This window comes from Corynebacterium sp. ES2730-CONJ (genome assembly GCF_024834055.1).
Classification (GTDB): Bacteria; Actinomycetota; Actinomycetes; order Mycobacteriales; family Mycobacteriaceae; genus Corynebacterium.
The window spans coordinates 1-230,686 of record NZ_JANUXZ010000002.1; the positions used below are offsets into that span (position 1 = coordinate 1).

The 230,686-nt window shown below is 53.3% G+C and carries 208 protein-coding genes, 1 tRNA gene, 1 other RNA gene and 1 pseudogene; 58 read left to right on the forward strand and 153 right to left on the reverse strand.

The window, feature by feature from the left end:
• Positions 1–690: 690 nt before the first annotated feature.
• The 4 genes from NXS13_RS02265 to NXS13_RS02280 all read right to left on the reverse strand — a co-directional run bounded on the left by NXS13_RS02265 (position 691) and on the right by NXS13_RS02280 (position 4,489).
• Positions 691–1,446, reverse strand: a complete 756-nt coding sequence (locus NXS13_RS02265) for an ABC transporter ATP-binding protein (RefSeq protein WP_259158165.1) — start codon at positions 1,444–1,446, stop codon at positions 691–693.
• The gene (locus NXS13_RS02270) at positions 1,443–2,414 is read right to left on the reverse strand and encodes an iron chelate uptake ABC transporter family permease subunit (RefSeq protein ID WP_259077113.1); all 972 of its coding nucleotides are present in this window, start codon (positions 2,412–2,414) and stop codon (positions 1,443–1,445) included. The genes NXS13_RS02265 and NXS13_RS02270 overlap by 4 nt, the downstream gene beginning before the upstream one ends.
• Entirely contained in the window at positions 2,404–3,369 is a 966-nt protein-coding gene (locus tag NXS13_RS02275; RefSeq protein WP_259077114.1) for an ABC transporter permease, read from the reverse strand. The genes NXS13_RS02270 and NXS13_RS02275 overlap by 11 nt, the downstream gene beginning before the upstream one ends.
• Before the next feature lie 82 nt (positions 3,370–3,451).
• Entirely contained in the window at positions 3,452–4,489 is a 1,038-nt protein-coding gene (locus NXS13_RS02280) for a siderophore ABC transporter substrate-binding protein (protein ID WP_259077115.1), read from the reverse strand.
• Between the two features lie 784 nt (positions 4,490–5,273).
• On the opposite strand from NXS13_RS02280, the gene NXS13_RS02285 reads away from it, so the two are divergent.
• Together NXS13_RS02285 and NXS13_RS02290 are read left to right on the forward strand one after the other, a co-directional pair.
• Positions 5,274–5,492 carry a hypothetical protein gene (locus NXS13_RS02285; protein WP_259077116.1) on the forward strand — a complete coding sequence of 73 codons (219 nt, stop codon included), beginning with the start codon at positions 5,274–5,276 and terminating at the stop codon, positions 5,490–5,492.
• Positions 5,489–5,914, forward strand: a complete 426-nt coding sequence (locus NXS13_RS02290) for a hypothetical protein (protein WP_259289288.1) — start codon at positions 5,489–5,491, stop codon at positions 5,912–5,914. Before NXS13_RS02285 ends, NXS13_RS02290 begins: the two co-directional genes overlap by 4 nt.
• 589 nt (positions 5,915–6,503) lie before the next feature.
• Here the strand turns inward: NXS13_RS02290 and NXS13_RS02295 are convergent.
• The 12 genes from NXS13_RS02295 to prfB form a co-directional block, all read right to left on the reverse strand.
• Positions 6,504–8,021 (reverse strand): phage/plasmid primase, P4 family, encoded by a 1,518-nt coding sequence (locus NXS13_RS02295; RefSeq protein WP_263088099.1) that lies wholly within the window; start codon positions 8,019–8,021, stop codon positions 6,504–6,506.
• 1 nt (position 8,022) lies between these two features.
• Positions 8,023–8,895 carry a bifunctional DNA primase/polymerase gene (locus NXS13_RS02300; protein WP_259289289.1) on the reverse strand — a complete coding sequence of 291 codons (873 nt, stop codon included), beginning with the start codon at positions 8,893–8,895 and terminating at the stop codon, positions 8,023–8,025.
• Between the two features lie 3 nt (positions 8,896–8,898).
• A complete protein-coding gene (locus NXS13_RS02305; protein WP_259289290.1) occupies positions 8,899–9,162 on the reverse strand; it encodes a hypothetical protein in 264 nt (87 codons plus the stop codon).
• A 3-nt stretch (positions 9,163–9,165) separates the two neighbouring features.
• A complete protein-coding gene (locus tag NXS13_RS02310) occupies positions 9,166–9,495 on the reverse strand; it encodes a hypothetical protein (RefSeq protein ID WP_259289291.1) in 330 nt (109 codons plus the stop codon).
• A complete protein-coding gene (locus NXS13_RS02315; protein ID WP_259289292.1) occupies positions 9,495–9,701 on the reverse strand; it encodes an excisionase family DNA-binding protein in 207 nt (68 codons plus the stop codon). The genes NXS13_RS02310 and NXS13_RS02315 overlap by 1 nt, the downstream gene beginning before the upstream one ends.
• A gap of 135 nt (positions 9,702–9,836) precedes the next feature.
• On the reverse strand, positions 9,837–10,352 hold the full coding sequence (locus tag NXS13_RS02320; protein ID WP_259289293.1) for a hypothetical protein: 516 nt from the start codon (positions 10,350–10,352) through the stop codon (positions 9,837–9,839).
• A complete protein-coding gene (locus NXS13_RS02325; protein WP_259289294.1) occupies positions 10,342–11,625 on the reverse strand; it encodes a site-specific integrase in 1,284 nt (427 codons plus the stop codon). The genes NXS13_RS02320 and NXS13_RS02325 overlap by 11 nt, the downstream gene beginning before the upstream one ends.
• Positions 11,626–11,804: 179 nt before the next feature.
• Positions 11,805–12,195: a transfer-messenger RNA gene (gene ssrA, locus NXS13_RS02330) on the reverse strand.
• Between the two features lie 82 nt (positions 12,196–12,277).
• Positions 12,278–12,772 carry an SsrA-binding protein SmpB gene (gene smpB, locus NXS13_RS02335; RefSeq protein ID WP_259289295.1) on the reverse strand — a complete coding sequence of 165 codons (495 nt, stop codon included), beginning with the start codon at positions 12,770–12,772 and terminating at the stop codon, positions 12,278–12,280.
• 29 nt (positions 12,773–12,801) lie between these two features.
• Positions 12,802–13,698, reverse strand: coding sequence for a permease-like cell division protein FtsX (gene ftsX / locus NXS13_RS02340; RefSeq protein ID WP_259077124.1), 897 nt, complete (start codon positions 13,696–13,698; stop codon positions 12,802–12,804).
• A gap of 9 nt (positions 13,699–13,707) precedes the next feature.
• Complete coding sequence (gene ftsE, locus NXS13_RS02345) at positions 13,708–14,397, reverse strand: cell division ATP-binding protein FtsE (protein ID WP_259077125.1); 690 nt, start codon at positions 14,395–14,397, stop codon at positions 13,708–13,710.
• 58 nt (positions 14,398–14,455) lie between these two features.
• Positions 14,456–15,550: a peptide chain release factor 2 gene (prfB, locus tag NXS13_RS02350; RefSeq protein WP_259077126.1), complete on the reverse strand. Its 1,095-nt coding sequence runs from the start codon at positions 15,548–15,550 to the stop codon at positions 14,456–14,458.
• Positions 15,551–15,597: 47 nt separating this feature from the next.
• On the opposite strand from prfB, the gene NXS13_RS02355 reads away from it, so the two are divergent.
• A complete protein-coding gene (locus NXS13_RS02355) occupies positions 15,598–16,425 on the forward strand; it encodes an inositol monophosphatase family protein (RefSeq protein WP_259158161.1) in 828 nt (275 codons plus the stop codon).
• 52 nt (positions 16,426–16,477) lie between these two features.
• On the opposite strand, the gene NXS13_RS02360 is transcribed toward NXS13_RS02355, so the two are convergent.
• The 5 genes from NXS13_RS02360 to NXS13_RS02380 form a co-directional block, all read right to left on the reverse strand.
• Positions 16,478–17,602, reverse strand: coding sequence for a S1 family peptidase (locus tag NXS13_RS02360; protein ID WP_259077128.1), 1,125 nt, complete (start codon positions 17,600–17,602; stop codon positions 16,478–16,480).
• A gap of 130 nt (positions 17,603–17,732) precedes the next feature.
• Positions 17,733–18,095, reverse strand: a complete 363-nt coding sequence (locus NXS13_RS02365) for a biotin/lipoyl-containing protein (protein ID WP_259077129.1) — start codon at positions 18,093–18,095, stop codon at positions 17,733–17,735.
• 20 nt (positions 18,096–18,115) lie between these two features.
• Positions 18,116–18,379, reverse strand: a complete 264-nt coding sequence (locus NXS13_RS02370) for a hypothetical protein (protein ID WP_259077130.1) — start codon at positions 18,377–18,379, stop codon at positions 18,116–18,118.
• Positions 18,380–18,403: 24 nt separating this feature from the next.
• A complete protein-coding gene (locus tag NXS13_RS02375; protein WP_259077131.1) occupies positions 18,404–19,960 on the reverse strand; it encodes an acyl-CoA carboxylase subunit beta in 1,557 nt (518 codons plus the stop codon).
• 15 nt (positions 19,961–19,975) lie between these two features.
• Positions 19,976–21,457, reverse strand: coding sequence for a methylmalonyl-CoA carboxytransferase subunit 5S (locus NXS13_RS02380; protein WP_259077132.1), 1,482 nt, complete (start codon positions 21,455–21,457; stop codon positions 19,976–19,978).
• A gap of 332 nt (positions 21,458–21,789) precedes the next feature.
• On the opposite strand from NXS13_RS02380, the gene NXS13_RS02385 reads away from it, so the two are divergent.
• Positions 21,790–23,409 carry a hypothetical protein gene (locus NXS13_RS02385; protein WP_259077133.1) on the forward strand — a complete coding sequence of 540 codons (1,620 nt, stop codon included), beginning with the start codon at positions 21,790–21,792 and terminating at the stop codon, positions 23,407–23,409.
• 170 nt (positions 23,410–23,579) lie between these two features.
• Here NXS13_RS02385 and NXS13_RS02390 read toward each other — a convergent pair whose 3' ends face one another.
• Together NXS13_RS02390 and NXS13_RS02395 are read right to left on the reverse strand one after the other, a co-directional pair.
• Positions 23,580–25,043 (reverse strand): hypothetical protein, encoded by a 1,464-nt coding sequence (locus tag NXS13_RS02390; protein WP_259289296.1) that lies wholly within the window; start codon positions 25,041–25,043, stop codon positions 23,580–23,582.
• 688 nt (positions 25,044–25,731) lie between these two features.
• Entirely contained in the window at positions 25,732–26,094 is a 363-nt protein-coding gene (locus NXS13_RS02395) for a hypothetical protein (RefSeq protein ID WP_259289297.1), read from the reverse strand.
• 304 nt (positions 26,095–26,398) lie between these two features.
• On the opposite strand from NXS13_RS02395, the gene NXS13_RS02400 reads away from it, so the two are divergent.
• The 4 genes from NXS13_RS02400 (at position 26,399) to NXS13_RS02415 (ending at position 33,303) form a co-directional block, all read left to right on the forward strand.
• Entirely contained in the window at positions 26,399–28,333 is a 1,935-nt protein-coding gene (locus NXS13_RS02400) for a class I SAM-dependent DNA methyltransferase (protein ID WP_259289298.1), read from the forward strand.
• Positions 28,330–29,505 carry a restriction endonuclease subunit S gene (locus NXS13_RS02405; RefSeq protein ID WP_259289299.1) on the forward strand — a complete coding sequence of 392 codons (1,176 nt, stop codon included), beginning with the start codon at positions 28,330–28,332 and terminating at the stop codon, positions 29,503–29,505. Before NXS13_RS02400 ends, NXS13_RS02405 begins: the two co-directional genes overlap by 4 nt.
• Positions 29,506–29,525: 20 nt before the next feature.
• Complete coding sequence (locus tag NXS13_RS02410; protein ID WP_396125067.1) at positions 29,526–32,639, forward strand: type I restriction endonuclease subunit R; 3,114 nt, start codon at positions 29,526–29,528, stop codon at positions 32,637–32,639.
• A 493-nt stretch (positions 32,640–33,132) separates the two neighbouring features.
• Positions 33,133–33,303: a hypothetical protein gene (locus NXS13_RS02415; protein ID WP_259077141.1), complete on the forward strand. Its 171-nt coding sequence runs from the start codon at positions 33,133–33,135 to the stop codon at positions 33,301–33,303.
• 266 nt (positions 33,304–33,569) lie between these two features.
• On the opposite strand, the gene NXS13_RS02420 is transcribed toward NXS13_RS02415, so the two are convergent.
• Positions 33,570–33,643 (reverse strand) — tRNA-Met (locus NXS13_RS02420).
• A 124-nt stretch (positions 33,644–33,767) separates the two neighbouring features.
• Positions 33,768–36,743 (reverse strand): UPF0182 family protein, encoded by a 2,976-nt coding sequence (locus tag NXS13_RS02425; protein WP_259289301.1) that lies wholly within the window; start codon positions 36,741–36,743, stop codon positions 33,768–33,770.
• Between the two features lie 249 nt (positions 36,744–36,992).
• Between NXS13_RS02425 and NXS13_RS02430 the strand changes: the two genes are divergently transcribed.
• Entirely contained in the window at positions 36,993–37,517 is a 525-nt protein-coding gene (locus NXS13_RS02430; protein ID WP_259289302.1) for a PPA1309 family protein, read from the forward strand.
• Between the two features lie 27 nt (positions 37,518–37,544).
• The gene (locus NXS13_RS02435) at positions 37,545–38,315 is read left to right on the forward strand and encodes a hypothetical protein (RefSeq protein ID WP_259289303.1); all 771 of its coding nucleotides are present in this window, start codon (positions 37,545–37,547) and stop codon (positions 38,313–38,315) included.
• A gap of 16 nt (positions 38,316–38,331) precedes the next feature.
• Here the strand turns inward: NXS13_RS02435 and NXS13_RS02440 are convergent, their stop codons facing one another.
• Positions 38,332–39,393: a PDZ domain-containing protein gene (locus NXS13_RS02440; protein WP_259289304.1), complete on the reverse strand. Its 1,062-nt coding sequence runs from the start codon at positions 39,391–39,393 to the stop codon at positions 38,332–38,334.
• A gap of 92 nt (positions 39,394–39,485) precedes the next feature.
• Between NXS13_RS02440 and NXS13_RS02445 the strand changes: the two genes are divergently transcribed.
• The 3 genes from NXS13_RS02445 (at position 39,486) to NXS13_RS02455 (ending at position 43,291) form a co-directional block, all read left to right on the forward strand.
• Positions 39,486–40,853 (forward strand): zinc-dependent metalloprotease, encoded by a 1,368-nt coding sequence (locus NXS13_RS02445; protein ID WP_259289305.1) that lies wholly within the window; start codon positions 39,486–39,488, stop codon positions 40,851–40,853.
• A gap of 204 nt (positions 40,854–41,057) precedes the next feature.
• Entirely contained in the window at positions 41,058–42,560 is a 1,503-nt protein-coding gene (locus tag NXS13_RS02450; RefSeq protein WP_259077147.1) for an ABC transporter permease/substrate-binding protein, read from the forward strand.
• A gap of 5 nt (positions 42,561–42,565) precedes the next feature.
• The gene (locus NXS13_RS02455) at positions 42,566–43,291 is read left to right on the forward strand and encodes an ABC transporter ATP-binding protein (protein ID WP_259077148.1); all 726 of its coding nucleotides are present in this window, start codon (positions 42,566–42,568) and stop codon (positions 43,289–43,291) included.
• Here NXS13_RS02455 and NXS13_RS02460 read toward each other — a convergent pair.
• On the reverse strand, positions 43,272–43,790 hold the full coding sequence (locus tag NXS13_RS02460; protein WP_259289306.1) for a SprT-like domain-containing protein: 519 nt from the start codon (positions 43,788–43,790) through the stop codon (positions 43,272–43,274). The genes NXS13_RS02455 and NXS13_RS02460 overlap by 20 nt on opposite strands.
• Positions 43,791–43,872: 82 nt before the next feature.
• Between NXS13_RS02460 and NXS13_RS02465 the strand changes: the two genes are divergently transcribed.
• Positions 43,873–44,757, forward strand: coding sequence for a hypothetical protein (locus NXS13_RS02465; RefSeq protein WP_259289307.1), 885 nt, complete (start codon positions 43,873–43,875; stop codon positions 44,755–44,757).
• Position 44,758: 1 nt separating this feature from the next.
• On the opposite strand, the gene NXS13_RS02470 is transcribed toward NXS13_RS02465, so the two are convergent.
• From NXS13_RS02470 to NXS13_RS02505, 8 genes are all read right to left on the reverse strand, one after another.
• A complete protein-coding gene (locus tag NXS13_RS02470; RefSeq protein WP_259289308.1) occupies positions 44,759–46,807 on the reverse strand; it encodes an ATP-dependent DNA helicase UvrD2 in 2,049 nt (682 codons plus the stop codon).
• Positions 46,800–47,582, reverse strand: a complete 783-nt coding sequence (locus NXS13_RS02475) for an NAD(+) diphosphatase (RefSeq protein WP_259289309.1) — start codon at positions 47,580–47,582, stop codon at positions 46,800–46,802. Before NXS13_RS02475 ends, NXS13_RS02470 begins: the two co-directional genes overlap by 8 nt.
• A complete protein-coding gene (locus NXS13_RS02480; protein ID WP_259077153.1) occupies positions 47,542–48,618 on the reverse strand; it encodes a TrkA family potassium uptake protein in 1,077 nt (358 codons plus the stop codon). The genes NXS13_RS02475 and NXS13_RS02480 overlap by 41 nt, the downstream gene beginning before the upstream one ends.
• Positions 48,619–48,697: 79 nt before the next feature.
• On the reverse strand, positions 48,698–52,030 hold the full coding sequence (locus NXS13_RS02485) for an ATP-dependent helicase (protein WP_259289310.1): 3,333 nt from the start codon (positions 52,028–52,030) through the stop codon (positions 48,698–48,700).
• A gap of 71 nt (positions 52,031–52,101) precedes the next feature.
• Positions 52,102–55,350: an ATP-dependent DNA helicase gene (locus NXS13_RS02490; RefSeq protein ID WP_259289311.1), complete on the reverse strand. Its 3,249-nt coding sequence runs from the start codon at positions 55,348–55,350 to the stop codon at positions 52,102–52,104.
• A gap of 50 nt (positions 55,351–55,400) precedes the next feature.
• Positions 55,401–56,462 (reverse strand): TIGR02569 family protein, encoded by a 1,062-nt coding sequence (locus tag NXS13_RS02495; protein WP_259289312.1) that lies wholly within the window; start codon positions 56,460–56,462, stop codon positions 55,401–55,403.
• 189 nt (positions 56,463–56,651) lie between these two features.
• Positions 56,652–57,515, reverse strand: coding sequence for a DUF3152 domain-containing protein (locus NXS13_RS02500; RefSeq protein ID WP_259077723.1), 864 nt, complete (start codon positions 57,513–57,515; stop codon positions 56,652–56,654).
• A 158-nt stretch (positions 57,516–57,673) separates the two neighbouring features.
• Positions 57,674–57,901: a DUF3107 domain-containing protein gene (locus NXS13_RS02505; protein ID WP_259077157.1), complete on the reverse strand. Its 228-nt coding sequence runs from the start codon at positions 57,899–57,901 to the stop codon at positions 57,674–57,676.
• A gap of 213 nt (positions 57,902–58,114) precedes the next feature.
• Between NXS13_RS02505 and NXS13_RS02510 the strand changes: the two genes are divergently transcribed.
• On the forward strand, positions 58,115–59,485 hold the full coding sequence (locus NXS13_RS02510) for a DEAD/DEAH box helicase (protein WP_396124721.1): 1,371 nt from the start codon (positions 58,115–58,117) through the stop codon (positions 59,483–59,485).
• 31 nt (positions 59,486–59,516) lie between these two features.
• Positions 59,517–60,809 (forward strand): hypothetical protein, encoded by a 1,293-nt coding sequence (locus NXS13_RS02515; RefSeq protein ID WP_259289313.1) that lies wholly within the window; start codon positions 59,517–59,519, stop codon positions 60,807–60,809.
• Between the two features lie 22 nt (positions 60,810–60,831).
• Here NXS13_RS02515 and NXS13_RS02520 read toward each other — a convergent pair whose 3' ends face one another.
• The gene (locus NXS13_RS02520) at positions 60,832–61,263 is read right to left on the reverse strand and encodes a hypothetical protein (protein ID WP_259077160.1); all 432 of its coding nucleotides are present in this window, start codon (positions 61,261–61,263) and stop codon (positions 60,832–60,834) included.
• 719 nt (positions 61,264–61,982) lie between these two features.
• On the opposite strand from NXS13_RS02520, the gene NXS13_RS02525 reads away from it, so the two are divergent.
• The 3 genes from NXS13_RS02525 (at position 61,983) to ybaK (ending at position 63,314) form a co-directional block, all read left to right on the forward strand.
• A complete protein-coding gene (locus tag NXS13_RS02525; protein WP_259077161.1) occupies positions 61,983–62,243 on the forward strand; it encodes a WhiB family transcriptional regulator in 261 nt (86 codons plus the stop codon).
• 287 nt (positions 62,244–62,530) lie between these two features.
• The gene (locus NXS13_RS09340) at positions 62,531–62,605 is read left to right on the forward strand and encodes a 50S ribosomal protein bL37 (protein WP_396124722.1); all 75 of its coding nucleotides are present in this window, start codon (positions 62,531–62,533) and stop codon (positions 62,603–62,605) included.
• 208 nt (positions 62,606–62,813) lie between these two features.
• Positions 62,814–63,314, forward strand: a complete 501-nt coding sequence (ybaK, locus tag NXS13_RS02530) for a Cys-tRNA(Pro) deacylase (protein ID WP_259289314.1) — start codon at positions 62,814–62,816, stop codon at positions 63,312–63,314.
• Between the two features lie 45 nt (positions 63,315–63,359).
• Here the strand turns inward: ybaK and NXS13_RS02535 are convergent, their stop codons facing one another.
• The gene (locus tag NXS13_RS02535; RefSeq protein WP_259289315.1) at positions 63,360–64,109 is read right to left on the reverse strand and encodes an SOS response-associated peptidase; all 750 of its coding nucleotides are present in this window, start codon (positions 64,107–64,109) and stop codon (positions 63,360–63,362) included.
• Between the two features lie 18 nt (positions 64,110–64,127).
• On the opposite strand from NXS13_RS02535, the gene aroA reads away from it, so the two are divergent.
• Together aroA and rsgA are read left to right on the forward strand one after the other, a co-directional pair.
• Positions 64,128–65,453, forward strand: coding sequence for a 3-phosphoshikimate 1-carboxyvinyltransferase (gene aroA / locus NXS13_RS02540; protein WP_259289316.1), 1,326 nt, complete (start codon positions 64,128–64,130; stop codon positions 65,451–65,453).
• Positions 65,454–65,461: 8 nt separating this feature from the next.
• The gene (rsgA, locus tag NXS13_RS02545; protein WP_259077165.1) at positions 65,462–66,481 is read left to right on the forward strand and encodes a ribosome small subunit-dependent GTPase A; all 1,020 of its coding nucleotides are present in this window, start codon (positions 65,462–65,464) and stop codon (positions 66,479–66,481) included.
• A gap of 16 nt (positions 66,482–66,497) precedes the next feature.
• Here rsgA and NXS13_RS02550 read toward each other — a convergent pair whose 3' ends face one another.
• The 4 genes from NXS13_RS02550 to NXS13_RS02565 form a co-directional block, all read right to left on the reverse strand.
• On the reverse strand, positions 66,498–67,784 hold the full coding sequence (locus NXS13_RS02550) for an acyl-CoA desaturase (RefSeq protein WP_259077166.1): 1,287 nt from the start codon (positions 67,782–67,784) through the stop codon (positions 66,498–66,500).
• A 19-nt stretch (positions 67,785–67,803) separates the two neighbouring features.
• Positions 67,804–68,895 (reverse strand): ferredoxin reductase, encoded by a 1,092-nt coding sequence (locus NXS13_RS02555; protein WP_259077167.1) that lies wholly within the window; start codon positions 68,893–68,895, stop codon positions 67,804–67,806.
• A gap of 217 nt (positions 68,896–69,112) precedes the next feature.
• A complete protein-coding gene (locus NXS13_RS02560) occupies positions 69,113–69,619 on the reverse strand; it encodes a DUF6912 family protein (RefSeq protein WP_259077168.1) in 507 nt (168 codons plus the stop codon).
• A complete protein-coding gene (locus NXS13_RS02565) occupies positions 69,619–70,029 on the reverse strand; it encodes an HAD family hydrolase (RefSeq protein WP_259077169.1) in 411 nt (136 codons plus the stop codon). Before NXS13_RS02565 ends, NXS13_RS02560 begins: the two co-directional genes overlap by 1 nt.
• Positions 70,030–70,252: 223 nt before the next feature.
• Between NXS13_RS02565 and NXS13_RS02570 the strand changes: the two genes are divergently transcribed.
• On the forward strand, positions 70,253–70,696 hold the full coding sequence (locus NXS13_RS02570; protein WP_259158103.1) for a hypothetical protein: 444 nt from the start codon (positions 70,253–70,255) through the stop codon (positions 70,694–70,696).
• A 102-nt stretch (positions 70,697–70,798) separates the two neighbouring features.
• On the opposite strand, the gene secA is transcribed toward NXS13_RS02570, so the two are convergent.
• From secA to NXS13_RS02630, 12 genes are all read right to left on the reverse strand, one after another.
• On the reverse strand, positions 70,799–73,369 hold the full coding sequence (gene secA / locus NXS13_RS02575; RefSeq protein ID WP_259077171.1) for a preprotein translocase subunit SecA: 2,571 nt from the start codon (positions 73,367–73,369) through the stop codon (positions 70,799–70,801).
• Between the two features lie 289 nt (positions 73,370–73,658).
• Positions 73,659–74,324: a ribosome hibernation-promoting factor, HPF/YfiA family gene (gene hpf, locus NXS13_RS02580; RefSeq protein WP_259077734.1), complete on the reverse strand. Its 666-nt coding sequence runs from the start codon at positions 74,322–74,324 to the stop codon at positions 73,659–73,661.
• Between the two features lie 141 nt (positions 74,325–74,465).
• Positions 74,466–74,969: a ComF family protein gene (locus NXS13_RS02585; protein WP_259077172.1), complete on the reverse strand. Its 504-nt coding sequence runs from the start codon at positions 74,967–74,969 to the stop codon at positions 74,466–74,468.
• A 276-nt stretch (positions 74,970–75,245) separates the two neighbouring features.
• Positions 75,246–76,973 (reverse strand): MtrAB system accessory lipoprotein LpqB, encoded by a 1,728-nt coding sequence (gene lpqB, locus NXS13_RS02590; protein WP_259077173.1) that lies wholly within the window; start codon positions 76,971–76,973, stop codon positions 75,246–75,248.
• Positions 76,974–76,990: 17 nt separating this feature from the next.
• A complete protein-coding gene (gene mtrB, locus NXS13_RS02595) occupies positions 76,991–78,604 on the reverse strand; it encodes an MtrAB system histidine kinase MtrB (RefSeq protein WP_396124706.1) in 1,614 nt (537 codons plus the stop codon).
• Positions 78,604–79,278: an MtrAB system response regulator MtrA gene (gene mtrA / locus NXS13_RS02600; RefSeq protein WP_259077174.1), complete on the reverse strand. Its 675-nt coding sequence runs from the start codon at positions 79,276–79,278 to the stop codon at positions 78,604–78,606. The genes mtrB and mtrA overlap by 1 nt, the downstream gene beginning before the upstream one ends.
• A 119-nt stretch (positions 79,279–79,397) precedes the next feature.
• Positions 79,398–80,066 (reverse strand): dTMP kinase, encoded by a 669-nt coding sequence (locus tag NXS13_RS02605; protein WP_259289317.1) that lies wholly within the window; start codon positions 80,064–80,066, stop codon positions 79,398–79,400.
• Between the two features lie 28 nt (positions 80,067–80,094).
• The gene (locus NXS13_RS02610) at positions 80,095–80,445 is read right to left on the reverse strand and encodes a hypothetical protein (RefSeq protein ID WP_259077762.1); all 351 of its coding nucleotides are present in this window, start codon (positions 80,443–80,445) and stop codon (positions 80,095–80,097) included.
• Positions 80,446–80,524: 79 nt separating this feature from the next.
• Positions 80,525–81,721, reverse strand: coding sequence for a mannose-6-phosphate isomerase, class I (gene manA, locus NXS13_RS02615; RefSeq protein ID WP_259289409.1), 1,197 nt, complete (start codon positions 81,719–81,721; stop codon positions 80,525–80,527).
• 43 nt (positions 81,722–81,764) lie between these two features.
• Entirely contained in the window at positions 81,765–82,757 is a 993-nt protein-coding gene (locus tag NXS13_RS02620) for a hypothetical protein (RefSeq protein WP_259077176.1), read from the reverse strand.
• Between the two features lie 3 nt (positions 82,758–82,760).
• A complete protein-coding gene (locus tag NXS13_RS02625) occupies positions 82,761–84,137 on the reverse strand; it encodes a phosphomannomutase/phosphoglucomutase (protein WP_259077177.1) in 1,377 nt (458 codons plus the stop codon).
• A 130-nt stretch (positions 84,138–84,267) separates the two neighbouring features.
• On the reverse strand, positions 84,268–84,696 hold the full coding sequence (locus tag NXS13_RS02630) for a DUF3499 domain-containing protein (protein WP_259077178.1): 429 nt from the start codon (positions 84,694–84,696) through the stop codon (positions 84,268–84,270).
• A gap of 89 nt (positions 84,697–84,785) precedes the next feature.
• Here NXS13_RS02630 and NXS13_RS02635 point away from each other — a divergent pair, with 89 nt between their 5' ends.
• On the forward strand, positions 84,786–85,232 hold the full coding sequence (locus tag NXS13_RS02635; RefSeq protein WP_259077766.1) for a metallopeptidase family protein: 447 nt from the start codon (positions 84,786–84,788) through the stop codon (positions 85,230–85,232).
• Positions 85,233–85,405: 173 nt separating this feature from the next.
• Here NXS13_RS02635 and NXS13_RS02640 read toward each other — a convergent pair whose 3' ends face one another.
• The 3 genes from NXS13_RS02640 to NXS13_RS02650 all read right to left on the reverse strand — a co-directional run bounded on the left by NXS13_RS02640 (position 85,406) and on the right by NXS13_RS02650 (position 88,338).
• Entirely contained in the window at positions 85,406–85,705 is a 300-nt protein-coding gene (locus NXS13_RS02640; protein WP_310470282.1) for a WhiB family transcriptional regulator, read from the reverse strand.
• Positions 85,706–86,103: 398 nt separating this feature from the next.
• Positions 86,104–87,195: an NDP-sugar synthase gene (locus NXS13_RS02645; protein WP_259077179.1), complete on the reverse strand. Its 1,092-nt coding sequence runs from the start codon at positions 87,193–87,195 to the stop codon at positions 86,104–86,106.
• 165 nt (positions 87,196–87,360) lie between these two features.
• Positions 87,361–88,338 (reverse strand): glycosyltransferase family 2 protein, encoded by a 978-nt coding sequence (locus NXS13_RS02650; protein WP_259077180.1) that lies wholly within the window; start codon positions 88,336–88,338, stop codon positions 87,361–87,363.
• Positions 88,339–88,446: 108 nt separating this feature from the next.
• On the opposite strand from NXS13_RS02650, the gene NXS13_RS02655 reads away from it, so the two are divergent.
• The 6 genes from NXS13_RS02655 (at position 88,447) to NXS13_RS02680 (ending at position 94,400) form a co-directional block, all read left to right on the forward strand.
• Positions 88,447–90,024 (forward strand): LCP family protein, encoded by a 1,578-nt coding sequence (locus tag NXS13_RS02655; protein ID WP_259077181.1) that lies wholly within the window; start codon positions 88,447–88,449, stop codon positions 90,022–90,024.
• 31 nt (positions 90,025–90,055) lie between these two features.
• Positions 90,056–90,727 carry a TIGR03089 family protein gene (locus NXS13_RS02660; protein ID WP_259289318.1) on the forward strand — a complete coding sequence of 224 codons (672 nt, stop codon included), beginning with the start codon at positions 90,056–90,058 and terminating at the stop codon, positions 90,725–90,727.
• Positions 90,728–90,966: 239 nt separating this feature from the next.
• The gene (locus NXS13_RS02665; protein ID WP_259077183.1) at positions 90,967–92,244 is read left to right on the forward strand and encodes an ABC transporter substrate-binding protein; all 1,278 of its coding nucleotides are present in this window, start codon (positions 90,967–90,969) and stop codon (positions 92,242–92,244) included.
• 119 nt (positions 92,245–92,363) lie between these two features.
• Entirely contained in the window at positions 92,364–93,386 is a 1,023-nt protein-coding gene (locus NXS13_RS02670) for a carbohydrate ABC transporter permease (protein ID WP_259289319.1), read from the forward strand.
• A complete protein-coding gene (locus tag NXS13_RS02675) occupies positions 93,379–94,200 on the forward strand; it encodes a carbohydrate ABC transporter permease (RefSeq protein ID WP_259289320.1) in 822 nt (273 codons plus the stop codon). Before NXS13_RS02670 ends, NXS13_RS02675 begins: the two co-directional genes overlap by 8 nt.
• 5 nt (positions 94,201–94,205) lie before the next feature.
• Positions 94,206–94,400, forward strand: a complete 195-nt coding sequence (locus tag NXS13_RS02680; RefSeq protein ID WP_259289321.1) for a hypothetical protein — start codon at positions 94,206–94,208, stop codon at positions 94,398–94,400.
• A gap of 21 nt (positions 94,401–94,421) precedes the next feature.
• Here NXS13_RS02680 and NXS13_RS02685 read toward each other — a convergent pair whose 3' ends face one another.
• The 6 genes from NXS13_RS02685 to NXS13_RS02710 all read right to left on the reverse strand — a co-directional run bounded on the left by NXS13_RS02685 (position 94,422) and on the right by NXS13_RS02710 (position 99,536).
• Positions 94,422–95,657 carry an HNH endonuclease signature motif containing protein gene (locus NXS13_RS02685; protein ID WP_259077187.1) on the reverse strand — a complete coding sequence of 412 codons (1,236 nt, stop codon included), beginning with the start codon at positions 95,655–95,657 and terminating at the stop codon, positions 94,422–94,424.
• A gap of 137 nt (positions 95,658–95,794) precedes the next feature.
• Positions 95,795–96,166: a hydrogenase maturation nickel metallochaperone HypA gene (locus NXS13_RS02690; protein ID WP_259158087.1), complete on the reverse strand. Its 372-nt coding sequence runs from the start codon at positions 96,164–96,166 to the stop codon at positions 95,795–95,797.
• Between the two features lie 80 nt (positions 96,167–96,246).
• Complete coding sequence (gene purE / locus NXS13_RS02695) at positions 96,247–96,747, reverse strand: 5-(carboxyamino)imidazole ribonucleotide mutase (RefSeq protein WP_259289322.1); 501 nt, start codon at positions 96,745–96,747, stop codon at positions 96,247–96,249.
• Positions 96,748–96,797: 50 nt separating this feature from the next.
• Positions 96,798–98,015, reverse strand: a complete 1,218-nt coding sequence (locus NXS13_RS02700; protein WP_259077191.1) for a 5-(carboxyamino)imidazole ribonucleotide synthase — start codon at positions 98,013–98,015, stop codon at positions 96,798–96,800.
• Positions 98,016–98,071: 56 nt separating this feature from the next.
• Positions 98,072–98,533 carry a hypothetical protein gene (locus NXS13_RS02705; protein WP_259158084.1) on the reverse strand — a complete coding sequence of 154 codons (462 nt, stop codon included), beginning with the start codon at positions 98,531–98,533 and terminating at the stop codon, positions 98,072–98,074.
• Positions 98,534–98,561: 28 nt separating this feature from the next.
• Positions 98,562–99,536, reverse strand: a complete 975-nt coding sequence (locus tag NXS13_RS02710; protein WP_259158082.1) for a biotin--[acetyl-CoA-carboxylase] ligase — start codon at positions 99,534–99,536, stop codon at positions 98,562–98,564.
• Positions 99,537–99,717: 181 nt separating this feature from the next.
• Between NXS13_RS02710 and NXS13_RS02715 the strand changes: the two genes are divergently transcribed.
• From NXS13_RS02715 to NXS13_RS02740, 6 genes and pseudogenes are all read left to right on the forward strand, one after another.
• Positions 99,718–101,358: an acyl-CoA carboxylase subunit beta gene (locus NXS13_RS02715; protein WP_259077195.1), complete on the forward strand. Its 1,641-nt coding sequence runs from the start codon at positions 99,718–99,720 to the stop codon at positions 101,356–101,358.
• 137 nt (positions 101,359–101,495) lie between these two features.
• On the forward strand, positions 101,496–103,127 hold the full coding sequence (locus tag NXS13_RS02720; protein WP_259289323.1) for an acyl-CoA carboxylase subunit beta: 1,632 nt from the start codon (positions 101,496–101,498) through the stop codon (positions 103,125–103,127).
• A 45-nt stretch (positions 103,128–103,172) separates the two neighbouring features.
• Positions 103,173–103,394: an acyl-CoA carboxylase subunit epsilon gene (locus NXS13_RS02725; protein WP_259077198.1), complete on the forward strand. Its 222-nt coding sequence runs from the start codon at positions 103,173–103,175 to the stop codon at positions 103,392–103,394.
• Positions 103,395–103,475: 81 nt separating this feature from the next.
• Positions 103,476–104,395, forward strand: a pseudogene (locus NXS13_RS02730) (ribokinase).
• Between the two features lie 19 nt (positions 104,396–104,414).
• A complete protein-coding gene (locus NXS13_RS02735) occupies positions 104,415–105,047 on the forward strand; it encodes a nucleoside triphosphate pyrophosphatase (protein ID WP_259077201.1) in 633 nt (210 codons plus the stop codon).
• Positions 105,028–105,588, forward strand: coding sequence for a DUF3151 family protein (locus tag NXS13_RS02740; RefSeq protein ID WP_259077203.1), 561 nt, complete (start codon positions 105,028–105,030; stop codon positions 105,586–105,588). Before NXS13_RS02735 ends, NXS13_RS02740 begins: the two co-directional genes overlap by 20 nt.
• On the opposite strand, the gene NXS13_RS02745 is transcribed toward NXS13_RS02740, so the two are convergent.
• Both NXS13_RS02745 and NXS13_RS02750 read right to left on the reverse strand, forming a co-directional pair.
• Positions 105,572–107,917 (reverse strand): acyltransferase family protein, encoded by a 2,346-nt coding sequence (locus NXS13_RS02745; RefSeq protein WP_396125060.1) that lies wholly within the window; start codon positions 107,915–107,917, stop codon positions 105,572–105,574. The two genes, NXS13_RS02740 and NXS13_RS02745, sit on opposite strands and share 17 nt — an antisense overlap.
• Positions 107,918–108,104: 187 nt before the next feature.
• Entirely contained in the window at positions 108,105–109,163 is a 1,059-nt protein-coding gene (locus NXS13_RS02750) for a Cj0069 family protein (protein WP_259289324.1), read from the reverse strand.
• Positions 109,164–109,697: 534 nt separating this feature from the next.
• Between NXS13_RS02750 and NXS13_RS02755 the strand changes: the two genes are divergently transcribed.
• From NXS13_RS02755 to NXS13_RS02765, 3 genes are all read left to right on the forward strand, one after another.
• Positions 109,698–110,597, forward strand: coding sequence for a sulfurtransferase (locus NXS13_RS02755; protein ID WP_259077206.1), 900 nt, complete (start codon positions 109,698–109,700; stop codon positions 110,595–110,597).
• 292 nt (positions 110,598–110,889) lie between these two features.
• Positions 110,890–112,662: an acetyl/propionyl/methylcrotonyl-CoA carboxylase subunit alpha gene (locus NXS13_RS02760; protein WP_259077781.1), complete on the forward strand. Its 1,773-nt coding sequence runs from the start codon at positions 110,890–110,892 to the stop codon at positions 112,660–112,662.
• Between the two features lie 71 nt (positions 112,663–112,733).
• Positions 112,734–113,087 (forward strand): hypothetical protein, encoded by a 354-nt coding sequence (locus tag NXS13_RS02765; RefSeq protein WP_259289325.1) that lies wholly within the window; start codon positions 112,734–112,736, stop codon positions 113,085–113,087.
• A gap of 73 nt (positions 113,088–113,160) precedes the next feature.
• On the opposite strand, the gene NXS13_RS02770 is transcribed toward NXS13_RS02765, so the two are convergent.
• The 4 genes from NXS13_RS02770 to upp all read right to left on the reverse strand — a co-directional run bounded on the left by NXS13_RS02770 (position 113,161) and on the right by upp (position 118,620).
• A complete protein-coding gene (locus NXS13_RS02770) occupies positions 113,161–114,948 on the reverse strand; it encodes an HSP90 family protein (protein ID WP_259289326.1) in 1,788 nt (595 codons plus the stop codon).
• A gap of 49 nt (positions 114,949–114,997) precedes the next feature.
• Positions 114,998–116,413 (reverse strand): NAD(P)H-quinone dehydrogenase, encoded by a 1,416-nt coding sequence (locus tag NXS13_RS02775; protein WP_259077209.1) that lies wholly within the window; start codon positions 116,411–116,413, stop codon positions 114,998–115,000.
• Between the two features lie 136 nt (positions 116,414–116,549).
• Complete coding sequence (locus tag NXS13_RS02780; protein WP_259289411.1) at positions 116,550–117,713, reverse strand: amidohydrolase; 1,164 nt, start codon at positions 117,711–117,713, stop codon at positions 116,550–116,552.
• Positions 117,714–117,984: 271 nt separating this feature from the next.
• Positions 117,985–118,620: a uracil phosphoribosyltransferase gene (upp, locus tag NXS13_RS02785; protein WP_259289327.1), complete on the reverse strand. Its 636-nt coding sequence runs from the start codon at positions 118,618–118,620 to the stop codon at positions 117,985–117,987.
• 95 nt (positions 118,621–118,715) lie between these two features.
• Between upp and NXS13_RS02790 the strand changes: the two genes are divergently transcribed.
• The 3 genes from NXS13_RS02790 to NXS13_RS02800 are packed head-to-tail and all read left to right on the forward strand — an operon-like array spanning position 118,716 to position 121,206.
• The gene (locus NXS13_RS02790) at positions 118,716–118,997 is read left to right on the forward strand and encodes a hypothetical protein (RefSeq protein ID WP_259077211.1); all 282 of its coding nucleotides are present in this window, start codon (positions 118,716–118,718) and stop codon (positions 118,995–118,997) included.
• Positions 118,994–119,935 (forward strand): C40 family peptidase, encoded by a 942-nt coding sequence (locus tag NXS13_RS02795; protein WP_259077213.1) that lies wholly within the window; start codon positions 118,994–118,996, stop codon positions 119,933–119,935. The genes NXS13_RS02790 and NXS13_RS02795 overlap by 4 nt, the downstream gene beginning before the upstream one ends.
• A 38-nt stretch (positions 119,936–119,973) precedes the next feature.
• Positions 119,974–121,206, forward strand: coding sequence for a hypothetical protein (locus NXS13_RS02800; protein WP_259289328.1), 1,233 nt, complete (start codon positions 119,974–119,976; stop codon positions 121,204–121,206).
• Between the two features lie 216 nt (positions 121,207–121,422).
• Here the strand turns inward: NXS13_RS02800 and yhjD are convergent, their stop codons facing one another.
• The 4 genes from yhjD to NXS13_RS02820 all read right to left on the reverse strand — a co-directional run bounded on the left by yhjD (position 121,423) and on the right by NXS13_RS02820 (position 125,264).
• On the reverse strand, positions 121,423–122,508 hold the full coding sequence (gene yhjD / locus NXS13_RS02805; protein WP_259077217.1) for an inner membrane protein YhjD: 1,086 nt from the start codon (positions 122,506–122,508) through the stop codon (positions 121,423–121,425).
• Positions 122,509–122,601: 93 nt separating this feature from the next.
• Positions 122,602–123,630 carry a tryptophan--tRNA ligase gene (trpS, locus tag NXS13_RS02810; RefSeq protein WP_396125062.1) on the reverse strand — a complete coding sequence of 343 codons (1,029 nt, stop codon included), beginning with the start codon at positions 123,628–123,630 and terminating at the stop codon, positions 122,602–122,604.
• Positions 123,631–123,711: 81 nt separating this feature from the next.
• Complete coding sequence (locus tag NXS13_RS02815) at positions 123,712–123,900, reverse strand: hypothetical protein (protein WP_259077219.1); 189 nt, start codon at positions 123,898–123,900, stop codon at positions 123,712–123,714.
• 116 nt (positions 123,901–124,016) lie between these two features.
• Positions 124,017–125,264 carry an MFS transporter gene (locus tag NXS13_RS02820; RefSeq protein WP_259077221.1) on the reverse strand — a complete coding sequence of 416 codons (1,248 nt, stop codon included), beginning with the start codon at positions 125,262–125,264 and terminating at the stop codon, positions 124,017–124,019.
• A gap of 323 nt (positions 125,265–125,587) precedes the next feature.
• Between NXS13_RS02820 and NXS13_RS02825 the strand changes: the two genes are divergently transcribed.
• Positions 125,588–127,807, forward strand: coding sequence for an NADP-dependent isocitrate dehydrogenase (locus NXS13_RS02825; RefSeq protein WP_259077225.1), 2,220 nt, complete (start codon positions 125,588–125,590; stop codon positions 127,805–127,807).
• A 60-nt stretch (positions 127,808–127,867) separates the two neighbouring features.
• On the opposite strand, the gene NXS13_RS02830 is transcribed toward NXS13_RS02825, so the two are convergent.
• The 7 genes from NXS13_RS02830 to NXS13_RS02860 form a co-directional block, all read right to left on the reverse strand.
• Positions 127,868–128,731: an HtaA domain-containing protein gene (locus tag NXS13_RS02830; protein WP_259077226.1), complete on the reverse strand. Its 864-nt coding sequence runs from the start codon at positions 128,729–128,731 to the stop codon at positions 127,868–127,870.
• A 34-nt stretch (positions 128,732–128,765) separates the two neighbouring features.
• Positions 128,766–129,725, reverse strand: coding sequence for an HtaA domain-containing protein (locus NXS13_RS02835; RefSeq protein ID WP_259077227.1), 960 nt, complete (start codon positions 129,723–129,725; stop codon positions 128,766–128,768).
• Positions 129,726–129,886: 161 nt separating this feature from the next.
• On the reverse strand, positions 129,887–131,068 hold the full coding sequence (locus tag NXS13_RS02840; protein WP_259289330.1) for an HtaA domain-containing protein: 1,182 nt from the start codon (positions 131,066–131,068) through the stop codon (positions 129,887–129,889).
• Between the two features lie 42 nt (positions 131,069–131,110).
• A complete protein-coding gene (locus NXS13_RS02845; protein ID WP_259077229.1) occupies positions 131,111–131,914 on the reverse strand; it encodes a heme ABC transporter ATP-binding protein in 804 nt (267 codons plus the stop codon).
• A complete protein-coding gene (locus NXS13_RS02850; RefSeq protein ID WP_259289331.1) occupies positions 131,911–132,984 on the reverse strand; it encodes an iron ABC transporter permease in 1,074 nt (357 codons plus the stop codon). The genes NXS13_RS02845 and NXS13_RS02850 overlap by 4 nt, the downstream gene beginning before the upstream one ends.
• Positions 132,968–133,981, reverse strand: a complete 1,014-nt coding sequence (locus NXS13_RS02855) for a hemin ABC transporter substrate-binding protein (protein WP_259158177.1) — start codon at positions 133,979–133,981, stop codon at positions 132,968–132,970. Before NXS13_RS02855 ends, NXS13_RS02850 begins: the two co-directional genes overlap by 17 nt.
• Positions 133,982–134,090: 109 nt before the next feature.
• Positions 134,091–136,013, reverse strand: coding sequence for an HtaA domain-containing protein (locus NXS13_RS02860; RefSeq protein ID WP_259289412.1), 1,923 nt, complete (start codon positions 136,011–136,013; stop codon positions 134,091–134,093).
• A 173-nt stretch (positions 136,014–136,186) separates the two neighbouring features.
• On the opposite strand from NXS13_RS02860, the gene NXS13_RS02865 reads away from it, so the two are divergent.
• Positions 136,187–136,762, forward strand: coding sequence for a hemin receptor (locus tag NXS13_RS02865; RefSeq protein WP_259077232.1), 576 nt, complete (start codon positions 136,187–136,189; stop codon positions 136,760–136,762).
• 222 nt (positions 136,763–136,984) lie between these two features.
• On the opposite strand, the gene NXS13_RS02870 is transcribed toward NXS13_RS02865, so the two are convergent.
• The 3 genes from NXS13_RS02870 to NXS13_RS02880 form a co-directional block, all read right to left on the reverse strand.
• Positions 136,985–137,347 carry a DUF3017 domain-containing protein gene (locus tag NXS13_RS02870; protein ID WP_259077233.1) on the reverse strand — a complete coding sequence of 121 codons (363 nt, stop codon included), beginning with the start codon at positions 137,345–137,347 and terminating at the stop codon, positions 136,985–136,987.
• 295 nt (positions 137,348–137,642) lie between these two features.
• The gene (locus NXS13_RS02875) at positions 137,643–138,500 is read right to left on the reverse strand and encodes a bifunctional methylenetetrahydrofolate dehydrogenase/methenyltetrahydrofolate cyclohydrolase (RefSeq protein WP_259077234.1); all 858 of its coding nucleotides are present in this window, start codon (positions 138,498–138,500) and stop codon (positions 137,643–137,645) included.
• 48 nt (positions 138,501–138,548) lie between these two features.
• A complete protein-coding gene (locus NXS13_RS02880) occupies positions 138,549–140,186 on the reverse strand; it encodes a cation:proton antiporter family protein (protein ID WP_259077235.1) in 1,638 nt (545 codons plus the stop codon).
• A 32-nt stretch (positions 140,187–140,218) separates the two neighbouring features.
• On the opposite strand from NXS13_RS02880, the gene NXS13_RS02885 reads away from it, so the two are divergent.
• Positions 140,219–140,695: a tRNA (cytidine(34)-2'-O)-methyltransferase gene (locus tag NXS13_RS02885; RefSeq protein WP_259077236.1), complete on the forward strand. Its 477-nt coding sequence runs from the start codon at positions 140,219–140,221 to the stop codon at positions 140,693–140,695.
• A 58-nt stretch (positions 140,696–140,753) separates the two neighbouring features.
• Here the strand turns inward: NXS13_RS02885 and NXS13_RS02890 are convergent, their stop codons facing one another.
• The 3 genes from NXS13_RS02890 to NXS13_RS02900 form a co-directional block, all read right to left on the reverse strand.
• Entirely contained in the window at positions 140,754–142,181 is a 1,428-nt protein-coding gene (locus NXS13_RS02890) for a PH domain-containing protein (RefSeq protein ID WP_259289332.1), read from the reverse strand.
• Positions 142,178–142,642 (reverse strand): PH domain-containing protein, encoded by a 465-nt coding sequence (locus tag NXS13_RS02895; protein ID WP_259077238.1) that lies wholly within the window; start codon positions 142,640–142,642, stop codon positions 142,178–142,180. Before NXS13_RS02895 ends, NXS13_RS02890 begins: the two co-directional genes overlap by 4 nt.
• A 66-nt stretch (positions 142,643–142,708) precedes the next feature.
• Positions 142,709–145,864 carry an error-prone DNA polymerase gene (locus NXS13_RS02900; protein WP_259289333.1) on the reverse strand — a complete coding sequence of 1,052 codons (3,156 nt, stop codon included), beginning with the start codon at positions 145,862–145,864 and terminating at the stop codon, positions 142,709–142,711.
• 311 nt (positions 145,865–146,175) lie between these two features.
• Here NXS13_RS02900 and NXS13_RS02905 point away from each other — a divergent pair, with 311 nt between their 5' ends.
• The 3 genes from NXS13_RS02905 to NXS13_RS02915 all read left to right on the forward strand — a co-directional run bounded on the left by NXS13_RS02905 (position 146,176) and on the right by NXS13_RS02915 (position 148,941).
• Complete coding sequence (locus NXS13_RS02905; protein ID WP_259077240.1) at positions 146,176–147,063, forward strand: MetQ/NlpA family ABC transporter substrate-binding protein; 888 nt, start codon at positions 146,176–146,178, stop codon at positions 147,061–147,063.
• A gap of 172 nt (positions 147,064–147,235) precedes the next feature.
• Positions 147,236–148,267: a methionine ABC transporter ATP-binding protein gene (locus NXS13_RS02910; RefSeq protein WP_259077241.1), complete on the forward strand. Its 1,032-nt coding sequence runs from the start codon at positions 147,236–147,238 to the stop codon at positions 148,265–148,267.
• Positions 148,264–148,941, forward strand: coding sequence for a methionine ABC transporter permease (locus tag NXS13_RS02915; RefSeq protein ID WP_259158063.1), 678 nt, complete (start codon positions 148,264–148,266; stop codon positions 148,939–148,941). The genes NXS13_RS02910 and NXS13_RS02915 overlap by 4 nt, the downstream gene beginning before the upstream one ends.
• A gap of 68 nt (positions 148,942–149,009) precedes the next feature.
• On the opposite strand, the gene NXS13_RS02920 is transcribed toward NXS13_RS02915, so the two are convergent.
• The 5 genes from NXS13_RS02920 to NXS13_RS02935 form a co-directional block, all read right to left on the reverse strand.
• A complete protein-coding gene (locus tag NXS13_RS02920; RefSeq protein ID WP_259289334.1) occupies positions 149,010–149,909 on the reverse strand; it encodes a sucrase ferredoxin in 900 nt (299 codons plus the stop codon).
• Positions 149,910–150,057: 148 nt separating this feature from the next.
• Positions 150,058–150,381, reverse strand: a complete 324-nt coding sequence (locus NXS13_RS02925; protein ID WP_259289335.1) for a hypothetical protein — start codon at positions 150,379–150,381, stop codon at positions 150,058–150,060.
• A 241-nt stretch (positions 150,382–150,622) separates the two neighbouring features.
• On the reverse strand, positions 150,623–151,075 hold the full coding sequence (locus NXS13_RS02930) for a hypothetical protein (protein WP_259289336.1): 453 nt from the start codon (positions 151,073–151,075) through the stop codon (positions 150,623–150,625).
• Between the two features lie 354 nt (positions 151,076–151,429).
• The gene (locus tag NXS13_RS09345; RefSeq protein WP_396125063.1) at positions 151,430–151,540 is read right to left on the reverse strand and encodes a hypothetical protein; all 111 of its coding nucleotides are present in this window, start codon (positions 151,538–151,540) and stop codon (positions 151,430–151,432) included.
• A 454-nt stretch (positions 151,541–151,994) separates the two neighbouring features.
• Positions 151,995–152,156, reverse strand: a complete 162-nt coding sequence (locus tag NXS13_RS02935; protein ID WP_259289337.1) for a hypothetical protein — start codon at positions 152,154–152,156, stop codon at positions 151,995–151,997.
• Between the two features lie 331 nt (positions 152,157–152,487).
• On the opposite strand from NXS13_RS02935, the gene NXS13_RS02940 reads away from it, so the two are divergent.
• Positions 152,488–153,117, forward strand: a complete 630-nt coding sequence (locus NXS13_RS02940) for a hypothetical protein (protein ID WP_259077247.1) — start codon at positions 152,488–152,490, stop codon at positions 153,115–153,117.
• A gap of 3 nt (positions 153,118–153,120) precedes the next feature.
• Here NXS13_RS02940 and NXS13_RS02945 read toward each other — a convergent pair whose 3' ends face one another.
• From NXS13_RS02945 to NXS13_RS02960, 4 genes are all read right to left on the reverse strand, one after another.
• On the reverse strand, positions 153,121–154,662 hold the full coding sequence (locus NXS13_RS02945) for a DNA polymerase Y family protein (RefSeq protein ID WP_259077248.1): 1,542 nt from the start codon (positions 154,660–154,662) through the stop codon (positions 153,121–153,123).
• Positions 154,662–155,384 carry a hypothetical protein gene (locus tag NXS13_RS02950; RefSeq protein WP_259289338.1) on the reverse strand — a complete coding sequence of 241 codons (723 nt, stop codon included), beginning with the start codon at positions 155,382–155,384 and terminating at the stop codon, positions 154,662–154,664. Before NXS13_RS02950 ends, NXS13_RS02945 begins: the two co-directional genes overlap by 1 nt.
• Positions 155,385–155,539: 155 nt before the next feature.
• Positions 155,540–156,262 carry a response regulator transcription factor gene (locus NXS13_RS02955; RefSeq protein WP_259289339.1) on the reverse strand — a complete coding sequence of 241 codons (723 nt, stop codon included), beginning with the start codon at positions 156,260–156,262 and terminating at the stop codon, positions 155,540–155,542.
• Between the two features lie 44 nt (positions 156,263–156,306).
• A complete protein-coding gene (locus tag NXS13_RS02960) occupies positions 156,307–157,431 on the reverse strand; it encodes a PspC domain-containing protein (RefSeq protein WP_259289340.1) in 1,125 nt (374 codons plus the stop codon).
• A 158-nt stretch (positions 157,432–157,589) separates the two neighbouring features.
• On the opposite strand from NXS13_RS02960, the gene NXS13_RS02965 reads away from it, so the two are divergent.
• Positions 157,590–158,681 (forward strand): PspC domain-containing protein, encoded by a 1,092-nt coding sequence (locus NXS13_RS02965; protein ID WP_259289341.1) that lies wholly within the window; start codon positions 157,590–157,592, stop codon positions 158,679–158,681.
• A 91-nt stretch (positions 158,682–158,772) separates the two neighbouring features.
• Here NXS13_RS02965 and guaA read toward each other — a convergent pair whose 3' ends face one another.
• Together guaA and NXS13_RS02975 are read right to left on the reverse strand one after the other, a co-directional pair.
• Positions 158,773–160,350, reverse strand: coding sequence for a glutamine-hydrolyzing GMP synthase (gene guaA / locus NXS13_RS02970; protein ID WP_259289342.1), 1,578 nt, complete (start codon positions 160,348–160,350; stop codon positions 158,773–158,775).
• A gap of 88 nt (positions 160,351–160,438) precedes the next feature.
• Positions 160,439–161,383, reverse strand: a complete 945-nt coding sequence (locus NXS13_RS02975; protein ID WP_259077254.1) for a LysR family transcriptional regulator — start codon at positions 161,381–161,383, stop codon at positions 160,439–160,441.
• Between the two features lie 198 nt (positions 161,384–161,581).
• On the opposite strand from NXS13_RS02975, the gene NXS13_RS02980 reads away from it, so the two are divergent.
• Positions 161,582–162,553, forward strand: a complete 972-nt coding sequence (locus tag NXS13_RS02980; protein ID WP_259158047.1) for a DMT family transporter — start codon at positions 161,582–161,584, stop codon at positions 162,551–162,553.
• Between the two features lie 117 nt (positions 162,554–162,670).
• Here the strand turns inward: NXS13_RS02980 and NXS13_RS02985 are convergent, their stop codons facing one another.
• Positions 162,671–163,804 (reverse strand): GuaB3 family IMP dehydrogenase-related protein, encoded by a 1,134-nt coding sequence (locus NXS13_RS02985; RefSeq protein ID WP_259289343.1) that lies wholly within the window; start codon positions 163,802–163,804, stop codon positions 162,671–162,673.
• 79 nt (positions 163,805–163,883) lie between these two features.
• The gene (gene guaB, locus NXS13_RS02990) at positions 163,884–165,401 is read right to left on the reverse strand and encodes an IMP dehydrogenase (protein ID WP_259077257.1); all 1,518 of its coding nucleotides are present in this window, start codon (positions 165,399–165,401) and stop codon (positions 163,884–163,886) included.
• Positions 165,402–165,723: 322 nt separating this feature from the next.
• On the opposite strand from guaB, the gene NXS13_RS02995 reads away from it, so the two are divergent.
• Positions 165,724–166,089, forward strand: coding sequence for a DUF5319 domain-containing protein (locus NXS13_RS02995; RefSeq protein WP_396124723.1), 366 nt, complete (start codon positions 165,724–165,726; stop codon positions 166,087–166,089).
• Positions 166,090–166,203: 114 nt separating this feature from the next.
• Here the strand turns inward: NXS13_RS02995 and NXS13_RS03000 are convergent, their stop codons facing one another.
• Together NXS13_RS03000 and NXS13_RS03005 are read right to left on the reverse strand one after the other, a co-directional pair.
• Positions 166,204–167,097, reverse strand: coding sequence for a hypothetical protein (locus NXS13_RS03000; protein ID WP_259077259.1), 894 nt, complete (start codon positions 167,095–167,097; stop codon positions 166,204–166,206).
• Positions 167,098–167,661, reverse strand: a complete 564-nt coding sequence (locus NXS13_RS03005; RefSeq protein ID WP_259077260.1) for a sigma-70 family RNA polymerase sigma factor — start codon at positions 167,659–167,661, stop codon at positions 167,098–167,100.
• A 223-nt stretch (positions 167,662–167,884) separates the two neighbouring features.
• Between NXS13_RS03005 and NXS13_RS03010 the strand changes: the two genes are divergently transcribed.
• Entirely contained in the window at positions 167,885–168,205 is a 321-nt protein-coding gene (locus tag NXS13_RS03010) for a WhiB family transcriptional regulator (RefSeq protein WP_259077261.1), read from the forward strand.
• A 43-nt stretch (positions 168,206–168,248) separates the two neighbouring features.
• On the opposite strand, the gene groL is transcribed toward NXS13_RS03010, so the two are convergent.
• The 8 genes from groL to alr all read right to left on the reverse strand — a co-directional run bounded on the left by groL (position 168,249) and on the right by alr (position 175,105).
• Positions 168,249–169,856 (reverse strand): chaperonin GroEL, encoded by a 1,608-nt coding sequence (gene groL / locus NXS13_RS03015; RefSeq protein ID WP_259289344.1) that lies wholly within the window; start codon positions 169,854–169,856, stop codon positions 168,249–168,251.
• A gap of 33 nt (positions 169,857–169,889) precedes the next feature.
• Entirely contained in the window at positions 169,890–170,183 is a 294-nt protein-coding gene (gene groES / locus NXS13_RS03020; protein ID WP_259077265.1) for a co-chaperone GroES, read from the reverse strand.
• A 157-nt stretch (positions 170,184–170,340) separates the two neighbouring features.
• Positions 170,341–171,390 (reverse strand): tRNA (adenosine(37)-N6)-threonylcarbamoyltransferase complex transferase subunit TsaD, encoded by a 1,050-nt coding sequence (tsaD, locus tag NXS13_RS03025; protein ID WP_259289345.1) that lies wholly within the window; start codon positions 171,388–171,390, stop codon positions 170,341–170,343.
• Positions 171,387–171,863: a ribosomal protein S18-alanine N-acetyltransferase gene (gene rimI, locus NXS13_RS03030; RefSeq protein WP_259077269.1), complete on the reverse strand. Its 477-nt coding sequence runs from the start codon at positions 171,861–171,863 to the stop codon at positions 171,387–171,389. The genes tsaD and rimI overlap by 4 nt, the downstream gene beginning before the upstream one ends.
• A gap of 41 nt (positions 171,864–171,904) precedes the next feature.
• On the reverse strand, positions 171,905–172,660 hold the full coding sequence (gene tsaB / locus NXS13_RS03035; protein ID WP_259077270.1) for a tRNA (adenosine(37)-N6)-threonylcarbamoyltransferase complex dimerization subunit type 1 TsaB: 756 nt from the start codon (positions 172,658–172,660) through the stop codon (positions 171,905–171,907).
• A 119-nt stretch (positions 172,661–172,779) separates the two neighbouring features.
• A complete protein-coding gene (locus tag NXS13_RS03040; RefSeq protein WP_259077271.1) occupies positions 172,780–173,256 on the reverse strand; it encodes a hypothetical protein in 477 nt (158 codons plus the stop codon).
• Between the two features lie 196 nt (positions 173,257–173,452).
• Complete coding sequence (gene tsaE / locus NXS13_RS03045) at positions 173,453–173,944, reverse strand: tRNA (adenosine(37)-N6)-threonylcarbamoyltransferase complex ATPase subunit type 1 TsaE (protein ID WP_259077276.1); 492 nt, start codon at positions 173,942–173,944, stop codon at positions 173,453–173,455.
• Between the two features lie 42 nt (positions 173,945–173,986).
• On the reverse strand, positions 173,987–175,105 hold the full coding sequence (alr, locus tag NXS13_RS03050) for an alanine racemase (RefSeq protein ID WP_259289346.1): 1,119 nt from the start codon (positions 175,103–175,105) through the stop codon (positions 173,987–173,989).
• 189 nt (positions 175,106–175,294) lie between these two features.
• Here alr and NXS13_RS03055 point away from each other — a divergent pair, with 189 nt between their 5' ends.
• A complete protein-coding gene (locus NXS13_RS03055) occupies positions 175,295–176,143 on the forward strand; it encodes a dienelactone hydrolase family protein (protein ID WP_259077279.1) in 849 nt (282 codons plus the stop codon).
• Here the strand turns inward: NXS13_RS03055 and NXS13_RS03060 are convergent.
• From NXS13_RS03060 to eccCa, 11 genes are all read right to left on the reverse strand, one after another.
• Positions 176,140–176,355: a hypothetical protein gene (locus NXS13_RS03060; protein ID WP_259289347.1), complete on the reverse strand. Its 216-nt coding sequence runs from the start codon at positions 176,353–176,355 to the stop codon at positions 176,140–176,142. The genes NXS13_RS03055 and NXS13_RS03060 overlap by 4 nt on opposite strands.
• 5 nt (positions 176,356–176,360) lie before the next feature.
• The gene (locus NXS13_RS03065) at positions 176,361–177,452 is read right to left on the reverse strand and encodes a hypothetical protein (protein WP_259289348.1); all 1,092 of its coding nucleotides are present in this window, start codon (positions 177,450–177,452) and stop codon (positions 176,361–176,363) included.
• Positions 177,442–177,747 (reverse strand): hypothetical protein, encoded by a 306-nt coding sequence (locus tag NXS13_RS03070; protein ID WP_259077282.1) that lies wholly within the window; start codon positions 177,745–177,747, stop codon positions 177,442–177,444. Before NXS13_RS03070 ends, NXS13_RS03065 begins: the two co-directional genes overlap by 11 nt.
• Positions 177,748–177,970: 223 nt before the next feature.
• Positions 177,971–179,317: a phosphoglucosamine mutase gene (glmM, locus tag NXS13_RS03075; protein WP_259158031.1), complete on the reverse strand. Its 1,347-nt coding sequence runs from the start codon at positions 179,315–179,317 to the stop codon at positions 177,971–177,973.
• Between the two features lie 217 nt (positions 179,318–179,534).
• Positions 179,535–180,059 (reverse strand): 30S ribosomal protein S9, encoded by a 525-nt coding sequence (rpsI, locus tag NXS13_RS03080; RefSeq protein WP_259077286.1) that lies wholly within the window; start codon positions 180,057–180,059, stop codon positions 179,535–179,537.
• Positions 180,056–180,499: a 50S ribosomal protein L13 gene (gene rplM, locus NXS13_RS03085; protein ID WP_259077288.1), complete on the reverse strand. Its 444-nt coding sequence runs from the start codon at positions 180,497–180,499 to the stop codon at positions 180,056–180,058. Before rplM ends, rpsI begins: the two co-directional genes overlap by 4 nt.
• Before the next feature lie 331 nt (positions 180,500–180,830).
• Positions 180,831–180,968, reverse strand: coding sequence for a hypothetical protein (locus tag NXS13_RS03090; protein WP_259077289.1), 138 nt, complete (start codon positions 180,966–180,968; stop codon positions 180,831–180,833).
• 43 nt (positions 180,969–181,011) lie between these two features.
• Positions 181,012–181,299, reverse strand: coding sequence for a WXG100 family type VII secretion target (locus NXS13_RS03095; protein ID WP_259077291.1), 288 nt, complete (start codon positions 181,297–181,299; stop codon positions 181,012–181,014).
• A gap of 794 nt (positions 181,300–182,093) precedes the next feature.
• Positions 182,094–182,408 carry a WXG100 family type VII secretion target gene (locus NXS13_RS03100; RefSeq protein WP_259077293.1) on the reverse strand — a complete coding sequence of 105 codons (315 nt, stop codon included), beginning with the start codon at positions 182,406–182,408 and terminating at the stop codon, positions 182,094–182,096.
• A 131-nt stretch (positions 182,409–182,539) separates the two neighbouring features.
• Positions 182,540–183,604, reverse strand: coding sequence for a type VII secretion-associated protein (locus NXS13_RS03105; protein WP_259158027.1), 1,065 nt, complete (start codon positions 183,602–183,604; stop codon positions 182,540–182,542).
• Positions 183,604–187,251: a type VII secretion protein EccCa gene (eccCa, locus tag NXS13_RS03110; RefSeq protein ID WP_259289349.1), complete on the reverse strand. Its 3,648-nt coding sequence runs from the start codon at positions 187,249–187,251 to the stop codon at positions 183,604–183,606. The genes NXS13_RS03105 and eccCa overlap by 1 nt, the downstream gene beginning before the upstream one ends.
• Before the next feature lie 407 nt (positions 187,252–187,658).
• Here eccCa and eccD point away from each other — a divergent pair, with 407 nt between their 5' ends.
• Positions 187,659–189,083, forward strand: a complete 1,425-nt coding sequence (gene eccD, locus NXS13_RS03115) for a type VII secretion integral membrane protein EccD (RefSeq protein WP_259158023.1) — start codon at positions 187,659–187,661, stop codon at positions 189,081–189,083.
• Positions 189,080–190,231 carry a S8 family serine peptidase gene (locus NXS13_RS03120; RefSeq protein WP_259289350.1) on the forward strand — a complete coding sequence of 384 codons (1,152 nt, stop codon included), beginning with the start codon at positions 189,080–189,082 and terminating at the stop codon, positions 190,229–190,231. The genes eccD and NXS13_RS03120 overlap by 4 nt, the downstream gene beginning before the upstream one ends.
• Here NXS13_RS03120 and NXS13_RS03125 read toward each other — a convergent pair.
• The 20 genes from NXS13_RS03125 to rpsH form a co-directional block, all read right to left on the reverse strand.
• On the reverse strand, positions 190,228–190,686 hold the full coding sequence (locus NXS13_RS03125) for a TIGR02611 family protein (RefSeq protein ID WP_259289351.1): 459 nt from the start codon (positions 190,684–190,686) through the stop codon (positions 190,228–190,230). The genes NXS13_RS03120 and NXS13_RS03125 overlap by 4 nt on opposite strands.
• Before the next feature lie 125 nt (positions 190,687–190,811).
• Positions 190,812–192,131 carry a type VII secretion protein EccB gene (eccB, locus tag NXS13_RS03130; protein ID WP_259289352.1) on the reverse strand — a complete coding sequence of 440 codons (1,320 nt, stop codon included), beginning with the start codon at positions 192,129–192,131 and terminating at the stop codon, positions 190,812–190,814.
• 173 nt (positions 192,132–192,304) lie between these two features.
• Positions 192,305–193,159, reverse strand: coding sequence for a tRNA pseudouridine(38-40) synthase TruA (truA, locus tag NXS13_RS03135; protein WP_259077789.1), 855 nt, complete (start codon positions 193,157–193,159; stop codon positions 192,305–192,307).
• Between the two features lie 98 nt (positions 193,160–193,257).
• The gene (gene rplQ / locus NXS13_RS03140; RefSeq protein ID WP_259077301.1) at positions 193,258–193,698 is read right to left on the reverse strand and encodes a 50S ribosomal protein L17; all 441 of its coding nucleotides are present in this window, start codon (positions 193,696–193,698) and stop codon (positions 193,258–193,260) included.
• A 75-nt stretch (positions 193,699–193,773) separates the two neighbouring features.
• Positions 193,774–194,790, reverse strand: a complete 1,017-nt coding sequence (locus tag NXS13_RS03145) for a DNA-directed RNA polymerase subunit alpha (RefSeq protein WP_259158020.1) — start codon at positions 194,788–194,790, stop codon at positions 193,774–193,776.
• A gap of 124 nt (positions 194,791–194,914) precedes the next feature.
• The gene (gene rpsD, locus NXS13_RS03150) at positions 194,915–195,520 is read right to left on the reverse strand and encodes a 30S ribosomal protein S4 (RefSeq protein WP_259077303.1); all 606 of its coding nucleotides are present in this window, start codon (positions 195,518–195,520) and stop codon (positions 194,915–194,917) included.
• Between the two features lie 23 nt (positions 195,521–195,543).
• Entirely contained in the window at positions 195,544–195,948 is a 405-nt protein-coding gene (gene rpsK, locus NXS13_RS03155; protein ID WP_259077304.1) for a 30S ribosomal protein S11, read from the reverse strand.
• Positions 195,949–195,951: 3 nt separating this feature from the next.
• Positions 195,952–196,320, reverse strand: a complete 369-nt coding sequence (gene rpsM, locus NXS13_RS03160) for a 30S ribosomal protein S13 (protein WP_259077305.1) — start codon at positions 196,318–196,320, stop codon at positions 195,952–195,954.
• 250 nt (positions 196,321–196,570) lie between these two features.
• The gene (infA, locus tag NXS13_RS03165) at positions 196,571–196,792 is read right to left on the reverse strand and encodes a translation initiation factor IF-1 (protein WP_005519800.1); all 222 of its coding nucleotides are present in this window, start codon (positions 196,790–196,792) and stop codon (positions 196,571–196,573) included.
• Between the two features lie 268 nt (positions 196,793–197,060).
• Positions 197,061–197,717, reverse strand: a complete 657-nt coding sequence (locus tag NXS13_RS03170; RefSeq protein WP_259077306.1) for a L,D-transpeptidase — start codon at positions 197,715–197,717, stop codon at positions 197,061–197,063.
• A 161-nt stretch (positions 197,718–197,878) separates the two neighbouring features.
• Entirely contained in the window at positions 197,879–198,673 is a 795-nt protein-coding gene (gene map, locus NXS13_RS03175) for a type I methionyl aminopeptidase (RefSeq protein ID WP_259158019.1), read from the reverse strand.
• Between the two features lie 264 nt (positions 198,674–198,937).
• Positions 198,938–199,483: an adenylate kinase gene (locus NXS13_RS03180; protein WP_259077308.1), complete on the reverse strand. Its 546-nt coding sequence runs from the start codon at positions 199,481–199,483 to the stop codon at positions 198,938–198,940.
• Positions 199,483–200,802: a preprotein translocase subunit SecY gene (gene secY / locus NXS13_RS03185; protein ID WP_259077310.1), complete on the reverse strand. Its 1,320-nt coding sequence runs from the start codon at positions 200,800–200,802 to the stop codon at positions 199,483–199,485. The genes NXS13_RS03180 and secY overlap by 1 nt, the downstream gene beginning before the upstream one ends.
• Positions 200,803–201,221: 419 nt before the next feature.
• Entirely contained in the window at positions 201,222–202,016 is a 795-nt protein-coding gene (locus tag NXS13_RS03190) for a formate/nitrite transporter family protein (protein ID WP_259077311.1), read from the reverse strand.
• A 378-nt stretch (positions 202,017–202,394) separates the two neighbouring features.
• Positions 202,395–202,841 carry a 50S ribosomal protein L15 gene (gene rplO, locus NXS13_RS03195; protein WP_259077312.1) on the reverse strand — a complete coding sequence of 149 codons (447 nt, stop codon included), beginning with the start codon at positions 202,839–202,841 and terminating at the stop codon, positions 202,395–202,397.
• A 3-nt stretch (positions 202,842–202,844) separates the two neighbouring features.
• Positions 202,845–203,030 carry a 50S ribosomal protein L30 gene (gene rpmD / locus NXS13_RS03200; RefSeq protein WP_259077313.1) on the reverse strand — a complete coding sequence of 62 codons (186 nt, stop codon included), beginning with the start codon at positions 203,028–203,030 and terminating at the stop codon, positions 202,845–202,847.
• A gap of 3 nt (positions 203,031–203,033) precedes the next feature.
• Entirely contained in the window at positions 203,034–203,651 is a 618-nt protein-coding gene (gene rpsE / locus NXS13_RS03205; RefSeq protein ID WP_259077314.1) for a 30S ribosomal protein S5, read from the reverse strand.
• A gap of 38 nt (positions 203,652–203,689) precedes the next feature.
• Entirely contained in the window at positions 203,690–204,094 is a 405-nt protein-coding gene (gene rplR, locus NXS13_RS03210; protein ID WP_259077315.1) for a 50S ribosomal protein L18, read from the reverse strand.
• Between the two features lie 3 nt (positions 204,095–204,097).
• A complete protein-coding gene (gene rplF, locus NXS13_RS03215) occupies positions 204,098–204,634 on the reverse strand; it encodes a 50S ribosomal protein L6 (RefSeq protein WP_259077317.1) in 537 nt (178 codons plus the stop codon).
• A 15-nt stretch (positions 204,635–204,649) separates the two neighbouring features.
• Positions 204,650–205,048 carry a 30S ribosomal protein S8 gene (rpsH, locus tag NXS13_RS03220; protein ID WP_259077320.1) on the reverse strand — a complete coding sequence of 133 codons (399 nt, stop codon included), beginning with the start codon at positions 205,046–205,048 and terminating at the stop codon, positions 204,650–204,652.
• A 749-nt stretch (positions 205,049–205,797) separates the two neighbouring features.
• Between rpsH and NXS13_RS03225 the strand changes: the two genes are divergently transcribed.
• Positions 205,798–208,056, forward strand: coding sequence for an HtaA domain-containing protein (locus NXS13_RS03225; protein ID WP_259289353.1), 2,259 nt, complete (start codon positions 205,798–205,800; stop codon positions 208,054–208,056).
• Between the two features lie 808 nt (positions 208,057–208,864).
• Here NXS13_RS03225 and NXS13_RS03230 read toward each other — a convergent pair.
• Positions 208,865–209,392, reverse strand: a complete 528-nt coding sequence (locus NXS13_RS03230; RefSeq protein ID WP_259289354.1) for a hypothetical protein — start codon at positions 209,390–209,392, stop codon at positions 208,865–208,867.
• The gene (locus NXS13_RS03235; RefSeq protein ID WP_259077324.1) at positions 209,389–210,084 is read right to left on the reverse strand and encodes a DUF3800 domain-containing protein; all 696 of its coding nucleotides are present in this window, start codon (positions 210,082–210,084) and stop codon (positions 209,389–209,391) included. Before NXS13_RS03235 ends, NXS13_RS03230 begins: the two co-directional genes overlap by 4 nt.
• A gap of 1,748 nt (positions 210,085–211,832) precedes the next feature.
• Here NXS13_RS03235 and NXS13_RS03240 point away from each other — a divergent pair.
• Positions 211,833–214,070, forward strand: coding sequence for an HtaA domain-containing protein (locus NXS13_RS03240; RefSeq protein ID WP_259289355.1), 2,238 nt, complete (start codon positions 211,833–211,835; stop codon positions 214,068–214,070).
• Positions 214,071–214,094: 24 nt separating this feature from the next.
• Complete coding sequence (locus tag NXS13_RS03245) at positions 214,095–215,219, forward strand: hypothetical protein (protein WP_259158011.1); 1,125 nt, start codon at positions 214,095–214,097, stop codon at positions 215,217–215,219.
• Positions 215,220–215,280: 61 nt separating this feature from the next.
• Here the strand turns inward: NXS13_RS03245 and NXS13_RS03250 are convergent, their stop codons facing one another.
• The 12 genes from NXS13_RS03250 to NXS13_RS03305 form a co-directional block, all read right to left on the reverse strand.
• The gene (locus NXS13_RS03250; RefSeq protein ID WP_259077329.1) at positions 215,281–216,561 is read right to left on the reverse strand and encodes an ABC transporter permease; all 1,281 of its coding nucleotides are present in this window, start codon (positions 216,559–216,561) and stop codon (positions 215,281–215,283) included.
• On the reverse strand, positions 216,558–217,307 hold the full coding sequence (locus NXS13_RS03255; protein WP_310470301.1) for an ABC transporter ATP-binding protein: 750 nt from the start codon (positions 217,305–217,307) through the stop codon (positions 216,558–216,560). Before NXS13_RS03255 ends, NXS13_RS03250 begins: the two co-directional genes overlap by 4 nt.
• Before the next feature lie 17 nt (positions 217,308–217,324).
• The gene (locus tag NXS13_RS03260) at positions 217,325–219,166 is read right to left on the reverse strand and encodes an efflux RND transporter periplasmic adaptor subunit (RefSeq protein ID WP_259289356.1); all 1,842 of its coding nucleotides are present in this window, start codon (positions 219,164–219,166) and stop codon (positions 217,325–217,327) included.
• A gap of 202 nt (positions 219,167–219,368) precedes the next feature.
• Positions 219,369–220,142: an enoyl-CoA hydratase gene (locus NXS13_RS03265; protein ID WP_259077334.1), complete on the reverse strand. Its 774-nt coding sequence runs from the start codon at positions 220,140–220,142 to the stop codon at positions 219,369–219,371.
• Positions 220,143–220,379: 237 nt separating this feature from the next.
• Positions 220,380–220,934, reverse strand: a complete 555-nt coding sequence (gene rplE, locus NXS13_RS03270; RefSeq protein ID WP_259077794.1) for a 50S ribosomal protein L5 — start codon at positions 220,932–220,934, stop codon at positions 220,380–220,382.
• A complete protein-coding gene (gene rplX, locus NXS13_RS03275) occupies positions 220,934–221,248 on the reverse strand; it encodes a 50S ribosomal protein L24 (RefSeq protein WP_259077336.1) in 315 nt (104 codons plus the stop codon). The genes rplE and rplX overlap by 1 nt, the downstream gene beginning before the upstream one ends.
• A 4-nt stretch (positions 221,249–221,252) precedes the next feature.
• A complete protein-coding gene (gene rplN, locus NXS13_RS03280; RefSeq protein WP_259077338.1) occupies positions 221,253–221,621 on the reverse strand; it encodes a 50S ribosomal protein L14 in 369 nt (122 codons plus the stop codon).
• 812 nt (positions 221,622–222,433) lie between these two features.
• Entirely contained in the window at positions 222,434–222,664 is a 231-nt protein-coding gene (locus NXS13_RS03285; RefSeq protein WP_259158005.1) for a siderophore-interacting protein, read from the reverse strand.
• Positions 222,665–223,045, reverse strand: a complete 381-nt coding sequence (locus NXS13_RS03290) for a siderophore-interacting protein (RefSeq protein ID WP_259289357.1) — start codon at positions 223,043–223,045, stop codon at positions 222,665–222,667.
• Positions 223,046–223,401: 356 nt separating this feature from the next.
• Positions 223,402–225,441 (reverse strand): pentapeptide repeat-containing protein, encoded by a 2,040-nt coding sequence (locus NXS13_RS03295; RefSeq protein WP_259289358.1) that lies wholly within the window; start codon positions 225,439–225,441, stop codon positions 223,402–223,404.
• A gap of 2,441 nt (positions 225,442–227,882) precedes the next feature.
• Positions 227,883–228,581 carry a HEPN domain-containing protein gene (locus NXS13_RS03300; protein ID WP_259289359.1) on the reverse strand — a complete coding sequence of 233 codons (699 nt, stop codon included), beginning with the start codon at positions 228,579–228,581 and terminating at the stop codon, positions 227,883–227,885.
• Between the two features lie 16 nt (positions 228,582–228,597).
• Positions 228,598–229,758 (reverse strand): DUF262 domain-containing protein, encoded by a 1,161-nt coding sequence (locus NXS13_RS03305; RefSeq protein WP_259289360.1) that lies wholly within the window; start codon positions 229,756–229,758, stop codon positions 228,598–228,600.
• Positions 229,759–230,686: the final 928 nt, after the last annotated feature.

A 230,686-nucleotide genomic window follows, 5' to 3' on the forward strand; every position in this document is an offset into this window, starting at 1 on the left:
GGTCAAAAACCAAGCAAGCCACACTCACCGGCCACCAAAAACACCACACCATTCACCAACACAACCCAACTGCAATCAAAAAAACAAAAAAACAATTGGCACACTATTGAGTTCTCAAACAACACACGTACGCTCGCCAAGAGATATTGGAACCACTGGCTGAAGCGACTCGCTTAAACTTAATAACTTCCTCCGATTTTGTCAAATCGACAGAGTCAAAGTTATTTTCATCTACGCCAAGCTCCTTCAGTTAGGCTCTCGCGCTGACTGTGGATACTTTAGAACACGATGCACTATGGTGCAAATCTGGTCGTCTGTCACCGTAATAAATCGATTTCGTACAGGCCTTTTGCCCCTTTTGGGAAATTGAATACCACCGCATCGACGGGGACTAATTGGCCTGGTTTTTTAGAGGGACTATAGACTATTGAACCCACACATTGACCACTCCGAGGCTCCCCTTTTACCTTCTCCTTCATCGACCGTTGCAAACCTGATCCTCTCCGGCTTCGAGGTTCAACTTATTCAACACCAGGCGGCTCGTGCCGGTAAACACCCTTGTCTCCTACCTGATCTGACGCTAAGAATGAACATACAAGATCTACCTCAGTTAGTCCGGCTCTTCATTACTATCCTCACCAGCCGTATGTCGGGGTGGTTCAGGAATCACGTATGCCTCGAACTCGTGGTCTAGTGATAACAGGCCAAGCGCCCGTCTGGCCCATCTATAACAGTAACTTGAGTATTGAAAATGGAACTGAGAATATCACTGTTAATGACCTCGTCGACTGACCCAAACGCAACAATTTTTCCGCTCTTACAGGCCACCACATAGTCCGCGTAGCGGGCGGCAAAGTTTATATCATGCAGGACAACGATAATGGTCCTCCCTAAAGATTTAGCAGCCCGGTGTAAGTGGCGCATCATATCGACAGAGTGAGCAATATCCAGGTTATTCAAGGGTTCATCCAGCAGAACATACTCTGTCTCCTGCGCCAAAACCATTGCCACATAGGCCCGCTGGCGCTGGCCGCCTGATAGTTGATCCAGGTACCGATTTTGAAGATCCTTGAGGTGAAAAAACTCGATATATTTTGTGATTATCTCTTCGTCGTCAGAGTTTAGCCGACCTTGGGAGTAAGGAAAGCGCCCAAAGCCCACTAGTTGGCGCACCGTGAGTTTGGTGACAAAGTGGTTTTCTTGACGCAGGACAGAAAGGATTTTCGCCAAATCTTTCGACTTAGTGGTGTGGACGTCACAACCACCGACGGTGATCTGGCCAGCATCGCAGTCTAAGAGCCTGCCGATCATTGTCATGATCGTGGACTTTCCCGCTCCATTGGGGCCGATAAGGGCGGTTATCCCGTGCGCTGGAATTTTAGCGGTGATGGGGCCAATAGTGGTTTCCCCCGCGTAGCTTTTGACAACATCTTTTAGCTCAATCACAGCCGACCTCTTCTTAGGATTACTAATAGGAAAACGGAGCCACCCACCAACTCGATGATGATGGAAACTACCCCCTGGGCATTGAAAATATGGCGCAAAATAAAATAAGCGCTGGTCAAAACTAGGAAGCTGATACCAATGGCCATAGGATAGATGAGCCGATGATCATAGGTATCTGTGGCCTGATACGCCAACGTTGCTACCAGGAAACCGAGGAAAGTCATTGGCCCCACCAATGCGGTTGTACACGCCATCAGAATTGCTACCAGAACTAGAGTGTAGATAGCGTTTGCCTTATGATTTACCCCTAAGTTTCGGGCCATATCCGGGCCTAAGGATATGACGTTCAAGCGACGCGCGTTGAAAAAGAGCATTCCCGTAGCTACAACAACCAAAGGAATGGCCACCGGGTAAAATTCCGTCTCAGCATTACTAACCGAACCGAAGAGGCGCGCGGTGAGAACATCGAATTCACTGGGAGTTAACATGCGCTGCATGAAGGCGGAGAGGGAACCAAGGCCGCCTCCGATAACCACACCAACTAAGAGCATGGCGTGCATATTGTGGGTACTCCGGGTCAATAGCCAGCTATAAAGCAGTAAACACAGTGCTACCATCACAGCCATTTGCAAGAGGAAATTAGACATAGTCCGAGCTTGGTTGAGCCCGGCTGAGCCTAAGAAGAAAATAGTCGCCGTGTGAATAGTTACGTAAAGAGATTCGAACCCCATTATTGAGGGGGTGAGAATTCGGTTATTGGTCACCGTCTGGAAGGACACCGTAGCCATAGCCTGACACACTGCAACTATGGCCATAGCAATAACGGACTCAAGACGTCGGTTAGCAATGAGCCAAAACTTCTCCGAGCCAAAGGGCATGGGGTTGTTGTAGGCCAATAGACCAAAGGCGCTCGATAAAGCCAATGCCCACACGATTATAAGGACGACTAAGTATCGCTTAGTTGGCACGGGTCGACCTCACGATCAAGATGACAAAGACAACCGCGCCCACCAGTCCGAGGATAACAGCAACGGGCATTTCGAATGGCGCAATGATTGTCCGACCCACCAGGTCACAGAGCGTGACAATGCCAATTCCCAGAAGGCACACCCAGGGCAAGTTGGAACGCAAATCGTCACCTCGGATGAGGGATACAACGTTGGGGACGATCAGCCCGATAAAAGGGAGGGCTCCTACAACTACTGTCACTACGCCGGTGGCTACCGCGATCAGGCCCGTGCCGATCAGAAGTAAGCGGTTGTAATCTATCCCCACATTTGTAGCGACGTCTTGACCAAGCCCCACCACTGTGAGCCGGTCCGCGTAGTAGAAAACTCCGATGAGCACGAATAAGACAACCCACAAAACCTCGTACTGGCCACTATAAACTGAGGTAAAAGATCCCATGAACCAAATGCCAAGCTGCTGCAGCATCTGCATGGTTAGGGCGAAGAAGCTAGAAACCGCAGACACCACCGCCCCCAGCATGATGCCAATAATGGGAACGATGAGGCTGGAGCGCAGCTGCACCTTGCGCAAAAAGGCAAAGAAAATCATGGTGCCTACAAAGGCAAAGAGTACCGCTACCATCATGCGGGTGAGAACGTTGGCATTGGGGAAGAAAGCGAATGTAGTCAACAACCCCAGCCCCGCCCATTCGGTGGTCCCAGTGGTGGTAGGTTCTACAAAGCGATTTTGAGTGAGAAGCTGCATGACCAGTCCCCCCATGGCCATTGCCGCTCCGGAGAGAACTAGGGCTACGGTTCGAGGCACGCGGGTGGTCATAAACATTTCTCGACCATCGTCATTGCCTAAGATGTCGTACTGCCCCGTACTAAGAGAGAGAACCAAAAGAGCTAATACGACCACTAGGCCAATAAGCAGCTTCATATCAAAAAGCTTGGGGCGGGTTATTGTATCCATTATCTTCAAATCCCGTTGGATAAAAATAAGGCCGGAACTGCCAACGTGGGCATATCCGGCCTTAGCAGCTTATAAAGGTGACTTACTTCTGTGCAGCTTCAAGAGCGTCTGCAATAGCGTTGAGAGTCTCCGTATAAGTAATGATATTTTCGTTGTAGTAGGTATCCTCAGGGGCAACTACTATATGGCCGTTCTTCACAGCTTTTACGTTGTTTAGTGCGGCATTTTCAAGGATGAGCTTCTCGCCGTGAGCAACACCCTCATCAGCACCCACCACCGCGTCACGGTCCATGACGAAGATCCAATCGGGGTTAGATTCCGCGATGGCTTCAACAGAAATGTCATCGCCCTGGTGGTCGTCGGTCGCATTTTCCACCTGAAGCGCAGGGGTTAGGCCTAACCACTCGAATACTGGCCCGAAGTAGCGGCCTTTACCGGGTGCTATATAGCCAATCTCTCCACCGGAGGTGTTAGCAGCCATAACGGTCATGGCAGGGTCATAAGCATCCTTTGCGCGCTTGAGGGCTGCTTTGAAGTCATCAACCAGCTTGGCGGCATCGTCTTCGTGTCCGAAGAGAGTCCCCAGCGCGAGGGTTTGGCGAATGAGTTCTTCATCGAAGGGTTTGCCGTCCCGAGGCTCGAAATCAAGAATCGGAACATCCCCTACTAGACCCTGCATAGCTTCCTGATGCTGCTGGAAGCGCTGGCCGTTGATGACCACATCAGGGCTTGCGACCACAAGGGCCTCTAGGTCCGGCTCCCGGTGTACCTTCAAGTCGGCTTCAACGGTGTCTTTATTAATCTTCCCTTGAAGCGGTTTAGGAATGAGCCCTAGGGGTGCGGCCACGATGGGAACGCCCCAGTTGTCAAGGATTTCAAAGGAGCGGTTGTCCGTCACTGCTACCCGCTTGAAGGGCAGGCTCAGGGTGTGCTCGCCGTTGTTGTCCTCGATGGTGAGAGTGCCCATAGCTTGTTCGTTGGCGCCCTGAGCAACTGAGGCAACTCCGGAGGTAGCGGAACCAGCACCATCTGAGGCATCGTCAGCTGATGAGCATGACGCTACCAACATTGATGCTGATACTGCCGCAGCCACAGCTGCTTTGCGGAAATGTATAGCCATAAAAAAGCTCCTAAGAATCATGCGAAAGTATGCCAAAAGGAGTTTAACTAAAGTTTGGCTTAGTTTCAAAACTTTAGGAAATCCTTACCTATCAAACAAAGGCAGTCCTATGTTAAACAGGTACTAGTTCGCTGTCTCGTACCGCCGGGATCTGCCGCAAGTACGCACGCGAGTCACCTTGCCCCCTTTTTTCTATCCCCCGTATCTTTCGTCCTACCGCCTCGACCAGCAGATAAGCTGCAGGGCGCTCCAGGCACCCCTCCACCTCAAAAGCCATCATGATTGGTGCGGTTCGACGGTGGTGTCCGCATTCACTCGTTGCGTATGCCTTCCCCACCTCTTGCTAACCAACCTCTTGTATTTGGGCGGGGGGTAACGGTGTCAGCAATTTAGTTCCACACTGCCTCCCCCGCATATTGGGTAGTGGGTATATACCAAGTTTTGTGTATCGTTACCCAGTCGCCGCGCTCGCGCCATGGTTGATGTGAAAAATAGTCGGCTGTTTTAATGGAGGGACACCAAGACCATTTTAGAGCCATTTTAGGGCCATTTTTGGGACGAATCGGGACGGATTGGGACAATCCCTAAGAGACCATAACCGCAGCTAAAAAGCAAAAAACCCAGCTACTCAAGGTAACTGGGTTTTTCTCCGGTGGAGCCGCCGGGAACTGAACTCCCTCACCACTAAACACCAGGTTAAATGCACAAAATCAGAAACCTAATCCGCTGGTGTTGCGTAACTGTTGCGTAACTCGCGGTAAACACCTCACAGGAAGGCCGCCCAATGACCACCCAACCAAGGGACACAACAACCCTGCAGCGCACTACCAAGCGCCCCAACCTCAAACACAAGATACACCACATCGAACCCAACGGAACAGTGCACGCCCTATGTGGTCGCACCTGGAACCAAGGCAATGGATGCGTGATAGCTGGGCACCAAGAAAAGCTACCGTGCCCCGCCTGCATTGCTGCCCAACACCTCCTAAAGGTCACAGCATGAGCACCGTACCCCTACCAAGACCAGACCAGCCAGACCACTACACCGGAACATGGAACCGCGTGCACGTCCACACCCTTTACCCAGACACAAGTGCTGGAGTCTGGCACTTGTCACTGCCAGATGTTCAAGCAGGAAGCTACTGCACCCAGTTCAACCCTGTAGCGGCCTGTCCGCTCCCCGGGAAAACTCTCCGACTGCGCACCGGAGGGTATTTCATTGTCGAACGTAAAGGCATAACCGTAGGCCGCCTCATGCGCTACCACCAGTTAATTGAGCTGGGTTACCACGAAACCGCGCTACAACCATGCCCAGACTGCCTAACCATGGCCGGGGTTGCTGCTGAGATGATCGGGCAGTCACAATACCCCGTTAAAACACTGTTAAAGCAAATGAAGACACTACCACCCCAACCAGTGCAATAAAACGCCTCAAATCGCGAAATTGAACAGGCAAAACACACCCCGCCCCTAACGCAATCACCGGTGGCGGGGTGTTCTTGCCCCAGCGTTAGACGACACCACTGCGCCCCTGGGGATTTTTGAACCCTAAAACCTCTTGCACACCTTCCCCACGGCTACGCAGAGCAATGTGCATTGGTGCCCCCCCAACCCCCAAATACTGGTGCGCGGGCACTGTGAGCTAAGGCCACCTCTCTGGGTAATAGTGCTTTTTCTGTAACCCGTACAGTCTGGGGGACTCTATGCCTTCCGGGGGCTTCAACGCAGAGGGTGGGGGGCACCCCCTCCCCCACCTTCCTGGCACCACAGTGGGCGATGCTGCTGGGTGTGTGTACGGGTCTGGGGTTTTTAGAGACTCACGTCTAAATGTTTTTTACGTCTGACCGTAAAGAACACTGTTCCACCGTTCCGCCTGGTAGTGGTATGTTTTTAACGTGTTCCGGAACTGTTCCAAGTTGTGATCCTTTCTTCTTGGAACAGTATGGAACAGATAAGGAACAGTTAAAAAATATTCTTTAACCTGGTGGAACACTGGAACATTGTTCCTTTAAGGTTAGTAGTAAAAATCTACAGGCCTTAACTTGATTCCAAGAACAAACCTTGCCCTTTTGCGCTCCTTCTTGGTGCTGTCTGGCAAATCTCGTAGACGGTCATTAATCCGTTGTCCACTAGCCGCGCGCAAATTCCTGCACATCGTGGCTTGGTTAGGCGTATTCCTATAGCCATTCTCCTGGTGCCACCTTGTCCACATTTTGTAGACCTCTGGTGTTCGGACTCTGTCGTTTTCGTTTCCCGTCACCTCCAAACAGTCTTCAATGAATTGGTGTGCTGTGGAGGCGGCATCATGCATGTGGTTAGTCATTTCCGCCATCGTGGTAGGCACTGTAAACCGGCCTGCCTCCTCCAGTCGTTTCAACCCCTCCAGTGCCCAGTTAAAGATGCCGGGCATCTCCTTGGAAAGCTTTGCCCCTAGGTGAGTGTCCTCATTGCCCTCCACGCTGCGTTGTAGTTCGAACATCATAAAGCGGGACACAATAGCCCCGGATGCGTCTACAAAGCGCGGTAGCTCATTGGAGGCGATAACGAACCGGTTGGATAGTTTCCCACTCCAGGGGCTAATACCCTTGCGGTCTACGGTTATTGAGTCTTCCCCAATGATGCCCAACAGCCTTTCTGTCATTACCTGGTTGTTTCCTGGTTTGGCTTCCCTGGCGTCTCCAATAACGACTAAGGGCTTGCCAATGAGTGACCAGGCACCAAAATCACCGCCCAATGAATTGAGCGTGGGGGCAACTGTATTGTTCTTCCCTACCAGTTGTGTAAGTACTCGCTGGATGGTGCCCTTGCCCGCCCTTCGAGGCCCTACCATTAGTAGTGCTTTGTGCATGTCGGTGCGGCCTGAAATGATATACCCGGCAAATTCCTGTAGGCATTTTTCCGCATTGGGGTCATGGGCAAAGGTCTCTGCAAGGAACTGTGACCACACCGGGGTACTGGCATTGGGGTCGTATGCGTAGGGCAGGCAATAGGTGTTGAACAGACGTGGGGTATGCGGGTGCATCTTCCCTGTGGGGATGTGGAATAGCCCATTTTCCATTGCTACGAACTCCCCCGGTTTGCCTGGTAGTTCTCCTGTATCCCCTGCCAGCATGGGCGGGGTGGCGTTATCGGGTACCACGTAATCCACCAGCGACATAAGGGCATCGATGGTGTTATTTAGCTTAGATGACGTTGGTTTCCAGTCCACAAGGGTGGCTTTACCATCGCCCTGGTGTTTTTCATATACAGCGGCGTCTAACACTCTGTATAGGTCGTTCTTGAGTTTTATATGCGGGTTACGACCAAGGACACTTCTTAGCTCCCAGTGTGTGCCTTCGTGTCGCCAAAAATCACCGCGCCAATAGGCAAGTGTAGGAAGGCCGTTTGCTGTGTACAACTCTCTATTTAAGCACTTGGCTACGCGATATGGCTCACTAGGTGATGGGACTTCAAGCGCCCCGGGTTTAGCCTCTATTTCCCTGCGTGCAATGAGTTGCATATCAGTTGGGGCGGGTCTGCTTTGTGCGTTCATATTAGGCCACCTCCTTAGCTACTGCCCTTTGTGCGCTGGTAACTGTGCGCCGCGCCTCCAGCTCTGAGAGTCCAACACCCATTGCGGCGTTGATTAGCTCATCTTCGATACTGTGCCCATCTTCTAGTGCCTTGCGAGCTGCCCAATACAGCGCCTTGTTGCGGTTACCTTCAACAGCCTTAGCAACCACATCTACAAGCCCCTTATGTGATTTATCGCCCTTGTACACGCCCCGGCGCGCCGGGCTGGTGTGGGATGGTTTTAGCGGTTTGAATACGTGTGGTCTTAGCCAGGTGGGCAGTTCTGGCAGTGCTGTGAGTGGGTGCCAGTGGTGGATGTGGTACATCCCGCCGGTGGTGGGGTGAACGCTGGGGGGCATGACCAGATAACCGGCGTGGGTTTTAAGGTCGATGCCTGATGTTGTGGCACCTAGTTGGCCGCGTAAGTCTCTGAGGTAAGGCAGGGTGAACCAAAGGTGCCAGCCACCGGAGCCGGTAGAGATGGTTAGTGTTTCCGGCACATGTCTACCGGCGCATAAGTCTTTCCAGTACTGTATGCCGCCGTTTTTAACGTCAATGTCGATAACGATTACATCAGCTGGGGGACGTGCCCCAATGTTGGCGGTTGGGTGGGCAGTCCACCAGTTAGCTACTTTCTTTGGGTCACTGGTGAAACTTTTGAACCCATTGGGCACAGCTTGCGTTAGGGGGCGTTTACCGTCTAGTGGGCCTACTTCCAGCCCGGCGCGCGCCCACCGGAGTGCGCCTACTTTCGGCCATTGTGAGCGTTCCACCTGCCCGAACATGGTAGTATTAGGGTAGCTTTTTATGGCCCCCGCGTATGTCCCTACTGTGGGGGTTTTCTTGTTGCTCATTGTCTATGCACCACCCTGTTGGTGGTTGTGGTCGTGCAGTAGCCAGTGGGCCAACTTCACCAGTTGATCTCTGTCGACCATTGCGCCAACAGTCTTGGTGGTGGACCCGTGCTTAACCAACTCAATTTCTAGCACTTCATCACCTGGGAAGGCGTTGAGCGAGTAGTGCTTGACTGCGATAGTTGCGGTTATTTCGCGCTTATCTCCCCGGTTGAAAGTCAGTGCGAGGGTGTCCCGTTGTACCAGTATTGGTGCTTGGCTTGCCATTGTTTATTCACCCCCTTGAATGCTTGTAAGGCGCGCTGGGTTGTTGAGTCTTAGCCCTCCGGTGTTTGTTGTGGAATACACGGGCATGCCGGTTGTGTAGGTATCCCTGCCTGTGGGCAGTAAAGGGCGGGTGCCGTTTACTTCAACCGGGGCGGGGTGCATCTCCATTAGCCCTGCGTCTAGCAGTTGAGTTTCCACCGCGTCTTGCAGCTCCCCTAGGACGGTAGATAGGGACTCCTGGTTTTCGGTGGTGTCACCAAAGTAACTAACGTCTGTGTATATGCGCACCAGCTCACGGATGTAGATTAAGCGGTCTGCGTTCGTTGTGACCATTAGGCTGCATCCCCCCATGAGTCGGTAGGGATGAGTAGGGCATCTACATCAGCGGGTTTGAGGCGTATCATGCGCCCGTTGCGGTAGGCACGTAGCTTACCCTCAGCGATGTATTTACGCAGTGTGCGTTCTGCTATGTTCACGCGGGCTGATGCCTCTTTGAGCGTGATGAAAACCGCTGCTATAGCGGGTATTTTTTCAAACAAGTTGCGTCTCCTTTGAGATAGCTATGACAAACTATCCCCGGACGCAACTCGCAGGTCTACCGGCCTTTATCTGCATTACACAGTTGATGGTAATAACCGCTTACCACAGCACCATGCGGCCGCTAAGTGCATACTTTAGCACATTGCTGCGCGCTCACAAGCTTGACGCAAGGTCCTGGAATCTATCTCGGTAATCCCGGCGCGCCGCAATTTCACCAGCACGGGAGCCAGCTTAGAGACCCGAACCTTGAACGAGTCGTGACAGCCTAAATTAAAATCACACAGGTAGTCTCCATCCCTCAGGGGAGATGACCGCTTTAGCTTTTCCAGACCTTCGTATCCAAGCATTCCCTCTCCGTATTTTCCGACATCACGGGGATATCTAGCATCATCGGGGTGCATCCAGCATTCCCCCCAGATGTGCCCATATGGGGGGTGGGGAACGTCACTGCCGGGGACCCAGCACAGTGCTCGATTGATATACCGCCCTTCTTCATCTTGGGCTAACCAATGACGAGGGCTAACACTTGGATCAATCCCTATGAGTTGCACACATTCTTCCCCTGATGCTGCTAACACGAAGCGCACCAGAGGGGTGTCATCTGGCTCTTTAACTAAAATTTCTACCGTCTCAATCCGTTCATCGTTCACTGCTCGCTCCTCCATTAGTATTCATTTCTCCTATCGTGGCACTAACTTTATCCATGAGTGAATCAGTGCGCCCGGCTCTGACTTTCATATACACACCCAAGATGACGGACACATCTTCGTGCCCCAACAGCTTGCCAATCTCTTTCAAGTGCGCGCCCTGTTCTGCCAGCCGGGTAATCAACCAGTTGCGCCCGTTATGGGGCTTAATCTCTGGACTAGCCCCGGCGCGTTCCACAGCACGTTTCAAGATACTTCTAAAACTGGTGTCCATGACCATGGCACCCGTGGTAGTAGTGGTCAGTAGCCGCGCTTTGCGGGTGCCCTTACCCTCCACCAATAGCGTGGGCTGGGTAGGTGCATACTTCTCCAGGTGCTCTACAAACAGTGGCACATCAGTAGCCAAGATAGGCACCTCTCTGAACCCGGCTTGCGTCTTAGGTGGTTGCACAACCATGTGAGTATTGCCGCCGTCTGCAAGACGCCCGGCATTCTGCTTGACTGCCACCACTACCCTAGGCAAGGCACCACCGGGCTGGGCTATGACCTTCACACTATCGAGTTCAACCGCTAGCGCCTCACCAATGCGCAACCCGTGGTGCAACATTAAAGATGCAAGGACGCGATAACGCGCGGGCATGTTGTCGATAATCGCGTTAATCTCCCAGTCTTGCGGCAAGTACTTTTCATTGGGCTTAATCTTCTTCCCTGCCTCTGGAATATCCACCGGGTTGGCGTCCAACAGCTCACGCCTTACAGCCTCAGCACACGCCGCCTTTAACTGCTTATAGGCTTGCTGGTTAATCGTGTGCGCATCTGGGTAGCACCGTTGCACACCATCCCACCAGCGGTACACGTCCTTCTTGGTAAGCTCTGCCAGCCTTATCCCTCTCAAAGAACACACATCCGCATCTGTGGCACCAGCATCACACGGACGGGTTATGCGCACTCGCACCACCCGTCGGTAATTCTGCATAGTCGTGGCGCGCCGGGCTGTTGCGCCCTGTTCTAGTGAGTCGTGGAACTTATCTAGCCACTGCCCAACTGTTTCAGATGCCGCCGCCTCTTTCGCCGCGCGTTGCTCTGGTGGTGTCCATGTCCCTAGTTCGATGAGCCTACGCTCTGCAGCTAACCAGCCCCGGGCGTCTGTACGAGTGGGGAATGAACGGCCGGGGGTATGTCGTTTGCCGTCTGCCCCCGTGTATTGAGCGGTAAACCGGTTGCGGGTTTTGCGCACCGTGCCCCAATCACTACGCGCGCGCCGGGTACCTGCCATGTCTGCCCTTCTTCACTGGGTAATCCATGCGGCAAGCGTTGCGTATCTGTTGCGTAACTGTTGCGTAAACAAGTCGTTTCCTTGCCACTCAATGCCGCTTATGGCAACATAGTATCATGCCTTTAACCAGCCCGGATACAACAAAACCCCCGGTAAATACTTACCAGGGATTTTGCTATCAGTGGAGCCGCCGGGAATCGAACCCGGGTCCTACGTCACCGTATCAGGGCTTCTCCGTGCGCAGTTCGCGCGAGGATCTTTTCTCTGACTCTCCGGCTGTGACGAACAATTCCGGATGATGAGCCGCAGTTACAAGTGAAAGTCCTTATTCACCCCTTGTAACCAAGGGAATAAGCAAGTCTCTCTAGTCGATGCCGGGGTCTGGAACGGAGACGATTCCAGTCCGACAGACACGCAGGTCGCTGGCTATTCTAATTAGGCAGCGAGGGCGTAGTCACGCTGAGAATTCTCGGCGCTTATCAAGTTGCTACGACGCTTACGGTGGTCTCTAGCCTGCACCGGCACGCTTCCCCTGACGTAATGAACGCAGTCGAAACCAAAATCGACCCCGTCGCCCGCTACTTGGGATTGATGCATAATAACTAGCGGGTAGGGTCAATGTTAACCGATCCGTTCCCTAAAGGCTAGCCGGCTAACCCTGAATCCCTTTGATTCGGCGGCCCAAATCGCGCACGATCTCTCGCTCTTCGGTGCGCCGCTTAATATCCTGGCGCTTGTCGTAGGCCTGCTTACCTTGGGCTAGACCCAGCTCTACTTTGAGCCGACCGTCCTTGAAGTACATGCTGAGCGGGATAAGGGTTTTCTTACCATCACGCACTTTGCCCATCAACGAGTCTATTTCACGTCGATGCATGAGCAGTTTTCGGGTGCGTCTGGGCGTGTGGTTGGTCCAATGACCCGCAGAATATTCAGGGATGTGAAGATTGCGCAGCCACACTTCTCCATCGTCAATGGTGGCAAAAGCATCAAGAAGAGAACATTTACCTTCCCGCAACGACTTCACCTCGGTACCAACGAGCACAATGCCGCACTCATAGGTATCTAGGATGGTGTAATCGTGCCGCGCCTTGCGATTGGTAGCGATAACGGGCTGGTTCTGCGACTTCTTCTTATTCTTTTTCGCCATAGTTCACCTATTCTAACGTGTTATGAGTGCTAACTGCGCACATACCAACGCAAGGTAATTTGCGCCGTAATGGCCGCAAAAAGGATACCCAAAAGGCCCACGATTGGCGTAATAGCCCAGATATCGGCGCTCGTGACTCGGGCAATGAGTTGGGCATCGTAAAGCCCTGCCAGAGTGCGATCGACCACCCACACTTTGCCCAAAATAAGCGCAAGCCCCGAAAGGACAGCACCGAAGATAACGGCCACGATCGCTTCGAGAACAAAGGGCGCTTGGGTGTACCAGCGCGATGCTCCCACCATACGCATAATCGAGATCTCCTCCCTGCGGTTGAAGGCGGCGATTTGAACCATATTTACAATAAGGAATATGGCTGCGAGAGCTTGGATGCCCGCAAAGAGGAAGGTTGCATTTCTAATCGCGTCGAGGCTATCGGTTGCTCCACGCAGATCATCGACCTGATCGATGACACCGGCAACTTGAGGAAGCTCACGAACGGGGTCCAAGGGAGTGGTGTCAAGGGGATCGACAAGGCGTATATGTAGTGCTGCGGGTAGCGCGTCGGGGCTCGTTTCCTCAACAAGGAGTGGATCCGAATCCTTAAATAGCTCCACGTAGCGCTTATAGGATTCCTCGCGGGATCGGAAAATCACCGACTCAACCCCCGAGGATTTCTCCAGTTTCTTAAGTACCTGCTGGCAGTTGGGGGAACTGCAGGTGGTATCGGTTGCGGATAATTCATCATCGAACTGCACCATAACTTCCACACGGTCGAGATAAATCTCCTTTGTGCGCTCAGTCATATTGGTTACTAGAAAGCCTGTGGCTAATAGTGCTAGCGAAATAGCAGTGGTGATTATCAGCGCCAAGGTCATCGTAATATTGCGGCCAAGACCGCGGACGGCTTCTCGTAGTACAAATTTCATTGTCGTCTCCTACTGCGCTTCCCCATAGACCCCATGGGCGTCATCGCGTACTAGTGTGCCGAGCCGCAATTCGATGACGCGCCGGCGCATATCGTTGACTGCTTTGGCATTGTGGGTGGACATAACCACTGTGGTTCCCATCCGATTGATTTGATTGAGCAGTACCATAATCCCGTCTGCCGTATCGGGGTCGAGGTTGCCGGTTGGCTCGTCGGCAAGGAGGACCAAGGGCCGGTTGACAAAGGCGCGGGCGATAGCGACCCGCTGTTGTTCTCCGCCAGATAATTCTCCGGGTAATCTGTCCGATTTTGCTGCGAGTCCCACCATTTCCAAGGTTTCAGGTACCAGTTGGCGAATTTTTGCTGGCTTGGCACCGATCACCTCGAGGGCAAATGCGACATTATCGTAGACGGTTTTTTGTTTGAGCAACCTAAAATCTTGAAAGACATAGCCGATCTTCTGGCGCAGTTTGTTGATCTGGGATCCCTTGAGCTTATTCACCTCGAGATCAGCTATTTTGATGGAGCCCGAGCTCACATTAGTTTCGCGGATCATCAATTCTAAAAAGGTTGATTTTCCGGATCCCGAGGGGCCGATCAGGAAGACGAAATCTCCCTTGTGGATATGCACCGATACCCGATCAAGCGCAGGTCTCGTGGACGTTTTATAGGATTTGGTGACGTTATCGAATGTGATCACATGCTCAGCCTACCGAAAGGCCTGTTATTTTTGTAGCCCAGTGAGGTTGATGTGACTCTTATTCGGCCGCCATTCGCCACCGAATCCCCTCCTCGAGGAATTTATCAATATCGCCGTCGAGAACTTTCGAGGGGTCGTTGACCTCAAAATTATTACGCAGGTCCTTGACCATTTGATAGGGATGCAGCACATAAGATCGCATCTGATTTCCCCAACTGGCGTTACCACCAGCGCCGAGAGCATTCATTTCATCGCGCTCTTCTTGACGTTTCAGCTCGAGTAGTTTGGCTTGAAGTACTCGCATAGCTGAGGCTTTATTTTGGATCTGGGATTTCTCATTCTGGCAGGTCACCACGATGCCAGTGGGGATGTGGGTCAGGCGCACCGCAGAATCGGTGGTATTCACGGACTGCCCACCAGGCCCTGAAGAGCGATAAACATCCACGCGTACCTCAGCGTCAGGAATGTCAATATGGTCCGTGGTCTCCACCACGGGAAGAACTTCTACCTCGGCGAAAGAAGTTTGGCGGCGGGCCTGATTATCGAAAGGGGAAATCCGCACCAAACGATGTGCTCCTTGCTCGACCGAGAGCGTTCCATACATATACTCCCCGTGGATGACGAAAGTCGCCGATTTGATACCGGCTTCTTCGGCATAGGATATATCGTATATATCCACGCGATGATCCTTCTTTTCAGCCCACCGGATATACATACGCATCAACATCTCGGCCCAGTCCGCAGCATCAACACCACCGGCTCCCGAGCGGATATTGATCAGTGCCTCGCGCTTGTCATATTCCCCCGATAGCATGGTCTTTACCTCAAGCGAAGCTATTTCTTCACCGAGCGAGTCGAGATCTGCTTGGAGCGCTCCTAGATCCTCACCCTCTTCTTCCATGAGTTCATACATCACCGGGAATTCCTCGAGGCGAGTGCGCAAAGATTCTATTTTTTTAAGCTGACTTTGCACATGCGATAGCGAGGACGTGACCCGCTGTGCCACCTCCGCGTCATCCCACAAGCTCGGGTCGGAGGCCTGCTGCTCCAGTTCGCGCACCCTAGCCGCCATCTCGTCGAGATCCATCACTTTTTCGATCGTCGTTAGGGTGGTCTCGAGCTGAGCCAGTTGAGAGACAATATCAGGGTGCATAAGCAGATAGTTTAACGCGCCTAGCAAAACAAGGCACAATGGGACTTATGACGGATCACAAGAATATGGCCGAGATGATTCCCGCCATCACCAAAACCTTTTGCTTGAGTCACGACACCGATAGCGATCCCACTCTGGCTCAAGCCTTGGTTTATAACGCCGGGCGACTCGCGTGGCGTATCCGAGAAACGGGCCTAAGCATTGGATATAAAAGCAATATCACCGATGTGGTCACCCAAGCCGATCGCGCAGCTGAAGATTTTATCGCGGGCGCTCTGAGCATTTTGCGTCCCGACGACGGTATCCTCGGCGAGGAAGGGAGCAATCGCGTATCGACGAGCGGGAAAACATGGGTGATTGATCCTGTTGATGGTACCTATAATTTCACCTCCAATAGTGATTATTTCTGCTCCGCCTTGGCCCTTAAGGAGGGCGATCGACTCCACTTCGGAGCGGTTCATCGCCCCGCTATGGGATATACCTGGATTGGCGGTAAAGATATTCCGACCAAACGCGATGGACAAGAATTATCTCCTCTTGGGCCTCACCCGCTCCCCGAGCTCAGTTTAGGAACTTATATCCACCCCACCTATCTCGCAGATGACGCGGTGCGAGATAGATGGTTGAAAGTTGCAACCGAGGTAGCCACTATACGAATCCTCGGGGCAGCCTCAATCGACCTTGCTACTGTCGCCGAGGGGGGCCTGGGGTTGTGGATGCAGCATAGCGTGCACGAATGGGATTGGTTACCTGGACTTGCCTTGATCCACGGAGTCGGTGGCACTGGAGTCACCGTCGACGCAGGTGGAGTACTATGGTCGATCGCCGGGCATAGCGAGGCAGTTGCAGCTGCTCAGGCGTTATTGAGCGATTGATAATAGCTGATAAGAAAAAGGGAGCACATAGAATATGTGCTCCCTTTTTAACCTAGGCATTAGGTAGTGTGAAGCCTCGGCCGACCCCGCCTCGGACATTGAGGTCATTGAGAACCGCGTCCATATTGGTAGTAATTGTGGGCTGGAAGAATGGACCTTGGATGGGGGTGTGGCAAGAGAGTTGGTATTGCGGAACTACTCCGCCGGAGACCAAGCCCACGACAGCACCGCCGGCGATCACCGGGGCGCCAGAGTCACCTACGGTGGCACATACCTGACTCATCGAGGTTTTACTATCAGAAACCCATACCCGTCCGCACGTGGTGCCGGTTGCCACACCTGATTTACACACCATCTCGTAGTGCCCAGGTTGCCCGCCCAGACGCTGGGCAGTAACGCCATTATAGGAACGAGTAATTTTGGCGTTTGAGCCGAGCTCAATGACTGAATAATCCAATCCCTTCGAACCATGGGCCACCACGGTCCCAGATCGTCCTACGCGCCACGAGTCGGCATTAACTACCTGGTCACCTACCTTGCCACAGTGGCCTGCGGTCAACGCCACCTGGTGGCCCTTCTCATCGACCCCACTGGCGGTAATCGTGCACATTTGACTCTCGCCAATATATACCGGAGTGGAGGGCCCGTAGAGGGAAAAGCCCTCGCGCTCTGTAAATAAGGAAGCCAAGGGTGTTGCTGGCTGGTCGAACCATGAATTATTAATGCGGTTGAGCACTGGGTGAGGTTTTAAAGCCAGGAACATTGAGAGAGGATCGGAGCGCCAATGGTAATTAGGGCCATCGACTATGGGACGAAACTCATCCCCCGTGCGTTTTAGGGTCTCATCCCCTAGCTTAAAATCTGGTTGCGGTTGGGCTTGCGGATTCAAATTTTTGGGAATGCCCTTACCGAGAGAATCCATCGCCGCTTGAAAATCTTGAGCCGCGTATTCCGCCTGTTTAAGTTCCCTATTGAGATTGTCCACCGCGCGATCGATATCGGCAACGATAACAGGGTCAATGGGAGGGAGTTCAAGACCGTGAACCTTTAAGTCGGATTGCACCTGCCGCAGGGTCTCCGAGGCTGTGGGGATCACAGCAGCTCCAGCGGGGGCAGTGAGGCCTCCCTGGATTCCCAGGGCTAGGGCCGAGGCTAGAACGAAACGGAAAGCGCGCATAGTGACAAAGATCTCTTTTCGGGGCGGTATGGATACAGGTGAAGCTAAAGAAGTAGGGAAGCTTCGCGGCATTTTCTATCATGCCACGAAACTTCCCTAACTTTCGTATCAACTACCTCAACAGGGGTGACTAGTTGATTTCGACCAGCGGCTGTCCACCTTGGACTGAATCTCCGACTTCTACGCGCACAGCGCCGACCACGCCAGCATTCGGAGCGGTGATCTCTGTCTCCATCTTCATCGCCTCAAGGATGAGCAAAACTTGCCCTTGCTCGATCTCGTCGCCTGGTTCAACCAGAACCTTGAAAACGCTACCGGCAAGAGGGGCCACCACGGCATTAGCGGAGACACCCTGAACAGAAGCATTGGACGGCTCGTTGTGTGCCGTAGCTTGGGAGCCACCAAATACGATGGGGCTCAGGGTGCGCTTCTCTTCTTCAACTTCGACTTCAACGGCATAAGTAATGCCATTGACGGTCACATTCAATTTCATTTTTTCCTCTTCCTAGAGCCTTATTTGGGCCCTGGCATGTGCTGTTGCACGGCCTGACGCCCTTGAGCAGCCCAGGTCCGGTGACGGGAGTAGCGGACCGCTTTGATGCGTCCCTTATTACCTAAGAATGCGCTGACAGCAGCCGCGATAGCGGTGATGACGTCCTCGGGGATAGCGATATCGGAACGCTTACGCAGCTCAGCAATTTCGGCCTCGGCGACGTCGAGGCGCTTGGTTAGCTCTTGAACTAAGCTAGCCAACTCTTGACTATTCATCTCGCTCATTTTCACAATCCTTCTCAGCCGGCATTAAACCGGCATCAGGCCGTGCTTCTTGGTTGGACGATCGACACGCTTATTGGCAAGGACCTCTAAGGCGTGCGCGATCTGCATCCGTGTTTCGGCAGGATCGATGATGTCATCGACGAGGCCGCGGGAAGCTGCCATAAATGGTGTTGCAAAGGTTTCACGGTAGAGGGTGATGAGCTCCTCGCGCTTTGCATCAGGGTCATCGGCCTCAGCGATTTCCTTGCGGAAGACCACATTAACCGCACCTTCGGCTCCCATCACGGCAATTTCTGCAGTAGGCCATGCGAAGACGCAGTCAGCACCGAGATCCTTCGAGCACATGGCAAGGTGAGCTCCACCATAGGACTTGCGAAGCTCAACGGTAATCTTCGGCACCGAAGCTGATGAATAGGCGTAGAGCATTTTAGCGCCGTGGCGAATAATGCCACCATGCTCCTGGGCGACACCAGGCATGAAGCCTGGAACGTCAACCAATGTCAACAGCGGAATATTAAAAGCGTTGCAGAAGCGGATAAACTGCGCGCCCTTATCGGAGGAATTGATATCGAGGACACCGGACATCACATTCGGCTGGTTGGCAACAATTCCGACGGTACGCCCAACGATGCGCGCAAAACCTACGACGATAGACTGGGCAAAGCCGGCCTGTACCTCAAGGAAGTCAGCATGGTCAACAATGCGGGTGATCACGTCGCGGATATCGTAGCTGCGCTTTCCGTCAACTGGTACGATATCGCGAAGCTCTGGATCTGGTTCCACGATCACGTCTGGGTCCACTACAGGTGGTTCCTCGGTGTTATTTTGCGGCAAGAAGCTCAGTAGCTTCTGTGCGATGAGAATTGCTTGCTCATCGTTGTCAGCGACAAAGTGGATATTTCCAGCCTTTGCCATATGCGCATCGGCGCCACCCAGCTGATCAGCGGTCACGTCTTCGCCGGTTACGGACTTGATAACTCCTGGGCCAGTAATGAACATATTGGCCTGGCGCGTCTGAATGATGAAGTCCGTAAGTGCTGGTGAATAAGCTGCACCACCAGCACACGGGCCTGCAATAATGGAGATCTGCGGCACGAGTCCGGACAGCAGGACGTTGTTGTAGAAGACCTTTCCGTAACCTGAGAGAGAATCGATGCCTTCTTGAACACGCGCTCCGCCGGAATCGTTGATGAATACGAATGGTGTGCCGGTTGTAGCCGATGCCTGCATCATTGCAGCCACCTTATTCGACTGGGTTTCGCCGGCCGAACCACCCATAACAGTAAAGTCCTGGGAAGCGATATGCAACGGACGTCCCAGCACTGCGGCGGAACCAGTGACCACACCATCGGCGGGTGCCACTGCCTTATCCATTCCGAAGTGAGTTGTACGGTGCTTTGAGAACATTCCGGTTTCACGGAAGGTGCCGTTATCTACCAGGGCATCGATACGCTCACGGGCAGTCATCTTGCCCTTTGCGCGCTGTTTGTCTTGTTTATCGGCGCCGCCACCTAAGGTGATGCGCTCCCGCTCAGCGGCGAGCTCTTCGAGGCGCTGGGCCATTGTTTTTAATTCAGCCATGTCTTTTTCTCCCTTTTATTCGGCTGGCTCAACGCGAACGGTCTCTGTGCGACCGCCCATGGTGACTCGGTAGGTGATTGGTTCCAGAACAGGCTCGTTCTCGCGCTTCTTCAACTTACTTGGATCCTTGCCCACATTCTTTGGACCTTCTGGTCGAGATTTGAAGAATCCTGGTGCAACACCTGGGAAGAGGGCATTGGTGAGAACGTCCTCATCGGTGCCGTCGAAGCCTTCGAGCGTTTCGGCCTGGCTGCGCAGTTCATCCCACTCTGGCTCGAGTAGATCAGCTGGCCGGCAGGTAATAGCTTCTTTTTTGGTTTGCTTTTCCGCTTGAGCGATGAGTTCGGGATTGCGCTCCCCAATGCACTCACCGTAGTAGCCAAGCATGAGGTCTGCGAACTCAGCGGTCATGACCTTATACCGACCCATGAGTACGTTGAAGACCGCCTGGGTACCCACGATCTGAGAGGATGGGGTCACCAGTGGTGGGAAGCCAGCATCCTCGCGCACGCGAGGTACTTCGGCCATCACTTCGTCGATGCGATCGCCGGCACCCTGGGCATTGAGCTGAGATTCCATATTGGACAGCATGCCGCCTGGGATTTGAGAGAGGAAGATATTGGTATCGACGAGAGTCTTTGACTCGAATTCCTTATACTTCGGACGAATCTTCTTGAAGTGGTCGCGGATATTGATTAGACGATCCATGTCGAGGTCAGTCTCGAAATCGGATCCTTCGAGCATTTCAACGAGGGATTCGGTGGGGTTGTGGCCAGGGCCCAGGGAGAGAGAGGAGATGGCGGTGTCAACAACATCTGCTCCAGCCTCAATGGCCTTCATCAAAGTTACAAGGGTCACGCCGGTAGTCGAGTGGCAGTGCACGTTGATCTGAGTATCATCGCCGTACCTATCCTTGATGCCACGAATGATTTCATAGGCTGGTTGCGGCTTGAGTAGCGCAGCCATATCCTTGAGCGCGATTGAATCGGCACCCATATCCAGCAGTCGACCGGCTTGCTCGATATAGCCCTCGACGGTGTGCAGCGGGGATACGGTATAGCAAATCGTACCCTGAGCATGCCCACCGACCTTTTTCACGGCCTTCATGGCGCGCTCGAGGTTGCGAGGATCATTGAGGGCGTCGAAAACGCGGAAAACATCCATGCCGTTTTCCTTGGACTTTTCGACGAATTTATCGACCACCATATCTTCGTAGTGACGATAGCCGAGGAGGTTCTGGCCACGCAGTAGCATCTGCAGGCGAGAATTGGGCATGAGCTCGCGGAAGGTGCGCAGTCGCTTCCACGGATCCTCATTGAGGAAGCGGATGCAGGCGTCGAATGTTGCACCACCCCAACATTCAACTGACCAGAATCCTGCCTGATCAATATCGGCGCAGGCATCGACCATGTCTTCGAGGGCCATGCGCGTTGCGAATAAACTCTGATGCGCGTCGCGGAGTGCTACTTCAGTCACTCCAATTTTTCTTGGACTCATACTTAAAGAATCTAGGGTATATGCAGGTTTTTTGCAGTCGAGTTGGGCAGAAATAACGGTGAGTTCATGCCCACTTTTGTCCGTTTGAGTGTGCTGAATCTTCTTATTGGAGATAACTTTTTCTTATATAGGCACGTCTAGGCAGGTATTCTCACCTTTTGGTAACGGGTTTCAAATAAGCAAAACGGGTATATTTGTGGCTAATCTCGCAGTGAATTATGTCCTAGCACACAGTTACTGAACAGCGTTTAGGTGCACTTTTGTACCACATCACGCCAATTCTCTTGAGGCCTATCATCAAAGCGACAACAGTCAACCTAAAATAGAGCACTATGAAACTCTCGACATATCCACTCGCAGCGCTTGGCGCCTCCCTTAGCCTCGTCCTTTCAGGGTGCGCCTCTACCACTCCCCCTGAACCATCAACCGACCCCTCGTCCATCGCCTCTAGTACCATGGACACCGCAGATCCAGACGGACCGCACGCAGCCCCAGACCGGCCACGGGCTCCGCTCAAAGTGCAACAGTCTTCCACCACTAACGCCACGATCTCCGACGTTGATCTCGGCAATACCACCGTCGGAAGTTACAGTGCACCTATTCGAGGCGTGCTAGTGACCCCGACGTCCACCTCCGAGCCCGCTCCTTTGGTTATTATCAGCCACCTCCGGGCTCCTAACTGCGGCGAATCCACGTTTGCGTTTCCCTGCCCTCAAGGCGAGGAGGAACATAGATTTGACCGCGGCATGACCTACCTTGGTGAGGCCTATGCTTCACAGGGCTACGCCACCCTCATTCCTGATCTCGGAGCCATCTTCTCCGGCTACGATGTCACCGAACCTTATGACCAAAACACAATGTGGGAAGGAAGCGTGGGCGCGCTACTCGCTGCAGTTAGGGAAGATAATTCTGGAAAGACCCAAACATTCGGTATAGATCTCACCGACAAAATCGATATGTCTACGGTAGGTTTTTTTGCTCACTCAAGGTCCGGAAGCCTCGTAGATTCAGCTGCCACCGTGGTGGGTGGAAGATCTCTGAAATCGGTTTTCGCCTATGCCCCCGCATACGATACCTATGATCTCGAAGCCCTTAACCCAGCTCCCCGCGATATCCCCTACCTCGCACTGAGCGGCGATATGGACCAAGATGTGGGAAAGTCAGCAAACCTTTGGCTCGGTCACTACCTCGATACTCCCCGCACCTCCCCTGCGCTAGCAGCTCACGCCCCGGGACTTGGCCATATGCTCATTAACCGCACCGCAGCTGCCGCTGAGATGGATGATCGCACTGCCTGTGACCTCACAAATTGTGCAGATGCCCCCACCCACGAAGAAATCCTCAGCACCATGAGTATCGACTTCTTCGATGCCACCTTGCGCGGTAAACCCACGAGCCTGCCTCTTAGCGCTTCAGCCCCGTTACCAGAAACTGTTGCGGACACTCCCATCACGTGGCTTGCTCTAAGCCCCGAGCCCGCAGCTTTTATCAACCACACGGAATTTAGTGGCGATAGTACCCCCTGTCATATCGGGGATCCGATGAATCCTATCAAGCCGGACGATCTGTGCCCCATGGCTGATAAAGGAGTGGTAGATATCCTCACTGGAGTTAGCCGCCTGACGAAAGCTAGCACTCAAACTAAAGTAAGCGGTGCTCGAAGCCTCGCTATCACGCTTGCCCCAACAGGTTCGTATACCGAACCCACCACGGTGAATCTCAACCTGCACCTCGCTGATGGATCACTCCACGCTATCGCCCTTGATCCTGAGGATCCAGCGTTGCGCAATCGAGAATCTGCCAATGACAATGGCCGCTATTCACTCGCAACCATCCGAGTGCCCCTCGATGAGAACGTTACCCAATCCACCATCGAACAAATTGATATCCTTGCCGAGGAAAATCCCGTGTACTTACGCGGCATCGCCCTCTCATTGGGAAAGATGGGGTAGATAACGGGGGGGAATAACCACGCCACAAGCCCACATAAACAAAACAAGTGAGGCCTTGGGGGTAACTACTTCCCCAATAAAAGGGAGGCGAGGGCAACCATCGATTGAGCTACGGTAGTTGCCTTCGCCTCCTCTTGGCATTTCACCCAAGATAGAATGCTAGAAATGTCCTAGATGCGAATTCCTAAAGTCTGAGCTAGCGCACCTAACTGCGGGAGCATATGAGATAGCGCCGCCATGATTCCGCCTACAACAGCAACGACCGCCAATACGATCCCAGCAATTGCTCCCGCGCCCAGCGAAGACGCTTCTGGATCCTGTTCTGGCTGCTGTCCCGGATCAGCGGGGGGTGCTGGATTCTCTGGGGTCTGCTCTGCAGGTGGGGTTGGTTGATCAGTGGGGGCCTCTTGATCATCTTGGTTAATCCCTGATCGCTTGGCTATTTCAGATTGAAGTTCCTTCAGTCGTTTCTTTAGCTCAGGACTAATCGCAAAGTTATTCGCCTTATCGAAGTCCGCCTTCAGTTCCTCAGCTTGTTGAGTTAAATCAGCATCATCAAGGGTACGCACGGCCTCAAGTGCTGAAGCAAGGTCCGTGAGGAGATCTTGCCGTTCTTTGTCAATAGCCTGCGACGCCTGGATGAACGTGGACTCTAATTGCCGAACTCTCTCGGTCTGGGCCTCGATGCCCGCCACATTATTGGCCCTTTCTAGCGAATTAACCTCCGCTAAGAGACGAGCCGCATCATCAGCAATCTTGGCAAGCTTGATCCACTCGTCAAAGAGAACCTTTCCGCTGTATCCCAGCACGCCGTCGACCACATCATTAAGAGCCTTCTGCAGCGGTGCCGCGACCTCTGTGGCCGTGGGCCCCTGAGGGGTTGCATTTGTTAGGGCATCGGCTTCGAGCGCTTCTTGGGAGACTTGCTGAGCCTGATCAGTCGCCGAGTAGGCGACCTGTGTCACCGTGATACCAGCAAAATCACTGGGAGTAAACGGGCTTCGACCTGAATCTAAGTACTTTTGCGGCACGCCCCAATTAACCACTGCAGCACTCGGAATGCGGAAGATGAACTTCTCGTCACCCTTGTAATTATTCAAGCCTGACTTGGCCTGGCCTAGATTATCCAAACGGTTTTGGATATCCAGCTGTCGATCGGAGGTTGCTTTCAATTCGGTGAAATGTACCATTGCTCGATCAATGATCTCAGCAGCTGAGGCCTCAACTACTGGATCTACGCCGATCGAGCTCACATCCAGATCGCGGGCTCCCTGGAAATCCTCCGCCTGCAGGATTATCATCTCGCGTGCCGCCTGAGCGATCAAAGTTTGGTTCCTGGCATAGAATCTTCCAGCCCACTCATTCGGCGCCTCACGCAGCCAAAATGCCTGAGCACCTTCGGAGTAGTACGAGCGAGCTTTGTAAATTTGGTCGTATAGCTCAAAAGCAGCAGTATAAGACGCCGAATCCGACTTGGGCTCAATGAGAAACTCATTCGGAATCGTGGACCCACCCCGAGCCTGGGCTACCGTGTAGTCGAGGGGCTGAGCCAGGGCAGGTTGACTTATCGTGCCAGCTGCCAGAGAGCTCACAACCGCGAGACTTAAGATGCTATTAAGCACCGCTTTCTTCATGAATGTCCTTTCGTTGCATGATCCCACGACGTTCATTTTTTTCGCGAGAGCACACCCTTAAGAAAGGGTGCATTACTACAAGATACACACATATGTCCGATTTTGCTAAGGTAACCCTAACTAGCTTTGCTGGATCCAGCACTTACCAAGATTTTCAAGGTTGCCGCTGTCGATTACGATGAGATTTGTTGAAGCTACATAGCTCCGAGTGACTTAATCGCAGCGATGCCGCGTTTTCCTTATGGGAGGAAAGGGAGCTACACGGCAGTTTGAATAAGAAGACTTAGCCGAAGGTTACACCTTTACCTACACCCTCTTACCCCGCTCTTAGGACCTCGACACTGCATGGGCAAAACTGCGGACAGTTTAGGCCTTTCCACTGCCATCTACCTAGGTGGGTGGTCGCCGAGAAATTACCGAGAAACGGAATTGCGGCCGTTCATGGTGGGGAGGTCAGCGAGCTAGAGACTGTCGACCTGACCCGAAAAACACTGAAGCCCCCTTCGAAGAGGGGGCTTTAGTGCGATTAGTAGCGGGGGCAGGATTTGAACCTACGACCTCTTAGTTATGAACCCAGCGTTAGGTCTATAGCCATAATTAAAAATGTTGTCGCTGGCAGCCTCCTGTAAACAACGTTTTTACGCATGTTACCGGTGTCGATACAGCAACACTATTAGATTCATTGACTCTAACGAAGAAGAAAAGGACCACTTAGAGCCATGGAGCGCCACTTCAAAGCGGTCCTGTCAACGAAAGGCCCCCTATGCCCACGATCTGCACCAATGTCTACTCGACGACGCGCATATGATGCGAGGACTGAGCGCGATTTGTTGCCGCTTTCGTGTAGCAGCGAACATGGCGGAACGTGACGCGGCCATGGTGTCCACGTCGTCGGGTGTGTAGTTCGTATGGTTGACTTCGACGCAGTGGCGAACCTTTTGGCGCGTTGGTCGACGGGAATGGTGTCGTTATAGAACATGCTGAGCGTGGTGCGCCAGCCGTGGGTGCGGAAGTCCATGTGCAACGACTCGAGGCACAGTTGCAACGTCATCTCCCGATAGAGCGCACGGATGGCTTCTTGCTCCTATGATTGCCCGTTTCACACCCATCCGATTACGCGATATTAGTCCACTCTATAAACCGACAACCCCCACTCCCCAAAAAATAGGCTTACACCACATCCAAAGTTAGAATATGCGAAGAATCATTCACCCTGGCAGCATCGTCATTTCGACCGATTTCTCGATCACATTTTCGGCCTAGCGGGGTGAAGTGTCCACATCGTAGTGGACGATGATTCTCAGTCGTGTTCCGCGTTCAGTGATCAAGCAACAAAAGTAGGAGTCTCAGCCCGCATGACCTCATCAACTTCGCTCACCCAAGCTGTCTGGCAGACAGCAGACACCTACCTGCGCGGTGTCGTGCCCCGCCAGAACTACGGTGACTACATCCTCCCCTTCACCGTGCTGCGCCGGATCGAGTGCCTCCTGGAGCCGACCAAGGCTGATGTGCTGCAGACCATCAAGCACACGAAGTTCCCGGAGAGCATGTGGGAAGCCCTGATTCGCGCTGACCATGGCCTGTCTTTCTATAACACCTCAGAATTGTCGCTGGGGGTGATCGGTGGCAGTGATGACCACGTCAAACAGGGCATGCTCACTTACCTGGATGCCTTCTCTGACAATGTCCGCAGCATCTGGACCGCCTTTAAGTTCCCGGAGCTGCTGGCCAAACTCGAGGAGAATAACGTCCTGTGGGGTGTTGTCAAGCACTTTGCGGGCATCGACCTTTCCGACGATGCGCTCGGTGAAAACGCCATGGGCAACCTCTTCGAGAACCTCATGTACCGGTCCTTCTCAGAGAACGGGCAGGTCGCCGGTGAGTTCTACACCCCGCGTGATGCTATTCGCATGATGGTGGATGTCCTGCTAGCCAGTGATGATGATAGCCTCCACGGTCAGGCACCCGCACGTACCGTCTATGACCCAACCGCCGGCACCGGTGGTATGCTGCTGGTTGCCAAGCGGGCCATGGAGGAACTCAACCCCCATGTCGAGGTATCTGTCTACGGGCAGGAGATGATGGCCGAGTCCCTAGCACTGGGCAAATCCGATCTCATCGTCTCCGGTATTTCACCGGATGCCATCCGCGACGGCGATACCCTGGTCAATGACCGCTACGAGGGTGAACTTTACGACTACGTGCTCGCCAACCCGCCGTACGGTACCGACTGGAAGCGCTCCAAGGGCGCGGTGGAGCGAGAATCCAAGATCGAGGGCTCACGCTTCAGTCATGGTCTGCCGCCGGTCTCGGACGGTCAGATGCTGTTCCTATGCCATGTGGTGCACAAGCTCAAGGAACGCGAGCACGGCACCACCAAGGGTGGACGGGCCGGTGTGGTCACCAACGGCTCACCGCTGTTTACCGGTGGACCCGGATCCGGTCCTGATCAGATCCGTAACTGGCTAATCAACGGCAACTTCATCGACGCGATCATCGCGCTGCCGACGGACATGTTCTACAACACCGGTATCGCCACCTACGTGTGGATTCTGGACAAGAACAAAGAACCTCGGCGTGACGGCAAAATCCAGCTAATCGATGCCACTGGCACCTGGTCGCCCATGCGCAAAGGCATGGGCAACAAGCGCCGTGAGTTCTCTGAGGAAGACCGGAAGTTCATCCTCGGCATTTATAGTGCCTTCGAAGACGCTGATCCGGAGTACTCCAAAATCGTCACCCCTGATGAACTGGGCTTTGTGGATGTTCCCATGTACCGGATCAAGCGCTACTCGGTGTCGGTCACCGATGAGACCGTTGATGCTGCTATGGACCATAAGCAGGCATTCACCGGCCATGAGGCTGCAATCCGGTCCTGTGAAGGGGTGGCGTGGAATGATTTGCCGGCTCATTTGCGCACGGCTGCCAAGGCAGCTGGCCTGAAGATGGGTGTCGGACTGCTCGGCCACATCATGAATGCACTCGCCATCGAGGATGAGCACGCACCGGAGGCTGTTGATCACCGCGGCAACAAAGTCATTGATAAGGCCTCCAAAATCACTGAGCGAATTCCGCTGACTGAGGATGTGGATTCCCACATGGAACGTGAGGTGCTGCCGTTTGCACCCGATTTGGTGTGGGACATGGCTGAGTCCAAGGTGGGCTATGAGATCCCCATGACCAGGCTGTTCTACAAGCCCGAGGAGATGCCCTCACTCGAGGAGCTCGACGCTGAGATCGAGACTGTCCTCGAGTCCATCCGTGCTCGTTTTCAAGAGGTCAAAGAATGAGTCACTTCGGAGCAGTATCGACCGTTTCCCTTCAATTTATTTCTCATATCTATGCCGGAGGAACTCCCGACAAGAAGGTAGCTCGATACTGGGAAAATGGAACGGTACCTTGGATTAACTCGGGCACGGTCAATCAAGGTTTAGTGACTCAACCGTCCACTTTTATTACCGAAGAAGCCTTCGGTAATTCATCAACGAAATGGGCGCGAAAAGACGATCTGATCGTAGCCCTCGCTGGTCAAGGTAAGACTAAAGGAAAGGTTGCGCAAATGGGAATTGATGCGTGCGTTAACCAGTCCATGTCCGTAATCCACGTACGCGACACATCGAGATTTATCCCTAGGTTCGTGTTTTACTCCGTCCATTCTCAATACCTAGATATTCGATTTATGGCTGGTGGGGATAAGCGTGATGGTCTTAATCTCCAGCACATCGGCGCAATTCGTGTACCTCATCTGCCTGTCGCTACCCAGCAGCGCATTGCTGACTACCTGGATCGGGAGACCGCCGAGATCGACGCTGCGGTGGCCGACCTGGACAGGTACGTGGAGCTGCTGGAGAAGCGTCGGAGCATCTTGATTGCCGACTCCATGGACTCCGCCCCCCCTACATCCTTGGTGAAGACTGTGCGAAACCTCGAGACTTTTGGTTGGCTAGAGCTGGGGCGCGGAAAGGTGATATCTAAGGAGGATATGCAAAGTGCCCCTGGAGATTATCCCGTGTACTCTTCGGCGTTCACAGATAACGGCTTATTTGGAAAGTACGGTAAGTATCTTTTTGACGACGAACGTATATCTTGGTCTATAGATGGCGGCGGGATGCCCTTTTATAGACACAAGCATTTGTATTCACTTACGAATGTGAGTGGGTGGATGAGGGTTGTTGAGGCCTCGGTTCTTGACATCAAGTACCTCTATTATGCGGTGCTTAATGAGTGGTATAGGAACTCGTTCGATTACGCATTTAAAGCCCACCCTTCAGTAATCAGAGATTTATATCTCATCCCACTCCCACCACTGGATGCCCAGCGCCGCATTGCTGACTACCTGGATCGGGAGACCGCCGAGATCGACTCCCTCATCGCTGAATCCACAAAGCTCCGTGATCTTCTGCTCAAGCGTCGTTCTGTTCTTATTACTGAGGTCGTTACCGGCCGGAAGGAGGTTCAATAATCATGGGTATTTCGTCCACGATGGAAAGGGCGTTCGAGGACACCATCGTCAACCATCTTTCCGCCCACGGGTGGCTGACCGGCACCGGCAATGCTGGCGCTAGCAGTAACGCCGGCTGGGACAAGGCCCGGGCGCTGTATATCCCTGACGTGCTGCACTGGCTTGAGGCCCAGTACCCGGAGGAGTTTGCCAAAGCGGTCCCCGAGTCGTCGACGGGTGTGCAGCGTGATGTCCACATCGCCAAGCTCCTGGACCGTCTGGCCGAGATGCTGGATAAGGCACCGATCCTCAACGCGCGGACCAAGAAGGTCCAGCACGGGCTGCTCGGTACCCTGCGTAACGGCTTCTCCCACGCCCAGCGTGGCCAGATGAACGCCACCTTCGGCCCGATGGTGGCATTCCATCCTGAAAACCCGCTCTACACCAGTGCTGTCGAGCAAGCCCGTCACAACCGGCTCCGGGTGCTGCGCCAGGTGCCCTTCGATGTCACCGGCACCGACACACTTGATCTGGTACTCACCGTCAACGGTATTCCGGTGGCCACCCTGGAACTGAAGACCGATAACACCCAGGCAGTGCGTGATGCCGTCAAGCAGTACAAGCAGGACCGCAAGCCGACGAAGAACCGGCCCCTGCTCAAGCCTGGCCGGGCACTGGTGCACTTTGCCGTGTCCAACCAGGAGGTCTACATGACCACCGTGCTGGCGGGCCTGGACACCTTCTTTCTGCCCTTCAACCAGGGCAACGACGGCCATGCCGGCAACCCGGCCAACCCAACTGGCTCTGACACCGCCTACCTATGGGAGGAGGTGTTCGCACCGGAGCTGTTCCTGCGTATCCTGCGCGACTATGCCCTCTGGGAGCCGTCGTCGAAGGGGAACAAGGGTCGACTGATCTTCCCGCGCTACCACCAGCTGCGGGCCACCGAGAAGGTCATCGACGACATCGCCGAGCGTGCCCGGACCACCGGCAGAGGTGCTGGTGGTCGCTACCTGATCCAGCACTCAGCAGGCTCAGGTAAGACCAAGACAATTGCGTGGCTGGCCCACCGGGCGGGCCGTGTCATCGACATGGCCGGCAAGCCGGTATTCGACTCGGTCATCGTGGTCACCGACCGCACCGTGCTTGATGACAACATCAAGGAGGGCTTGGACCTGCTGCGTGCCTCCGAGGGCCTGGTGGTCAACGTCAACAACGAACTCGGCTCCAAGTCTAAGACGCTAGAGGCGGCTCTTTCTCGGGGTGGGCACATCATCTCGTGCACCATCCAGACCTTCCCGGCGCTGGCGAAGATGATGGAGAAGTCTCCGGCCCTTAGCGGGCGCAACTACTGTGTGATCATGGATGAGGCCCACTCCTCCCAGCACGGTGAGGCCGCCACCCGACTGCGTGAGATCCTCGTTGACGTTGAGGTTCCTGAGGGCGAGGACATCGGCGCTGATGATGTCCTGCTGGCCATGGACAAGGCAGTGACCAACTCCCCGAACTTGAGTTTTATTGCGCTAACAGCCACCCCGAAAGCAAAAACCCTGGCCGCGTACGGAGCTGTGGACCCGCACAACCCTGACCGTCGTGTCGCATTCGATACCTACCAGATGAGTCAGGCCATCGAGGAGGGCTTCATCCTCGATGTGCTGGCCAACTACTCCACCTACCAGATGTTCGCTAGCATCCGTGATGCGCTGGGGAGGGAGGAGACAGTCAACTTCGGTGAAGCGGTCTCCGATATGGTGCGTTTCGTGCGCCTGCACCCGACCTCGATTGCCCAGAAGGTGGAGGTCACCGTCGAACATTTTCGGCGCAACGTCATGCACCACCTGGGTGGCACCGCCAAGGCCATGGTGGTGGCAGCTGACCGGATGTCGGCGGCGACCTGGTCGCACAAAATGAACGAGTATATAGCCAAGCGCGGCTACACGGACATGACCACCCTGGTGGCGTTCTCTGGGTCGTTGACCTACGGAAAGGGAGACGAGGCCATGGAGGTTACCGAGGCGTCGATGAACGGTGTGCGCGATACCGCCGGGCACTTCCGTGAGCATGACGAGGCGAAGGTGCTCATCGTGGCGAACAAGTTCCAGACCGGGTTTGATGAGCCGCGCCTATGTGCGATGTATGTTGACCGAAAGCTCTCCGGTGTGCAGGCTGTGCAAACCCTGTCGCGGCTCAACCGGGTGTTCCCGGACAAGCCCAAGCCGATGGTGGTGGACTTCATCAACGAGCCGTCCGCTATTCTGGAGTCCTTCAGGCCTTATTACCGGGATGCCTACATCGAGGACGAGATCCCCGCTAACGCTTTGGCGGATCTGGGTGATGTCCTGGATGCCGCCGCGTTCTACACCCCGGACGAGCTCGACAAACTGGCCGATGCCTACATAGCGCATGAGGATGCCGAAACCCTGCAGGGGCTGGTGGCGCCGATCCGGGCCCGGTGGAATGATCACATGCGTGATGCCCGTCTGAAGCTGGACAAGGAGGCCTACGATACCGGTAAGTCTTTTAGGGCCAACCTCATCAAGTACACCCATGCCTGGGAGTTTCTCAGCCAGATCGTCGATTTCCAGGACGCGCTGCTGCATAAACGGGCGATTGTCGCCGGTCTGCTGGCCAAGAACCTCAACCTCGAGCGTCAGGACGATGACGATGACTATACCGTCGGCATTGAACTGGTGGGAGTCTCCGTCGAGCCGACATCAGACGAACAGGATCTGGAACTGGCCGCACACGACCCCGAGGGGAAGCTGAGGCTGCCAGGCTTTGACGGTCGTCCGGTCGGCAGTCACTCGCCTGTGCAAGCCGCATTCGATGAGGCCGTAGACCAAGTGAACCAACTGCTGGCGAAGGCCGGTCTGGACTCATCAAACCAAGCTGCCGGCAACGCAGTTCGAGCAAGTTACGGCATCTTGGCGGCAGACACCACTGTGCAGGCATTAACGCGGGAGAACGACCCGACACAGGTAGCCGGCACCGACACCTTCAGGAACAAGGGACTCGGGGCCATCGTCACCGCCGCCAGACAGTCCAACGAGGTTTTCGAAGCTGTCACCGCCGATCCGGAGAACCTAGAAAAGTTCCTCGAAGTACTGGCGCACATGCTGGTCGCAGCACGCCAGGATGAGAGGAATAATGCATAGCTGACGTCCGATCTAAGTCACGGGTCCGCGACACAGTTGTGCTAACCGAAGATCCCGATGCGCCGCGCAGTTGCTCACGTCCCTGTAGTCACCGCGCTGAGTAGTACGCACGGCGCCCCACCTTCTGGACAGGCCCCGACTGGAGCGCATTCATTTGCGACTGAGCAACCTGGCCTGCGCCCGTTGGGATCTCGAAAGAGCCGAGATTGCGGTAAAACCGGTTTTCCAGACGCTGGGTGCTGTTCCCTGGCTGCCTACTGCACCATCTCGATGAACTCACAGCTCCCAAGGGGCCGTGGCAGTGGCTCTGGTTCCATCCGCTGCCGCCTCCAATAGCGGTTGCAGACAACGGCGGTTGATGTGTCGACTATGCCTTTTTCCGCGGCAAAGCGGCCGACCGGTGTATTGGGAGGCTCTGAGGCCCGCTGATCTCGGCTGACAGGGTCAACTGCTGCGTACCGTCCGTGCCTTCGGCCTGCACGCCGCTGCGTTTTTGCCCAGCGTCGTGTGGTTGGTCATGCCGGTGGGTGCGCTGTTGCAGGTGTTCGGTCTCGCGTCGGTGCCCGAGCAGCGTGGTGATATCGCGGCAGGTGTTTCTAACGGTGCGATTGCCTGCTTCATCCTCGGTCGGCTTTACGTCGTCGGCGTGGCGGTGGCGCTGTGACTCTCCCACGCCTTTGTTATATCCTCGTCGTCCACGCTGGATTCGGCCGCCTTGTCCAGACGAAAACTGCTGTTGAACTTAGCGGGTATATTGACGAAACGTTTGCGTGACAACGCGACAAGAGTGTAATAGGTCACACAACGCGTCGCGGCGCGGCCACCGAGGTTTTTAAACGAGCCAAGAGAACTCCACCGAGACCCTCCAGCACTTCCGAAGCAGAAAATAAACCCTCGCCAGGCTATGGGCCTGGCGAGGGTTTTCTATAGTAGCGGGGGCAGGATTTGAACCTACGACCTCTGGGTTATGAGCCCAGCGAGCTACCGAGCTGCTCCACCCCGCGCCGAATTGCTTAGATCATATCTGGTCTCCGCAACGAGAAATAACTATACCCAGATCATGCGCGCAAAGACAAATCCCCAGTACCTTCCACCTCATGGCAGCAAAAGAGTACTGGGGATCGGCTCCTAGTTGTTCAGGGCTTGGTAGGCAGCTACAGCCTGATCTAACTGATCAAGAGCCCGTCCGTATTCTTCGAAGGACCCGTCACGAGCCGCCTCGAGTCGGCTCAGAGCCTCGTTGATCGCTGTGATTGCTTCCGAAGCATTAACAGCTCCTGGTACTGGCTTTTCAGCCACCCCTTCACCGCTAGTATCTTCACCGTCACCCTCGACGGGTGTCTCCGTTATGGGTGCCTTACCCGTCGGCGTCTTGAGAGTTTTTGCTTGGTCGATATCTTGAGCCTCACGTGGGTTGATTCCAACCTGTGCGAGTGCCTCAGAGACTGTCGGGGCATAACCTACCTGGCCGTTATAACTGACGAGTACGCGCAACAACTTGGGGAAGGCGGAGTCTTCTTGCCCCTTGCGCTGAGCGTAGATGGGCTCTACGTATAGGATCTCGCTACCACCCACGGGCAAAGTGAGAAGATTTCCATTTTTAAGCTCGGTAGTAGCCTTCCACAACGACTGGTCACGAGCCACCTGGTCAGAGGACATCAGAACGTCTTGGGCCTGCTGGGGCCCGAGTGTCTGAGTATTGGTAGGCAATACGCGGACGGTGATCTTGCCGTAATTCTCAGGATCCGAGCTCGCCGCCATATGGGCAGCAAGGTATTGGCGATTCAGACCACGGAATGGGGTGATCAACTGGAAGGAGGGTTCACCGGTCTCAGCGTCGGCAGCTACCACGTAGAACGGGGGCTGAGCCTTGCCGTCAATACCTGAGGATGGGTCAGAGGGAACGGACCAGAAGCGGTCATTGGTAAAGAATTCGCGGGCCTCATTGACATGGTAGCGGGCAAGGATGGAGCGCTGAATCTTGAACATATCCTGCGGATAGCGGATATGACTCATGAGTTCATCAGAGATCTCTTCCTTTGGCTTTACGGTGCCAGGGAATACTCCTTCCCAGGCTTTTAGAACAGGGTCGTTCTTATCAAATTCGTACAGCTCAACTGAGCCATCATAGGCGTCGACGACTGCCTTCACGGAGTTACGGATATAACCGAGCTCATCATTGACAATCGCGCGGTTGTCCGCTCCCACTCCGGCGGTGGTATCTTGCGTGGTCAGCGACATGCTTACGCGCTGCGCATAAGGAAGCGAGCGCAGAGTTGTATAGCCGTCAACAATCCACTTGATGCGACCGTCGATAACCGCCGGGTAGGTGGTGGAATCGGTGCTCATCCACGGCGCTACCTTGTGTACGCGCTGGCGCGGATCTCGATCGAATAGAATCTTGGAATTCTCATTGACGCGTTCAGACAACAGGATATTGATTTCCCCGTACCGCGCTGCAAATACACCTCGGTTGAAGTAATTACCAATGCCTACTCCACCCTTGCCCTGATAGGTATAAGTGGAGTTGTCCGTATCGTATTCCACAGCCGTATCCGAATTTGATCCAACCACCGCGTAATCAGCCCCATCGACCGCTGATGCAATTAGTGGGCCGTAGTAGATTCGGGGTTCATCGACCACGATGCCAAGTTTTTTGGCATCCTCGTCTGTTGTCTGGAGATCCGAGACGGTATAAACGGGATACCCACCACGAGTTGATCCCACGTCGCGGGCGACCTCATCGACCTTATTTGCGCGCGCGGCCACGAAACCATTGCCGTGGGTATATACAGTGTGTCGGTTGATCCAGTTTCGCTGGTTTTCGCGCAGCGAGTTGGGATCGATCTCGCGGGCAGCTACCACGAAGTCACGTAACTCACCATCGATGACATAGCGGTCCATCGCCAGTGACTCAGGGAATCCGTAGAAGTTTTTGAGCTGCTTATTTTGCGTGAATGTTGGAGAGAGGATTTCTGGATCCAGCAAACGAATATTGGACACCGTCGCTGAGTCGGACGCGACTACTTCTTCACTGGCGCGTTCTGCGCCCCAATCGAGCTTATAGTCCACTTGTTCATCGGTGAGCCCGTAGGCGTAGCGGGTGGCCTCAATATTGCGACCAATATATTCTGATTCTTTTTCAGCGCGGTTTGGGGTCACCGAGAACTTTTCTAACATCAGTGGCCAGGCGCTGCCGATAACAAGGGCGGACAGCAGCATGAGGACTGTCGAGACCGCTGGAATACGCAAATCCTTGAGGAAAATAACGGAGAAGAATGAGGCAGCTACCAGCACTGCTATGACCATTAAGATGATCTTGGCGGGAAGTACCGCATGAACATCGGTATATGACGCGCCCGTGAAGGTTTCATTGGAATTATTCAACAGATCAAATCGATCCAGATAATAGCCCAGTGCGCGCAGGATCATATACAGACCAGCTGTAATCCCCAGCTGGATGCGAGCCCCCATGGTGACGACTCCCGGGGCTCCTGTTTGGGAGTTAGCCAGACGGATTCCCCCGAAGAGGTAGTGCCCGATCAAGGCGAGGAAGAACGAGACAACGAGCAGAATTGACACAGTTCCTAGCATGAGCCGCAGCATGGGGAGGGTAAATGCGTAGAAGCCAAAGTCCATGCCGAATTGCGGATCGGTAACTCCAAAGCTTTGGCGGTTAAGGAAAAGTTGCACAACTCGCCACTGCTGCTGACCGATAAAACCAGCAAAAACTCCGAATGCCAGGGGGAGCACAAATCCGCGCTTAGCAACGAACTGTTCAAGTTGCCGTCGCGCCTCCGCAACAGCATCGTCGACGAAAAGTAAATTCTCGTGGGCTCGGGATTTGTAAGTAATTAATAAGGTAGCTCCTACGAATAAAGCTGCTAGGAGACCGAAGGCAAAAAATAAAGCGATTCTCGTCAGGACAACTTTATTGAACACACTGCGGAAGTCGATAGCCCCGAACCACAGCCAGTCGGCATAGAAGGTGACCGTAATAGGGATCAAAATGCTCAACAATGTACCAATGATGAGCAAGGTCGTCAGGATTTTTGGTGGGCGCCCCGAACGTGGGGTGGACAGTAGGCGATTGGCCAACGCCATCTCCTCAATTCTGTAGAAACTTTGATGATAAGGGAAGTGCTTTCCCACTTTAGTGGAGATCGAGGAGAAACGGCAGATGAGGTAAAGCAGATCTCCCTTCCACCTGTAGGTCCCTGCGCCACCACAGACCACGGATCTACTCCCCCAGGAGCACGATAGAGTGCGCAGCGGATAAGATGAAGAAAGGCGCCTAGGCCGTCCCCGAACTGAATATATACATTTATAACGTGTGAGTTAAGGATTAAGGGTATGAGTGATCAGCACCGAGTAGAATTATCGCAACAAGCTTTAAATAAGGCGATGCTCGAAGCGGTGGATTTTGTCCATGCTGAAGGGTGGGACGCTTCCCCAACCCTCTTTGCTCTTGTGCCTACCAGATTAATCGCCCAATCTGTCGACACTTTCGAGCAGGACGACTCTCCCTTGACTCTCGTGGTCCAAGAAGAGCTTCCCACACATATTCTTCCTGGCTCGATGGAGCTAGGAGATTATCTGTCCAGAATCACCTGGCCAGAGGAAGTTTTAGGGGCCGTTTTAGCCCAGGAAATTAAGTTCCGCGACTCCTCCGATGAAGAGTCCGATGCGCCCCGCCCGGCGCGCCTATTATCGGGTGTCTTAAGAAATGGGGCGCACCAAACCTTACTCCAGATGCGTCCCTCGGCAGAAGAATTAGCCACGAAGGGCCCCTTTGCCGAAGATGACATCGAGTTGCGCGGGGGCGGTTCTATTGCCCCTGGAGTTATCGCTACTCTTTTGGCTGGCTTCGACGATTAACTGTCCTTCTCCTGCGATTGGATCACTATGGTTATTCACACAGCTCCCCTCCCCTTTATGTATAAAAGGTTGCTCGTCGCCACCTGTGGCGCTCTCATGCTCATCTCTGGTTGCAGTGAGTCGTTACCTCACGAGTCCACTGACTCCACTGACCAACCAACATTGCAACCAATACGCACTGCAGTAAAACCAGTTGGGGTTCCCTCTCTCGGGCCGCATACCCAGGGCTCGCAGCATCCCACAACGCATCCCACAACAAAGGCTCAAGCGCCCACCTCACGGGTAGACACCCCGAGTACGCGCACACAGCAACGGGCGCTAAACGGCCCAGTTGAGCGCACTCGCGATGCTTTTTCTACGCTGGCGCCTGACTCTCTTTTCGCCCAATTTGATAGTTGCCAACCCAATGGAGTGAGTGATTCCATGGCCTGCACCGGGCCGGAGGTTGGGCAATTTCAGTTTTTCTCCTCCGACGCCAAGGCTGCCTCAACCACCCAGATCCTGACTGAACTGCGTTCTTCACGCGTGATGTACGATTCCGGCCGCTTTGTGGTGGGCTGGTCCACGGTGGGCAATACCGCGATTATTACGGCAATTGATAATGGTCTCGGCCTTGTTATGCAGCAGATGGTTTCTACTTATGACGTCGATCCTAAGGAAAGAATTTCCACTCTAGGGCTTATTGCCGCGGTAGAATCCCCGCGAAGTCATTCCGTGAAGTCCATCTCTGAGCCCACACCGGAGGCCACCTCCGCGACTTCTAAGTCAATCGCATCTCGGGTGGACCCAGGTAGCTAAGAGGAAATTTTAACCATTATGGACGGTCGGTGCAGCTTATCAGCTCTTTACCGGCGGCAAAGTCATCCATGCGTGCTACGGCATCGGAAAGCGTTGATACTCCCACTACTGTCATGGAGGAATAATTCTCGCCGGTGAGCTCTTCGCAATTGCGCGCCGGGGCTAAGAAGAGTTCAGCTCCCGCAGCAGCGGCGGCTCGGGCTTTGTGCTTGATGCCCCCAATAGGGCCCACCTCGCCCGTATCAGTAATAGTGCCGGTACCGGCCACGTATTTCCCGTGATTGAGTTCACCGGGCGAAAGCTTGTCAATGACAGCGAGGGCGAAAACCATCCCAGCAGATGGTCCTCCAACATCCTCGAGGTTATAGCGCACAGAGATTCCCTCTGCTGACGACGTCACCATATTGACTCCTAAAAAGGGCACGGTCTCGTCGTAGGGATGCGCCCGCAAAGTCAAAGTTTTTGTCAATCTGCGATCCCCGCGCTTGATACTCAGCTCAATGCTATCGCCAGGTTTTTTCGCTCGGACCAGCTGTTGCGCTCCACCTCCAGTGCGTACAGGGACGGAATCGATAGCTAGAATTACGTCATTATCGCGCAGCGTTTCAGCAGCGGCGGAATCAGCAACAATACGCGCGATCTTTACGTCCATAGGGCGCTTGAGATAACGCAGAGCGGCGGTGGTAGCCGCAGATTCAGATGCACTAAAGGCAGCCTCATTGAGCTGTTTTATCTCGTCTTCGGTTTTTCCTTGGGGAAAGATCTGTTCAATGGGGATGAGCGTATCCCCGTGCACGATAAGTCGATTGAGTCCCTGGATGAGCGTCATATTGCTACGTACACTTACTGTGGTCATATCGAGGTGACCCTGAGTTGAGTCCACCTCGGCGCCGTCGATATTGATCACCTCGACCCCGTTGACTTCATCGAGCGTATTAAACGTCGGCCCCTGCCCCTCTGCCGCATAGGGAATAGTCAGGGAATAATTGGTGCCAGGTATATGGTCTAATTGGGCAAGCGTCATGAGAATAACAACCGGGATGGCTCCAAAAGCTAGGGTTCGCGTTCGTCTGCTCACGGTCACTCAGCTTACGTGTAGAAGGTCACTGTTCGCTAACAGCATGTATATAGCGCTAGCGCTTATTGCTTAGATTTCGGTAGGTTAGGGACATGAATAACAGCGGTTTCGGTTTCTCCTTCAACTTCGGCTCCGACGATGATGACAATAATGACCGCCGAGAGAATTCTGGCAATTTCTCTGGCGGCTTAGGCGATATGTTCAATCAGCTCGGCGCTATGCTGTCAGGTTTGGGTAACTCCATGAATACCCCCGACGCGCAGAAAGAGGCCGTGAATTATGAAATGGCCAAGCGCATAGGGATACAACATCTATCTAGCCTTAAGCGCACCGAAAAAGTCAGCAGCGCCCACATCAAAGCGAGCGAAGAATCAGTGCGCCTTGCCGAATTATGGCTGGACGACGCTACCATCCTGCCGTCGGCTTCGGCCCGGGTGGAGGCGTGGTCTGCTGCGGATTGGCTGGAGAAGACGCTCCCGCAGTGGAAGCGTCTCGTCTCCCCCGTTGCCGCCCACAAAAATGAGGCGCGACTAGATACCCTGCCGAGCGAAGCCAAGGATGCCATCGGCCCCATGCTCGCAATGATGAACCAGATGTCAGGCGTTAACTACGGAATGCACTTGGGGCAATCTTTAGGCGATCTCGCTACCCAAGCGCTTTCTGGCTCCGACTTTGGCATACCAGTGGCGGCACCTGGGATCTTGGCGCTTAACCCCTTGGCCATTGAGGAAAGTGCCGCGAACTCAGGGATCCCCGCTCAGGAAGTTCTGGTCTATGTGGCAGCCCGCGAGGCTGCGCGCCAACGACTTTTCCACTCCGTGCCGTGGCTTGTTGAACGCCTAGTATCCTCTGTGGAGGAATATGCTGCTGGACTTGAGATAGATACCTCGCATATTGAGGAGGCCATGCGCGAGATTAATATCGAATCTCAGGATCCGCAGGCAATCCAGGAGGCTATGGCTCGGTTGCAGGATATGGATTTGGAACCGCGTATTTCCTCTCGAAATATCACCGCCACCTCTCGCCTGGAGAGCCTTCTTGCCCTTGTCGAAGGTTGGGTCGATGTGGTTGTACAAGAGGGGCTATCGGATCGGATACCGCAAGCTGCACAGCTCCACAAGCAGTGGATTAACCGCCGACTGACCGGGGGCTCTGCCGAAAATGTCTTCTTTGAGGTCGTCGGTTTTGAGATCGCTCAGCCTCCCACGGATGAGGCCGGTGAACTGTGGCGCAGAGTGACCGTAGCTGTCGGTACCCAGCGCCGCGACGGAGTATGGAAGCACCCCGATTTCCTTCCAACCGCGGATGATATTACGAATCCTGCAGAATTTATAGATTCTCTCCTCGACGATTCTGATTTTAAAGATTTTGATCCTATTGCTGAGATAACGGCACTAGAGAAAGAACGCGAAGAACAATCCTCTCACGAGGATGATCCGGAGAATCCCTCCAATCAATAACCTCCTCTGATAGACCTGTAGTAATAACAGATCTCCTTTGTGCCTACTCGTGTGGGGTAACGGGTGGGCACATATCACTCAATTGCCCTAACATATTAACCAGCACCAAGTAACAGTGCTGTGGCAGCCTGTCTCCTTCCCACCTCATCGTGGGAAGGCGTGGGAAGCTGTCACCCCCTTCCCCTTGTGAGGACACCGACTGCTATGCGCTTTTACGGCGATCTGATTATCGACCACCTCATGATCTCTCTGGGCGCCGCGATTGTTGCGGCTCTGATCGGAGTGGCAACTGGAGTTTGGCTCTCTACACGGCCCAAGATTGCCACTCCCGCTATTGCGGTGGTCAATATTGCGTATACCATCCCATCGATCGCGCTGCTTGGCGTGCTCATCACTGTGACGGGCATTGGCAATACGACGGCGGTTATTGCGCTCGTCGTCTATGGCTTGCTCCCGGTGGTGCGATCAACCTTTGTGAGCATGCGCGCCGTTGATCCAGCTTTAATCGAGGCTGCCAGGGGAATGGGCGCTACGAAGCGGCAGGTTTTTCGCACAGTCACCTTCCCCTTAGCACTGCCGCAGATCCTTGCCTCGATACGCACAATGGTGACCATGACTATCGCGCTGGCTGGTATTGCTTCTTTTGTGGGCGCAGGCGGCTTGGGTGTGGCAATTTATCGGGGTATCACAACCGGTAACCAACAGATGATTGTTATCGGTAGTGCCCTCGTTGCGGCCCTCGCCCTAATATCTGATGCTCTCCTGGCCGCTATACAAAAGGGCCTGACGGGTTCGACTAAAACACGGCGCACCACCACTAAGGGGCTCGTGGCCACTGGGGCTGTACTCATGGTGCTCGTGGCATTCTTTGCAGTCAATCTTGGAGGTGCCCAAACGGTGCGTATTGCTACTAAACCAAATACCGAGAATCTTATTCTGGGTAAAATAATGCAGCGCATGATCGAGGAGAATTCCGATTACTTGGTGTCCATGACCGACGGAGTTGGCGGTGGCACCAGCAATATCCAAAGCGGCATGAAGGCCGGGGACTTCGATATGTACCCCGAATACACAGGAACTGCTTGGCAGGTGATCCTAAAAAATTCGCGCGCTTATGATGAATCTCAGTTCGCCGAACTCAATGATGGGTTGCGCGCCCAGGTCGGCCAAGAGTTCAACCCCATGTTCGGCTTCAATAACACATATTCAATTGCGGTCAATGCTGAACTAGCCAAAAAATACTCCATTAAGACCTTCTCAGATCTCACCCGGGTAGCTCCGTCGATGAGCTTTGGTGCGGAATACGATTTCTATGAGCGTGAGGATGGTTATGACGCTCTCGCGGAATTCTACGGTCTAAGTTTCAAAAACACCGTGGATATGGATAACGGTTTGAAATACCAGGCTATTTTGGATGGCAAGATTGATGCCATCACCGTTTTCACCACTGATGGCCAGCTAACGGATCCGCGCATTGTGGTCCTTGAGGACGATAAAAACTTCTACCCCTCCTATGAGGCGGGAGTTCTTAGCCGTATAGATTTTGTGAGAGAAAATCCCGAGATCGCTCAGATCCTCAGCCCACTGCAGGAACTGATCGATGAAGCGACGATGGCCAACTTAAACAACCAAGTTGAAGTTGAGGGAAAGACTGTGGCTGAAGTTGCCGAAGAATTCGCGGTGAACAACAAATTGATTGGAGCCTAGAAGACATGTCTACCATCCGCTATGAAGATGTCAGCCTTTCATTCGGCGATAATCATTTGCTCACAGACCTCAATCTGGAAATAGCCGACGGCGATTTTGTCAGCATTGTTGGTTCCTCAGGGTCCGGCAAAACCACAATCATGAAAATGATCAACGGTTTAATCCTGCCCGATTCCGGGCGCGTGCTTATCGATGGCGAAAATGTTGCCGACCTCGATTTGGTCGATTTGCGCCGCCACGTCGGCTACAGCATTCAGGGCAATGTGCTCTTCCCCCATCTGACGGTTGAAGAAAATATTGGGTATGTGCTCTCCCTTATGGAGCAAGACCCCGAGGAGATTTCGCAGCGCGTTGGAGATTTGCTGGATACTTTCCAGTTACCCGACGATATACGTGACCGGATGCCTAATGAGATTTCGGGGGGCCAGGCACAGCGGGTGGGAATCGCACGGGCTTATGCCTCGTCACCGAAGGTATTACTCATGGACGAACCCTTTGGAGCAGTAGACGCAATTACCCGCTATCAGCTCCAAAAAGATCTCAAACACTGGCACGAAAAGCTAGGGCTGACCATCGTTTTTATCACTCACGATATCCGCGAGGCTCTCAGTATGAGCACCAAGGTGCTCGTGCTTCACGATGGTGTGATTCAGCAATTCGCTACACCCGCTGAGATTAAGGACCATCCTGCCGAGGGATTTGTCTCCGACCTTATGGATATGAGCGACTGACCGGCTGACGTGCCCACGCTTCTAAGAATCCCTTAGCGCGCTCGGCATAGGGAATCCGATCCGCCCAATGCCAAAACTCGGCTGAATGACCGGAGTGGATAAAAGTATGAGTTAGTTCGTGGGCAATGACAGCATCAAGAACATAATCTGGGACCCCACGGAGACGATCAGAAATGCGAATTTCGCCTGTCAAGCTGGAATATGACCCCCACCTTTTGCGCTGATTTTTTACCCACCTGATCGAAGTCATGTGTGCTCGCGAGTCGAGGTAGCGCCTATTGATCTCGTCAGCTCGCTGTTCTAGATCTGCATCGCTATATCTAGTTTGCTGCTTCGACCGAGTGAGTTTTTCGGTAATTTCTGAGACTATTTTTGCCTCTGCCTGTTCCGATAGGTGGGCTGGGACCCGGACTTCAATGACGCCATCGACCCAGCTTGCACTCACCGTTTTCTTTCGCCGCGCAGATCTGATGACGGTGATATCGGGATTGTCATCCATGACCCAATCTTTCTCTATCGCTTGCTACCCTCTTCTGCCCATTCGAGATGCGCACTGATGAAAGCCGTGATCCAATGGCCATATGACCTCCACTACTCTCACCGATCATAACCTCGACCATCGCGTTAGCGATCGCCTCCTGGTGCTCAGCCCAGGTATAGATATACTCCTTCGTGCCGATTGCGCCGTCCAATGTGGCCTTGACACCTCCAGGGCTGGGATCTTTGATATTACCGAGTTAAGACCGGGAGATCTCATCGCTTTCTTACGTTCTCTGGACCGCCCCCATCACATAAGCGTGATCCACGCTGGTTTGATCAAACTCGGGCTGAAATCGAGCACTGCCTCGATGATTCTCGAAGATCTAACCTACCACGGAGTTTTAGTCGATCCCGTATGGCCCACTGTTTGTCTTGTCGGTCCGGGAAGTCACGGTTTCACCATCGCTTCTGTACTCAAACAAGCGGGTGCTCGCGTTATTGAGGCTGAGGATCACCGCTTTCCTGAGCTTCTTCTCGACTCCGTGGATCGAACCACCCCCTTAATCGTTGCAGGACACTATCAGAGGGGCTCTCATTATGCCAAGGACATTTATAGTTTTCAGACCATCATTCCCATTGAGTTCCTTGGCGGCAGTGCTATAATTGGGCCGCTAAGAATAGATGGTCACGGCCCGTGCCCCGTATGCGGGGATCTCTATGCCACTGAGAAGGACCCCCATTGGGGCTTCCTCCTTGATCAACGCCACACTCCAGGCCGGAACGATCCGATTGTAGAATATAGCGTTGCTGCGCGCTTAGCGGCACTACTCGCCCCAGCATATCCATCACCTGGGATCAAGAATGATCTCCTGAGACCGGGCTTAAAAATAGCGCTCAACCCTTACCGTGGCGCAGAGGATATTGAGGTTGTCGGTCCCCATCGCTCATGCCCCTACTGCTGGGAGCACGCAGGTGAGCGACCATGATTTACTGGGCCAATAATTCCAAGAGATCCGCACCAAATTTCTCGACTGTCACCGGGCCAATCCCAGCAATAGCCAAAAGCTGCTCGTCGGTGGTAGGTCGACGCTCCGCCAAGGCTAATAGCACCGCATCAGAGAAAATGGTGTAGGCGGGGCGCCCCGCTAGCTTTGCCTGCTCTAAGCGCCAACTCCGCAATGTGTGGATGAGCTGATGATCAGCCTCAGAGGGACAGTCCTGACAGTGGCCTAGAATTTTATCATCAGGATCATTTAACGGCACGCCACAAATCTGGCACCTGTGCGCACCTCGCTTAGTTTTTTTCGCAGTCAACGTCGCTGGCTCCGCTACTATGCCATCAAGGAAACGGGTGCGCTTGCGACTTTTACGTCCACCCTCCTGACGTGCATACGACCACGTGTGCACCAGGTGTTCCCTCGCCCGCGTAATACCAACATAGAAGAGACGACGCTCCTCCTCGATCGCTTCCTCTCCCGCTTTCAGAGCGTGACTAATGGGGATAGAACCATCATTAAGTCCCACCAAAAAGACTGCGTCCCACTCCAGCCCCTTAGCGGCGTGAAGCGAGGCCAGAGTCACTCCCCGCATAGAAGGCGGATGTTTGGCATCGGCTCGCTGTTTGAGCTGGCCCAAAAGGCCAACCAAATCTAAGTCGGGAGTGGCCTGTCCTAGTTCTTGGGTCAACTCCACCAAGGCACGCAAAGACTCCCACCGTTCACGAGCTTGCACACCCTGAGGCTCCTGAGTACTAAAGCCCACACCGCTTAAGATAGCAGTCACTAGATGGTGAATCTCGGGCCCACGGTGCTGATCGGGAAGATCCTCACGCTGTGCCGCGCGTACAAGTTGATTGATCGCTTGAATAATCTCAGGCCGCTTGAAGAACTCCTCCCCACCACGTACTTGGTAGACAATGCCAGCCTCAGCCAGTGCCTGTTCAAAGGCGACAGATTGGGCGTTTATACGATACAAAATGGCGATCTCGGCGGGATCTACCCCCTGTGTTAGGAGATCTTTAATAGCGGCAGCAACACCACGGGCCTCTTCTGGCTCACTGTCGTAGGGTCGGAAAACCGGTTCAGGTCCCCGCGGTCGCATACCCTCCAATTTCAGGCGCGTGCCCGCAACACGCCCTGAAGCTTGGGCGATCACCCGGTTAGCAAGAGTGGTGATCTGCGGGGTAGAACGATAATCTCGTTGTAGTTTCACGATGGTGGCATGAGCATAAGTACGGGAAAAATCCAATAGAAAATTCGGGGTTGCTCCCGTGAATGAATAAATTGTTTGGTTGGCATCGCCAACGACCGTGAGATCATCTCGATCCCCTAGCCATGCGTTGAGCACTCGCTGCTGCAGAGGAGTGACATCCTGATACTCATCGACCACGAAACTACGATATTGGCTGCGGAATTCCTCGGCGATGCCACGAGAATTCTCTAGAGCCCCAGCTACATGAACAAGAAGATCATCGAAATCTAGTTCCACGCCCTCTGGCGATATTTTGGACTCCTCATAGAGCTGATAGCACTGCGCTATCTTCTCTGCAGGGTATGGGAGTCTGCGATCGCCCACCCGTGCCGCATAGCTTTCCGGTGGGATAAGGCTGGCTTTCGCCCACTCAATTTCTCCTAAGAGATCACGAATATTTTCTTTTGAAGACTCGATACCAAGGCGGCGCGCTGCTCGGCTAACCTTGGGAAATTTATTATCCAGTATCGCCCAGCGCAGGTCTCCAGCTACCTGAGGCCAAAAATACCGTAATTGACGCAACGCCGCTGCGTGGAAGGTGCGGGCGTGCACGCCACCAATACCCATCAGTTTCAGTCGGTGTGACATTTCCCCAGCTGCCCGCTTGGTAAAAGTGACCGCCATGACCCGCTGCGGACTGACAAAGCCCGCATCGATCATATGAGCTATGCGGTAGGTGATAGTGCGTGTTTTTCCGGTGCCGGCACCAGCGAGAATAGCCACGGGACCACGCGGTGCGGTAGCAGCAACTCGCTGATCAGAATCGAGGTCTTCGAGATTAATCATATTTATTCACCCATTGCTCAATCATCGTCCACGCCACCGTTCCAGGTGCTGGAAGATTCACCGTCTGCCGTCGCACATCCTCCCGAGACAACCATTGAATATCCAATAATTCGCCGTCGGATGGCCACCGCGGTTCTCTATCATCGGTATACGCTTCAAAGCCCAGCATAAGAGATCCGCTAAACGGCCAAGCCTGGCTCATAATATAGTTCGGATGACAAGCAAGGCGCCCAGTCTCTTCGCGAATTTCTCGCAGCACGGCGTCCTCAGCACTTTCTCCCACCTCAATATAGCCAGCAATCAAAGAATAGTAGTGCGGGCGTAGCGCATTGAGCCCCACCAGGATCTTCTCTTCACCCATAAGCTCCAGGCGGCAGATGATTGCTGGGTCGATGCGCGGGAAAATTTCTAGTACGTTACCCGCGACATTTCCACGAGGTCTAGCAATATGTCCGTGGTAGTCCAGGGCTTCGCCGGTGCGCGGGTGGAAACGGAAATTCTCACGCTGCTGTAGTACCCCTAATGCCCGAAGAGCTTGGGGCTGAAAGCACCGCGCCCAGACCAGATATTCTGGTAGCGAATACTCCTCCCGTGCGACCCGCTTGACCGCTATGGCCTCGAAAAAGAAAGCTCCCTCGTAGAGGTGAAGGTCAGGGTGGGGGCAGGGTTCGATACAACCTGCGGTATCAACGAGTGTGCAGCCATGCTCGTCGAATAGAAAGAGTGGAGTGCTGCTAACGATTTTTAAGGTCCTCACTAAATACGCGACGTACATACAGTAGCCGGTCACCAGGTTCCACGGTCTCAGCCTCGAGGGAGTCAAGACGATATAACTCCCCCGAACGAACTACTCCGAGGACTATATCAGCGAGGTGTCGAGGATTCGCCCCTACCTCGTCCTCGGCTACGGGCCGCTCGGCTACGGAGAAACCTTCGTCGGGTGAGAGCAAATCTTCCATCATCTCCACCACTGACGGGGTTACAGTAGCTAGCCCCAACATGCGGCCCGCCGTCTCCGAGGAGATAACTACAGAATCGGCACCCGATTGCTCCAGAAGGTGTTGATTTTCACTCTCTCGCACACTAGCCACGATCCAGGCAGAAGGGGCCAACTCGCGCACCGAAAGCGTCACCAACACCGCAGTATCATCTGTGGAGGGGGCAACTACAATGGCTTTAGCTTTATTCGCTCCCGCTAATTTGAGGACTTCGGAGCGGGTAGCTGACCCGTTGACGGTGACAAGGCCTTTGTTTTCGGCTGCCTCGAGGACTGACCTATCAGTGTCAATCACCACAATTTCGCGGGGGTTTACACCATCGGCGAGCAGTGCTGAGACCGCCGAATGTCCCTTGGTGCCATAGCCAATCACAATGGTGTGGTTGCGCAATTTTTTCCTCCAACGTTGAATTTGCCAGGCCTTACGGGATTCTTCGGTCAACACCGATAAGGTGGTACCAACTAAGAGCACCACGAAGGCGACGCGTAACGGCGTGACAATGAAGATATTAATCAACCGTGCAAATTGCGTCACTGGCGTTATATCGCCGTAACCGGTCGTCGAAAGCGAGACGGCTGCGTAGTAGAGAGCATCGACAAAGGTCAGCTCCTCGGAATACCCATCACGGTCCAAATAGGCCAGCAACGTGACCACGATTATAAGGATGAGGGCGATAGAAAATCGTCTGGCGATGAGTTGAACGGGGCTAACCAGCGTGTTTTTAGGTATACGAATGACGTTGAGCAGAGCGTGCTCAGGCACATCCGCAAGTTGCGGATCAGTTCGGAATCTATCCGGCAAATGGGATGCCATCCCGCTACCTCTCCCTCATCGATGATATTTACACCTCGATTAGTCTACTAGACTCAGCAGTCACACCGACTGCTCCCCCTCAGCCTTTTTCGCGATCTGCCTGACCCGTGGCATTCGCGATCATTGCGGCGATCTCGTGATCCGAGGGTAACTGCTCGAAAGTAATCATGGTTCCAGAGGAAATATAGTAAAACCCGGCGCGCACCTGCTCGAGTGGTAGATCCTTTAGCCGTGCCCACGCTAAACGATAAACTGCTAATTGCAGTCGTGTACTGCGCAACTTTTGTGCGGTCGGAGGGTGCCCAGTTTTCCAGTCCACAACCATATAGCTGCCGTCGTTTTCGCGAAAAATGGCGTCCATGCGGCCGCGGATGACTATTCCATCGATACTCACTTCAAAGGGTTGTTCAACGAAATCGGGGCTACGGTCTGACCATTCAGAAGCCAAAAAGGCTTTTTTGAGCTCCGCTAAGGACTCATCGGGTATATGCTCATCAACGCCCGGCAATTGATCCTCATCGAGCAAACTGGTGGCGCCGAATCTGTTTTCCAACCAGGAGTGGAACGCGGTTCCCCGCTTGGCGTAGGTATTGGGCTTAAACGGTATCGGTCGACGCTGCCGCTTCGCGAATTGCTCAGGGTTTTCACTAAGGGCGACTATATCGGTGGCAGTAAGCTGATCTGATAGAGCTACCTCGACCTCAGTGGTGCTTTGGCGCTCATATTCTCGGATAAGCGCTTGGACATCGCGTTCCCATTGCTCGAAGATCTCGTAGTCCGCGGAATAGGCAGGAACCTTCTCCATAGCCGCGAGTACCAGCTGGGCTGCCTCTTCTTTAACTGGAGTGGTGATTGCCGACGGGAAAAAGCTAGGTTGGTGCTCAATGTTCTCTGGTTGCGCATCGGTATCATTCCCATCAGCCTGCCGCCCCTGCCACCAGTGAATGATATAGTCTGGGTGTTTCTTGGCTAGCTGAGCGAGATGCTCGTAGGGGTCAATGATGGCCTTGCGGCTCGGGTTATGCGAGGCTGTGATGATCAAATATTGTTCACTTCGCGTGAGGGCAACGTAAAAGAGACGAGTATTCTCCTCTTCGGCCCCTTCCTTGAATTCCTGAATATGTCCCTTAAGAGCAGTCTCCAACTGTTTACGATCCTCCACCTCCGTGAGATCTAATACGGGTGAACCTGATTGCTCTGTCTCTTCTTGGGCGTCGCCGCGCAATGTGGAGGGCACCTGCGCTGGATCAGTCAACCAGGTACGTACTCTGGCGCTATAGGTATTAGCATCGGCGTGGAGGACGCTGACATACCGCCATTCCAAACCTTTGGCCTTGTGGACGGTGAGGATTTGCACCCGATCCGTACGAACCGTGACCTCCCCGGGACTAAGCCCGTTATCGTGTTCCCTAGCAAGATCCAAGTAATCCAAGAATTTCGATAGGCTAGCGCCAGGTATCTGTGCATAGCGCGCCACCTCCTCATGGAAGCGCTCAAGATGAACTACTCCGCTAGCCCCGTCAGCGCGGGGATTCTCTCGCGCTAGAACCTCAGTACGTAATCCTAATTCGCTTTCGATCTGGGCGAACAGATCCGGTAGCGGTTGACTAAGAATATTGCGGCGCAAGCGTCTTAAAATGGCGGCGAGTCTTTTTAAACGTCGTAACCCCAGGGGACTAAAACCTTCGGCTTCTCCCAGGTCTGCAATAGCATCCGCAAGCCCGACAATTTCCTCTGGGTTTTCTTTCACCGCTGACGCGATTTGGGTGCGTAGTGCTCTCTCAGCCGCCGATATAGTGGGATCATCATCCACAGCTGGCTCAGGGCGATTCGCTGGGTGCTCGTCTCCGTGCATTCGACCTTTGAGGTTGCGAGCTCGCTGGGCAAGTACCTCAATATCAGCTACTGATAGACCCATCATGGGCGAGCTGAGTATCCGCATAGCAGCCTGGGAATCGAGAGGACGAATCAATATGGTAGCCACAGCAATAAGATCAGCGACCTCCGGAATATCGACTAGTCCAGCGGATCCAAGTATCTCCACTGGAACTCCCCGCTTTTTGAGTTCATGAGAAATGAGATCCATATGCTTGCGTTTGCGCACGAGGACGGCCGCTGTAAAAGGAGAATCTCCACGATTGTGATAGAAATCGGCGAATTTCTCGGCTACTGCCGCACACTCCGCTTCAGGGCTGGGGTAATAGCCTAGTTCCACCACCCCCTCATCAGCGTGCGGGAGTGAGACTAGTGGCTCTACGGAGCGATTCTTTTTCCTAATCGGACCTAAAACGCTCTCACTGATTTCGTTGGCGCACTCAAGAATGCGCGGTGGGTTGCGGAAGCTCATGGTCAGTTGGGCTTTGGGGGCCACCTGGTTGCCACTATGCGCGAAGTCCGTTACAAAACGTTCCAGATTAGCTGCGGTAGCACCACGCCACCCATAAATGGACTGCATGGGGTCTCCCACAGCCGTCACAGCTTGGCCGGCAAAGAGCTCAGATAACAAGACACGTTGAGCGTGGGAGGTGTCTTGGTACTCATCGAGCAAAACGATATCAAAGCGCTTGGCGAGGGAATCAGATACGCGCGGATTTTCGGTGGCTAGTCTGGCGGCAAGCGACATTTGCTCCCCGAAAGTCATGAGGTTACGCTCGGCCAATAGATCCTTGAGCTGCTGCGCCAGAGGAAGATACTGCATCCTCAGGATCTGTGCGTCGCGAAATTTGACCATATCCCCATTGAGGGCATCTCTTTGACGTGGCCCCTTTGGTAATTCCTCAAAAAGGTTAATAAATGGCTGACTTTCCTCAATGATCTGGTTAGCGCTGACCATATGGTTATCTAATTCGCTGACCAGATCCAGAAGAGTTTGAACAGCGGTTGCTGTTTTTCCACCACTCATCAGCTCACCGTCGTAGGCTTCCACCACGGCGTAGGCGAGTTCGAATAATTCGGCCTGAGTAATCATTCTGCTCCCGGGCTCCACGGGAAGTAGGAGCCCAAACTCCCTGATGAGGGATCCAGCGAATGCGTCGTAGGTCGATACTGTGGGGGCGATAACAGAGAGATTTTCAGCGAGGCGCCCCTTGGGATCTAGGGTTTCTAGGTGGGGAAGGTGAGCTAGTTGTCCCAGCCTTGTGCGAATCCGCTGTGATAATTGTTGCGCTGCTTTTCGGGTGAACGTCAATCCGAGCACCCGGGAAGGATCAATAACACCTTGGGCGGCTAACCACACCACACGGGCTGCCATTGTTTCAGTTTTTCCAGCCCCAGCTCCGGCCACGACGAGGAGGGGTTCACGGTTTGCAGAAATCACCGCAGCCTGTTGTGAGGTAGGCGGATGGGCCTGCCCTAATAGCTGCGACAGCTCGTACGGGTCTAGGCGAATATCGGTGCTTCGATTGTCACTCATCGTCTTTGTTCTACTTGCCTGTTCTCTGGTGCGGGTATTGAAAAAAATATGTCATCGTGGAAGCTACGTCCTCATAGCTGCATACCCGTGGGGGTGGTGGTCAAGTTACCGGTACTGTGGGCAGGGCAAATATTTCTAAGTACGCACGTATCGCACCTCTGAGAGACTCGCGCCTCCAGGTAGGGTCCGCGCAACTTGTCCATCAGTGGTGGGAGTTGATCTGCAAATTCTTGTAAATCGGCCTCTTGTTTTGGCACTTGACTGCGAAATTTGGTGCCCCGTGCACCATATAACTCTACGTAGATGAGGCTCGCACCTTCAATATCCATCCCAGCGCCATTTATGACGCGCCCATTTTCTATCTCCCCCTTGTTCAATGCTAATTGGTAGGCACATAACTGCGGGTTCTTATCTGCATCGGACGTCGAGGGGAGGTTGGATCCAGTCTTGAAATCGTAGATGTGATAGGCCCCGTCGGTGGTCTTTTTTAAGCGGTCGATACGACCTCTTAGGCGAACTCCGGGAAGAACCTCCACGTTCACGGGGATTTCCGCGTATATATCTGCGGCATCATGGCTATTCGTCTCGATCCACGCAGCGGTATGGTCGAGTGTTTCCTGCCACTGTTGGATATGTGTCTCCTCTTGCCACTTTGCGCTATCGCTGATCTGGGGATAAGCAGCGCGCAGCAGTTCTTGGGCTCGATCTTTATCCATCCCACGAGCTAAAGCTTCGGCATAAGCGTGCACAAGGATACCTTTGAGCAGTGCCGGGGAGGTTTCCGAGTCCACGACTAAAGGACCTAGCATTGTCAGCAATGGGCAGTGTAAAGCTCTATCGATTTTAGAAGGTGACAGCGCAGTCACCGTTAGTTCTTTATCGCTACTTATCCCACCACTTCCCCACCACGAAAACGGGTGCGCATCGGCTATGCCAGCGTGGGCCATTCGAGCTAAGTGACGCGCCGCCTGTTCTTTAAAAAAAGCTGGGCGATGAGGATCGATCAGCACTCTGCGCAGTTCGGCCACCACCGTTGGGATCGATAGCAGCGTGGTGCGCCCCATCTCCTCTAAATTCTCGGCACTGGCGGTGGAATCTGCTACCGCTGGTTGGTAACTCTGGTCCGGTTTCGCTGGCGGTTGAGAATCTGGCGTGGACTGCTCCTCGAGCATATCGAGATAGGGCACGAGGAAGCGGGATATTTCCATGACCTCGTCAGCCTCGGGGGCGTCAACGGCGGCGATTACTACCTTTTGGCGTGCACGTGAGGTTGCCATATCAAAAAGGCGCTGTTCCTCGTGGATGCGTTCTTTGATCCGCGAGATAGGAACGCCCGGTTCAATGCCGTCGTCGATGAGATCAACGAGCTCTTCTTGGCCGAATATCCCGCCGGTGACTCCCGTGTTGGGCCAGCTCCCCTCCTGAACTCCGGCGATGATCGTCGTGTCCCACTCGCGGCCTGTGGTGGCGTGGGCAGTGAGCACTGTTACGGCATCGGGTGCGCTCAGGCGTCTATCACGTACCCCGGTAGGAAGCTCCTGTTGGGCTATATGCGCGATAAAGGAATCTATTCCTGCGTGCGGACGACGTTCAGCAAAGTCGCCAGCATAATCGAAGAGCGTCATGACCGCATCGAGACTGCGATCGGCTTGAGATCCAGGCGCACCGCCGCGAAGACTGACAGCCAGAAGGTGGCGCCCTAATCCAGTTGCTTCCCAAATATTCCACAGCACCTCTTCTACTGAACCAGGGCGCCGTGCCTGCTCGAGGATGCTACGGATGTGGCTGAGTATCTCCCATTCACGGGGTGCGAGAACGGTTGTGACGACCTCTTCGAAATCAGCATTTTTTTGGGCGGCATCAGCGCGCAGCAAATCCGCTAATACCTCCATAGCTCTCCGCTGCGGAGTAGAATTATCAAAACTGCTTTCTACAGCGCGCGTATAGCGCAATTCAGCTAGCCGGAGGCCGCGCAAGAGGCGTCGTAAAGTTGCTGGATCGGCACCACCAATTGGTCCGATGAGTAAGTCCTCTAGTTCTTCCAGGCTCACACCATCGCGTGCGGCACGCACGGTGAGCAGAAGCGCTGAAACTAGCGGCTGTTCTCCGAGAACGAGAGCACCTGCATCTGTGTGCACCGGCACCCCAGCCGCTATGAGAGCACGTCTGATGGGATCGACCTCGGCGGAATTGCGCACAATCACGGCTATCTCTTGATTGGGGATTTGGTGGATTAGATTCTCACGCCGCACCACATCGGCTACCACATGACGCAGTTCCTCCATTGACGCTACGACGTTCATCTCGATTCGCCCCTGGCGGTAGTCATCACTGAAGGATTCTCGCGCTAACCTCACTCGATGTGTATCAGTGAGCTTTAGATGATTCTCAGCAGGGAACTCTCTGAGAAAATCTGGCCGTGCACCGCGGAAACGGAAAACCGATTGATGCGGATCACCTGCGATAACAGCGAACGAGGCGCGCGTGGTAAGCCTGTGAATAAATTCTGTAGATTTGGGATCAAGGTGTTGCGTGTCATCAACAAATACGGCATCAAATCCCAGGCTTTCCACATCGTATTCCAAAACCCTACTCACCAGTTCCGAGGCGGATAATTGATGTGTGTTACCCAAGGACATGACCTGTTCATATTCGCGCAGAAATTCCCCTGCGGCCACCCACATGGGCTGTTGGTATCTGCTGCCCAATGAGATGAGGTCACCGGGAGATAGACCGCGTTCAGCAGCGCGTAGCAGGAAATCACGAAGACCTCGAGCAAAACCGACCATGCCAATTGCCTCACGGATATCATCTGGCCATCGGATGCCGCCGTCACGAGCTCGTTCGCCGTCAAGCAATTCTCGAATCACTGCGTCATGTTCGGCACCGCTGATGAGTCTTAAATGCTCATCCATATGATCTCGCACGATGGCGAAGGCCCATGAGTGGACCGACCGAACGATACTCGAAGAACTAGTAAAACTGTGCCCTCTTAGGCGTGCGGTCAAACCAACACGCAATCTCGCTGCGGCTTCTTTGCTTGCCGCTATGACCATCATGGAATCAGGGTCATGACCGCGAATAATGCGCTCAGCAACGGTATCTAATAAAAGCGTGGTGACCCCTGAGCCGCTGGGGCCCTCAAGCCGCCAGATGCCTTGTTGGGCGTTGAAAAGATCGTTGGACCACGAGCGCCGCGGATTATCCGAGTTGGGTGACGTCAACCGAATGTCAGGATTGGGGGGTATCTGATGATAACCTGCATAAATTTCTTCCCCACGACTATTCCGCGATGAGTTGTCGCTATGATCTGAACTCATTAATTCCTACCTTGATCCGCGTCTATTTCATTATCAAGCATATTACTGAGTTAGGTATGGGAAGTGTTCTCGTAAGCCTTTGAGCGCTCACATCGATCGTGCAGGACGGAACACACTCGGGCAAGGTTAGTGCCGGTCTCCTCTGCGGAATCAGAGTGCAATGCATAAATATAAATGCGGTAGAGGAGCGCTCTGAGTAGCAGCTGGTCGAGATGGGGGACGTGGCGATAGCGGTCGAAGATGCGGGGATCGGTGGCATTGAGGATGAGGGCGTCCACCATGACTTGCGCCGCGGTATATCCGGCGGGTCTGAGCATCCCGATAATATCGGTGATAACAGGCGCCTGCGCCCCAGAGTAAATTGTCGTTGCTAGCATATCGGCGTGCGTGACTTGGATCGCAACCTTGTTTCCATCCATATCGAGGATATCGCTCAGAAGTGGGCGTAACTCGGCAAGAAGGGCGATAGCCTCGCGGTGTCGAGGTTGAGATGGGTCGAGTTGGATTAGGTCTTGACCGCGCGTAACAGCGTGATCAGCGAGGGAATAGAGGTCTCGAGCATTGGGGGCGCTAAAGGTTTCTCCACGTGGCACCGTGGCGAGAATGTGGTCGAGTCGCAGGGCTGCGGCGACTGTTTCATCAATACGATCTGTTGGTTCACCATCGACCCATTGAGAGGCACGCCATCCTTTGCTGATAAAGCGACCATCGGAGGAGCGTATGGGACGCACTATTCTCAGCCCCGGTACCCGCAGGTTCTCGCGTATCCGCGATGACCACACTGCCCTCTCGGGGTAGGCCACTCGAGCGAATATAGTGGTGCCTATTTTGAGCCCATAGTCCCAGGCAAGACCCATAGGCTCCGGGGTAATGCCGCTCGGTGCTTGAAATACTGAGCAAATATATCCTGGCACTTCATCTTCGGTTTCGGGCCCAGCCACTGGATTGTCGGAGACAGCAGCATCCTCTTGAGGCTTAATTTTAAGTAGGAAGACCACATTATCTTCGCTTTTATCGCAGCAGGCCGCTGCCTGCTCGCTATCTGTGACAGCGCTGTCGATGACGCTCTTATTAGTAATGTCATCCGGACGGTCGGTGGAGTTATCAGCCATGGGAACTAGCATAATAACCGAATGAGACATCTACCCCCGCTGCAACTCCAGAGCCTCACTCCGCTCCCTTTATATGGGCTTTTAGATCATTCCGTGCCCCTTGGATACGAGAGATATTCGCTCGCCATGAGTTTATGTGGCTCCCGCCTTACTGCAGGAGCAGCACAGAGTACAGCACCAAACCCGAGGCTAGGCGAAAGGATAGGGCCAAGGATTAGGTTTGCATTCGAAGCCATCATCGGGATACACCTCATCCGGGTTGAGCGCATTAAGCTCGGAATTGCTCAAGCTGAGGGTTTGCTGCATCATCACCGGGGCTAATTCATTGGCACCACCGCACGGTGCGTGTTGGCCGTAGCCTATCCCGTGCCCGACTTCGTGATTAAGCAGGTATTGGCGGTATCCACCGAGGTCACCGAGAAATGTTGATGCTCCGCGCACCCACCGTGATTCATTAATGATCACACGGTTGCCGATGCTATTAAAGCACGATGTCTCCATACTAATATCGTTGCCACACGAGCTGTGGGTTGTCTCCACACTGGAGAGCTGGATGCGCAGATCGGGGATCTCCCCCGAGTCTCCTGCAATATGTTCAAAGCGGAATCGAGGGTCGTGGGTCCATCCCTTGGGGCTGGTCAACGTGGCATCGACCATGCTCACAAAAGCATCGTCACCACCGTAGGCTGAGGTGTCCACCCCATCTTCGATTTCTATAACGTAGCGAAATACTGCTTCCTTCCCTTCCCCGGCGGCGGCGCCAGGTTGACCCACCAATCGGTACTTGCCCGAACCTTTCACGCTAAAGGACGGCCCCGGTGGCAGGGCTCCTTCGGCAATTGTGGGCCGCTCGGCACGTGCGGGGTCCGGCCCTTGCCCCAGACCTTGGGTGTGCGAATCGGTATTGGCACTCGTGCCTACGCGCATGGAATTAACCGGGAACACAGTGGTATCGGGGTTAGTAAAAATATCCACTAAAACCCATACTGTGAGTACCGCTAGGACCGGAATCGCATAGGCTCGCCAACCATAGACCTGGGCGAAGCGTACCAGCCGTGGGGTTGACTCACCATGCTCTGGGGAATCGCCCTCATTCGTCCACCCATAAGTGCTTCGAGATGGAGAACGCCTATTTCCCTCCCGACGACCATTATCCCCTTCAGGATGTGGTTCTGAGGAGGGAAGAGTGCGATCACCGTTATCGCCCACGTTTATGCTCCAGCAAAACCAACGCGATGCGCGGTTTGGGTACCAATTTCGACATAGGCGATACGGTCGTTGCGAATAAGGTAGCGGCGCTGCTTATCATCTTCCAGTTCGAGGACACCGGTACCCTGATGGAGGGCCTCCGAAATTTTAGCGACCACTGTGTCGTGATCTTGGGAGCTCGTAATCACGAGCTCACGTGGGGAATCGGAAAAACCAATCTTAATATCCATAATGTGTCCTTCGGTTAACAGTGAAATCAATCGTTTGTGCGGTGCAGTTAATCTGTAGTCCTTCATCTTAGACAGTTTCCCTGCGCGCGTCACCCGAGAACTGTCCCATCAGGACAATCACTATCCCGCTCGGGGCAACCGAGGAGGTGCTGCGATAGCAGCGGGCGGGAGATCAGTCGATGGGGTGCTTAGCTTATGGTGAAGCGGGGTGAAATGAGGTTGTTAACACCGAAACACACTAGTATCAGATGTGTGTCGAAGAAAGAGACCCCCACCTTCCATGCCCTAGGCGTTGCAGCCGAAATTACGCGAGCTCTTGCTGAGCAAGGCATAATCCATACCTTTGCAATTCAAGAGCTCACACTTCCCATTGCCCTCGACGGCCGTGACCTCATCGGTCAGGCACGAACGGGTATGGGAAAGACCTATGGCTTTGGGGTTCCGCTGCTCGATCGAGTCTTTGATGCCGCAGATATCAAAGAATTGGATGGCACTCCGCGAGCCTTGGTAGTAGTTCCCACGAGGGAACTGGCCGTCCAAGTGGGTGATGATTTAGAGAAGGCAGCTCGCTACACCCCCATAAAAGTCATTACCTTATATGGCGGACGCCCGATTGAAGAACAGGAGCGGGCCGTCAAAAAGGGCGTCGATGTGGTTGTGGGGACGCCGGGCCGACTCCTTGATCTATACCAGCGGGGGGTATTAGCCCTGGATGAAATAGCCATTTTGGTGCTTGATGAGGCCGACGAAATGTTGGACTTAGGATTCTTCCCCGATATTGAGAAAATTCTGACGGCGCTCACACACCCGCATCAAACCATGCTCTTCTCAGCAACTATGCCAGGGCCTGTACTCACTTTGGCTCGTACATTCTTAAGTCAGCCCCTACACATTCGTGCTGAGGAGGCGAATGCACAAGCTACACACAGCTCAACCAAGCAGGTTGTTTTCGCCTCGCACCGCATGGATAAGACCGCGTGTATAACCCGCATCCTGCAGGCAAAGGATCGGGGAAGGACGATCGTCTTCACGCGCACCAAGCGCTCAGCTGCCAGCCTAGCTGAGGATCTTGCAGCCCGCGGATTCCTCGTCGGTGCCGTCCACGGCGACCTCAATCAGGCTGCCCGAGAAGCCTCTTTAGCGGCTTTTCGCAGTGGCACAATAGATATCATGGTCGCAACCGATGTGGCGGCCCGAGGTATTGATATCGACGACGTCACCCATGTGATCAATTTCCAAACCCCCGACGATCCCATGAATTATGTTCACCGTATTGGCCGCACTGGTCGAGCAGGCCACAGCGGTACTGCTGTTACTCTCGTGGGCTACGATGAGCTGACGAAGTGGAAACTCATCAACGATGAACTAGCCCTCGATATACCTACCCCACCACAGTGGTTTAGTAACTCTCCAGAACTCTACGAAGCTTTGGATATACCCCAAGATGCAGCCGAACGAGTCGGTGCGGAACGCAAGGTATTCGGGGGTAGGATTCACGCCCAGGCCTCATCACCACGGCGCAAGGGAAGTCGGGGGTCCAGATCGGGGCGTAACTCTCGAGCGCATCGATCCTCGCGCAGCTAAGAAGCTCAACCTGGTCTAAGGAATTCGACTGATGAATCCCCTCAACAAAAGGCAGTGGCGCGAACGCGCGCTGGTACGTTCCCCCGAAGGCTACCCGTTGCAAGCTCGCCGTCTCATTTCCTCGCCCCTTCACTATATAAGTGCGGCCATCATCGCAATAGCAGCACTCAGCCTCGTTATAAGCGCCGTTATTAGTGCGCCGATTAGATCCGTTTCGCTACATCCAGCTAAAAGCTCCTTTGCTGCGCCCGAGAAGACACAAACTCTCGCTAACCAATATGTAGAGCTGCGCAGCATCCCCGATGACTCTTTGGCTCCGGCACCCCTGTTAGTTCAAGGACTGCTGGTGACAACTACAACCATCGACCAAACCAGCATTATTAGCGCGAGCGACCCCGATACAGGTGAAGAGATCTGGAGCTACAGCCGCGATCTCCCGCTGTGTGCTGTCACAGAAGCATGGGATGATATTGTCGCCATCTATCGCAATGGGGCCGGTTGCGGGGATGTGGTGAGCCTTAAAGCGGCAACTGGAACCTATAGTTCAACGCGCTCATCATCCGCACCCATGGACGTATCCGCGTTGGTGTCTAATGACCGGGTCGGTTATATATCCCCTGCACGCATCGACCTGTGGCGCTCCGACCTCGTACGCACCATCGAATATGGCCTCGATCCCACCCCCCACGAACCCGAATTACAACCACATCCGGGCTGCACGATCATAAGCGCCCAAACTCGGGTAAAAAAACTAGCTTTAATCGAGCAGTGCGAGGATCGCATATGGTTAAGAATCCTCTCCACCGAGCCCGAGGAATCCCGCTCTCCTCAAGTCGACGCCGAGTATGAGTTGACTGGAACGAATCCGGCAGTGGTGGGTATAACCGAGGAAACAGCGGCTGTCTATATCGAGCAGCCAGAGCCTCACTATCTGCGTTTTACACTTGAGGCGAAGCTCGTTGCCGACAGCGTGATTGACCCCATTCAACAAACCGGCCCTGGCCCCACCACTGCAGTGATCAGTAATGACTTGCAGCATCATATCGCGTGGTTTGATGGACGGCGTCTGTATATCTTGCATCCGCTCACCCTCGATATCGACTACGTCGTCGACGACGCTTCTGGGCTACCTGCGGATCTCGGCTCGTATATCCTCTACCCCACCGCTGAGGGTTTTGCGGCAGTTGAAAGTGCTGATGGAAACCCCGTACGGAAGATCCAGATCGCAGGTGGTGTGGAATCCTCTCCAGGTGCGCTCGGCGTTGCCGGCCGCAGCATAGTACTAAAATCTCGGGGCGAAGTTCGAATCTATCAGCCAGCCTGAGAGCGGATTAAATATCGCCTCTCTAGTGGGCGAAGCGTTCTGCTGCCCACTGCACCGAGCGTGGGCTAAAGAGCAACCCGAGAGCCATAATAGTGCTCAATGCTGTTACCACGCCCATAAGGATCTGGGAGCCCGTGAACATATAGTAGGACATAAGTAAAAGTAAATTCTCTAGCATGATGACTGGTCCACGGCCCCACCGTAATCCCTTCGCCATTCGGTAAGCACCGACGATCACGGTTCCGAAAATAATAAGGAAGAATAGTGCTGTTCCAAAGGCTACCGAGGTTACTGCATCCGAGGACTCATAGATGATATCGGGTTGACTGGCGCCAGTGAATCCACGGTAGAAAAGAAGGAAGGCATAGCCTATACCGATTAGCGACTGGACGGCCGCGATGGCGGCGGCGATTTTAATCTCCTGGGGGGGCGTGATAGCTGAAGTCGACGTCATGAATTCATGGTACCTAAAGGTGCAGGTCTTACCTCCACTCCGCGGCACCGGGATCACCTCGGTAGAGTTTTGAGATTCGACGGCGGCGATTCGGGCACCATTCTATTGCCTCTGTACAATCCTGTACGCTTCCACAAGCCCGTGTGAGCCTCGTTGAGCCCTACGAAACCTTGAGCAAGTTGTTGATTATTCAACTATATGGGTGCACTCCGACGATTTGACGAAAGTCACGGGAGGTTATCACTTAGCTTTCATTCATATCACCAGTTCACAACTCTAAGATTTCGAGAGTTTTTCAGACAAAAGGAATTCCGGGGTTGGTGTGAGTCGCCAAGAACAGGAGAAAATGAGTGTTTCTAATCACTTTTAGTGGATAAACTCTAGCATTTTAGTGCGGAACGTGACAGTATCAACGACATACCAAAGCACGGGGAGAGTCGTGAGAGTGAAATCCTTGTGCCCAAGCCTTGGAGCTGACCTCCTTAACGGATGGTTGGCTTTCGGACTGTTTTGGGGTAAAAATCCCAAAACTAGACAGCATACACAGACAAGCGCCCACTGCCTGGCTCACCCTCTTAGGGGTATTAGCCAGCGACGTTGCGTTCTGACCATGATGCATACTCTCACCACGTACTAAAACTAATGGAATTTTAGTTTTCTAGGGGTCCCCTAGAAGGCTATATTCCTATGCACTTTATAACGATATAGGAGTAAATACTATGGACTGGCGCCACAAAGCAGTTTGCCGCGATGAAGACCCTGAACTCTTCTTCCCCGTTGGAAATTCCGGTCCTGCCCTAGCGCAGGTAGCAACCGCGAAACTCGTATGTAACCGCTGCCCAGTAACGTCGCAGTGCCTGGCGTGGGCCCTCGAGTCGGGCCAGGACGCCGGAGTGTGGGGCGGCATGAGCGAGGATGAACGCCGAGCCCTCAAGCGCCGCAAGAACCGTGGCCGCGGCCGCGCACGGGTGAATGCATAAAGCACTCCTACCGGTTGGATAAGAACCAGCAATCTCCCCGTTTCTCAAGCCCCCCACCCCCTTTGAAATCATATATGCCCGCGCTAGTTTCGCTAATGCGTAGCTCACTAGCTGGGCATCATAGAGGGCGCCCGCGAGTATGCGTTTAACGGGGAACGACGGATAAGTATTGCAGCCGAGACGGGTACAACCTTTGGGCCTTCGGGCTCGCAGATTAACATCACCACCCGCCAACCAAGTAAACTACGTGCTGTTAACAGCTCTCATTGTGTTAAAGGAGATATTCTATGAGCAAGCGTGGCCGTAAACGCAAGGATCGTCGTAAGAAGAGCGCCAACCACGGTAGGCGTCCAAATTCCTAAGTCACTGCGGTGATTTAAGCGCTTCGATCATAGGCTGCTTCGCGTTCGCTTTATAGTGTGAACGTGGAGCAGCCTTTTACTATGCACTTTATACCCTGCATATTGTGACATTTTATTTCATCACTCGTCCCTTTAGACACTGAGCTTTAGCCTCATTCATTGCTGCTATGTTGAACCTCCTTATATGGGGGTGTAGGAATAGACAGTTATGGCGAAGAAAAAATCTCATGCGGCAACACCCTGTCTTCAGGCCTTAGAAGACGCTGGAATCACCTACACCACCAGCACTTTCGAGGCGGGCAACGACCACTTCGGCGAGCATGCCGTGGCAGCACTGGAGGTAGAGGCTGAGCGGGTCTTTAAAACCCTCGTCATCGACTTAACGGCAGGTAAAGGTCCAAAGCGGCAGTTAGCGGTTGCGTGCCTACCAGTGCCGTATCATCTGAGTTTAAAAAAAGCAGCCAAAGCCTTCGGTGTTCCCAAGGCAACAATGGCCGATCCCCACGACGCCAGTAAGTCCTCGGGCTATGTACCGGGAGGCATATCACCTATCGGCCATAAGAATCCATTGCCTACCGTGGTAGATGAAACCGCACTACTGGCCGATAGTATCTTTGTCTCAGGTGGTCGTCGCGGATTGGATGTGGAAGTAAGGCCGCAAGACCTAGCCACCCTCACGAACGCTAGCTTTGCCGACATTCAGGCATAGCAGATCTAAAGGTCACCGGCCTGGGCATTAGTCCCGTAGAACCTTTTAAAACAACCCCGGATTCTCCAGAAGGTGCGGGCCCTCATTCTTAATATGCCCCACGAGAGGGTTCGCTCGATCGATATGAAGATTCTCGTAGTAGCTGGAGTCAATATTATCGAGTAGTTCCTCAGCGAGAAAGGATGTGGACATACAAGGCTCACCATTAGTCGAGTCTTGTAACCACGTCATATGGTTGACTCGCGGAATAAATAAGGGCATTCTATGGTGAATCTCAGCAACCGGCTCGATAGCCTGCGTGGTGATGATCGTCGTCGATAAGCAATTGTGGTGCGTCTCGTAGATACCGGCCGCCCACATCAGCGTTGTGGCGTGGATATAAAAAGGCTCCTTGTGTTTCCACTCATAGTAGCCATTCATCGGGATGAGGCAGCGCCGCCTAGCAAAGGCCGCTTTAAAACTCGGCTTCTGCGTCACTGTTTCCGCACGGGCATTAAAAAGGGGCGGCCCGCTCGGGGTGCTCTGCCAAGGGGGAATCAGACCCCACCGTGCAGGAAGAAGAGATGCCTTGGCAGTGCCCGCTAGGGTGCTGAGAGCTTGGGGTTTCGGTACGTCCAATCCACTATCAGCTCTTCTCTCTACCCCCGCGTCCCCAATAGCGAGGATAGGGATTATATGCGTAGGCGCTATATTGTAGCGAGCGGGCGGCACCCCGTAGGGTGCCTGTATATTCAATACCCCTCCATGATCAAGCAGTTCCTCAGCCTCGGCAAAAAGCACATATCGACCACACATACCTTTAGTATGGTCTACATGACCTCTTCCGCCTATATTCCAGGAACTTCATGGTGGCGAGCGCCCTCGCCGGGCACACCAGTGCGAGCAACTGTGAGCGTTCCAGGTTCCAAGTCGATGACTAATAGAGCCTTGGTTCTATCTGCTCTTGCCACCGAGCCTTCCCGTATTACAGGCGCTCTTTTAAGCCGCGATACTTCTCTCATGGTGCAGGCACTGCGCAGTTTAGGATGCGAGATTGATCTACAGCCTCATCCCGACGATCCCTCATGCGCTTGTTATTTCATCCGCCCGACCACCCAACTGGTGGGCGGTCCCATCGATTGCGGCCTGGCGGGGACGGTCATGCGTTTTATTCCCCCGATAGCGGCAATGGCCAACGGCAGAGTTTATATGGATGGCGATCCGCATGCGGGCTCTCGCCCTATGGGTGGGGTAATTGCAGGATTGCAACAGCTAGGAGTCAATATTTCAGGCAGCAGCCTCCCGCTTAGCATTGAAGGCAGCGGGGAAGTTGCGGGAGGAGAGGTCACCATCGATGCCTCTGCCTCTTCGCAGTTTGTCTCTGGACTACTCATGGCGGCTCCTCGATACCATCACGGCCTAGTCATTAATCACGCTGGCGGCCCACTGCCCAGCACTCCGCATATTACGATGACGGTTGAGATGTTGCGGGAGGCGGGAGCGGAGGTTGATACCTCAGTAACTCATCAATGGACGGTGCACCCTGGCCCCATCTCGGGTCATGATTGGGAGATTGAGCCAGATCTCTCTAATGCCACCCCTTTTATCGCTGCCGCGATGGTCACGGGAGGGGTCGTGCGCATTCGCAATTGGCCGATTCAATCGACCCAGGCTGGTGATGCGATTCGCTATATCGTTAAACAGATGGGTGCCCGGATCGAATATGCTCACAGCCACTATTCACACGATCTTATCGTGCACGCACCGCCTTTAGGTCAGCTGCGCGGAATTAATCTCGATATGTCAGATATCGGGGAGTTGACTCCAACGGTAGCGGCGATGGCAGCACTGGCAAGCGACACGAGCTCTCTCACAGGTATCGGCCATTTAAGAGGCCACGAAACCGATCGGCTGAGTGCTTTGGCTGATGAAATCAATGGTCTTGGAGGCCACTGTAGTGAGCGCGACGACGGTTTGATCATCGAACCTCGCCCGCTGCGTGCGGGCACGTGGCACAGCTATGCGGATCATAGAATGGCAACGGCAGGAGCTATTATTGGTCTGGTGATACCCGGGGTGCTCATCGACGACATCGATACCACCTCGAAAACTCTTCCCAATTTTGATCAACGCTGGCATGCAATGCTGAAGGGAGAATAAACGTCATAGTGGCTAGGGGTAATGTCTCACGGTCTTGGGATGAGTCAGATGTGCGAGTGCGGCCATCCAAGCGGTCGCGGCCACGCACTAAAGACCGTCCGCGTCACGACGATGCCGAATTTGGAATGGTGATAACCAAGGACCGTGGCCGCTGGGGTGTTGTGCTCGATTCTGCCACCACGCCCGATGAAGCGATCGTGTGCATGCGGGCTCGGGAGATGGGACGAACTCCCGTCGAGGTTGGCGACCGTGTGGGTGTCGTCGGTGATATATCTGGAAAACCCGGCACCCTAGCTCGCATCGTCAAATTAGAGGATCGAAACTCGGTCCTGCGTCGCACGGCAGATGATACAGATCCCTATGAACGCATCGTGGTCGCTAACGCCCACCAGTTACTCATAGTATGCGCTGTAGCCGATCCCCCACCGCGAGCAGGTTTCGTTGAAAGAGCCCTGGTGGCAGCATTTGTCGGCAACTTACAACCAGTCATCTGCCTGACTAAATCCGATCTGGTAGACCCCGCCGAATTCGCTAGCGAATTTGCCTCTCTCGCCGTCCCCGTCGTGATGTGCGGTATCGATGATCCTCTCGAACCTATCGAACGGGTCCTGGACAATAGGATATCCGCACTGATTGGGCACTCAGGGGTTGGGAAATCAACTCTTGTCAATAGGCTCCTGCCCGAGGCTCATCGCGCCACCGGCGAGGTATCGGGGGTGGGTAAAGGACGTCATACGTCGACCCAAGCAGTTGCCCTCCCCTTGGGGAAAAGGGGGTGGATTATTGACACCCCCGGAATTCGCTCTTTCGGGTTAGCACACGTCGACGCCGACACCGTTGTCGGTGTTTTTGAAGATCTAGCGCCTCACGCTGAGGATTGCCCACGAGGATGCACCCACATGGGTCCCCCCGCTGATCCCGAATGCTGCCTCGACCTCATTCCCACCGACTCCCCCGCGGGGCGCCGGGTGAAAGCGGTGCGCAAGCTCCTCCAGGCCCTGCGCTCCAAGGCCGATTGGGAACTTTAGATATGAAGCTTTGGATCTAAGCCCCTAACCCCTTCGTTGTGCGGCGCACTATCACCTTGACAGCCTCGGGAACTGTAGGACGTAATTCTTTAAGGAGTCGTAATCCCACGGTCAATCCGCGTCGAGTACCGCTGTGCTCACCGTGGGTTAACTGGGCTTCAATGTGGGGGTTTTTCGTGAATGCTCTATTCGATCGAACTTCGGGAGCATTATCCTTATCTGCTACTAGGTACTTATTGGGCAGGGTGAGCTTCAAGAGAGTTTTCTGCACCTTAAAAAGCTGCGCTGCAAAGGAATCGACGTTATATGGTAACTGATATTCTTGGCAGATCTCCCGAACCTTTAGGGACGCTTCTGCCAGTCTGTTCGATGGCATATCCGGAAATAGATGGTGCTCAACCTGGTAGTTGAGATTTCCTGACATGACCGTGAGCACTTTACCTCCGTGGAAATTGGCTGATCCCAGCATCTGCCTTAGATACCACTGGTTATGATCTTCATTCCTAAACTGCTCTTTGGTGAAGGTTTCAGCTTCGTCGGGGAAATGCCCACAGAAAATAACAGCATAGGCCCATATATTGCGGATACCATTGGCTACGAGGGCCGCTTTAATGGATTGTTTATAGCCAGGGCCTGATAGTGCCGGGTAAAGAATATAATCCCTCACATTATGTCGGCCAGCCTTACGCGTGGTTTCCCAGAATTTATCCTTAACGTCCGCCCATGTGGCTCGTTTGGTGAAGTAGCGCCCGAGTTCCACATCGTAATAGCCGACAGCCCACTGAAACAGGCTTGCGAGCACTGTATTAATCACGGGCTGGAAGGCAAATAAAGGGCTCCAGGCACGATCGCGGGTCACACGGAGGACTCCGTATCCAACATCATTGTCCATACCGAGAACATTGGTATACGTGTGGTGAATATAGTTATGGGCATGTCTCCATTGAGACGAAGGGCAAACAATATCCCATTCCCAGGTGGTGGAATGAATTTCGGGGTCATTCATCCAGTCCCACTGCCCGTGAAGAACGTTATGACCGATTTCGAGATTTTCTAAAATCTTCGACACGGTAAGCATAGTGGTGCCAGCCCACCAGAGTGGTTTCTTCCTCGGGAAAAGCAGAGAGATTCTTCCTGCAACCTCAAGCCCTCTCTGGATGCGAATCAGCCGCTTAATATAGGCGGCGTCCTTGGGGCCCAAGTCGGACATGATGTCTTTTTTTACCGAATCAAATTTGTGTCCAATGTCGATGATATCGTCATCGCTTAAATGAGCATATGCCTGAATATTGTCGATAGCCATTAAAGGCTCCTTTACTTTTTTAGTGTGCTAGTTCTATATCGCCGCAGGCCACCGAGACGCACGTTCTCAAGCGGGTGCCTGCTTCGTACGCTTCGCCTGTTTTCAAATTGAGAGCCATCCCGGTTTTAAGAGTGCATACGCAGGTCTGACAGATTCCCATACGACAACCAAAGGGAAGACCCACCTGCAACTCTTCAGCGGCCTCTAAGATTGTGGTCGCCCCATCAACACTCAGGCTACGTCCGTTGCCGAAGTCGATCGTGCCGCCTTGGGCGTCCGATTCGCGCGAAAATGTGAAGCGTTCTGTCTTTAGAGTCACGCCCTGGGCGGTTGCCCACTCTTCGTAGGCGTCGAGCATCTTCTCTGGCCCGCATGCATACACCACGCGATCGGCAATATCGGGGCAGAATTCATGGATATGATCGGGGGTAATGCGGCCCTCTGTGGAAGTGATATTAATGTGCACGCGGAATGTTGGATAGCGGCGCGCCAAATCGCGCAATTCCTCCTCGAAGAAGCAGCATTCCTCCGCTCGCACACTGTAGAGCAGATAGGTGTCGCAATGGCGGAGGTGATCCTGTTCGGCGAGGGTGCGCACCATTGAGATTATGGGGGTAATACCGGCACCTGCTCCGATAAATGCCAAAGCGGGGGGTGGTGGATCTTCAAGATGGAAATCTCCTGCGGGAGCGGCTAGGCGCACCACCATCTTCGGTTTAGCCATGCCCACAAGGTGCTGGGAGAGTTTTCCTTTTTCCACAGCTTTGACAGTGATCGACAGCAGACCGTCACCTAGGCTGGGAGCACCTGTCAGTGAATACGACCTCCACACAAATCGTCCGTCGATCTCTACGCCGATACCTATGTATTGTCCAGCGCGAAAGCTCACTGGTACGCCCCAGCCCGGCTTAATTTTGAGATGCACGGCATCAGCTTGTTTATGTGCGCTGACAATCAAACCGCGCAATTCCCGCGTGGACCATAGGGGGTTGAGTAAAACTGCGTAGTCGTCGGGTAATAACGGTGTGGTCAGTCGCTTCAATGCGGAGCGGATACGGCTGAGGCGATCACGGGTGGTTTTTGTACTAGGTGGGGTTGGCAGTTGTTCCATAATGTGGATTTCTGGGTAGATGGCTGGGTAGATGTCAGGGTAGATGTCACAGTGAAAGTCTGAGTGGAGTTGTGAGCGGGGGTAACCTTTCTTCCACTAGGGTGAAAGGTTTTCCCCTCAAAACTTACGCTACCGTAGCTTACCGCACCGTAGGTTATTGTGCAATAAAAATCCCACTGCCATGTATGCAGTGGGATTCTTAATTTATCGATGGTTTCTACAACAGATCGATTAACACCGGCAGCTCGGATGGGTCATACCATGCCATATAATTATCGATAGCATCTCCCACGGCCAATTCCGCGATCTCATCACCAAGATCAGCTTCATCGATCACTTTGATGGCCTTCGCAGTGGCCTCCTCACTACCTGCGGCATCGACGTGAATGGCGGCCAGATCTTCACGGTGAATACGCGGTGGGTCCACACGCACCACAGCCTCCCCCAGGTCAGGATCTGGGTGAAGATTCGCATCGGGAAGATCTACTGAGATCACCACGCGACGGTGCGGATAATATTCCTCGTCATAGAGAGCGAGTAAACGTATAGACGCCCGCGCCGCCTCATCGAAAGCAATCTCCTCAAAATCTTCCTCTTCACCGGATTCATAGCTCTCCCGCAGTGCCGCGGTGACTGCGAAACCGTAGCCCGAACGCACGCTTAAGATTCCGTCCTCTTCCAAAGACCGCAAATAACCGACAGTGGCGGGAATATAGACTCGCACTAGAACTCGCCCTCAAACTTGAAAATACTCTGCAGCTCTACCAAGGTGCGATCAAATTGCTGATAGTAGGATCCCACGAGACCAGCTTCTACGGCACCGCGCACATTGACAATCGAATCGTCGACCATAACGCAGTCCTGCATGGGAATACCAATAGCATCGGCTGCTGCTTGGAAAGCAGCGAAATCAGGCTTCTCCGCCCCAATCTCTCCGGAAAGGACAACGGCATCTACCACACCGGAGCTAGCCAACACACGGATCGGCTCAGCACCGGGGCCGCCTGGATCATTGGAGAGTACGGCCGTCGCGATTCCCTGAGCTCGCAATGCCTTCAGTACATGACGCCAGCGATACTGCTCCTCTTCGGGGCCATCAAGCACCCCCACATAATCCACAATTAAGCCTTGCACGATTAATCTCCACCTCACTTTTTTAAGCCATATCGCTTACAATTAGACTGATCCTATTGTTGCATATATCTAGTAGGATTTTTTAGCACGAGGCATTCAGGGCTCGGGTCTAAAACCCGCCAAGCCCACCACCGCCCATGAATATCCTTACCATTGCTCGATAGGCCTACCACAGCTCGATCATCATTGGTTCCGTGGCGCTCAACCCTACCAAAGGAGCGTCATGTACCATCCTAAACCCGGATTCGCCCTTCTCCAGTGTGCAGAATACGAACCTCGCCGGATCTATCATCCGCCGCCGGTCACACTCCCCGAAGACATAACAACGCACATCAAATGCTCTCTCTACCGAGCGCTTCAATGCGCGTGCGGTCAAAAGCCCATCTCAGTCCTGCGCGCCAGCTCTTACGACGCAGCAGTCATCAGGCATATACGCGCAAAACTAAAGGGACAGCCAACCTCACATACACAGCTCGGCCATATCCAGATCGCCAGCCTCCATTTTTTCCGCAAGAAGGACACCTATCACACCTCCCTCGACGCCCCCGTGCACGTATACGAGGCTTATGGCACCTTTTCAGTCGGCCCTGATCACCGCGCCTTTACTGCCACCGTCAAGAAAGAAGAGGGCACCGCAGTCCGTATCTCCACTCTTCGCGTTATCTGATCTCTGATACCCAAAGGAGCGGGCTGCAACCATCCTGTCTATCAGGGGTTACAACCCGCTCCGCAGGCTGATAATGATCGAGTTCTGTCTGCCGAGTGCGGTCTACGCCTCGGCGGAATCGCGCTGTTCAGCCAGTTGAGCAGCAGCGGCATCAGCTTGGGCCTGGAAGGTGCGCCGGAGCATGAAAAGCTGGCGTACGGTTTCTTCCTTGATGGCATCTTTCATAGCATTAAACATATCGCCTCCCTCTTTTTGGTATTCAACCAAGGGATCGCGTTGCGCCATGGCGCGCAAGCCGATACCTTCCTTGAGGTAGTCCATCTCGTAGAGATGCTCGCGCCATTTCTGGTCAATGATGGGCAGGATGACCTGGCGTTCGAGGTAACGCATCTGCTTGTCACCAGCGACTGTGCTGACCAGCTCTTCAAGAGCTGCATATTGTTCATGAGCATCAGCCAGCACGGCTTCCCGCAGTTCATCTGAACTCAGCTCGCCGGGGCGGCCATACTGGGAGCCTTCGATAAGCGACTGCGGGGTCATCGACGGTCCGTAGAGGGACTCCAGGGCATTCCACAGTGCATCAAGGTCCCAATCCTCAACATAGCCATTGGCTGTAGCGCCATCCACGTAGGCGGAGATAGTTTCGTCAATCATCGCTTGGATATTATCGGCGATATTGGCTGACTCCAGAATCTCGCGACGCTCACGGTAGATGACCTTACGCTGCTCGTTCATGACCTCATCGTATTTGAGGACGTTTTTACGCATCTCAAAGTTCTGGTTCTCAACCTGTGCCTGCGCACCCTTTATAGAGTTGGTAACCATCTTTGCCTCAATAGGGACATCATCGGGAACGTTGAGGCGATTCATCATATTCTCCATGGTCTGCCCGACAAATCGAACCATCAGGTCATCGCGCATAGAGAGATAGAAACGAGTAGTACCTGGGTCACCCTGACGACCCGCGCGGCCGCGCAGCTGATTATCAATGCGGCGGGATTCGTGGCGCTCAGTACCGAGCACATATAAACCGCCCGCTTCGCGTACCTCGTCGGCTAGAGACTCCGAGCGCGTCTTTTGCTTTGCAAGCTCGTCATCCCAGGCGGCTTCGTATTCCTCAGGGGTCTCCACGGGATCCAAACCGCGATCGCGCAGTGCTATATCAGCCAAGATATCGGGGTTACCACCCAGCACAATATCGGTACCACGACCGGCCATATTGGTAGCAACCGTGACAGCACTTGGCAAGCCTGCCTTGGCTACAATTTCGGCCTCTTCAGCATGATGCTTGGCATTAAGGACATGATGCTTCACACCTTTGCGTTGGAGGAGCTGAGATAAATACTCGGAGCGCTCCACTGAGGTGGTACCAACGAGCACCGGCTGGCGGCGCTGAACGCAATCAACGATATCTTCTACCACTGCGGCAAATTTTGCCTCTTGGGTCTTATACACCAAATCGGTCATATCATCGCGGTGCGGTGGCCGGTTAGTTGGAATGGGAACCACGTCCAGCTTATAGATCTGGTGCAATTCGGCTGCCTCTGTCTCAGCGGTACCGGTCATTCCGGCCAGCTTCTCATAGAGGCGGAAGTAATTCTGCAAAGTGATGGTGGCTAAGGTCTGGTTCTCATTTTTGATCTCCACCTTCTCCTTCGCCTCGATAGCCTGATGCATACCCTCGTTATAGCGGCGACCATCAAGCACACGGCCCGTGAAGTCATCGACAATCATGACCTCACCGTTGCGCACGATATAGTCCTTATCGCGGGTGAACAGCTCTTTAGCCTTCAATGCATTATTGAGATATGACACCAACATCGAATTCTCAGGGGCATATAGATTCTCGATACCCAGCATATCTTCGACGAAGGCAACACCCTCTTCACGCACACCAACGGTGCGCTTACGATGGTCGACATCATAATGGATATCCACCTTCATCTTCGGAGCGAGTGCCGCGAACACGTTGTAGTGCTGAGAGGCGCCATCAGCGGGACCTGAAATGATCAGCGGGGTTCGAGCTTCGTCGATAAGAATAGAGTCAACCTCGTCGACGATTGCATAATGGTGGCCACGCTGCACTAAATCGTTGAGGGTATGCACCATATTATCGCGGAGGTAATCGAAGCCGAGCTCGTTATTAGTACCGTAGGTAATATCGGCGTTATAGGCCTCGCGACGCTCGTCAGGGCGCATATTCGAAAGAATGACTCCCACTTCCAGGCCAAGGAAGCGGTGCACACGTCCCATCCACTCGGCATCGCGCTTAGCAAGGTAATCGTTAACCGTCACCACGTGCACGCCCTTACCTTCGAGCGCATTAAGGTAGGCGGGCAATACACAGGTCAGGGTCTTACCCTCACCTGTGCGCATCTCGGCCACTGAGCCGAAGTGCAAAGCCGCACCGCCCATCACTTGCACCAAATAGTGCTTTTGTCCCAAGACGCGCCAAGCAGCCTCCCTAGCAACAGCAAATGCCTCGAGAAGCAGATCATCGACGGTCTCTCCGTCTGCGATGCGACTCTTGAACTCTTCGGTCTTGGCTTTCAACTCCTCATCGGTGAGATCGGAGTACTGTGGCTCGAGAGCCAGCACTTCCTCTGCAATTTTCTGAAGACGCTTAACTTTGCGTCCTTCGCCGATGCGCAGCATCTTAGAAAGTCCGAACACGAGTGAGTTCCTTTACTAGCAAATGGTAAGTTTTAGTGGTTTTTAACCCCTCGCCCACCACGACGAACCGCAGCGAAACTCGGGAATAAAGGTTACCTATATCGTTCCAATAGGCACCTCGCTATTTCTCCGTGACCATTGTACTCACAACAGTTACAAAGCAAGAACCCCAATCATAGATTGGGGTGAAAAATCAAAGACCCTCCGCCGCCTCCCCGAGGGGACCACGGGCGGAGGGTCTGGCTCAACCGCGCACGACCTCGCGCGATCAAGCTTGACCTAGTTTGACCTAGCTCAAGGAGATCAAGCCATAATCGAATGCGTGGCGGCGATAAACCACCGACGGGTTACCCGTCTCCTCATTGATGAAGAGATAGAAATCATGACCAACCAATTCCATCTCGCTCAGCGCATCGTCAACGCTCATAGGCTTGGCGGGGTGCTCTTTGGTACGAACGATTTGTCCCGGCTGGATATCTTGGACCTGATCAGCATAAGGATCATGATCATATAATTCCTCGCGAGTATCCTCTTTGGCGGCTCGCTTCTCAGATTCATTGACCAATCCGGCAACAATCTCGCCAGTGTTCTTAGGGGCACGGTGACCAGATAGGGAGATCGAACGACGTGCCTTCACCTTACGCAGGGAACGTTCCATACGTGAGAGAACCGTTTCCAGAGCAGCGTAGAAAGAGTCCTCTTTCGCTTCAGCTCGCGCAATATGGCCTTTGCCGGTTGCCGTGATCTGGATCCGATCACTCTCGTTGGCGCGGCGTGGGTTGCGCTCGTGCTGGAGCTCCACGTGGAAGAAGGTGAGAGTCGGGTCGAGGCGGGCGATTTTTCCTAACTTGCTCCGCACGCGCTCCGCGAAGTGCTCTGGAACCTCGACATTACGGCCAGTAATTGTTAACTGGACATCGGGGCTCAGGGTATCTTTTTCAGCAGGCGTGGTCATAGTCACGTACCTTCCTGGTCGGCCGCCACCCGAATCTTGTGAAGGATTACTCAAGATAAGGAAAATGTGGCGGGAAGCAACTTCATTATCAATAATACATCGCGTCATAGTCATCGCGCCAAACCTTTTCTGCCTCTGCAGCTAGGCATGACTGAGCGCCAGAACTCCGTATACATTTGCGCCCGCCCAACTCAGAGCATTCACTGAGGCCCGCATTGTAGCTCCTGTGGTCAACACGTCGTCGACCACCACAACATTTCCTTTGAGCTGGCTTTTTAAGGCCACAGCGCGCTGCATATTTCGAGCACGGTGTGTCGCCGAAAGCCCCACCGATTCCTGTGTTGATTCCCTCAAGTACAAACAATCGGCCACCTCCATCCCCGAGGCTTGGCATATGCGCCGCACCGGGTCTCCGCCCCGTTTACGCGCCGAACTGCGCTTCGTGGGCGCCGGCACTAGTATGACCGGCTCCGGCAAATGTCCGCAGACATATAAATACTCAACACTCGCGCGCAGCACAGCTCCGAGGAAAGGAATAGCATCATAACGCCCGCGCTCTTTGATCTGGATAATCGTTCGCCGTCGCACTCCACCGAGAGGCCCCAAGGAGAAAGTAGGCACCTGGGGGTCGATTCGCAAGGACACGGGGCTTGGGATACTCCGAAAGACCTGTTCGCACTCTGAGCACACAATAACCCCTGGGTGCCGGCATCCCACACACTCTTTGGGTAAGAACAGCTCTCTAAGGGGCAAGAGCACCGCGCAGCTCCCAACTTATGGAATTAGCTCACCAGATATTCAACAACCGACCTTCACCTGTAACCATAGTGGTCGCAACCCCGAGTTGCTAAGCATAGTGCCTCTCCGTATTGGGGAATCGGGGGCCCCCGATTCCCCAATATGGAGGAGGGGGGATTACTTCTATTGAGGAATCACCGTCACAGCGCGCTCGCCTTCTAAACCTTGGATCTCGCGCCAATAGGTTGCCGATCCAGTAGTTGACAGCTGCAAGCTTGCGCGGGCGTCGGTGATATATACGGCCGATTGGTTGCTACTGAGATTGACTACCGGCGCTACTATATTGCCGGAAGACAGTGCCAGCGCTGAGGATCCGTCGGGTTCGGCACGCCACACGGGAGTATCACTACTCGAAGTCCCCACATACAGGGTGCCCTCAGGACCCCAATCGAGTGATACCGCTGAACCGCGAGCCACTTGGAGGATCTCATAGCGGTTACTGAGCTTGCGCTCTCCTGCACGCGGGGTGGAAACTGTAGCAATATAAACGTAGCCATCAATAATAAAAGCCGCGCGTACGCCGTTATTAGACAAAGCGAAAGCAGATATATCGGGGCTATTGTCGTTGAGATCGAGATCAGCAATGTCGACGTCGATCAGTGCGCTTTCTTTACTACTCTCCGAACGTGCAATGCGCTTAATAGAATTACCATCTGCCACCACCCACAAGGCTTTGCCCTTATTTTCGAAAGTGGGTTGGGTAAACGTGCGAGCTTCAGCGACGGTGGTCAGGGCTCCGTCAATATCCCCGATGAGCAACTGGGATTGTTTAAGATCGCCAGAGCCATTGGTGCGCACGAGTGCGACAGTTTTGCTCTGGGCGGAAATATTGAAGGATTCAATATCATTGAGTGTGCCTAATGGGCCGGTAACCGGACTTTCTTGGCCAGCAGATACTTGGGAAATGGAGCCACCGGTCAGGGCATACATAGTTGCGGATGAGGCTCGGGCGGCCTGCGGGTTGAATTCAGGGAAATCGTCCACGGTAAGATTGGCGTCTCCCTCGGCAGTCAGCAATGGGACCCCGTCAACATCGAAACGGTACGGTCCCGCGATCCCTGCAGTGGCAAGCGTCCACACGAGCTGGGCAGCGAGTCGGTGACGGGCATCATCATCAAATTCGGCAAAACCGGCGAGCTGATAGATGCCGTTGTCAATCCCGACAAAACTGGCGGTGGCGGGGATTTGATCGAGGACTCCTGGGCTGAGAGCCTTCGAGGGGCCTGCGATAATGAGGCTAATGAGAGCCGATCCCAGAGAGCTGGAGCCGGAATATACCCAGCGTTGGTCGGCGACAAGGGTATCGCCTGCGGGATTGAAGAAGAAAATTGCTTGGGTAAGGTAACGATTGCGCAGTTCAGTACGTTCCACCACAATCTCGTTGGGGCTATTTGAAATTCGCCACTGGCCGTCGACTCGCACCAGTTCAACGTCCGCACGATAGTCGCTACGCTGCGGATTATACGCCCCACCTTCGCTGATGGTGCCTACCACAGTACCGGTAATGGTATAAGAGAGTTTGTTAGTGTCGCGGGCAATATTACTCGACATATCTATGCGATCTAATACCGTAATAATCGGCTGAGGTGCCCACTTTTGGGCAAAGGAGGCGGTGAGATAATGTCGAGCCTGTTGGTAATTTTGGCTGGGATTCGCGCTTGCAGCATAGAAATCACGTACGAGGAGATCAGGTTCACGTCCTAGTATTGGCCCGGGCTCTTGGGTGGGAGTTTGGCTACTAAGACTCCGTAGTGCTTGCGGTTCACTCGTCGAGGGAAGGGTCACACACCCAGTCAACGCGCTGATCGAGACAACTACGAAGATTAGCCCACAGGGATTCTTGACGTACATAAATGAGAACTCGTCTTTCAAAGGTCCGCTACGGCATTTAAGCGTTCGGAGGCATCTGGGATGTCAATGCGAAGGGGTAGTGGGTCTTGACCATAACCCTCACCCGGTAGCTTGGGAATAGTTAAGCGAAAGCATGAGCCAGCACCTGGGAATCCGGTGGCCTCGAGACTGCCACCATGGAGAACCGCGTCCTCATGTGAAATGGCTAAGCCCAGTCCAGTTCCCCCTGAATGGCGCACGCGCGCCGGATCCGCTCGCCAGAATCGATTGAAAACCAAGTCTTCCTGACCGCTCTTGAGTCCAACACCGTGATCTGTCACGGTCACCGATACGGCCTGCGCATTTTCCCCGATCGCTACCGTTACCGGTTTCCCCTCGGAGTGGTCGATGGCGTTTGCTAGGAGATTGCGCAAGATACGCTCGATGCGCCTCGGGTCGCACACCACTTGCACGGGCGCATCGGGAAGATCGAATTCAACGTCCACATGAAGTTCGGTTGCTAGATGCGACGTATATTCATAGGCACCCTTGACGCAGGCCCGCATATCGATGGTCGATTCTGCGAGCTCAGCTACTCCCGCATCATGGCGAGAGATCTCCAGGAGGTCGTTCAACAGTGCCTCGAATTGATCGAGTTCACTGACCATCAGTTCGCTGGCCCGCCGCATTGCGGGACTTAACTCCTCATTATGAGACTGGATCATATCAGCTGCCATGCGCACTGTCGTTAAGGGAGTACGCAGCTCGTGGGACACGTCAGAGGTAAATTGGCGCTGTAGGCTGCCATATTCTTGCAGCTGATCGATTTGCTTCGATAGCGAAGCTGCCATGGTATTGAAGCTCTCCGCCAATCGCCCCATTTCGTGCTCGCCTTCAACAATCATGCGTTCTCGTAGATGCCCAGCGGCAAAGCGTTCAGCAATGCGACTGGCCGCTCGAACTGGTGCTATAACCTGGCGAATTGTTAGCCACGTGATACCCATCATAAGAACCACAAGGACTAGGCCTGCTGCAGCGAAAACGCCGCGCAGTAGTGATAGCGTAGCGCGCTCAGCCTCCATTGATAGCACCAGATAAACCTGCAGATTCGGGATATCAGATTGAGTTGGCGTGCCAATGATCATCGCCCGATAGCTGGTGCCGTCGGCACGCGAAATGGTAGCAAATTGATATGATACTTGGCCTTGGGAAACAAATGATCGCAGCCGTTCCGGGATGCGATACGCCTCCGGGGCAACCACAATTGAATCGTCGGGGCCCTCCACGAGTAGTACTGGCTCGTATGCAGTCTGTGAATCCGGTGAGTTAATCGATCGCGAGGTTAGCGCTGCTCGCGCCGCATTGAGACGTACCTGCACACTTGAGCTTGTTGAGGTTGCCTCGATTTGTTGCTCTACCGCGATCCGCGCTCGCTCGATCTCAGCATCAGCGATATCCAGTTTTGCCTGAATCAGCTTGGAGGTCACTATAGAGACCAAAATATAGGCCAATCCCAGCATTACCACCAAGGAGGACGCCAAGATAGTGGTGATCAGGCGGTATTGTAGCGAGGTGCGCCAGCTTTCGGCGATCCAAAACCGTAGTCGATGGTGATTGCTCCGGAACTTTTTAATAAAGGGTCGTAGCTTCACTAGTCGCCAGTCTTATAACCCACACCGCGCACGGTTAGGACAATCTGCGGATTTTCGGGGTCTTTTTCGATCTTGGCGCGCAAGCGCTGGACGTGTACATTCACCAGGCGCGTATCGGAGGCGTTCCGATATCCCCACACTTTCTGTAGCAATTCTTCGCGTGTGAAAACCTCTCCGGGTTTTGAAGCTAGTTCCGAGAGCAAATCAAATTCCAGGGGTGTTAGGGAAATCTCCTCGCCGCCACGTGTGACGGTATGACCTTTGACGTCAATGTAGAGATCCGCGATATGTACAGAGTCATGAGTTTTATCTGCTGCGCCGCGTAAACGAGCGCGCACGCGAGCCACCAGCTCTTTGGCTTTAAACGGCTTGGGGATATAATCGTCCGCTCCCGATTCGAGACCGAGAACTACGTCGACTGTATCGGTTTTGGCGGTCAGCATCACGATAGGCACGGCAGAATCTTGGCGAATTGCACGGCAGATATCGATACCATTCATCCCCGGCAGCATGAGGTCGAGCAGGATTAGATCGGGGTTCTCCCGGTAGCAAGTATCTACCGCCTGAGCACCATCGTTGACTACCACGCTGTCAAAGCCCTCAGCTTCGAGCACTAGCGAGAGCATTTCTGAGATCGCTGGATCGTCATCGACTACGAGAATCTTATGGGCCATCTTCTTCTTTTCCTTCTCACCCCAGCGGCCTGCAGGCGGTGCAGCGAGAATTCAGTTGTTTGGTTGTTGAGCAGATGAGAGGTCGTACCGATAATGTTAGAGCTAAGCGAGCAACAACACTAGTCTCGGGGTTGAGTTTGTGGTCGCATATATTCGGTGAGATTGGTGCAAGCGGGTAGCTTTTCACGGACTTGGGCTTCAACCTCCGCGTGATTGTACTGTCCGTCAATGATCAACCATGGGGAATACCAATTTTCCTGCGCTAATCGTCGATAGGTGGCGGCGGTACGATTTTGCAGACCACGATCGGCCTCATAGCTATCAATCGCACGGTCAGTATCGGTGCGAGCACGGTGGTGAGCGCGCTCATGGGCGAGCTCAGGTGATGTAGCTAATAATATTTGAAGATCAGGTACGGGCAACCCTTGCTCTATGAATTCGAAGGTTGCCACCCACTCTACAAGTGCATCGTCTAGGCTACGCGCCGCGCTATAGGCAGCGTTACTAGCGACATACCTGTCGAGGATCAATACGCGGCGGGGGTCGTATGCATATGAAGCTATATAGTCTTTGACCTCTGCACGATCGAGAGCGAAAAGTACCGCCATAGCATTAATAGAGTCGGCAACGTCCCCAAGATCATGATGAAGCGCCCGCTGCGCCAGCTGTGCGTGTATGGAGTCTTGGTAGCGGGGGAAAGAGAGGGTGTCTGCGTCGAAGGCGTTCCGCAACCGTTTCACCAAGGTATTCTTTCCGGCCCCATCGATACCCTCAATCGCAATAATCATCTAGCGTTCCATTCTCTCCTGGGTTACTCTAGGTCAGCGCCTCAGTATAGACATCGAGATCAAGATCGGTTTCCGCTAATTCGAGAATCGAGCTGGCGCTTTCACGAAGCTCCTCATCACCATGACCGATAAGCTCTCGTATAAAAGGATAGTGTTCTACCACTTCCCCATCGGTATAAGGAGCCGAAGCCCAAATAGCCACGATCGTTGCGGCGGCGAGTCCAATAATGAACTCATCATCACTGCCTTGGTCATCGAGCCCTAGGAGAATTGCATCGTGAATATTGCTCGCGATCTCAGACTCGTCCAGCATAGCAAGCTCGTCAAGGAAAGAAGTGACCACTTCTTCATTGAAGATTTCATGATCCCACGCGTGCATATCAACGTCCTTCCGCATCGAGCTGGTACCTATTTGTATCTTGATTTGTAGTCGTAGTCGATCGCATTATCAAGCCCTTCTAGGCTCGGGCGACAAATACCTGCCCAGACCCGGTCAGCTTAATCTCGCAAGGGTCAGCCGCTGAGATCCACACTGCTTGAGTGGGTGTCAAATCTAGCTCGGCGTCTCCGTTACCAACTGTTATTTCGCCCTGCGTACAAAGAACGATGCGTGGACCGCTCAGAGATACTGTGCGCGTGTCGACGACATCAAATCGGTGTAAATCGAAGGCATCAAGATTGACCTCGTAGTGCCCGTCACGATCTCTGAGCGTAGGCTCTGCTAGAGACTCAAAGCGCAGCACCTTGACCAATTCTGGAACGTCCACATGTTTAGATGTGAGGCCACCACGCAAGACATTGTCGGAGTTGGCCATGATTTCAACTCCCATCCCACGGCAGTATGCATGGAGATTTCCAGCGTCCAGAAAGATAGCCTCCCCGGGCTGCAGAACGAGATAATTAAGGAGTAAACCACCCAGCACTCCCACATCACCTGGGTAGTGCTCATGGAGATTGACAATATTTCTCGCGGCGTCAACCATCCAGGTATTTTCTTCCACTGGGTGGTTCTCCATGTCCCGGATAAATGCTCGGGCTCGTTCTACGATGGCTGCAATGAGGGTGCGGCGGGCTGGAGCTGGGATGGAGATCCAGGTGGTAAATAGTCCTCTCAAGCCTGTCTCTTCTGGAGTGCTATCATCGTCACCTAATATCGCTAGATAGCGGTCTAGCTCCGGACATGCCAAGGCTTGAAGCAATTCTCTTGTTAATTTCAGCGGTCGGAAGCCCGCCATCGCGTGAAATTCTGTCAGTGCGACTAAGAGTTCCGGTTTTGGTTGTGGGTCGCGGTAATTACGGTGCGGATCACGGATATCGATACCACTGGCATTTTCCCGCTCGAAGCCTTCGCGGGCTTGGTGTGCAGATGGATGCGCCTGCAAAGACAGCGGTTCATTTGCGGCTAGGATTTTCAGCAAATAAGGTAGCTCGCCAGAAAACTTCTCCGCTATATCTACACCTAGATGAGCCGCGGGGTCCTCAGCAATAAGTTCATCCAGTTTCTGCCCGTCGACTCGCGCCGGGAGTGCGGGGTGGGCGCCGTACCAGAGTTCCGCCTCTGGGTGTTTGCTTGGCTCTGTTTCTCCTCTGAGTTGAGCAATGAGGGTTCGTGAACCCCACGGGTACGCCTGGGTGGGAGGATCTAAGGGCAGCATCATAATAGGGTAGGATTCTCCGTCTCGTTAGATGATAAGGATTTTAAAAGTACACGGTAGCAGCATAGGCTCTGACGCTCAGTTGCAATTGAGCTGCGAGACCACGCTCGGTAACACGTTCTGTAACGACCCCGGCGCCCACTTCGTCGGTTGCATTCCACATGATGGTTGTCAGTGTTGGAGCTGTGACAGGATCATCAAGGAATGGGTCATAGAAGATATCTTTGACTGGTCGCTCACGGTTTCTTGCTCTATATCCAGCGGCTAGCTGCATATCTGCGGCTCCCAGAGCCGCACTTACCCGCCCATATGATGTCCACAATGTGGCGATAAGCTGGACTAATTCATAATCGCCTGGTTGCTCTGTAGAAGGTGTTGTATGAATAATGGAACCGGATAGATCCGCTAAAGCTACAGCCGGATTCTCCGTACGGTCGCGTTGAGGTGAACATGCCTGCAACTCGGCATCGATACCATCGGCCAGATCTTTGAATTTCTGTGCGACAATCAGCGCCTCAGAATCCGCCAACTCAAAGAGTGCCATAACAGTACCCGTCAGTCTCATCAGACTCAGACCTTCGTGTGTGGGCACGGTGGGGATGATAATAGCTCCGGGGGCAACGTCGGCAAGCAGCGGAGAGTGGGCATCGACAGCAAGCACCACATCGATCCCTCGGGCGAGCAGCTGATTGACATGGCGCGCGCTGTCGGGAGTATCAAGGCCCCCATTGCTAAGGATGATCACCACGTCCAGCGCGCCAATATATCCGGGAATATGGTCCACTACAACAACAGGGCACGGCAGCGGGTTAAAGAAGCTCACGGCCAATAAGGCGCACTCTCTGGCAACCGAATGGTCAGTCACTATGACCACGCTGCGCGGTCGCATTCCGACGAACGTGGCTAAGGTCGGCCGAGGATTATTCTCCGCTGCCAGCTGGACTCCTTCTTCGATAGCCGATGCGAGTGCGCGTAGATAGGCGCCTTCGTGGGCGATATCGTAAAAGGCGACGGCGAGCGGATCGTAGTCCGACATGTGTTAGCTCCTGATAATCTGAAGGATCTTTGTTACCAGACTATCAACCTCTTGTGCTGTGGGGGCTTCGACATTGAGCCGCAACAGGGGTTCTGTATTGGAGGCACGAATATTGAACCAGGCTGGCGAATCCTTTAAAAAGACGCTAACTCCGTCGAGCTCATCAACCGCAGCAATCCGCTCGGCGAAGGCCTCGAGGACTGCCTGCGTGCGTTGCTGCTGTTCAGCTGCGGAACTCAGGCGAGTATTGATCTCCCCAGAGGCGTGATAGCGATGATATTTGGCCATCATCTCACTCAACGACTGATCGGTGGAACCCAAAGCCGCGAGAACGTGGAGGGCGGCAAGTAGACCGGAGTCAGCATGGAAGAATTCTTGGAAGTAGTAGTGCGCTGAGTGCTCACCACCGAATACAGCTCCCTCATCTGCCATTATTTTCTTAATAAAGGAGTGTCCCACCCTGGTGCGCACTGCTCTCCCCCCGTTTTCGGCGATAATCTCCGGCACCGAACGGGAAGTAATGACATTGTGGATCACGGTTGCTTGCGGGTACCGCTCGAGATAACGCTCGGCAATAAGTGCACAAATGGCGGAAGGGCTCACTGATTGTCCCTTTTCGTCGATGACAAAACACCGGTCGGCGTCCCCATCAAAGGCAAGCCCGATATCTGCGCCAACCTTCGGAGTAAAAGCTTGTAAGTCCTCGAGATTCTTCGGGTCTAAGGGGTTCGCCTCGTGATTAGGGAAGGTTCCATCGAGTTCGAAGTAGAGAGGTTTAATGTCGATGGGAAGAGAGGAGAAAACCTCCGGCACCGTTAAGCCCGCCATACCGTTGGCTGCGTCTACGGCTACCGTCAGGGGGCGTATATCCTTCAGGTCCACCAGGCCTTTGAGGTAATTGCCGTAGTCCTCGAGACAATCTTCTGTGTCGATGGCCCCTAGAGGACCATGGTAGGGAGGAATCCCTTCGAGCAGCATCTCGGTAATATCGGCTAGACCGGACTCTTGGCCTACCGGTTTCGCTCCAGCGTGGCACATTTTGATGCCGTTATACTGGGCCGGGTTGTGGGATGCAGTAAACATTGCACCAGCTAAATTGTAGTGCCCCGAGTAAAAGTATAATTGATCAGTGGAGCTGAGCCCCACGATCACCACGTCTATACCCTGTTCTGCTGCACCTTCGGCAAATGCACGAGATAATTCAGGGGAGCTAGGACGCATATCGTAACCGATCGCGATTTTCTCCTGGCCCATTGTACGTACGAGGTATCCAAAGGCAGCACCGATATCCTTAACGAGGTGGGCGTCTAGGCTTTCACCGTAGACCCCGCGGACGTCGTAAGCCTTGATCACAGCCTCAATAGATTCCCGGGAGCGCATAACGTGGACCTGATTTCTTAAGACTAGGGCGCGATGACTAATCGCAAGCGATTAAAAACAATCCACCATTCTACGATGCGCAGAGAGTGTGCGCTAGTTCTTCACTAGGCTAAGAATTTTCTGAATCTGCTTAATCCGCGTCGCTGCTCGTGTCTTCGGCATCAGGCACGAGAGATAAGTGAGCTCTGCGCTGTGCTTTTTCGGCAGCCTTTGCTTTACCACGTTTGGCTGGATGGTGTGGAGCCAATTCGGCCCCTGGAGATTGATTGAGTTGAGCCTCTTGTAATAAACCAGATTGCAGCCTGCCTTGTTCTCGGACAGCCTCAGCTAAGGCGGTCAGATCATCTTCGCCAATCTCGGGGGCATCAACGCGCACCATCTCCCAGCCTTTTGGAGCAGTAATTTTAGCGGCGTGTCGCTCGCATAGGTCCCAGGAATGCGGATCGCTGTTGGCAATGAGGGGACCGACATAGGCGGTGGAGTGTGCATAGGCATAGGTCAACGTCGCTACGGCCACCTGACCGCAGCCTGGGCGAGAGCAACGACGAATCTGATTCACAACTGGCAAGTCTAATCCTTTACTTGAGCTTTTTCATCCTACGGCGCGCCCTTAGCATCCAGAAGCTCGATCCCGATACCCTAAACGGTATGCACCAGGGAAAAATTCGACGCGATCGACACGGACATGGCGTTCGCGGTCCGCTTTTGCCGCCCGCGCTGCCCCGATTTCGGAACCGCCGCGAGCTTTTTGATGCTGATATCTTAAACGCCTACGCCCCTTTTCAGGAACACTATTTCGACCAGCTAAGCATGTTAGATATCGCGGTGGACATTATTCCTCGGATGCGGTTGAATACTGATTTTCAGGCCTTTCCACGCGATATCGTGGCCGATGGGCCTGTACCCCTAGCACGCCTGATTTCGGCGGGCGTGGATCGCGACGGCCATGCGACCAGAGCGAGAATTGTGCTTTTCCGCATGCCAATTGAGCAGCGTGTAGATTCGCGTCTAGAACTTAATGAAGTACTGACAACGATATTTCGTCGACTCGTCGCCGAATATCTCAACCTCACCCCGGATGATCTTCCCCTGTGAGGCCTCAAGCACTTTCGACCCCTATAGATAGATATGGGGTACCCCTCGAGATTCTTTGAAGACACCTCAATGGAGAGTTAATAATAGCCCCCTGCCTCGTATACGAGGGTGTGGAGGCTTAAATTGGATGTGTGCACCGTTAGTTCTCTTCACGAGAGCATATGGGGTGGCGTCTAACTAATCTCTCGCTTTAAGCGGCGGCGTTCACGTTCCGAGAGTCCACCCCAAATTCCAAATCGCTCATCGTGGGCGAGAGCGTATTCGAGGCAGTCATCTTTCACTTCACATGCTTGGCAAATACGCTTTGCTTCGCGGGTAGATCCACCCTTTTCGGGAAAAAAAGCTTCAGGATCGGTTTGAGCACACAGTGCCTGTTCCTGCCACTCTTGTTCGATGGCGTCGAATAGAGAATCGAGGCCGAGATCGCGGTGCGAGCGGGGATGAGGCGCGGCGTTGCCAGCGAAATCTTCCACGCCAGCCTCCTTTGCTCATAGTAAATCAATAAGTCTTTAACGGTTTATGCGTATATTCGCCACGCGGAGAGACTTGCGCCTACATAGCACAATTCTTTGCGTATGCGCCGAAGCGAGGCCTGGCAAATAACATACTTGAGATTCAACACGGTGACACAAGATGTCGTCAAGCTAAAGAGCGCATCTCCTGCGAAGCATTTTGATTTATGCAGTTCATAGATCACACACGCCACAGCTTTAACATGCCGGCGCATCGCGGGGGTCACTATGGGGGTACCACATCTTGTGCCTACCCCCAATAATTATCGCAAGTACCCTTAAAAAACACCCGGCCATAGCATCAGGCCATAGCACTAATTAGTGCTCCTCGAATAGGCAGCGCTACTGCAGCGACCGCTCTAACTATCGGAGGAAAAACGAATTCCACCATCAGGAATGACCACTCCGGGCCATACCCGCATCCCCGTTAACAACTCACAGCGGGCACCGATCTGAGCACCCTCACCGATAACGCAACCTTTGATGCGGGCGTTGGCGCCAATATGAGCCCCGTGTGAAATGATCGAATCCTCAATGATTGCACCAGGTTCAATGGTGACTCCATCGAAAACAACCACATCATCTAAACGGCACCCGGCTCCCACTTCGGTACCGCGCCCAATGACTGTGCCACCCAGTAAAAGCGTGCCCTCTCGCACGAGCGCTGAAGGATCAACCAGGGATTCCCCATTTTTACCTGCCAGGAGTGGCGAATAAGCGATTCCGCGCACCAAGTCAGAGGATCCGCGCACAAAATCGTCCGGGGTGCCCATATCTCGCCAGTACGCGGTATCGACAAATCCGTAAAATTTTCGCCCTTGCTCCAAAAGCAAAGGGAAGGTGTCGCGCTCCACACTCACGACTCTATTGGGCGGTATTTGCTCGATGATTTCTTTTTTAAACACATAGCAGCCAGCATTGATCTGGTCTGTTGGCGGGTCTTCAGTTTTTTCTAAAAACTTCAACACTCGACCAGCGGAGTCTGTGGGCACGCATCCAAACGCCCGTGGATCCGACACTCGAACGAGGTGCATGGTGAGATCGGCGTCTTTAGCTCTATGAGCCTCGAGAATGGCCTCCAAATTTGTGCCACCTAAGACGTCACCGTTGAAAACGATGACATTGTCGTGGCGCAGTTTTTCATAGACATTGCGGATACCGCCACCCGTTCCAAGTGGGGTTTCCTCAAAGACATACTCAATCTCTAGACCAAACTCTTCGCCGGTACCGAAATATTCTTGAAAAACCTCGGCTTTGAAGGAGGTTCCTAAGATGACGTGGGTAATCCCTGCGGCCTTAATTCTAGCCAGAAGGTGTGCGAGAAACGGCACTCCTGCCGTTGGCAGCATAGGCTTTGGGGTGTGCGTCGTCAAAGGACGCAACCGGGTACCCTTGCCGCCGACAAGAACAACAGCATCGGTTGTCTCGCCCCATCCCGCCGATCCATCCACGTTCCTCAAACCTCCTCATTGTTCTTCAACGCTAAAAAATTGCATCCGCCCATATCCCAGCAACGCGCGACCACCCGCTGCAGACCGAGCCTTAGACCAAGCACTAGACCAAGCCTTGATCCAAGGCTTGAAAGGAGAAGCCTTTCTAGCGTTATCATGGCTATGCTACCCACCATCGACACCATCGCGGCGGTGACGCGCAGCCTGAACCATAATTATTGATCGCAGCCTTAAACCCAACCACAGGGCAAATCGAATCGGCAGATTTGCGAAACCTGGATGCCGATCAGCTTGGAAGCGATAAGCCGAATCATGGTGTGCTGGCAACATCTTCTCAGGCAATTTGCTTGCCGCATGCCCTACTGCGTGCGTTATTTCGGCGTCGGGGCAAAAGATATTGACATAGCCTGCACGCGCGAAGCGATCGCCTAGATCCACATCTTCCATATACATAAAGTACCGTTCATCAAAACCACCGACCTCTGCAAAGGCATCGAAGCTCACCAGCAAACAAGAACCCGACAGCCACCCAGCTTCTCGCTGCCGATCCATGACTGCATTATTCCGATAAGCTCTACTCCATGGATTATCGGGCCACATAGAGGCAAAGAGGGCATGTCCGATCCCATTAGATAATGTCGGGATCGCACGTGCCGAGGGATACGCCGTCCCATCCAGCTGCCTAATCAGAGGCCCGACAGCAGCCACTTTTTCTCCCCGCTCCCGCGCCTGACGGGCGCAGTTAAGCAGAGCGTCGATGCTACCTGGCTGAAATTCCACATCTGGGTTAGAAATGAGAAAATACTCGCTGTTGATTGCTCTGTGGTTGATATCTCCGTGGTTGATATCTCTGTGTTCGGAGCGTTCATCATGTTCACGGCGTTCACGGCGTTCACGAAGCGTGAGCAGATGCTCATAGGCGACGTTTATGGCGCTCCCATAGCCGAGATTTCCGCCAGTGGGCAGGAAAGTGATCCTCGTATTGTCAGCTGCAGCGCGCTCAGGCGCCCCGTCGACAGACCCATTATCGGCCAGAATGAGTTCATAACCGTCGCTTGTGGCCGATTCAAGGGAGTCGATAAATCGCTTCAGATATACCCCTGGGGAAAACGTCACTGTCACTACTGCAATCGGCTCATTCACAAGGCCTAAGTTTAGTGCCCGAACCCGCCCGTCGGGTACTCGCGGCGTGTCGCGTCGGCTAAACTCAACACCATTATTAAATCTCGATCGAGGAAGACTTTAACCACCGTGAGCACCACCCCAAAGCGCCCCGTCCGCGATATCAGCCCCGCCCCTCATTACCTACCCCAAACCGCCCAGCAAGGTCCTGGGGTAGTTAAGGTGCTGCTCGCCTTTATCTCCGCTGCGGTCCTCACGATTTCTGGCGTGGGCTACGCCACTGTGGGGCGTGTGGGAAACTCCGTCGCATCCGCAGGCTCACTCGAACTTGGCGGCGACCAGGGAGTCAAGGAAGAAAAACTCGATGGCGCTATCGATATCCTCCTTGTCGGATCCGACTCACGCACGGATGCGCAAGGCAATCCCCTCACCCCTGAAGAGATCGAGCTACTACACGCTGGCGACGAAGAAGCCGATAATACTGACACCATCATGCTCATCCGCATCCCCAATGATGGGACATCAGCCACTGCGATCTCCATTCCACGAGACACCTATATCGCAGACCCTGAGCTGGGCAATATCAAAATTAACGGTGTGTACGCCGGCTATAAGGCAATCAAACGCACCGAACTCTTTAATGCTGGAATTGTCGACGAGCAAGAACTCGAAAGCCAATCCAAGCAGGCTGGTCGCAATGGGTTAATTGATGCTGTTACTAACCTAGCTGGAGTCACCATTGATCATTATGCGGAAATTGGTTTGCTGGGTTTTGTTTTGCTCACCGATGCTGTGGGTGGAGTCGATGTTTGTCTTAACAATGCCGTCTACGACGAATTCTCTGGCGCCGACTTCCCTGCTGGAGTCCAGACGCTCTCTGGTGGTAGCGGCCTGGCTTTCGTGCGCCAACGACATGGACTGCCCCGAGGCGACCTCGACCGCATCGTTCGTCAGCAAGCGTATATGGCCTCTCTCGTCAATAAAGTTCTCTCTACGGGCACCCTCACGAGCCCGGGTAAACTAGCCCAGCTAGGTCAAGCTGTCACCCGCTCAGTGGTGATCGACGAAGACTGGGATGTGATAAGCTTTGCCACCCAATTGCAGGATCTGGCTGGGGGTAATGTGCGTTTCAATACCATTCCAGTGGCCGATATCGACGGTGTCGGAGACTATGGTGAATCTGTCGTTACGATTGACCCCGACGAGGTCAAAGCCTTTTTCCAGGCGCTTCTTGGTACCGACGAAGAACCGGCCGACCCAGCCGATGCTCCGGCGGCCGACGAGGGTCCCGCTGAGAAAGATCCGACGCCCATCCAGGTACTGAATGCTTCAGCACAGTCCGGACTCGCAGCTGGCGCTGGCGCTTACCTTACCGAACAAGGCTTCACCATTGCCGACGTGGGTAATGCTGAGATAGGCCGCTACGATCGCACCCAGGTAATCACCCGAAACCTCAACGACTCAACTGCCCGCAAGATCGCCAAAGCTCTCGGCGGAGTGCCGGTAGTGGAGGATCCTGAGCTCGCGTATGAGGGGATCGTCGTGATCGCCGGGGGTGACTACTCCGCCCCAATTGGGGAACCGGGTGCCCCCGTGAACAGCAATACCGCAGAGCCAGAAAGCAACGATCCTGGAAGCGTCGTCAATGATGCTGCGGACTCCCCACAGATCGATGCAGGTGGCGATAGCCCACGCTGCGTTAACTAGCCCTTCACCACTAGACCTTCAAGGATCATTTGTGCCGTTACTCAGCCCTCTTATCACAGCCAACCCCGCAATCCCACGTCTGAGTACCTACGACGAGACCACTGGAGCTCGGCTCGACTTTTCTGCTCAAACTCTCGATAATTGGGCTAATAAGGTTGCAAATATGCTTATCGACGAGCTCGATCTCAACGAATCCGAAACAGTTGGCATCGCGCTGCCTAGCACGTGGCAAGCGGTATGCATTGCTCTCGGCTCTATTACGGCCTCGATTCCCTATCGTTTTCTCGACCCACACGAGCCTTTCGCAGACCCGGATGCAGCTGACGTAATCTTTGCGCCTCCACGCTCATTTAGCGCTGAATTCGATGGTGATATTGTCTTGGTCACCAACGACCCCTTTGGCCGCGGGGTGAAGGAAATAGGGAGCGATTTGCCCGAGGGCGCCATTGATTTCGGCCCTACCGTTCGCTACCATGGCGATTCATTCTCACAACCCAGCCCCGACCTGAAAACTCTCGCCCACCATACAATTCCCCACGAGGCTCGTGTGCTTAGTCGAGGGTGGAAAGATGCAGAGGGCTTCAATCAGGCCATCCTTTCCCCCTTTGCGGCATTAGGCAGCGTCGTCCTAATCAATGGCCTGGTGTCAGCTGAGCGGCTGGCCCATATACGAGAGAGCGAAAAAGTCTCTTTAGATCTCTAGACATATTGAGAAAATGGGGGCAATTCGCGGGGGTAAAGGAACAGAGATCAACTGGGACTATCACTGCTAACCGCTGGACTACTCCAATTAAAGCACGCGCGGCAAAATCCCTGTGTTGGAAAATACACTGATATTCACCCCCAAAATTCACCCCATTACTCGTAATTGGGTGCGCGGTAGGGAGGATGCTCAGTAGATTCTGAAGGAGAGTCTCCCCATCCCCTGGAAAGGCAATACTCATGAATACTCGTCACAATTTCCGAATCGGAGCGTTTCTTACAGCTCTGGGCGTCGCTGGGTCACTCGGACTCGCCGGCTGCTCTGATGAAACGACCACCACAAACTCCGCCGCCCCCACACCTGCTACCGCTGGCGCCCGTGGGCCGATCACGTATGCGCTTGGCAAATTAGACACCGAACTGCTTGCTCCCATCGTAGATAAATGGAATCAAGCGCATCCCGACGAGCAAGTAACCATGAAAGAGCTAGCTGGCGAAGCTGGTGACCAGCGCGATTTCCTTGTGCAGAACCTACAGGCTGGTAGCGATGATATCGATGTGATGGCGCTGGATGTTATTTGGACAGCCGAATTCGCGGCGAATCAGTGGATTGCACCGCTTGAAGGGGAACTCGCGGTGGATACATCAAAACTGCTGAAACCAACCGTTGACTCTGCGACCTACTTAGGCACCTTATATGCGATGCCCCAGAATACTAACGGCCAACTTTTGTTCCGTAATACCAAGATTGTCCCAACCGCACCCAAAAATTTTGCGGAACTGACCGATTCCTGCGAATTAGCCAGAGAAAAGAATGTCGAGTGCCTGACTCTGCAGCTCAAGCAGTACGAAGGACTCACCGTTAACGCAGCTGGCTTTATCGAAGGCTGGGGCGGACATATTCTCAATGAGGATGGTTCTCCTGCCGTCGCCACGGATGAAGCTAAAGCAGGTATGCAAGCGCTTGTCGATGCCTATAAGGACGGCGTGATCGCTAAGAATTCAACATCCACAACAGAGCAAGAAACTCATTTAGGTTTCCTTGCTGGCGAAACCGCCTACGCTATCAATTGGCCGTATATGTACGATATGGCCCAAGACAATGACTCCACGGTCGCGGGTCGCGTGGAAGTTCAACCGCTGGTGGGCAAGTCTGGAGTGGGAGTGTCCACCCTCGGGGGGCTCAATAACGGCATCAACGTCAATTCTAAGCACAAAGAAACAGCGAAGGATTTCATTGAGTTCATCACAAGTGCTGAGAATCAGAGTTATTTCGCAGAGAAATCATTCCCTCCAGTTCTGGCTTCAATCTATGATGATGCCGATTTAATCGCGAAGTATCCTTATCTGCCGGCACTAAAGATTTCCTTAGAAAATGCGGTGCCACGTCCGGCCTCCCCGTTCTACCCCGCTATTTCCAAGGCCATCCAAGATAACGCCTATGCGGCCCTGACGGATGGGAAGTCCGTCGACGACGCCGCGCGCGATATGGAAGCCGCCATTCGGGCAGCAGGTTAGTTGCCCGCTGTGTCGAGGCGTCGGTAATGGCTGCCTAAGCCCTGCTAAGCTATCGCTCAAACCCTGCCCATTCTGGCAGTGTTTGAGCGTTTTAGCACCAAGAAAAAGGACTCTGTCTCGTGGCTCCACCTACGCGCCATGCGGGCCTGCTTGTCGCCCCCGCACTCACCGTTCTCGCTATCGTTATCGGCTATCCGATCATGCGGGCTATCTACCTGAGTTTTCAGGCCGATAAGCACCTCGACCCACAAACTGGTCTCTTTGTCGAAGGAGGGTTTGCTGGTCTACGCCACTACAGTTACTGGATTCAGCAACGGTGCATGCTGCCATCTGGAGAAATAGCGACGTGTCCCCCAGGAGTGCTCGCCACAGACTTCTGGCCTGCCCTCGGCAATACGGTATTTTTTACGGGCGTGACCGTTATCCTCGAAATTCTCCTTGGAATTGCGATGGCGATCATTATGCACCGAGATATACCAGGACGCGCACTGATTCGCGCCGCCGTCCTCATCCCGTGGGCGATTCCAACGGCTGTGACCGCGAAATTGTGGCAATTCATCTTCGCCGACCGGGGCATAGTTAATACGTTCCTATCGACGCCCATCTCATGGACTACCGACCCGTGGGCTGCCCGAACGGCCGTGATCATTGCTGACGTGTGGAAGACTACCCCTTTCATGGCGCTACTCATTCTCGCGGGTCTACAGATGGTGCCCAATGATGTCTACGAAGCGGCCCGCGTAGACGGAGCCACGCGCTGGCAGACTTTCCGCTTCATCACACTTCCGCTAATCAAACCCGCACTGCTCGTCGCTATACTTTTCCGCACTCTCGACGCTCTACGGATGTATGATCTGCCGGTAATTCTCATCTCGCCGAGTGCCAACTCTCCCACCGCAACGATCTCTCAGCTCGTCGTGGAAGATATGCGCCAAAATAATTTCAACTCGGCGAGCGCATTATCGACGATGATTTTCCTCCTAATCTTTGCGGTCGCATTTTTTATGATTAAAGTTCTCGGCGCTGATTTGGGTGGAAGCAAAGCTAAACTGCCCTCCTCTATTGGGGTGTCGGGGACCCCCGACACCCCAATAGAGAAAAGAGAAATAATGACCCCTACGTCAGGAGATTCCCATGCGTAAACATGTTGGCGACTACTTTGGCGTTCTTCTTATCTTGGTGTGGGGTCTCTCCCCCTTTTATTGGATGCTCATCACTGCATTCAGACACAAGGATCACACCTTCGACACCACCCCATGGCCAACGCACGTGACACTTGAGAACTTCACCGAGGCACTCTCTACCGACAAGGGCAACAACTTCTTGGCGGCTATAGTTAACTCTCTTTTTATTTCCGTGATAACCACACTCGTGGCGCTTTCCATTGGAGTTTTTACCGCTTATGCCCTCGCGCGTCTTGATTTCGCAGGTAAAGGGTACGTCACTGGGATCATTTTGGCAGCCAGCATGTTCCCTGGCATTGCCCTCGTAACACCACTATTCCAGCTATTTGGCAATCTGGGATGGCTGGGACAGTATCAAGCTCTCATTATTCCCAATATTTCCTTCGCACTTCCGTTGGCGATTTACACTCTAACCTCTTTCTTTCGCCAACTACCGTGGGAACTCGAGGAGGCAGCGCGTATTGATGGAGCGACGCAAAGCCAAGCTTTCCGTATCATTCTGTTACCCTTAGCTGCCCCAGCTCTGTTTACCACCGCAATCCTCGCATTTATCGCAACGTGGAACGAATTTATGCTGGCTAACCAACTATCGACGAGTGCTACTGAGCCAGTCACGGTGGCTATTGCACGATTCTCCGGTGAGAGTTACTACGACTATCCCTACTCCTCCGTCATGGCGGCTGGTGCCCTAGTGACCATTCCCTTGATCCTCATGGTCCTCGCTTTCCAGCACCGGATCGTCTCCGGTCTGACCGCGGGAGGGGTGAAATAACATATATGCAAAACCCGAATAGGAGGAGAACTTTAGTCCACCAAGCAATTATTGGATTCTTAGCTTTTTTCTCGGTGCTCTTTGTCATTCAGGCCGCATTGAATTTATTGCAACCTGAACCCGCGTTATGGCCTGCGGTCCTGGCACTACTTAGCGTCATCACTACGGTCGTGGCCGTCCGCGCATTCAGCGGCCGCTAGTTTTTCTAAATACTTTAGTTATCAGCTCTTTAGCTGTTCACTATCAATCTCGACCGATTCGAAAAACTCGTGGCAATGACACCGGATATGTCCGCGCGCGTCTCGTAAATCTGAATTTAAAATTCGACGACCCACCGCAGCAAAGCCCTTCTCAATAGCGGGAGCGCGATTAAATCGGAGCGGTTTTCCTTTTCTATGGTGCCCTATGCGTCCCGAATCGACATCGATATCGATTCGCCCATGTACGGTTTGCCGAGGATGGTCGTCGTTGAGTTTATTATGGCGCATGCACAATGGACAGAGATTACGGTTCTCCGTTTTGCCGCCGCCTGCATGCCATACAATATGGTGCATTTGGCAGTGGTTGGCGGTAATCCTGCAGTCGGGATGCGCACAGATCAAATGACTGACCACCTGAGTAAGTCTGTGCTTCTGAGTAGCATAACGCTGCTCAATGGCGATCGGTTCGCTGATCTCGATATGTCCAGACTCTAGACGTGAGGCGATCGCAGCATAGCCCATAGGAGCAAGATAGGTATTAGCGTGGGCCCTTATATCGACAATCACTCCATCACTAGTAACTAAGGTGCCGTCGACGTTGCAAGCCTTCTCCGCAAAAGGAATCAAGATGAAGGGCCGATACCGGGGATCAAGAGGATTGCTGTCATCTCGTTGAGGCTGGCTATCCCCTGAGATCAGAGCCATGATCACACGCGTGCGCGCCTCTTCGAGGGTATAAGCCTCTCCACGGCTTAATATTTCTTTGGCCGGTTGCTCTGTCATATTCTGCAAGAGCGCCGCATGAGCGTCGGTTAATTTGAGCATGGCATAACGCATGCCGTCGTGGTCTGGGATAGCGGAAATTCGGGTGTACTCGCGCCGCGGCTTGTTAGCCTTCTCGTTGAGCTTGTCAACGTACCCGGCAAGATACTCGCGCATTTCATCGGCACTCGAGGAAGAAGATTCGCGAAGGAACTGCCAGCACAATTGTTGGCGATCGATTTCTCGATTGGACACTTTTCTGCAATATTTGGCAATTAGAGACAGTTTACTCATCGAAACTTTTGATTCTAGGGCCCACTGAAGTTGTTCAGGGGTAAAAAATGCGGCGTTCCTAATCAAAAGACTCGCCTCATGTCGAGCCATTCCTAGAAGGCCACTAAGCTTCTCCCATGTTGGTGTTTCTGCTTTGATGCTCAAAAGAAGACCAGCCGCTTGGGTTGCATACTCTGCGTATCGAGATAATGTCGGTGCCATAATATCCACGCTATGGACCGTGTACGTAGGCAACAACAGGAAACCGAAACAGCGGTCAAAACTGTGGATAATTACTCGTGAGCTAGGGCAGTCCCTTGGTGCCAGCCAGTTTCCCTCTACCCGCGCCCATGCTCCTTTTAGTCTTCTATGCGGATGGGACCGCAGATATGGCGACCGTCCAGGTCGATGAAGCTTACCACGAGCTCATTTCCCGACAAGACTATGGTAGGCGAGTCGCAAAAACGGCAATCGAGGTCCTCAAGATCATTTATGTCTACAACTCTAAAATGACCCCGCTCGCATTCGATGGTGGCATCTGTCCACTGAACTTTTAGCTGCGAGCCGCGCATTCGCGTTCTAAAGGTTGTATATACCCAAGCGTTTTCCAGCTTAAAAGGGTCCACACGTCTGAATGCTCCGACGCGCACATAGACCGTTTTCACCGTATATCCAGACGTCCATGGCCTGATTGCTTGATAGATGAGAGAGGCATATTCAATCTCGGTCATTGTGGGGCCTCGCTATTCGTGACGACGTGAGCACCTGTATTTTTATTGGGGCGTCGGGGGCACCCGACGCCCCAATAGATCTAGGATCCAAGCAGGCGAGATCTTAGCAGCTCATCTTTTCGTTCCACTTCCTCGCGCATTTCTCGCTGGAATTGGACCATTTTTTCTACAAGTTCGAAGTCATCTACCCCTAGCATTCGTACAGCGAGCAAGCCAGCATTTTTTGCGCCACCAATGGACACCGTTGCCACAGGCACTCCAGCTGGCATTTGGACGATGGACAGGAGGGAATCCATCCCATCTAGAGTATCGAGTGCCCTTGGTATCCCAATGACGGGTAGCGGTGTTGCGGCCGCGACCATGCCGGGTAAATGAGCTGCGCCGCCAGCACAGGCAATAATAACCTTGAGTCCTCGCGTGTGAGCGTGCTCTGCGTAAGCAAGCATCTTGTCTGGTGTTCGGTGCGCTGAGACCACCCCCACTTCGAAGGGGACTGAGAAGTCGGCGAGAATTTTGGCGGCTGGTTCGACTGTAGGCCAGTCTGAATCTGAGCCCATGATAAGGCCAACGAGGGGTTTCATATGCACGTCCTTATGTCATTAAAAGGATTTTCTAAAAGCCTCAACAAATGTTAGTCCATCCAGCTGGCGGTGCTAAGGAAATGAGCTGCATTGCGGGCGGCTTGAAGAACGTCGTCAGCTGAGTCACCTGCGATATTTACATGGCCAAGTTTGCGGCCAGGCCGGTAATCCTTACCGTAGAGGTGGATCTTTGCCGTCGGATACCGACGCCATACTGCCTTCATACGCGCAGTCATGGGCAGATCGGGGTCAGCAGGGGCACCTAAGACATTGGCCATACCGATCACGGGTGCGGTGAGTTCAGTATCACCCAAAGGATAATCCAGGACCGCGCGCAGATGTTGTTCAAATTGATTCGTGACACACCCATTTTGGGTCCAATGTCCGGTGTTATGCGGACGCATTGCTAGCTCATTAACGAGAATTGTAGGCTCAACTGAGCCGTTATCAGTTGCAAAAAGTTCCACTGCGAGCACCCCGGTCACACGTAATTCTGTAGCGATATATTGCGCTAGGCTTTTGATCTCGGAGCTGTGTTTCTCACTCAGCCCAGGTGCGGGCGTGAGGGTTTCGGTACATATTCCGTTCTCTTGTACCGACTGCGAGACCGGCCAGGCTTTGACCTCGCCGCTGGGGGTTCGCGCAACAAGAACTGATAATTCCCGGCTCAGTGCAATTTTCTCCTCAGCCATGAGCTCAACCCCTTCAGCTCTCAGCTTATCCACGAGTTCTTCCAACTCAGTCACAGTTCTGGGAAACCACACTCCATGACCGTCGTAACCACCACGGCGCGCTTTCAGGCAGACCGCACCATTGACTCGGGTGTAGAAGGCGCGGGCGTCGTCACGCGAGGAGATTGCGGCGAAAGGAGGGATGGGGGCGCCCATATCGGAAAGTCGCTGGCGCATAAGTAGCTTATCTTGAGCGTATATGAGTGCGTGCGGTCGGGGCTGTACATCATAACCTTCGTCGAGTAACGAATGGATATAATCATTGGGGACATGTTCGTGGTCAAAGGTGATCACATCAGTCCCAGTTGCGCTGTTTTGAAGGTCGGTATAGGACAGATAATCGCCAATGTGTAGATCGCGGCTAACCTGGGCTGCCGACGCTTGATCGGTAGCGGCCAGTATGCGGGCGGATAAGCCCAGTTCGATTGCCTCGGTATGCATCATTCGAGCTAGTTGCCCGTCTCCGATGACTAGAATAATGGGCATTCCACTGGCATGGGCAGCGCGGGATGAATCTGCAGGTGTTTGATAGCTCACACCTTGTAACTCTAAACAGCCCGCCTGGTTGCCACAAGCGATTGAGACAAGAATTATTAGCGATGAATAAGGTCCTCTAGAACAGCAAAGACGCGGCGCGCTTGGGGTACGTGGGTCATCGAGAATGCACGCTGCTGACCGCGCAGCATCAGCCGAATAGTATTGCGGTGGCGGTCAACAGCCTGAACCTGCTCGATCGGGGCGCTAAAGATGCTGCTAGTCCACCCAGCTTCGCGCAGGAGCAACCTGTGTTCCGTAACGATGATACGACGCCTCCGTAGGGTGACAATTTTAGTAACGAGGCGGAATACTACGACCCCTGCCCACATCAGCACGATGAGGTTTCGAATCTTTGGATCATAAGTTCCACTCAATTCTGGCCGGTCCAAATACCCGATTGCCATCCACGCTAACCCGGTTACAGTAAGAATCTCGAGAAGCGGGAAGAATAGTGCGCTCAGCGGACTCGTTAGATCAATGAAGACGCGCTCCCCCGGCGCCAAACGAATACTCATCATCCCCTTAGTTTAAGGCACAGTGCAGCTATCACTCCCGCAACCGCAAATGTGTTACGTCCCCCGCTGCCAAATGATGGTGCGTGCCCACGCCATCGTCGACAACCAGTTGACCGTCGGCTGCGATCGAGCGCACCACACCCAATATCTCGCGATCCCCTGGGACGATCGCCCTAATATCGCGCCCAATCGTGGCTGATAAGCTCCGGTAATCAGCGAGCAACTTTTCATCACCGCATTCCCACTGCTCTAACCGGCGAACCAGTGCACGGATCACCTTAACCGCAAGGTCATCGCGATCAAAAGGAATAGACTCTAAAGCCAATGACGTTGCATGCTCTACCGGCAATTCACTACGACGCATTGCGGTATTGAGACCAAACCCGATGACCACCGCTGGTTCTTTCCCCAGAGAAACAGCCTCCGCAAGGATCCCGCACAATTTTCGCGCTCCCCCATAGGAGCTCACTGGAACCGCAGCAGCACCAGCACGAAGTCGTTGCGCGATATCTTCGCTTCTCGCAGCGCCACCGCGCTTGGAGCAGGCGAGCGCGGAGTCATCAGTGCTGCCAGGAGCACTAGCACCTGCACCGTTATCCTCGCTACTTATTTCTCCATCCTCAATAATGAGATCATTGGGCCACTTGAGTCGAACCCCTGGCCATGCCAGAGCATCGCAAAGGGCCACGCCTACTGCGAGGGGCATGACTCCCAACCGCTCAATGGCTGCTCGATGAGGGCGAATCAGGATGGATGCGGTCAACTGTGCGCCGTAGGGAGCTTCATAACTCCGACCCATACGCCCTCGCCCCGCACTTTGATGATCTGTCAGGCATACCGTTCCACTGGGGGCTCCCTGCTTCGCTAGCTCTACAAGATCGGTATTAGTTGACCCTGTTTTAGCTCGATAAATAAGCGAGGGGATGACTCCGGTGCGGACGAGTTTTTCTTCCAGGTAACCAAGGTTGTAGGGGTTGCGCAGACTAAAGAGATCGGGGGCGTTCATGATTGTCATCCTAATTCCATTGGGGAAATGGGGGTAGCATTTTTTACCCCCTTTTCCCCAATAGAGGGAGGAAGCTCAAACTGCACGCTGACCTAGGGCATCTCTAGACGCCAACTGACGCTATTTGAAATATGACTTTTGCCCTAGAAACTATCTTCACTTTCCGCTATCATGACCAAACATGACTATTTCCTCACCTTTTCTCGATACAAAATCTCTCCCCGATCTGAGTACCACAGCTGGGAAACTTGCAGATCTTCGCGCTAGACGACTCGATGCCCACACCCCGAGTGGCCAGCACGCAGTTGATAAGGTGCGCTCCCATAATCGCCTCACGGCTCGAGATCGTTTAGATTATTTGCTCGATCCCGGCTCCTTTGTCGAGATGGATCAATTAGCAAAGCACCGTACTACCGCCTTTGGAATGCATTCTAGAAGACCTACTACTGACGGCATCGTTGCCGGCTGGGGCACCATCGACGGACGCGAAGTGTGTATTTTCTCCCAAGATGGCACGGTCTTCGGAGGGGCTTTAGGTGAGGTATACGGGGAAAAGATGTGCAAAGTTATGGAGCTCGCCGTCGCAACTGGGCGGCCCCTCATTGGTCTCTACGAAGGTGCCGGCGCCCGCATCCAAGACGGGGCTGTCTCTCTCGATCTCATCGCTCGAACTTTTTACCACAATATCAATGCTTCGGGTGTTATCCCCCAGATTGCCGTCATTATGGGCGCCTGCGCTGGAGGGAACGCCTACTCGCCTGCACTTACTGATTTTGTTGTGATGGTTGAGGATTCTTCGAAAATGTTTGTCACTGGCCCCGATGTCATTAAAACTGTCACGGCTGAAGATATCACCCAAGAAGAGTTAGGTGGCGCAGACGTTCACATGAGCTTCGCCGGCACCTCACACTACAGTGCGGCCAACGATGAAGATGCCCTCGATTTCGTGGCCGACCTCCTCAGCTATCTCCCGTCGAATAATCGTGACCTCAACACGTCAACAGACCCAAGTGTTGAGACAGGAAGCGTCGCAGAAAATGTCTCAGCCTCAGATCTTGTCCTCGATAGCATCATTCCCGATAGTTCCACTGTGCCCTATGATGTGCGCGAGGTTATTACTACGCTCAGCGATGATGGTGAGTACCTGGAGATTCAGCAGGATCGTGCCCAGAATATCGTTATTGCTTTCGGCCGAATTGAAGGTCAGTCTGTAGGTTTTGTGGCGAACCAGCCAACCCATTTCGCCGGCTGTCTCGATATCGACGCTGCCGAAAAAGCTGCACGCTTCGTGCGCACTTGTGACTGCTTTAATATCCCTATCATTACGCTTGTCGACGTTCCGGGATTCCTTCCCGGCGCCTCCCAAGAACACACGGGCATCTTGCGGCGTGGAGCTAAATTACTCTATGCCTACGGTGAGGCAACAGTTCCAACGATCACTGTCACCATGCGCAAATCATATGGTGGAGCTTATTGCGTCATGGGATCGAAGGGTTTGGGCTCCGATCTCAATATTGCATGGCCTACAGCTCAAATTGCGGTTATGGGGGCAAAAGGGGCGGTTGGCTTCTTATATAGAAAGGAATTGCGAGCTGCCCTACTGCGCGGTCTTAACCCCACAGAGCTGGAGCAATTTCAGCTATCTTTAGAGAAAGAATACGAAGATCACATGCTGAATCCGTATCTTGCTGCCGAACGCGGTCTCGTCGATGCTGTGATTTTACCTTCTGAAACACGCGGCTATATAGCGCGCAATCTGCGTCTACTAGGAACCAAGCACCGTCCGCGCCCAGCCCGCAAACACGGCAATATTCCACTTTAGTGTCGAGATGCCGTGATTTTTATTCATCACAACGGGATGATAGCGAGTTAACAATGTCACCTAGCGTGCTTGTCGCCCTAACTGATCGTCGATCCGATGTTCACAAAAATCGGCTCGAACCTTTAAACTATGGTGTTATGACAGCTGCTAAGACGAATTCTGCTTCAGCATCCAAGCCCGACCTCACCACCACCGCAGGTAAACTCGCCGATCTGCGCAACCGCTTGGCTGAGGCCACTGCCCCTATGGGGCCTGAATCCGTGAAGCGGGTACACGATGCAGGTAAGAAGACCGCACGCGAGCGCATTGAATACCTGCTGGACCAGGACTCCTTCGTCGAAGTAGATGCACTTGCACGCCATCGTTCAAAGAATTTTGGACTAGACGCGAAACGCCCGGTTACCGATGGAGTAGTTACGGGTTACGGCACTGTAAACGGACGAAAGGTTTGTGTTTTCTCCCAGGATGGGGCGGTTTTCGGGGGTGCGCTAGGGGAAGTATATGGCGAGAAAATCGTAAAAATCATGGATCTCGCCATTAAAACTGGTGTTCCACTCATCGGCATCAACGAGGGGGCTGGTGCCCGCATTCAAGAGGGTGTGGTATCGCTGGGTCTTTACTCAAAGATCTTTTACCGCAATACTCTAGCCTCAGGCCTGATTCCCCAGATCTCGCTAATCATGGGTGCCTGCGCGGGAGGCCACGTCTATTCACCAGCGCTAACAGACTTCATTGTCATGGTCGATAAAACCTCGAAAATGTTCATAACGGGACCAGAGGTCATCAAAACTATCACCGGTGAAGAGATCACTCAAGAGGAATTAGGTGGCGCTCATACCCATATGGCCACCTCAGGGACCTCACACTATACCGCTGATAATGACGCCGATGCCCTCGATTGGGTACGTGACCTCCTCGACTACCTTCCGTCCAACAACAGAGCTGAAGCCCCGCGCGAGGCCAGCACTAAAATGGAGGGCTCAGTGAGCGAGAATATCACTGCGTACGACCGAGAGTTAGATACACTCATCCCCGATCTACCTAATCAGCCCTACGATATGACTGACGTTATCCGCCGAGTGGTTGACGACGGTGAATTCTTCGAAATCCAGGAGAATTATGCCCACAATATTCTCACTGGTTTTGCCCGTATTGAGGGACGCTCCGTGGGAATAGTGGCAAATCAACCCACCGAATTTGCTGGTTGCCTTGATATTAAGGCATCCGAAAAAGCGGCTCGCTTCATCCGCACCTGCGATGCTTTCAATACTCCCATTATTGAATTCGTCGATGTTCCTGGCTTTTTACCAGGAACCGAAGAGGAATACAATGGCATTATCCGCCGTGGCGCTAAATTACTTTACGCCTATGCGGAGGCAACAGTCGGTAAAATTACCGTCATCACCCGGAAATCCTACGGTGGGGCTTACTGCGTGATGGGCTCCAAAGATATGGGTGCCGACCTCGTATTTGCTTGGCCCACCGCCCAAATCGCAGTCATGGGAGCTAAGGGAGCTGTTGGTTTTATCTATCGTAAAGAGCTCAAGCAGGCCCACCTCAATGGCGAGGACGTGGAGGCGCTTGCCGCCCGGTACGAACGCGAGTACGAGGACACTCTTGTGAACCCCTATAAGGCTGCCGAGCGTGGTTTCGTCGATGCAGTTATTCCTCCTTCTCATACTCGCGGAAATATTATTGAAGGCCTCCGCCTTCTCGATCGCAAGGTTGTGACAACACCTGCTAAGAAGCACGGCAATATTCCGCTCTAGGGCCGCAATTGGGTCACTCCGACAAGAAAAAGGTAGTACTACCTCATGAACGAAAAATTTGCTGATAAGCCGCTTTTTAAGGTGCTCAAAGGGCAGCCTGACGACCAAGAACTCGCGGCCTTGGCGATGCTCATCGGCTCGCTTGCGAACTCAGCGCGGGACTCACATCAGTGCAGGGAAGTAAATCGCTGGGGAGAAATTGCTGAAGACTCAAGGCCCCACCCAATCTTCAACCCTAATGCATTTCAACATGTGAGCTTCTATTAAGGTCCGTCCCTGAGATCCTAAAGCCTTCGGAGGGTTTGAAATCCTTTTCCGGCTCATTCCTACTAGCTTGGAGCGCGATCTATGAGCGTCGTTGTCATTGGCTCTATTAATGCCGATTTGGCAGTTCCACCGCTCGCCACCCCACCCCAGGGGAAACTCTGCTCGGAACTGGTGGGAATATCAGTCCTGGTGGGAAGGGAGCGAACCAAGCGGTGGCCGCTGCTCTGCAGGGATCCCACGTTTCTTTTCTAGGGGCGGTGGGCTCTGACGCCTATGCCCCGGTAGCTCTGTCACTGCTGGAGAAATCAGGCGTCAATCTATCGCGTATCCAGCATCATCCTGGCCCCACGGGACTCGCAGTTATCACGGTTGCAGCTGACGGCGAGAATACGATTATCGTCGTGCCCGGAGCCAATGCGGAGGTGTCCCCAGACTATATTCGCGACAATCGTGACATCATTTCGCGAGCCGATATTGTTGTGATGCAGGGTGAGCTGCCATCAGCCACCCTTGAGGCCACCCTATTGGGAGAACGGGGGCACCCACATAAAAACAGTCACCCCCGATTCGTCATCAATCTTGCACCTGTCATACCCCTCGATCGGAGGCTGCTCCTACGCGCCGATCCGCTGATCCTAAACGAATACGAAGCCCAACTTCTTCTCAACCCAGGCTCTATTCCCCAATCAGATCCGGATATTGACCGGCTAATCCAGCAATTGCTAGGTCAAGGTTTTTCCTCGCTGGTCATGACGCTAGGTGCAAGGGGTGTAGAGGTCGTCGATCATAAGCATCGCACTCACATTCCCGCTCCCCCCATTACCCCAATAGATACTACGGGGGCGGGCGATGCCTTCGTTGGTGGTCTCGTTGCCCGCCTAGACCAGGGTGATGATCTTGTTCGGGCCGCGAAATACGCAGTAAGAATTGGTGCTTTTGCCTGCACTCGAATGGGCGCACAGCGATCTTATCCTCACCAAGACGATATTCTGCCCTTCTAGTCTGCGCTAGAATGCGGGTATGAGCTCTTTGTTTATTCTCGCTTCAGCCTCTCCATCCCGTCTTGGAATTCTCCGCGGAGCGAGTATTGATCCAGACGTTCACGTCGCTGATATTGACGAAGATGCTCTGATCGAGAAATTAGCTGATAAGAACCCCGAGCACGTGGTGCAAACACTAGCCACGAAGAAAGCGGAAGCTATCGCACGCCAATTTCCAGAGTCAATAGTTTTAGGGTGCGATTCGATGCTACTTATAGATGGCTTCCTGCAAGGCAAACCTCACAGCATCGACCGGGCCATCGAACGGTGGAAATACCAGCGAGGTAAACAAGCACAACTCCTCACCGGACATTGCCTTCTGAGCCCTCAGGGGCGTTGGGAGGAAGTTACTCAGACTACCATTTATTTCGCTTCCCCCAGTGACCGGGATATTGCGACCTATGCGCGTTCCGGTGAACCCCTTGAATGCGCTGGCGCCTTCACTTTGGAGGCTATGGGGGGATTTTTTATCGACCGTATAGAGGGGGACCCCCACAGTGTTGTGGGGCTCTCTTTAGCCGTCGTCCGTCGAGCTCTTTATGCTTTCGGGATGGACATTAGTGATTTCTGGGCACCCACTTCTAAGGACAGCCATGCATCAACGTCGCTCTAGAAAACTTCCCAGGCTCGCCACGTGCCCGGACTTATTGGCCGAGGATGAGATAGAGCTCCCAGCTCTTTGGCCTATCGAGCTCCCCGCTGATAATATTCGTCATCCTATCGATATCTACTCCGTTATTGAATGTCCTGATTCGCCACTTGGCTGGGCAGAGCTGGCTGAAAATGCCCTCGATGATGCCCTATCACGAAACCCCATGAGAGCACATCACCGAATCACCGCCTATACCTATGCGTGTGCGGCATATGTGGCTAGCCTTAATCGGCTCACCGAACACGGGTGGAAAGGTACTGGTCATATCCCCTTCTCCCATCTACCCAATCAGGGGGTTCTAAGAGCCGTCGCGTGCCTAGCGCGCGCCTCGGAGCTGATCGGGGATTCGGATGGCTATGAGCGCTATCTTCGCTTTTTGCTCGAATCGGACCCGGCCTGCGTGAGCACTTTGATACCCAAACCTTCTCGTGAGGAGTTCCTGCGCACAAAACGACGTCATAGGCCACGTCGACGCAGACCGTCGTTTAAAGATCAGGACTAAGGCGCCAGTCGAGTCCTTTTTCCCACTGGTTACGCGGGTCCGCCGCCGGCTGCAATGGAATCGGCTGCGGCCGCTTCTTCTCGCTTGGTTCCTTAGTTGGGCTTGTCGACGCGGCGGGGGTAGTAGTCGATATCCGCGAAGTTGATGTCTGACTGGAGGTGGCCACGTGCTCCTTCTCAGACATTTTGCGCTCCCCACCAACCTTGTTAACAAGGTCTCCCATTTCTTCCCACAGCAGAGGGGCGAGTGTTAGTGCGAACTCGTCACTGAGGTGGTTAGCGTCTCGGTACATATAGATATTGCCCATCACTGGGGGACAGAATCCATCAGGGCAAAACCAATCAGCAGTATCGATGGCGAGCATATCTGGTTTGTTCAAATACTGCGCAGCTGGATCCTTGGCGCTGTAAATAGCGAAACGATCGCGGCCACATTTCTTGAGATCTTGGGTTTCGGCATAACACTGCGACACGATATCGGCCTGGCCGTCCGGATGGAGGAACCAAGGGTTATCGCGCACCCCCACGAAGGCGAAGCCCTCCTTTTCCAGGAAGCGCCACAAGGTGGGATAACTCTTGGGTACCTCATCGAGACGACGCCCTATCTCAAGGAGCGGTCTGGTCGAGGTAGAGAAGACAATATCGGGGTTTAACTCCTTAAGTTTGTCCACCATAACGTCGTTGAAGGTCTGGCACTCTTTACTAAAAACTCCATCTCGCTCATTGACGAAGGCGGGACATGATTGGCGCACGAGCGGGATGAGTCGAAAACCGTGTTCTTTACCAAGTAGATCCAACGGAGCCATCCACTGTTCAGCATGAGATCCCCCCACCACCACCATGAGTTTTTTGGCTTTTTTGTCCCCGTAAACACAATCCTTTTTGGGGTCGTCAATGACCATGACGGTGGGGTCTTGGCCAATAAAGGACATACACCCATCTCGCCAAGCCGGCGACATGCGATCGGGGAGCACATATGGGTCTGGTTCGACAGGTGCTTGGGGTACTCGTAACATCGATAATGCTGCGGCCCCTGGGTAAAGAACTGGATCGAGATCAGTTGCGCTGAGCGCCTCTACTTCCTGCCGCCACATATTGGGAATATAGAGTGCTGCCGATATACACCCGACTACCCCCAACGCCCCAATAAGGCGGAGGCGAGAGGTCCTTGTGTCTCTTAGACTCCTCAGCGCCTGACCCATGCGTTTTTCTCCCCATATAGGTCGCTTGCCCTTTTGCATCAGTGGCTTTTCTACACAATGATGAGTCGCTACAGCTAAAACTAGGCTCACGACAATCACGCCAAGGCCTAGGACTACACCTGGTTTTTCTTCTTTAAGATAAACTGTGGAGATAATAAGTAACGGCCAATGCCACAGGTATAGCGCATACGCAATGCGCCCTAAAAAGCGCATCATAGAGCCAGCGAGGAAGCTGACCCCTGCCCCACCGCTGATAACCACCAGGGCGGCACCTCCGAGCGGGTAAAGAGTAGCAGGGCCAGGAAAAACGTTGGCACCATCAAAAAGGAAACCTGTGCTCAGCACCATCGCTACGCCTACGATGCCGCTGAGCCTTGCGAAGTGAGAATTTAGACGGAGCCTCGAGGCGGTGAGCGCTAGAAGAGCGCCAAGGCTAAGCTCCCACATGCGTGAGAAGGTGGAGTAATAATTGAGCTGTTGATTAACTCCATAGAGATAGCAGGCGTAGCCAAAGCTCATCGAGGTCACCAAAATGAGAAATATCAATACCAACCGCTCATTGACGAGCTGTTTGGCGCGCGTAGCACCCCACCGAGTACTTAGGGCAACCAGGCTACCGAGGGCGATGGCGAATATATAGAACTGCCCTTGCACCGCCATGGACCATAAGTGCTGCAAAGGGCTGACGGTACTGGTAGCCGCGCCGTAACTGGCACCCTGGATAGCTAATTCCCAGTTCTGATAATAGAAAAGACTCGCTTGCATCTGGGATGCGAGGTTAAGGCTGCGTAGCTCAGGGGTGAGAACATAGACGGCTGCCCCCGTGAGTGCAACTACTAGCGCGAGTGAAGGTACTAAGCGTCGGATAGTGCGCCACAGGGGCCAAAACGGATTGGGATCCGCTTGGGGACGGCGAGCATAACGGAGTTGGGCACCGAGAAAGAAATAGCCGGATAGCAGCAAGAATACATCGACTCCGCCGGATACTCGCCCGACAAAGACATGAAAAATGACCACAAAAGTGATAGCTAGACCGCGCAAGCCATCAAGATCATAACGATATTTGCTCGCATCGAGTTGTTCCAACGGTAACCCCACACAATCGCCAGTAGTCTTTTTACGAGCCACGCACGCTCTCCGACAACCGCGAGGCGCGAGCTTTTTTAACTCGTATCATTCTAGTAAAAGAATAGGGCTTCTAATAATTCAGACACCAAAAAACCCGCCCGCGACCTGTTCTTTTTTAAGAAAGGGTACGGGCGGGATGGGGAAGCTCTTCACCATTTCCCCACATAACCGGGGCGGGTAATTTTAATCAGGCATGCAGCGCTTCAACGCGCCCAATAGCTTCCTGGGCTACGAGCTGCTGGATCCCCATATCAAGCTCGGAGGTAAATCCTACGCAGGAGCAGTTAATTTCTCCCAGCACATAAGTGTCCTCGCCGTTTTCTCCATCGGCAAGCATGAAATCAGCGGTCCAAATAAGCGGAATATTATCTCCGCCGAGTTTCTCAGCTATCTCTGGGCGAGCGGCGGCGAACTGATCGACGAGCTCCTGCCATGCCTCCGGTTTATCGTATGTGTACTTAGCACCAGAGAACAGTGTGGCAGAGAAATTGTCCCCGCCGGCGGCTGGCTTTTTGTGCACAACGAAAACTGGGTGGGGTCCTACGAGGAGGATGCGAATTTCTCCTTCGACGATACGGGGCATGAATCGCATATCCACGAGCATGCCGTTGTCGCCGATGATATATTGGTCGCAGAAGTCCATAAAATCGCCCAGTTTATGCACCTCAGTGTGGTTGTCTACAGCCTCAGTGCAGCGCACGAGGGTATCAAGCGGCAACGCTGTGCCGGGCTCCACAGTGGCCTGCAACTCGGAATCCTCGAGACGTACGCGCCAGATGCCCGAACCCGTTGACCCTCGATTCTGCTTAAGCACTCGTTCACCATACGAAAGTGAGGTGGGAAAGGTTTCATGGAAAGTAGCGACATCGTAATAAGCTGCGGTATCGGTGGGAACCAAATCGGTGTCTTTAAGTTTGACCAGAGCATCCTTAGCACCATAAGCCATCATCTCCTCAGGAGTGGACATACCGACTAGACCAGCGTCTGATAGCTTAGTCAGAAGCTCAAAATAACCCTTCTCGCCACCAGGGATGCTGCCAGGATTAACCCGAGAGATATAGGCATCAAAATTGGCAGAAATATAATCAAAGAGACCGTCAGCCCACTCAGGTCGATAGAAAACGACCTCAGCATGCCACCCCTTATCCTCAATGGCCTTGACGATGGGCATCGTATCTTTTCGGTGCCCATTAAAGCCCTTGTCAGAGCCTCCTTCAACCTCAAAAACTACAATACTCTTGTGCATATATAACCTTTCATAGCTACCAATCTCACCGATCATCATTGCATTTATTTACCGCTATCGACTCCCCTTCGAGATCAGTGGTTCTTCATGCTGAAGGCAACGAAGCTTATAGGAGCATGCGCGGACTCTCGGTGACCTTATCTAGTGAAACTAATTTCTAATTGACGCACCCCATCCTTATCTTGAACCAGCCTCAAGAGCTGGAAAGACGTGGGTTGGGCACCTCTTTTAGGCTAACTTAACTGTCGCCATCACGAGCGGTAAAAAGCCTATGGAGTAATCAACACCACATATCTTTTCTTCGGCTCTCCCCCTTGCCGTTGACATTGTTAAGCTTTAATAGAAATTGACAAAGATTAGCATGTTGACACGTGCCCAGCGAGGCGGTTTCTAAGGTCACCGACTGCTTCCGTTCTGATTTGTCGCGGCATATCCTCGAGCTGATTGTGGTGGCTGCGAGATCGATTGCACTATAACCCAGAAATTTTCTTCATTTCCCTTAAATTGTTTATCAGAAAGGTTTAATACTTCATTATGGCCCTGCCCTTTGACCCGTACCCCCCTTTTCGCGAATTCGCGCATCCCGAACGCATAGTCTCCTCATCATGGCTATCGGCTCACTTAGGCACCCCCGGATTATGCGTAATCGAATCTGATGAAGGGAAGAGCTTATATAATATCGGCCATTTACCTGGCGCCATCCGAATTGACTGGGGTGAGGACTTAAATGACCCCCTAGCCCACGACTTTATTAGCAGCGAGCAGTTCGCTCAATTAATGCGGAAAAAGGGTATTAGCCGAGACGATACGGTTGTTATCTACGGCGAAAGATCGAATTGGTGGGCCGCATATACCTTGTGGATCTTTGAGCTCTTTGGGCACCCCGATGTTCGTCTTCTAGATGGCGGACGAGATGCGTGGATTTTAGAAGAGCGCGATATTTCCTTTGATATCCCACACTTACCTGAAAGTGACTACCCTGTGGTTGCGCGCAATGACGAGCTACTGCGGGCATTTGTCGAAGAAGTAGCCCAGGTTGTGACCCAAGATCAATCCCACTCTCTCGTCGTTGATGCCCGGAGCAACAAGGAGTACCAGGGCTTAGAGCACCGGGATGAAGCACTCGACCTCACCGAACGTCAGGGTCATATTCCAGGTGCTGTAAATATCCCCTGGGAAAAAGCCCTTTATGCCAACGGTCGCTTCCGTAAACGCTCGGAATTAGCGAATTTATACCACGATCTTGTAGAAAGAGACGAGATCATTGTCTACTGTAGCGCTGGTAACCGGGCTGCCCTAACATGGTTTGTCCTCAAGTATTTGCTAGGAAAAGAAAACACCCGTCTTTATGACGGCTCGTGGCTGGAGTGGAGCAATATGGTGCGCAAGGAAGTCCGCCGCGGCCCGCATCCCTTCGGCACTGAGACTACCTAATACTCGTTAATCGTGCTGGCCAGTTCAAAGGTGGGTTTCAGTATCGCCTGAAGTGGTAACCCCTTGTACATGATCTCTGTAGAATAGAGATATGCGAAAAGGTGATCTGAGCAACCCTTATCAGGTAAAGTTTTTTCGACAAAACATTTTAAGGGGTGTAAGCGTCGTCCTTTGTCTAGTCATAGGCTGAAAAGGGACGTGACTTACGGCGCAACCCAGCGGGGGATCTCCTCTCGAGCTTTTCAACCACCACAAGAAAATATCCACCTTAGAGTAACCAGGAGTGCTTCACGTGACTGTGGAACAGAAAAAAATCACCAAAGTACTCGTCGCTAATCGCGGCGAGATAGCCATTCGCGTGATCCGCGCAGCTCGTGACGCCAATATCGCAAGCGTCGCGGTGTACGCTGAGCCCGATGCTGATGCACCCTTTGTTTCGCTTGCCGACGAAGCTTTCGCACTGGGCGGACAAAACTCCGCGGAATCCTACCTTGTGATCGACAAAATCCTCGATGCCGCAAAAAAATCCGGCGCCGATGCGATCCACCCAGGCTACGGATTCCTCTCCGAGAACGCAGACTTTGCTCAAGCAGTCATCGATTCTGGTCTGATCTGGATCGGTCCTTCCCCGCAATCCATTAAGGATCTGGGAGACAAGGTGACCGCTCGGCACATCGCTTTAACCGCCGAAGCCCCCATGGCACCGGGAACCAAAGAACCTGTCCGCGATGCACAGGAAGTCATCGCATTCGCGGAGGAATACGGTCTGCCGATCGCTATCAAAGCCGCCTTCGGTGGCGGCGGCCGCGGCATGAAGGTGGCTTATACTATGGACGACGTAGCGGAGCTCTTTGATTCCGCCACGCGAGAAGCCACCGCCGCCTTCGGCCGTGGAGAGTGCTTCGTGGAGCGCTACCTTGACAAGGCGCGCCACGTTGAGTGCCAAGTTCTTGCCGATCAACACGGCAATGTCATCGTCGCAGGTACTCGCGATTGCTCCCTCCAGCGTCGCTTCCAAAAAGTAGTTGAGGAAGCTCCTGCCCCCTTCTTAACGGATGAACAACGCACGCAACTACACGAATCCGCAAAGCGCATCTGCCGCGAGGCTCACTACTATGGTGCGGGCACTGTGGAGTATCTCGTGGGTTCCGATGGACTTATCTCCTTCCTCGAGGTCAATACCCGCCTGCAGGTCGAACACCCCGTTACCGAAGCAACAACGGGACTAGACCTCGTGCGGGAACAGTTCCGCATCGCCGAAGGAAAGCCACTGCATATCACCGAAGATCCTGCGCCGCGCGGCCATGCTTTTGAATTCCGCATTAACGGCGAGGATCCAGGCAATAATTTCATGCCCGCCCCAGGCATCATTACCGCTTATAACGAGCCGTCAGGCCCTGGCGTACGCGTTGATTCTGGTGTGAGGCAGGGCTCCATCATCAGCGGACAGTTTGACTCGATGTTGGCCAAACTAATCGTCTATGGTGAGACTCGGCAAGAGGCGCTCGAGCGCTCCCGGCGCGCCCTGGCGGAATACACCATCGAGGGTATGCCCACCTCCTTGAATTTTCATCGCCATATCGTGGCAAACCCCGCCTTTATAGGCTCTGATGAGGATTTTGATATCTATACCAAATGGATCGAGGAGGAATGGGTCAATCCCCTTGAACCCTTTGCCGATCCCGACGAGATCCCCGACGACGAGGAGTCATCAGCGAGTACCACGGTGGTCGTTGAGATTAATGGGCGCCGCGTTGAAATTGCTATCCCTGCAGATCTGGCCCTCGGTGGCCAAACTCCTCGTAAAAAAGTTCGCAAGCGGCGCTCCAGCGGAGCTAAGACCCAAGCTTCAGGCGATGCCGTTATCGCCCCTATGCAGGGCACCGTCACTAAGGTATCTGTCCACGAAGGCGATGAGGTATCCGAGGGCGATGTGGTGGTGGTACTGGAAGCAATGAAGATGGAAAACCCCGTCAAGGCTCATAAATCGGGAACTGTCACTGGCTTAAGCGTCGAAACTGGCCAAGGTGTCAGTAAGAATGACGTGCTCCTAGAATTGCAGTAGTCCGCCCAGTCCCCTCACGGTATGGGAGGGGATACTCCAGAGGCCCCTAACTGCGGCTAAACTACAAAAGCATGGACGTAATCGAACTCAATGGGGGACGCTTTTATTTGCGCCCGCTTCACGACGACAACCGCATCGATGATCGCCCCGCTCTCGCGCAGATCACCGATAATCCCCAGGAGATTCTCACTAGAGCTCGAAGCTCAGCGAAAGACTATTACTGGGCAATCTGCGAACAAACCCGCGTGGATATGGTAGCTCTCGCTCACTTCGACGGGACTATAATCACCACAACTCCTATCGGCGACCCTGATAGAGTTCTCCCCAATGATCCGGTTCTGCCGGCGATGACCGTTCAGGACGCTGCTGATTTAGGCCGGGAAGTTGTAGCACGCTATATAGACAGACACAACCACTCAATTTGAGAAAGATCAAGAGAAAAAAAGGGGGTGATTGGATACCACCCCCTCTTTTTTCTATTGGGGAGTAGGGGTACCCCTACTCCCCAATAGAGATATTGATGAGCGCGGAATAAACTTCAGTTGCCCACGTTCGCGCCTGTATATTTAGCGAGTGGCGTCCTGCTAGGAGCGCCTGGATATACAAACCCCTAATGGCATTCGTGATAACCGGCCTCCCCTGAGCCTTGAGCAATTGGTACACAAGTGTCGACTGAGCATTGAGGACAAGCTGGGCGCGAGCGTCGTCAAGCTCGGGTTGTAATTTCTCGAACTGATCAAGTAATCCTGCTAACCCAGAGTCTCCCACCGCTTCGCGAGCATTTTTTTCCAAGACTCCAGCGCCCGCTGCGTCGCGCGGTACAACTAGAACTGGCACGCTTGAAGGATTAAAATTGCGCACAATCACCGCTATGTCTTGGCCCTCCAGAGCCTGCTGGCAGGCGGCAATGAGGGGAAGGAATTGAGATTCATCGCTTGGTGAGAGTTTCTTAAAAGCGCCCACGATATCAGCCGTAGTTACTGTCACAACCGCGTGATCCGGATGATCGAGACGAACCTGCTCAATGATCTCCTGATCGTAGACATACCCGGCGTTAACGACCACCAAATCATTGGCAGCAGCCACGGGCACGATCGCCTGGAATTGATGGTCGGTTGCACAATAGCGCAGCGGACCCTTCGCCATAACTGCACCAAGCGTGAGCCGACCATGCGAGGTTTCCATCGGTACAGCGCGCACGACGAGGTCCCGAGTTTCTCGATCAGTCGTAGCTAGGGCTTTCAGACCCGCCATATGCAGGCTGAGGAAACGTCTAAACTCGTCATCCTCAAGTGAATTCATCCATGCGCGAATAGCTTTACCAATTTGTTCACGGGTGTCGTCTAATAGTTCATCGTCGACGATATCGTCGCGACTCGCTGTGGGCCTGAGATAATCAGTATTACCTACGACGCGCACGAAATATGCCCATTCAGGGACCAGATCGGTGATTTTGGATGACAGTAAGATATTGCGGAGATAAAGCCGATGCCGTGCGCTACTCCCTGGATGAGTGGCGTGGCCATAAACGAAAGCGACCCCGGTGAAACCAGCGATCTCTACGCTCACATCGATGATGGCAAAAGGTTCGAAACCGAAATGCTGCTTACACCATTGCACTTGGCGCCGGCGGGTATCCTCCCACACAGGGATAGGCTCGCTGATGAGGACCTCACCCCCATATACCCCCTCTACCCCAATAGTGACGGGGAGATATTCACCGTAACGGCGCGCGATCTCAGCGATCTGCTGCTTATCAAAATCGGCTTCACCGGGAATTGCTTGCAAAACCACGAGCGTGCCCTGCCGCGGTAGATCGTCACGATCTGCAACAGCTGACACCTCCCACGTGCCGTTCGCATGACCACGCCAACATACGGTTGGAGCGTTATCGCCGTTCTTGGTGTACACCGTGATCTCGTTGGAGACGAGAAAACAGGAAAGTAGGCCGATGCCAAATTGACCCAGATAGTCCGATCGGCGGAGTCCGAATTCGTCGCGCTTCGACGAGCCGCCAATGGTGGCTAGGAGCTGCTTCGCTTGATCCTCGGTGAGCCCAATGCCATTATCGATGACCTTGAGCTCGCGTTTATCCACGATCAGACGGATGGTACCCCCATCATCCCAATGGGGATCGGCAAGGGTACGCGCGTGGATAGCATCGACTCCATTTTGCAACAGCTCCCGAATATACACATTGGAGCTGTTGTATAGATTGCGCGACAGCAGTTCAACCATGCCGCCCAAATCTACTTGGAATTGACCTTGTTCATTCGAGTTGGACACACATACCTCGTCGTGGGGAAGTTGGGGGATCTAGAGTATTTGAATCTTTTTAGCACAGATCGTCGTGCACGATTAATTGGCGCGCAGCTTCGGTGATTGAGCCGGAAAGGGAAGGATAGACTGCGAATGTACTCGCTAACTGGTCAACGGTAAGCTGATTGGTCACCGCCACGGCGATGGGAAGAATCAACTCCGATGCCGTTGGAGCCACCACCACTCCCCCGATAACGATGCCAGAAGCTCTGCGGCAGAAGATCTTGACAAAGCCGTGGCGTAAAGAGCGCATCTTCGCTCGGGGATTTCGCGGGAGAGGGAGGGTATAGGAACGGGCAAAAACTTCACCCGATTCAATATCGTGCTGGGTGACCCCCACAGCAGCTATCTCGGGGCGGGTGAATACCGCGGTAGCTACCGTCTTCAACCGTAACGGGGTTACCCCTTCCCCCAATGCGTGGTAGATAGCGATACGGCCCTGCATAGCTGCCACCGATGCCAGCGGGAACTGATCAGAACAGTCGCCGGCGGCATAAATACCCGAAATATTGGTACGCGATACCCGATCAACTTTGATATGACCAGAAGAGGTCGTCTCTACCCCAAGCTTCTCTAGACCCAGATTTTGGGTATTGGGAATAGATCCTACTGTCATCAAAGCGTGAGAGCCTGTAATCACGCGACCATCTGTTGTACGTACACGCACTCCCGTATCGGTGGCGGTGACACTATCAACGCGAGCATGTTTTTCCAAAGATACGCCGCGTTCTGCGAGCACGGTCTCAAGCACATCAGCGGCGTCTGCATCATCGTGGGGCAGAATGCGATCGCGGGAGGCTACCATTGTCACCTTGACGCCGAGTTCAGCGAAGGCGGATACAAATTCTGCTCCAGTAACCCCGGAGCCGACGACGATCAAGTGCTCTGGGAGGGTTTTTAACCTGTAGATTTGGCGCCATGTAAAGATGCGCTCCCCGTCGGGTTGAGCTTTAGGCAGGATGCGCGGAGTGGTTCCCGTAGCAATAAGGACCAGGTCGCCTTCGAGGGTTTCCTCGCTGCCATCACGTCCGGTCACTTTGACATAATGTCTGGTCTGCTTGGGACTGTAATCATCGAGAACCCCATAGCCGTCGATAATACGTACGCCGGCGGCAGTAACGGCAGCCCGAATATCACTGGATTGCTCACCTGCGAGTTGCTGTACACGCTCGTTGAGAAGAGTGAGGTCCAGGTCCGTTTCGTTGAGGCTATCGCCTAAACCCATATCGTCGGCGCGCCGCATATCGGTCTTGATATTGGCACCGGCGATAAAGGACTTCGAAGGCACGCAGTCGGTAATTACTGCGGATCCCCCGAGGCCCTGCTCTTCGACGAGGGTTATCTGCGCGCCATATTTCGCACCTGTTAAGGCCGCCTCGTAACCCGCGGGACCGCCTCCAATGATGATGATGCGCTTATTAAGACTGGACAAACGTCGTTACCTCCGGCACTAATGTCGATCGCGCACCTTTAAGGTCGAATATACATAGCGCGCGAGTATGAGAGTTTGCCTAAGACTTAGGCATTTCTCACTTAGTCTAGTGCGAAGCACGGGGAAGTTTCGTTCTTTATCGCTGTTCTTGTTCCAACACACCGGCGAAGAGTTGCACACCGACTGGTATGGACGCTGCGTCTGCCAACATGGTGGCTTTATGTAGATCGCCTGGTGAGTGGGTGCCGTCCCAGCATCCTAGTCGAGCCATCGCACCTGGAACAGTTTGTAAGTACCAAGAGAAATCTTCACCGCCAGCCGATTGGGACACTGGAACCGTGGAGGACCGGTCGCGCATTTGTGCCGCCTTGGTGAATATCTCCACGGCCTCCACATCGTTGATAACGGGGGGAACGCCACGGGTATAAATGATCTCGTGCTCACAACCAGTAGGTGCCAAAACCTGCGCAATGAGTTCTTCAAGCAATGGCTGCAGCTCGTGCCATACTTCGATGCGACCGGTGCGCACGGTACCGCACACGGATCCTGTCTCGGGGATAGCATTGCCCGCTCGACCCGCATGGATTGCGCCGAATACTAAGACGGTGCTCGTCGACGCATCGACGCGTCTGCTCAGCAGGCCTGGTAGGTCAATGACTAATTTAGACAGTGCATAAACCACATCACTAGTGAGATGGGGTCTTGAGGAGTGACCACCTGGACCACTCACTCTGATCTCTACCAGGTCACCCGCGGAAGTGAGCGCACCTACCTTCAAACCTACGGTTCCAGTTCGGATCTTCGGTTCGGCATGAAGGGCGTAGATTCTCTCTACCCCCGACAGTACCCCTAGTTTCACAATCTCGGGGGCACCTGAGCCCATTGCTTCTTCGGCTGGTTGAAAAATGATCCGCACATTGCGCCGCACGAGACCTTGTCGCTGGGCCTCTATAAGAGCCCGAGCGAAGCCCAATGCGACTGTAATGTGTATGTCGTGACCGCATGCGTGCATAGTATTGTCGTGGCGCGAGCTATAAGGGGCGTTAGTGTGCTCGTGAATAGGTAACGCATCAATATCTGCGCGAAAGGCTACGCTACCCATCCTAGATTCAGGATCGGCAACAATATCGACTACCAACCCAGTACGCGGGAACAGAGTAGGTTCGAGTCCCCCTTCTCTTAGTTTCTCGGCGATAAAAGCGGTGGTATTGAACTCTTCGTTCGATAATTCAGGATACATATGGACATGGCGTCGCCAGTCCATGAGTTCTTCGTGGTGCTCCTCGCACCATGCGCTCATAAAAGCGTGGAGATTCTGATTATCAGTATCGTTCAAGTTCATCCTCTTTAGTCACCGTTTTTGAGTTGTCTTTACAGGGCGCCTGCACCCTCCTTAATGTAGCCTTAGTGAGCCGAGCTACCAATGTGCGGGTTCTCTTCGGTTGATTCGTGCCCTGGTAAGAGCACAGTGTAAGAGCACAGTGCACACCCCTTGAGAACTAAATCTTGCGGGGTGTGCTACGAAGATCTAGAAGATCTATTCGGCATCGACCTTTGGTAGTGCCAGATAGTTAGAGATCGATATTGCGCGGGCCGTAGAGTCGATCGCCAGCATCGCCTAGACCGGGGACGATATAAGCATCGTCGTTAAGATCAGCATCAATTGTTGCGGTCACGAGGCGCACGGGCAGGCCTGATTGGGCGAGCGCATCGACACCTGCTTGCGCCGAAACCATACAAACAGCAGTGATATCGGTTGCGCCTCGATCATGAAGGATTCGGATGGCGTGCAGCAAAGAACCACCGGTGGCCAGCATGGGGTCTACAACGAAGACGGTGCGGCCCGTGAGATCCTTAGGCAGTGCCTCCAAATAAGGTACTGGCTGGTGAGTGACTTCGTCGCGAGCCAGTCCGATAAAACCAACCTGGGCATCAGGGATCATTTTGAGGGCGGGGTCGATCATACCGAGTCCTGCGCGAATGACCGGGACAATAATAGGAGGATCTTGGAGTCTAGTCCCTTCGGTTTGCGCGACGGGTGTGACGAGCGGAAAGGTTTCGACGGGCAGCAGACGCGACGCCTCGTAAATGAGCATGGCGCCGAGATCTGCAAGTGCGGCACGAAAGCCAGCGTTATCGGTGCGCTTATCGCGCATAATTGACAAGCGAGAAGCTGCTAGTGGGTGGTCCACGGTCAAAATATCCATACCCGTCATCGTAGCCCCTCACCCATACTCACCTCTACTTTTCTCTTGTAGGGCGCCAACGGAACCGAAAGGGAGTAGGTGAAGTCTTAACAAGCATGACCAATACGTTGAATATTGCACCCGAGACTGTGCGCTCGCTCGCCAAAGATGTCCTCGATTTAGCTCAGACTCCCATCCCAGAGCACCTTCTCCCCGGTGAAATATTGCCAGGGGTAGGCGACTATATCACCGCTTTTAATGCTTGCGTGCACGCCCTGGGGTCGCGAGCACAAAACCAAATCCAATACGTAGAGGAAAGCACCGACCGTGCGTTGAAATGGTTGCATACGATCGAAACCGATGACCTCACCCTTGCCGAAAGGTTGGCCCAACAATGATGGACTTTATATCTGAGGCTGAGAAACTACTTCAGCCCCTCAACCCTGCACCGCTACCACAGGTCCCCAACTTTGAGAAGGTAGGTCCTTTAGCTCAGGAATTTGGGGTAGAGCCTGCAGTATTCTTAGCGGAGAATGTCAATCTTATTAGAGACACTGTAGAGGCTGGCCAAACTGTGCTGCCAGCCTTAGGTTTAATCAACCAAGCCCGTATAAAATTGCAGCAACTCGCCTGCAAATTCTTCGCCCGTGCTATCGCTTTGCTCAGCCAGGTGGCAGTCCCCAACCCCGCCATCAGTGGACCAGCTCTTACCATGCTCCTGCGGCTGCCAGCGCAATTTCTAACTCAGGCCTACTGTATTCTCGAGCAATTGAAATTAGCATTAAGTCCCTATACCAAGGTTCTTGAGGATGTCTCGCAACGCGGGAAATTTCTAACTCTGAGTACTCAGCGGATGGTGACCAAGGAACTCATTCCAGCCCTTAAAGATGCTTGCAAAGCTGCCGACATTCTCCCACCCACAATCAGCTCGCTCGACTCAGAATCTTCGGGTGAACAAGCACTAAGCTCAACTTCACACTCACCTGACCAGAGCCAGATGAGGGGACATAAAGCTGTAGAGATCGCCCGCAGCGCCATCGGCACTCCATACCAGTGGGGTGGCACCTCACGCCAGGGTTTTGACTGCTCAGGGCTAACCCAGTGGGCTTGGCGACAAGCGGGAGTGGAGTTACCTCGCATTGCTAGCGAGCAAGCCGTGGGACAACCAATTAGTCGCGAAGATCTCGCTCCCGGAGATCTCCTGGTGTGGAGCGGACATGTGGCCATGTACTCTGGCGATGGAATGATGATCGAGGCTGGTAATCCGGTCTCAGAAAATCCCCTCAGGACCACCAATATGGGGATGGATTTCAAGGGCTTCTTCCGCCCCCAATAGATGCACTTTAACCATATAAACGGCTAGGATATATCTCCATGAGTAAAAACGGCATTTTCCCAGTAAAAATCTCTTTGACCGAGGGTGATTTCTTTACCCTGTGGGCTCCCGAATGGCGCGAACACGGAGCGGAGTGGCAAGCCTTCCTTGGAAAGGGCGATGACCTCTTCCTCTTCGAGTCGCCAGCCCATATGCTTATTTTTATTGAAGAAAATGCTAGCCATGACTTGAGTAGCCACCCTAAGTGGGCGGCGTTTAATCACCTCGGTGCCGAGCGTGTGGTTCCCGATGCTAAGCACTACTATGATCTGGTTGGCCTGCCAAAGATTCTCGCCGATCGCCCGAGCTATGAGAATGTTTCTCATGTGGCGCGCACCTTCAAGATCGCCCGCAGCCTAGCTGACGTCATGGCCGCCACAAGTGTGCAGGTATTCTTTTCTTCTCACTCCATCCTGAGCAATGCTGAGCGCGGTGCAGACCATTTCAGCGGTGACGCAGGCGCCTCTGAATGGACGGCTATTGGTCGTGTGGTGCTAACCAACTGGGATAAGGTGGTCGATGCCCTCGATGAAGCCGTCACCATCGCCCCTGGTGTCGAGGCTGCGGCTCTCGCCGATGCGGAAGCTCGCGTAGAAGCTGGCCTTGTTGCTGCCGCGGAACTTCTCGAGCAAGAAGAGGCCAGAAGAAAGCAAGAGGCCGAGCGTGTTGACCCTTATGACACCACGGTCTGGGCTGCGGCTGGTATTGATCCCATCAAAATTTCTATCTCCGGGCGTACCGTTTATACTCTGCGTACCTATGTTGAGGCACAGCCAGTATTCTTAGGCAAATATGGAGAAATTTTCACATTCTCCTCCTCCAAAGCCCTGGTCCGCTGGCTAATCGAACATACAGAGCATGACCTCGCTATGGTAGCTACCTGGGAAGATATTATGACCGCAGCCAATGCTGGCACCCTTGAGGTCTCCGTTCATCCCGACAACGTCTACTCATTCAATGGGATCGCCCGCGATATCGCTCAAGGCCCCGAGAGCGTTGATAAGACTCAAGTATTGCAATCCTATGAACTGCTTGCCGACGCCGCCGACTGGGCTCAAGACGATTCACTTAACGCCTTCTTCTTAGCTAACCCTCGCATGCAAGACTATATTTCTTATATTACGGGCGGCACCCGCCAAGTTGGCTATACCCCGACGCCTCCTTATGACGAGCACACCACCTTGTGGACTCAGCTGGAAGAGATGCTTACTAAGCGCTTCTCTCGCTTCTAGTGTCATACTCAAACCCCCACCGCTTTTGAGCAGGTGGGGGTTTGAGTATATCTATCCCCGATGGTGGTTGATATACGCACTCCGGTTGAACAGAGTACCTACCCGGCCTACCGCGGCGGGTACCCCCCCCATATCTCCAATAGGGTTGGGGGCCAACGCACTACCCCCGCACCCACAAGTTTTTATCTTTGGGGTGCGGGGGTAGTGCGATGGCGATTACTTCTTTTTCAAGAAGAAACTCACGACTCCAGTCACTGCCGCTCCGAGTGCTAAGCCTGAGCCGATTGCGCCACTAGACGATGCTAGTGGAGTAACCTTGACCTGCTCTCGGACACGAATGATAGCTGGAGGTGGTGGATCCAACTTCGCGATAGCAAGAGCTTCCGGTGTCGTGGCTGCCCACGCGCTGCAGTACAAGACGATTCGCCAAATAAAGTAGAAGAGCACCATTACACCGATAATTGGGCCGAAGGTCGCACCTGCGGGGTTGCTCAGGGCATTGGAGAAGAAAAGGGAGCCCAATTGCTTGAATACTTCAAAGGCTAGAGCGCCGATAATGCTGGCATGAAAAGCCGATTTCATGGGAACGGGGCCACGTGGAAGGCGCTTCATGAGCCAGAAGAACACCAGGAAGTTGGCCAAAATACCTAGGGCTAAAGCTACCACTGTAGTCATCCACTGGATCCCGGGGATATCCTCGAGGCCAAGGAATTCGATCAGCTGGGAAGTTAGACCAGAACTGCCGATAACGGTGATGCCAATAGCAACGATCATGAGCACCAATAGTGCAATGAGACGAATAAAATCGTTGAGCTTTGTTTTGAAGAAGTTTTCTTCCTTGATGGGGTAGTTCCAAATCATCGAAATACCCGTGGTGAGATGGAATACCCAGTTCAGGCCGGACCATAGGGCAGTGATTCCGCCGATTCCGAACATGGCACCACGCTGTTCAATGGCGGTGTCGATAATTTCATTGAGGGTTTCCCCCATCTGGCCGGAAACCTGAGCAGTAATGCGCTCGTTGATGTCCGCCAAGAGTTCGGGGCGGCTGGCCAAAACAGTTGCTATACCAGCGAAGATAAGCATGAGTATGGGGAACATACTCAAGACTGAGAAATAGGTAATACCTGCGGCAAACTGGTTTCCCCCGTTTTGGGTATAACGCTCGGTCATGAGCATGACATGATCAAACCAGCCCCATTTGGCACGGTATTTATCCATCAAGCCTTTTTTATCTTCGGTCGCTCGTTCAATCCCATACTCGTCCTCTTTAGTACGGACTGGGTGCTTATTGGTAGCCAAAAATCTGTCTTTTCTCGTTAATAATTATGTGCTCGTGATTGGTCTGTACAGCCCTCTGCGCCTGCGCGCAGTAGGGAGGGTTGGAGCGCTAGTCTACCGCATCCTGGGCAAAAAGCCCACCTTATCGTAGACATCTGCCAAAGTTTGGCTCGCGATTTCGCGGGCCTTCAAAGCACCGTCGGCTAAGATCTTCTCTACCTCCGCTTGGTCATTCATATACATAGCAAATTTCTCCCGCAATGGCCTCACAAATGCTTCCAACGCGGCTGCGGTCTCTACCTTAAGTACCCCATAGCCTTGACCAGCATATCTATCGACAAGGCTTGCCACGCTCTCCCCCGTGAGGGCTGACTGGATAACGAGGAGGTTGGAGACCCCGGGTTTGTTTTCTTTATCGAAGCGAATCTCCCCATCGGTGTCTGTGACTGCACTACGGATACGCTTGGCAGACATCGCTGGATCGTCGAGAAGAGATACGAGACCTTTAATATTGGCAGCAGATTTGCTCATCTTCGAGGTGGGATCCTGGAGGTCATAAATCTTAGCGGACCCTTGGGGAATCATGCCTTCTGGTACAGGGAAGGTGGGCGCATAGCGAGAGTTGAATCGCTCCGCGAGAGTGCGGGTGAGCTCTAAGTGTTGGCGTTGATCTTCACCCACAGGGACGAGCTGGGGTCGATAGAGTAAAATATCAGCCGCCATGAGCATGGGATAGGTATAGAGCCCAGCTGACGTTCGATCTGCCCCGCGCTTGGCAGATTTATCCTTGAACTGGGTCATGCGGCCGGCTTCCCCAAAACCGGTCATACAGGTGAGCACCCACGCCAATTGCGCATGCTCAGGTACGTGCGATTGCACAAAGAGGGTTGATTTGTGCGGATCAATGCCTAAAGCGAGCAGCTGTGCGGCTCCCGCAACCGTGCGGCGGCGTAACTCATCGGGATTTTGATCGACGGTTATCGCGTGGAGATCAGGGATGAAATAGAATGCCTCGTAGTCATCTTGGAGGCCGATCCACTGCTTGAGAGCTCCGAGATAATTGCCCAAGTGGTAGGAATCAGCGGTAGGTTGAATTCCCGAGAGGACGCGTTTCATTGGAGATGCGATGCTATTTTCCGTCATAAACCCATAAGTTTAGCCCACCTGCTTACTGGTACACCACCGCAGGGAAAAGTGGGCGACCTCGCCTCAACTTCCTAGACCTTATTGCTTACGTGGCTCTTTGATGATAGCTAAGACGATTCCGCTCACCACACCAGCACCGCCGATGCCTAAGCCAATAGATCCCACCATTCCTGCAATATCATGCCCTCCGACGAGAAAATACGAAGCGATCAGCAAGACGACGCCGAGTATAAGAATGACTATGCCGATTGTTTTAGTCGACTGCATGAGAAATATAGCTCCTTTAATCGAAGATGCCCTTGGGTGAAAAAAAGATATACCTACTATCAATTTACCCGAGAAGAGACAAAATAGTGAGCGCACAGTCGGTTGATCGAAGCCACCTAGTCGCCTTGGCGACGTCGCAGCGTAGCTGCCAGAGCCCACACCACGATCGCGAGTGCTCCCAAACCTGCGCCCACGAGCGCGGGCGAGGCATATCCATAACCTGCTGCAATAACCGCACCGCCCATCGAGGCGCCGGCCGCATTCGCAATATTAAGTGCGGAATGGTTTAAAGCACCGGCTAAGGTTTTGGCTTTACCCGCCACATCCATGAGTCGGATCTGCAAACATGGTATGAGCGCAGAAGCGGAAGCGCCGATCACAGCGAAGTTGATAATAGCTGGGATCATCCATGCACTTAAGGCGAAGAAGGACAGCAAGGAGAGCACGATCGCTACAAGGGTGACAAAAATTCCACCCTCTACACTCCAATCGCTCAGCCTTCCACCAGCCCAGTTGCCCACGATCATTCCGACCCCGTAAATGCTTAAGACCAGCCAGATCATGGTTTCGGGAACCCCGGCGCGTTGAGTCATCGTCCAGGATATATAGGTATAAACCGCAAACATACCGCCGAAACCAACAGCACCGATCATAAGTGATAGCCACACCTGCCCGCGCTTGAGGCTGCTCAGTTCTGCTAGCGGTGAAGTAGGCAGCATCTTATTCATATGGGGCATCAGCAGCCACAAGGCCACAACCGTGATGAGCGAGATGACGGTAACGAATACATATGCGTTATACCAGCCATAGGCCACGCCGATTGCTTGCGCGAGTGGGACACCGATAAGGCTTGAGAGTGGGAAGCCCATACCAACAAAGGCAAGCGCTCGTCCGCGGTGTCGCGGGTCCGCCATAGACGTAGTCACCAGGGCGGCGACTGAGAAGAAGGCGCCGTGCGGTAAGGCCGCAATAAAACGCGCTATAACTAAGACCTCAAAACTGGGCGATACGACGGTCATAGCGTTGCCTAAGGTGAAGGCTGCCATGAGAATGAGCACCAGTCGACGTCGCGGCATCATGCCGGTAAAGGCGGTGATAAGGGGAGCTCCCAGCACCACACCAAGGGCATAAGAAGAGATGATGAGGCTGGCTGTTCCTTCGGTCAGGTTGAAGGCCTCAGCTATATTGCGGAGCAGCCCCATAGTGACAAATTCATTTACACCGATGGCAAACCCAGCAAGGCCGAGCGCGATCCATACAATAAGGCGCTGGCGTGTAGAGATCTCGTCTTGGCGGGGAATCACTCGGCGCAGCGGCTTATGTGGCACGGTTCTTCTTTTCTCTTGAGCTGATTGGGTGGTCACGTGAACTTAAGCTACCTGCTTCCTTTCCAGCCCGCACCTTTGCCGGCTCGAAGGTGGTCAAAATAAAAGACGACCGCCCGCTGTGTCCTTCATTACTTTTCTGCACCTAATTTTTATATCCAGGCTCATCGGACTATAGCCGCAATGCCCAAAGTTCCCGATAAGAGATCTTTACTGGTTCTACCCCCGAGAGTCCACGACAAACCTACAGCTAGATATATAAAGAAGGTGAGTTAATCCACATAGATAACAAAATAGGTATTCTTGAGGAGAAAACCCTGAGTAGTTTACTAGCTCACATATCGACAAATCTAAGGAGACTGATGTCAACGATTTTCTGGACCCGCACCGATGAGGCTCCACTTCTTGCCACTTATTCACTCGAGCCTGTGGTACGAGCTTTTACCAAGACAGCGGGCATCGACGTCGTCAGCAGCGATATCTCACTCGCGGGCCGCATCCTTGCCCAATTCCCAGATTATCTCGCTCCCGATCAGCGAGTGGATGATGCACTGGCAACTCTCGGACACCTCGCCACCACTCCTGAAGCCACCATAATTAAACTCCCCAATATCTCTGCCTCTCTCCCCCAGCTCAAAGCCGCTATCAAGGAACTGCAGTCCCAGGGTTTCGAACTCCCCGACTACCCCGATCATCCGGACAGTGATACCGATCGGGATATCCGCACCCGCTACGATGCGGTCAAGGGTTCGGCAGTCAACCCAGTACTACGCGAGGGCAATTCCGATCGCCGTGCGCCGCAAGCTGTTAAAAATTTCGTCAAGAAAAACCCGCACTATATGGGTACGTGGTCGGCTGATTCCAAGACCAATGTGGCCACCATGGAAGCTAATGATTTTCGCCATAATGAGAAATCCGTGGTCATCGAACAGGACGATACTTTAAAAATCCAGGTACGCACTAGCTCTGGGGACGTCGAGGTACTGCGCGAGGAACTTCCTGTTATCGCTGGTGAAGTCATCGATGCTACCTTTATGTCTGCACGGGCTCTCGATGAATTTCTTCTTGCTCAGGTAGCTCGAGCAAAAAAGGAGGGGGTCCTCTTCTCCATTCACCTTAAAGCCACCATGATGAAAGTCTCCGATCCGATTCTTTTTGGCCACGTCGTGCGGGCTTATTTCCACGACGTATTCGAACAATTCGGCGACGAACTTCTCGCCCATGGCCTGAATGGGGAAAATGGTCTAGCCGCTATTTACTCAGGCCTGGAGAACCTCGAGAATGGTCCCGAAATTAGGGCCGCATTCGACAAAGCTCTCGAATTGGGACCCGATGTAGCTATGGTCAATTCTCATAAGGGAATTACGAATTTGCATATTCCTTCCGATGTCATTGTCGATGCCTCGATGCCAGCCATGATCCGCAGTGCAGGTCATATGTGGAATAGTAATGATGAAGAACAAGACGCCCTCGCGATCATCCCTGATTCATCCTATGCGGGCGTTTACCAGTCGGTCATTGAAGATTGCAAGGCTCACGGCGCCTACGACCCCACCACCATGGGTACAGTTCCGAACGTGGGATTGATGGCCCAAAAGGCCGAAGAGTACGGCTCCCATGACAAGACCTTTAGGATGTCAACATCGGGAACTGTGGAGGTTATCTCATCGTCGGGAGAAGTTCTCATCTCCCATGAAGTGGAAGCAGGTGATATCTGGCGAGCCTGCCAGACCAAAGATGCAGCCATTCGCGACTGGGTTCAGCTAGCTGTGGAACGCGCCCGCATCTCCCACACTCCTGCTATATTCTGGCTCGACCCTGAGCGTGCCCATGACCGCGTGCTCACCGAACTCGTCAACACTTACCTATCCGAGCTCGATACCGATGGGCTCGATATCTCCATCGCCTCGCCCGTTGAGGCGGCCCGGATATCCGTCGAGCGTATACGCAGGGGCGAGGACACCATCTCGGTGACTGGCAACGTATTGCGCGATTATAATACGGATCTCTTCCCTATCTTGGAGTTGGGTACCTCAGCGAAGATGCTCTCCATCGTCCCCCTGATGGCAGGTGGTGGCCTCTTCGAAACAGGGGCCGGCGGTTCCGCCCCGAAGCACGTTCAGCAGCTTCAAGAGGAGAATCACTTACGCTGGGACTCTCTCGGGGAATTCCTCGCACTCGCCGAGGCGCTGCGCCATATTGCCCGCACCACCGAGTCCACACCAGCGGCAGTGCTTGCCGACGCCCTCGATAAGGCCACCGAACGCCTCTTAGAAGATGGAAAATCGCCTTCGAGGAAGGTTCACGAAATTGATAATCGCGGCTCCCACTTCTTCCTCACCCTTTATTGGGCTGAGGAATTAGCTGCCCAAGAATCTGATTCCGAGTTGCGCGAGATTTTCACCCCGGTAGCCCGCGAGCTCAAGGAGCACGCCGCAGAGATCGACGCTGCGCTCATCTCTCTCCAGGGTGATCCAGTAGATCTGGGGGGATACTACCAACCCGATGAGGCTACCCTGCAGTCGGTCATGCGCCCGGTAGCAAAATTTAACACCATTATCGATCGCCTCAACTTCTCATAACCCATAAGATAATGACCGCACCGATAGTCGGTGCGGTCATTATTTTGGTCTATGTGGCGTCTAGAACGGCAGCATAATGCCGAAGCGGGGTGCGATTTCCTTCAGGAGGGCGATCAGTGCCCCAATAAAGGCAAGCGCACCAAAAATGGAGCCCACGATGATCTTCGTGCGATTTTCACTCGTGACGAGAGTTTCGCCGCCGTAGCTCTCTACCGGTTTATTCTCTCGATTAATCACGGTGAGATCGGGGCCGTCGAGAGCGACTCCAGGCTTATATGTATCAGAGAGGAAGGCCTGGGTGAAGCCTTCCAGCGTGGTGGCGGTGTCCTGGTTGATAAAGGAATAGCCACCTGCCTCTTTATCCACCAGTGGGGCAGCGAGAGTAAATTGAGCGAGGCGTACCTGTTGACCTGAAATCTGCTTCACACCATCTTTAATTTCACTTCCTGGGGCAGAGGAGAGATCCCCCTTTGTAATATGATCAGCTAGTACCGTCACATTTACTCCCTCCACGAGCAGGGTGATATTGCTCAGCTCGACGTCGAGAGACCAGGTGCGGTCGGCTTGCTGGTGCCCGAAGAAATGCACGCCGCCGTCAAATTTCAGTTCGCCGTTGCCGTCTCGATCGATAGAGGAGCGAGCCGGGTCGAGAGGGAATGAAAATTCATTGGCCTTATCCCCCGACAGCCGGGTAGCGGGACCTGTGACCTCAATCTTTCCCTGGGCGATGATCCCCTCGATATAACGCACCAAACTGCTCCGGAAACCCCACACAAAGGTGCCTTTAACAAGTGGTTGCGAACCATCTTGTTGCTTGACCACGGCCTCGGTTGCCGTAACTGCGGGCGCCACCACCACAGGAGACAATGCCATCATGGTCGCGGTGGTAACACTTAGGAAGCGCTGGGAGGGTGAAAATGACATAGGGTGTCTATCCTTATAGTAGTAACGGGCGTTTTTAGAAGCGGATGAGGCCAGGAGCTAGCGCCTGCAGAGCTGCTGCGAGCAGTCCTACGACACCAACTATTGCCGCTATAACAATACCCACGATGGCGCCGACGCTAAGGGAGGATTCAGGGGTACTCGGATCGCTAGGGTTCGCGTCAAGCTTATCACCTGGCGCTGCGGGTAAGTTATCTTCATAGCCTAGAGAAGCGGTGCTCACTGTGTCGAGACATTGGGGCTGAACCTTAAGCTCAAGGGTGGCGTCGTCGAGCGGAGCCAGCTCATCGTACTGCCCAAGGAAAGCCGTATCGATTCCGCTTACCATGCCAGCCATAGTGCCAGGCTGCGGACGATAGTGCATCCCGGTGACCTTCATCGTTACAGTATTATTCTCTCCCATCACCCACGTGGACGCAGCACCGGCACCGAATTCTTGAGTCCCCACTTGGCGATTGCTACTGGTGAGATCGGACTTTTCGTACTCCGTCATCTCTTTTCCAGGGACATAATAGGAGATATAGCTAGAGCCGGCTGCTGCTTGCCCTCCTTCCACTTTGATATAGGGCGAACGAAGGGTGGTGGCCAACTTGCCCTCGTGAGCAGTGAAGTTAATCTGGGACTTCTTCGTACCTACGACAGCCTCAGAGATCTTCAGCGAGCCATTCTCATCCAGGGTGCCCACTAACCGAGTGGTGGCTGGATCCACATCGAAAAAGAATTGGTACTCGCTGGACGTACGGCGAGCCGCATTGTCACCGACCGCACCCTCGAGGGACCACCGCCCCTGTGCTGGGCCTTGAATATAACTGCGCCAGGTTTGCTTAATGCCCCACTTCAGCGTGCCTTTACTGACAACAAAGCCAGGCTGGGTACACGTAGGCGACACCATTTCGGCACTGTGCGCATTTACGGGATTGAGTAGTGATGCGACCAAGGATGTGGCTGCAACGAGGGCGATGCGGGTACGTGCCATAAGAACGTGAATCTCCTTTTAGTGCTAGGCGCAATGGGCGCGCCACAATTTCTACAGTTACTCTATATAGGCAACCCTAAATTCTCAATACCTCCCACGAGTAGTCCCACTATAGGACCTCATCATTTTGCTGAGCATATTAAGGGCTAATCGCCCGTCTGCTACCCCTGATGTTCCAAGAGGAAAGGTCGGGCAATATCCACGAGCATCTTCCCCACCACCATAATGCTCGCCATAGCCGCGATCACCGCCAACATGGTCGACCACACCTGCCTGATGGACCCAAAGTCAGGGTCGGAACTCCCCTGTTGCTTGTTGTCAGCATTACTTGATTGGGAGGAATCTGCGGAAGGTTTTGGAGCATCGGAAGGACCCTGGGTGTCATCATTACTCGGATCCTCTGGCGCGATCTGCCCGACAGGCGACGTAGGGTTGAGCGTTTTAAGCGCCTCCACCATAGCGGGGCTTAATCGGGTGGGTTTGTTGCGACTATGTGCATACTCGGACGGAAGGCTTTCCTTGCTTAGGTCGCGGCGTAGAGTTGCTGCGGCTGTGGCATCCAAGCAGCGGGGCTGAACATCAAGGCTGACAGTAATATCGTCGAGTTCTGGCCTGTAGTCTTGGTTATAGGTACCGAGGAAGACAATATCGACTCCCTCTATGAATTGCTGCTGCTGCCCGTTGATCTCTCGAATTTGGGTGCCTGGCTGAGGTTTAATTCTCAGATTCTCGGCGCTAAGCGTTATTGTCATGGTGTCATCTGCACCAGGTTGAGAATTGTGGTGATAACTGAAGTCTCGGGAGGTCCCGAAGGTATCTTTACCTTCTACCCGATTAGCGGCAGTGCGATCCTCAGGCTGGTATCGCGTCATTGATTTACCAGGAACATAGAAACCTTCATAGCTTGTTCCCGCCCGAACTTCGCCGTCGACAATGCGGATATAGGGCGAGAGGAATGTTGACGCTAGTGCTCCTTTATGGCCGGTGAAGCTTATTCCACCCGGTGCCGTTTCAATATCGGCAGAGTGAATGCTGCCATCAGGATTGAGAGCTAGGCGGCTCGTGGAGGGATCGATGGGCATGCGGAACTGGAAATCCGCCGCAGATTTTAATGACCCGTTATCGGTCACATTGTCTGTGGTGCTCCAGTCGCCTTTAGCGATAGTGCCGGTAATATAGCTACGCCACGAGGTTTTGATTCCCCACGCTAATGTGCCGCCGGTAATAGACCAGCCTGGGTTCGCACAACTAATTACAGTCTCGGTGGGGGCGGAATTCGCGATTGCAAGATTGTGGCTACACAGTGCTGCGGTTATGGCGGTAGCGGTCACAATGGTCTTCATAATGGGCCCTCTCGGTCAGATCCGAAGGTAGACGGGGATATCCTACTGCAGGAGGCTAATAAATTCAGTGGCAGATGGGGTATGGCAGCGGCGCTTGGGATGCACACTGATCACACCGTTATTGTGCGTGACCTCAATGGGCCACCCGTAGATCGTGCTGAGGGTCTCAGCGGTATAGACGTCGTCCACCGACCCCATAGCCGCGATTGTACCGTTGGCTAGGCAAATAATCTTATCGCAGTAACTAGCGGCTGCGTTGAGGTCATGCAGCACCACCACCACTGCGACACCCGCCGCTCGAGCAATCGCTTGTACCAAACCTAGGACTTGTTCCTGATGCTTAATATCGAGTGCTGCAGTAGGTTCATCTAGCATGATGACAGGAGTTTGCTGCGCCAGCACCCGAGCGAGGGCAACGCGAGCACGTTCTCCTCCCGAAAGAGTAGCAATATCGCGTCCGGCGAGGTGGGATGTGTCAGTCGCACTCAATGCGGCATCAATAATGGCTTGATCGCGCGCCTCATATTCGCTTCCCTCCCACGGCCTGCGTCCCATGGCCACCACATCTCGCACTAAGAATTCGAAAGAGACGCTCACATCTTGGAGCATAACCGCGCGCCGTTGTGCAAGTTCCTTGCTGCTTGCCGACGCTGGGTCGACACCGGCGATATCCACCGTGCCTGTGCGCCGTTCAAGATCACCACAGAGAACAGCAAGCAGGGTCGACTTCCCCGCCCCATTAGGGCCAATAAGACCGGTGACATGGCCAGGTTCAGCGGTAAAGGATATATCGTTTAGAAGGGTGCGGCCGCCAAGATCGAGACTGATATGAGACGCTGAAATCAATGGAGCCCCTTTCTCATCATGCGGCGGAGCAGAATGAAGAATGTAGGGCCGCCGACAAAGGCAGTGAAAATACCGATGGGGAGATCGGCAAAGGCAATCATGGTGCGCGCTGAAACATCGGCAAAGCCGATCAGCGCTGCTCCAGCTGCAGCAGAGGTGGGGATTAAAATTTTATTCTCGGGACCTAAAATGGTGCGCAACACATGCGGAATAATGAGGCCAACAAACCCAATAAGACCTGCAAAAGCCACGGCTCCGGCGGTGAGGACAGTTGAGGCCCCGATCGCGATAATGCGCAGTGTCGCAACATTCACGCCCGTATGCCCCGCGGCGCGCTCGCCGAGCGCCAAGACATCCAGGGTGCGTCCCAAACGCAGAGCCATCACCAGGCCGAGCAAGACTATGGGCGCGACCACGATTACGTGTTTCCACTGGGAGCCATTAAGTGAACCCATTTGCCAGAAAATGATCTGCTCTCGGTTGGCGGTTGGCGCAAGATAAACCATGAAGGAAATGATGGCTCCGCAGACCGCATTGATCGCGATCCCTGTCAATATCAGGTTCACGACCTGAACTTTCCCCTGGGATCGAGCAAGTTGATAGATGACCACTGTCACGATAACAGCAGAGATAAAGGCCGCGAGCGGAACTGTGAAGGTGCCCAGGAGGTTGATATCAAAGACGATGACGAGTCCCGCGCCCACACCGGCACCCGCAGTCACCCCAATAATGGAGGGTTCGGCTAGTGGATTGGCAAAAACGGCCTGCATGAGAGTTCCCGCGACCCCTAAGGCCGCACCAACGAGAAGCCCTAGCACGATACGTGGGAGCCTAATCTCCCATATCACGTTTCCAGCAAGATTATCTTGACCAGGTCCCGCTGCCATCAGCGGTAGTACATCCTTCAACGGAATATAGAATTGGCCCAGGATAAGGGACAGTAAGGATGCGAGAATCACCAAGGCCAGCAGAATCACAGTGGTATATTGTCGCCTCGTGCGCCTGCGGGCAAAGACTTCGTGGCCGCTCTCAGCAATAAGTGGTGCAGCCATATTATTGCTCGGGGGCATAGATCGCCTTTGCCAATCGCAGGAGAGTTTGTCCAGTTAGTGGGCCAAAGGCCAACGATTGTCCATCGGGAAGCGTGACAATACGGCGCTTTTTACCGGCGATCGTTTGTGCCACGCCAGGACGTTGCAGGAGTCCGTCAATGCCACCCGTGGACTCGAGACCACCGCTCATCATCACTATTACTTCGGGGTTAATTTTGGCTAAAGCTTCAGCGTTTGCAGGCTCCGCGTAGGACAGGTTGTACTCAGTACCAAGATCAATTCCCCCAACCCCCTCGATGAGGTCCTTGGCACCCGTGCCCTCACCCATAATGAAGAAAACACCACCGTTGCCGCGAGCATAGAGGAAGACCATTCGCATCGGCTCAGCAGGGATGAGCTCATCAATAGCGGCTTTATCTTTAGCAATTTCCGCCTCGGTGCGCCGCGCTAATTCTTCAGCTTCTTTATTAAGGCCAACGGTGGCACCGAGGGTCATAATATCTTCGGTGACAGATTCGATGGTGCGCGAGGGTTCCATCACCACCGTTGTAATCCCGGCGGCTCTAATTTGATCGATAGCATCGCGAGGCCCAATCGAATGATCCACGATGACGAGAGTGGGCTCCAGAGAAAGCACTGCCTCCACGTTAATAGTATGGCCACCTTGAGTGACCACGGGGAGATCAGCTAAGGACTCTTCGCTAGAGGAAATGGTGCGCCCAATAATATTGTCGCCCAAACCCAATCCTCGCAAGGTCTTGGTATAAGTTCCATAGAGATCAAGTGCCACAATTCGGGAGGTATCGGTGACTTCGACATCGTAGCCATCGGCATCGGTTAATTCCACAGGAAGGTGTGGTTGCGCGGAGTCTGTGACGGGAACGATCTCATCGAAATCAGTAACCGCACTCACTCCCTCGAAACTTCGCGGATCGCTCAAGCTATGTGCCTCAGGAAGCTCCTGACGTAGAGCTGCGTTCGTGTCATAGGCACCTTGTACACCGCACCCAACCAATAGAACTGCTGCAAGGGGCCCGGCAAGGAGTGTGGAAAGACGATGCGATCGTGGGCGAGAATACTGGTCTGAAAAAATCACGTTATCTCCGTTGGTTGACTAAAAAATTTTAGGAGGCGGGGTGACTGATAACTAAGCGGGAGAGGGTGCCCCCTGCAATCACAAATGCCGAAAGCGCCATGAGAGCATACGCAGCAGGAGTAACATCCATGGGTATTCCCGTGACGTCTTGGGTGGAATTCTTGATTTTAAATCGCGACTTGCCCTCGGTGTAACCCTGCGAGTTCAATGCGGCATCCTCCTCACCAAATATCACCTCACCGAGCTGCGTACCATCTAATGGTGTTGAGGAATCAGCACTACCTGAATCGCCAGCTATTGCAGCACTCGCACGTCCCCCTTGACCCGTCGCGCAATTAGCGCCCGGCTTTAGAGTAGCGGAGAAAGTCAAGGGATCGAGATCAATACCTGGTTCGTAGAAGCCCGCGAAAGCGCGCGCTCCAGCCGCAGTCAAAGTGACACGAGCTGCGCCGTTAGCTGAACTATCACTAAGATCAAGCGAATCGAACTGTAGGTTAGCCACGACGACGCGCCCATAATTGCTGACCGTGCCCGAGGTATCAGAAGAGGTCACTGCCGCAACGAGTTGCCCGGTTGAGCCCGTAAATTGTATCTCTGGGTTGGTCAGTTGGAGATTGAGCACCCCTTGGTGGCCTGTGAATTTCACTCCCCCATTAAAAGCAATCGTACCGGTGCGCGCCTGTGGGTCAATAGCACCTGAACGACCGCTGAAGATGAACTGTCCATCCGTATAACGCACACCCGCGAGTGACCATGAGCCCTTGGCAATTGAGCCTGTGATATAGGATTGAAAGGATTTTTTAATCCCCCATCGAGCATCCGCCTGCGCGATTCCGCGAGCATCCGCTGCCTGACAAACCTCGGTATTGTACGTCATGCGCGTGGGATTTGGTGCGCTAGGATCTGACACCCCGCCTGGTGTCACGGTTGTGCCTGATGCTGTACCAGTGCGTTGATTGGTACTCGATTGAGCGGCCTGCTGATTGGGGTTGGCCGGCTGGGTGCGGTTACTATCCTCAAGGCCTGCAAATTTATGCACCGTATCTGTAAAGCGCATGGAATTACACATCAATGTGTGAATGGCCCCCATGGTGTCGTTAAACTCCGAGACCATGCCCATGACTTCACCCGCAGTACCTGAAAAATTACCGTCGATACGCCTAAGTCCGCTGGCGCAGAAATCGCCGCCGCCGGTAGTACCATTTGCTGCAAAGTCGCCTGTACTGGAGTTTTGGCAGGATCCATCCAGTTTAACTGTTCCCGAGGTCGAATCTAAGAGCGATCCTTGTTGATAGGCGTTGAGGAAGAGGGCATCTCCACCAGCGGCGAGCGTCACAGTGCCACCTAGATCAACGATCCCGGATTCGGTATTGACGGCATTATTGAGGGAAATAATAGCGATGGTGACATCATCGCCGCTGATTGGGGCGCCACGCGTAGTTTTCTCCACCTGCGTCATATCGGCTTCGTAAGATTTGTAGTCAGCAATAATTTCGGCCGTAATACCCGAGGCTTTGACTTTGATATCGCTGATCTCCATATCGAGTAAGTATTGAGAGCCGTCCGCTGCTTTATGTCCTTGAAATTTCAGCACCCCTTGCATGGGAATAATCGCCTCACTGGGGCTCTCGATCGTGGCCTTACCAGGAGTAAATACGAAGGCGCTATCAGCCCCGGTCGGGGAGCCAGTAAAGCCAATCCCCGAGCTTTGCTGCCAGCCCCCCTGAGCAATGGGGCCAACAATATATTCCCGAAAACTCTTTTTCACACCCCAGTTCATAGCACAGGTGGTTTGAGCTGCAGCTTCTGGCACCATAGCAGTTGGTGCGCTGAGGAAAAGTAGTCCCAAGAGAGCTGGGATGACGACGAGGCTTTTTGCCGTGCTCCGCACAAGGCCCTTGAAGGGACCATAATATCTGGGAGCAGTACTCACCGGATAACGAGTTGGCATCACTATCGATCTCGTTTCTCCCCACCAGGGATCGAAAAGTATGGGCATAATATGGGCAAAGATTTAGGTTGACATGAGCAAGCTAGCCTCTAGTTAAGCACATATTAAAAATGTGAATATTAGGCTACACTTAGCCCAGTGATTTGACCATTCCCGCTATCGAAGGATTGCTTTTGACTAATCGGCTCCCCTCCACGAGCGACTCCTTTCAATTTCTCTACCCCGACGTGGACCCCCAACAGCCTCTTCCCCTGAGCCTCTTTGAACGCTTCGCCTGCGCTGGTGCACTCGCCCTCTTCAGTTTCGGTTTTATCGTGGGCGATGCAATCGTGCTCGGCGTTGCGTTCTTAGCCACGCTTTTCGCGACCATTGCCCCCGCCCAACGTACGTCACGACGCATCCGCAAAGAGGCCCGCGATCGTTTTCCGCAGTTGGACTGGGCCGAAAAAAATAGTTTTATTCCCCGCAGGCTCGGATTTGTCCTTGGCATCTTCTGGGTAGTTATCGCGGGCTTAAACGCCGCCATTTATTTCCTTATCGGTGACGATCACCGCCTTGTCGGTGCAGGACTGGGTGCTGGTCTCACCTTCCTGCTGATCTGGGTGCTGCCGGGTTTCAGCCCGAGATGGACACAGTCAAAAGATAAGCCTGAACAGCATCCCACCACTGACGCCTCTCAATCGGTTGCCTCCGATGACACAATCACTATGCCCCAAGTAGGAAGTAAAAAGATATCGGCTTCAGATTAGTTCTACCACTTGAAAAATTACATGAACCCGTAGCCTCACTAGCGACATTCCCTGATCGTGGTGGGTCGGGAAGTGTCGGGGAAGATGAAGTATCTACAAAAAGTTCCCCAATTAAAGAACCCTTATCACCGTTCACCACCCCCAATTTCACCCCCAAGTTCCCAATAGGGGGCGCACCCCCATGGAGAGACACTAGGCACGCGGCTTAATTCTTAACTACCTCTAACTACCGAGTGCGTCCACGGACGCGGACAAAAACAGCATGGCAAAGCCCAAACATCCAGTGAATACTGCATCCTTTCCGCGCGAGCGCACCGAGAGGATACCCATCACTCGAGAATCGCAGACTAATCGCAATAAGCTCAGCCACATCATGGCAGCTCCAAGAGCAAATGTGGCGCGGCGCCAGTGTTCGGTATAGGAAAGAAAACCAGACAGGAAAACCAACACCACAAAGAGAGCGATACCAATGCGCTGTAGAAGTGGAGGGACAGAGGACTTTTTCAGATTGGCATCATGGGGGTTGATGAGTAGACGATCGAGATCTTTGATCTCCGCTAGTGTGACGGGGTGTGTCGGTTTCATGGAAAAGACCTCTGATTTCTGCACCACGGCGCGTATGGCGTTATCTGCTGACACGAGCGTGCGCGCCCTCTCTCCCGTGCTGCGCAACTAACCCCAATGTATTCAAAAAGCCTAGTGATCTCAAAACCTCCAAAACCTGATATGCCTGTGTAAGAGCGCTCAGCTGTGCCTCAGAGCTGCGAGTTCGGTCGCTTCTCGACGAGGCGCTCAGGCGCTCAGGCGCCTAAGAGTAGAGCGTAGAAATCACAAAGCAGTCCGAGGGGTCAACGAATTTAAGCGATCGCCTCGTGTAGCCTTAGTTCCCCAAGAGGTGGGATTCGGCTCGTTCGACTACATTGCGCACTAAAAAGGCCCGCGTCAAAGGGCCCACGCCACCTGGATTAGGAGATACATAGCCGGCAACCTTAAGAACCCCTGGGTGGACGTCACCAACGAGGCGACCATCGACTCGAGACACTCCCACATCGAGAACGGCGGCACCGGGTGCGACCATATCGGGGGTTAACATATGCCCCACTCCAGCGGCAGCAACAATAATATCTGCGCGTAGAGTTTCCGCTTTGAGATCCACAGTCCCGGTATGACATAAGGTGACGGTGGCATTGTCTGATCGTCTGGTGAGCATCAGCCCCATGGGACGGCCCACTGTTACTCCACGGCCAATGATAACGACGTGCTTTCCTTGGGTAGCTACCCCAAAGCGGCTGAGCAGGTGGAGCGCCCCGTTGGGCGTACACGGCAGCGGTGCCGGTTCGTTGAGAACTAGTTTCCCTAAGTTAATGGGATGTAGACCATCGGCGTCTTTGGCTGGGTCGATAGCCTCAAGGATGGCGTTTTCGTCGATATGTTTCGGCAGCGGTAATTGCACGATATATCCCGTACATTCGGGATCGTGGTTGAGTTCCTCGATAACTGCGAGTAAGTCTTCGTGGGAGGCATTCGCGGGCAGATCTCGGCGAATAGAGCGCACTCCTACCTCGGCGCAATCGCGGTGCTTCATTTTCACATAGGAGTGTGAGGCGGGATCATCGCCTACGAGGACGGTCCCTAAACCTGGAGTAATTCCCCGCTCCCTGAGCGCGGCCACGCGAGTTTTAAGATCGGCGAAAATTTCATCGCGGTATAGGTTACCGTCAAGTTTGAGAGCAGTCATGGGGGTAATTATTCCATGATTAGGCAGCCTTGTGGGGTGTTCGCTGTTCTAGTTTCCGGCCGCATCAAGCGGGTTGGTCTGAAATTCGGAATCCAGTTCCACCTCAGAACCGTGAAGGGCTCTGAAGGCGACGTCGGCAAGCTCCGTGCCAGCACCCGAGTAGAGGTTAACGCCCGCATCAATGCCCATCTCACGTAACTGTTGAGCACGGTAGCCATATTTCGCGATCGCCGCAGTCTTGATGGTCGAACTTTGCGCGCGCACGTGGGCTAGGGCTTCGATATTGGCACCATGATCGGGCATCGCTAGCACCAGCAGTTGTGGTTCATGGGAACTAGCGCACATGCGAGCCCATAATTCAGGGTCGGTGGCATCGCCATGGAAGACAATATACCCGTGCCGACGCAGCGCATTCACGCGTGACTCGTCGTGTTCGATCCCGGCCACGGTTAACCCATACGCCTCTGTGAGTCGCTTATAGGCACCTGCACCTACGCGTCCCATCCCTAAGATCATGGCGTCAACTCCGCCGACATCAAGGGGACGTTCGCCAGCAGCCAGCTTGGAGGGGTCTCGCTGCGGCAATATATCGACCAAGCGGTCGAATAGCACGTCCATCTTCAATTTCGCTAGGGCATTAAGGACGAAGGAGCCAGCGACTGCCACGGCCATGATCTGCACCCACGCCCCATTGAGAAAACCTCGTTCCACGGCGAGAGCGGCAACGATCAGACCAAACTCCGAATAGTTCGCAAGCGCGCCAGCCGTCAGCAACGCAGTGCGACTCGACATTCCCACTTTGTACAGGATTATCATGAATAATCCTGCCTTGAGAGGGAGCAGTGCTAGGAGGAGACCGGCTAATAATAAACCCTCGATGGAAGGGAAACCACCCAGGCCGATAGCGATAAAGAATCCCACCAGCAGGAGTTCGCGTACACTGGTTAAGGCGGTGAAAAGGCGCCCGGCAATGGGGTGACCGGAGATGACTAAGCCCATGACTAGGGCGCCGAAGCTTCCCGATAATCCGGCGAGTTCGAACAGAGCATAGGCACCAATAGCGGTAGTAACACCTGCGAGAACCAGTAATTCGATCCGGTAAACGCGATCAGGCAACCTACCTACCAGAGGTCTAATGACAGGTAGAGCGACGAGCACGATGGCCCACGGTTGTGGCACTTGTCCGCTCGCTAAAACGAGAAAGGCTACGGCGAAAATATCTTGGAGCACTAAAACGCCGACGGATATTTGCCCAACTCGCGAACGCGCCCGCCCCGTTTCTTCGATGATGGCCATGACAAAGACTGTTGACGAGAATGAAGAGGCCAAGCCGATTATCAAGGCACTTGTCCACCCCGAGGCGAGGAAAACCAAGAAAGGTACTGAGGACAGAACGCCAAACAGAAGTGCAAATACGGCCGTATTAGCTATAACGTGGCCGAGGGCTGTGCCCACAATTCGGATTTTCGTGAGCATTCGAATATCTAAATGCAAACCAATTGTGAATAAGAGAACGGCTACCCCAACTTCCCCCAGTTCTTCAATTCCGGGGATGTGCTCGATTCCGAGAAAGCTCATGAAGAACCCTGCTGCAAGGAATCCAACCAGTGGCGGCAAGCGGAGAGCAGCAGCGCCTAGACCGCCGATGATGGCGATAATCGCGGGAAAGAGGATTTCGGCTGGCATATATTCTTCTCTTAGTCACTAGTATATTGCGTATGTCTCTGCTTCATATCGTCTTCGATCAGCCCTGCATTCCTCCCAATACCGGCAATGCCATCAGGCTCAGCGCGGCAACTGGCGCACACCTGCATGTAGCTGGTCCTCTTGGTTTTAATTTTGAAGATAAAAACCTGCGCAGGGCAGGTTTAGATTATCACGATTTAGCAGTGCTCAGCGTTCACGAGAACCTCGCTGATGTCTTTACCTCCCTCCCCCACGGACGCGTTTTCGCCTTCAGTTCTCATGGCACCACCAATTACGCAGATATCAGCTATCAGCGTGGCGATATTTTACTCTTTGGGCCGGAACCAACGGGGCTTAGCGAGGAGGCTCTCCACCACCCCCGCATAACCGACATCGTGCGCATTCCCATGCTCGCAGGTCGACGCTCCCTCAATCTTGCCAATGCCGCTGCCATTGCCACATTCGAAGCGTGGCGTCAGTTCGGATTTGAAGGCGCAGCCGAATCCTAAAGCTGAGATTTCAGAGCAGGGCGCCGTTATCCTATCCGGCGCCTAGGCTGTGCCTCCCCTATCGGTTCGAAACTGAGAGATAGTGGTTGAGATCTAGTTCAGCCACCTCGGCGATGAGCCCGCGCGCGTCCTGCAGACCCAACTGGCGAGCTTTGATGGTCACGGGGCCAGGAATGATAGCCATGGTCACCGATTCGATCCCAGCGAGACGTTCGAATGGTCCGTGGCTTAGCTCTAGGTGCTGGATATGTCGGCGGTGAGCCATGGCGACACTGCGCCCGATCCGCCCGCGTGTGCTGATTATAAAATCCTCGTTGAGCAGAACATACTGCCTATTCCAGTCGATAGGGGAAACAAACCGAGCTCGTTGTGGGCTGCGATAAATCTCCCACGGCCTCGACGTTTGAGGCCGTATATTATCGAGGTCATCTGCTGGCGATTGTTCTTTTAGATCGGGATTTATGGTATTACCCATGAGAGCGGCAACAACTTTCATCGCTTTTTCTTTATTGCCAATGGGGAGAACAAGCATACCGCGTTCGGCATTGCCATAACCTGCCACAGACACGCGCACCAACCACCAGTCGAGAAGCCGCCAGGTCACTGGTTGCACCATATCAACCGCGTGAGTGCGTTCAGCGTGCAGAGTTTTTCGTTCCAAGTTCAGCAGCCCATAACTGATATTGAGGGTTTCACCATCGCGCTCAACTGTGAAGCGATACGAACGATCAATGATCTGAAAGGCGTTGACTACTAAGGGAAGAAGGAAAGAGAAAATAGCGATCGTAGGTAGTGGCTGAAAAATAAAGAGAGGAATTGTGATCAGCAGTGAGATCAGCGTCGATTTGGAGAGCGCGGCTGCCGTAAGTGACATCCATACAGGTATGGGTGGCACGATAATCTCTGGGGAAAGGGTAGCTGTGTCCTGTGGTGAATTATGGGGAGAAGGTTTATCCTCAGCTCGATCTAGCTTTTCACGAGTAGGCGCTGCGGTGTGTCGGCGGGTTTGCCCGAGCAGCTGGTCTTTGAGCGCAAGCGCGTCAGCGCGCTTGAGATAAGCGATGTCAACATGGCTATTAGTCCCGCCAGCTTGTTCTAATCGCACCGCTGCCAGCCCAAAAATGCGCGCATTGATCGGTTCGAATAATTCAATCGCTTGAATCTTATCGAAGCGAGCACTCCGAACCTTTTTGCGGATAATCCCCGACCGGTAGACCACTTCGGTCCCGTGAATTTCGTAGCTAATCGCTCTCCAGCCCACATAGAGCAGAGAGCCGACGATGACAAGAAACACCATGAGTGCGACGAGTGGTAACAGAACTGCCCGCAGGTATGCCGTATCCCAATTATTGCGCACCATATCAACGAGTTCTCCGAGACTGGAGCCGCCGGCGGTGATAGCAAAGACAGTGGTGGCAACGATGACATCGCCACTTTTAGCCACTGGGGTCAAAGGGTGGAGGCGGTGCTTGTCTATATCGCTCATAGATCGATCATCTTTTCCTTGGCAAATGTGAGCAGGCGCTCGCGCAAGGCTTCGGCGGTCTCGGCTTCTAAGCCAGGAATATAGCTCGCATCATCGCCAGCTGTGACGATATGGATAGTTTTGAGTCCGTATATGCGCTCAAGGGGGCCTTGCAGTACATCAATATATTGCACCCGGCCAAAGGGAATAATGCGTATGCTGCGAAAGAGTCGCCCACTAGCAATGATGATTTCTTCTGAGGTTTCTTGCCATCCAAGAAAGTGCACTTGGCGAGGGATCCACCAGATAAACCAGCAGGTTATAGCCAGTAATGCGAGGGGAACAGCCAGCGCCCATACCCAGTGCTCAAAGAGAAAAAACCACACCAGAGAGGCAATCAGCGCGACGATAAGCCACGGCAGGCGCGAGATATAGCGTACTTTCACTAGATTCGGATGAACAGCATGCAACGATCTCTCCATACCCAATGAGGATACACTTTCTCTCCCTGTCCGCATGCCGCTGTACTGTGCGCGGTGCCCCGTTTCTTAGTGGAAGTCGCGTGAACCAGCGCTGAGTAATTCAGCAGGGGAAAATTCCTCTAGGAGATCAGCACTAATAGAGGCAACTCGGTTTGCGTTGCGCACGATACCGCGCACGATCAGCACGGTGGCAGTACGGGCGAGGACGTGTTGTCGCTTCCAGAGCCCAGGTGTGATCACCACATTGATCAGTCCTGTCTCATCTTCCATACCGATAAATGTGACCTCCCCAGCCGTCGCGGGCTTTTGGCGGTGCGTGACGGTTCCGGCCACTCGAATACGGGTACCGTCAGGGATATTCAATAGCTCAGCGGCGGGAATGATACCCACGCTGTCCAAATACTCTCGAAAGAGCACCATGGGCTGCTTATCATGGGTGAGCCCTGTGGTGGCGATATCAGCTACCGCTAACTCAAAAGCGTTCATTCCAGGTAGACTCGGCGCCTGCAGTACCGAGAGTCCTGGCAACATATCAGATTTTTCGGTGGCCGCTATACCTGCCTGCCACAGAGCTTGCCTGCGTTCAGTTCCAAAAATATCAAGGGCTCCTGCTTGGGCGAGGGCTTCAATATCGCTGGTCTTCACATCCGCCCGGCGCGCCACATCAGCAATTGTGCTGTAAGGGGCATGAGCGACAATATCGGAGACCTTATGGAGCCCCTTGATGGAATTTAGTCCGATCCTTATCCCCCACCCGTCCTCGGTTTTTTCGACGGTAGGCTCCGCACGCGAGGAATTTATGCATACGGGGAGAACCCTGATGCCGTGCCGACGGGCGTCGGCAAGGAGGGATTGGGGAGAATAAAAGCCCATGGGTTGGGCCCGCATGAGTCCCACACAAAATTGGGCTGGGTAGTAGTACTTAAACCAAGCAGAGAAGTAAACCAGTGAGGCGAAGGATTGCGCGTGTGATTCTGGAAAGCCGTAGGCCGCGAAAGCTACGATCTTATTCCATAATTTATCCGCTGTTTTCCCCGTAATCCCGTTGGTTTCTCGTAGGCCCGAATAGAAGCGTTTTTTTAGTGGAGACATTTTCTCTGCTGATCGACGAGAACCCATAGCGCGACGTAAGGCGTCTGCCTCGGTCCCAGTAAAGCCGGCTGCATCCACGGCTATATGCATAAGCTGTTCTTGGAACAGGGGCACGCCTAAAGTTTTGGAGAGAGATTTTTCTAGCACAGGGTGGTCGAAACTGATCTCTTCGACCCCACTACGCCGCCGCAGATATGGGTGCACGCTCCCACCTTGAATAGGGCCTGGGCGTACCAGAGCAACTTCCACGACGAGGTCGAAGAAGCAGCGCGGTTTTAATCTGGGCAGGGTATTAAGCTGGGCCCTGGATTCTACTTGGAAGACTCCTATGGCATCGCCCCGGCTGAGCATCTCGTAGATATTGGGGTCACTTAGATCGAGTTCCCACAGGTTAATCTCATCGCCTGTACTCTCTTTGACCAGGTCAATCATGTGATGCAGAGCTTCAAGCATACCAAGACCTAGAAGGTCGAATTTGACCAGCCCGGCCGACGCGCAGGCTTCTTTATCCCATTGCACGACGCTGCGACCTTTTTTGCGGGCCCATTCTATGGGCACCACGCTAGATATGGGCCGATCACAGATCACCATACCCCCAGAGTGGATGCCTAGATGGCGGGGGTGTCCGCAGAGCTGGTTGGCAAGTGTAGAAACTACCTGTGGGGGTTCGGTTATTCCTTTTGACCAGCTGTCTGAAGCCCCTGGGGCATAGCCTAAGGCGCGAGCGGCGTCGCGGATGGCCCCTTTGTGGCGGTAGCTAATAATATTAGCTACTTGCGCAGCGTTTTCACGCCCATACCGCTCATAGCAGTATTGGATAACTTCCTCCCTACGTGTGGATTCGAAATCGACATCGATATCGGGGGGACCATCGCGGTCGGGAGATAAAAACCTCTCAAAGAGCAGACCTGCGGCTACAGGCTCCACATTGGTAATACCTAGGGCAAAGCACACAGCGGAATTTGCTGCCGAGCCGCGGCCTTGGCACAAGATATTTCGCGTGCGCGCGAAATCGACGAGGTCGCTGACGATCAGAAAATATCCGGGAAATCCTAGTTGTTTAATGACGGAGAGTTCATGGGCGATTTGGGCTTCAGCTTTGTGCCTAATCTCTTTATCTCTAGTGCGATAACGCTGGGGGAAGCGCTCGTGGACCAAGGCTTCTAACCAGCTAAATTCGTCGTGCCCTTCAGGTACCTCCCATTGGGGGAGATTGGGACTAATTAAGGTGAGCTGAAAGGCGCATTCGCGCGCGATGGTACAGGCGTGATCGATATAGCGTCGGTGGTGTGGAGCTAAAACACTTTCGATATGATCACGCGGACGCAGCCACATAGCGCCCATCGCGGCGAGTTGAGGTGCAGCGCTAGAGAGTGCCTGATTACGCTCCAGCGCTTGTTTCGCTTGGGCTACTGGGGCGGCTCCGCTATGAGCCGCACATGCCCGCGTGGTCACAATGGCCGCTAATTCGCCATGGTAGCGAGTATGAAGTGCGTCTAAAAGGGCATGCGCATCGCTATCGGTCGGGCTCATACTCACCACGTATTCGAGGAGGATATTCTCCGCCCCGAAGGCTTGGTAAAGGGTTTCTATCTCTTCGGCCCATTCTGCTGACGCAAGGATATAGCAGTGGCCAGATAGCTGCGTGGCGATGGCTTGAAGATCGGGGTAATGGCAGTGGTCTTTATCCCCCGCCATCTTGGCTTGGGAAATGAGCTCGGAGAGCAACTGGTATCCGCGGGGGTTTTTACAGATCACGGAGAGGATAGCGGTGTCAAGTGTTAATTCGGCACCGAAAACGGTAGCTATTCCATGCGCAGCAGCTGCTTCAGCCATGGCCACTACCCCATAAAAACCATCTCTATCCTGCAAAGATATAGCTTCTACTCCCACTGCTACGGCGGCTTCGATCATCTCTTCTGGAGTGGATGCGCCGCGTAAAAAGTTAAAGCAGCTAGCCGCGTGGAGTTCTACATGAGATCGGGGTGAATAATATTGAACAGGTGTGCTATTTTTTTCCAAGCTTTCGGATTGTAGAGCCCGCAGTTCGCACGCTTCTTTTCCTGATAAATATCGCTCTAAACGTGACCAACTGAGCGGCTTTCCGTGAAAATTTCCTGCTGGGTCCACAAGAAATATATATCATATTTTAGAACATACGTACGAATTTAAGGCGATCCCAAAACTAGACTAAGCTGTACAACCAAATCTGACTAGGATACGCTTCACGCTAGGTTAAGGAGACAGCTTGGTTCAGATCGGCTCACACTCCCCCTTTTCCCCTAAGGAATCGGGTGGGATGCCACCATCTACACATACGCTGACCTGCTTGAAGGCCAGAAACGCGGATGGGCCTCGACTATAACAAGCTGGGTGCAGCAGGCCGTTGCCTTACCTATCCCTCATAAACAAATACTTATCAACCTGAAGGTGATGTCATCATGAATATTTCTCGCATTATCACAGTCTCCACTGCCGCACTCCTAGCCGCCGGCGGTCTGACCGCCTGCTCTAATGATACTGCCACCCCAGGCGGCGAAAATAGCAGCACCACCATCCGCATCGGCACGACCGATGGCACCAAGAAGGTATGGGCCGCTTTAGAAGAGGTAGCAAAGGAAAACGATATCACCCTAGATATTGTTAATTTCTCCGATTACTCAACCCCCAACTTGGCGCTCTCCCAAGATCGGCTAGATGTTAACCTCTTCCAGCACCTGAAATTCCTCGCCGAATATAATGTGGGCAATAATGCCGATCTGGTTCCAGTGGGAGCCACGGAGATTGTTCCCCTCGCGCTTTTCTGGAAGGATCACTCTAGCCTCGATGGCATCGAGGGAGAAACTGTTATCGTCCCCAACGATCCATCGAATTTAGGCCGCGCCATTAACGTCCTCGTTCAGGCTGATCTAGTGACCTTAAAGCCAGCAGCCCAGGGCAGCTTGACCCCCACCGAAGCCGATATCATCGAAAAAGAATCCAAGGTGAAGGTAACGTCTGTGGATGCCGCACAAACTACCGCCGCATACGGCGAAGGTAGGCCAGCAATCATTAATAATTCTTTCCTCGATCGGGCCGGAATTGATCCGAAGCTCGCTATATTCCAGGATGACCCAAATGCACCTGAGGCGGAGCCTTATATCAACGCTTTCGTGGTGCGCGAATCCAAGAAGAATGACCCCACCATTTTGAAACTAGCTCAACTCTGGCATGATCCTCAGGTCTTAGCTGCTAACGCCGAGGACTCTAAGGGCACGTCCGTTCCCGTAGAGAGCACCCCTGAAGCTCTTCAGGCGATACTCCAGCGCCTAGAAGACCAGACTAAATAGTCTCGAGCTCCACATTTTCACCCCTTTTCACCTGATAATCGTTGCGCCTTCTCCCCCCCCCATGCAGGAGCCACGGTTATCACGGTTATCAGGAAGCGACGATCTCCATCGTTACTGGTTAGGGTGTGGGCTGGCATGAAGATTTTTTAACCGAAGCTATCTAAGGACATCCGTGAACGGAACACGTATTGAATTTGAAAACTTGTCTAAAGTTTTCCATTCCAAGAAAAAATCGGGGACGGATATCGTCGCCCTCGACGGGGTTTCCCTTGCTGTCGACGCCGGAGAAATCTTAGGGGTTATCGGTTATTCTGGCGCCGGTAAATCCACACTAGTGCGCATGATCAACGGACTCGATACCCCAACCTCGGGATCTTTGCGGCTCGACGGCACTGAGATTGTGGGTATGCCCGAACGGGAACTGCGGAAACTGCGCCGCAATATCGGCATGATTTTCCAACAGTTCAATCTGATGAAGTCCCGCACTGCCGCTGGCAATATCGAGTACCCCCTCAAACTAGCGGGGGTTGATAAGAAAACTCGCACATCTAGGGTGCAGGAACTTCTCGACTTCGTGGGCTTGAGCGATCGGGGGCATAACTATCCCGAACAGCTTTCTGGCGGGCAAAAGCAGCGTGTGGGTATTGCCCGTGCACTTGCCACCGATCCAGCTCTCTTGCTTGCCGACGAAGCCACCTCCGCACTCGACCCTGAGACTACTCAAGAAGTTCTCAACCTCTTGCGTAAGGTCAATCGCGAACTGGGTATTACCATCGTGGTGATCACCCACGAAATGGATGTCATCCGCTCCATAGCCGATAAAGTCGCTGTGATGGAAAATGGCCGTGTGGTGGAATATGGCTCTACCTACGAGATTTTCTCCCACCCGCACACCGATGTGGCCAAGCGCTTCGTGGCCACGAGTCTGCGCAATACCCCCGATACCATTGAAGCAGATGAGCTGCTCTACCACCCAGGGCGTTTTTTCACGATCACATTATCGGAGAATTCCGGGTTTTTCACTGCTTCCGCCCAAGCGCGCTCCCGAGGGGTAGGTATTGGCATCGTCCACGGCGGCGTGACCACCTTGCAGCATAAATCTTTCGGCAAAATAACCGTGCGCCTTACCGGTGACGACGCTGCTATTGACGATTTTTATCAGCATCTCACCCACACCACCGAGATTGAGGAGATCATCAGATGACCACCACTGTCGTAGCAGCCGAATGGTCGCGCCTAAGTGGAACCTTCACTACTGCTATTGCTGATACCCTCGTCATGGTCTTGCTAACCCTGGCCATTGGCGGAACCTTGGGTCTAGCCCTAGGGGTCTTGCTCTATACCAGCCGCGAGGGTGGGATCCTCCACAATAAATTCCTCTTCGGCGCCTTAAATACCCTCGTCAATTTTGTTCGCCCCATTCCGTTTATCATTTTGCTATCTGCTTTAGGGCCACTGACAGTGATCGTGATGGGCACTCAAATTGGGCGTAATGCTGCTATCTTCGGTATGTCTATCGCCGCCACATTCGGCGTTGCGCGCATTGTGGAACAAAACTTGATCAGTATTGATCCAGGCGTTATTGAGGCAGCACGCGCCATGGGCGCTACACCGTGGCAGATTATCACCCAGGTTATTATCCCCGAGGCTCTCGGGCCCTTAATCCTCGGCTATACCTTCATCTTTATTGCTATCGTGGATATGTCTGCGATGGCCGGCTATATCGGCGGCGGGGGCTTGGGCGACTTCGCTATTGTCTATGGCTATCGCGCTTACGATTTTAAGGTGATGTATATAGCGGTCTTTACCATAATTATCTTGGTTCAAATCGCTCAGCTGCTGGGCAATTGGCTGTCGAAGAAAGTGATGCGCCGCTAAAGGCTCGCAGGAAAACCTCCACAGCACTACCCCTATTGAGATAACGGGGGTAGTGCTATTTTATACTCCTAAAGGCGTTGTCTCACCTCAGTAGCCACCCAAATGTCCACGGATTTTGGTGGTTTTGTGCAGGAAATATGCGCATTGTCGACTGTGCGCGCTATAAGTTCACTATCAAAGACACGACCGTCGGCAAGCGTTACCATGGTGTCCACTACCCCCGTTGCCCCAATAGGGAGCGATTCACCTTGGGCGGCCAGATGATTCCGCACCGCCAATTCTGCAACCTGCCCCCGCTTATCCCACAGCCCGCGCCCACGATTACCCTGCAAATAGAGCCGACCCGCTTGAGCTTCCATATAGATGCGTAGAGCATCCTCCTCATCGAAGCGGCCGTAGAAATAACCCCACGGAAAGAGGATCAGACTCGGAGCAAAACGATGCCCGCCGGTGTGACTGCACTCCCAAATATGCCCTTGCGGAAATCGTTCGTAAAGATGGCGCGCTATCGGACGGCCCTTAATCGCACAGCACCGATCCCGTTTGGCGTGCGCGCATACCAAGACCACCGGTTCCGCTACCACCGTGGTGCGACCGCCATTGTGCCCGGGCCCAGAAAAATCGAAATCGAGGAGGTCGCTGATCTGATTGATTTGAGCCATCTCTACGATGCCCGCTGCAACATAGACGATATATATGCGGAATCCACCGTCAGGGTCCTCTCGGTGCCCAGCGCGCCCCGGCCGGCGTATGAGCAACACCTGGGGTAATTGGGTGAGGACCTCAGTATCTGCGGCGTCAAAGGTATTGCCATCGAGGATATCTTTACTCCAGCTACCAGGCTTTTCGACGAGTATATAGGTGTGTGCATTCTTCGCGGTGCCTGCTAGCGGCTCGAGGTGGGAATCAGAACACAACGATTGGAGAGGTGGGGGTATAGTAGCGGAAATTTTTTCTCTCAGCTCCATTCGCACAGGGATTAGAAAGAGTAATAGTTCGATGAGCGCTGCCGCCAGACAATGCTGTGAGATTTAGCCTACCCTTTGGTCGAGAGGTGAGTACAGCATCCTATTAAAGAATTTTAGTAAACCTCGTAGAGGGTTAGGTCGCAAGCATTCAAATAAATACAACTGTCATGAGGTTAGGGCGATAATCTCCGAATAAGCCTCCTCCCAATGCCTTGGGGAAGGTTCCTGCCCCGCTGGGGCTAGGCTTCGCGCCATCTCCTCTACCTGGTCGTTGAGTTCTCGGTGCCGCTTTGTTACTTCCGCGTATGTCGGTTCCGCTTGGTTGAGTGTCTCCAGCACGCTGCTCACTGTGCTGCGTAGAATTTCTGGCTTGCGATACATTATTGCGCTCCTTCTCTTGCTCCTGATAGAGCCGATTCAATTCCTCGAAAAGATCTAATTGATCGTTATTCTCATTCTTTTTTCGCGCCATGCCGCTTTCCACATACCAGAGCGGAAGATTTTTCTGGCCTGATATTAACCGACTAACGGCATAGATGTACTGCAATTTTGGATAAGGCCAACAGATTGACCCCTCCTGGTAGCTTAGTAGCACCTAAGAGAGTTGAGAGAGGGGCGCATTTTCACCACGCGCAACCCTCAAAAATCACCACACCAAGGTCACTCCCCTCGATGCGGCAAAGAAGCTTTGCAGAAACAACTACAGATGGGTTCTAGTTACCGTGGAGAACCAATCGACCAGATAGTGGGCGCGCAAGTTCGACAACGGTTGACGCGCTTGTTCCTACAAGAGAACATTGTTCAGGAGCATCAGGAAGTGAACCTTCAAACAAAGAAATGGTTACGGCTGTCCGAGATTCGGTTACTTCCGATCGAATTCCGTAACAACTTGGAGTTCCAATATTGAAAAAGACTCGTACTTTTTCCCCACCACCAATGACTTCATGAGAGTTCCAGCGTAGTGGAGTTTCGTTTTCCAAACCTTTCCGAGAATCCCAATCCCATACTTGACGAGAACCCGTATCACTTGACAGGTCAGGGTTCGTAGCAGAACCTATCCCCAACCCAATTCCCACAACGCTAAGAAGAGTCAGAACCACCCCAATAACAGTTGCAATATCAGCAGGAGCCATACTCACGATATGTTTAATACTATTTTCAGACACTTCAACTTCCTTTCAGAGAAGGCAGCTTAAAGTAAGGTCAACCTAATAATATAGGGTCAGTAAATAATGTAACCGATGTAGAAAAATAATCTATAGCATTTTTACTACCGTGCCCCCGTGGGGATTGTTTTAAAAGGGGTAGATCGTGCTACATGTCCGCAAACCCCATCTATCGGGCACACAGCACAAGCGAGAAGGTCAGCAGAGAAAACAACGCACTACGCACCCCGACTTGGCCGCATGCCTAGACAAAAAGCCCCTTTGCAGGAATTAACCACTCAAAGGAACTCTACGAAAACACCTACTGGTGCTTGAGTGACGCTTAACCTCGTGCACGCCCACCTGGGTGCCGTCCTAAACGTCGTACACCGTAGACCGGTGTCCAATATCAACGACAACAATCACCACGGTATCTTCCACAATATCTGCAACAATACGGCAGTCACCTACACTCCAACGCCGCAACCCCCCGCTTATTGGCCGTCAGGGCTTTCCCCCGATCGTGTGGATTATCCAACTGCGCAATCTCGCACAAGAACAAAACCCGTAGCTGCACTGGTCAGTCAAACTTCTTAAAATCCTTCGCTGCACGAGAAGAAAACTCAATCGCCCATGCCGCACTCAAGCTCCAGCTGCTCCCGCGAAATTATCTTTTGTTGGCTGCTGCGAGTTTCTGCCGTTGGGCCTGGTCATGGTCGCCCTCGGGGTCGGTCTCTCGACATTCTGCAGTCTTCTATCCACCTTTACGTCCCGTAGTGCCTAACGTCTTAGGCTCACTGCTACTGGCTTTCGCAGTCGTGCCCTGGGACGCGTAGACGGGGCTTGTGGACTGGGTGACGTAGCCCCGCACCCGCCTAGCCATCGTCAAACGATTAGACATCGACAGCATGCCCTCAGATCGCCCCGCCCCACCATGGGACTAAGCAGCCTTATAGGATTGTTCGTACGCGTCGATAATAGGCACATCTTTTAAGCGCTGCCCCGTCTGCCGTGGCCGATGCCCAGTCTTAAGCGCATTCCTAAAAGCGGTTTCATCCCTGACTGCGGTACCGGGCTGGTCTATGTCTATGTCTATGACCATAACTGACGCATATTTTTTAGTGCTCAATACGGCGTACTCGCAGTGCACAAAGGCTGCGAAGTTTATGCGGTGATAGCGGGCTTCTGGCTAATCGCCCCCGTCTTCGGATCTGTGAGGTGATTATTTTCCTGAGAAAAGCCCCGATCTACTGACCCGTGGAGAACTTCCGCTCCTCTATGCGCTGCGAGCGCGCCCCTTTTTTAGGGTGCTAGCGGGGGTATCGTTAATCCCAGCGCACCTGGCACTCGGTAACTGTTGCAATTTGACAACAATTTAGTGTTTTAAGCTTTTATAATTCCCTTTATTTGGTGCGGTAGTTACAGTTGAGGTTATGAGTAGACCTACGTTGATGCGCACCCTCGTGGCCACAGGCGTGGCAAGCCTAGTAGCTTGTGCCAGCGCTTGCGCCCCGCAATCTCCTACCGAGTCCACTGCAGATTTCACCTCGGCCGCTCAAACTGGCACAGCTTTCTCCTCCCCTGCTGCCTCTTCAAGTGCCAGTGCTGGAATCACACCCCTCGGTGAGGCATCTAAAGAAATGCGCACTCAACGCCCTTCGGTCCCCTCCCTACTAGTGCCTCAAGAAGTTCGCATTGGTAGCCACAAGGGATTCGATCGAGTTGTTATCGAATTCGCAGGCACGGGGAAACCTGGTTGGTATATCGACTATGTGGATACTCCCACCCAGCAGGCCTCTGGTCTAGTCGTTGATATTCCAGGTGATAGCTTCCTCAACGTTAATATCGACGGCCTTGTTCTCCCCTTCGAGGTAGGACTCGATTCCGATGCTGTCACCGATCTAGTCAAGGGCCCAGGCCCTATCGTCACCGCGGTAAAACCTTCGGGCACTTTCGAAGGTCGTGGGCAATTTGTCATTGGACTCAACGGTTCTCCAGCCCCCTATTCGGTTGAGGTGCTCGACAACCCCGTGCGCGTGGTTATTGATATCCGTAAACAGTAAGCGTCAATCGTAAGTAGCTTCGACCCGCCACACCCCCGCAACCCACAGCAATAACCATGCCTGTGGGTTGTTGTGCATATCCTCCCCCACTACCTGAAGACGCGCGCCCGAGGCTTCTTGCGCCCACCACTGCCCCAAAAAGGGCCATGGACCAGCCCAATAATGCAAAGAAAATACTTTCTTTCCCCACCGCATCGTGACAGGAGGGGCTGAGAGCATCTGGTCCTTGTCTAGTTCAACCGGCATACCGGCACCGTCAAGAAGCTGGCACCGCGCCGCTGGGTGGAGCACGCGCGCTGGCAAAGGAGCAGGGATGGCATCGCGCCACGATTGTTGATCGATATTCACCGGATCTTCACCATAGGGGGTGAAAATAACACGCTCGGTTACCCCTATTCCCCCAATGAGGGTGGGCTGAACTACGCGATCCACCCCAAGGGTCGATTGCACGCGGCTAATAACCCGCTGACTCTGGTATTCATCGGCCTCATTGCCTAATAAGGTTCGCGGGGCAGGAACTCGGCACTCTACGGGGTCAATGATGATCTCGGTAATACCTAACGCATCATCGTCTTCTCCCTCGGGTGCGTGTGCCGTAATCCATCCAGCAAGTTGCCAGCGCATCCGATCGGCTATCGCTTGTTCGGTCAGTGCTTCGCGCGTCCTCCATATCCGTTCCAGCTGCGTATGACCAATAGTGGCGGTTATTTTGAGACGGACGCATTCATAACCATGCATGCGGAGGGTATCGATAATATTCGCTGCTAGAAAGCGCGCGACAAAGGCCGCGGTATCCACTCGATTGATGGCTTCTTCTGGCCGGTATTCAAGGGCCATATCACTAACTGGACTATCGGGAGCGATCAACCTTTTCTCTGCTGCACACGCAATGCGGTGACAGCGCATCCCCATATGCCCAAAGCGGGTATGAACCGCTGTCCTATCAAGGGCTGCTAGATCGCCGAAGGTTTGTACCCCCATGCTCATGAAAGTAGACACTGTGTGCGCATCGCAGTCGAGGCTCGGCTCGATAGTGAGCAGCGATAACGGATGCGGAGCCAAAAATTCTTGGGAGCATCCCTGCTCGACGGTTTTCCCATAGCGAGCGGCGATCGTAGCGGTAGGGATATCATCTGCAATACCTGCTACGCAGTCAACGCCTTGCCGTGCACTAGCTGCGAGAGCTTTCTCTGTGGCTTTCGCTTCGCTGCCATAAAAGCGGGCGATAGCGTGGGCATTCATTACCACAAGTCCAGGCCGTAATACTTCAACGCTCGCTGCTATTTCATCGAGTGAGGTGGTGATATCAGCAAAAGTTCGCCCCTCTCGCTCCGCATCACCTGCAATAATGGCTGCTTCGGGCACTAGGGCCTGAGCCGCTCGTAGTCGCATCCCTCGCTTCACTCCACGAGCACGAGCGTGGGTATTGCACACTGTCACGCTGTGCTGCTGCGAAATAATGACCGGTTGCATATGCGTGGCCAAGCCACTGATCACTGCTGCTTGCACTGGCCAGTCTGGGAACCATAAAGCTAGAGTGCGCATTAAACGGCATATAGGTGAGGACGGTGGCCGATAGTAATCCGCTTTTCTCTTGCTATTCCCTTCACCGTAGTGGTTACCTGCATATCAATGCTTTTAATACGGCCTGTACCGTATCCAATTCCCCGAAAACCCGTAATCTGGGCGCGAATATCCATCCATGATGTAGGGATATGCGTTCCCAGTACAATAACGGCTGCTTTTCCGTGGCGCACCTTCGCAAGGAAGGGACGCGCTCGACTGGGCGTGAGGGTTGCTTGCTCACTGTTGATAAAGATGGCATCAAGCCCTTCGGCTAAAATGGCGGCGGCTTCCCATATCTGCGCGCCGGGTTCTGGGACGGCAATAATACGATCGAGCTGTCCACCGCTTTCAGATATCCCCGCATAACTTAATTCTGGCCACCCTAGCACTGCACTGAAGAGTCCGGCGCTACTGATATGGGCGAGCATTTCCACAGCAAGCAGTGCTGGTGAATCCATGAGTGCAACGGCTCGCCGTTTTAAACCTCCATGGGGGAAAATATCACGTAAATCAGCACCCAAGGCCACAATCTCCCGCTCGGTATAGGAGTGCTGCTCTGCTTGGGAATGCTCACTGTGCTGGTGGTGATCGGGCTCTAAAACTGGGGCGATCTGAGCCATTTGTGCCCGCAAAGCGGCGATGCGCAGCTCCTTGCTCGGAGCTGTATCACCTTCCACTTTTCGAACACTTGTTTGATTCACATCTTTTATCTAAATACCTTCACTCCGTCTTGTCAAACCCCCACGAAAGCACAGAGCACCCTAGAAAACATCATCTAAGCTGGCTATTTATCTAAAATATGAGAAAAATAAGAGGAAGAAGGGGGTAGTTGCGTCACCATCTACGATCGCTGCTACTAGTCGAGGTGCCGCGACTGCGCCCAGCGCGTTAAGGCATAGCGATTCGACTGCTGGGTCTTGCGCAAAATATTCGACGCATGCGTTTCCACGGTCTTGACCGAAATAAACAGTTCGCGCGCAATTTCCTTATAGGTATAGCCGCGGGCTAAAAAGCGCAGTACCTCTAATTCACGTCTGGTGAGGGCATCGACTACTGGGTCGTTTTTGATAATCTCTCGGATCTCATAAGCAGTATTCTCCCCCGCCAATTTTTCGATGGCGGCATCATATTCGGGGGAATCAATGACCCCGGAACCACTGTGGGCATCGGGGGATACGAAAGCATCTAAGACGAAACCTGCGAGCCTCGGACTAAAGACTGCATCACCGTCATTAACTCGCCGCATCGCGTCGTCAAGGTGGGGCCCATCAATTGATTTCGTCACATAACCGCGCGCCCCCGCCCGGATGATCGCAATCACATCCTCGGCGGCATCAGAGACGCTTAAGGCCAAGAACCGCGGAGCGGGATCCATCTCTTTGGCAGCGTGAATAACCGCTACCCCACCCCCATCGGGCATATGAACATCGAGAAGAACAACATCGGGAGTAGTCAGACGGATACCCTCTATGGCATCTGGAACTTTTCCTGCCTCGCCCACAATCTGGACGTGATCACCGATTTCAGCGCGCACCCCGGCGCGGAAAACGGAATGGTCGTCGACAAGAAAAACTTTCATATTTATTATTATCCCTTAAAACTCACCGTCCTTATACCCGGTCGCTATATCGGGTAGATAATCTCCACCTCAGTACCCGTATCCCCCTCCTGTTGCGAGCGAATATTCACCTTCCCACCAGCCCGCTCAACCCGGCCACAGATGGAATCGCGAATCCCATGGCGATCCGCTGGAATGTGCTGTGGGTCAAACCCAGGGCCGCGATCGCGGATATAAATATGGATATCATCAAAATTCTCGCAGTAGACATCAATCTCAGAATCGGGAGCATATTTAGCGGCATTGACCATCGCCTCCCGCGCGGCGAGTACCAGTGCTTGCACATGCGGTTCGAGCAACTGATCGTGGCCTACGGTTACTGGAGCGATGCGTACCGCATGGATATCTTCCACCTCCCCGCAGGCACGCTCAATCGCAGTAAATAGAGTGGTATCGGTTTCCGGTTCGAATAACCAGCGCCGTAATTGCCGTTCCTGACCACGTGCCAACCGTATGACCTCGGCCGGAGATTCTGCGTGTTTTTGGATCAATGCGAGGGTTTGTAGCACCGAATCGTGCAGCCTGGCCGCTATCTCGGCGCGCTCAGCACTCAGTATTTTCTCCTCCCGCTCCGCACTCATACGCTGCCATATTCGCACTCCTATTGGGACCATCAAGGCTGCCACCCCTGCGAGTGTTAAGAGCACTGTGCCAATTGCGGTGGGAAAAGTTGGTTCGACGCGCCAGCGTACTGCCCCGATGACCACTCCAGCCAGGATCATGCTGGTGCCGACGACCATGAGAACTAGCGTTATGATCGATTTACCTCGGTCCAGAGCGAACCATGTGATGACGGCGCCGCCTGCAATAAATACTAAAAAGCCAATAGAGCGCGCGCTGTGGATATCTACTAGCGCGCCTAGGACTGTAATCCCCACCAAGCCCCAGGACACCGGAGCTCGAAAACGATCAGGTGGCGGGGGAAGACCTCTGCGCGATTCGGTAGCGATCCACATCAAGATATAAAAAAGCGTGCCGACGTTCACCAGCAGCGACGCTCCGGCAAAACCTAAGCGCACCCATGCCACATTGACTCCGAAGTAGGTGGCTATTCCGCTACATACTCCGCCAATCATCCCACTATCGCGATGCCGATAGAACGTGGGGATAGACATATGTGGTGTAGCCATATTTTTATACTGGCACGTCTATATCTCTCTACGCCATCGGGGTTCTCCCCTATCTTTATTAACCTTTATAGATGCAGGGTTATCGCAAGAGGTGATCTTTAAAAAATCAGGGATGATCCCGATAGACTTTCCCGCTCCCCTGAGCGAATAATGATGGTATGGAATTTTCTCCTTCACATCATTCTTTCTCCGCGTCACCTCAATCTGCCGCGGACAAAGCTCACGAGAATATTCTGCACCACCTGTGTGACAAGAAGCAGTGGGCCGCGTATTGGGCCACCCGCCCCACAATTGCGCACCCGTCCTCAAGCCCTCTCTTAGGGGTATGCGAAGCACTAGGGCGACGCTATCTCATCGATCCCAATGTCGTACGTTTAGCCTTTGTAGCGGCCTGCCTTGGGCATCATAGCACTGGGCTGATTATCTACCTTGCGTGTGCGCTGTGTTTTCCCCGCGGTGGCACTGAGCACGGCGAGGGCCCTATAGATTTAGGCTCAATGAATTCTCTTAGTCGTCCATCGCGCGCGTGGTGGTGGCCTTTAGTGGCGGTGGGGCTGGTAATACTGATCTCTGATTCCCCTAACGCTCTTAGCAGCGTTGCGGGCATCTTTATTACCCTTGCTTTTCTCCTTATTACTTTTGCCCGATATTCCACCTATCCTCTACCGCCTGTGAGCACACCACCTCCTATGGATTTTTATGCAGACCGCCCCTATGACCCCACCCCTACCGGTAGGTGGAGCCCCGATCCTTTAGGCTCGCAGTGGTATCCCCTCGACGACTCGGCACTTAATTACTCGGTTTCTGATCCCCTCATTACCACTCCCCACCGTCCCGAGCGCAGCGCTTGGCCCATAATCATCCTCGGAATTATCGGGCTCATTATTGTGCAATCAGTGGCGGTATTCGGCGCCTCGCCCTCGTCAGATATGAATATTGGCTCGATTGACGCTGAGATAAAAACCTATGAAGATTTACAGGAGAGTTATTCCACTCACGTAGGCAGTATCGAGCTCGATTTACGCTCTCTTCCTCCTCTCGACCGTGACCGTAACCTAGATTTAAGCACCTCGACAGGAACAATCGAGGTTCTCATCCCCCGCGGTATGAATACCTCAATTTCCTGTTCGGTTAATATTGGGACCTTTCAGTGTCCTGGGTCATCGCAGGTTGAAGGACAGGATAAAGGACCAACCCTTTTTCTTACTGCCACCACCAATATCGGGGAAATCACCATTACCCGCACTTAAATCTCCATCACGATAACGCAACGCCACTGAGCTTTTTCGCTTTACTGCGAAAAGTTCAGTGGCGTTGGTGTATACCTGCTCGTGGGTACTTTTACTCCCACTCAATAGTTCCAGGGGGCTTGGATGTACAATCGAGCACCACGCGGTTGACGTCCGGAACTTCATTGGTAATCCGGGTGGAAATCTTCTCCACAACGTCATAAGGCAATCGCGTCCAGTCTGCTGTCATGGCATCCTCAGAGGATACTGGGCGCAGCACAATGGGGTGGCCGTAGGTGCGACCGTCACCTTGGACGCCGACAGAGCGGACGTCAGCGAGCAGCACCACGGGGCACTGCCAGATATCAGCATCCAGTCCGGCAGCGCTGAGCTCAGTGCGCACGATCAGATCGGCGGCGCGCAGGATCTCCAAACGTTCCTCGGTGACTTCGCCGATAATGCGGATACCTAATCCAGGGCCTGGGAAGGGCTGCCTATTGACGATCTCTTCAGGCAAACCTAATTCGCGGCCCACAGCGCGCACTTCATCCTTAAAGAGCAGACGCAACGGCTCCACGAGGGAGAATTCAAGATCTTCAGGTAGCCCGCCCACATTGTGGTGGCTCTTGATATTTGCAGTACCAGAACCACCGCCAGATTCGACAACGTCAGGATACAGGGTGCCCTGCACGAGGAAATCTACTGCCGAGCCTTCCGGGGCATCAGCAAGCACATGGCTGACGGCGCGCTCGAATGAGCGAATAAATTCATTGCCGATGGCTTTGCGTTTGGCCTCTGGATCGGTGAGCCCGCTGAGCTTGTGGAGGAAGGCCTCGCGCTCATCAGCGGTCACAAGTGTCGCGCCCGTGGCTGCCACGAAATCTGTTTCTACTTGTTCGCGTTCACCTGCGCGCAACAGACCATGATCAACAAATACGCAAGTCAAACGATCGCCAATGGCGCGCTGCACGAGGGCTGCAGCCACCGCGGAATCAACGCCTCCAGAAAGCCCACAGATAGCGCGACCATATTCGCCGATTTGAGCGCGAACACCCGCTATCAGCTCCTCCGCGATATTGGCTGGGGTCCAGTTCTGCTCCAACCCAGCGATCTCAGTCAAAAATCGCACAAGGACTTCTTGCCCATGGGGTGAGTGCATCACCTCGGGGTGATACTGCACCCCGGCCATGCGCTTTGCCTGACATTCAAACGCTGCCACGGGAGCGCCGGCCGAATGGGCCGTGACCTCGAATCCCTCGGGAGCGTGGGAGACCGCGTCGCCGTGGGACATCCACACCGTGTGTATGCGATCGAGTCCGGCATGTAAAACCCCAGATTCCACGGTGATATCGGTACGGCCATATTCCCGATTACCGGTATTTTCTACCACACCCCCGAGGGCATGGGTCATGGCTTGAAATCCGTAGCAGATCCCGAAGACCGGGATCCCTAATTCCATCAATGCGGGGTCGAGTTTCGGCGCCCCGTCAGCGTACACGGAACTAGGCCCACCAGAGAGCACGAGAGCTGCTGGTTTCTTGGCCTTAATCTCGTCGAGGGTGGCGGTATGGGCGATAACTTCGGAATAAATATTGGCTTCTCGCACACGCCGAGCGATCAGCTGCGCGTATTGGGCCCCGAAATCGATCACGAGAACCGGATGATGCTGTGCTTGGGTTTGATTGCTCACGGTTTCACAGTCTAGCGGTTTCCCCTTCAAGATAAAGAATAAAAGGCGATCCCTTAAGCGCACGAATAGCCTCACTATGGAGGAACCGCTATAGCGTGTGGTCTACTTCCTGCGGATTCGACCACGCCCCGGCAAGAGTCGCCCGCAGTGTTTGGATAGCAGGGTAGGCTTCGCGCCCTTCGCGTACTGCTGTGAAAATCACTCGCTGCGGATGACCAGGCAGTGCCTTTAATAGGATATTTGCGGGATAATTATGCAGGACCAGTGACGGTAGAATAGCCACCCCCACCCCTTGTGCGACCAGGTTAAGCTGCAGGAGAGGATCAGGGGACTCTAGAAGGGCGGTGGGCATAAAGCCATGGTTGAGGCAGAAATTGCGCTCCCAGTATCCGGCCACCGAGGATTGAGGATTGAGCAGAAAAGGCACCGGGGCTAATTCTTTGAAATCGCGCACATGCGCGCATCGTTTCGCCCACGGCCCGTGCGTGGGGCACGCAAGGACCATATCTTCGTGGTAGAGATCTTCGCGGTGCATACCGGGCGTGTCTAGGGCTGGCATAAATGGAAGCTCTTCGCCGATGATGACATCGACGTGGGCGCTCAGTAGCTGCGCGATGGCGGCATCGACTTCGTATTGGTGGAATTCCAGTTTGAGGTCAGGGTGTTGGACTGCCATATCGGTGACAATGGAGGAAATCAGTCCCACCAGGGCTGATTGAAAGCTCGCTATTTTTAGATGCCCCCGGATATCGCGTTGATCTTTTAGGGCCGCGGCTGCTTCATCAGCAAGGGTCAGCATGCGGTGACCATAATCTGCGAGGATTTCTCCACGATCGGTTAGGCGAACTCGCCGTCCCGATTTTTCGATGAGAGTATAACCGACTTCTTTTTCCAGCTGTTTGAGCTGCTGGGACACCGCAGAATGTGTGAGCAGGAGAATCTCTGCGACCTCGCTCATGGTCCCTAGACGGCGTAATTCCACAAGCATGCGCAATCGGTACAAATTAGATGCAATACCGCGTCGAATACGCATGGGCGGACTCCTTGTGGGTTTTATAAGGCGGATTGGAACTATAATTCTGGGCGGGAATATATAGTTTCGCTCGTACGCGCAGTCGGGTTTTCTGGGTAATTCTCAGGCAAATCCTGGACAATATAAAAGGAACTCTAACATATCTACTCAAAAAACCGTTGCTAGACTAAACCTTTTGCTATCAGCAACAATATTCCTATGAACGTTCTCCCGCGCCTCCACATCATGGCCCCAGCCGCTCGGCGCCCGCGCCTTAGGCCGCTCTCGCTATCTGGAGCGTGGATCGGGATCACTTTTGTGATCCTTGCGATTATCTCCCTGCAACTCGGTTCCGCATTAGCCACCCAACTCTTTAGCGTTGCTGGCACCTGGGGCACCGCTTTTTACCGCCTCGGCATCGCAGGTACCCTACTTTTGGCAATAACGCGACCAAAAATTCTTAAGTGGAATCGCACCCAGTGGACCCACGTCATCGCCCTCGGAATCGCCCTCAGTTTAATGAACGGATTTTTCTATTCGGGTCTAGCCCGTATTCCCCTTGGCACCGCCGTCACTATAGAGTTTCTCGGACCACTCAGCCTCGCTGCTCTCCTCTCCCGGCGCGCCAAAGATTTTCTTTGGGTGGGTCTTGCCGTTGTAGGTATAGGAATTTTCGGCCTGGAATCCTTCTTTTCCTCCGCCTCCCTCGACGGCCTAGGCCTCGTTTTTATCCTTCTCGCCGCATTCTTTTGGGCGCTTTATATTGTGGCTAGCGCAAAAGTAGGTCAGCATATTAACGGCACTGGCGGTCTTGCGGTCGCTCTTATCATCGGTGCGATCCCTGCCGCACCCCAAGGCCTAGCTAATATTTCAACGGTTGTATCTGAGCCAGTCTTTATTGGCTATGCAATTGCCACCGCTCTCTTGGCTTCTCTTATTCCCTATTCTTTAGAATTCATTGCACTGCGCTCGATCCCATCAGCAACCTTCGGGGTGCTGATGTCCTTAGAACCAGTTGTCGCTGCAATTATGGGATGGCTCTTGCTCAAACAGAATATTAGCGCACTCGGCCTCATCGCCATTGCATGCGTTATCACCGCCTCCATAGGAGCGACCCGAACGACCAAAAAGCCGCGCGTCGTCGACGATCAACCCGAAGAACCTATCCATGCTAGGAAAACACCAGCATAAAAGCTCACTCGGGCACTCTACGGTCGTAGAAAAAGCGCCGCCCCTTTTTCTCTAGGTCTTTAGGGCGGCGCTAAGATCGTTTCAATCTCTTCGATATTTTTTTCGCATGGGCTGCTCTTAGACAGCGAGTTCTACCTTCTGGAAACTCTTCAAATCGGCGTAGCCGCATTTCGCCATAGCTCGCTTAAGTCCCCCGACAAGATTTTGCGTGCCCAGTACATCCGTTGTGGGTCCTTGCAAAATCTGCTCCAAACTTGGCCGATCAGCGCCCTCTAAAGGCATGGGCAATTCAATAATCCCGCGCGGGAAACGAGGATGAGCTGCCACTGAAGGCCAGAAGAAGCCGTGACCTGCTGCCTCTTGGGCGGGGGCCAATAACGATCCCAGCATGACGGCATCGGCCCCACAGGCGATCGCGGTGACCATCGTACCCGAGGAATAAATATCCCCCGCGGCAATAATATGGACATACCGGCCACCAGTCTCATCAAGATAGTCGCGCCGGGCCGCAGCCACATCAGCAATAGCGGTGGCCATCGGTGGCTGGATACCTAAGGATTCCCAGTTCGTCGTTACCCCTGAACCCACGATCACACCGACTGCCCCAGTGCGCATCAGGTGTAAGGCAGTGGAATACTCAGATACTCCACCCACGATCACAGGAATATCGAGCGAGGAAATAAATTCCTTCAAATTTAACGGTTCCCCGCCACGGGCCACATGTTCAGCGGAGATGATCGTACCTTGGATAAAAAGCAGATCCGCACCAGCCTCAATAATGGTGGGGGCCAACTCCCGAGCATGTTGCGGAGAAACCCGCACTGCCACAGTGGCACCAGCATCGCGAATTTCCTTGATGCGCTGACTCAATAATCCTTTGCGAAGGGGAGCCTGATGGAGCTTTTGCAACACCGATACAGAGGTGCCACATCCGAAGCCTTCTTCGGCTTCAGCGGCTGCAATGAGCTCGCCTAGTACCGCGTCGATGTCTTCGTGTCGGCCTAATATTCCCTCCGCATTGATAACTCCCATACCGCCGAGGCGATCGAGTTCAATAGCAAATTCAGGGCTCGCGAGCGCATCGGTAGGCTGGTTGATAATCGGCACATCAAAGCTATAGGCATCAATATTCCAACTGGTATCCACATCTTGAGATGAGCGGGTGCGCCTTGAGGGCACAACCTTGATCTCTTCGAGTTGGTAGGTGCGGCGGGCTTCCCGGCCGATTCCAATTTCCACATATTCGCGCATGCGCTCACTCTTTCTCGCTCATCACAGTAAAGACCTCGCTATTTTAGCACTGGCTTAGAAAGCTAGGGCTGAAAGGGGTTTAGTGATAGTTGGGGGCCTCAACGGTTTGCTGAATATGGTGAGGATGCGATTCCTTGAGCCCCGCTGAGGTGATCTGAACAAATCGAGCTCGGTGCAGATCGCTAATCGACGCCGACCCGGTATAGCCCATCGCGGCACGCAAACCGCCAACTAATTGGTGCGCAATCGATTCGATTGGCCCGCGGAAAGGAACCTGACCTTCGATGCCTTCGGGCACCAATTTATCTTCACTCTTAACATCAGCTTGGAAATAACGATCCTTGGAGAAGGAACGCTTCTCGCCACTGAGGCCACGACCCTGCATCGCCCCCATGGAGCCCATACCACGGTAGCGCTTATATTGCTTGCCCCCTACAACCACCACATCGCCTGGTGATTCCAAGGTGCCTGCGAGCATCGATCCCAACATCACACTGCTGGCGCCAGCTGCAAGAGCCTTAGCAATATCGCCGGAGAACTGCATGCCGCCATCGGCGATAATAGGGACTCCAGCTTTATGCGCTGGAACTGAGGCCTCCATAATCGCGGTAATCTGCGGGGCGCCCACTCCAGCCACCACCCGCGTTGTACAGATGGAGCCAGGGCCGATGCCTACTTTGATGCCATCGGCGCCCGCATCGATCATCGCTTGCGCAGCCTGACGGGTGGCTAGGTTGCCACCAATAACGTCAACGTTTTCACCGAAGGTTTGCTTTACTCGGCTCACCATCTCCAGCACGCCGCGGGAGTGCGCATGGGCGGAATCAACGACAAGCACATCGACGCCGGCGTCGACAAGCGCTCCTGCACGTTCGAAGGATTCCTCGCCCACACCGATACCAGCACCGACAAGCAAACGCCCTGATCCGTCTTTGGCAGCATTGGGGTGTTGCTCAGTTTTTACAAAATCTTTCACCGTAATCAGTCCGGTGAGCTTGCCAGCAGGATCAACGATGGGAAGTTTCTCCACCTTGTGCTTGCTCAGCAAATCCAAGGCCTCGTCCTTGCTCACCCCCTCGGGTGCCACAAAGAGTGGCATAGGCGTCATCACGTCGCCCACCTTACGGGAATAATCGCGTTGGAAGCGGATATCGCGGTTGGTGCAAATGCCCACCAAAATGCCTTGTTCGTCGACTACAGGGAGACCTGAAATGCGAAATTTTGCGCACATCGCATCTACTTCGGCGATCGTCATATCGGGCGTGCAGGTAACAGGATCGGTGATCATGCCCGATTCGGAGCGCTTGACAATTTCCACATGGCTGGCTTGATCCTCGATAGAGAGGTTTCGGTGCAAAATACCCAGCCCGCCCTCACGCGCCATGGCTATGGCCATCCGCGATTCAGTGACGGTATCCATAGCGGCGGAAATAATAGGGATATTGAGTTCAATATTGCGGCTCAACCTCGTCGTGGTGGATACCTCCGAAGGAATTACGTCGGATGCATCCGGCAGGAGCAAAACATCATCGAAGGTAAGCCCCACCAAAGCCACCTTATTGGGATCATCGCCACCGGTTGATACGCGCTGAGTCATAGATATTGTCCTCCTGAGGAACGTGAAAAGAAATATGCGTGAAAATTATAGAGAAGGTTCGCACTGCACAGATATAGCTTGAGCGGCTGCACGAGATGATCCTCGCGCACACTCACAACTAATCAGCTTGCTACTAGCGTAGCGCTTTATACAAAGAGGGAGGAAACCCTTGGCCTTATATAAACTTCTCTGTCCTCCACGAGTTCTTCTGATTACTGGAACGTTGCCGCGAAATTAGAAGGAGATAATGGTGAAGCCCCATTAAGATTTGTGCCTTGTAGCGCAGCACCCTAGGGTTTAAAGAGTGAGTGAATACTGGAATATGCCCCGCGACCCATTCGCTGACGACCCCTTCGACCCTGCATCCTTTCTAACCGAAGACGACGAAGCTATTGAGCTGAGTGAGGATGAGAGAATCCTGTTGCAGCGCGAACTCGATATGGTAAAGAAATTTCGCCTTATTTTAGAGCCCACCGGACTCAAGGGTTTAGTATTTTTCTGCGATCACTGTGACGACGAGCATTTTTGCACATGGGATATTGTTGAGGGCAATATGCGATCCACTCTGGCCGGCGAGCTGGCACCCATGCACGAACCCTGCTTATATCCGGATCAAGACGCCTACGTATCGTGGGAATATTGTACTGGCTACCTCGATGGGATGCACCGAGCTGGCCGTCATTCCTAAAAACCGTCATTTCTCACATCCGGTTCAGCTAGCACCGTGACACTAGCACCTGCTATTTTTTCGCACATCGAGACGAGGCTAGACAAGGGCTGAGAGCGCGGGCTTCAAACGGTTCTACGGGCGCACATTCTCCGGTATGACCAGTGGCGGCAAAGGCTGTGCCGGCCTAGGCTCCGCTGGTGCATCGGGTTGTGGAACCGTAGACGAGGCAGGATTATCTGCACTAGGCGATGCGCTCCCCTGCGGACTTGGAGTCACCGTGGTAGCGGGAGAATGTGGTTTGACCGAAGGCTCCGGCGTCAGAGTTACGGTAGTGGTGGTGACCTCCGTAACTGGAGGTGGGGTGACCGTAACCGTAACAGTTCTCTTTTCGATATCGATACGCGCCTGCGCGCGATTCGAATCATTTAGACGCTCGACAATGGAACGGGCTTGCTCTAGTAATTGCCGCGCACCTTCGGTGTCACCTAAATTATTGCGAGAATCAACCTCTTCCAAGGTGGAGGCTAGCTCGACCACTGCAGCTTGATCTGTCGTACCGAAAAGCTGCTGGTATAAGCCATACAGCGGGCTAGTCTCGTCGGCATTGAGAATCGTTATTCCACCGCCGGCGATGATAAGAGTTGCAGCTGCCGCTCCCACCAAACCGGAGGCGATACGGCCAAACTTGTAGCGACGATGACCGAGATCAATGACCTCCGCGGAAGTTTCCTCTGCGAGAGCGGAATCCACCTCAGGGGCAAAAAGATGAGTCGAAATCGGTGGGAAGACGCTAGTGGGATCATCCTGAGCGGGAATTACGCCCAGTTCGCGGACGCTGGGAGTTCGTGGGATATCGCGGTAGATCTCTTCACGGAATGCGAGGAGGTTGCCAGCCAAGTCATCGGTACCATTAGAGGGATCAACGCCTGAAGAAATCGCGTCCACGAATTCATCAGTGGCGCGCAACTCAGTGAAATTCACGTCGCTTGCGCCCGATTGGTCGCCGCGATGACGTCGGGATGTCATTTAGATCGTCTCCTGCTCAATGGCTTTACGCAGAGTCGCAAGCGCGCGGTGTTGCGCGACACGAACTGCACCTGGGGTGCTGCCAATAATTCCAGCGGTTTCCTCCGCTGATAGCCCAACGAAAATTCTCAAAATCAGAATCTCACGCGGCTTCTCACTGAGTAAATCGAGCAATGCCCGCACTCTGTTACTACCTACCTCTAGCAGCGCATATTCCTCTGGAGTTTGGGTATCACAGTGCGTTTCAGGTACCTGCTCTGTGGGATTGGACAGATCCCTGGAATAGCTGCGGTGCGCATCGGCAACCTTGTGAGAAGCAATTCCATAGACAAATGCCATAAAGGGACGACCCTGATCGACGTAGGTGGTCATTGATTTCACTACCGCCAGCAGGATCTCTTGGCAAACATCCTCTGGAGTAGGTTGGCGTCCCCCGGTAAGGCGGGCACGGGTATAGCGCAGAACGAGGGGGTGGACAATCTTGAGCACGCGATCTAAGGCCCGAGTATCGCCAGCGGCGGCTAGGGGAACAAGTTCCGCTAGAGCTGCTTCAGTATCACTCATAGTGTTTGTGTGGCCTTCGGGTCGGAGAGAGGAAGAAAACTAATACATGGTTGACGATCTGCTTCCCTATGGTACCCAGTCTAGATTGCTACTTGGGGTTTGTGAAAAATGTGCGAACCACCTTCTCGCCTTGTCACCACCACGACGGTCTTCGGCAGATGGAACCTTAAGCGCCATAGGTTAGTCCAATTTTCCAATAAGATAGAAAGGAGACGCTTAACCTATGAATCCATTCACAGCCGAAACCAAGACTAAGATTCAGCATCGACCAATCGCTAACGAATGGGAGTGGCAGCATCTAGGCTCTTGTCACGAATTTACTGCTAAGTATTTTTTCAATCCCGAATACGAGCGCGGTGTCGCTAAAAAAGAACGGGAACAGCGAGCTAAAGCCATCTGCGCCCACTGCCCAGTACTTGCGCATTGCCGCGATTTCGCTTTAACTCAAGCCGAGCCCTATGGGATTTGGGGAGGGATGAATGCGGAGGAACGAATGCGCTATCTACTCAGTCACAGGAACAAAGAAGAGGAGCTAGTACCATAAGGGGGATCCTCGTGATTACTAGCTCCACTCGATGTTAACTCTCCTAGTGGCTATGTCCTCCGGAAGGGGTGGACTCAGCAGGCTTTTCTACTATAGATGCCTCAGTAGTGAGCACCATTCGTGCTACGGACGTAGCATTTACCACTGCGGAATGTGTGACCTTTACAGGGTCAATAATTCCCTGTGCCAGAAGGTCCCCGTACTCCAGGGTCGCGGCGTTGAAGCCGTAGCCATTATCCATCTCAGCGGTGCGCGAGACTACAACGGCACCGTCAAGGCCAGCGTTCTCGGCAATCCAAAAAGCGGGCTTGACCAGAGCATGAGCTAAAGCCATGACACCTACTTTTTCATCACCCTCAAAGTCGTTGGCGTAGGCCTTGAGATCTTGGGCAATCTGCACGAGTACTGAGCCGCCACCGGCGATAACGCCTTCTTGAACAGCAGCGCGGGCGGCGTTAATAGCGTCCTCAACGCGCAGTTTACGCTCGGAAACTTCGGTCTCGGTTGCAGCACCCACGCGAACCACGGCTACGCCACCGGAGAGCTTTGCCAAGCGCTCCTCGGCTTTTTCGCGGTCCCAGGTGGATTCGGTTTGGGCGATTTCGCGGCGAATCTGCTCGCGCCGACTCTCCAGTTCTTCGCTGGTTCCCTTACCATCAACAATGATGGTTTCGTCCTTGGTTACCGTGATCCTACGGGCATAGCCTAAGACGTCGAGACCAGAATCCTTTAAGGTCACACCCACCTCTGGATCGATGACCGTTGCGGCTGTCACGACGGCGAGGTCGTCCATGAAGGCTTTGCGTCGCTCTCCGAAATACGGCGATTTTACAGCTACAGCTTGTAGCGTCTTCCGAATAGAGTTCACAACCAAAGCTTGCAGCGCCTCACCTTCAACATCTTCGGCGATAATCAGCACCGGCCGGGAAGCCTCTGCAATCTTCTCCAACAGGGACAAGAAATCAGGTAGTGAGGAGATCTTATTACGAACCAGAAGGACATAGGTATCCTCCAGAATCGCCTGTTGGGCATCGATATCTGTGATGAAATAGGGCGATAGGTAGCCCTTTTCGAAAGATACACCCTCAGTGACGTCGAGATAGGACTCGATTGACTGGGATTCTTCCACCGAGACGACGCCATCCTTGCCCACTTTTTCCATAGCGGCTGCGACCATATCGCCCACCTCTTCATCGCGAGAGGAGACGGTTGCCACATTAGCTATATCACTGGAGCTTGAGACTTCGGCAGCGCGCTCAAGAAGTTGCTCCACAACGCGCTGCGCACCGCGCTCGATGCCCCTATTCAACTCGATAGGGTTGGCGCCAGCCGCTACGTTACGCAAACCCTCCGTAATGAGAGCTTGAGCTAAAAGCGTGGCGGTAGTTGTGCCGTCACCAGCGATATCATTGGTTTTCACCGCAACCGATTTAACGAGCTGAGCACCTAGGTTCTCAAAAGGTTCTGCGATGTCGATGTCGCGTGCGATGGTGACACCATCGTTGGTGACGGTTGGCGAACCAAAGGCTTTATCTAATACGACATTGCGCCCGCGGGGACCCAGCGTCACCTTCACTGCGTTTGCTAGTGCGTCAACGCCTCTGAGAAGGCCCTCGCGTGCCTCTTGGTCGAATGCAATGAGCTTTGCCATAAGTTTCTAACCTTCGTCTTTTTAAGGTGATGCTTAGTTCTCGATGATGGCAAGAACGTCGCGGGAGTTGAGCAGGAGGTATTCCACACCGTCGTACTTCAGCTCAGTTCCGCCGTACTTGGAGAAGACAACAGTATCGCCTTCCTTGATATCCATTGGGACGCGGTCGGCGCCATCGAGGCGGCCCGGACCAGCGGCGATAACGACGCCCTCTTGTGGCTTCTCCTTAGCGGAATCAGGGATGACCAAGCCCGAAGCGGTAGTGGTTTCAGCTTCCTTGATCTGGATCAGAATACGGTCTTCCAGTGGCTTAATATTCACTGCCATGAGAATCTCCCTCGTTCAACTATCAATATTGTTTGTGTCTTGGGGTGCTTTAAAAAAGCAGCCACTTGGCACTCTACCCTCCCAAGTGCTAACCCTTCAAGCTCTTCACACTCGTGAACGCTGACAGCGAACGCTCACCTTATTGCGCTCTCCTTTGCTACCGCGCCAGGAGTGGAATCTCCACCTCAAGGGAGGTATCAGTGCCTACAGTCCACGCTGAGGGCGAAGCAGATTCTACAATCAACTGGCAAGCAAGAGCCGCGATCATCAATCCATTATCGGTACACAATTCGAAGCGCGGAACCCGGAGAGTTATTCCAGCTGTTTGACAGCGCTGCGCCGTCAGTTCTCGCAATCTGGAGTTGGCTGCAACCCCGCCACCAAGAAGCAGTACCTCGGCACCAGTTTCCTTGCATGCACGAATAGCTTTAGCGCTTAGAACATCACACACAGCTTCCTGGAACGATGCACAAATATCGGGAATGCTAACCATTCGGTCCTCGCGCTCGGCCTGCTCAACATAGCGCGCCACCGCGGTTTTTAGACCCGAAAAACTGAAATCAAAACGGTGTGGGCCGGTGTGATCGGAGGCCTTATTAAGAGCTCGCGGAAATGCAATAGCGGTGTTATTACCGGTACGCGCTAGTGTGTCAATGACCGGTCCTCCTGGGTAGCCGAGTCCGAGCAAGCGGGCGACCTTGTCATACGCTTCTCCAGCAGCGTCGTCTAAAGTGCTGCCCAACTCCCGCATCGGCTTGCCCACTTTCTCCACTTCCAACAGCTGGGTGTGTCCACCTGACACGAGGAGAGCTACTGCGTGCGGTAAATCGTCGCCTTCCAGATTGGCCACCGCAACGTGCCCACCTAGGTGATTAACCCCGTAAAATGGCACCCCCCACGCAGCGGCGTAGGCTTTGGCAGCAGAAGCTCCCACCAAAAGTGCGCCAGCGAGTCCAGGTCCCACCGTAGCGGCTACCGCGTCGGGTCGGCTGATCCCAGCTTCCGCTAAAGCTTGCCGCATCACCGGTTGCATAGCTTCTAAATGCGCACGAGAAGCAATCTCGGGCACGACCCCGCCGAAGCGGGCATGCTCCTGCATGGATGACGCCACCGCATTAGCCAAGATGGTCATGCTGTGATCCTCGCCCAATTCAATAATACCCACGCCGGTTTCATCGCAGGAAGATTCAATACCTAAAACGATCATGATTGTTCATCCTCTTTCTTCTCCCGCACCATGGTAAATGCATCCGCACCGGAAGGTTGATAGTAGTTTTTACGCACCCCAATTTTCACAAAACCAAAACCTTCATACAGCGATATGGCTGGAATATTGTCACAGCGAACCTCGAGGAAAATGGGGGCATTTAAGGTTTCGGCGAGATAGACAACATTCTCCATCAAAAGCCTGGCCGCGCCCCGCCGCTGAAAGTGGGGATCTACCCCGATGGTGCGAATCTCAGCCTCGTAGGCACCTGGAGTGCCAAGAAAGGCCAACCCCACGTAGCCTAGAAGCTTTTCTGGTCGCTGCGGATCAACCACGGCGAGATAGCTGGTGAACTCCTGAGCTAGTTCAGCGCGAAAATCCGCTTCAGTCCACGGACTGTCTGTTGGAAACAGTTCTCTTTCCAACTCCACGAGGCGGTCAATATCACCTGAGTATACTTCTCTAAGCTGCACAGATTATTCCGATTCTTAGTGTCCTGGCTGGGTATGGACCATCATATGCGCTTAAAATGTGGCGAAAGAGCTTTCGATAGCGGCACTTTTTTAGGCTCCTTAGCGTCGGGGCGCCGAAGATATAGTGGGACCAGCGGCGCTGTCCTGACAGCACCAGATGGCTCTAATCCACTCAGGTCTGCTTGGGCCACCAGATCACGCGCGCCTGCATGGAGATGCACACGGGTGACGCCCTTATAGGCAGCGTTTAAGTGCGGTGCAATGTTCTCAGGGATTGAGAGCAGGTCAATATCTGTGAAACCAAGATCAGATTCCGGCTGGGGCTGCCCTAATTGCTCGGGGCGGCATACCTCTGGGCCCGCTACTGTCTGAATACGCCCCTCCAGGAGGCGGAAAGATGACCAATAAATTTCTTTACGGCGCGCGTCCGTGGCCACCACGATACGCGCAGCAGAGGGGTATTGAGAGAACAGTCGATGAGCCAGGGCCTCATGGCTGGGTACCCCAATTGCTGGAATTCCTAAGGCATCAGCGTAGGCTTGGGCGGTCGCCATTCCTACCCTCAAGCCCGTGAAGGGGCCCGGCCCAGTTCCTGTCACAATGACGTCGAGATCAGCAAAGCTTAAGTCTGCCTCATCTAAAACCTCGAGAGTAGTGGGAACCAACATCTCATTGTGGGCGCGGGCATCATCAACAATGCGTTCGCTTATCAGAGCTTTTGGCACACCTGATTGATCGGTGCGCACTACTCCCACAACGAGGTTCTCGGTCGCGGTATCTATCGCTAGTACTAACACCAGACTAAGGGTAGTCACCCCCATCGCAGGATGCGAGCCTATGCCCTTTTCATGACAAAAGCCCCAGCTTCCTCTAACAGAGCTGGGGCCACAGGACTAAAATAATATAGTCTCCGAGGTTATTGCGCCGCGATAGTCCACGCGCCAGCAGGACTCTTAACTAATGGGATCATCGCTTGGGCCTGGAATGGTTGGGTCGCTACTTGGCAAAGATCAACAAGGTCGCGGTCAAGACGCTCGGTGCGAATCTCGCCCAGCTGAGAACCCACAAGCATATAGTTGTAGCCCTCCTTGATGGGGCGGCGCGGAAGACCTTGGAGCTCGGACTCGTCTACATTGAATTTTTCAGCAACAGAGGAACGGCTTTCCCCTGGGCATACAATGGCTGCCACTTGGTAGTCCGAACCGTAAACATCATAAGGAGAAATGCCGGTGACGGTAAGACCTGCAGCATCCACAGTCTTGACGGCTTTTTCCAAGGGGCCAACTTGCTCCGTTGCAGCATGGCTGACATAGCTTGCTGTAATAATGCCGGCAAAACCAATGACGATCATCGCAATAGCGACAGCAATAATATTGCGGATAGTTGCAGTCATTTCCATAATGTTCTCGATTATCTCCTGTATACATGCGGTTAGTGCCCCACCGAAGTGGTCTCAGCTCATTGTATTCTACCTACGCGGTGATAGCGCGAACGAAACTCACCCCTAAAAACGACCGTTGGCTCTGCGGCTAGCTGTGGCTCTGTGGCTAACGGTAACTAACAGTGGCGAGCAGTGGCTAGCACTGCACCTAACCAACCATATGCCACCGTATATAGCGAGCTTGGGAGGTGGGATCTTCTACCACGGCGGTCTCGCGATCAAATGAAATAAAGAGATAGCTATCAGCCAATTGCTCAATAAGACCGCCGCCCCATTCGGCCACCACCACTGCCTGATCCAATTCAGTATCTAGATCAAGGGAATCTAGGGCTCCTTGAGCATCCACAGCATGAGGATCCTCACCGAGTAATCGGTAAGCATCAACGTGGATCAAAGTAGGCCCGCCAATTAGCGATCGATGTTCTCTCGCGATGACGAAGGTGGGGCTCGTAATACGGCCCTTTACCTGCATACCACGAGCAAGACCTTGGGTAAACGTCGTCTTGCCGGCACCCAATGGGCCGTCGAGAATAATGACGTCGCCCGCCTCTGCCGCAGCACCGAGTTGCGCAGCGAACTCCTGGGTATCAGCTGCGGTTTCCAGGCGGATATTCCCTGATTGGGGAAAAGTCTTGAGCATTCTTTTAATCTCCTTCGATAGTCACCTTCAACCGGTTATTACTTAGGAACTCGCTTCCCGATAAAGGCGGCTCGTTCGACCCGTTGGACTGCAGATCACTTCGTAATTTATCGTTCCCCACTGCTCAGCCACGTGGTCAACATCGAGAGTATCGGAACCAAACAAAACTGCTGTATCCCCTACAGCTACCCCGTGTTCATTACCGCCAAGATCAATGATGAACTGATCCATGCAAATGCGTCCAATATTCGGGTAAAGGCGGCCATTGATATCTACCTCTAGGCTGCCTTGTAGCCGGCGCGGCAAGCCATCAGCGTACCCAATGGGAATAACTGCGATATAACCATCGGCAGGGGCATGCCACGTATGGGAATAACTCACTCCCTCTCCACGGCTCACCGGTTTAACCACGGATACTTTGGCCTCCCAGCGCATAGCTGGGCACAGCCGCCATTCCGGCATGGGAAAGGGTTTGGCACCATAGAGTGCAAGTCCTGGGCGGGCCATATCGAAAAGGCAATCGCTTCGGCTCAGTAGAGCAGCAGAATTCGCGATGTGGTTGGTGCCCAGGGTGAGACCATGAGAGCGCCCCAGCGCGATCGCTTTCCGAAAAGCTGTGACCTGCTCATCATTTAAAGGGTCGTCGGGGGTGTCGGCGGCAGCCAGGTGACTCATCATCCCGGTGACATCAACACCCTCGGTTTGATGTAATAGCCGCGCCACCTCGGGTATGTGATCAATAGATAGGCCAGAACGATGCATACCGGTATCAACTTTTATGGTTACCCGCACCGTCGACTGGGTATTTCTTACCCCGCGACGAGCCAAGGCTGCGATCGCTTCGGCCGTTTCGATGGAAAAGACAGCAAGATCGATATCATTTTCAATGGCTTCGACAACAGGCCCCTCCGGGGACCATATCCAACTTAAAATGGGCTGGGTGATGCCGGCTCTGCGTAGCTCAAGGGCTTCTTGGATAGTAGCTACCCCGAATTGGTCGGCACCGTTGGCGCTCATGGTGCGAGCAACTTCGATGCCGCCATGATTATAGCCATTGGCCTTGACCACGCACATCAGTTGCCCAGGAGCGACGAGGTCCTTGAGAGTGTGAGTATTATGGGCGATAGCAGCTAGATCAACAACCACCGAATTAAGATCCATGGGATTTATTGTGCCACTTTCCCTATCCCCCAAGCACCTTCTCCACGGCTAGGGCGCCAGAATATTAATGGCAGCAGCACCTCGGTACCCAGAAGATTCCCCTCTTCTACCCTTGCTTAATTCGTGATCGAGGGCATATATCACCACGCTATGCCAACACAGCGAGCATTTTCGACTACCCTTGACTTCGTGAGCGTAAATTTAACTAAAAAGATTAAAAAATACTCCCGCAGAGGCCCGAACCACGTACTCGTGGGAGATCTCTCTTATGCAGGTTTACCTGGCAAGGTCTATAGCCCAGCCGAGGGTGAAGCTCTACCTGGCATCGCTTTTGGCCATGACTGGCTGAAAAACTCTCGCCACTACCATGCTACCCTCAGGCACCTTGCTAGCTGGGGAATCGTGGTGGTTGCGCCCGATACTGAGACAGGTATCAATCCTGATCACCAAGGTTTCGCGGCCGACTTGGAAACCGCTCTCCAGGTATTAGTGGGCGTTCGTCTCGGGGCCGGAAATATTACCGTTGCTCCTGGGCGCTTGGGTCTTTTCGGTCATGGCATGGGAGCCGGTGCGGCGGTATTAGCAGCCACTGGTCATGAGGATTTGAAGAGTGTGGTGGCAGCGTACCCCGCTCAAGTATCCCCTGCTGCTGAATTGGCGGCGCCACATGTGCCAGCCTCTGGTTTGGTTATCGGTAGTGGCGATTACCCGGGTCTGGATTACGGAAATGCCCCGGCTGTGGCACAAGCGTGGAAGGACTCCTGTCTCTACCGCGAGTGGGAGGATGCTTCACACACCACTTTGCATGAAAATGCTCACTTCCGTCTCTTCTCTAGTTTGGGGAAAGAGGCTAAGAGGCGTGAGAATATCGTCGGTTTTATCACGGGCTATCTGTTGGCCACCCTCAATGAGGATCGTAAGCTCTCAGGTTTTACAGAGCAGGATGCCGAGGCTACAGGTATGAGAACCTTTGATGCTGCGGAATTAAAAGAACGTGCCGATTTAACTGAACCTCGCGGCCTTGAGATGCCATTTTAAAATCGCACCGGCCTGAGGATACTGCGCGCTTTCCCCCTTTGGTGGGAGGGCGCGCTTTTTGTTTCATGCTCGGTGTGCGCTGGTAATTCTTGCTGGTGCTGCGCCCGAATTCGGGCGACCTCTGCTGCAGCTTGAACCATACGTTTTTCAAATTCGCTCATTGCTCGAGAGTTCTCTTCTTGGAATTCTGCAATAAAACGGTCATAACCCATACGAGCTACCAAGATCCAGAGCTATGGAGCCCACGGCCTAGCCCCGAGACTTCGCTGTCTGGTTGAAAAACCGTCTCTGCGTTGCCGGGCTGAATAGTAATTGGGGTCTCCGGGTCGACTGTAGCTCGAGGTGAGGCCTCGATAGGTGAACTCGGTTCAGCCATTGGTGGGGTCTGGTGCTGCGAACTAAGCTCCAGCGTTTCTTCTAAAGGACTAGCAGCCACTGGAGTGGCTGCTACTACCTGGTCTGTAGTTGACAGCGAGTGCTCTATCATATCTGCCAATACCTCAATAATAGTGTGGCTCGCTTGGCAGAAGGCTTGAGCCGCCACCATAGAGCGGTGGAGATTGGCACCGATTGTATTCATGAGGGACACCACCGGTGAGTCCAGATTTGCTGCTGAGAGTAAAAGTCCCCCGCTGGAATCGGTGACCACCGGAGGGTCGGGCTGGGAAGAAGATATTTCCATGGCGCCTGGCACATCACCTCCGGGGTGCATAGCCGTATCCACGCTCTCTAAGAGGTGGCCTAGGATTTCTCCCACTTTTTTATCATGCAGAGTGCAGATGCGAATAATCGCGTGCGCACTAGCCTCAATAGCTTCGCGGCCTTGAGTGACTAGGCTTGCGTAGTCGATCGCTTCGCGAGCTAGATCAGTTCGACTGAGGGTATCTGCTAGGGAGCTGCTGAAAGTTTCAAAATCCTCCACCACACTGGCGATCCCATTGATTGCATGCTGGTGGATGATATCTGCTGCGCGCAAAGCCGCCAGAGAGTGCTCGTTGATATGCTGCGCGGCGGTGTCTGCTGCGGATATGCCTCGATAAGCTGCTGTGAGTTGATGGGCGTGTGTAGTCAAGCCACTCGCGCACAGTTCGGTGTTGAGGTGATGATCTATCTGGTCTATCCCAGAATTGAGAGGTTGGGCGATGCGTATTGCCGCAGCTACAACGCTTGCGGGTTGCCAACTCTCCGCCGAATCGAGGCTGAGACCTAGACGCGACTGCACATCGGGAGCAATATTGATTTTGCCATCGCTTGCCGCAATCAATTGGTGGACTGAGACCATAAAGCGCACATAAAAGCTACTCATCATGAGCTCGCAGTTCTCGGGCTATGGTCTCATCAACATCAACGATGGTACAAGTGTGATCATAAAGGGCGTCTAATTGCTCGGCAACCGTGCGACGTGCCGCTATCCGACGCCGCCAGACTTCTTGGTAGTGAGATCGAAGCTTTTCTATTTCGGGGATAAAGTACTCGCCCAAGGCGTGCGGAAGCACATCGTCGACGGGGGCTTCCGGCAGTAAGTCAAGAGCAGAGTGAGCCGAGGTCGCGCGCTGGTGAATGAGGTCTCTGAGCTCGATGCTGAGTTGTAGATCCCTAGGCATATACTCACTATCCCGCTTTCCTTAGAGGAGCTGGGCTCGCGTATACGCTGATGAATATACTGAGCGCCCAGCCGAAAAGAAATATTTGTTGGCTGGAAGATCAGACTGTTCTCATATACGAGCGGTTCCCTGTGTGAGAGATTTTTTATTCGCTTCCCCACGCGTCCATCCAAGTGCACGCGAGCCCGAGTTTGGTATGCGGCTCTATCATATCCAAGCGGTTTTAGGAGACCTGGGCGACCACTGTCGCAAGTTGGCCGGCTATGCGTCCGGCGCTTTCCTTCGTGGCAGCTTCGACCATCACCCGGAAAAGCTCCTCCGTACCGGAGGCTCGGAGGAGAACTCGACCAGTGCGCCCGAGCTCGGCTTCCGCTTCAGCGATAGCCGCAATGACCTTGGGATGGTCGGCGATGACAGCCTTATTAGCCACGGGCACATTGATGAGGACTTGTGGCAGGGTTGTCATAACTTGGGCGAGCTCAGCGAGGCTTTTCGATTGCTCCGCCATGCGGCTCATCAAAGCCAAACCGGTTAGTGTGCCATCCCCCGTTGTGCCGTAATCGGGCATGACAATATGGCCGGATTGTTCGCCACCGAGAGAAAAATTACCCTCATTGAGATCTTCGAGAACATAACGATCGCCTACTTGGGTGGTACGTACGGTGATACCAGCATCCTCCATGGCTATCTTCAATCCGAGGTTACTCATGACTGTTGCTACGAGAGTAGATTTCCGTAGTTCGCCGTCTTCTTTCATAGCCAGCGCTAGGATAGCCATGATCTTATCCCCGTCCACCAGGGCGCCCGTGGCATCGACGGCAAGGCATCGATCGGCGTCGCCGTCGTGGGCTAGGCCTAAATCGGCACCGTGTTCGAGCACTGCAGCCTGTACTTTGTCGATATGGGTTGAGCCGCAATTATCGTTAATATTATAGGAATTCGGCTGGTCATAGATGGCGATGACCTCGGCTCCGGCAGCCTGGTAGGCGTGCGGGGTGACCGTTGAGGCGGCTCCATTGGCGCAGTCGACGACCACCTTGAGACCATCGAGGCGCCGTGGCATAGCTTCAGCTAGATGCGCTAAATAGTGCTCTTTTGCATCGACAGCTTCTTCGATCACGCGTCCAATACCATGACCAGTCGGGCCAGATTCTGGCAGGGACTCCATAGTGCGCTCGATAAGATCTTCGACCTCGTCGGGGAGTTTATGCCCTCCTTTGGAGAAGAATTTAATGCCATTATCCGGCATAGGGTTATGGGACGCCGAAATCATCACACCCATATCAGCTCCATAGAATCCGGTGAGGTACGCCACCGCAGGTGTTGGTAAGACACCGACCCGGAGAACGTCTACTCCTCGGCTAGACATGCCGGCAGCAAGAGCAGCAGCCAACATCTCGCCCGAAACCCGGGGGTCGCGCCCGATCACCGCGGTGGGACGACGTTTTGAGGTGCGGTGCTCAGACGTAAGTACTTCTGCTGCTGCTTGGCCTAAACGCAAGGCCATCTGGGCGGTCAGTGATTCGTTGGCGAGCCCGCGGACACCGTCCGTGCCGAAGAGTCGAGTCATAGGTGAAATAACCCCTTTCCAGGTTTGTGCAATCCCTCTCAGGATAGTCGTGAATATAGAAAGTTCGTAGTTAAAAACCGCGATGATTCGATTCTTTAGTCTCTAAACCCAAAAAATATGGCCACGTTGGCGAAGTTTCCGATAGAGCACAAGCCGCTCTTCTTTGGAGACCAAAGAAGAGCGGCTTGTGTATATCTGTACTGAAATCGAGCAGATATTAACGCTTGGAGTACTGAGGGGCACGACGGGCCTTGTGCAGACCAGCCTTCTTGCGCTCAACAGCACGAGCGTCACGGGTGAGGAAGCCAGCCTTCTTCAGGGCTGCACGATCCTCAGGGTTGTAGATATTGAGCGCACGGGCGATGGCGAGGCGGAATGCGCCTGCCTGACCGGTGGGGCCACCGCCAACAAGGTTGGCGTGAATATCAAACTGACCATCGCGATCGAGCAAGGCCAGTGGAGCCTTGATCAGCTGCTGGTGCAGCTTATTGGGGAAATACTCCTCCAGGGTGCGTCCGTTGCAGATGAACTGGCCGGATCCCACTTGCATACGAACCCGGACGATGGCGCGCTTACGGCGACCAACGGTCTGAATAGGGCCTTCGTGCAAGACGGGAGCAGCAACTTCAGCCTCAGCTTCGGGAGCAACGGCTTCTCCGATGGTGGTGGTGAATTCCTCAGTCGCTGCTTGAGCTGCGGCGAGGTCGGCTGCTGTGGTGTCGTTTAGATTCTGATCGGTCACTGTGCCACCTGCTTAATCTCGAAGGTCTCTGGCTTCTGAGCAGCGTACGTGTGCTCAGGGCCAGCGAAGACGTGAAGCTTCTTTACGGAAGCGCGGGAAAGACGGTTATGTGGCATCATGCCCTGAATGGATTCCTCGACTACGCGCTCCGGGTGCAATTCCAACGAGCGACCCAGGGTCATGGTCTTCAGACCACCTGGGTAACCGGAGTGGCGATAACGGAACTCGCGGTCACGCTTATTAGAAGAAATATGTACCTTGTCAGCGTTGATGATGATCACATGGTCACCACAGTCAACGTTGGGTGCGAACTGAGGCTTGCCTTTGCCGCGGAGTAGGTCGGCTGCGGTAACAGCCAAGCGACCCAGAACCACGTCAGTGGCGTCGATAACATACCACTTGCGGGTTATGTCACCGCCCTTTGGGTGATAAGTAGACACTTATTGACTCCTTTAAAGTCTGTCTAGAACTGCCAGCCAAAAATATGTGCAACTCCAGAGCTGGAAAACGGACACCTTCTACCGCATTAATTCTGTAGAAGTTTCAACCCTCATTTCAGCCCTCATCACTGGCGGCCGGTGGAGACCCAGTGATATAAGCTTTTTCTTCCGCTCCAAGATTTGACGCTACGTGGCGTTTGTCTTAGTGGCGCGAAGACACACAGAGGACCAATTCTAGCGGACGTTCCACACCTGGCCAAAATCCTGCACCAATACATAAGGCCATAGAGCCCTGTGCTTTGGTGCAGGATTGAGATGGTCAGCAACAGGTTCAGAGCTTCACGCTCGACCCTTGGGCGGAATTCTCCTCGATTGGGCCTACCACAGCTATCGTCATCGGTTCCGCGCGCTTATTAAGAGGATCACTCTCAATCATCAGGGGTTTGTCGGGAGAGATCTTCGTTGGCATTACTTTTTAAGGGCCTCTACCCTGTAACTGACACATCGCGGTTTTAGGACCAGGAGCTTGCGGCTTGCTTATTAACTTCACCCATACGATCATTACCGGAACGTACGGTTTGTGCGATGGTAGCAAGCACGGTATTGAGTTCGGCAGCAGCTTTGTCCCATTGCAGCTGAGCGTGCTGGTAGGCCGCGGCCGAATCGCCTTCCCAGCTAGCAACCATGGGCTGTATCTGAGATTTCAAGGCATCGAGTAAAGCATTGATGCGAGCTGAGGTGGCCTGAATATCGCCTGAGGCCGCCTCGATTTCGCCGAAGCCGTATTTAATCATATCCATTATTTTTTCTCCTTCAATGAGAATGAGCTGTGCGAAAAGTGGCACGACCTAGAACAATCGCTCTAGAAAACCACTTGGTTAAGGACATAGAGCACGACTGTCATAAAAAGTATCCTTCGTGGGTGATCCCTATCTGCGAGGGCAGACGGATTCCACTGTCATATACAAGCGGCTAGTTCTGGTAGTTGATTGAGCTCGTGGGGTGCTCATATACCGGAATTGAAACCCTTAACTCCCAGCGCCTTCTCGGCAACTTTGTCCAAGGATGCTGATATGACATCGACTGGAGAGACAATATAAAAAAATCGCCCTCGAAACAGTGACCTATCGTGACATGAGATGGAGTTGAGTTCACTACTACCCTTAAGGATGTTATCGAAAGCCTGAGCTGGAAAAAGCAGAGGCCGGTGAGGTGATGGGAAGTAATGTTCTGCTGGTGGTTTCAGCTGCCATATGTCGAAGGAAAACAACATAAACCGCAGGCTCTTTTAAGGTATGAGCTTTATCAGTGGTTAGAGAGCTACAACAACCTCTAATCAGATACAGATACGTGTCTAGATCGAGGCGGGGATCATTGGGGTTTCTAACCAGTGAGCAGCCCGATAGGTTGAGAGGTCGCAAGAATATAATAGGCTCAACAATCGTGCTCTATTAAGTTTTGGTACAACGCAACACCACTAGGTTTTCGTGGTGTTTTATTTCTACTGTGAGGCACGCAGTGTGCCGCTACTATGGCTGAACGCGGGGCGAAATATTTAAGCTGCGCAAGCTATGTGGTGGGGAGGCTTAAGCATTTAGAGGTTGAGCCCGCCTCCAACGTTATGTAGTGATTGGGCGTTATCGGCTTCGACATTTTCAAACGCTCGAGCATTGGAGCGGATATTGTCACTGATACTGCTGAGCGCTTTTTGAAGTTCAAGCGCCGAGGTATTCCATCGTTCCATTAAGCCGTCGAAGGCTACTTGAGCGGTGCCCGACCATGATCCGCGTACTGAGTCAACGACTCCGCGGAGCCGGTTGAGCTCGGATTGAACTTCATTATTCGTATCGTCGACGCGGCCGGCTGTAGCGACCATGACGTCTGATTCGGTGCGAAAGAGATTACTCATTCGATATATCCTCCATTGATTGGGGTGGTGGGGGTTCCAACGTGGTTCCCATGGGGTAAAGGCTTAGTGTTACCGAGCCAGATCGCTTGCGGTTTTAAGCACTTACAAAAGATAGGACTACAGCAGGGTCTCTACGGTTCCCTTGGGTGCATCATTTTTTTCCGCGCTGTCAGGCTTTCAGCAGCCTTAGCGCACACTGCCTGCTGGGAGAGCTTGAGATCGAAACGGGAGTGGCAGCCGAGCGAGTAGATAAAATCGCCTTCAATCCAGACCACCCACTGGGCATGAGATCCATCGCCCGGTTCCTCTATATAGCGAACCTCCCCCTGACGCGGTTGTTGGCTAGGCGGCAGGAGGGTGAACGTGGGGTTTTCTCTTGCCTCTTGCTCCAATTCCTGGCGCACAAACTCAGGATCAGCATCGTAAAGAGGATCGGCGGCTATGAGCACACGCAAATTCTCGTCTTGACCAGTTGCGGTGAGAATATCGGGAGTTTCTCGACGCAACTCAATAGTGAAAGTTGGCGGCAATACGACCGAGATCAAGGCAGAATTCAGCAAATCAGATTCAAAAATTCTCTCTCGATTCCTAAAAGACTCTTCTACCTCTTCGGCTGCACCACGATCGGCCATCGGGTCTTTAGATAAAGTCTCCATCGCAGAGCTAGTAGGAGTTGCTGCAAGGAGGTCGGGAGCCTGGGCGCGTGAGTTATGGAGGATAAACGCTGTTAGCGATCCCAGGCCCAGGAGTGCGATGACCGATAGTATGCTCAGCCCACTCCACATAAGGGCCCTCCTACTGGGCCGCCAGAGGCTCTGAGAACTCGATCTCTTGACTTCACGCTCAGTGGGAATATTCAAAGGATTGGAGCGCTCAGGAGATGTCGGTGGTGGCGAGCTTTTTTGCACTCCGGTCTCATCCAGGGCCACACGTAGCATATCAACTACTCGGCGCGGGGCATCGATCGTCACGGCGATATGGGGCCACGACTGCCCAGCGATAGCACGCAGTTGATCTATGATGGCACTAGTCGCGGTACCATCTATGACTCCGCCGACAGTGAGATCGTAGCGGTAAACTGTATCTGGACCTTCAAAGATGGTGGCAGTATCGAGGACTGTAACGGTAATCTCCACCGTCGGATCGCTGTCTGGTGGGTGTGGGGTGGGGGCGCCAGATACGTCATCGTCGTCCATTATTGCTCCTTATCGGTTTCCTGTTCGGGCTCCGCGATATGAATTAATCCGCTATCATGTCCGCGAAGCACCATGGTGGCTCGACCTGGGATCAACGCCCGAGGTTTAATTCCGAGAATGGGACCGTCGTCTTTGTCCGCGTCGAGTATGAGACAGAGAGGGGATTGGTCCTTTAATTCACTCAACAACGGTTGGTAGAGGGCGCGCACTACCCCACCGGACTTCCGAGCGATGATCACGTGCAGGCCGATATCGCGAGCGTGGGGCAGCAATTCAACGAGTGGTTGGAGCAGATAGTCGGCAACAACTTCGAGGTCATCGATGACGAGATAGATGTCCGGGCCTTGCCACCATGAGCGAGCCTTCAACTCTGCTGGAGTGATATCGGCTTCGGGCAATCTAGATTTCAGAGTCACCACCGTTGCCGCGATTGTTTGCTCCGTGCTCGCGCTACTTGCACAGTAGGCAGCAAGCATGTCTTGTTTAATGGTGCCAAGGTGATGACGACGGTGATCGATGAGGACGATGCGCGCTTTCTCTGCTCCCAACTGGCATATACCACGCATGATTGTGGCCAGTGCTGTGGATTTACCGCTTGCTTGGGATCCGAAGCAGAGTACATGCAGACTGCGGTTGGTATCCCAGGTTATTGGTTCAAGACGGGCGCCACCGATACCGAGGACGATCTCGGTAGTACGAGCATGAGAACCCGTGGCCGGTACCAAGAGTGAATCAAGCGATAAATGCTGAGGGAGCATTTGAAGGGCCCGCACATGATCTTGATCCTTAGTAACGGAGGCAATATGCGCGAGATCTTGGGCAGTAGACCGCGCAAAAAGGATACTCTCAGCTGCGGTATTAAGCCCACGTCCGGGGAGGTCGGGAGTACTTAATTGGGCTTTGCGATCGATGACGGAATCTAAGGCTTCACTGATTTTTAATTCCAAACGATTGGCGATGAGATCTTTGATGGCCGGGCGCAATGCCGTCCATCGCGCCGTGGAGATGACCAGATGCACGCGGGCAGCAAGTCCATCGGCAGCGATGCGGCCAAGTTTGGCTAGAAGATTCTCGTAATCACTACCTACTGTGTGCCAACCATCAATGACGAGGAAGGTATGTTCTGGAGCTGGGGCATCGATAAACCCTAAGACTTCATCGACGATCCGGTTGATCTTCTCCACGTCACCGCGGTGGGCCACGGCCGCACAATGGGGAATTAGGGTGATATCCGAAAGGTCCCTACCTGCCAGATCGAGAATATAGAACCGAATCTGTTTGGTGGAGTGGGTGACCGCAAGGGAGGTAATGATTGTGCGTAAAGCTGTGGTTTTGCCGGTTTGAGGACCTCCAGCCAGGGCGAGGTGCCCTTTGGAACCGGTGAAATCGATAACGAACGGGTCTTGGCGCTGGTGATAAGGGCGATCGATCAAGCCTACAGCGGCATGCAAGAACGGTTGCGGGCCTGCTACCTGGGCAATTGGCAGTTCTTCGGGGAGGGGCGGCAGCCATAAGCGGTGCGCGGAGAGATCGCATTTATGTGCGACTTCTTGGGCACTTTCGATGACGGCGTCGACTATAGTGCCGCGCGGATCTGCCACGTGGAGTTCAACTTTTTCTTCCTGAGGGTACTCCCATCCATCAAAAATTCGAACACCACGACAATCGAGTTGATCGAGATTCTGAGAATAGTCGGGGCGCATCCATGGGCCTGAGATATAGGAGGCTTGGAATTTTTTTAGGCGATCGGCATCGGTTTTCATAAAGCCCGCGCCCGGTTTACTTGGGAGATGGTGGGCATCTGGTACCCCTAATACTTGCCGCGATTCCGCCGCTGAGAAGGTCCGCAGCCCAATCCGGTAACTAAGGTGCGAATCAAGCCCTCGTAGCCGCCCCTCTTCCAGCCGCTGCGAGGCTAGCAGGAGGTGAATATGAAGGGAGCGACCGAGCCTACCAACAGCAACGAAAAGATCCGCGAAATCTGGATGCTGACCAAGAAGTTCGGAGAACTCATCGAGCACAATGACTAATGCGGGGATAGGCTTTAGGGAATCGTCTTTTAAGCAGGCTGCATTATACTCATCAACATTGCTGAATTTCCCTGCAGTACGCAGCAGTTCTTGGCGCCTGTTCATTTCCCCCGATATAGCGTCGTGCATCCGCTCCACGAGTACGGACTCTTCTGCTAGGTTCGTGATCACCGCAGAGGTATGCGGCAGGGTATCCATACCCAAGAAGGTGGCACCACCTTTAAAGTCCACCAATACAAAATTAAGAACCGCTGGAGAGTGAGTGGCTGCTAGGGCAATAACAAGGGTGCGCAATAGCTCCGATTTACCGCTACCCGTTGCGCCAACGCATAATCCGTGCGGGCCCATACCACCATGCGCTGATTCTTTGATATCAATAATCAACGGCGCTCCCGCATCATCGACGCCTACGGGCACCGCTAATCGCCGCGCTCCCCGCGGTTGCCATAATTTCTCCAGCGTTGCGGCAGAAATATCCTCAACACCGAGCAAACTCAAAAAGTCTTGGGAACCGCCACTACCTGCGGCATCGGGGCGTCGATAGGCACTGAGTTTTCGAGCTAGTTGAGTCATTTCCCGCAGACCCATATAGTCAGCCACCCCGAGTGCTTCAGCGCCAGCCTCGGTGTGAGCAACGAGATCTTTGCTTCGTGCCTCGAGGACCAAACCATCATCGTCGGCGAGCTTTTTGAGAGTTTTATCCTGCGAATTCACTGCGATAATTGTGGTCCACGTCCGAGCCGCAACCAGTTCCTTTACCTTCGAGGCAGGCACCTTATTATCGAGGATGAGAATTTTCTCAGCTGCTTTTTCCACCGCCACCGGATGAGTATGCGGCAGCCATTTCGCCCAACTGCGAAAGGTCTCCCCGTGAAGCTCAATCCCTACCGTATCCGGGCCGTGGAAAGTAACGAGGTGAGCTACCACGGCCCGGAGCAGCCCGTGCGCTTGGGAGCCAGATATATCGAGCGCCCGAAAAGCCTGCAGCTGCACCACGATGGGCATATCGGGGACTACCGAGAGCGCTTTAACCATATGCCGCACGCTGACTGCGCATACCGGATCTAGATCCTCGATATTTCCTTGGTCGTCCAGTTCGATGGGGGTGGCTAGGGTTGTTTCCCCCAGTCCTATACGTAGCGCTAATGCATCGGGGTCATAAGCGTTACGTTCCCACATCCGGTTAGTGCCCAGAAGGTTCCACAGATCTACTGGTGCGGGATGCTCATGAAGGGCGTTGAGCCGCTGGGCCTGGTGATTGCGTGCCGCTTGGGTACGCAGGGTGCTCAAATGACGCAAATACCTGCGGCGGATTTCATCTGTGTCTTCTCCTGGTTGTGGGCTAAACATCATCAGCATGCCCATGAGCATCATGATGGGGAAAATGAGCATCATTGGGTTGAGAGTGCCGCCATTGATAACCATGAGAGCAACCATGGCGCCGATTGCAAGCACCATTACTAATGGCATAACAATGCGCATCACAGGCATGGGTTTAGGCTTGGTGGCCGCTGGAACAGGGTCAGGGACTAGTGCTTGAGTGGGAAGTGGTGGAATGGCGTTCCGCTCACTAAGGCTGATAGGGGCGACGACGGTACTAAAACGAGGCGGGGCCATGGCGGTCTCCTTAGGACGGGTAGGTATCGACGTTTTCCTCATCGCTTATAGAACGCTCTGTCCTATAAGCGCGATAACCCCTCTAGAAGCCTTGGCAGTACACGAAAGGGCAGGATCCTTATGCGCCCTATCGCTTAAGCGCGCGGACGGCATCCCTACCGTCGCGTTGCATTCTCACCTCACGTGGAAAGCAATCAAAACCTTAGTAGCTCTGCTGTGCGCCCGTAAGGCCCTTGCGAAAATAAACCCCATATCGCACCCCCATTTTCTGAGCATTCTCTCAGCTTGGACCTCGTCTGCTCACTGGGGAACCGATACGAGCCAACCGCAGTCTAAAACTACGTACTTTGCCCTTTATTTATCCCTAAGTTTCTCCCCCACTTATCCCTAAGGAGTGCGCCCCTAAGATGAATTCATCCCTTCGAGATACCGAGAGTATTCGCAGCTTTATTCGGATTGAACTTGGCGATAATCCTCAACACATCGATCTTTACCTACCGGGTTCGAGTAGCTTGAGCGATATGATGGCAGAGATTTTCCATCTCGCTCATATCCATTCTCACCCAGGGCGTTACCAGGTTCTGACAGCTGCGGGGATCATCCTCGATATGCACGCTCCCCTCAAGTCGCTGGGGCTCAGCCACGGCGATGTCATGATTATCCGCAACGCTACTGCCACGCCTCCCCCATTAGTGCGCGATGCAGCGGAATCTTTAGCGGCCGCCGCCCCGAAAGAGCTCAGAACTGCTCATACCCCTACTTTCGCGGCAGTCAGCGGGGCAGCTAGTCTAGTAGGTGGAGCTTTTCTACTGCCCTTGCCGATTCCGTTAGCGGTCACCTTATTACTCGTAGCCGGAATTTTTGGCAGTATGAGCATATGGGCGAAGCTTCATATAGCTATTCCGCTTATCTCGCTTCTCACCGCTGTATCTGCCCTCATCGCTGTAGGTGGCAGCGAGCTTTTATTGAGCCCAGACTTGCTTGTTGAGGGTATAACTGCCACTGATTTTGCGCGCGGGTGGGCTCTCTCCCTAGCCGCTGCCGCCTTGACAGTCGTTGTGGTAGCCACAGTCATGCAACTGCTCATTCCAGCTCGCGGATATGTGGTTTTCACAGTCGCCTATGCCCTTGGAATATTTTCCTTAGGGTTGGGAGGCCTTGTGTATTCGCCGGGTATCTTGGTTTCGCTTAACCCCACGATGGTGTGGTTAGGTCATGGCTTGAGTGTCTCCATCGTCGTCATGGTGATTATGCTCGCCGCAGGGCCGCAAATATTGGCCAAAATCGCGGGCTTGCGAGTACCTTTACTTCCAACTATTGGGCAGCCGCTTGATATAGCGGATAAGGATTATGAAGAAAGCCCCCTCCGCACTCGACATGCGCGCACCATGTATTCGGGCATGCTGATAGCTATCGGAAGTTGGTTGAGCTTAGCAACCTTAGGCCTGTTGATCCTTGGTCTGCGGGAAATCCTCGATCTGAGTATTTTCCATTTCTGGCTGATATTCGCGCTCAGCTTGGCGCTGATCTTACACGCCCACCGGCATCGTTTTTCCCTTGAAATCTGGGCACTGTGGATACCTGCGCACCTCGCAGGTTTCGCCCTGCTTCCGCTAGCGGCTCTGCTCTCAAGTACGAGCTTAAGCATTGTTGCCTTGATATTCGCGCTCATGATGGTGGCGGCCCCAAGTATGGCCGATAAGATCTCTACTCTCGAACCCACGGTGGTGGTGTGGCTAGAGCGCATTGAACTTCTTGCGCTCGCAGCGATCTTTCCCTTAGCACTGCAAACGGCTGGTCTCTTTAGCCTCCTACGAGGTTTGGCTCTATGAAAATAGCCTCCTTTGTTGCCGGTTTAAGTGCATGGGGAACACTCGCAGTCTTGCTCCTTCCATCAGCAGCCGCTGAGTGCGCCCAAGGGGTCCCAGCAAACTCAGCGGCACTGGAACAACAGGCAGCGCTAGCAGACCAGTATCGCCGCGCCCACCTTTTTGCTACCGGTTTTGGCACCCGAGTCGCCGTGATCGACACTGGAGTTAGTACCCATCCACGCCTTCCGAATCTAGCATCGGGGGGCAGTGTCATAGCCGACCCTGAGTCTGGAGATGCTTTAGAAGACTGCGATGCTCATGGAACGGCTGTGGCCGGCATTATTGCGGCACGGTGGGATCAAGACGAGATCGTAGGGGTGGCGCCCGATGCCGGCATCGTCTCTATTAAACAGATGAGCGATCACCGCGATGCTGGTGGCACGTTGGCTACCCTGAGCCAGGCTATAGATGTAGCCGTTGATCAGGGGGTCGATGTGATCAATATTTCTGTGGTCAGTTGTATCCCCCAAGGGCCTTTTTCTGTTGATCTCTCTGGCCTGGAAGCGGCACTCAACCGCGCGGAGGAGGCGAATATCGTGGTGGTGTCCGCGGCCGGTAATCAAGATGCTCAATGTACGCCGGACTCACTTATTGTGCCAGCGGCTATGCCCACCGTAGTCTCAGTTGCGGCTCTTTCGGATCCTTATCATCATGCTGCTTATTCCCTAGACTCCTCCCAACCTCAGGTTGCAGCCCCGGGGAAAGTATTCGCGGCGCTGTCAAATTCGGGAGGCTTTCTCGCGAGCGGAATCGAGCAGTCTGCGTCTTCGGTACAGTCTTTCGAGGGAACAAGCTTTGCTGCCCCGCTCATTAGTGGAACTTTTGCGCTGTTACGCCAGAAATACCCTACCGCGACGGCGAGAGAATTGCGCGAGCTTGTCATATCCAGTGTTGATCCTACTAGCGGCGCCATTGATATCCCGAGGGTCTTAGACTATCGCCTTCCAGAGGATGAAGCATCTTTAGTCAGTTCAACACCACCAGCCGCTCACGCTATCTCCGCACCACGACGCCACCAATCGTCCATTCCCTTGGCTTCGAGCTGGCTCGTGGTACTGGCCAGCCTGATTTTGGTGCTAACCATTGCCTATTCGAGGATGCGAACTTAGATAATATACTGCATCACTGGATCGAGCGCAGGCAAAGCGCCGTAGCTCCACATGGTTACCGCAGTTGAGCCCACCATGATCCAGGCCACTAAACAGATGAGAAAGATGAGAAAGTAGCGAACGATTCGAGGTTTTGAGCGATACCACTGAAAGAATCGATCATAGAGGCCGATAGCCCACCCCAAAAGATGGCCGGCCAAGTGGGACTCGAGGCTAAGTATTCCTATGCCCACGAATACCGTGAACCATCCCGGCCCTGGAAAAGGAATGGTCACCAGGCCGAGGATGACAACTACCCAGCCCGCAACGAGAACCAGCGGGCGAACCAAGAAACCAAATCGTCGGGTCTTCATTCGCTCGTGGTGGAAAGTTATCGCGTGTATCTTGGCGCGTACCTGATCGCGAGTGGTGTGCGGTTTTTCTGGGGTTTCAACCGCAGGCGTTTGAATTGCCATAAAGCGCGCCATTCTCCTTCCCGACGTACGGGGGACTTTAGTTTTCCCGCGTATTGCCAGCAATCATACCGCGATAGTTAGATGTACGGACAGTTTGGGGGGAATTTTCTCCTTTCACCCGCGCGTCACGGGCTTTGTTGCGGAATAACTTCGGAGAGCGCGGCCTCCTGACTCAGCGGAGTCCCTTCAGGGAGCAGGGAAAGCAACTCCCAGCTCATAGGCGTTGTTGAGTCGATGCCGAGCTCTTTTATCATTTCGGGATAGCGAAGTCCATGCCGTTTGCCAGTTTCAGAAATAATATGCACTCCTGAACCGGTATCAACAGCAAGCGCATAGCCTGGCCCGATATAGCTAAGAGTGGAACCCTGCGAGGGTCGATCCACGCGTGATCCGAAAGACGGTGAGAGCATCATATCAGGGTCTCGCTGCCTCGGAATGAGAAGCTGACCTGTGCTATTGATGCACGGCATAAATTCCGCTGGGTCTATGAGGATTGGGCGTGTCGGAGGAAGCGGTATATAGTAACCGACTCTATCGGTATAGTTACGCAGTTCGCTGTTGGGGATTTGGCGATACTCAATCCCTTTGGCCATGATCAATTCTGCCTGGGTTGGGCTCAGTCTTATGATGGTTCCATCCTTTTCACCCCAGTAGTCAAAACCGGTGCCGAGCACGGTGTTGATATCAAAGTCGCGGAAAGGTGGAACTTCGTCGAAGGCGTCTATCATGGCATCGGCAGCAAACCACAGTGGTGTGGCATTCTCAATGCCTAAAGCACGCCGCATCATTCGCCCCTCGGGGCTAGTATCTGGCAACAAGGGCAAACGACCCTGTTCGCTAATGAGGAAGTCGCCGGAACTGGTGCGGGCTAAGAAAGTTTCCCTATCGACGATCGGTCTTAAAGTCGCGCTCACCCGCTCGCTCGGGCTGAGCATCACCACCAGCATATCCCTGCCCTTGTCTAGGCGTTGATGCGGTGGCTGTATTTCATGGCAAGCGATCGCATCGAAGGTTGGTTGCGAGCCCTGCTGGGGTGCGAAGAGAGCGGGGGCATCTACGATTCCTATGGGGGTAGTTTTGGCTAACCCAAAGAGGGACTGGTCGCTACTACTGACAGGTTCGACAGCTTCTTGCAGGATAAGTCGCGCGGAGGTGAGATTCGCCACCGGGTGCAAATGGTCCTCCATGCGCATATACAGCTGCCCGCTATCGGCGCGAATCAATTCCGCTTGTCCTGGATCGATGGCAGGGCGAAAAAACGCCAAGGCAACCGAGCATATGGCGATTAATACGGTAGCGGCGAGACCAAAGAGTACAGCCCGTCGTCGCCTGCCTAGAGGATCATGCAGCATGCGCTCATCACCGAGGATCAGTGCGTGTTCAACGCGGCGCCACAGAAATTTGTGCCCAGTAACTTGGGCTTTCGTGGTCGGAGTAACTGCCATCAGAGGTTATTCAAACCTTTCTTATTTTAGGCAGCCAGAATAATTCCCCGTGACCCCCACACGTCGAGCCCCACGCTCTCAGTTAGGCGGTCTGTTCAAATAACCACAGTAGTATCTGTCAGTTTAGTAGATGCTGAGGGCTCCATGAAGGGCTTTGGGGCCACATTTCCCTATCAATCGAGCTTGACGCGCTTCTGTCTCGTCATATCTGCACGTTCTCCTAAGGCAGAGTCTTCGGGATAATCCACCCCGACAAGGGTGAGCCCACGGGCGGGAGCCACGGGTATTTGTGATGATCGAGAGGATTCTGCAAGCAGCGAGGCAGCAAAACCAGCAGGGCGTTTACCTTCCCCGACAACGAGGCAACAGCCCACTAAGGAGCGCACCATGGACCAACAAAAAGCGTCGGCGCTGACATGGGCCTCAAAGGTATGGGGTTCAGTAGGTGTGGAGATATCGTGCCAAGTGAATTCTTGCAAGTCCCTGATGGTGGTGGCACCTTCCCGGAATTTACAAAATGCTGCAAAATCATTAAGTCCCACGAGCTCAGCAGCGGCTTGCTGCATGGCATGGACATCGATATTTTTGGGCCAGTGCGCGGTATCGCATCGCCTAGTGGGTAGCGCACCGCGAGGGTGAGTACTAAGACGATAGACATAATGGCGTCGCAGGGCTGAAAAACGGGCGTCGAAACCTCCGGGAGCATAAGAAGCATCGTGGACACGCACGTCTTCTGGCAGCAGGCGCGCCAACCTCCTGACAAGGTTTTTGGGGTCATGATTGAGACTTCTGGTGTTAAGAGCCTGAGGATCGATATCAAAATGAGCCACTTGGCCGGTGGCGTGAACACCTGCATCGGTGCGACCCGCAACGGTCAGGTTAATGGGGCGTCGCATGATAAGAGCGAGATTATCCTCCAGAACTTTCTGCACTGTACGCAGCGAGGAATCTCCTTGTTTGGCCCACCCGTGGAAGTTCGTGCCGTCATAGGCGAGGTCGAGGCGTATGCGAGTAGTGGGGTTCTCAATCACGCCCTATACCGTAGCAAAGCTAGCTATCAGCAGCGAAAAACCCCACCGAGCAGAGTGGATCTGCACGGTGGGGTTTGTAAAGACTGGGTAGAAAATTACTTCTCTGCCTCGGTCTCCTCGGCCTGAGCTTCCTTGGACGCTGCAGCGCGCGCTGCGCGGTTCGCTTCAGCGGAGACGGTCTCCTCGAGGACGAGGGAGATCTGGCTCATAGGAGCGTTGTCACCCTTACGGTTTTCGAGCTTGATGATGCGGGTATAACCGCCGGTACGCTCAGCAAACTGAGGTGCGAGCTCATCGAAGAGATGAGCAACAACGTCCTTGTTGTTGACGAGCTTGAGCACGTTACGACGGTCGGCAATGCTGCCGGACTTCGCTTTGGTGATCAGCTTTTCCGCGTATGGACGAAGCAGCTTGGCTTTGGCGTCGGTGGTTTTGATTGCGCCGTGGGTAAACAGCTGAGCTGCGAGGTTAGACAGAATGTGCTTCTGATGGCTCGCAGAACCGCCGAGACGGGCGCCCCTCTTTGGTGTAGGCATTTGGTTCTCCTCGTTGACAGGTGTGATTGGGCGCACCCAGCAGATAATTTTTTTAAGCTGGGTACTAAAGGCTATTTACTCGGACTCTTCTGGATCCAAATCAACATAGTCACCGGTTTCGGCGTCGTAGCCTTCAAGCTGCGATGGGTCGAAATCCTCAGGTGAATCCTTCAAGGTCAAGCCCAGATTAGCGAGCTTGATCTTCACTTCGTTTATGGACTTTTGTCCGAAGTTACGGATATCGAGCAAATCGGATTCCGAGCATTCTGCTAGTTCACCCACAGTGTGGATTTCTTGGCGCTTGAGGCAGTTATAAGAGCGTACCGAGAAATTAAGATCGTCGATAGGCATATTATAAGCCGCAATATGCTCAGTTTCTTGAACCGATGGTCCGATTTCCAGACCCTCTGCCGCATCGTTGAGCTCGCGGGCGAGCCCAAAGAGCTCGACCAAGGTCTTGCCTGCCGAAGCGAGAGCGTCACCTGGGGTCATAGAGTTCTTGGTCTCCACGTCGATGATGAGCTTGTCATAGTCGGTACGCTGCGCGACACGCGTTGCTTCGACCTTGTAGCTCACCTTCAGCACTGGAGAATAGATCTGATCCACAGGGATCCGGCCAATCTCATTGCTGGAGCCGAACATGGTGGCAGGAACGTAGCCACGGCCACGCTCCACAACCATCTCGATATTCAGTCGTCCCTGCTCATTAAGCGTTGCGATGTGGAGGTCCGGGTTGTGGATTTCCACGCCGGTCGGTGGCGTAATGCTGCCGGCCGTTGCAACTCCAGGACCTTCCACGTTGAGGTTAATCACAACTGGGTCCTCGGAGTCAGAGGACAATACCAATCCCTTGATATTGAGCAAGATATCGGTGACATCTTCCTTAACACCAGCGATGGTGGTGAACTCGTGCAGCACTCCGTCGATCTTGACGCTGGTCACTGCCGCACCCGGGATGGATGATAGCAGCGTACGACGCAGCGAATTACCAAGCGTGTAGCCAAAGCCTGGCTCGAGTGGCTCGATGGTAAAACGGGATCGAGCGCTATCGATCTTCTCCTCAGTGAGGACTGGACGCTGAGAAATGAGCATGGAACTCTCCTAGATTTGACGCCCACTATATGACGTCGGCGAGGGCGGAAAGGGTAAAAAGTTGAGTGAATCCGAAGATACTTGTATGCGCCCGAGCTGTACTCAGCCCAGGCATGTAAAAGTTTTACTTCGAGTAAAGCTCGACGATGAGCTGCTCTTGCAGTGGAACGTCGATCTGAGCACGCTCGGGCAGCTGGTGCACGAGGATACGCAGGTTAGCGGGAACAACCTGAAGCCACGCAGGAACAATTGCGTCGGTCAGGTAGTCCTGAGCCTCTTCGAACCACACCATCTTTTGCGACTTCTCACGAACGTCGATGATGTCGTACTGGGAGACGCGGAAGGAAGGAATATTTACCTTCTTGCCGTTGACCAAGAAGTGGCCGTGGGAGACCAGCTGGCGGGCTTGGCGGCGGGTGCGCGCTAGACCTGCACGGTAAACGACATTGTCGAGACGGGACTCGAGCAAAACAACCAAGTTCTCACCGGTTTTGCCGGGCAGGCGGTTAGCCTCGGCATAATAACGACGGAACTGCTTCTCGAGCACACCGTAGGTGTACTTGGCCTTCTGCTTCTCTTGGAGCTGGAGCAAGTACTCCGACTCCTTGATGCGGTTGCGGCCGGCCTGTCCTGGAGGATATGGACGGCGCTCGAATGCGCGGTCTCCGCCGACGAGGTCGACGCGGAGGCGGCGGGACTTACGGGTTACTGGGCCGGTATAACGTGCCATAGTAAGTTACCTTTTTCCTTTCCTTAAACGCGACGACGCTTGGGTGGGCGGCAGCCATTGAATGGCTGTGGGGTGACATCAGAGATTGACGTAACTTCCAGGCCAGCAGCCTGGAGGGAACGAATTGCGGTCTCGCGGCCGGAGCCCGGACCCTTCACAAAAACTTCAACCTTCTTCATGCCGTGCTCCATGGCCTTGCGGGCAGCATTCTCAGCAGCGAGCTGAGCGGCAAATGGAGTGGACTTGCGGGAACCCTTGAAGCCAACGTGGCCAGAGGATGCCCAAGCGATCACAGCACCAGAGGGATCCGTAATGGACACAATGGTGTTATTGAAGGTGGACTTGATATAAGCGTGGCCTGCAGCCACATTCTTCTTAACGACGCGACGCCCAGAACGGCGTGCATTAGCGCGTGCTTTTGGAGGCATGGATTACTTCTTCTTTCCGGCGATGGTCTTCTTCGGACCCTTGCGCGTACGGGCGTTGGTCTTGGTGCGCTGGCCGCGAACAGGCAGCCCACGACGGTGGCGCAGACCCTGGTAGCAACCAATTTCGATCTTGCGACGAATATCTGCCTGGACCTGGCGGCGGAGGTCACCCTCGACCTTCCAGGTTCCCTCGATAACGTCACGCAGAGCAGCAATCTGCTCATCGCTCAAGTTGTCGGTACGTAGATCCGGGGAGACGCCGGTCTCCTCGAGCAACTGCTTAGCACGGGCGGGGCCAATGCCGTAAATATAGGTAAGTGCGACTTCCATACGCTTATTGCGTGGAAGATCTACACCAGCAAGACGTGCCATAGTGGCGGTACCTTTCCGGTTGTTGCGGTGGTTTTCTCCATGCTCGTCCCTGCCAATTAACCCCCTCACCCGGATCGGAAGCCGGGATGAGTAGGGCTTTGAAATAAAAGTGCAAGGCTTTAGCCACCGCGGCCAAAGGTGTGGATGAAAGTCTCACGCTAGAAGGAGCCTGGAGCTATTCCTTTAGGGAATAATGCCCAAAAAGCCCCTGCCACACGTGAAAATTCAGTGAAGCATGAAGGCGAATAGTTTATTTATAGCGGTAAACAATACGACCACGGGTCAGGTCATAGGGAGAAAGCTCCACTACTACCCGGTCCTCGGGAAGAATACGAATATAGTGCTGGCGCATCTTGCCACTAATGTGAGCAAGAACCTTGTGTCCGTTATCGAGCTCAACACGGAACATAGCGTTAGGCAAAGGTTCAACAATGCGACCTTCAACCTCGATAGCGCCTTCCTTTTTAGCCATATCCTCTGCATTTCCCCAGCCTGTCGGCCGGTTCGTTTGATTACCACTGGAATAGCACAGACAAAACACATCTGCACCATCTGCCCATAGTACACATACCCTGGATATTTTCCTAACTGACAACGGCGTGTCACCACCACAACCCCGCTAAATATATCCAGAGATACCAAAAGAATACGCGGCTATCCCCATATCGTGAGAATAACCGCGTTCTAGATATTGGCAGTGAGCATTGGGGGGGATTCGTTCAGCCCCCACTACTTTCAGCCTAGTAAATGAAGACCGGGTCACCTACCTGTAAGTGATTCCAGAAGGCAATGGCGTCATCGCGGTAGAGGTGAATGCAGCCGTGCGACCAAAGATCAGGATCACCCTCGTGGAAGGCTTGGCCGTTATGGGTGAAGTAAATAGCATAAGGCATGGCGGCATTGTTGAAGACATAGGATACCTCGTCTAGTACCTTGCGGGTCACGCGCAGGTTGCCAGTTTGAGTTTCCCAGCCAGGGGCTCCAGCAGAAATGCGTACATTTCCGCCCTTTACATGTCCATCCTCCTGCAGCCATGCGCGCTCGCGGGCGAGATCAACACATACCCGGGCGGTTTTGGGGCAGGGGCCATAGTCGAAAGTGCGCTCGCGCTCTTGGATAAGGCCTGGGAAAACGAAATTCACGGCACCATCGGTTGCGTTTTTAATACCTTCAGCAACCTGGGGATTGAATGTGGCATCTGCGTGACGATATATATTTTGGCGAGTCTGCCAAGCTCCCTCGCGCACGTTGCCGAGAATATCGGAGGAGCCGCCGACAAAGTCTTGGGCACCTGCTGCTGGGGTGGCGGCGAGGCCAAGAGCCATGGTAAAGGCTGCCGCAGCCGAGGCTACGCGGCGTTTCGTCGCCGACTTCTTATTCGTGTGCTGAGAAATCATAGCTACCACTATAACGGTCTGGAAAAGCGAAAGCGAAACTACTCACACTATAGTTGACGAATCCACCATCCCCGCCCCTGGTGAAGCGATCATGGGACTTAGAATATTGGATAATAACCGGGGGAATCGAGGGTCCGCCCCACCCTCATTCCTTATCTGCCTTAATAGCGGGGAGTGAGAATACGTGGCCCCGCAGCAGTAGCTGCAACAGTATGCTCCCAGTGGGCTGCCCACGTGTCGTCTTCACTCACTACTGTCCAACCGTCATCAAGCACAATTGAATAAGGGCTACCCAGAGTTAACATTGGCTCAATGGCTAGTACCGACCCCTCTACGATCTCTGGGCCTCGCCCCGCCTTGCCTTCGTTGGGCAGCCACGGATCTTCGTGCATGGTGCGACCAATTCCGTGTCCGCCATAGTCAGCCACGATTCCGAAGGAATAACCCCACTTCTGCTCGGCCTTCCGCGTAGCTTTCTCTAGCGCATGTGAAATATCAGTGAGGCGACGACCCGGCACCATCATGGCTATACCCTGGTGGAGCACATACTCCGTGGCCTCATTAAGTGCCTGGATATCGGCGGCCAACTCACCAATGCCGAAGCTAATAGCGGAGTCTCCCACCCAGCCATCGAGTGTGGCGCCGCAATCAATGGAGACGAGATCTCCTTCGTCCAAGCGCACGTCCGGATGCGGGATACCGTGCACGATCTCTTCGTTAACGGATGCGCAAATAGATGCCGGAAAACCTTCGTAACCCTTGAAAGTGGGAATCGCGCCGTTGCTGCGGATAATATCTTCGGCGATGCGATCGAGCTCCAGCGTACTCATGCCTACGCTCGCGGCGTCGCGCACGGCAGTCAGCGCCTTCCCCACGATTTCGCCAGCAGCCTGCATAGCATCTAATTCGGCTGGGGTTTTGGGTTTGATAGTTGTGCGGCGTTTACGAAAGGCCATGAGTATTCCTTGGAAATAGTCGAAAGGATAAAAGACTGAGGCAGTTATACCTCATTGCCTGCTCCGTGTGGCAGGTACGGCCGCCAGGACTATACCGAGGCGGCGCGGCATGTACATAGCTATAAAGGCCGAAAGCAAGACCGTTCCTCCTTACCTCACTCGCATGAGCAGAGGCTAGTTGAGCTGGTCAAAGCTTTCGGCCTGGTACAAAGGGGACGATTAAGCGTTTTAGGAGCGAGCTTTTCTTAGCGCGTGTGCACTGTTTTAGCGACCGAGGGCCTGAAGCGTGGAAGAGCTGATATCTTCGATACTTCCCTCGGCGTTAATTTTGAGGATCTTCTCGCCGTAGTGCTCAATAAGTGGCGCGGTTTCCTCGCGGTAGACCCCAAGCCTCGTGCGAATTGTTTTCTCATTATCGTCGGCACGGCCACGAGCGAGCATACGCTCAACAACGATATCCTCAGCAACATCTAACTGCACCACTGCATCAAGCTGATGGCCCTGCTTCTCGAGCATGGTATCTAAAAGATCGGCCTGCTCGACGGTGCGTGGGAATCCGTCGAGGAGGAATCCCTGTGCTGCGTCCTTCTCGTTCAGGCGAGATTCCACCATGCGCGCAGTGAGATCGGTAGGCACCAATTTGCCTGCATCGATATACTGCTTTGCTTCTATTCCGAGTGGAGTTTCTTCGCCGATATTGGCGCGGAACAGATCACCAGTAGAGATATGCGGCACACCCAGCTTTTCGGTGAGGATAGCTGCTTGCGTGCCCTTGCCTGCCCCAGGAGGGCCGAGGAGAACAATACGCATTATTTCAGGAGTCCTTCGTAATTGCTTTGCAGCAGTTGAGATTCAATCTGTTTGACGGTTGTCAGGGCGACCGAAACCATAATGAGGATCGCGGTGCCACCGAAAGGTGTTGAGCCCGATTGAGAGCTCACCCCGAACTCGAGCATGAGGTTTGGCAATACAGCGATGAAGCCAAGGTAGAGAGAGCCCACGAAAAGCAGGCGGTTCATCACATAGGACAGGTAGTCTGCAGTTGGCTTGCCGGGACGGATACCAGGGATAAAGCCGCCGTATTTTTTCATATTGTCAGCTTGGTCGTTCGGATCGTACTGAACCGAGACATAGAAATAGCTGAAGAAAATAATGAGGGAGAAGTACAGCACGATATACTGCCATGACGATGGCGTTTGCAGGTACTGAATGACATTGCGCTGCCACCAGTTATCGGGAACCTCAAAGGTATTGGAGTTCACGATCTGGGTAATGAGCACGGGCATATAAATCAGCGACGATGCGAAGATGACCGGGATCACGCCACCCTGGTTGACCTTGAGCGGCAGATAGGTGGACGAACCACCATACTGACGGCGTCCCACCATACGCTTGGCGTACTGGACGGGGATGCGGCGCTGCCCTTGCTCAACGAAGACCACGCCAACGACCAAGATGATGACTGCGAAGACAACAAGGCCGAAAACGAGTTGCCCTGAGCTGGCGAGAATATTAGCACCATCGGAAGGGAGACGGGTGGCAATACCGGCAAAGATAAGCAGCGACATGCCGTTGCCAACGCCGCGCTCAGTGATCAACTCGCCAAGCCACATCACAAGAATGGCACCAGCAGACATTGTGGTAACCAAAATGATGAGGGTGAAGATATTGCGGTCTTCTTGGAGGACTCGAATACCTGAGCCTAGGAGTTGCTCGCGGTCTGCGAGTGCGACAATACCCGCGGACTGCAGCAGCGCCAGCGCCAAAGTGAGGTAACGGGTGTATTGGTCCATCTTAGCCTGACCCGACTGCCCCTCCTTCTTCAGCTCCTCGAAGCGTGGAATGACTACGGTAAGCAGCTGGACAATAATCGACGCCGTAATATAGGGCATGACACCAATGGCGAAGATCGATAGCTGCAGGAGCGCGCCACCGGAGAAAAGGTTAATCAGGGAATAAACACTCGATGAGTCGGAGGTTAATTCCCTAATGCGCCCCGATATTGAGGCGTAATCTACACCTGGCGATGGAATTTGGGCTCCCACGCGGTAGAGAATAATCAATGCAAGTGAGATGAGGATTTTCTTACGAAGATCCGCATCCTTAAATGCCTGGATAATGGCGGACACTCAGGCCTCCCAGGTATTCGCCGCCGCTAAATATACTCAAAAAATCATCCACTCTTTTTGGCCATAGTCCGTCGATGGAGGCGGTACATGGATCAAACATCAGTGGAGACTTTTCAAGCGATATAGCAGCGCTAAATACTTCGTGCTCGTTGATTAATCTCCCGCGCTTATAGCTTATGACTCTCCTAGCGGCAAACGCTCAAAAGTCGGTGCACTAAGTGCGCGGAAGAAAATGGACAATGTTTGACTTTTGTACTCTACCACCATCTAAAGCCAGCGGCATACTACACTACTCCCCTCATCCCCCTAACGGGAGCAAAGGCAGGGGGTAAACCTCGTTGATCGCCACCGGAAGAACTACTGATCACTCCCGTCTCGACAGTCACACTGAGGTCGCGCCGCTGCCCTTTGGTAGATCCTTATTGGATATGGTCAACATAGCCATCGGGGCCCGCATTAAGCCAGGCATAACCGAGGCCCATGAAAACACCACCGCCGATGAGGTTGCCGATCCAGGCAAATAGCCAGTTCTGGCCTATCTGTGCGGAGGTGAATAGTTCTGGCAGCGGAGAAGATGCAAAGCCAACAATACTCGTCAGCGAGAAGTTTGCAATAACGTGCTCGGTCCCCAGGCCCACAAAGATGGCGATGACAAAGAGAAGCATGCAGAATTTAGCAAGATAGTCTTTCAGCAGCAATGCGCCAATAATGCCCATATTGACCACGAAATTGGCCACAATGCCTTCGATGATCCAACCGACGGGGTCTTTATCTAATTTATGGGAGAGTATCTCCGCCGCTAGATGGGTATCAGTCATATGAGCGAATACATGCGAACGGGAAAGGAGGAATCCCACGATGAGGGCCCCGATAAGGTTGAAGACGGTGCTGAGGACCAAAATGATGGTGGCGTTCTTCGCGGAAATCACGCGGCGGTAGAGCCCAAAACACATATACATCATATTGGAGGTCGTCAGTTCCGCCCCCAATAAAATGATTGCCGCCAGGCCCACAAAGAACAGCATGGCAAAGACTGGTCCACCGAGGCCTGGGGCTAGGGCTTCGACCTTATCCCCCATATGGGCCGCAAAGGCAGTACCGAGGGTGAGATAGACTCCGGCGAGAATGGCGCGAACGGCCAAGCGGGCTGGTGAGTGATTGAGAAGGAGCACTTTTTTTGCTACCGATTTGTCGATCACATCATTGAGCGTCATCCCGTAATCCTTTCACGTCCACGAACTCAGCGAATTCGTGTTTTCTTTAGCGTCAGTACGACCTTGTCGCTCAATTAACGCACGGACGTTAAGAACGATTGACGGCGCACACTAGCTCCTAACTCTAAGTCACCAGGCCCAAAAAGGCAGAAGGGAACCGCCGTGAAAAAAGTCATATAGTCAGCCTTACCCGCCCTGGGATCTTAGGCCAAAACTCTCAGCAGCATGTGCACTTGAAGAAATCATAGGCTGTGGGCCCTTACGGGAGATGAAGAAGGAGAGCTATAGGCACAGAAAACCCCTCCCTCTATGCCACAACAGGATAGAGAGAGGGGTGATCTTTTAAGCGTTAAAACTATAAGGCCAAATTATGCCCTATTATGCTTCGGAGACAGATCCACCAGCTGCTTCGATTTTCTCAACAGCTGACTTGGAGAATTTCTGTGCCTCAATGGTGACCTTGACGGTCAGCTCGCCCTCACCGAGCACCTTTACGGGCTTATTAGCGCGCACGAGACCAGCGGCTACCAAATCGGCGACCTTAATATCTCCGCCTTCTGGGAAGTGCTCCTGCAGATCAGCAACGTTGACTACCTGGTAGATAACCTTATTGTTGTTCTTAAAGCCCTTCAACTTAGGAAGGCGCATGTGGATTGGCATTTGACCACCCTCGAAGCCAGCCGAAACTTGCTTACGAGCCTTGGTACCTTTGGTACCGCGACCGGCGGTCTTACCTTTGGAGGCTTCACCGCGGCCGAGCCGGGTCTTTGCCTTATGTGCACCCTTAGATGGGCGCAGGTCGTGAAGCTTAATTACTTCGCTCATTGTTTACTCCCCTGCCACTTCTTCGACAGTGACCATGTGGCGTACGGTCTGAACCATACCGCGCACGGCACCATTGTCTGGGCGGACGACGGAGTGGCCGATGCGCTTGAGGCCCAAAGCGGCGATATTTTTACGCTGCTTAGGGTTGGCACCCACCAGTCCCTTGTTCTGGGTAATCTTCAGGGCCATGATTTAAGCCTCCTGTCCCGCGCGCTGGCGCAGCATACGAGCTGGTGCGACCTCTTCGAGGGTCTTACCGCGGCGAGCGGCTACCTCTTCGGGACGAACCAGTTGCTTCAAGCCGTCAACGGTAGCGTGCACCACGTTGATAGCGTTGTCGGAGCCTAAGGACTTGCAGAGAATGTCCTGGATGCCCGCGCACTCAAGCACTGGGCGAGCAGCGCCACCAGCGATCACACCAGTACCAGGAGCAGCGGGGCGCATCATAACGACGCCTGCAGCTGCTTCACCCTGGACTGGGTGGGTGATGGTGCCGGCAACCATAGGTACGCGGAAGAAGGACTTACGTGCTTCTTCTGCACCCTTTTGGATGGCTGCTGGGACTTCCTTGGCCTTGCCGTAGCCTACGCCAACCATGCCCTTACCGTCGCCCACGATTACAAGTGCGGTGAAGCTGAAGCGACGACCACCCTTGACAACCTTGGACACGCGGTTGATGGTAACTACGCGCTCAATATATTGAGAGCGCTCATCTTGCTGGTTACGACGATCGTCGCGGCGTCCACCGCGGCGCTCATTCTTATTTTCATCGGCGGAGCGTCCGCCTTCACGCCGTTCACGTCCGGACATTTAGGCGTTCCTTCCGTTGTTGTTATTAGAGATGATCATTAGAACTTCAGACCACCTTCACGAGCTGCGTCGGCCAGTGCAGCAACACGGCCGTGGTACTTATAGCCGGCACGGTCGAAGACGACCTTTTCAATGCCAGCTGCCTTGGCGCGCTCAGCGATCAGCTGACCGACCTTGGCTGCCTTAGCCTTCTTATCGCCCTCAACTGCGGCTGCTTGCTCCAAGGAGGAAGCGGCTGCCAAGGTGTGACCCTTGAGGTCATCGATCACCTGGACGTGCATGTGGCGAGAAGTGCGGTGAACAACAAGGCGTGGAGCCTCAGCGGTGCCACGCAGGTTCTTACGGATACGGTAGTGGCGGCGTGCGCGGGCGATGCGACGGCGGGTGGAAATATCCTTACCTACCGGCAAACGCTTTCCGTTGTTATTTTCGGTTGTGCTCATGCTTTACTTACCCGTCTTTCCGACCTTGCGACGGATCTGCTCGCCTTCATAACGAATACCCTTGCCCTTATAAGGATCATCCTTACGCAGGCGACGGATAATGGCGGCGACCTGTCCAACCTTCTGCTTGTCGATACCGGAGACGGACAGCTTAGTGTTTCCATCAACGGCGAAAGTGATTCCCTCCGGTGCTTCGATCAACACTGGGTGGGAGTAGCCGAGAGCGAACTCAAGGTTCTTGCCCTTAGCCTGTACACGGTAGCCCACACCGAAGATTTCCATCTTGATGGTGTAGCCCTCGGTGACGCCAACCACGAGGTTGTTCACCAAAGAGCGGGACAGACCGTGGAGTGAACGGTTCTTGCGGCTATCATCTGGGCGGCTCACAACAATGTGGCCATCCTCCAGCTGCGCCTTGATCGGCTCAACGATGGTGTGAGACAAGGTGCCCTTAGGGCCCTTAACCTCTACAAACTGGCCGTCGATCTTAACATCGACGCCGGCAGGAACAGCGATGGGTGCCTTACCAACACGTGACATATTCTCGCTCCTCCCTTACCAGACGTAGGCGAGAACTTCTCCGCCTACACCCTTCTCGTGAGCCTGACGGTCAGTCAGCAGACCCTGGGACGTGGATATGATAGCCACGCCGAGGCCGCCAAGAACCTTAGGCAGATTGGTGGACTTTGCGTAAACGCGCAGACCTGGCTTTGATACGCGGCGCAGTCCAGAAATGGAACGCTCGCGGCTTTGGCTGTACTTCAGTTCGAGAGTCAAGGTCTTACCAACCTTGGCATCGTCGACGGTGTAATCAGCAATATAGCCTTCTGACTTCAAGATCTCAGCAATATTTGCCTTGAGCTTGGAGGAAGGCATCGACACGGTGTCGTGGTGTGCGTGGTTAGCGTTACGCACGCGCGACAGCATGTCGGCAATAGGATCAGTCATGGTCATAGATAGAGACCCTTATAGCCTTTCTCGTTGCGGTTCCACGCCACCTTCATCACGTTACCGCACGCTTTTGGCCACTCTCGCCGCCCTCACTCAATAGTGGGGAAGCTCGCTGCTCTTTGGTTGCGGTCGCACAAGGCGGGGGGCCTACAACAATGTAGGTTGAAAAATTGTCTTGGGGAGCTTTTGATGACCACACAGATTATCCAGAAAATAACCTGCTCGGTGCATAAAAGTCCAAGCGATAACGCTACACGCTTATACCCCCACATGCAACAAGAGGCACAAGCCCCCATCGCCCTCGCTTATCGACGCCTCTGCGCACATCTTAACGTTTCGCCCGCTGCTGCCCTCATCCCCGGCCTTTATCCCCGGTGGCTCTGCGGAACGCCTATACGGGCTGGTTTAGCCCGTAGGTTAAGAAACGTAAATGATACGGAATTCCACCGATTGTCTCAGCAGACAATCTTCATACAAGGCTTTCACCGGTAGGCTATTCGGCTCTTGCACCTCGTGACTGGTGTGCGCTCTTGCTCCCAACTTCCCCGCTGACATCTCAAGTTAGGTAAACCTATCCCAGCCCGCGTATGGTGAGCATCAACCACGATATATATTCACGCCCTACTCGGCTGCAACTGCCACAAGGTATCTCTGCTTTTGCCGCTCTTGTTAACGTAAGACGTGCACTCAACAGTTGCGAGGCGATGATCATATCACTGGTGTGAATTAAAACAGTAGAAAGGACATATGTCTTGAGCGCATTTCGTATCAGCCGTCTAGTGGCCATGATCAGCCTGAGCAGTCTGCTGCCAGTATTCCCAGTAGCCACTGCCACGGCGGCACCCGCTCTCATGGATTCTCTCCGCTGGGGCATCCGCTCGTCTTTTAACTCCTATACCAACGGACCTACCTTCGTCCACGGTGGGGCGACCCAGCCTGACCCGGGAAACTATACTTTCACCTTTCCGCTCAAGGACTATAGTTTCGATGCCACTCGCGAGCATACAGAAGCTCAATTCGAAGGCGAGGTTGTTTACCGGAAATACTGCAATGGCCAAGACGGTAGCGACCTCAATGTGTACTGCGATCTGGATCTGTCAATCAAGGATCCTAAAGTTGTAATAGATAAGGAAGGCTCTTATCTTTATGCCACCGTCTCTTCACGCCAGTATCTAAAGAATGAGGTTTACTCCCCCAATGAACCCGTAGCCATTGGAAAGCTCGCGACCACTGGAGGCATCTTCGCAGCCAACAAGGCTGAGGGAACTATTTCCTGGGAAGATATTCCCGTCTCCCTTACGGCAGAGGGCGTTAAGACTTTCTCGAATTTCTACCGTGAAGGGGGCTCCCTCGATGCGATTTCCTTCAGTACTCATGGCGAGGGTCAGCGTCTATCCAGCGATCGGTCGAATCTGCGAGCCGAAAGCGGTGAGTGGATATCGCCGAAAGATTATGATTCCGCCCGCCATAATCTTTACCAGCACGGCAACAAAGCACTCGTGGCGGTGACGGGCGAAGGTCTCCACATAGTAGACCCGCAGCTTGGCGATAGGGCTCAATTTGCTGCCCCTCTTGCTACCAATGGAGTCAATGCATTCGATGCGGACCATGGCTATTTTTACTACACCAAGTGGGACCCACATACCCACGATGGATACCGCCAAGGCTTTAGCTCTGACTTATTCCGAGTGAAAGTCACCGCTACCGGCTTCGGCCAAGAGGAACGGCTCGGTAGCACCAACAATCCTATTTTCGCCCTCGCCGTCCACCACCAGACTGGGCGTATCGTAGCAATCAGCGTGGCAGAGAAGCCCCAGTCTTTTGATATTCCAGTAGATGAGCGCACGGCCGAACTGTATATCGTCGATCCTGTCACGGGCACCCTCTCTGCTCCCCTCACCCTACCCAACACTTCAACACTTCTGGGAGCAGCGGTTACTGATGAGACCACGGCCTATGCTCCCACTTTCTTTGCGGGGTTCACGGCACCGCGCCTGCTCAGCATGGACGATGGTTCTTTTATCTACCACAGCTTGGCTGCCCCTCGGCTGAAAGATTCTGATCGAACTTTGCGCAATATCCTGGTGCATATCAATCCAGATGATCCAGCCCACCTAGCCGAGTATCTCCCTGCTTCCACGAGCTATCAGGGCACCCAGGTCCTCGAGGGCATCGCCACTGATGGTGAGAGGATCATTCGGTGGGATAAGAATGACGATGCTCAATATTCTCTCGCGGAGAGTTTGCGCTACCAATCGGGCCGGCTCACCCAAGTACGCAGTCCACAACCAGTAGATTCCGTCGTCGGAATTTCTGGCGCCACCTTCGATAGCCACGGACACCTCGTTGTAGTCGACGGCGTTCATTCGAAGCTCGTCTGGATCAATCCCGATACCTTGGAACGCCTTGAGCAAGAAGGTGACTCCCCGCGAGATTTCAGCATTCGCGATGGCAACGGATTATTCGAGGTCTACCAAGATAACCTGCTCGCACTTTCCGACGGCAGCTTCTTTATCCCCACCTACCGGAAGGGTATCGACGAAAAGTACCAACTCATTCGCCTGCGCGATGAATCCCGCGAGCCCTTGAGCGCCGAAACGACAGAAGAAAAGGCACTTAATAAGCTCAAAGAGCAGCAACGCATCTCCCTACGTATCGCGCAGAGCACGGAAGAAGAGGTGCGTAATCTGCAGCGGGCCCATATCCAGGCGTTGAAAAATAAGAATGAGGTAGAGGCTAGAAATGTAGCCGCCCGACTCGAACTGGCGATCAATAGCTATAACAAAGCTAAAAAAGCCTACGAGGAAATTTTTGGCCGCCCCTATACCCCACAGTTCCCCGACATGCCGAGTATCCCTGACAACCCCACCCCGCTACCACATCCAGATGATCAAGATTCGTCTGGTTTAAGCGGCGGCGCTATCGCTGGAATCGTTATTGGCGTTCTTGCGATCATCGCGGCAATTATTGGGGTGGCGCAGCACCTAGGATTACTCGCGAGGTTTTTCTAGGTTTTTGGTGGAAAATTGAAACTCTCTCCCAACGGGCCTCTGGTTTTCATATAACCTAGGGTTGGTGTGGGGTCACCCATTCTCACCGGCCTTAACCCCCTAAAGGAGTGGAGGCCCGTGGCGAATAAGCAAAGAATGAGCTCTGGAAGCGCGATCAGCACACCTTCACCAATCTCATACAGCCGTTTTCCACAGGCCCGGGTCCATGCAATCGCTAGCCAAGGATCTCTACGCCTAACCTAGGGGGCCTTCTGACACGCCTGAAGTCAGCCTTCTGGCTAGAGTTCGAAGGCCGTCCCCCTCGCAGTTCTCGCATATCTTAATCATGCACTCGATGAATGTTAAAGGGGGATCCCTAGGGGACAGGCAGGAAGCGCCACCTTACCGCTACTTCTAGGGTTCCATCTCATAGCGACTTAAACTCACGTCACTTGGTGTGAACCCAGATTGGTTGAATCCTTCACCCACGCTGAGCAGGCACAGTGTTAAGACCACGTGCAATGTGCGTTCCTGTTCCCTGGTGAGGGTTGAGCCTCAACGGATTCATTGCGACAGTGCTACGACGAGAGCCCACCTGAAAGCAATCTGGATAGTTCAGCATTCGCATTCAGAAGTTGAATGATGGTCTCGGTTTCTCACAGACCCCAGCCCTGTACACCCTCAACCCATGAGGCCGCTTAGATAACCTCCTAAAATTCTAGGGAGTAGGTATAACGTGTCCGTGCGTGATGCACTTCCCTGAACCTAGATTTGGTGTTATGATTGCCCTAGCTCATCAACCATGCGTTGAAGGAGTATCTGGAGCCGTTCAATATGTGGGCGGCTCTTGCTGTTGCCAAAAAGTATCACATTCCTTTTTAAGCTTCCGACGGCGATGCTCGTGATCGATATAGTATGCAGTAACAAGCAAGGCGTATCGTTCACGCTGTTCTATCACAACGATATAGTCAAACTCAGGCCTGGTGATCACGTAGCGCAGTTGCGAAGATCTCTTGCGGTCAATCCACCAACGAATGTCTGTTTCCTTGGGGAATTCGATATTGAAGATTTCAACGAGAAGTCGGATCCAGCGAATCCGAATGCAGCGATGGGGTTCTATTCTTCGTGAGGCTTCTGATCCTGACCCGCCAGAGATAATATGCCAAAAAATTGCATGACGTCCATCAACTTCGGGGTGCCTGCGGAGACTGACGCTTAGGCCATCTCTTTTCCAAGGAAGCGGACGATCAACTAGATCTGCAAGGAATATTTGGTACAGATTCTCGATATATTCATCGAGGGACATAGATCGTTGATCGAAAGCTGGTCCCGTATGGAAGGGTCGGTGCGGACTCATTTGTGAGCTCGCCACCGATAGATATTCATTTTCGTTTCCGAGGGCAGCGTGCTCTGAATCAGATTAATCCCTGAGCGTTCCCTGATTCTTTCAATCAGATACATTTTAGCTTCACTCGCCGTATCCCCTCGATTTGCGTAATTGATAGCGCCGATTAGTAGATCAGCAAGCTGTAGTAGACCGACTTGGTACGATTCCACAATTTGCATTCGGCGGATATTGCTCCTGCTGAAGTCGTACTCCGCGTTGATGAGTGATTGAGACAGGCGATCGATTTTGTCTTGACCGTTGGTATCTTTTTTATCGAAGTAGACGAATGCCTCGTCGTGGGCGGGGATTGCGTTGCGGATGAGATTAAACATCATGGTGTAATACCAATCGTCGTGCGTCTGACCAAAGCGCGCGTGATCGAGACCGCGCTTGGACGCCACAACGGCTCGAAAGCTCAGGTCATCATCATCAAAGAAGTAGTCAATAATATCGCGGTAGAACCCGAGTTTCGATGGGGAAACCTTCGTCCACTTAAGCTCGAGCGTACCCGGGATCTGGTGCTTAGCTCGGATCTCTCGAAGTCTTACTGCCACCTCGCGCGATCGTGCTGCAGGACAAATTATTGCACCTAAGACCATGTACGGCTGACCATCATTGGGTAAATGCGTACTCTCATCGCAGTAAATATTTAGTGCGGGCACGACTAACTCCCTCGAGTGGACATTATAAGCAGTTAAGCACAGGCCTGCCTTTTCGGAGCGGCAAGCTCGGCGAGTGTATCGCTAATTAAATATACCGAAGCCTGCTGTGGAGATCTGTGAAGTACCCCCGTGCACATAGAGGCTCCCGTGAAGAACCATAAAAGGGAGTCAGGGATCGTGACTCTCAAACCTTTGAAATATATGCGCACACTAAAGTTTGCGGTCACGGTGATAAAACTTGACCTCTACAACGATGAAGGCTTCCATGTATATCTTTCTGGACTCGGTTGGTCCCTTACATTGCCGACGGTGACAACGAACAACCTTTGAGGTCTCTAACTAGTCGGGCAAGCACTTCGACCTCAAAGTTATGGAGATAAAGGCTCCCGCTCGCCCCGCGGTATATGATTCCCTAAGCCCGCCCCGCCACAGGTTTGAATACTGGATAAAAGCTCGCCACCTTACGATCGATGGAACTCTTACCGGATAGGGACCAGGAGAAAACGGGAGCTGACACGAGCTTCCTGCGAACTCCCCTTCGTATCGCAGAAAAATGGGCCCAGACTAAGTAACTCTTCGCTACTAGGCGATGCCAGCCAGGCACTTAAAAGACGCCGCTTATTTGTCCTCTGGTGTAATCAAGACTCGAAGAGTAGTGCCGAGTCCTGGAAGGTTCTTCCCATCGCAATGTCGCCAAACCGTCAAACTGGCAGAGTCGAACTTCACACTTCTATTGAATGCACGCCTGAGATAAAGTTGATTCATAATGACGTTGGGGCAGATACAGTTTAGAAATATCTAAAGATGGCCCTTACCTACTCGTTCGCTTTTTACAAACCTAGGCGTAGAGATCTTGAGAAGTGCGCTAAGAGGCACTTCTCTCGTGAAGTCTCTGAGCTGGGCAAACAGAAATATCTAGATATTTTCAACAATGTTTAAGGAGATAAAATTGGCTCGCGTGAAAGTGGGGTGTAAACTCCCTGCTAGGTGCCCACAAAAAATGGGCGGAGTTGCAATCCACCTGTCGCTATGAAGCGAATTGAAACTTTATCCTTTGTGGGTGTGGGGTGTATTCGTTAGGTTCTGTTGCAATCCACCTGTCGCTATGAAGCGAATTGAAACAAACCAACAATGACACAGTGCACTGCCGCTTTCCCGGTCGCAATCCACCTGTCACTATGAAGCGAATTGAAACTTTGGTATCACGTATGTATGAAAGTCGTGATATAACCTGTTGCAATCCACCTGTTGCTACGAAGCAAGGTAAGGTCTTGCGCAGCAGACGGAATTTATATCTCTGACAAAATGGTCGGGCATCGGATCAAATTCCCCTATCCCCTTTTCAGTTAGACATCTCTCTGAATACCGAACTCTCCGTTCAAGGCCCGCGATTCTTCTATTCACTTTTATCAGCACACCTTTGTCGCTGAGAGGGAGCCAAGCTCTACTTCTTCCCTCTCCCATTGCTCCGCTCCTATCAGTCCGCCCCGGGGCCCACGCGAGTTTAAAGAGGACCGCGTACGCGGACTAACGGAGTTTTAGCAACACTCCCTGCATTAGTGCAGCCCTCCCGCATTCCGCATTAGTTCCCCGCCCGCTCTCGTACAAAACTTATGGGTACTCGTTTCCTGGACACGACCTGCGATCAGGCAATATTAGGTAAGCCTAATCCCTGTGCTATTTTGGTAGAAATATCCAATACCGCCTAGTCTCGTTTTTCCCTGTTCCCGAAAGGCAAGCAACTCACTGTGCGACTTTTAGCAATATCACGCGCCCTTTTGATCACCAGCACCAGCCTGGCGCTCCTACCACTCCACGCAGTAGCCAGCGAAGTTCCGGTGGAAGAGCTTCGCTGGGGTATTCGTACCAGCTTTAATAATTACACCGGCGGTCCAACCTTTTTAGAGGATGGGGTTACTTTTACCGATCGGACATTCCACTTCCCACTTCAGAGCTACCGTTTTGATTCCGAAACCCAGCGCACTGAGGCGCAATTCGGTGGTGAGGTTCGCTTTCGCAACTATTGTGGCACTAAGGAAAAAGCTCGAGACCTCTCGGCTACCTGCGATCTTGATATGACCCTTCGCAATCCCAAGATAGTTATCGATAACTCAGGCTCGTACCTCGAGGCCACCGTGCGCAGTAAGCAGTACCAGGATAAGAGTTACTATGCCCCGAGCGAGCCAGTAAAGATTGCTCGGCTCTCCACTGCCGGCGGTGCTTTTAAACAAGATACGGGCTATATCAATTGGGAGAATATTCCAACCACGCTTACGACCGAGGGCAATCGTATGTTCTCCGAATTCTATGAACCAGGTCAAGGGCTCGATCCGCTCTCCTTTAGTGCCAAGGGGCAGGGAGCACGGCCTGATTCTGATACTGGTTCGCTAGAGGTCATGCAGCAGAAGTGGCGCTCGCCTGCCACCTATGATCAGCACCATGGTTTGTACCAATTAGGAGATAAGGTTTTGGTATCGGTGGGTGGCCATGGTCTCTATCTCATCAATTCCGACATGAAGCAGATAGCCGAGGTGGATTTCCCATTGTCGCGCCATAATATTGCCGCGTTTGACGCCGTTCACGGCTATTTTTATTTCAGTGAATCCCCAAGTAGATTCGATCGCTTCAGCTCTGTCATTAAAAGAGTAAAGGTCACCAGTTCTGGCTTCGGGCAAATTGAACCCGTTGGCACAACCAAAGGCACTGTTTATAGCATTGGGGTGCACGATACGACTGGCGATATTATTGCCATTTCGGTGGAGAACAACCAATCATCGACCCCTACGGTGGAAAAGATCGGCCACCTCAATATTATTTCCGGCGGCGATACTCCCGCTATCAGCTCCGATATCGTCCTGCCTTCGGCGGCAGAGCTCTTTGCTACGAACGATATTGCGGGTGATAGCCCCTACGCCCCCGGTTTTGCGCCAGAGCCCATGGCCACAGTGCTGCTCAGTATGCCTGATGGCACTTTCGTTTATTCTTCGAATGCGGATATCTATCTCAATGGTGAGAATTCGGCCAAGCGCAAGGCCTTGATCAGCATTGATCCCCGCGCCCGGGAGCCTGAGGCGGTGGCAAAATTCATGCCGGGGTCACAAGAGGATAATTCCAATGAGTCGATGCCGGCTATGGCTAATAATGGGGCCGACATTATCCGCTGGAATAATTTCACCTCAGCCGGTAGCAATCAAGTTCAGCGGCTGATCTATGCCAATCGCGATGTGACGGCGGATCAAGGCTTAGCAGCACGCCCCGATCTCACAGGGTGGGCAGGAGTTAGTTGGGATAGCCAGAATCAGCCAGTCATGTTATCTGGTGAGCGTGGCCAGCTTATATGGTTCGACCCCTCAACTTTCACACCTGTCACTCATGATGGAAAAGAGCGCGTTTTTGATATTCCCAATGGGCGCGAAACCTCCAATAGGACCCAAGGCAATTTCCTTGCGCTTGCTAACGGATCTTTTTTCGTACCCACTGTGGTGGAAAATAATACCAGCGGGATCGAGCACTATGAGCTGGTGCATATTGTCGATCCCACGCGCGAAGCTCTGAGCACCGAAACCCCAGAGGAAGCCCACCGGCGCGAAATTCGCGAACATAAGCAATTGGCATGGCAGATTTTCACCGATAGCCGCTCTCGCCTGAACAAGGCGCTAGAAAATCTCGCTGCGGTGAATAAAGCAGGCTCTGATACTGAAGTTACTGCCGCTCGTATGCGCGTCGACGAGGCACGACAAACCTATCTCGCCAGCCGCGAGAAGCTCGCTGAACTGTGGCCAGAGAAACTTCCTCAGAATGATGATCTGCTCAATCTCTCTGAGGACGAGACCCCGGCTCCTACCCCGATACCCGAAAGTGAAACCGGACTTAGTGGTGGCGCCATTGCGGGCATCATCATTGCGGTTCTTGCAGCTATTGGGCTCATTGGTGGCTTCATCGCGCAGCATCTCGGGCTGCTGGCTCAGTTCCTTCCGCGTATATAGATCTTTAAGATGAAAGGACATATCATGCACAATTATCGTCATTTATTGTCTGGTGTGGCGCTTGCTAGTGCACTAGCCACTGGCGCCGCATTGCTGCCTGCCTCTACAGCTGTCATTCCTCAGGGGATAGCTCATGAGACTAACGTTGATGGCTATGAGATAGAGACTAGTGATGCCATGCCGCATAAATACTATGTGGACAAGGCTGCTGATAGTGCCCAGTATATGGGCGAGTTGCATACTTTCCACGCCCTAAGCCAATTGCGCCACGTCTATCACACTGCTGCCTACCAGCAAAAATACGCAGATTATACGCAGCGTACCCCGAAGATGAACCAAGCCCACCAATTATCTGAGGATAATTGCTATATCGCCAAGGCTCGGTTGGGTCTTGCGATGATGAAGGTGGAAGGTGATGCTGCAGCTAGAGCTCTTGATCTCAGCAAGGTGGGCTTTGACTTCAACGAAAGTAAACGGGCACTAGAGTTGCTGCGCCAAAGCTCCACAGAGTTACTGGCCCGCCGTGATGCTCTAAAAGCGCAGGATAGCCTCGATAAGCGTATTGCTTTGATCAATAACCGCGAGAAAATCGTCTCCGATGGTGCCAACCGCCTTCGCGATATTATCGGTGACCTCGAGGCAGGCACACCTACTGCAGAGATCTCCCCGTTCGCGGTGGTTAATTACGACATTGCTCAAGGTTTTGTAGATTGCGAATTGGGCTTAAGTACCGACGCCGCGTGTCGGAAGCTCAACAATGATCGCGACGAGAAGCGCTATCCAGGCCACCCGTTAACCGACCATGCTAAGCAGTTGACTGTTACGGTCGTAGATCCGCTGGTTCCTAACACCGGTATGCGCCCCGCTATAGAGCGCGATGCCGAGACAAATCAACAGCTCTTAGAGCTGGCCTACGGAGCACTCCCGAAGGCCAATCACGATCCCGCACCTTCTCACACTCCCTCCCCAGCTCCGCAACCTCCAACGACATCTGCGCAGCCAACCCCTGACCTTGAACCTGATGAACCCGCCAATCCTCAGGATATGGGCGTTGGACGTATAGTGGGCATAGTGGTGGGGGTCATTGCTGGCCTCATCGGTTTGGCAGCGATCGTTATAGCAGCATTCAATCACTTCATCCCCCGCTAATTACTCCTCGCATACGGAATAGAACCCCCTAGGAATTTCTCCTAGGGGGTTTCTGTGGGCTCTATTCGTAGCGCAGCGCTTCGATGGGGTCTAATTTTGCAGCCTTATTGGCGGGATACCAGCCGAAGAATACTCCGATAATTAAACAGAATCCGATGGATACTAGAATGCCCCAGAGCGGAGGAGCAGTCACCCCGCCCATGAAATAGGAGCCAATCATACCCAAGATCGATCCGGTGGCAAGGCCAATAAGTCCACCGATCATACACACGACAATGGCTTCGATAACGAATTGGCGTCGGATATCGCGCCTAGTGGCACCGAGGGCTTTGCGGATACCGATCTCTCTGGTGCGCTCGGTGACGGTAATGAGCATAATATTCATTACTCCGATACCGCCCACAAAAAGCGAGATACCGCCAATCGCGGCGATGGCCGCGCTGATGGTCGAGAGGAAGGTATTGAGAATCGCCAAGCTCTGCGCCCCGTCGAAAACCCGTACGTTGTAGTCGGGGTTGTCCTGGTAATAGGATTCGAAGAAGGATGAGACTTTATCCATAAATTCCGCAGGCTCAATGCGCGGCCCTTTACGCAAAAAGATATTCTGCCAATAGTTCTCCTCACCGGTGAAGTACTCCTGGAGGGAATACGGCATAAGAGCGGCATTTCGCGGGCCGCTGATATTGAAGAGGTTTCCTTCTGCTGGTTTCTGCACGCCAATCACGCTCACACTGACGAAGCTCTCTTCGGATTCAAAATCGAGTGTGGATCCAATAGCGCGCTTAACATTTCCTTTAAAAAGCGCCTGCGCCAGCTGATCTGAAATCACCGCCACAGGACGGCTATTGGCAATATCGTCGGCCGAAATCCCGCGACCCACCTCAACCGGAATATCCCGCAAAGTAGCATAATCTTCATTCACAAAGCTAACGGTTCCGTCCGCGTCTGCTTCACCAGAGTTGAAATTACCAAAACTAGCCGATTGATCACCGATGGCAACACCGGCGAGGTCATCACCCATAACCTGACGAAGGCGCTCGATCATATCTTCGCTAATGCCATCCTCGGGGTCCTCGAGTGGTCCGAAGTAAAAATAAGCGTCTTCCCCGCCGAGCTCTTCGAGCTCTTCTTCGCTTAAAGTGGGCTGGATCTGCAGGGAGTAGTCGGCCGCACCAAGGCTGGCCAGACTGGAATTGGCATTCACTTTCAGAGCTTGCCCGAGGGTAAGAATAGCGATCACGGAAGCAATACCGATAACGACACCTAAAAGCGTCAGCAATGAGCGCAGTTTATTGCCGGCGATATTACTCCATGCGAGTCTCAGCGATTCAAGTACGCTCACTGGTGGTCACCTCGATTTGTGGCCCGTTGGGTTGCCTTAATCAGCTCAGGATCTCGGGGAGCCCTGGGACCGCGCAGCACTCCATCACGCATCGTGACCGTGCGGGTCGTCTCTTTAGCCAGCTCGGGGTTGTGGGTAATAAAGACTATGGTGCGCTGCTGTTCTTGATTGAGGGTATGAAATAAGTCCATCACCATGCGGCCAGTTTTGGAGTCGAGGGCACCGGTGGGCTCGTCGGCAAGAATAAGCGAGGGGTTATTAGCAAGGGCGCGGGCAATAGCGACACGCTGCTTCTGCCCACCCGATAATTCACTCGGCGCGTGCCCTGCGCGGTCGGCCATACCCACCATATCCAGTAAATGCATAGCGCGTTCTTCGCGCTCTTTGCGGGATTCACCTGCGTACATCATCGACATTTCCACATTTTGCCTAGCGCTAATGCGCCCAATGAGGTTGAAGTTCTGGAAAACGAATCCGATGTGTTTACTGCGGTAGCGCGAAGCCTGATCATCGCGAAGATCGAGGACGTCCACCCCTTCGAGCAGGTATTTTCCACGTGTGGGACGATCGAGCATCCCAATGATATTCATCAACGTGGATTTACCGCACCCGGAAGCCCCGACAATGGAAACAAATTCCCCGTCAGCGACGTCGAATTCGCAATTATGCAGCACAGTCAACTCATTCTCGGTATCAGCATTGAAGGTTTTGTAGATGCCTCTCATATCAATAAGCTGCGGCGGCATACTATCGATTTGAGTCATTAATTAACCTTCTCCACTGTGACGTCATCCCCAGATTGCGCGGTGGTTGATGGTGCAGCAGCGGGGTCTTCGGCAACCTCAACCTCATCATCCACATCGGTTATGAAGCGCTGATAGTCACCTAGGATGCGATCACCCGTCTTCACCTCTCCGCCCGTGACCTCATAATCGAAGTCAAGTTCCTTACCCAGGTCGATGCGGCGCTTGCGAATAATATCGGTGCCATCCTCCTTCGCGACAACGAGCACGAAATTTCCGTCGGGACCTTTAAACACGGAGTCTTTGGATACGAGAGGGTTATCGCTGGCTTTTTCGGTAATAATTTTCGCTTTAACAGAGCTGCCTAATAGGAGGCCGTCTCGGTCGCCTATAACCTCAATTTCAATTGGAAAGGTAGGTTTGGAGGAACTAGTTTGTCCAGAACCTGCTGCTTGGGGGTTCATAGCGGTAGAGCCATCGGTGCTAGCAGCCGGTGAAATAAAGGACACGCGACCCTTAAACTTCTTATTCTCAGTAGCGGTGGTGGTGAAATCTACCTCTTGTCCTACCTTTACCTTGGAGATATCGATCTCTTTGATGGTGGAGTGGATAATGAGGCGACGGTCATCGGCCACCATCATCAAGGGACCGGTAGCCGGGGTGCCTTCTTTGGCATCTACGCGGGTGATAATTCCAGATATTGGGCTGCGCACCTCGGCGGAGGCAATATCTACTTGCAACTGCTGATTTGATGCTCCATTGGCCGCACGGCTCGCCCGCGCGGAGCGCATCGCATCATCGATAGCGGCTTGCTGGTTTTGTACCTGGTTATCGACACTGCGCTGTGCTGCGATGACATTGGTCGCAGCATCCTTCTTAGCATCAAAGGCCAGAGCTAGTTCCCGCTGGGCATTCTGAAGCTTTAGATCCACGCCCCCGAGGGTATTATTGAGTAGATTTTGCGCATCGTTGAGGTTACGCAGGCTGGCTAAGAGTCCCGCCGCATTGCTGGCAGTGGTAAGACCAGCGCCCACATAGTTCTCCGGATAGCGCTTCAGTTTCTCCTGCAGGGCTTTTACTAAGGCCTGGGTGGAGGCGATATCAGCGTCGAGACGGGCAATCTCGATGGGATCTGTGGCCAGGCCGCGTTGCGAGATCAACTGGGCCAGTTTGGTATTAAGCGCGGCTAGTTCCGCGGTATCGCGGGCCTGGTCTTCTGCGCGATAGAAAATGGTGGTACCGGTGCGAGCCGCCTCAAGTGCTGAGTTTAAAACCTGGTCCCGTGCTGCCTCGACGGCTGCGGTCTGGCCGATAATGCTCGGATCATTGCCTCGATCAACCTGGGAGCGCTGGAAATCATACTCCGCCTGAGCGCGCTGATATTGAGCGTCCGCCTGGCGCAAGGCGGCTTGCGCTGCGGATATTTCCCCGTTGAGGCCATCGTTATTCAGGCCCACAAGCTGATCGTATTGGCGCTGTGCCGCTTGAATTTGGCTAATCGATGCCGCATCTTGGGCAGCTTGCTGCGCTTGTGCAGTAGCAAGCTGGCGCTCAATCTGACTGGTATCCATACGCGCAAGGATCTGGTCTACTTGGACGCGGTCGCCCACTTTGACAGATACCTTATTAACCGGTGCTGCCAGGTTTGTGGTTAGCGCCACCGAGCTTTGGGCTTCGATGGTGCCAGAGATGGATACCTTTTTTGCGTTATCTCGCTTGGAGAGCTCCTGGTAGTCAGCTGCACTGATTTCCTGTTTATTGTTGGAGACATAATAGATTCCCCCGCCCGTTGCCAGGGCCAGCGCTAGTAGCACCGAACCTCCGATAAGTACGCTCTTATTTGCTACGGCTGATATGGCCACGATGACTGGCTGACCTTTCTATTGGCTCTATAAAGCGATGTCTCTTCTTATAAGTAACGCTAACAAAGGGATAGCATTCTTGACCACCCTGATTATCCAAAACGGGGTGAGGGCAAACCCTGAGTTATTGACAGTGTTCTTCTCCCCCACCCTGAGGGTTATGTCATCTGAGCGGGAGATTTACGCGCTCTAATCGGTGAGGTTACTGGTGCTTGAATTCCGGGACGCGCTTATGAGCGAAAGCATCCATCCCTTCTTTTTGATCCGCGGTAGCAAAGAGGGCATGGAAAGTACGACGTTCAAAAAGCAGGCCTTGCTGCAGTGTGCTCTCATAGGCTGTATTGATCTGTTCTTTAATGAGGGAGGTTGCAATAAAAGAACGCTCTGCAATCGTGGTGGCGACCTCGAGGGCAGTATCGAGGAGATCGGCTGCGGGAACCACCCGTGCAACCAGGCCTGCGCGCTCTGCTTCCTCGGCATCGATCATTCGACCGGTTAAACACATGTCCATTGCTTTCGCCTTACCCACAGCCCGGCTAAGCCGCTGCGAACCGCCCATACCTGGGGTGATGCCGAGATTAACTTCTGGTTGGCCGAATTTTGCGGTATCACTAGCGATAATGAAATCGCACATCATAGCCACTTCGCACCCTCCGCCCAAGGCATAGCCGTTGACCGCGGCAATAATCGGGGTACGCGCAGAGCTTAGGCCATCCCAGCCAGAGAACCAGTTACTGAGATACATCTCAGGTGCGGATTTCGTGGACATTTCTTTGATATCCGCGCCTGCGGCAAAGGCCCGCTCACTGCCGGTGAGCACAATGGCACCGATATTTGGGTCTGTGTCGAATATGTTTACGGCGGCAACGACCTCCTCCATGAGTTGCTTGTTTAAGGCATTGAGGGCTTTGGGCCGGTTGAAGGTAATCAATCCGACGCGGCCATGCGTCTCAGTGAGGATGGTTTCGTAGGTCATTGCTGGCTCCTTAAAATGACGTGGGCACAATAAAAATCCCGTGTATGGGGGTTATCCTCAAGGCTAGCGTAGGAGAGCCAGTTGCCTGCAGTAATATTGACCACCTTTTACTCATCTGACTGTGAGGCGATAGGCGGAGATAGGCGGCGAAAAACAAAACCACCCGCTCTCGTGATCATCACAAGAGCGGGTGGGAAAGTAATGCTCAGGCGATCTACTCGCCTTAGTACCTTTATGCTACTTCTTGAATGGGAAGCCGAGTTCACGCAGGAGAGCGCGGCCTTCATCATTGTTGGTAGCGGAGGTTACAACGGTGATATCCATACCGCGCTGGCGGTCGACCTTATCAACGTCGATCTCGTAGAACATGGTCTGCTCGGAGAGACCGAAGGTGTAGTTACCATGACCATCGAACTGCTGATCAGAGAGGCCGCGGAAGTCACGAATACGTGGCAGAGCAACAGTGAGCAGGCGATCGAGGAATTCCCACATACGGTCGCCACGCAAGGTTACGCGGGCACCGATGGGCATACCTTCACGAAGCTTGAAGTTAGCGATCGACTTCTTAGCGCGACGCAGCTCAGGCTTCTGGCCAGTGATGGCGGTGAGATCTTCCAAAGCGCCGTTAATCAGCTTGGAATCGCGGGCAGCGTCGCCCACGCCCATATTGACAACAACCTTCACGACACCAGGGATCTGCATGACGTTATCATAGGAGAACTCTTTATTGAGCTTGGTACGAATTTCCTCGCGGTAGCGAGTCTTAAGACGTGGAGTGTAATCGCTCATGATTAGATGTCCTTCCCATTACGACGAGAGATACGGACTTTCTTGCCGTTCTCATCGAGGCGGTAGCCAACGCGGGTTGGCTTGCCGTCGGAGTCGAGGACCATCACGTTGGAAACGTGAATAGGAGCTTCTTGGGTCACGATTCCGCCGGACTCTGCACCACGCTCTGGGGCAGAGTTTGCTACGTGCTTCTTGATGCGGTTAACGCCTTCAACCAAAACCTTTTCGGTCTTAGGATAAGCCTCAATAACCTTGCCTTGTGCGCCCTTATCGGGGCCGGAGATTACGACGACCATGTCGCCCTTATGGATCTTCATAAGATTAAATCACCTCCGGTGCAAGGGATACGATCTTCATGAATTTCTTATCACGAAGTTCACGAGCAACGGGGCCGAAAATACGGGTGCCCTTAGGCTCGTTATCGTTCTTAATAATCACAGCAGCGTTCTCGTCGAACTTGATATAGGAACCGTCTGCGCGACGGGTTTCCTTCTTGGTGCGAACGATGACAGCTTTGACAACCTCACCGGCTTTAACATTGCCGCCGGGGGTTGCTTCCTTGACTGTAGCGACAATTACATCGCCCAGACCAGCGAAGCGTCGGGTGGAGCCGCCGAGGACGCGGATGCACAGAATTTCACGTGCACCGGTGTTGTCGGCGACCTTCAGACGCGATTCTTGTTGAATCACTAGGGGTCTCCTTGACCTAAATTTTATGTGTGGCAGAGTTCCGGACTGACACACGCGGTCTATGTACTGCTGCCTCCATTTTCGGCCCCGAAGGGCATTCAAGCCGCCGTTGCCCCGGAATCGGGCATCGCGAGCTCAAACCTATAAAAGGCAACCCAGATAGTAAACCACACCCACCACTTGCTTTCAAGCTTGCCATTTTGGCCCCCTATTGGACTCACACCTTCATGGAGTGGCCTACGCGCAAGTCCACCATAGAGTTGGAGGTCAAAAGCGGAATCCGCCAAGTGCACCGCCATAGCTTAAGGTTAGCGTGAAGTTAGCGTGAAGTTAGCGTGAGATAGCCAATTACACCTTCGTGCTCGTCCAGGCTCTCAGACAGATACAGGAGCCAGGCGCTTAGCTCCGGCCCCCATTTGAAGTGTATCTGTGACGAACCTCGGAGCTTCTGCTGCCAAATATTAGTGGAGCTTTTCAATTGAGGCTTAAGTATCTTCCTCAGTGTGCGAAGAATCGTTCGTTATTCTCACTCTGATAATAAGCCCAGTGGGTGCTGATGTTGTGACCTCCACCGCAGAGCTTTTCTTGTTCACACCCACCGCGATGATGCCAGATACCTCCTATCTGCGAATATGACTGAGCTCTCCGTTAGTTTTTATCGTTCTAGGTATTAAGCTTCAACGTGAGAGTGAACTATCCCACCTGCTAAACCATATTTTTTCAGAACAGCCTACTCGCCCAAGGTCCGCTACCACCTCACAGCGTCAAACTCATATATCTCTGCTACTGCCCATTTCTTTACCTTTGACCCATCAGGCATGGACGTACATAGACCTTTTGTCCATCGCCACTTCTTTGAGCAGATAGCGCTTTGTGTCCAACAAAACCTTTGCCTCGCACACTAGGTGTGGGAACCACCCGTCCCAATCAAACTCCTTGGCCTCATCGAGCAGTGATTGTGAATCAGGCTGATCCCATTCGATGGCAATATTCGGATGGTCCAGCAGCGGGATTGTGCGATCACTTTTTCGCCATTCCAGCATTCACACCCTGATAGCATGATCGTCAGTCAAGCGACGAGCGAGACAATTGACGTAGGGAAATCCAGCCGCATCGGCGATGAAAATGAAACCTTTCGGCTGTGGATCAGGCAGGTCAAAGGGAGTCGAACCGTAATAGGATGCCTCAAAGGTGTCCCCGGGCTCAAAGGATTGGACCCACAAATATGCCGGCCCTGAAGGTTCGTGGATCAGGAAGTATAGAGTGAACTCACCACTGCGTTTATCAATATCGACGAGAGTATAGCCTCGCATCACTTGTTTAGTGGGTTGATCTGGATGGGCAAACCAGCAGCGAATAAAGTCTCCGCCGCATGGTTGGCACTGCCGAATGAAATCCGGGGAGCTTACCCGTACAGCCTTCATTGTGGGACTGTGGTCCCAGATTCGTAAAACTGTGCACGTAAAATTTTCTACTCGTAGGACCCTCATGATGAGCCCGTACATACTTTTACCTACCTTAGACGCCCCTGCTTAATCTTCTGCTTCGCCGGATTCCTTATATCTACGGTCACCATAGCAATAAAAGACCTCGAGGCTAAGGCTTACCTCAATTATACGACTTTGAGTGGGCTTGTTCGATCACTCATAGTGTGCGCATCCACGTCTCGAGGGGCCTACGTCCGTGGCGCACGCGATCGCAGCACAATGCTGCATCCTTATTTGTTGAGGCATGAGGATGCAGCATGAGCTTTTAGGAGCACGAGCGTTCGATAAAAAATCTAGCGGTAGGATTTGAGGCTGTCCGGCCATTGGGCGTCGTTGAAAACCAAGTACTCTACAACGGGATCAACCTCGAAGACTGGAGGATCACTCACTTCAATTTCAGCAGAATCAAAGCTGGATCCGGTCTCCATCCGAGTAGGTGCCTCTTCAGAGCCGAAAGAGGCCGTGCCTTTAAAGCGAGCCCCTTCGAACTGTGCATCCTTATAAAAGGTAGCTGCATCGAAGATGCTCTCTGCGCTAAAAGTTGCGCCATTAAAGCCAGAGTGGGCATCAAAGGAGGCGTCACGGAAAGAAACCTTCTGGTAGAAGACCGAGTTTAAGAACCATACGCCCTTGGCAAAGCGTGCCCCGTCAAAGATGGTTTCGCCACCGAAGGTGGTGTACTGGAAGTCAGTATGCCCGGTGAACGTGGACGAAACGAAGCTCGCCTTATCGTTGATTTTCGCCTCACCAAAGAAGGTATCGCCAGCAAAGGTCACCCCGCTCAACCACAGATCCTTCTCAAAGCGGGCTCGTGAGAAATTCACATTTCCCCGGAATTGGGCGTTATCGAATCTCACGTCCTCAGTGAAATTAGCCCCGCCGAACCACGCTCCTTGCCTGAATACGGTATGGAAGAAGGAGGCCTCAGCGAGGAATTGGGCATCAGTAAATACGGGATCAACATCGAAAGATGCGTAGTTGAATACAGCTGGGCGAGTAAATGTGGCCCCGCTGAAGTCTGCCACCGAATCAAAAGATGCCTGACTGAGATCAACCTCAGAGATGAAATAGGCGTGGCGGAAATCGAAACGGCAATCGGACCAGAGCTGTTCTATTGGCTTGAGCTGCTTCTTCCCCGCTGCAGTTTCGAGGCCACTAGCAGAAACTAGATGCTCGGAGAATACGCCGAAGATCGTTGACTCAACAGCACGCTCTCCATCGGTATCGTCTCCGCGATGACTGCGCAAATAACCACACAGGATATCCACCACTCGCTGTTTATAAGAGCCACCTCGGATATCGGCAACATCTGCAAGGGTATAGATGCCGGCAATGCGAACCTGCGGGGAATCTGAACCTAATTTTTCCATGGCCTCATCGAGACGGCGATCGGTACTCAAACCGTCCTCGGCCAGCTGATTAGTCGCAGAATCGCGGCGCTCCCAATATCGAAAAACGAAATAGGCGCTAGCAACCAGCGCAATAATGGCGTATTTGAAGGTTTCGACTTGAGTAAGAGCCGCAAATTGGTAGCTGGATGCAGGATCTCCCAGCCAGAGCGAGGCCAGTGTGGCATAAAGAAATAAAACGATGACGAGCGAAACTGCGAGCGCACGCAGCACGGATTTATTGGACCAGTGCTTAAGCGCACCCCAAACGTTGGCGATCTCGCGTCCGATCGTGCGCACCAGGGCAGCCATGCGCACCTTATAACTCGGCCAGTTCTTTTGAAAATTTTCGGAGGAATCCTGTAGCTTCTCACTCGCTTCCTGGAATTTTTCGCCCGCCTCGAGCTTCACTTTCTCCGTAGCCTCGGTGAGTTTAGCGGAAGTTTCCTTAAATTTTTCGCTCGCTCCCTCCCTCACCTTTTCTGTGGTTTCGGTGAGCATGGCGGAAGTTTCTTGGAATTTCTCCGTTGCCCCCTCTTTGACTTTTTCTGAAGCTTCAGAAAACTTCTCTGAGGCCTCGTAGAGTTTCTTAGCACCCTCTTGTTTGACAGCATTCAGCTTTTCTTGAGCAGCGGATTGCTGCTGTCCCTCTTCCACGACCCCAGCGTCGAGCTCCTGCTCAATATCGGGCTTTTCCACCCCGACATCTGCGCGCAGCGCCTGATCGTTGTTTACAACCTGCGCCGGGTCAGTACCCTCCTCTGGGGTGTCCAAGGCTTTTAGTTCCACGGTAATGTCACCGTCAATATCAGTTTCTACTGCGGTCACCGCATAGTGGTCCGCCTCAGTATCGGTAGCCTCGAGCGGGGTTTCTGACTCGGAAGTGATTGAGATATCTGCTGGTGTTTTCTGCTCTGGATATTCTTCGCCTGTGTCTTGAGCCATGAGGTCCTCTTTTGTTGGGGGGGAGAAAATTCTGATACCTCACGATTTTACCGCTCACAGCCATATCCTGCGCCCGAATAAATGCGGAAGCAACGACGTTTCACAGATTCTAGCGGTAAAAACGAGGGAAATATCATTTCGAGAGTGAAGTAAAAACAAATCTGAACAGCCCCCGGTAGCGCTACTCGATTCTCTACACTTAATGTCGTACTGCTGACATCTGCTCCCGATGCCCTGACAAAAAGATATTCAAAGAGCTTACATCGAACCAAAATTTTTACTCTGACGCTTTTGGGAAGACTAACTCTCCGAGCAACTTAACTAGGGACCTCCGGGCACTCCCGAGACAATCCCCTATAGAAAGCGTCATATTCGCGCGCCAATCTGAACTTATCGCCGCCTTGCGCAAACTGTAATTAGTCTGAAATCGAAGTTGAAGAGTTGATGTGGTAGAGGTGAGCCTGATGAAAGTGGGGGATGTCGGGTCTTAATCATCCTCGGCCTCTGATTGGCACTGTTTACTGTTCTTAATGCCCAGCTCCTGGGCATCCCACTGCACGAGACCGCTCCATCCTCCGCCAAAAGAGCGACGCCCACAGTTTAATTAAGGAGTGAAGGTTGTGATCGTGTTAGGATCAATTCCTGTCACAAGAGCTTTGTTTCCCAAATGCCCTCGCAGGTTCTACACGGATGTACTATCAAAATGTCACCTAACATCCGAAACTCGGATTATTGCGCTAGCACAGCTCTCGTTGGTAACTGAATTCAGATCAGATTGTGTGTTCAGCTTCGGTTACCAAAATCAACTCTGTTTTATCGCGGGGCATAGCAGCAAGTATCCTTATCTCATCGTAGGCCACTAGGCCCCGCATCTAGTTTGACGTCTTGAATTTAGGTTCTGGCCAACTACTCAAGCTGTCTAAAGTATGCCGAATACCATCAAATCTGACACTTAATCTTACGTCACGGCATCACCCGTTCCACTAAAAAGACGAGGCCTTATTGCCCATCCTTTGCAAATATCCCACTGCAGTTCCGATAACTTCACTATTTAAGAATAATGATCTCATGGGGCCAATACTTATTAACCTCATAGAAATAAACGCCTGATAGCGAGGGACTCTAAACTCACTACAACCGCAGGTCTCTCTGAGATCGATCATGCTGAAAAATGCATCAGCGAAGAGCCAATCGTCTATATCTCCAGAATGTGTGAAACCGGTTGGCAATCAAGACTTAAGTAGACACCACCGTCGGGAACTTCATCTCTTGTGACCAGTGATCGTGGACTAGATCCAAGCTAATGTACCGTTAACAGCAAATCTTGGCACCAAAATTAGCTACCTTCAACGATGATTATACCCGTTTTCGGTGCTCTCAAATATCACCGATTAATTCAACGCTCCTTATAGACGCTCGCTGTCGTTTAAGAGATATGTGCATGCACCAGATGCATCTGTATGAGTTGTTCTGCCTTATAGCCGGTTACTCGCCAAGCTTAGGTTTCGCAAACGTAAAACTGAGACTTGAATGGGAGAAAGTATCAACATGCTTCGCTGTGATAGGATGTTGAGGCTGGTTTGTAAAGCAGCTTCAGGCGATCTCGGTAGGTCAAAATCAGTTAGTTTCGGACTAGCAACCGCGCAATCGCTACTTAAATACATTCGTACAATGTCGAACGCATTACTCAAGAAATAATCGCGGGGCATCATACCTACTGCTTACAACTAGGACCTGCTTAAGACGAGCTAACCACCTTAAAATTTCGAATCTAAGTTCTGGGGTTCATACACTACGCAGATCCTGCGATTGACTACAGTCGGAGGAGGCTTTATGTCCATTCCCGGCAAAATGTGAATCTTTGTTGGTGAAACTAGGCCTAGCTTCCAACGTCGCTTTGAATTATGTGAAAATAACGCTCGTTGACTGAATCTATCTTGGCGCTATGTTTGCAATCTAGTGACCGCTTTAAACGCCTTGAAGTTTGAGTTCCTTTTATGCGTTAAAATGTCCTTCAACCTACAGCTAGCCAACGCAAGATCGGAAAATAAATGGACCCACTTAACCAGGAATGGGCAATAAACTTGGTTTCGGCAAACTGTGGAAAAGATTTTTAAGTCTGATGACACGAGGGTCCCCACTCACCCTAAACAGCAGATGATCATCATGTGCAGCTTGCGAACTTTCGAAACGGCGAGGAGCTGAAGTCAGATCTAAAAGCAAAAATACCGGGTACCGTGAGTATCTCAATCAATTCGATAAAATGTTCTACTTCCCTGATTCTCGATACTATTGGATATGGTGAAGTTGGAACCCTCTACTGAGCCTTTAATACAATATCCGAAGAAAAATGGGAAACCCCACCAACTTCGAAAACCTTTCGGCGATGAGTAATTGAGGCTAGCCTTCTCTTTAGTGATTGTCTACTCAAACGTGACTACTCATTGAGTCGAACGGCGGGCCTCCAGCTCAAGTTTCCTATGACTCTTATACTCGAGCAGATATTCTGAGATACTAATTGCGACCTCAGCATACAATAGGGCGTCAGCCTCTCCGTCGGTACAAGATTCTCCGTGAGCTACACGATTTCTCGAATTAACGAGCTTATCAAGCAGATCCTTTAATGAGGAGTCTGAATTTTGGCGATCTGCCAACCATTCATTCTCTGGTTTCCAGTTAGCTTCCATAGATTTCTTAAAAGCTTTCAGGCACTCCTCATTGCTTTTAGACTGCTCCCTACTGGAATCTGTGAAGTATCCAAGCGCTTCACAGACTTTCCCATACCGCGGATTTGCGCCCGTACTAGTGTTTAGCCCTTTTTCAATACTGCGAGACAGTTTTCCCGGCAAGTTCCCAACATCACAGTAGAGGGAGAAGCAATAAGCTACAACATGCTTCAAAGTCGATTCAACATAGGCACAACTTGACACTATTAGGAATTCCTTGAGCCTCCGCCTCAGCATGTCAGCCGAAAAATGAACTCTTACCAATCGATCGCTTGAACTCGAAAACTCGCCAGGTTCGGAACGAGATTTGCACACCGAGAGCTCTTCCCTAGACAATTTTTCAAGCAGAGAACTGACATCCCGAAGTCTGTCTCGCGAGTCATCCAAGATTTTGGTGTCAATTTTATCAATCAAACTTTGTACTTCAACCTTACTGTCTAGGTTGTTCACAATGACCCCCATCAGCAAATGCCGCAATGGCGAGCTCCATGCGAGACTTAACATTTTTTTCGTCGGCGGTTGATCTCGAGATCGCGCTCCTAAAGTCATCATCAGTGCGGCATTTTTCAATAATCCGCTCCAGTTCACCATCCGATAATGAGGAACAGTTAGCCTCTAGCCGTTTCATTAGGCCGACATAAATGGCATCCGACCAAGAGGTGTTCACCTGGTTTGAGCTTAGGCGAAGAATTGAACGGCTGTCCCCGACACTGTTTAGCCTACGTGAGGCCTCCTTGAAAAGAGATCCCGCTTTTTCAACTTCGGGAGTTAACCCATTCTCCATGAATTTATTCAAGAAACCTTTCAGGGGACGCGCGTACGATTCCCAGTCGAGGAACATTGCGAGAATGCGAGTTACCAATTCGTGGTCGCGCACGCGGGGGCTTGTTTGCCCGTAAAGATTTCGCCAGTCTTCTTCTCGATTAAGTTCTGCCACGAAATGAACCAATTTTCCAGGAAATGAGGCTATCCTTATTTCATGGGCTGTGAGCTGGGTTCCACCTGAATTCAACCGTTCAAAAATTTGATATACCGCTCGGTGATTAGCCGCTTTTGGCGTGGTGGATAGGATTATCGCTTGAATCAAAGAATTTTTCAATTTTCTCTGGAGGCGCGGTTCCAAATCGAAGTAAGCTTTACCCTTGAATTGTTCTGAGACGTTTTCAAGCTTAAACTTTTTGCCATCTCCGCCTTCCCCTGGCAAAAAATTTTGAAGGGTAATTAACCGCTGCTGCCCATCTAGAACTAGAAAATTCTCTTCTTGTTGCTTCACGAGGAATATGTTTGGAATGGGGTAACCAAGTAGGATCGATTCAATGAAGCGATCCTGCTGGGGCTTCTTCCAAACAAACGTCCGCTGAAACCCTTCGGTTTCGACTTCTTCATCATCGCTATCAAACCTCGGAATCAGGATTTCCCGTTCGTCCAAGCGACGAACCAAGCCTATGGCGTCAAAATCCTGACCATAGTAGGAAACCTCATAAGGATCACCGTTCGAGTAGCTAGTTTCTTCCTCTTCTTCATGCGTCAACGAGATAGGCTCAATATATTCTTTCCTACTGTCATCATCCTCGAACTGTCGAATGTTCACTCCATCACTCCCTTAGATAGATTTAATCTCGACAACAACTGTACTCCAACTCTTTGGATGCGACAATGGATTATCTTCTGTATCCTGCTGAATCCTTCTATTTCCCTACGACCTTCGGACCCAAGCTGGATTTAGCTAGGGTCTCGCACAAAGAAGGCCTTTAAAGGTTACAGTTCCTAGCAAGAAGCGAAGCTACAGCGCTGTAGCTATCTGTGTCCAAAAGGAATTCCGACACAAAGTTTTCTCCCTGATCGACAATTGAGCAGAGCCCAAAGGAGAATCGGAGCACAGCAAGGGTTGATCTCAAATTTTTCTTTTCGTCTGATCGCCCGTCCCGCCATCGACGGAAGTAGTAAGAACTAAACCTTAGCCCGCGCTCTCTTTCTGAAACGACCCACACCTAAGTTTCAAGATCTTTTGGTCCCCACGATTACCTACCACCACAGTGTTGGATAATTCAGTTACCCAACAGAATCTTATGATCAGGGTCGCATTATGCCCCGGATGACGGAGAGTTAACTCGTGTACTTATCGAGCGCTAAGCAGTTTAACCCTACAGTCGCGAAGGGTGAGATAACTGGTTTATCGAATGGGCGAGCTCAAAATACATCGGTGGAATCGAGTGTTCGCTTGAACGAGAAACTGGTTAGCCACCCTTAGGATCTCCCGACTTACGTGGGACATTTGCCATCTCCCGGTGACCAACCTCATGAACTGCATCTGTGATTTGTCTAGCGACCTCGGAACTAGAAATAGCTCTGGTGATGCACTCTAAAGACATAGCCCGCAATTGGCGAGTTTGGGAATTTCTTTTCAACTTAAATCGGACGTAACCCGCCACTGCCAGGTTACGTATGAACATACTCAAATTAACCAGCTTTCTGACGGGCCAGTTTTTAACCGGTAGGTCACACCAGAACTACACGGA

Coding starts and splice junctions, on each gene's coding strand:
- NXS13_RS02275 (WP_259077114.1), bottom strand. CDS start 3,369: ATGGATACAATAACCCGCCCCAAGCTTTTTGATATGAAGCTGCTTATT.
- NXS13_RS02280 (WP_259077115.1), bottom strand. CDS start 4,489: ATGGCTATACATTTCCGCAAAGCAGCTGTGGCTGCGGCAGTATCAGCA.
- NXS13_RS02285 (WP_259077116.1), top strand. CDS start 5,274: ATGACCACCCAACCAAGGGACACAACAACCCTGCAGCGCACTACCAAG.
- NXS13_RS02290 (WP_259289288.1), top strand. CDS start 5,489: ATGAGCACCGTACCCCTACCAAGACCAGACCAGCCAGACCACTACACC.
- NXS13_RS02295 (WP_263088099.1), bottom strand. CDS start 8,021: ATGAACGCACAAAGCAGACCCGCCCCAACTGATATGCAACTCATTGCA.
- NXS13_RS02300 (WP_259289289.1), bottom strand. CDS start 8,895: ATGAGCAACAAGAAAACCCCCACAGTAGGGACATACGCGGGGGCCATA.
- NXS13_RS02305 (WP_259289290.1), bottom strand. CDS start 9,162: ATGGCAAGCCAAGCACCAATACTGGTACAACGGGACACCCTCGCACTG.
- NXS13_RS02310 (WP_259289291.1), bottom strand. CDS start 9,495: ATGGTCACAACGAACGCAGACCGCTTAATCTACATCCGTGAGCTGGTG.
- NXS13_RS02325 (WP_259289294.1), bottom strand. CDS start 11,625: ATGGCAGGTACCCGGCGCGCGCGTAGTGATTGGGGCACGGTGCGCAAA.
- smpB (WP_259289295.1), bottom strand. CDS start 12,772: ATGGCGAAAAAGAATAAGAAGAAGTCGCAGAACCAGCCCGTTATCGCT.
- ftsX (WP_259077124.1), bottom strand. CDS start 13,698: ATGAAATTTGTACTACGAGAAGCCGTCCGCGGTCTTGGCCGCAATATT.
- prfB (WP_259077126.1), bottom strand. CDS start 15,550: ATGCACCCTGATATTGTCTCTCAACTGGCTCAGCTCGAGACCACCCTA.
- NXS13_RS02355 (WP_259158161.1), top strand. CDS start 15,598: ATGACGGATCACAAGAATATGGCCGAGATGATTCCCGCCATCACCAAA.
- NXS13_RS02360 (WP_259077128.1), bottom strand. CDS start 17,602: ATGCGCGCTTTCCGTTTCGTTCTAGCCTCGGCCCTAGCCCTGGGAATC.
- NXS13_RS02365 (WP_259077129.1), bottom strand. CDS start 18,095: ATGAAATTGAATGTGACCGTCAATGGCATTACTTATGCCGTTGAAGTC.
- NXS13_RS02370 (WP_259077130.1), bottom strand. CDS start 18,379: ATGAGCGAGATGAATAGTCAAGAGTTGGCTAGCTTAGTTCAAGAGCTA.
- NXS13_RS02375 (WP_259077131.1), bottom strand. CDS start 19,960: ATGGCTGAATTAAAAACAATGGCCCAGCGCCTCGAAGAGCTCGCCGCT.
- NXS13_RS02380 (WP_259077132.1), bottom strand. CDS start 21,457: ATGAGTCCAAGAAAAATTGGAGTGACTGAAGTAGCACTCCGCGACGCG.
- NXS13_RS02385 (WP_259077133.1), top strand. CDS start 21,790: ATGAAACTCTCGACATATCCACTCGCAGCGCTTGGCGCCTCCCTTAGC.
- NXS13_RS02390 (WP_259289296.1), bottom strand. CDS start 25,043: ATGAAGAAAGCGGTGCTTAATAGCATCTTAAGTCTCGCGGTTGTGAGC.
- NXS13_RS02395 (WP_259289297.1), bottom strand. CDS start 26,094: ATGACGTTGCAACTGTGCCTCGAGTCGTTGCACATGGACTTCCGCACC.
- NXS13_RS02400 (WP_259289298.1), top strand. CDS start 26,399: ATGACCTCATCAACTTCGCTCACCCAAGCTGTCTGGCAGACAGCAGAC.
- NXS13_RS02405 (WP_259289299.1), top strand. CDS start 28,330: ATGAGTCACTTCGGAGCAGTATCGACCGTTTCCCTTCAATTTATTTCT.
- NXS13_RS02410 (WP_396125067.1), top strand. CDS start 29,526: ATGGAAAGGGCGTTCGAGGACACCATCGTCAACCATCTTTCCGCCCAC.
- NXS13_RS02425 (WP_259289301.1), bottom strand. CDS start 36,743: ATGGCGTTGGCCAATCGCCTACTGTCCACCCCACGTTCGGGGCGCCCA.
- NXS13_RS02430 (WP_259289302.1), top strand. CDS start 36,993: ATGAGTGATCAGCACCGAGTAGAATTATCGCAACAAGCTTTAAATAAG.
- NXS13_RS02435 (WP_259289303.1), top strand. CDS start 37,545: ATGGTTATTCACACAGCTCCCCTCCCCTTTATGTATAAAAGGTTGCTC.
- NXS13_RS02445 (WP_259289305.1), top strand. CDS start 39,486: ATGAATAACAGCGGTTTCGGTTTCTCCTTCAACTTCGGCTCCGACGAT.
- NXS13_RS02450 (WP_259077147.1), top strand. CDS start 41,058: ATGCGCTTTTACGGCGATCTGATTATCGACCACCTCATGATCTCTCTG.
- NXS13_RS02455 (WP_259077148.1), top strand. CDS start 42,566: ATGTCTACCATCCGCTATGAAGATGTCAGCCTTTCATTCGGCGATAAT.
- NXS13_RS02460 (WP_259289306.1), bottom strand. CDS start 43,790: ATGGATGACAATCCCGATATCACCGTCATCAGATCTGCGCGGCGAAAG.
- NXS13_RS02465 (WP_259289307.1), top strand. CDS start 43,873: ATGACCTCCACTACTCTCACCGATCATAACCTCGACCATCGCGTTAGC.
- NXS13_RS02470 (WP_259289308.1), bottom strand. CDS start 46,807: ATGATTAATCTCGAAGACCTCGATTCTGATCAGCGAGTTGCTGCTACC.
- NXS13_RS02475 (WP_259289309.1), bottom strand. CDS start 47,582: ATGTACGTCGCGTATTTAGTGAGGACCTTAAAAATCGTTAGCAGCACT.
- NXS13_RS02480 (WP_259077153.1), bottom strand. CDS start 48,618: ATGGCATCCCATTTGCCGGATAGATTCCGAACTGATCCGCAACTTGCG.
- NXS13_RS02485 (WP_259289310.1), bottom strand. CDS start 52,030: ATGAGTGACAATCGAAGCACCGATATTCGCCTAGACCCGTACGAGCTG.
- NXS13_RS02490 (WP_259289311.1), bottom strand. CDS start 55,350: ATGAGTTCAGATCATAGCGACAACTCATCGCGGAATAGTCGTGGGGAA.
- NXS13_RS02495 (WP_259289312.1), bottom strand. CDS start 56,462: ATGGCTGATAACTCCACCGACCGTCCGGATGACATTACTAATAAGAGC.
- NXS13_RS02505 (WP_259077157.1), bottom strand. CDS start 57,901: ATGGATATTAAGATTGGTTTTTCCGATTCCCCACGTGAGCTCGTGATT.
- NXS13_RS02510 (WP_396124721.1), top strand. CDS start 58,115: ATGAGGTTGTTAACACCGAAACACACTAGTATCAGATGTGTGTCGAAG.
- NXS13_RS02515 (WP_259289313.1), top strand. CDS start 59,517: ATGAATCCCCTCAACAAAAGGCAGTGGCGCGAACGCGCGCTGGTACGT.
- NXS13_RS02520 (WP_259077160.1), bottom strand. CDS start 61,263: ATGACGTCGACTTCAGCTATCACGCCCCCCCAGGAGATTAAAATCGCC.
- NXS13_RS02525 (WP_259077161.1), top strand. CDS start 61,983: ATGGACTGGCGCCACAAAGCAGTTTGCCGCGATGAAGACCCTGAACTC.
- ybaK (WP_259289314.1), top strand. CDS start 62,814: ATGGCGAAGAAAAAATCTCATGCGGCAACACCCTGTCTTCAGGCCTTA.
- NXS13_RS02535 (WP_259289315.1), bottom strand. CDS start 64,109: ATGTGTGGTCGATATGTGCTTTTTGCCGAGGCTGAGGAACTGCTTGAT.
- aroA (WP_259289316.1), top strand. CDS start 64,128: ATGACCTCTTCCGCCTATATTCCAGGAACTTCATGGTGGCGAGCGCCC.
- NXS13_RS02550 (WP_259077166.1), bottom strand. CDS start 67,784: ATGGCTATCGACAATATTCAGGCATATGCTCATTTAAGCGATGACGAT.
- NXS13_RS02555 (WP_259077167.1), bottom strand. CDS start 68,895: ATGGAACAACTGCCAACCCCACCTAGTACAAAAACCACCCGTGATCGC.
- NXS13_RS02570 (WP_259158103.1), top strand. CDS start 70,253: ATGTACCATCCTAAACCCGGATTCGCCCTTCTCCAGTGTGCAGAATAC.
- hpf (WP_259077734.1), bottom strand. CDS start 74,324: ATGACCACGCCTGCTGAAAAAGATACCCTGAGCCCCGATGTCCAGTTA.
- lpqB (WP_259077173.1), bottom strand. CDS start 76,973: ATGTACGTCAAGAATCCCTGTGGGCTAATCTTCGTAGTTGTCTCGATC.
- mtrA (WP_259077174.1), bottom strand. CDS start 79,278: ATGGCCCATAAGATTCTCGTAGTCGATGACGATCCAGCGATCTCAGAA.
- NXS13_RS02605 (WP_259289317.1), bottom strand. CDS start 80,066: ATGATTATTGCGATTGAGGGTATCGATGGGGCCGGAAAGAATACCTTG.
- NXS13_RS02610 (WP_259077762.1), bottom strand. CDS start 80,445: ATGCACGCGTGGGATCATGAAATCTTCAATGAAGAAGTGGTCACTTCT.
- manA (WP_259289409.1), bottom strand. CDS start 81,721: ATGCTGCCCTTAGATCCTCCCACCCAGGCGTACCCGTGGGGTTCACGA.
- NXS13_RS02620 (WP_259077176.1), bottom strand. CDS start 82,757: ATGTCGGACTACGATCCGCTCGCCGTCGCCTTTTACGATATCGCCCAC.
- NXS13_RS02625 (WP_259077177.1), bottom strand. CDS start 84,137: ATGCGCTCCCGGGAATCTATTGAGGCTGTGATCAAGGCTTACGACGTC.
- NXS13_RS02635 (WP_259077766.1), top strand. CDS start 84,786: ATGCACCAGGGAAAAATTCGACGCGATCGACACGGACATGGCGTTCGC.
- NXS13_RS02665 (WP_259077183.1), top strand. CDS start 90,967: ATGAATACTCGTCACAATTTCCGAATCGGAGCGTTTCTTACAGCTCTG.
- NXS13_RS02675 (WP_259289320.1), top strand. CDS start 93,379: ATGCGTAAACATGTTGGCGACTACTTTGGCGTTCTTCTTATCTTGGTG.
- NXS13_RS02680 (WP_259289321.1), top strand. CDS start 94,206: ATGCAAAACCCGAATAGGAGGAGAACTTTAGTCCACCAAGCAATTATT.
- NXS13_RS02685 (WP_259077187.1), bottom strand. CDS start 95,657: ATGGCACCGACATTATCTCGATACGCAGAGTATGCAACCCAAGCGGCT.
- NXS13_RS02690 (WP_259158087.1), bottom strand. CDS start 96,166: ATGACCGAGATTGAATATGCCTCTCTCATCTATCAAGCAATCAGGCCA.
- purE (WP_259289322.1), bottom strand. CDS start 96,747: ATGAAACCCCTCGTTGGCCTTATCATGGGCTCAGATTCAGACTGGCCT.
- NXS13_RS02705 (WP_259158084.1), bottom strand. CDS start 98,533: ATGATGAGTATTCGTTTGGCGCCGGGGGAGCGCGTCTTCATTGATCTA.
- NXS13_RS02710 (WP_259158082.1), bottom strand. CDS start 99,536: ATGAACGCCCCCGATCTCTTTAGTCTGCGCAACCCCTACAACCTTGGT.
- NXS13_RS02715 (WP_259077195.1), top strand. CDS start 99,718: ATGACTATTTCCTCACCTTTTCTCGATACAAAATCTCTCCCCGATCTG.
- NXS13_RS02720 (WP_259289323.1), top strand. CDS start 101,496: ATGACAGCTGCTAAGACGAATTCTGCTTCAGCATCCAAGCCCGACCTC.
- NXS13_RS02725 (WP_259077198.1), top strand. CDS start 103,173: ATGAACGAAAAATTTGCTGATAAGCCGCTTTTTAAGGTGCTCAAAGGG.
- NXS13_RS02735 (WP_259077201.1), top strand. CDS start 104,415: ATGAGCTCTTTGTTTATTCTCGCTTCAGCCTCTCCATCCCGTCTTGGA.
- NXS13_RS02740 (WP_259077203.1), top strand. CDS start 105,028: ATGCATCAACGTCGCTCTAGAAAACTTCCCAGGCTCGCCACGTGCCCG.
- NXS13_RS02750 (WP_259289324.1), bottom strand. CDS start 109,163: ATGCACAAGAGTATTGTAGTTTTTGAGGTTGAAGGAGGCTCTGACAAG.
- NXS13_RS02755 (WP_259077206.1), top strand. CDS start 109,698: ATGGCCCTGCCCTTTGACCCGTACCCCCCTTTTCGCGAATTCGCGCAT.
- NXS13_RS02765 (WP_259289325.1), top strand. CDS start 112,734: ATGGACGTAATCGAACTCAATGGGGGACGCTTTTATTTGCGCCCGCTT.
- NXS13_RS02780 (WP_259289411.1), bottom strand. CDS start 117,713: ATGAGCGCATGGTGCGAGGAGCACCACGAAGAACTCATGGACTGGCGA.
- upp (WP_259289327.1), bottom strand. CDS start 118,620: ATGGATATTTTGACCGTGGACCACCCACTAGCAGCTTCTCGCTTGTCA.
- NXS13_RS02790 (WP_259077211.1), top strand. CDS start 118,716: ATGACCAATACGTTGAATATTGCACCCGAGACTGTGCGCTCGCTCGCC.
- NXS13_RS02795 (WP_259077213.1), top strand. CDS start 118,994: ATGATGGACTTTATATCTGAGGCTGAGAAACTACTTCAGCCCCTCAAC.
- NXS13_RS02800 (WP_259289328.1), top strand. CDS start 119,974: ATGAGTAAAAACGGCATTTTCCCAGTAAAAATCTCTTTGACCGAGGGT.
- trpS (WP_396125062.1), bottom strand. CDS start 123,630: ATGACGGAAAATAGCATCGCATCTCCAATGAAACGCGTCCTCTCGGGA.
- NXS13_RS02815 (WP_259077219.1), bottom strand. CDS start 123,900: ATGCAGTCGACTAAAACAATCGGCATAGTCATTCTTATACTCGGCGTC.
- NXS13_RS02825 (WP_259077225.1), top strand. CDS start 125,588: ATGTCAACGATTTTCTGGACCCGCACCGATGAGGCTCCACTTCTTGCC.
- NXS13_RS02830 (WP_259077226.1), bottom strand. CDS start 128,731: ATGTCATTTTCACCCTCCCAGCGCTTCCTAAGTGTTACCACCGCGACC.
- NXS13_RS02835 (WP_259077227.1), bottom strand. CDS start 129,725: ATGGCACGTACCCGCATCGCCCTCGTTGCAGCCACATCCTTGGTCGCA.
- NXS13_RS02840 (WP_259289330.1), bottom strand. CDS start 131,068: ATGAAGACCATTGTGACCGCTACCGCCATAACCGCAGCACTGTGTAGC.
- NXS13_RS02850 (WP_259289331.1), bottom strand. CDS start 132,984: ATGCCCCCGAGCAATAATATGGCTGCACCACTTATTGCTGAGAGCGGC.
- NXS13_RS02860 (WP_259289412.1), bottom strand. CDS start 136,013: ATGCCAACTCGTTATCCGGTGAGTACTGCTCCCAGATATTATGGTCCC.
- NXS13_RS02870 (WP_259077233.1), bottom strand. CDS start 137,347: ATGAAACCGACACACCCCGTCACACTAGCGGAGATCAAAGATCTCGAT.
- NXS13_RS02875 (WP_259077234.1), bottom strand. CDS start 138,500: ATGACTGCTCTCAAACTTGACGGTAACCTATACCGCGATGAAATTTTC.
- NXS13_RS02880 (WP_259077235.1), bottom strand. CDS start 140,186: ATGCCAGCCGAAATCCTCTTTCCCGCGATTATCGCCATCATCGGCGGT.
- NXS13_RS02885 (WP_259077236.1), top strand. CDS start 140,219: ATGTCTCTGCTTCATATCGTCTTCGATCAGCCCTGCATTCCTCCCAAT.
- NXS13_RS02890 (WP_259289332.1), bottom strand. CDS start 142,181: ATGAGCGATATAGACAAGCACCGCCTCCACCCTTTGACCCCAGTGGCT.
- NXS13_RS02895 (WP_259077238.1), bottom strand. CDS start 142,642: ATGGAGAGATCGTTGCATGCTGTTCATCCGAATCTAGTGAAAGTACGC.
- NXS13_RS02905 (WP_259077240.1), top strand. CDS start 146,176: ATGAATATTTCTCGCATTATCACAGTCTCCACTGCCGCACTCCTAGCC.
- NXS13_RS02915 (WP_259158063.1), top strand. CDS start 148,264: ATGACCACCACTGTCGTAGCAGCCGAATGGTCGCGCCTAAGTGGAACC.
- NXS13_RS02920 (WP_259289334.1), bottom strand. CDS start 149,909: ATGGAGCTGAGAGAAAAAATTTCCGCTACTATACCCCCACCTCTCCAA.
- NXS13_RS02925 (WP_259289335.1), bottom strand. CDS start 150,381: ATGGCGCGAAAAAAGAATGAGAATAACGATCAATTAGATCTTTTCGAG.
- NXS13_RS02935 (WP_259289337.1), bottom strand. CDS start 152,156: ATGGTCATAGACATAGACATAGACCAGCCCGGTACCGCAGTCAGGGAT.
- NXS13_RS02940 (WP_259077247.1), top strand. CDS start 152,488: ATGAGTAGACCTACGTTGATGCGCACCCTCGTGGCCACAGGCGTGGCA.
- NXS13_RS02945 (WP_259077248.1), bottom strand. CDS start 154,662: ATGCGCACTCTAGCTTTATGGTTCCCAGACTGGCCAGTGCAAGCAGCA.
- NXS13_RS02955 (WP_259289339.1), bottom strand. CDS start 156,262: ATGAAAGTTTTTCTTGTCGACGACCATTCCGTTTTCCGCGCCGGGGTG.
- NXS13_RS02960 (WP_259289340.1), bottom strand. CDS start 157,431: ATGGCTACACCACATATGTCTATCCCCACGTTCTATCGGCATCGCGAT.
- NXS13_RS02965 (WP_259289341.1), top strand. CDS start 157,590: ATGGAATTTTCTCCTTCACATCATTCTTTCTCCGCGTCACCTCAATCT.
- NXS13_RS02975 (WP_259077254.1), bottom strand. CDS start 161,383: ATGCGTATTCGACGCGGTATTGCATCTAATTTGTACCGATTGCGCATG.
- NXS13_RS02980 (WP_259158047.1), top strand. CDS start 161,582: ATGAACGTTCTCCCGCGCCTCCACATCATGGCCCCAGCCGCTCGGCGC.
- NXS13_RS02985 (WP_259289343.1), bottom strand. CDS start 163,804: ATGCGCGAATATGTGGAAATTGGAATCGGCCGGGAAGCCCGCCGCACC.
- guaB (WP_259077257.1), bottom strand. CDS start 165,401: ATGACTCAGCGCGTATCAACCGGTGGCGATGATCCCAATAAGGTGGCT.
- NXS13_RS02995 (WP_396124723.1), top strand. CDS start 165,724: ATGCCCCGCGACCCATTCGCTGACGACCCCTTCGACCCTGCATCCTTT.
- NXS13_RS03000 (WP_259077259.1), bottom strand. CDS start 167,097: ATGACATCCCGACGTCATCGCGGCGACCAATCGGGCGCAAGCGACGTG.
- NXS13_RS03005 (WP_259077260.1), bottom strand. CDS start 167,661: ATGAGTGATACTGAAGCAGCTCTAGCGGAACTTGTTCCCCTAGCCGCC.
- NXS13_RS03010 (WP_259077261.1), top strand. CDS start 167,885: ATGAATCCATTCACAGCCGAAACCAAGACTAAGATTCAGCATCGACCA.
- groL (WP_259289344.1), bottom strand. CDS start 169,856: ATGGCAAAGCTCATTGCATTCGACCAAGAGGCACGCGAGGGCCTTCTC.
- groES (WP_259077265.1), bottom strand. CDS start 170,183: ATGGCAGTGAATATTAAGCCACTGGAAGACCGTATTCTGATCCAGATC.
- tsaD (WP_259289345.1), bottom strand. CDS start 171,390: ATGATCGTTTTAGGTATTGAATCTTCCTGCGATGAAACCGGCGTGGGT.
- NXS13_RS03040 (WP_259077271.1), bottom strand. CDS start 173,256: ATGACTGCAACTATCCGCAATATTATTGCTGTCGCTATTGCGATGATC.
- tsaE (WP_259077276.1), bottom strand. CDS start 173,944: ATGCTCAAGACTTTTCCCCAATCAGGGAATATCCGCCTGGAAACCGCA.
- alr (WP_259289346.1), bottom strand. CDS start 175,105: ATGGATCTTAATTCGGTGGTTGTTGATCTAGCTGCTATCGCCCATAAT.
- NXS13_RS03060 (WP_259289347.1), bottom strand. CDS start 176,355: ATGGGTTATGACCGTTTTATTGCAGAATTCCAAGAAGAGAACTCTCGA.
- NXS13_RS03065 (WP_259289348.1), bottom strand. CDS start 177,452: ATGATGAGTAGCTTTTATGTGCGCTTTATGGTCTCAGTCCACCAATTG.
- NXS13_RS03070 (WP_259077282.1), bottom strand. CDS start 177,747: ATGCCTAGGGATCTACAACTCAGCATCGAGCTCAGAGACCTCATTCAC.
- glmM (WP_259158031.1), bottom strand. CDS start 179,317: ATGACTCGACTCTTCGGCACGGACGGTGTCCGCGGGCTCGCCAACGAA.
- NXS13_RS03090 (WP_259077289.1), bottom strand. CDS start 180,968: ATGCCAACGAAGATCTCTCCCGACAAACCCCTGATGATTGAGAGTGAT.
- NXS13_RS03095 (WP_259077291.1), bottom strand. CDS start 181,299: ATGGATATGATTAAATACGGCTTCGGCGAAATCGAGGCGGCCTCAGGC.
- NXS13_RS03100 (WP_259077293.1), bottom strand. CDS start 182,408: ATGAGTAATCTCTTTCGCACCGAATCAGACGTCATGGTCGCTACAGCC.
- NXS13_RS03105 (WP_259158027.1), bottom strand. CDS start 183,604: ATGGACGACGATGACGTATCTGGCGCCCCCACCCCACACCCACCAGAC.
- eccCa (WP_259289349.1), bottom strand. CDS start 187,251: ATGGCCCCGCCTCGTTTTAGTACCGTCGTCGCCCCTATCAGCCTTAGT.
- eccD (WP_259158023.1), top strand. CDS start 187,659: ATGAATTCATCCCTTCGAGATACCGAGAGTATTCGCAGCTTTATTCGG.
- NXS13_RS03120 (WP_259289350.1), top strand. CDS start 189,080: ATGAAAATAGCCTCCTTTGTTGCCGGTTTAAGTGCATGGGGAACACTC.
- NXS13_RS03125 (WP_259289351.1), bottom strand. CDS start 190,686: ATGGCAATTCAAACGCCTGCGGTTGAAACCCCAGAAAAACCGCACACC.
- eccB (WP_259289352.1), bottom strand. CDS start 192,131: ATGGCAGTTACTCCGACCACGAAAGCCCAAGTTACTGGGCACAAATTT.
- rplQ (WP_259077301.1), bottom strand. CDS start 193,698: ATGCCTACACCAAAGAGGGGCGCCCGTCTCGGCGGTTCTGCGAGCCAT.
- NXS13_RS03145 (WP_259158020.1), bottom strand. CDS start 194,790: ATGCTCATTTCTCAGCGTCCAGTCCTCACTGAGGAGAAGATCGATAGC.
- rpsD (WP_259077303.1), bottom strand. CDS start 195,520: ATGGCACGTTATACCGGCCCAGTAACCCGTAAGTCCCGCCGCCTCCGC.
- rpsK (WP_259077304.1), bottom strand. CDS start 195,948: ATGCCTCCAAAAGCACGCGCTAATGCACGCCGTTCTGGGCGTCGCGTC.
- rpsM (WP_259077305.1), bottom strand. CDS start 196,320: ATGGCACGTCTTGCTGGTGTAGATCTTCCACGCAATAAGCGTATGGAA.
- infA (WP_005519800.1), bottom strand. CDS start 196,792: ATGGCTAAAAAGGAAGGCGCTATCGAGGTTGAAGGTCGCATTGTTGAA.
- NXS13_RS03170 (WP_259077306.1), bottom strand. CDS start 197,717: ATGATTTCTCAGCACACGAATAAGAAGTCGGCGACGAAACGCCGCGTA.
- map (WP_259158019.1), bottom strand. CDS start 198,673: ATGGCCTTTCGTAAACGCCGCACAACTATCAAACCCAAAACCCCAGCC.
- NXS13_RS03180 (WP_259077308.1), bottom strand. CDS start 199,483: ATGCGTATTGTTCTCCTCGGCCCTCCTGGGGCAGGCAAGGGCACGCAA.
- NXS13_RS03190 (WP_259077311.1), bottom strand. CDS start 202,016: ATGACGCTCAATGATGTGATCGACAAATCGGTAGCAAAAAAAGTGCTC.
- rplO (WP_259077312.1), bottom strand. CDS start 202,841: ATGAGCGAAGTAATTAAGCTTCACGACCTGCGCCCATCTAAGGGTGCA.
- rpmD (WP_259077313.1), bottom strand. CDS start 203,030: ATGGCCCTGAAGATTACCCAGAACAAGGGACTGGTGGGTGCCAACCCT.
- rpsE (WP_259077314.1), bottom strand. CDS start 203,651: ATGTCCGGACGTGAACGGCGTGAAGGCGGACGCTCCGCCGATGAAAAT.
- rplR (WP_259077315.1), bottom strand. CDS start 204,094: ATGAGCACAACCGAAAATAACAACGGAAAGCGTTTGCCGGTAGGTAAG.
- rplF (WP_259077317.1), bottom strand. CDS start 204,634: ATGTCACGTGTTGGTAAGGCACCCATCGCTGTTCCTGCCGGCGTCGAT.
- rpsH (WP_259077320.1), bottom strand. CDS start 205,048: ATGACCATGACTGATCCTATTGCCGACATGCTGTCGCGCGTGCGTAAC.
- NXS13_RS03230 (WP_259289354.1), bottom strand. CDS start 209,392: ATGAGTCCGCACCGACCCTTCCATACGGGACCAGCTTTCGATCAACGA.
- NXS13_RS03245 (WP_259158011.1), top strand. CDS start 214,095: ATGCACAATTATCGTCATTTATTGTCTGGTGTGGCGCTTGCTAGTGCA.
- NXS13_RS03255 (WP_310470301.1), bottom strand. CDS start 217,307: ATGCCGCCGCAGCTTATTGATATGAGAGGCATCTACAAAACCTTCAAT.
- NXS13_RS03265 (WP_259077334.1), bottom strand. CDS start 220,142: ATGACCTACGAAACCATCCTCACTGAGACGCATGGCCGCGTCGGATTG.
- rplX (WP_259077336.1), bottom strand. CDS start 221,248: ATGAAGATCCATAAGGGCGACATGGTCGTCGTAATCTCCGGCCCCGAT.
- NXS13_RS03285 (WP_259158005.1), bottom strand. CDS start 222,664: ATGCTGGAATGGCGAAAAAGTGATCGCACAATCCCGCTGCTGGACCAT.
- NXS13_RS03290 (WP_259289357.1), bottom strand. CDS start 223,045: ATGAAGGCTGTACGGGTAAGCTCCCCGGATTTCATTCGGCAGTGCCAA.
- NXS13_RS03295 (WP_259289358.1), bottom strand. CDS start 225,441: ATGGCTCAAGACACAGGCGAAGAATATCCAGAGCAGAAAACACCAGCA.